Source organism: Pantoea sp. X-Soil-MYKO-1289 (assembly GCF_059730625.1).
Map to the genome: position 1 here is coordinate 959,286 of NZ_AP036004.1, position 225,759 is coordinate 1,185,044.

The following is a 225,759-nucleotide window of genomic DNA, read 5'->3' on the forward strand; positions in this document are numbered from 1 at the left end:
TTGATCAGCTGGCCGAGCGACGACTGCGCCAGCGAGGCGTCATCCTGCGCGGTCACGGTCACGCCGGGGATCGGCGTATCGACCGGGGTGTCGAACACCGACACTTTAATGCCCGCGTCGGCGACGCGCTTCACCAGACCGCTGGCGTAGGGCGCTTTGCCGTGCGACAGAATAATGCCGTCATACTTCTGGCTGATCGCCTGATTAACGAAGTCCTGGAAACGTGCGTCGTCGCCGTTGCTGAGAAAGGTGCTGACCTTAAAGCCCAGCTTGCGGCCCTCCTGAATGGCGCCGGCGACAAACTGCGTGGTGTTGTCGTCAGAGCCCAGGTTGCGGATCACCGCGATGCGCACCGGACCCTCATGATTCGCAATGGGCGCAGGCACCGGCGCAACGGTGTCGGCAAAGGCGCTGGCAGAAAGCAGGCTGAGAGTCAGCAGAGAAAGCGATATTTTTTTCATTGTCTTTTTTCCAGGTTAATCAGCGCTAGCGGCGCTGAACGTAGGTCATCGCCAGTGCCAGAGCCAGCACCAGTCCTTTAATAATATCCATGGCGTAATAGGGAACGGAGAGCATCACCAGCCCATTTTGCAGCACGCCGAGCAGCACCGCGCCCACCAGCGTGCCGAGCGCGTTAGGCTTGCCGGCGCCCGCCAGCGACAGCCCGATCCAGGCGGCCGCCACGGCGTCCATCAGGTAGCCGCCGCCGGCGTTGACCTGCGACGAGCCGATGCGCGACGCCAGCAGAATGCCGCCCAGGCCCGCCAGCAGCGAGGCGATCACATAGGCCAGCACGCGGTAGCGCGTGGTGCGAATGCCGGAGAGGCGCGCCGCTTCCGGGTTGCCGCCCAGCGCATACATGCGGCGGCCGTGGGTGGTGAGCGACAGCGCCAGCTGCGCCGCCGCCGTCACCACCAGCATAATAATAACGATCACCGGCACCTGGCCGAGCAGGCCGAAGCCCGCCGGAATCGCGCCTTCCGCCATATCGCCGCTCGGCATCACCATGTTTTCCGTGATCGAACCGCCGTAGCTGTAGGTCATCGCTACGCCCTGGATAATAAACAGCGTGGCGAGCGTCGCCAGCATATCGGGAATGCGCAAAATCACGATCAGAAAGGCGTTGAACAGCCCGATCAGCGTACAGAGCGCCAGGGTCAGCGCAATCGCCTCGACGCTGTTCATGCCGTACCAGACGAACAGCGAGATCACCAGCGCGTTGGCCAGCGAGGCGGTAGAGCCGACCGACAGATCGAAGCCGCCGACGGTCAGCGACACCGAGACGCCCACGGCGATCACCGTCACGATGGCGATGGATCGCAGGATATTGATGATGTTGTTGGGTTCCAGAAAACTGTCGGAGGCGATGCCGAAGCCGGCAATCAGCAGGGCGACCGTGATCAGCATGCCCCACTTATAGAAGAAGTCGAACAGTCGATGGCGCAGCGGCGTCGCCGCGGTCAGGGTAATCTCTTTGCTGCTCACGCAGGGGTTCCTCCAGTGGAATAAAGCAGAAGCGTCTCTTCGGTGGCCGCGCGTCCGTCCAGCTCGGCCACGATGCGCCCGTCCCAGAGCACGCAAATTCGGTCGCACAGCCCAACCAGCTCGGAAAATTCGCCGGAAGCGTAAATCACGCCTTTGCCTTCCTGGGCCAGACCGCTAATTAAGCGGAACAGTTCGGTTTTCGCCTTGATATCGACGCCTTTGGTCGGCTCATCGAAAATCAGCACGTCGGCGTGGCTGCGCAGCCACTTGCCGATGGCGATCTTCTGCTGGTTGCCGCCGGAGAGGCGGCGCAGCGGCTGCCCCGGGCCGGTGGTGCGCACGTTCAGACGCTGGATCACCGCTTCCGCCCAGCGCCACGCCTGGCGATGGCCGAACAGGCTCCAGCGCGAAAAGCTGCTGTCGGCGCTGACGCTGAGGTTCATCGCCACCGGCTCGTCGATAAAAATGCCCTCTTTGCGCCGCTCTTCCGGCACCAGCGCCATGCGCCGGCTCACCGAATCGTGCGGCGAGCGCGGCCGCCACGGCCTGCCGTGCAGTTCGCCGCGCGTAACCCGGCTTTTGCTGGCGCCGAACAGCGCTTTGCACAGCTCGGTTTTGCCCGCGCCCGCCAGCCCGGCAATGCCGAGGATCTCGCCCTGGTGCAGCCGCAGCGAAATATCCTGCAGCAGCCGATCGTCGTGCAGCCCCTCTACCGCCAGCAGCAGCGGCTGCGCGCGGGCGGGACGGCGCGGCGGATAGATGTCGGTCAGCTGATGGCCGAGCATCTTCTCGACGATCTGCTCGCCGCTGAGCGCCGCCATCGGGCCGCTCTCGATCAGGCGGCCGTCGCGCAGCACCGTCAGGCGGTCGCAGATCGCCTTCAGTTCATGAATGCGGTGCGAGATAAACACCACGCCGATGCCGCTGTTTTGCAGGCGGCGCACCACGGCGAACAGCCGCTCGCTTTCGTGCTGGTCGAGCGGGGCGGTCGGTTCGTCGAGGATCAGAAAGCGGCAGTGGTGCGACAGCGCGCGCGCCAGCAAAATCTGCTGCTTCTCCGCCAGCGTGCAGCGCTCCACCAGCTGGTTTACGTCGATGTTCGCCTCGAGCTGCGCCAGCAGGGCGCGCGCCTGGCGGCGAATGGCGCGCCAGCGAAAGCCGTGCCCCGGTTCGGCCAGCCGATCCAGCAGGATGTTCTCCGCCACGCTGAGCTGAGGCACCAGCGCCACGTCCACCTCCTGCTGCACCAGGTGAATGCCGAGCTGTTTCGCGTCGCGCGGGCTGCGTATCGACACCGGCGCGCCGTCCAGCCGGATTTCGCCGCTGTAGTGGCTGTGCGCGCCGGACAGCACCGCCATCAGCGTCGATTTGCCCGCGCCGTTAGCGCCGGTCAGCGCATGCACCGAGTGGCCTTCCGCGACGAAATCCACCTGCGTCAGCGCGGCGAATCCGCCGAATGCGAGTGAGATATTGCGCATCTCAAGGCGGTTTAAGGCACCCATTAGCTGAAGCTCTCCTGTTACTGGCTGGCCGCAATTTTTTCCTGAAGTTTCAGGCGCGGCAACAGCCGAAAGCGCATAAGCTAGCACGAAATCTTATTAGCCATCCAGACGCCTGGATAGTTTGGCGGCTAAAGCTGGCGCGCCCGATAACGCTGGTGTTTTACAACAGGGAAGGAAAGAGAAGTGGTGTTTTATGCTGGCGCGGCGCGCGGGCATAAAAAAACCAGGCCGAAGCCTGGTTGCATGCAGCTGATAAACTCACTACGCGGATGACATGGACCGAAGAGCAAAGCGTCCCGCGCAAGGGACTGCGCGGGCCGAGCTGCCAGGGATGGCGTTTTGCGACTTTGCGATCGGGCCATGCCATCCGCGTTAGCGCAGAGCAACATTCCTGAACCAGGCCGCAGCCTGGTTGATCAAAACATGACGCGCTTACTTTTCTGGAATCACATTCAGCAGAGTAGTGAGCAGTTTCCAGTAAAGGCCGACGCTCTCGATATGCACCTGCTCGTCCGGCGAGTGCGGACCGGTGATGGTCGGGCCGATAGAAACCATATCCATGTTCGGGTAAGGCTTCTTGAACAGGCCGCACTCGAGACCGGCGTGGATCACCTGAATGTTCGGCGTTTTGTCGAACAGCGCGATATAGGTCTGACGGGTCAGCGCCATAATCGGCGAGTTGGCGTCCGGCTGCCAGCCCGGATAGCCGCCTTTCGGTTTAGTCTGCGCGCCAGCCAGCTGGCCGAGGGAGGTCAGCATCTGCACCACGTAGTCGCGGCCGGTATCGATCAGCGAACGGATCAGGCAGTTAATCTCCGCCTTATCGTGCTCCATGGTGACCACGCCGACGTTAAGAGAGGTTTCCACCACGCCTTTCGCCACGTCGGAGTTGCGGATCACGCCGTTCGGCGTGCTGTTCAGCAGGTTCAGGAAGCGGTCGCGGCTCTCTGCGCTCAGCGCCTCGCCCTGATGCGCCAGCGGCTCGGTCACGACATTGATGTTCTTCTCTTTCACGCCGTGCTCGTTTTGCAGCGCCAGCAGGAAGTGCGCCGCCGCCGATTTCAGCGCGTCGACCTTATGGCTCTCGACCGCCAGCGTAGCGAAGGCTTCGCGCGGGATAGCGTTGCGCAGCGTGCCGCCGGTAAAATCAATCAGACGCAGGTCGAGTTCGGCGGCGTGCGCGGCGAGGAAGCGCGCCAGCAGCTTGTTGGCGTTGCCGAGACCCATATGGATATCCGCGCCGGAATGGCCGCCGCGCAGCCCTTTCAGGGTCAGCTTCAGCGTTTCGAAGTCAGCTGGCACCGCTTCGCGCGTCAGCGGCAGGGTAGTGATAAAGTCGATGCCGCCCGCGCAGCCCATGTAGATCTCGCCTTCCTCTTCCGAGTCGGTGTTGATCAGGATCTCCGCCTGCAGCCAGTTCGGCTGCAGACCGAAGGCGCCGTCCATGCCGGTCTCTTCGGTCATGGTGAGCAGCACTTCCAGCGGGCCGTGGGTCAGGCTGCTGTCGGCCAGCACCGCCAGCGCGGACGCCATGCCGATGCCATTATCGGCGCCCAGCGTGGTGCCGCGCGCCTTCACCCATTCGCCGTCAATATAGGGCTGAATCGGATCTTTAGTGAAGTCATGAGCGGTGTCGTTGTTTTTCTGCGGCACCATATCGAGGTGCGCCTGCAGCGCTACCGGCGTGCGGTTTTCCATCCCGGCGGTTGCCGGTTTGCGGATCAGGATATTGCCGACCGCGTCGCGCTCGACCCAAAAACCTTGCTCTTTCGCCCAGCCGACAATATAGGTGGCCAGCGCTTCCTCATGAAAAGAGGGGTGCGGAATAGAGCAAATTTTGGCGAAGATATCCCACAGCGGTTGGGGAGAAAGCTGAGACAATTCAGACACGACAGGTCTCCTGTGTCAGTGCGCCGGCCAGGCCGGTGTGCGCGAGTTTCCAGTGAATGGTCGCCGTCAGCGAATCTGACGTGATGGGGCTGAGAATATCACTGTTATCGCCGGGTGCGTACTCAGGCGCGCTAAAAAGCCGCAACCAGTGGTTCGGATGCTGGTTTTTAGCGCTGAGGATCCTTATAATCTCGCGCAACCTTTTTCCCGTTGCACATTTTTAAGCCGATTAAACTGGCTGGGATCGCTATTCATGAGTGAAAAATACGTCGTTACCTGGGACATGCTGCAGATTCATGCCCGCAAACTGGCTCAGCGCCTGCTGCCTGTCGAACAGTGGAAGGGCATTATCGCGGTCAGCCGCGGCGGCCTGGTGCCGGCTTCTCTGCTGGCGCGCGAGCTTGGCATTCGCTATGTCGACACCGTCTGCATCTCCAGCTACGACCACGATCATCAGCGCGAGATGACCGTGCTTAAGCGCGCGGAAGGCGACGGCGAAGGCTTTATCGTCATCGACGACCTGGTCGACACCGGCGGCACCGCGCAGGCGATCCGCGAGATGTATCCCAAAGCGCACTTCGTCACTATCTTCGCTAAGCCGGCAGGCCGCCCGCTGGTGGATGACTACGTGGTAGATATCCCGCAGAACACCTGGATTGAGCAGCCGTGGGACATGGGCGTGGTCTATATCCCGCCCATTGTGAAAGGCGCCTGATCTTTCGTGTGAACAACGCCCGGCTTGCCGGGCGTTGTGCTTTCTGCCGCAGACGGCGGGTAGCATGGCCTGTAGAGCAAAGCGTCCTGCGCCAGGGATGGCGCAGGCCGAGCGGGCAAGGATGCCATCTTTAGCGTCTTTGCGGACAGGCCATGCTACCCGCCGCGCACTGCGCTCTTTTGCACCTCGCGCCGCTCCTGACCCTGCAGTACACTTAGCCTCTGCCAGAGCCGTCAGGAGACCCAAGCATGTCGAGCAAAAATCTCAGCGAAGAGCTATTCAAGCCGCACTACAACTACCCTGAAACCTCCTCGCTGGTGCACCGCCAGCATCACGCCCAGGTAGACGTCGAAGCGACGCTGGACGGCAGCAGCCAGCACGGCTGGTATCGCATGCTCAACAAACTGATGTGGACGTGGCGCGGCGTGCCGCCGCAGGAGATCATCGAAGTGCTGGCGCGTATCGCCAACAGCGACCAGCGCCATACCGACGATGCGCTGCTCGACACCGTGATCGGTTTTCGCAGCGGCAACTGGGCATTTGAGTGGTCAAAGCAGGCGGGCCTCTGGCAGGAGCGCGCGCAGGAAGAGCGCGACGACAGCCTGGCTGGCGAATACTGGCTGCGCGCCTCGCACCTCTTTAGCATGGCCGCCTATCCCTATATCAAAGGCGACGAGCTGGCGGACCAGGCGCAGACGCTGGCGAATCGCGCCTATGAAGAGGCGACGCGTCGGCTGCCCGGCGAACTCAAGGCGCTGAGCTTCAATATCGAAGGCGGCAGCCCGATCACCGGCTTTCTGCATATGCCGCCCAACGCCTCGGCGCCGTATCCCACCGTGCTGCTGTGCGGCGGCCTCGACTCGCTGCAAAGCGATCACTATCGCCTGTTCCATGACTATCTGGCGCCGCGCGGCATCGCCATGCTGACGCTGGATATGCCGTCGGTGGGCTTCTCCGTGAAGTGGCGGCTCAATCAGGACACCAGCTTTCTGCATCAGCAGGTGCTGCGCGATCTGGCCAGCGTGCCCTGGATCGATCACCAGCGCGTGGCGGCGTTCGGCTATCGCTTCGGCGCCAACGTGGCGGTGCGGCTCGCCTATCTGGAAGCGCCGCGCCTGCGCGCCGTGGCGACGCTCGGCCCGATGGTGCACAGCCTGCTGACCAGCGCGCAGCAGCAGGACGCCATCCCGGATATGTATATGGATATGCTCGCCAGCCGCCTCGGCATGGCGTTTACCAGCGACAGCGCGCTGCGCACCGAGCTGAATCGCTACTCGCTCAAAGTGCAGGGGCTGCTGGGCCGTCGCACCTCGACGCCGATGCTGGCGGGCTACTGGCCGGACGATCCCTTCGGCCCGGAAGAGGATGCGCGGCTGATCGCCAGCTCCTCCGCCGATGGCAAACTGCTGCCGATCGCCGCCAGGCCGGCGCTGGCGAATTTCGAGCGCGCGCTGAATGAGGTTTGCGACTGGCTGGCAAAGCGGTTACAACAGTAGCTGGCAAATTCTCAGCGGTTTGCTTTAATACTAACGGTCAAACTTATGGAGAATTAGCATGACGTTACCGAGTGGTCATCCCCGTAGTCGCCTGCTTAAGCGCTTCACCGAGCTGGGACCGTATATCCGCGAAGGGAAATGTGAAGAAACGCGGTTCTTTTTCGACTGCCTGGCCGCCTGCGTCAATGTCAAACCCGCGCCGGAAAGCCGCGAGTTCTGGGGCTGGTGGATGGAGCTGGACGCGCAGCAAGACCATTTTACCTACGTTTATCATATTGGCCTGTTCGATAAAGATGGCGACTGGTCCGTGGCGAACATCAAGGGCAAAGAGAACGCTCAGAAGGTAGAAGAGACGCTGCGTAACTTCCATACCCGTCTGAAAGCGATGCTGCAGGAGCTAAATCTGGGGCTGACGCCCGCGAGCGGCTTTAAAGAGCCGGTCGATCTCAGCGCGTAATCCTGAACCCTGAACGGCAGGCATAGTTCGATTCGCTTCGGCTATGCCTGTTCTGCATTATTGCTGCACCAGCGCTGCGTTTATATTTTCCTCCGCCTTAGTGATATTTCCCGACGCGCCTTTTACTCCCGCTTTTATTTAATTCCCCCTCCCAGACGCAAACTATTTCCACAGCTTATTTGATTATGGATATTAACTAAACCCGCTTTATAAAAGCTGACTAATCAACGTTGCTCGTTGAAATAACCGGTCCAGCTAAATCAGAAATCGGCACGGTATTATTCCTATTCTCATTTTATTGAGGCGGATCGCACTGACGATTTGTAGACGTTTTCCTGACGAAATGGTGTGATACCCGCCAGCGCGACCGCCATTGTCGCGGCTTTTCTCCGTTTGTTATCGGCAAAAAAAGAATGCCAACCCGGACACCTAAAAGTCCGGGTGGTCCTGTGCTGTCTCTCTGGAGGAAAACCCTTTGTTTAAATTAAATCCGCTGTTATTAAGCCTGGCCGCTGCGCCCGGGCTGCTTTTTCCGATTACCGGTAGTCAGGCCGCTACGTTAAAACCTTTTTCCCCGTTATTAAATGACAACAAAGCTGGCGTATTTTGCGTCTGTAATGGATCGACGCAAACGCTGAGCGGCATTCAACGCTTTCAGCCGGGCCTGGATGGCGGCCGCCCCATTACCGTCGGCGAATTGCTATCGAGCGGCAGAATTATTTCCGATGACAATGTTATCGGCGCGGATCGCCTGACGTTCGGCGCGCAGGATTATCTGATTAGCGTGCCCGACGTCAACGGCAGCGGCAATAATCAGCTGCCGGTGTTTAATTCGGCGAATATCAGCGCGCTCGCCTCGGTGACGCCCGCCAGCGAATTGCCCAACTACTACAACGTCAACGGAGAGCAATATATCGATGCCCGCGTGGCGCAGGTGAGCAACGGCACCATTAACGTCGATATCGGCGTCGACGGCGCGGCCACCACCGCCGCCACCAACGGCTGGAGCATGGCGGCCAAGCAGAGCCAGCTGTTTACCGCCAATGGCAGCGGGGCGATGAACTGGCAGTCGGCCAACCGCATCGCCTTTACCGGATCCTATACCGAATACACTTCCAATCTGGCCTGGTGGGTGGATAACGTCGCCCAGTACAGCGGCCCCTTCAGCGTCACCACGCTGGACGGCAACAGCCGCGAATTCAACGTCGCCAGCCTGAACGATCTGCGCCAGTACAACGACTGGCTGATTGAGCAGCTGCGGAGCGGCAACCTCAGCGCCGGCAGCTACAACGGCGAATTCAATAAGGCGCTGTCGCTCTACAGCGCGCCCATCGCCTATGTGATCGACGCCGATGAGTATTACGATGAGGTGACGCTGCCGGTGGGCGAGCGCGTGGTGCTGAGCGCCGACGGCCCTGGCGCCAGCGTCTCGGTGCAGAAGGGCGCCACGCTGGAGGTGATCGACTCCGACGGCGGCGCGGTGCGCGCCACCAACGGCGCGAAGGCCACTATCGACGGCAAGCTGGCCGCCAGCGGATCGGCGGCCCATGAAAACACCGCGCTGCGGCTGGCGGGCGCCAGCGGCGTCAATAACGGCGTCATCAACGGCGGCTTCTTCAACAACGCAGACGGCAGCGGCGTGGATGCGGCGACGCTCGGCTACAGCGGCACCACGGTGCTGGCGACCGGCGGCAGCCGCTTCGTCAACAACGGCGTGCTGAATTACGCCACCACGCAAGCGGGCAGCGCGCTGCGGCTAAGCGACGCCCAGGGGATCAACAACGGCGCGATTAACCTCGGCGTGGCGGAGTCGAGCGGCAGCCAAAGTAGCGCGGGCGTCATGCTCGACTCTAGCGGCGCCAGCTTTACTAACACCGCGGGCGGCGTGATCTACGTCGGCCGCGCGCCGCAGAACGCGAAAAGCGACGCCGTGGAGGATGTGGCGATTAACCAGAGCGGCGGCGTCAGCGCCATTGCGCAGCAGTTTAACTCCACCGCAATCAACGACGGGCGCATCGTGCTCGGCAGCAAGGTGCAGAACGCCGCCGCCATGCGCGTCGAGAACGGCCCGGAAGCGATCGCGCTCAACAACGGCACCCTCGATCTCAACGGCCGCGCGCAGTTTCGCCCGGCGGAAATCGTCGGCCTGCTGGCGATTGATTCCGGCAGCGGCGGGCTGGTGGGCAACAACGGCACCATCAACCTAAACGGCGACGGCGGCACCGGCATTAAAGTCATCGCCCGCGACGGCCAGCGCGCCAGCGCCTTTTCCAGCGGGGCGATCAACGTTACCGGCCGCGCCGATACCCTTAACGGCAGCTTCAACACCGCGGTGTGGCTTAACGGACAGGGAAGCGGCAAGGCGTCCGCCAACCTGAGCGGGCCTATCGTGCTGCAGGGCAACGGCGCGGTCGGCATTCGCGCCGAGGGCAACGCCACGGTCGATCTCACCGCCGACGCGGTGCCGCAGCTCGGCGGCAGCGGAGAGTATCAGATGGGCTTTCTCGCCATCGGACCGAATGCGCACATCAATCTGCCGCAGGCGGGCAATTATGCCACCGGCTCTGACGACTGGTACGCCACGATTTTTCGCTATCAGGACGGCGCGGACTTTGACGGCGCGGGCCTGACTATCGCACCGGGCGCGGCTTTTTCCACCGGCATCGAAGCGGTGGGCGAAGGCTCGGTGGTCAACACCCACGGCGCGATCTTCAACATCGGCAACACCTCCACCGGGCTGCGCATCGAGGGCGGCGCGCAGGGCACCATTGACGCGGCGACGCAGCTCAACCTCAACGTCGGCGGCGCGACGGCGGCGGTGGTGGACGGCAACTACTACAACCTGACGCGCTATATCACCAACAGCTTCGACCAGCCTTTCGCCTCAACGCTGGTGAACCACGCGAATATCAATGGCCAGGGCAACCAGCAGATCGGTTTGATCGCCCAGTACAGCGGCGCGCTGACCAACACCGGCGACATCAGCCTGCGCGGCGAACAGAGCTACGGCATCCAGGCGCTGGTTGGCGGCCAGGCGACCAGCAGCGGCAATATCAGCGTCAGCGACGGCGCGGTGGCGCTCTTTGCATCGGGCTACGCCTTTGCCGATCCACAAAGCAGCACTATCACCAGCAGCGGCACGCTGAACGTGACGGCAGGCAGCGCGGATCGCTTTTTCCCTACCACCGGCCTCTATGCCATCGGCGACGCGGCGCGCATCGAGCAAAGCGGCGTTATCAACCTCTATGGTGAAAACGCGCTGGCGGGCGAAGCGCTCTACGGCGGCGCGCTGGTGCTCGGCCAGCAGAGCAGAGTGGTGTTTCACGATCCCAACCAGACCGCTTATCGGGTGGTGGAAGGGGGCGGCACCATCTATGCGTACGGCAGCAATCAGGATGTCTCTACCGACGGCTCAACGCTCTATCAGCTGGGCGACGGCGCGATCCTGTCGCTGCAGCGGTTAGGGGAGATCACCCTGAGCGGCGCCAACACCACCGGGGTGAAAATGTCCGGTAGCGCCACGCTCTATGACAATGAAACCTACTTCCTTAACGGCAAGGGCGCGGTGGCGCTGCGCGCTTCCAACGGCGCCTACGGCGATCTGGGCGACGTGTGGCTGAACGGCGACGAGACCATCGGCGCCATCAGCGAAAACGGCGACGGCGTGGTGTTCAGCAACGGTAACATTATCGGCAGCGGTAAAAACGTCACCGCGCTGCAGGCGTCCAGCGGCGCGACGGTAATGAACAACGGCACCATTATCCTTGACGGCGAGAACAGCACTGGCGCGCGACTGCTGGACGGCGGCCGCCTGATCAACAATGTCTGGATCCATGTAGCGTCTGGCATCGGGATTGACGCCAGCGAAGGGGCAAGCCTCTATCAGCCCTATAACGGCACGGTGCAGGTAGATGGTGGCATTGCCGGCGCGCGCGTGGGGGAAAACGCCACCCTCAACATTGAGGGCGACCAGCTGTTCCGCAGCGGCATCTGGGTAAAAGGCGGAGCGGACGCGGTATTGCTGGATCGCGGCGCTACGGGGCTGCAGGCGAGCGAAATTATCCTCAGCGCCGAGGGCGGCGGCAGCGCGATTAATAACCGCGCGGAGACCGCTAATATCGCGTTAGATAACGCCTATCTCATCCCGATTGACGGCGCGGGCATCCGCTCCGCCACGTCGTTCGACTACGGCGGCAAGGCGACGATTGACGTGCAGGGCAGCGGCGTTGGCTATCTGTTCCAGCACGAGGATGGCTCCGCCACCGCTAACGATTTGGTGGTGCCGCCAGGCTACGCGATTATCGTCAACGGCAGCGGCGATGGCATTCGCGCCAATACCTCTGGCCGCGTCTTCTCTGACGGTTTTATCGCCATCGCCAGTGAAAGTGGTGGTTCGGCGATTGTCACCCGCAGCGCCAGCGAGGTGATAAACCGCGGCACCATCGTCTCCTACAGCCGCGTCGCGCCGGTTATCGATCTGCGCGGCGGCCAGACGCTGTTTATCAACCAGGGCGATATCAGCGCGGAATATCCGGAAACGCCGATCGTGGCGGGCGGCGCGACCAATGACCAGCTCGCCTTTATCGGCGGCAGCGTGGTCGGCGAGGTCAATACCGGCAACGGCAGCGATACGCTGGCCGTCACCGGCGGCACCCTCAACGGCAGCCTGACCATGGGCAGCGGCGAGAACAACCAGGCGCTGATCGAGAACGTCAGCCTGGCGAATACCCGCCATATCACCACCGCGGGCGGCGTCGGCAGCACGCTCAGCTTCCGCAACATCGACGCCAGCGGCGGCTCCTTCAGCGACGACGACCTCAGCAAAGGGGTCAACCTCGGCGCGGGCTGGAGCACGCTTAACTTCACTCAAACCCAGTGGACGCTGACCGATAACCTGAAGCTGGCGCACAGCACCATCAATATCGACCGCGACTCCACGCTGTTTGCCGGCAACGGCGTCAACCCGCTGCTGGCGGGCGCCGCCGACGACTCGCTGGTGGTGAACAACGCCGGTACGCTCGATCTGAGCAACGGCGGCGCGGGCAACAATTTGCTGACCATCGACGGCACGCTGGCGTCGCTCGGCGGCACGCTGCGGCTGGCGACGCGGCTGAGCGGCGCAGGCGGCCAGAGCGACGCGCTGCGGGTCAATGGCGACGTCACCGGCACCACGCTGATTGACGATCGCATTCTGGCAGGCAGCGCCGCGACGCAGAGCGACGCCAGCGGCGACGGGGCGATCGACGGCCGCGAAGGCGTCTCGCTGGCGCAGGTTTCCGGCAACGCCAGCGCCGACAGCTTCGCGCTGCAGGGCGGCTACCTCGCCGCCGGGCCCTGGCAGTACGGGCTGTACGCGTTTGCGCCCGACGGCAGCGGCGCGGGCTGGGATTACCGGCTCGCTAACCGCTATGTGTGTGAGGACGGCTCGCTGTGCCAGCCGCAGGCGGGGCGTGCCGCATCGCGCGCGGCGCGTCCGGCGCTGGCGCCGCAGGTGCCTTCTTATCTCTCTGCGCCGGTCGGTCTGGCCTACTACACTCAGGCGATTACCGACGATCTGCATAAGCGTCTCGGCGAACTGCGCGACGGCCAGCGCAGCGGCACGGGCGGCGAGCTGTTCCTGCGCTATCTCGGCTCGAATCTGACCTACCAGAGCAACCGCGACTTTAGCGACTACGGCTTTAACGCCGATATCGACTACAGCGCGGTGCAGCTCGGCGGCAATTTGCTGCAGCTTGATGGCGCAAGCGATAGCCTGCGCGGCGGCGTCGCCTATACGCGCGGCAATACGCGCATTCGTCCGCACGCCGCGGACGGCTACAGCTCCACCACCTTCGACAGCGACAGCGTCTCGTTCTACGGCACCTGGCAGCGTGACAGCGGCTTCTATCTGGACGGCTCGCTGAGCTGGAGCTGGCACCGCGGCGACACCGATATCGCGCGGCAAAAAGAGGTGGCGAAGCTGAAGGCCGACGGCTGGAGCGCCTCGCTGGAGTCGGGATATCCCTTTGTTTTCGCCAACGGTCTGCGTCTTGAGCCGCAGGCGCAGCTGACCTGGATGCGTCTGAAGTTCGATGACGCCACCGATAAGGATGGCACCAGCGTGTCGTTCGACGACGACGACCAGACCATCGGCCGTCTCGGCGCGCGGCTGGATCGCACCTGGCAGGATGACGCGCAGCGCGAATATACCCCTTATCTGCGCGCCAACTACTCTCGCGGCTGGGGCGGCGGCTCGAAGGTCAACGTCGGCGCGGCGGGCAGCGACATTAGCCAGGATTTCAACAGCGGCAGGTTCGGGCAGATGTGGGATGTCGGCGTCGGCGGCACCACCCGCTTCCGCAACGATGTGTCGCTCTACGCCGAGGCGGACTACCGCAAGGAGATTGACGGCAACGGCGCGAAGGGCTGGCGCTATAACGCCGGGGTACGCTGGACGTTCTGAGTGGGAAGAAAGGTGTAATGTGCCAGTTACGCATGAGGTAATAACGCAGTCTGGAGCCGCTCAGGGACGGGCGGTCCTCGCGCCGCTGACGCGGTACCTTCACGCCATTCGTCTGCCTGACGGACCGGTGGGGATGGAACATCCCTGTTCCAGCCCCACCTTTCGCCCGCATCCATGCGGGCTCTCCTGGCAGCCTCACTCCGTTCAGCGCTGCGAAATGCCCGCTCCTGAGCGGCCCCAGCCTGCTGGCCAGCTTCCGTGTGCGCTGCTGGAAAGGGCAGCCTGTCTAAGGCCAGCGCGCCTCCTCTGCTTCCTTTTCGGAGGGGCAAAGCGGAGCTGCATAAAGAAAGGGCCGCTGATGAGGCGGCCCTTGTTTATCAGACACATTGAGGGGAAAACACTGATGCCGTCGCGCGTCGCGTCGCGGCGGCGTCAGATTTTTTAGAACTGGTAAGTCATGCCCAGCGCAACTACGTCGTCGTTGTTCAGGCTCAGACGGTTGTCGTCGTCCAGCTGGTTGATTTTGTAATCCACGAACGCCGACATGTTTTTGTTGAAGTAGTAGGTGGCGCCCACGTCGATATATTTCACCAGATCCGCATCGCCGATACCGTTTTCGATATCTTTGCCTTTGGTCTGCACGTAGCCCAGCGACGGACGCAGGCCGAAATCAAACTGATACTGCGCCACCAGCTCGATGTTCTGCGCTTTATTCGCCGCGCCCGCTGCCGCCAGGCCCGTTGCGCGGTTGGTGCCGCTGAACGGCGTCATGTTGCGCGTTTCGGTATAGATAGCCGCCAGGTAGACGCTATTGGCATCATATTTCACGCCTGCGCCCCAGGAGTCCGCACGGTCGCCCTGACCGTAAACGCGCGCCTGCTGCTGGTTGGTGCGGTCGGAAGAGGTGATCGCCGACATCACGCTAATGCCGGTATCGGCGATGGTGTAGCCCAGCGACGCGCCGTAGCCGTCGCCGTTCTGGCGGTTGATATCGGTACGCGAGTTGGCGCCGTTGGCGTCGTTGCGGCCCTGGTACTGCAGCGCGAAGCGCAGGCCGTCAACCAGACCGAAGAAGTTGTTGTTGCGATAGGTGGCTACGCCGGTGGCGCGCTGCGTCATAAAATTATCGGAACGCGCGGTGCCGTCGCCGCCGAATTCCGGGAACACGTCGGTCCAGGCTTCAACATCATAGAGCACGCCGTAGTTGCGGCCGTAATCGACAGAGCCGTACTGACCAAACTTCAGACCGGCAAAGCCCAGACGGGTTTTGTTGCCGTTGTTGGCGTCGGAGCCTTCGGAGTTGTTGACGTTGTACTGATATTCCCACTGGCCGTAACCGGTCATCAGGTCGTTGATCTGGGTCTGGCCTTTGAAGCCGATGCGTACATAGGACTTATCCCCGTCCTGGCTGTCCGCGTCGCTCAGATAGTGCATCGCTTTTACTTTGCCGTAGAAGTCCAGCTTATTGCCGTCTTTGTTATACACTTCCGCCGCGTGAGCAGCGGAAGTCAGCGCCAGAGCAGAGACGACGAGTGCCAGTGTACTTTTCTTCATTTGCTATCAATCCCGATGAGTAAAATGTGTTATGCCCCTGAAAAGGGCTTATAAAACAGGGGACGTTTTACCGTCTGGAGATGAACGTTTTATGACATTTTTTCTGATTTCTTGTGATATGCGAACTTTTGGTCTACTCGCTTGTCTCGGGTTTTTCGTGCTTTTCCCCGGCGGAGAGTTGGCTTCGCTTCCTACTCCTGATAAAAAGTTCCTTCGCAGAAATTTTTTTCTTTTTTTACTTAAACGGCAGGAAATATGAGCGGCAGTCAGACCCTGGTGGTCAAATTGGGGACCAGCGTCCTTACCGGCGGTTCACGTCGGTTGAATCGGGCGCATATGGTGGAACTGGTTCGTCAGTGCGCGCAGCAGCACGCGGCCGGCCATCGCATCGTGATCGTCACCTCCGGCGCGATGGCCGCCGGGCGCGAGCACCTGGGTTACCCGGAACTGCCCCCTACCATCGCCTCAAAGCAGCTGCTGGCTGCGGTGGGGCAGAGCCGTTTAATTCAGCTGTGGGAGCAGCTGTTCTCTATCTACGGCATCCATATCGGCCAGATGCTGCTGACCCGCGCGGATATGGAGGATCGCGAGCGCTTCCTTAACGCCCGCGACACCCTGCGCGCGCTGCTGGACAACCATATCGTGCCGGTGATCAACGAAAACGACGCGGTGGCCACGGCGGAGATCAAAGTCGGCGACAACGATAACCTCTCGGCGCTGGCGGCGATGCTGGGCGGCGCCGACAAGCTGCTGCTGCTCACCGATCAGCAGGGGCTCTATACCGCCGATCCGCGCAGCAACCCGCAGGCGGAGCTGATCGCCGACGTGCATGAAATCGACGACGCGCTGCGCGCGCTGGCGGGCGACAGCGTCTCCGGCCTGGGCACCGGCGGTATGTCCACCAAGCTGCAGGCGGCGGACGTCGCCTGTCGCGCCGGCATCGACACCATTATCGCCGCGGGCAGCCGTCCCGGCGTTATCGCCGATGTCATCGCCGGCAATGCGGTCGGCACGCGCTTTCACGCCATGCAGTCGCCGCTGGAGAACCGCAAGCGCTGGATCTTCGGCGCGCCGCCGGCTGGCGAGATCACCGTGGACGATGGCGCGCTGGCGGCGATGCTGGAACGCGGCAGCTCGCTGCTGCCGAAAGGCATCCGCGAGGTGCGCGGCAACTTTTCGCGCGGCGAGGTGATCCGCATTCGCAGCCTGCAGGGCCGCGATATCGCGCACGGCGTCTCCCGCTACAACAGCGATGCGCTGCGCATCATCGCCGGCCATCACAGCCAGCAGATCGGGGAGATCCTCGGCTACGAATACGGCCCGGTGGCCGTGCATCGCGACGACATGATCGTCAGTTAAGGAGCGGTCAAATGCTTGAAGAAATGGGAAAAGCGGCGCGCGCCGCCGCATATAAGCTGGCCGATCTGTCGACCGCTGAGAAAAACCAGGTGCTGCTGGCGATCGCCGATCGTCTCGACGCGGAACGCGAGGCGATTCTGGCGGCCAACGAGCAGGATCTTGCCGACGCGCGCGCCAGCGGCATGAGCGCCGCGCTGCTCGATCGCCTGATGCTCAACCCGCAGCGCCTGAGCGCCATCGCCGACGACGTGCGCAAGGTGTGCCAGCTCGCCGATCCGGTCGGCCAGCTGATCGACGGCGGCCTGCTCGACAGCGGACTGCGCATCGAGCGTCGCCGCGTTCCGCTCGGCGTGGTCGGAGTGATCTACGAAGCGCGCCCCAACGTCACGGTGGATGTCGCCAGCCTGTGCCTGAAAACCGGCAACGCGTCGATTCTGCGCGGCGGAAAAGAGACGTTCCGCACCAACGCCGCCACGGTGCGCGTGATCCAGAACGCGCTGCAGGCGTTTGGGCTGCCGGCGGCGGCGGTGCAGGCGATTGAAAATCCGGATCGCGAACTGGTGAATCAGCTGCTGAAGCTCGATCGCTACGTCGATATGCTGATCCCGCGCGGCGGCGCCGGCCTGCACAAGCTGTGCCGCGAAAACTCCACCATTCCGGTGATCACCGGCGGCATCGGCGTCTGCCATATCTATCTCGATGAAACCATGGAGGTCGCGCCGGCGCTGGAGGTGATCGTCAACGCGAAAAAACAGCGGCCCAGCGCCTGCAACTCGCTGGAAACCCTGCTGATCCACCGCGCCGCCGCCGACCGTTTCCTGCCGGCGTTTACGGCGCGTATGGCGCAGGAGGGGATCCCGCTGCACGCCGATGAAAATCTGCTGGCGCGGCTGCAGGATAGCCCGGCCAGCGTGACGCCCGTCAGGCAGGGCGACTACGACGATGAGTGGCTGTCGCTCGATCTTAACGTGAAGCTGGTGGATGGCATGGACGAGGCTATCGACCATATCCGCACGCACGGCACCCAGCATTCCGACGCCATCCTGACGCGCAGCACGCAGAACGCTAGCCGCTTTGTGAAACAGGTCGACTCCTCGGCGGTGTATGTCAACGCCAGCACGCGTTTCACCGACGGCGGCCAGTTTGGTCTCGGCGCGGAAGTGGCGGTGAGCACGCAAAAGCTGCATGCGCGCGGCCCGATGGGGCTGGAGGCGCTAACGACCTACAAATGGGTGGCGTGGGGCGACGATACGCTGCGCCCCTGATTGCGACTTTATTTAACAAAAAGGGTGTCCAGAGCGGGCGCCCTTTTTTTTAATCCCTGTTTTTCGATCCAGTTAATTTTGGAGTTTTCAGGTGCGACTTTCGACGCCTCCGGACGCCACTTTTTTTTCGACAAAGTGGCTGTCTGTTTTTTGCCCGTTTTTCTACGGAACATTCCTGAAAGCCGCGCCGCAACGGGGCGCGGCGCGATCGAGACTGGTTGCCCAGAGCATGAGGAGGATAATGATAATTAGCGTTGCTTTACAAAAGCAATTGGGTAGCAAACGGACGGTAATATAAAATGAACTGGTAGCAATAATGAAAATAACATCCAGTATCTCCTCTATGGCAGATTATTAACTAATGGTTAAAAAAGAGAGTACGAGACAAGCTTTTACTGCCAGGCTGATTGCCGCGTGCGAAAGTGCGGGAATTGTCGGACATGGACGTAATAAACAGGTTGCCAAAGCGTTACAGCAGCTGGGGTGCAAAATATCGACGCCGGGCGTGTGGAAGTGGTTTAACGCGCAGTCCGTGCCTGATGATAATAATTTGCTGGCGCTAAGCCGCCTGCTGGGCGTACGGGTTGAATGGCTGCAGTATGGGATGGAAAAGCCCGCCGAATCGCTGTCGATCGACAGCCTGAAGGCGCAGCGCAACGTCTTCCGTATCGAAAGCCTCGATATTGGGCAGAAGTCAGCTTCGGGGCTGCACGCGCGCGATGAGTTTGTTGAGACCATTCATGCCATTGAATATGGCGTGGATGAGGCGCGCGTGCTGTTCAACGGTCGGCCGGCGGAAAATATTCGTTTGATAGCGATCAACAGCGATTCGATGGTGGAAACCTTCGCGCCGCGCGATCAGCTGTTTGTGGACATTAGCGTGAAGTTTTTCGACGGGGACGGCATCTATATTTTTACCCTCGACAACCAGCTCTACCTCAAGCGCTTGCAGCTTCAGCATAAGAAAATTGCTGTTATTTCAGATAATAAGCGTTATGAAACCTGGTATCTCAATCGGGAGGATGTCGATAGCATGCAGGTGATGGCCAAGGTGATCCTGAGCCAGGCGCGGCACTATCAGCTGCTGGGTTAACCGCTGGCTAAATTCTGTTCAGCGGCAACCTGCTGAAAAAAAATAATTCAGCAGAATTCAAAAATTTAACCAATGGTAAATAAAAAATTAACTGTTGGTGTTTGATAAAGCATAAGAACAGGTTAATAATTTGAGCGTGGACCAACGAAGCCCTTCTCTCACGGAGTGAGCCGCTCTTAAACAATCGAGGCGCTGCACAAGCGCGAATCAAACCATCCAAAGTCAGTGAACTTTGGGATGGGGTGGATGCGCACATGCAGCGTCGTCAGATGCCGCCTTTTTCTCCCAACTCGCGCTTAGCCTGGCTGTTATTACAGCCGGGGCATTGCGTCGTGAGCGGAAAACGCGACATCCGGGACGGTTCGGCTTGCCGAAAACCCATGCCTGCCACCCCATCGCCAAAGACTCATTCACAGGAGGAGTTATGGCGATAATACACTATGGCAAAAGCGTCTTTGTAGGTAATGCCCGCACCCGCAGGCATCGGCGGCGCCAGCCGCTCAGTCGACTCAAGCTCAGCATCGATCAGGCGCTGGGCTGCGAACCCGAAAATCCCCCGTTACGTCGCGCCGAGCGCATCGCTCAGCGTCCGGTGACCTCGCGTGTTGAGCGGGCGATTGCTCCGACGCCTGTTAACCGTTCTGAAACCGCCAGTTTCGATAACTGCTGTTTGCCGCATGTGCATCTCTACGCCGTGCGCTAAATCTGCTCTCTATCCGCCTGTACCGCTGTATCTCACCTTTTCTCCCGTTTTATCTGGACGGGAATTCTCAACGCACTGTTTAGATCCGCTGCTGGTTTCACCTGTGGTTTTGCTGGGGTTATCCCTGGCACTGATCAGTGCGATTTAACTGTCGCTGTCGCATTGGGAACGTCTTCCCATGCCCGGAAAAGAGGAATGGTCATGAGCCAGATTATTGAGATTCTCAATTTTGAAGAGGGTTACGTCGAAGCGCCTTATCTCGACACGCAGGGGTTTCCCACCGTGGCGGGGGGGATACGCATCGGCCCGAAAGGCGCGTCGCTCAATAACTATGTGTTTCGCGTGCCACGCCAGGTCGGCGACGTCTGGAAGAAGTGCATTATCGAAGGCAAAGCCCAGCAGATGCAGGGCCTGCCACTGCTGCAGCAGGCGCTGGCGAAGTGCAACGACGCGCGCAGCGATGTGCTCTACAGCATGGCCTATCAGCTCGGCGTCGATGGACTCTCCTTGTTTAAAAACATGCTGACCGCGGTGGCGGCCGAGGATTACGACAGCGCCGCCAACGCCATGCTCAACAGCCTGTGGGCGCGTCAGACGCCGGGACGCGCCCGTCGTCATGCCGAAGTGATGCGCAGCGGCACCTACGACGTCTACAGGGGGCTGCTATGAGATGGCTCTTTTTTATCATCGCCGTGCTGATGGTGGTGATCGTGCTGCTGATCATGCAGCGCTTTACCACGCTGGAGTTTGTGGCGCATGCGCGCCTGCTGTTTAAAACCTGGTCGGTCTGGCTGGCGTCGCTCGGGTCGATGCTCAGCGCCTGGGTGCAATCTTTTCCCGCCGCCTCAGTGGACGCCTGGAACACCCTGCCGGAAGACGTGAAATCGATTCTGCCCCACAACTACCTCGGCCTGATTGGCGCCTTTATGGTGGCGATGGGCGTCATCGCGCAGTTTGTGCGGCAGAAGAATCTGGTGCAGCAGAAGCAGCAGCTGGAGGCGAAAAAACCATGAGCCTGTTTACCGCACTGCTTAGCGGCGGCTGGCACTGGCTCGCCGTCATCGGCGCGCTGATCGCCGCGCTGGGCGCCAGCTACTTCGGCGGCAAAAAGATCGGCAAGGTACAGCAGCAGGCCGAAGCCGATACCAAAAGCGCGCAGAAAGAGGCGGCGCAAACCGCCGCCGTCGCGCAACAGCAGCAACAGCATCGCGAGGAGGCGACCCGTGTTAGCACCGAGAACAGCAATCTTGATGACGCTGCTGCTCGCGACAAGCTGCAGCAGTCGAAATACAACAAACCCTGAGCCCACGGCCATTACCGATTCGGCCTGCGTGCTTTTTTCCCCGATTTACACCCACGGCGACGACGCGCAGCGCATGGACGTTCGCACCGTTCGCGCCATCAATACCCACAACGACATGTGGGATCGGCTTTGCGGCCATCCGGCCAAACCCTGATTAACGACGTGCTTTAGTACCTTAAATCCTGAGGAGGATACCATGATTGAAGTAAACTCATTTGCCGAACTGCGTACCACCAAACCCGCAGCAGCAGGCCAGGTCGCCAGCCTGAATCGTTACTACGATAAGGATTCCACCTTCCGCGGCGGCGGCGATTTTGTCGGCTATCTCGGCACCACCACGCTCAAAGATGACGGCGGCACCATTGCGGTAGGCGACGGCTTCTACTGGAAGCGCACCATCAACGATCCCGCAGAGCTGAACGTGCTGCACTTCGGGGCGAAAGGTGACGGCTACGCCGACGATACCGAAGCTTTCATGCGCATGTACAACTGGACCAAAACCTGGAACGCCAACTGCGTCGCGCTGCCCGTGCGCTTTCCCGGCGGGAAATTCCTGATCAAGCCGATCGATCTCAGCGCCACTGACGCGACCTTCTTTGGTCTGCTCGGCGACGACTCGCCGCTGGGCTCGCTGCCGCGCACCACCATTATCTCAGATAAGAGCGATACGCCGGTGTTTAAGGTAAAAGCGCGCCGCACGGTGATCGCCGGCATGGCGTGGAACGGTCAGGCGAGCGCCGACACCGTCGCCAATACCGGCACCATCACCGCCGATATGGTGAGCAACAAACAGCCGTTCTTCGAGAACACCTGTATCGAGGGGGAAACGGTGAATATTCACTGCTTCCGCGCGCAGAATACCGGCGGCACGGTATTCAAGCTGCTGGATACGCTCGACAGTAAGTTCGACCAGATCTATACCCTCTACACCTATTCGCGCGTGTTCGATGTAGGCTGGTCAAACTCACCGCGCGGCGTCTGGGACCATTCGACGGCGATCGAGCTGAGCAACGCCAACTTCCAGACCGGCTACGGCGACGCCACGCTCTACATGCCGCGCGTCACCCAGGGGATTCTGCGCAACGTCTGGATTGAGCATACGCGCAATCCGGGCGATCTCTCCGACGGCGGCTGGACCATCGACACGCTGAACATCGAGGATTGCGGCAGCCCGTTCAATCTGAACAATGCGCGCGTGGTGATGCGTCAGATCGGCCTGCAGTCGGGGGCGAGGATCTCTCAGGACGCCGCCAGCGGCCGCTGGCTCTCGACCTTCGAGTATGGCTATCGCCGTGATGAAAACCACGGCACCTTTATGACCGGCTCGCTGCGGGTAGGGTACTTCAGCGGTTATAAGGTGACCAACAATACCACTACCGATAACTGGTATCGCCTCGGTCAGTTCTTCTTCCCCAACGCCAACCAGCAGTGGGTCATCGAGATGATCGGCAAAGGCGACGCCACTTCGCCATCCACCACCGCCGCTTCGCCGGTGAATATGGTGGGAACCGGTAAAACCTGGATTAACCTGCAGCGGCTGGAAACCGTCTGGGCCGACGCCCACCATATGGGGCAGCCGGCCGTGCTGGATATCCGCTACAGCCGCGTCGGCACCACCTACGCGGTAGTCTGGGTAAAGCTGGCCGCGAACAGTGGGGACACCCTGTTCAACCTGAAATGTACCGGCCCGACGCGCTTCGATACCGGTTCATGCTCGCTGTTCCAGTCTGATATGTCGATGGTCACGGATACCACCAAAATGGGGACGCTGAAGCCGGCGGCGCGCTTTGGCCTGCACAATGGAGTGGCGGGCATCGGCGCCAACGAGAAAGGCGTAGTCACGCTCGCGACGACCGCGGGTACGCCGACAAATAAAACCACGCCTTCGGGCTTTGTGCTGATCAATATCAATGGTACCGACCGCAAGGTTCCTTATTACGATTGATGAAAGGCACTTTTGGCGAGGCTGCGGCCTCGCCTTTTTTTTTTTGTTTTTGGTCTGGTCAGCGCGCAGGGAAGGGGGCTGCCGTGCTGGTTTCACTATCAGATGATGAGAAAAGCAGCATCCGCGCGCTGCGGCTCTTGACGGAAGTGACGCTTTTTTCTAACTTAATGCCCCGTAGTTCTCACCTCTATGCCGGTGTAGCTCAGTTGGTAGAGCAGCGCATTCGTAATGCGAAGGTCGCAGGTTCGACTCCTGTTTCCGGCACCAGTCCTTTCAAGCCAGTCGCTCCGATCCCTCTCTTTTTCTTCATCTTGTGGGACCGATTTGGGGCAGCCGCAGGCCCGTCAAATTTCCTTCAGGAACTCACGCTTACCTGCTTGTCCTCGTCGTTAGCTTTTCTGTCATCCTTTATGCGAACGCTTAACATTACGTGCCTGTTAAAAGAATTAAATTCATTTAATATCAATTGCTTGATTTCATTTAGGCCTGGCTGGAAGATTTATTGTTTGCTATTAAGTAGTGCGCTATATATATTCGCCTCATCCCGAATGCGCCGCCGTGAAGGCGATACATTTAAATAGTGTGCGATTTAATAGCGAAAACTTGAAGGAGTCACCCGATGACCATTAAACATACCGTTTTAGCGCTGGCGCTGGCCGCCGCGTCCGCCAACAGCTTCGCCGATGCGCCCCAGCCGGAGCGCCACGTACAGACTTTTTTGAACGCGCTGAACAGCAGCGGCGGGAAACCTATTGAGCAGCTCTCGCCGCAGGCGGCGCGCGAGGTGCTGATCGGCGCGCAAAAGGGAGCGACGCTGCCGGAGGCCGAGGTAACGGAAAAAACCATTGAGGTGAACGGCCAGCCTTTAAAACTAGATATCGTTAAGCCCAAAGGGGCGCAGGGCACGCTGCCGGTGTTTATGTTCTTTCACGGCGGCGGCTGGGTATTAGGGGATTTTCAGACCCATGAACGCCTGGTGCGCGACCTGGTGGTCGAGTCGGGCGCCGCCGCGGTCTTCGTTAACTACACGCTGTCGCCGGAAGCGCACTATCCCGTCGCCATCAATCAGGCCTACGCCGCGACCCGCTGGGTGGCGGAGCACGGCGCCGAAATTGGCGTAGACGGCAAGCGTCTGGCGCTGGCGGGTAACAGCGTCGGCGGCAACATGGTGGCGGCGGTAGCGCTGCAGGCGAAGCAGCAGCATGCCCCGGCGATTCGCTATGAGGTGATGCTGTGGCCAGTGACCGACGCGCGCTTCGATACCGGCTCCTATCAGCAGTTCCAGAAGGGCTATTTCCTGACGCGCAACATGATGAAATGGTTCTGGGATAACTACACCACCAAAGCAGCCGACCGTAACAATATTCTGGCGTCGCCGCTGCGTGCAACCCGCGAACAGCTGCAGGGATTGCCGCCAACCTTAATTCAGACCGCCGAGCTTGACGTGCTGCGCGACGAAGGCGAGGCCTTTGGGCGCAAGCTGGATGCGGCAGGCGTCGACGTCACGGTAACGCGCTACAACGGCCTGATCCACGACTACGGCCTGCTGAACGGGCTGAGCGACGTGCCGGCGGTGCGTACTGCGCTGCGCCAGGCGGCCGATGGGCTGAAAACGCACCTGAACTGATGCTGCGCCAGGCGAAACGCCTGGCTTTTTTTCCTTTAAGGCAGTACAAAAAAAGCAAGGCATCCGCCAGCGGCCAGGTTAGATTAGCAAAATCATACAGTTAATTTTCTCACTACTGCAGGATACGGACATGTTTGCAAAACACTATGATGTTGATGAAAACCATATCGATTTCCAGGGCATCGTCGACGGCCTCTATTATCCGTTTTATATGGAATGGACGCGCCATGCCTACATGCGCGAAGCGCTGGGCATCGACATCGAAGAGGAGTTCAAACAGGGACGCCTCTATATGGTGCTGGAATATTCGCTGCGCTTCCGTAAAAGCCTGCAAAAGGGCGACCGCCTGGAGGTAACCTGCGCGCTGGAAAAAAACAGCAAGCGCAACCGGGTAAACTTCGTGCAGCAGATCAGAGTCGATGGCGTCACCTGTGCCGAAGCGACCTTTGTCTGCACCTGTCTCAGCAACGGCAGGCCCAGCATGCCGGATGCGGTAATGAACGCACTGAATGCGCTTTAACTTATTGCGTGAAGGGCGGAAGCCCGCCCTTCGCCGCGCCAGCGCCTTGTTTTCCTCTGCCCTGACGCCTCGCTCAATTCTTAGGCCGGCCGGCAAAATTTACGCGACCTGCGTCACATTAAGCGCCTTAATTTTTCCCCGCATTTTCCCCGTTTTTTTCACATCAGCGTTGTTTAACCTGGCGCTATGCTTTAAATGCATATTCTTATTATCCTTAAGAGAGCATAATTGACCGCTGATAAAAGGCGACGCTTTCGAGAAATAAAAATTATTAAGCCCGATTAACAGGATTACACGCTTAATTTTTCGATGCCATGAAAGCACTGCAATTTTTATTTTTCCCTACCAGGATAATTCCTAATGAATAAGAGATTGCTGGCATCGACGAAGCGTAATTTTCATTCGAGGGTTTTCCGGCTTTTAATGGTTCCTGTGCGGAGAGGCGACAGATCTCACAGATAAGCGTAATGCCCGCTTATCCATTAATCCTGATGGATAATCAGAGCATCTGTGCGGAAATTCCGGTTTCGCGTTCGCCCCATTGACGCAATAAAAGCGCCACGTAATATCTCCTCATTCAATCCTGATTTTTTCTGTAGTCGCACAACACTTATCCGGGATAAAAACAAAAACGCTGACGTGAACCCGGCACTAAAACTTTATTTCGGTTATTGCCGTGCTTTTTAGCGCGGAGGTAAAAACTTTTCCAGAGGATCTATGGTGACGCTTAACAACCCGCTAATTAGCGTAATTGTGCCGGTCTATAATGCCGAAAACTCGATTATTCGCTGCGTTGAAAGCGTGCTGGCGCAGCGGGCGCCGCGCGTCGAGCTGATTCTGGTGGACGACGGTTCAACCGACAGTTCGCCGCTGATACTGGAGAGCTGGAGCGACCATCCGCAGGTACGTATTATCACCCAGCGCAACGGCGGCGTTTCGTCGGCGCGCAACGCCGGCATTGCCGCTTCGCGCGGCGCCTATTTGCGCTTCGTCGATGCGGATGATTCTCTGCCCGCCGACGCGTTGAGCCTTTGCCTGGCGCTGATGAATGACGAGGTCGGCCTGATTGTCGGCGAGTCGCAGCATTTCACGCCGCAGGGGCAGCCGATTGCGCGCGCCTTTCCGTCCCAGGCGCGGCGCGTGCTCAGCGCCAGCGACGCGGTCAACGATCTGCTCTATTTTCATCCGCGCCACGGCATCTGCGACAAACTGTTTAACGGCGAGCTGATCCGCGCGCACCAGCTGCGCTTTAACGAACAGATCGCCAATTTCGAGGATCTGCTGTTTGTGATGCAGTATCTCAGCCTGCTCAGCACGCAGCGGGTTATCTGCATCAACAGCGTGATTTATCACTACGTCGAATCAGAGAACTCGGCGACGCGCTCGTCGGTGCGCGAAAAGCATTTCTCCTTCGCCCGTTCCTTTAGCGAAATGCAGCGGCTGCTGTCGCGCAGCAACGATAAGTTTTTCTATTTCCTGCTGCTGAAAGTCTCATCCGCCTATTTATATAAGGCCATCGCCTCCGGCGAATTTAACCCCGCCTTTATCAACGACCATATCCGGCGCTATCGCAAGGCGTTTAAAGCCTATCTCTCTTCCGGCGTCATCGTTAACGGCTGGAGTCTCTACTTCACGCTCTTTTTCTGCTCGCCGCGTCTGGTTTCGCAGCTGCGCAAGCTGGCGCAAAGCGTGGGGCGCGAAGGATAACCATGAAAGATAAACTGAAGAACTCGATGTGGATGATCGCCGAAAAGATCATCGCGGTCTTCGGCCTGATTTTCGTCACCTCTTATGTGGCGAAATATGTCGGGCCGACCACCTTCGGCATTATTTCCATTTCGCTGCTGGTGTTTCAGTTTTTGCAGACCGTGGCCTATATGGGCAGCGATGTCATCCTGCTGAAACGGCTGTCGCAGAATAAAGCGTCCGGTATCAGGCTGATGATCTCCGCCTCGGTGCTGATCGTCACGCTCTACCTGGCGCTGGCGTCGGTCGGGATGGCGATCATGCATGAGGAGATGAGTTCGCAGGCGCAGATCTTTATTGTCGCCGCGGCCATCGCCTGTCTCTTTTCCGCCATCGATCTGGTGAACGTATTTAACGAGGCGATGCTGAATGCGAAGCTGAACGTTATCGCCAACGTCATCGGCTTAACCATAAGTTTGACGATACGCTTCGTTATCTCCAGCTGGGGACTCGATCCCGCCTGGCTGGCGCTGCCGATCGTGCTGGCGACCTTTATTCCCTTTGTGATTAAGCTGGCGCTGTTCCGCCGCTACGAAGGCGCGCTGCGCAGGCCCAACCGTAAACAGCTGAAAGCCTATTCGCGCTATATGCTGGCCTCCGGCGGCACGCTGATCTTCTCGGTGATCGCCGTGGCGCTCTATACGCGCCTTAACCAGTTCAGCGTCAGCTATTTTCTCGGCGTAAAAGAGGCGGGCGTATTTTCCGTGGCCTTAACCCTTTCCGGCGCCTGGGTCTTTTTGCCCAATGCGCTGCTGGCGTCGTTTTATCCGGCCTTTTTCTCGGAGCGCAATCCTAAACGCGCCATCGTCAAAATTCAGCAGCTGCATCTGCTGGTGGTCGGCGTGTCGGCGCTGGTCATTGCCGCCGTGGCGCTGCTGGCGCCGCCCTTTATTCACTACTTTTACGGCCCGGCCTACCAGGATGCGGTCGCGCCTACGGTCTGGCTCTGCCTGGGCGCGATGTTCGGCCTGCTGAGCAGCGTTATGGATCGCTTTATTATCAAGTACAACGGCTACGCCTATCTGGTGAAAAAAACCTTTTTCGTGCTGCTGATTTGTCTGGTTTCTTCCGCCGTGCTGGTGCCGCTCTATGGGCTAACCGGCGCTGCCTTTAGCGTGATTTTGACCGAGCTGCTCTCTTTTACGCTGCTGAATTACTTTTTTGCCGCTCAACCGATGTTCACTATTCATCGCTCTTTTTTCAGTCCCAAAAAAATATGGTTTTTATTAAACGACGCCAAGACCCTCAGATAGTTAAGAGGAATGAAAAATGATTCCAGCACCAAAGTTCAGCATTATTATTCCCGCGTGGAATGCGCAAAAAACACTGAGAAGAACCTTGATCAGTGTGCTGCAGCAAACCTGCGATGATTATGAAGTGATCGTGGTTAATGACGGCAGCACCGACGGCACCGCCGCGCTGCTGGAGGAGTTTAGCTATCAGCCGACGATCCGCGTTATCAACCAGCCTAACGGCGGCGTCAGCGCCGCGCGCAATCGCGCGCTGAAGCAGGCGCAAGGGGATTTTATTATTTTCCTCGACGCTGACGACTGGGTAGAAGAGTCTTTCCTCGCCAGCTTTCAGCAGTCGCTGGATAACAGCCACGGCCGGCCGGTGGATTTAATCGTCGGCAACCTGGTGGACGATCGCATCGGCAGCATTCACAAATATGGCTATTTTGCGGCGCAGGAGATGCCTTATCTGCTGGGCGAGCTGGAGATGAGCGACAATATCGGCTATCTGCACAACAAGTGCTACAGCCGGCGGGTGATTGAGGTGAACAATCTCTATTTCCTCGAGGGGATCTCCATGAGCGAAGATCTGCTGTTCAACCTCAAATATTTCTACAACATCAGCAACTGTCTGGTGATCGACAGCGCCGCCTATCACTACGAAAACGTGATGGATTCGTTGTCAAAAAAGCGCGTGCAGTACAACGAGCTCAAGGAGCGCAAGCAGTTTCTGACCGGGCTTTACGACACCATTATGAGTAAATACACGCATCGCGATCTCGACTACTTCCTCAAAGGGGTGTCGAAACGGGTGCTGGCGCTGGATATGCAGATTGTGACGTCGATGTACCACGACTCCTTTACGCACAATGAAATCTCGCGCGAAATTAACGAGATCAAGCGCGGCAAATATTCGAAAGGGATTTTTATTCTGCTGAACCGCAATGAAAAGCTGAAATATATTATTATGAATTTCAACAGCTTTGCGGCTTACTACTGTCTTTACGCCCTCTATAAGGCGCGTGCATTTTAATGGATGTGTTTCATCCGCTACACACGACCAGGTTTAACGTTTCTGTGGTTTACCCGCGCTAATCACATCGGGCGGCCCTTTCGGGTCGCCCGATGCTGAACGGCTTACTGCGCCGGACGCAGCGCGCCGGTTTTAAACACGCTCATCGCCTGCGCCATGCGCTCTGCCTGATCCTGCAGCGCCTGCGACGCGGCAGAAGCTTCCTGCACCAGCGCGGCGTTCTGCTGCGTTACCGCTTCCATCTGGGTAATCGCCATATTGATCTCGCTGATGCCGGTGCTCTGCTCGCTGCTGGCAATAGTGATTTCACTCATAATGCCGGCCACGCTTTTCACGCTGTTGACCACCTCGCCGATGGTTGAGCCGGCATGGGAAACCAGCTTGCTGCCTTCCTCTACTTTGGCCACCGAATCTTCAATCAGCAGTTTGATCTCTTTCGCCGCTGACGCCGAGCGCTGCGCCAGATTGCGCACTTCGCTCGCCACCACGGCGAATCCGCGTCCCTGTTCGCCCGCGCGCGCCGCTTCGACGGCGGCGTTGAGCGACAGGATGTTGGTCTGGAAGGCGATAGAGTCGATGACGCTGATAATATCGACGATCTTCTTCGACGAGAGCGCAATCGCCTCCATCTTCTCAATCACCTGTTCCATCACCACGCCGCCTTCGCGCGCCACCGCCGAGGTGCTCGCCACCAGCTGATTGGCTTCGCGCGCGTTGTCGGCGTTGTGCTTCACGGTAGAGGTCATCTGCTCCATCGCCGAAGCGGTCTCCTCCAGCGAGCTGGCCTGCTGCTCGGTGCGGGTAGAGAGATCCAGGTTGCCGCTGGAGATCTGATTTGAGGCGACGGCGATGGTGTCGGAGCCGGTGCGCACTTCGGTCACAATGCTCAGCAGGTTGTCGTTCATCTGCTGCAGCGCGCGCATCAGCACGCCGGTTTCATCGCGGCTGTCGATGGTGATTTTCGAGCTTAGATCGCCGGCGGCGACGCGTTCGGCGACGCCGACCGCTTCGGTCAACGGACGCACAATGGAGCGCGTCAGATAAACGCCCAGCAGGATGGAGGCGAGGATCGCCAGCGCGGCGCAGATCAGCGTAATCATAATCGCCGTGCTGGCGGCGCTGACAATGCTCTGACCTTCGCCGCGCAGCTGTGAATCCTGCGAGTTGGCGAATTTCTCCGCGCCCTCAAGGAAGGCGTTCTGGCTCGGCGTCATGGTTTTCAGCGCGTAGACGCTCGCACTTTCAAAATCCCCGGCTTTGATCAGCGCAATCAGCGCGTTTTTCGCGGTTTCAAACTGCTGGCCCGCCTCAATCAGCCCCTGAATTTTCTTTTTGCCGACGGCGGTAACCTGAATGGCGGCAATGCGGTTCATCGCGGTATTGGTGCGCTGGGTCGCTTCATCCAGCTGGCCGTAACGCTTGAGGTTTCGGTCGGGATGCGCGGTGTCGATCACCAGGCCGCGCAGGTATTTAATCTGATCGTTTACGCCGTCGCGCACGTCGAAGGCGAGGCGCACTTTGACATAGCGGTCGTCGACGATAGCGGAAATGCCGTTGTTAATACTCTGAATTTTGCTAACGGTGGTGACGCCGATGATCACCATCAGCACCACCACAATACCGAAGGCGACGCCGAGCCGGGCGCCGACCTTCATATTTTTTAAATTCCACATCTCTGTTCTCCCGCGATGACATCGAATGTTGCTGCTGCAATAGTTAAGTTTTTTAACGCCTGGGCGTGACCAGCCTGTGCCGGCCCCCAGGCCGCCTGACAGCGGTTAAAAATGAGAGCTGGCGCACAGGTTATCGGATGTTTTTGTTTTGACTTTAATTTTTTCCAGGCGGTTTCTGCCCGACTGAACGGCGTTAAGGGGACGTTGAACAGCAACCATAAGCCGCGAAGGCGGTACTACGGCGGCGATGGGCGATCAGATTAACCAGGCTAAGCAGTTGAATTAAGGCGGTCAGCGGGCAGCGGGCAGGGCGAGAGAAAAAGCGGCAGGAGAGGCGATGCGAGGAGGGCAGAAAGGCAACACGCGACGTTGCGTCGCGTGTTGAGTGGGCATCAGGGCGCTTTTTCCAGCACGCTGTGGATCACGGCGGAGAGTTCGTTGATTTCGAATTTGGCGACGTAGCCGTCGGCGCCGACTTTACGCACGTGATCTTCGTTGGCGCTGCCGGAGAGCGAAGAGTGGATCACCACCGGAATGCGCTTCAGCGTCTCTTCACGCTTGATATTGCGCGTCAGGGTAAAGCCGTCCATCTCCGGCATTTCGAGGTCAGTCAGCACCAGCGCGATCTTGTCGTGGATCGATTCGCCCGCCGCCTGCGCCGCATCGTTCATCTCTTTAATCTTCAGCCAGGCTTCAAGCCCGGTATTGTGCATCAGCGCAGGAATGCCCATGCTCTTCAGGCCCTGCTCCAGCAGCTGGCGCGCCACTTTCGAGTCTTCCGCGACGATGGCGACCGCGCCCGGCTTGATCTTAAAGCTGCGCGCGGTTTCCGGCGTCGGCTCGACGCCGCGCACCGAAGGAATAACGTCATAGAGGATCTGCTCGACGTCGAGCACCATCGCCAGGCTGGTGCTGCCCTTATCATCGTCGAGACAGGCAATGCTGGTGATATTGCGGCCGCCAATGCCTTTCTCGGCGGTATGCACCTGACTCCAGTCGAGGCGCACAATATTATCCACCGACTCCACGGCGAAGGCCTGGGTATTGCGCGCATATTCGGTGACCAGCAGCAGGTTCAGGCCGGTTTCCGGCGTACAGCCCGCTACCGCCGGCAGATCGATCACCGGGATAAACTGGCCGCGAATGTTGGTCATGCCCAGCAGCGGCGAGCGCATGCCGGCTGCGCGGGTGATGGGCTGCATCGGCACGATTTCCCGCAGCTTGAAGACGTTAATGCCGAACAGCTCTGACTTACCTTTGGCCTGATCGGTGCCCAGGCGGAACAGCAGCAGTTCAAAGCGGTTTGATAACGCCAGATTCGCTCTTTCATCTATCTCTTTTTGAAAATTATCCATCGTTGCTCTGTACTGCCGCCACCTGGACGGCGAAAGTGAATGATAAAAGAATTATCGGCACCAGCAGCGAAAAGGTGAGAGGGGGTTGAGAAAATTCATTGGCCGGGCAGTTAGCTATTCTTGTGCCAGGCTTAGTGAGTAACAACGGAAAAATTTCACTAAAGGAGCGCACCATGAAAAAAGTCATGACGTTTACGCTGTTGGCCGTATTGAGTCTGCCAGCGCTGGCTGAGAAGGGCGGTTTTGAAGCGGGCGCGACGCCGCCGCCGCAGAAAAAACAGGATGCAGGTTATAAAGGTTCAGAGGATACCGGCCAGACCCATATCAACCAGATCCGCGATTTTCGTCAGGACGGTTACGTTACGCTTGAAGGCTATATTCTGAAGAAGTTGCAGGGCGATAACTATCAGTTCCGCGACAGCACCGGCACCATCACCATTATCGCGCCGGAAAAAACCTTCGACGGCAAAACCTATAAAGCGGATGAGCAGGTGCGCGTCAGCGGCCGCGTACACGGCAAAGGCGACAAAACGGTGCTGCACGTCACGCAGATCGACGAGCCCTGAGCACCAGAACGGCGTTTCGACGCCGTGATGTCGGGCGCGGGCGGGTTAACGCTCCGCGCCTTTCCAGCAAAAGGCTTAGTCCTGCAGCAGAATCGCCCGCACGCTCTTACCCTTCATTTTTCCCTGCTTCAGCCTGACCAGCGCCGCTTTGGCTTCGCTCGCCGCCACGGCGACATAGGCGTGAGTAGGCGTAATATCGATTTTACCGATCTGATCGGCGCGGAAACCCGCGTCGCCGGTCAGCGCGCCGAGAATATCTCCCGGACGGATCTTTGCTTTGCGCCCGCCGTCGATGCAGAGCGTCATCATGGCGGCCGGCAGCGGCTGACGCGCGCCTTTTTTCAGCGCGCTCGCCGCCACCCAGTGCAGCGGCTGCTGCAGAAAATCTTCCAGCGCGTGGGCGCGCGCCATTTCGTCCGCCGCGACGAGGCTTACCGCGCTGCCCTGTTCGCCGGCGCGCCCGGTGCGGCCGATGCGGTGCACATGCACCTCGGGATCCCACGCCAGCTGATAGTTCACCACCATCGCCAGCGCTTTAATATCCAGGCCGCGCGCCGCCACGTCGGTCGCCACTAATACGCGTCCGCTGCCGTTGGCGAAGCGGATCAGCACGCGTTCGCGATCGCGCTGCTCCAGATCGCCATGCAGCGCCAGCGCGCTGATGTTCTGCTGGTTGAGCGCGGCGGCGATATCGTCGCACTCGCGTTTGGTGTTGCAGAACACCACGCACGAGGCTGGCTGACGCTGCGCCAGCAGCGCCTGCAGCAGCGGCAGCTTTTCGCTCGGGCTCGCTTCGATAAACTCCTGTTCGATCGCGGGCAGCTCGCTGACCTCTTCGGTGGCGACATGCAGCGCGTCGCGCTGAAAGCGCGTGCTGAGCGAGGCGATGCTCTCCGGCCAGGTGGCGGAGAAGAGCAGCGTCTGGCGGCTGGCGGGCGTAAGCGCCGCCACCGCTTCCATATCGTCGCGGAAACCCATCTCCAGCATGCGATCCGCCTCGTCGAGCACCAGCGTATCGAGTTGATCGAGCTTCAGCGTCTCGCGCTTCAGGTGATCGAGAATGCGGCCCGGCGTGCCGACCACGATATGCGGCGCGTGCGCCAGCGAGTCGCGCTGCGCGCTGATGGGCTGACCGCCGCACAGGGTGAGGATCTTGATATTGCGGGTAGCGCGCGCCAGCTGACGCAGCACGTTGCTGACCTGATCCGCCAGCTCGCGGGTCGGGCAGAGCACCAGCGCCTGAGTGACGTAGCGGCTGCTGTCGATATGCTGCAGCAGGCCGATGCCGAACGCCGCCGTTTTGCCGCTGCCGGTTTTGGCCTGCGCCCGCACGTCGCGTCGCGCCAGGATCGCGGGCAGCGTGGCGGCCTGAACAGGGGTCATCTCGGTGTAGCCCATGTCGGCCAGATTGGCGATCTGGCTGGCGGGAAGATCGGTAAGGGTAGTAAATGCGGTCACGGGCGGCCTCGGCGGCAAAAGGTGGTCGAAAAATAGCGCGGCAAGTCTGGCAGAATGTGCGTCGCGCGGCAACCTGCGAAAAGGGTTACCTGCATGATAGCTTCGCCCGACCGGCGTTTAGGAATAACCCGAAGATCGCTGAGAATGGATGTTATCTTCTAATGCTTTTAGCGGGCGGCAGTCTGTTTGTGCATATCGTGTGGCTTTTCAAGGCCAGTGAAAACTTTATAACTGCACGAATAAGCAAATTAATTTCTTTTTGTATCAGATGATTCCCTTTTTTTTACTCCAGCAAAAGAATTAATCATTAAATAAAGTCACCTGTGCAGCCGATAAAATAATCACCGCAATTGCTTTATATTTAGCGCGCCATACTTTTATTACAACGACAGTTTGAGGGTTCTCCATTGAGTAATATTGCCCAGGGATCACATGAAGAAGTGCTGAAAATCGTTGGTCGCGCAGTGCTTACGCTGCATGTCCACGGTGAAAGCTTATCTGCTGACAAGGTTGTCTCAATGATCGGCTGCTATGCCGAAAGCGCGGAACAGAACCAGCAGCAGCTGTTTGCGCTGGCGATGGAAATGATGACGGCCCAGAAATGGGCGAAGAGCGCCTGACGTCATCGTTTCAGTTGAACCAAGCCTCCAGCCGGAGGCTTTTTTTATGCCTCTCTCTTTTTCTCACATCGCTTTTTTGGTCCTACCAATTACAGCCTGCTTTTTAGCACCAGTCACAAAAGTGGAAAAATCGCGCGCTAACGGTTGTCTCTGGTTAACAAAAGATTAACCATTTGCCTTCATATCGACGCGCAGCGCGCCTTTGGTCCGACCAAAAAGCGCGCCGCTTTAGGATAACGCCATGAGTGAATCGACATCGACGGCCGCAGAGCATCTTGTGGTGCGGCTGCGGCGCTATATCGAGCAGCAAAAGCTCGAGCCGGGCATGAGGCTGCCCGCCGAACGCCAGCTCGCCGCGGAGCTGGGCGTATCGCGTTCGTCGCTGCGCGAAGCGCTGCAACAGTTGATCAGCAGCGGCCTGCTGATCAGCCGTCGCGGCGGCGGCACCTGGCTGCGTCAGCAGCTGGCGCCCTGGGCGGAACAGCGCATCGTCACGCCGGTGCGCGCGCTGCTGCAGGACGATCCCGACTACCGCTACGATATTCTCGAAGCGCGCCATGCCATCGAGGCGAGCACCGCCTGGTACGCGGCGCAGCGCGCCACCGAGGCGGATAAAGAGCGGCTGCGGCTCGCTTTCGACGCCACGCTGAAGCTGAAAGAGAGCGACGATCCCGACCTCGCCGCGCAGGCCGACGTGCGCTTTCACCTCGCTATCGCCGAAGCGTCGCACAATGTGGTGCTGCTGCAGACCATGCGCGGCTTCTTTGCGCTGCTGCAATCCTCGGTGCTGCAAAGCCGACAGCGCATGTACAGCCAGCCGCCCATTTTCGCCCGCCTCACCGAACAGCATCAGCGCCTGCTCGACGCCATCCTCGCCGGCGAGGCCGAGGCGGCGCGTCGGGCGGCGATGGATCACCTCGGCTTTGTCCACGCCACCCTGAAAAGCCTGCATGAAGATGAAGCGCGTCAGGCGCGCATCACGCGTCTGCCAGGCAATGACACTTTTTAACCGCAAGGAAACCGACCTGTGATTATCTCCGCCGCTTCCGATTATCGCGCCGCCGCGCAGCGTATTCTGCCGCCGTTTCTTTTCCACTACATCGACGGAGGCGCCTATAACGAGCGCACCCTGCAGCGCAACGTCGAGGATTTGGCCGACGTGGCGCTGCGCCAGCGCGTGCTGAAGAATATGTCCGATCTCAGCCTTGAAACGCGTCTGTTCAACGAAACCCTGGCGATGCCGGTAGCGCTGGCGCCGGTCGGGCTGTGCGGCATGTACGCGCGTCGCGGCGAGGTGCAGGCGGCGCGCGCCGCGGCGCTGAAAGGCATCCCTTTTACCCTGTCGACGGTCTCGGTCTGTCCGATCGAAGAGGTGGCGCCCGCCATCAACCGCCCGATGTGGTTCCAGCTCTACGTGCTGCGCGACCGCGGCTTTATGCGCAACGCGCTGGAGCGCGCCAAAGCCGCCGGCTGCTCGACGCTGGTGTTTACCGTGGATATGCCGACGCCCGGCGCGCGCTATCGCGACGCGCACTCCGGCATGAGCGGGCAGCACGCCGCGCTGCGCCGCTACTGGCAGGCGGCGACGCACCCGCAGTGGGCGTGGGACGTCGGCCTGCACGGCCGTCCGCACGATCTCGGCAATATCTCGACCTATCTCGGCAAGCCGACCGGGCTGGAGGATTATATCGGCTGGCTGGCGAACAACTTCGACCCCTCTATTTCCTGGCGCGATCTGGAGTGGATCCGCGAATTCTGGGACGGTCCGATGGTGATCAAAGGCATTCTCGATCCTGAAGACGCGCGCGATGCGGTGCGTTTCGGCGCGGACGGCATCGTGGTGTCGAACCACGGCGGCCGCCAGCTGGACGGCGTGCTCTCCTCGGCGCGCGCGCTGCCCGCTATCGCCGATGCGGTGAAAGGCGATATCACCCTTCTTGCCGACAGCGGCATTCGCAACGGGCTGGACGTGGTGCGCATGATTGCGCTTGGCGCCGACAGCGTGCTGCTGGGGCGCGCCTGGCTTTATGCGCTGGCGACGCACGGCCAGCGCGGCGTGGAAAATCTGCTTTCGCTGGTGGAAAAAGAGATGCGCGTGGCGATGACGCTGACCGGCGCGAAATCAGTCGCCGAGATCACGCGCGACGCGCTGGTGGATGCCGGCGCGGCGCTCACTAATGCAGCCGTCGCGCCGCGTCCGCGTGCCGTTAGCTGAGGCTTGTCTATACTTACTCACTCTTCATCAACAGGAGGAATGAAATGACTATTCACAAGAAAGGATCGGCGCACTGGGAAGGCGATATCAAAGGCAAAGGCACCATCAGCACCGAAAGCGGCGTGCTGAGCCAGACCCCTTACGGTTTCAACACCCGCTTCGAAGGCGAGAAGGGCACCAATCCGGAAGAGCTGATCGGCGCGGCGCACGCCGCCTGTTTCTCCATGGCGCTGTCGCTGATGCTGGGCAATGCCGGCCATAAGCCGCAGAGCATCGACACCACCGCTGACGTCTCGCTGGATAAAAAAGGCGAAGGCTTCGCTATCACCAAAGTGGCGCTGAACAGCACCATCAGCCTGCCGGGCATCGACAGCGCGGCGTTTGACGAAATCATTCAGAAGGCGAAAGCGGGCTGTCCGGTTTCGCAGGTGCTGAACGCCGAGATCACCCTCGATTATACCCTGAATAATTGATCCAGCAGGTCGCCCGCAATCGGCGACCGCGCTATGCTGGCTGACACGGGTTCTGATGAACCGCAATGGATGCGCCCTGGGGCGCATCTTTTCTTTCTGCGGAAGGAGGAGAAGGGTGGCGAAATATCTGCCGGCAAAAAAACACTGGAAAATGGTGCTGGTGCTGCTCTGTATTTGCGGCGCGTTGATGCTGATCCGCTGGGCGGCGATGATATGGGCCTGAAGGCGTGGATTTGCCGCCACAAGCTGGGCGTCTTAGTAATGATCGTGCTGGCGCTGGAGCTGATTCACTTTCTGTTGACCTCATCCTGGCTGCCCTGGGTCTCCCGCTGAGCCGCGTCACACATATTCACGCTCTTCCTGATCGCGACGTTTAGCGCGCACGTCGCTGCGGGCGATGCGATACGCTTTGCCGGGATCGCCGGCCACGAACTCGAAGGTCGGCGAATAGTAAAACGGCAGCCAGCCGCCGTAGCCGCTTTCCCACTCCCAGCGCACCGGGCAGGGCCAGATAATGCCGTCATACAAAATGTAATAAACCCAGCGTCCAGTCGGACGACGGGGGCGTGGTATTTTCATGGGGATCACAACGGTAATAGGTTAAAACAGCTTATATTTTGAACGCTGTTGCCGCAGGCTGCAACGTTTAAACCGCTTCTTTTTTCTTCACATCCTTCAGCGGCCGTAATTAACGATGCACTTCGCCGCACAGCAGGACCACGCCAGGCCGCACTTTATGGATGCGATCCGCCATGGTTTCACAGGCCGCTTTGGTCGGGTAAATGCGCTCCGACACCGGCAGGGCATCGCAGGCATCATGGCCGCAGGCGCTCACTAACAACACAAATCCAATCAACATGGCTCGACTCCTTTACACGGTCTCGTTGGTACGGACTGTGATGCTTAGATTCCTTTTTTACGATCCAGTATAGACAAACGTGACGCCGCGGCATTATCAGCCTGAGCGGTATTGGATCTCAGGAGAAAAACCAGGCGGGCAGCAGGGCGATAAGATTGTTGAGGGTATGCAGGAAAATCGGCAAGGCCAGGCTGTTGCTGCGCAGGCGCGCATAGCAGAGCAGCAGGGAAAAGAGCGTCAGCGCCACCAGGGTTTCCCAGTGCACATACTGGGTGTGCATCGCCGCGAACAGCAGCGACGTCAGCAGCATACAGGCGAAACGGCTGCGCGGCGCCCACAGCAGAAATCCCTGCAGCAAAAATCCGCGAAACAGCACCTCTTCGAACACCGGCGCCAGCAGCACGGCGGTCAGCAGCAGGATCAGCATCGAATTGCGGCCCTGCTGCGCCTGCTCGACCAGCCAGCCTTCAGGCTGCAAGAACTGCGTCTGGGCCGCCATCAGCGCAAACAGCGCCAGGATAAACAGCAGCGTCTGACGAATGCGCAGCTCGCCCAGCGGCAGATCGCTGCGGCGCTGGCAATAAAAGCGGTAAAGCGGATAGATCACGGCGAATTCAAACAGGCAGAGCACCGGCACCAGAAGACCGTCGTTACGCAGCACGCCGTAGTTGGGAAACAGCGTAATCAGCATCGTCACGAGGTAATAGACCACAAAGCTGCCGACGTAAAACAGCGTCAACGTCACTCTGTCGGGATTGGTGTTCATAGGCAACCCAGCCACTGAAGGAAAGCGCATAGTAGCAACGCGCCCGATCCCTGTCGAGGGAGGCGCGCGTACAAACTTAACGCAGTAAATTGCCGCCTCAGGCTAAAACCGCGCCGCCGCGCGCCGATAACCGCTTAAACCTGTTTGGGCCTGCGACGTCAGCCGTCGACGCGCCGTTGCCCGAGCCTCTTTTATCGCTTTGCTGTGAGCGCTCCTGATGACTTTTGACCCACCGGAATCGCCGTCGCGCCGCTCTGCGCCGGCGGCTGAAGATCGCACTCTGCGCAGCACGCGCCGCAGCCTGCGCATCTTTTCGCTGCTGCTCTCTGGCGTGCTGCTGCTCGTCGTGCTGATGGTGCTGGTTATCGCCCAGCGGCAGAACCGCGACGCGACGGATCACGATCGCCAGCGGCTGCGCCAGGCATGGGACGCCCGTCAGGAGACGATGCTGACCGACGTGCGCGACTACGCCTTCTGGAGCGAGGCGTGGCGCAACCTGCACCTGACGCTCAATAAGCGCTGGGCATGGGACGAGGAGAATATCGGGCCGGATCTCTACAACGAGTATCACTACGAAGGGGTGTTCGTGGTGGATAATGCCGGCCGCACGCGCTACGCGGTGATTAACGGAAAACTCGCCGATCTGCCGCTGGAGGCCTGGCTCGGCGCGCAGAGCGCCGGGCTGCTGCGCGACGCGCGCGGGCTGCAAAACGCGGCGCTGGCGCGCAACGCCGTGATTGAGCGACAGCCCGCCATCGTCGTGGCGGCGCCCATCTCAAGGGGCAAAGCGGCGGGTCTTTCTGAGCGGTCGGGCGCTCCCTCGGTGCTGGTCTTCGTCAATCTGTTCACGCCGGCCAAATTAGAGGCGCTGGGCAAAATGCTCGACGTCTGGGCGCCGCGCGGCACTGCGGACAACGACGCGCGGCAGCGCCCGACCATGACGCTGGCGGCGATAGACGGCGGGAGCGTGGCGCTGAGCTGGCAGCCGAAAATGCCGGGCACGCGCCTGCTGATGCTGCTGCTGCCGATACTGGCGGCGGTGGCGCTGCTTACCGGCTGGATTACGCGCCGCGTCAGCCGCCACGCGCTGCATCACGCGCTGCTATCCGATCGCCGCTTCGCCATGCTGACCCTGAGCCAGCAGGAGCTGGCCAACAGCGAAGCGCGCTTCCGCGACCTGGCTGAAGCCGCCTCAGACTGGATCTGGGAAACCGATGAGCACGGACGACTGATCTATCTCTCTTCCCGCTTCCATCGCCTGACAGGCCACCAGATTGCCGACTGGACGGGCGAGCATATCGATCGTCTGCTGACGCACTCCAGCCACTCGCTGGTGGCCTGGCTGATGCGTCAGGAGGATAGCGCCTCCTCCGCGCCGCTGCGCTGCCAGTTTATGAGCGCGCAGGGCGAACGCCGCATCGGCCATCTGGTGGCGAAAACCATCTGGCACGAGGGGCGTCGCGCCGGCTTTCGCGGCACGGTATCGGATATCACCCAGGGAATGGAGGCGGAGGCGCGCATTCAGTTTCTGTCGCGCCACGACGCGCTGACCGGACTCGCTAACCGCATTCAGCTGCAGGAGTTCCTGACGCGCCATCTGGAGCTGCCGCAGCTGGCGTCGCCGCTGGCGATCCTCAGCCTCGATCTCGACCAGTTCAGGCCGCTGAACGATAACTGGGGGCACGCGGCGGGCGATCAGGTGCTGCATCAGCTGGCGCAGCGGCTGCAGCGCGGCGTCGACGCGCACGAGCTGGCGGCGCGGCTGGGCGGCGACGAGTTCGTGCTGGTGCTGCAGGAGGGCGACGCCGAGGTGGTGGCGCAACGCTGCGCCCGTCTGCTGCAGGAGGTGCAGCAACCGATCTACACCGGGCAGCACGCGCACTATCTCACCGCCAGCATCGGCATCGCCTGCGCGCCGCAGGACGCCAGCCACCCCGAGGCGCTGCTGCGCATGTCGGATATCGCCCTGAACGAAGCGCGCGCCGCGGGGCGCAACCGCTGGGTCTGGTACGCCAATAATATGGCCAGCCAGCGCGAGCATAAGCGCGAGATGGCGAAACGCATCGAACAGGCTTTGCTCAACGACGAGTTCTGCCTGCATTACCAGCCGCGCTATCAGCTGCAAAGCGGCAGGCTGGCGGGAGCGGAGGCGCTGATCCGCTGGCAGCCCGAAGAGGGGCCGTCGATTACGCCCGATCGCTTTATTCCGCTGGCGGAGGAGAACGGCCTGATCGTCGCCATCAGCGACTGGGTGCTGGCGCGCGCCTGCCGCGACGCCAGCGCATGGGGCGCGGATCGCTATGTGTCGGTCAATATCTCGCCGGTAGAGTTTCGCACCAACGATTTGGTGCAGCGCGTCGCGCGCGCGCTGGCGAGCAGCGGGCTGCCCGCGACGCGGCTGGAGCTGGAGATCACGGAAAACGTGACGTTCGAGCATCCGCAGCAGGCGCTGGAAGTGATGCAGGGGCTGCGCGCGCTTGGCGTCAGGCTGACGGTAGACGATTTCGGCACCGGCTATGCGGCGCTGGGCTATCTGAAGACCTTTCCGTTTAACGGCCTGAAGATCGATCGCTCCTGGATGAAAGATTTTCCAGAGTCGCAGCAGGCGGAGTCGGTGGTGGCGGGCATTATCGCGCTGGCGCACGCTTTTGCGCTGACGATTACGGCGGAAGGGATTGAGACAGAAGCGCAGCTTGACCAGCTAAAACGGCTCTCCTGCGAAGAGGGGCAGGGCTACTTTTTGGGACGCCCCGTGCCGCTGGCGGCCTTTACTGCGCTTCTGGAAAACAGATCTCAATCAGTTCGGGCTTAACGCACTTTGACCGCCACGGCGGTCATCAGAACGGCAAAGCCCACGAAGATTGCCAGTTCCATACGATCCTCCTAAGAAAGTTCCTAATAATTTTAGCGCTCCAGCGTGAGGGTTTTGGTCAGTAAGTGCGATTTATCTGAAAAAATCGTCATAAAACGGCGCAAACAGGCCGTTCGCAACAAACTTTCCAGCCTTTAAGGGTTAAGCCTGCCGCGCGCCTTTGCTACTCTCAGGGGCGAGTTCACCACGTTCATGAGGAGAAAACGTGAAATATTATGGAAAAGCGCTGCTGGCGCTGGGCATGTTCGCCTTAACCGCCTGTCAGTCAGCGAATAAACCTGATAACACCGCAGCCGCCGCGGATGCGGCAAGCGACACCTGCGGCGCTTCGCAGTATCAGAGCTACGTCGGCAAGCCGATTAGCGCCGCCAGCAGCCTGCGTCTGGAGACGCCGATGCGGGCTATTCGCTGGAATAGCGCGGTCACGATGGACTTTAATCTGCACCGCCTGAACTTCCTGGCGGACAAAAATGACGTTATCAGTCAGGTCTACTGCGGCTAAGGCGTCATAAAAAAAGCGTCGCATTGTCATGCGCTGGTCATCAATGGAGCCGAGGATAGATCGCGGATAACAGAGATTTTCTCGTCACTCTCAATATGCAATGCTCGTCTTGTTTATTCCCGCTTCGGCGGGAATTTTTTTCGCTTATTCCGACGAGCCGGTTTCCATTAACTGCGCCAGCAGTTGACGATAATTTTCCAGACGGCGCGCGTCGCCCTCGACCTCCAGCCGCTCAATAACCCGCGCGATCACCGCTTTATTGGTGGCGGGCTCGCCAGCCTCCATTAACTCGCGCAGGATCACCGCCAGCAGATCGGACTCCTGCGGGGCGTTCCACGCCGGGCTGTTGAAATAGTCCACAATCGCACGGCTGGCACTGTTTTGAACTCTCATCTTCACCTCCGCTAAGGCGACGGCGCGTCTGTCACGACCTGCGCAGCGCAGCGTGATAGTCAGCGTGATAGGTAACTGTGGACCTCGCCGCGACGGGAAGTGGCGGAGGCGTTAGCGCAGCCGGGAAAGCCGCGCCTGCGCCAGAGAAACTGGCGTTTTTTTAAACATACAACCGACATCAGAACTTGTCAGTAACAGACTGACATATTTTTTTATCTCTGCTGACACGCGGTCAGCGAGACCATCGACATTCACTGCAAAAAAGCGCCAACAGCCTATATACGGCAGTGAAAAGGGGCTAATGCAGCGAAAAACGGTTTTTTTCATTTCGTGCCATCATTTGTCGCTCAGCAGCAAAGCGCCGTTGATAGACTGTCGCCTCCCTCTGCCAGCGCCCGTTTGCTCATGCCACGCACAATTGAATCCTGGAAAATTAATCTTATCTCCGTCTGGTTCGGCTGTTTTTTCACCGGCCTGGCCATCAGTCAGATCATCCCTTTTTTGCCGCTCTATATCGAACAGCTCGGTATTCAAGGCGGCGACGCCCTTAGCCTCTGGTCGGGACTCACCTTCAGCATCACCTTTGTGGTCTCGGCCGCCGTCGCGCCGCTGTGGGGCAGTCTCGCCGATCGCAAAGGACGCAAGCTGATGCTGCTGCGCGCGGCGTTCGGCATGGGCGTGGTGATCCTGCTGCAGGCTTTCGTTACCCAGGCCTGGCAATTGCTGCTGCTGCGCGCGCTGATGGGGCTGACTTCGGGTTATATTCCCAACGCCATGGCGCTGGTGGCGTCGCAGGTGCCGCGCGACCGCAGCGGCTGGGCGCTGAGCTGCGTCTCGACCGGCCAGATCGGCGGGGTGATCCTCGGGCCGATGCTTGGCGGGCTGCTGGCGGACTGGGTCGGCCTGCGCATGGTGTTTATCGTAACCGCCGCGCTGCTGCTGGTGAGTTTTCTGGTGACGCTGTTCCTGATTAAAGAGACCGGCTATACGCCGGTAAGTAAAAAAGAGAAGCTGAGCGGGCGTGAGGTGTTCGCTTCGCTCGACAATCCCAGGCTGATGCTCTGCCTGTTTGTCACCACTATGGTGATCCAGATGTGCAACGGCTCGGTTAACCCGATTCTGACGCTGTTCGTGCGTGAACTGGCGCCGACCGCGGATAACATCGCCTTTCTCAGCGGGGTGATCGCCGCGCTGCCGGGCATTTCGGCGCTGATTGCCGCGCCGCGCCTGGGCAGGCTGGGCGACCGTATCGGCACCCAGCGGATCCTGCTGGCGACCATGGTGGTGTCGCTGCTGCTGCTTATCGCCATGTCGTTCGTCACCAGCGCCACCCAGCTCGGCGTGCTGCGCTTCCTGCTCGGCTTTGCCGACGGCGCGATGATGCCGGCGGTGCAGACGCTGCTGGTGCGCCATTCGCGCGACAACATCACCGGCCGTATCTTCGGCTACAACCAGTCCTTTATGTATCTCGGCAACGTTGCCGGCCCGCTGCTCGGCGCGACGGTGTCGGCGCTGACCGGCTACCGCTGGGTCTTCTTCGCCACCGCGCTGGTGGTGCTGGTTAACGTGCTGCTGCTGAAGCGCTTCTATCGCCGTCCGCGGACGGTGCTGGAGCCAAAGGGGAAAAGCGCAGCGCATAGCGCCAGCGACGCTGAGTCAACAGAAACTCGGCGCTGACGCTCGGGCTCCAGGAGTCGTCGCCGCCCACGCCCATATGCGCGGCGTCGAGATGCAGCCAGCATCCCGGCTCCGCGCGCAGCAGATGGCGGTGCGACGCGTCGCGCAGCTGCTCAAGGCTGTAACGGCTCAGCGAGAAGCTGAAGTCGCCGCTGACGCGCCACTCCTCCGCCTCCAGCCGTCGCGTGCCGCCGCGCAGGCCGTTTTCGCTCGGAAAAACGTAAGGGGTATGCAGCGCGTCGAGCGGCAGCTGCCAGCGCGAGAACTGCGCCGCCAGCCGGCGGTCCGGATAGTTTTCATGGGGCCCCAGCCCCAGCCAGGCGACCTGCCGCGGCGCGGCGGCGAGCTGGCAGCGCAGGCCGATGCGCGCCGGCGCGGGCGCGTCGGCGGCCTGTTCCACCTCCACCTCCAGATGCATTTCGCCCTGCGCGTCGAACCGGTAGCGTTTATGGCTGAGAAAGGCGAGTCGACCCTGGGCGTACCAGCCGTGCAGCACGCTGATCTGCACCGCGTCCGACAGCGTCGAAGCCTCTGTCCGCTCTACGCGGCTGGTCATGGCGTCGTAGCCGGCCGCTTTCCAGCGCTCTGACCAGGCGTTGGGATCGACGCGCTCCGCTTCGCTGGTGCCGATATCGTTATCGAGCGGCGCGCGGATAAAGCAGTCCTGCAGCGGCGACAGCAGTCTCGCCTGCTCGTCGACGACCCACTGCGTCAGCTCGCCGCTGCTGCGGCTAAACTGCCAGCGCTGATGGCGGTGCGTGACGACGATAGCCGCCTCCTCCATGCTGAGCGTCGGCGGCTCGCCCGCACTCGGCTGCGGCGGAAGCGCCAGCGCGGCGGGCAGCGGCCACTGATGCCATGCGACGCGCCAGTCGGCGTCAGACCAGGCGGTGGCGGCGCGCTGGTGTACGGCGACGTTTAGCCAGCACTCGCCGATAAGATGCGCTATCGGCGCAACGCAGATGCGCTGCGTTCCCTGGGGGGCGATATCCAGCGCGGTTTCGCCCTGCGCCACCACCTCGCCCTGCTGCTCAACGCGCCAGCGCAGCACCTCGTTATCGCTGCGGCGAAACAGGTAGTCGCTGCTGACGGTAAAGCTAAAGGGATCGTCGGCGTCCGGGGCAAAGTGGAAGAACTGCTGCGCGCGCTGCGCTTCAAACAGCGCCGGATGCGGCGTGCGGTCGGCGAACACCAGGCCGTTCATGCAGAACTGGCGGTCGTTAGGCTTGTCGCCAAAGTCGCCGCCGTAGGCCTGCCAGGGCTGGGCGTTTTCATCGTAGCGCGTCAGGCTCTGATCGACCCAGTCCCAGACGAAGCCGCCCTGCAGGCGCGGAAACTGACGAAACGCCTGCCAGTATTTTGCAAAGCCGCCGAGGCTGTTGCCCATGGCGTGCGCATACTCGCACAGGATCAGCGGCCGGCTTTCGCCCGGCAGGCCGATCCACTTTTTCAGCGACCATTTCGGCACGGCGGGGAAGGGCTGATCTTCATCGACGCGCGCGTACATCGGGCAGAGAATATCGGTCGCCGCGCTGTTGGCGCCGCCGCCTTCATACTGCACGGGGCGCGTCGCATCGGCACTTTTCACCCAGCGATAGAGCGCATCGTGCGTGCTGCCGTGCCCCGATTCGTTGCCCAGCGACCAGATAATAATGCTGCAGTGGTTGCGGTCGCGCTGCACCATGCGCGTGACGCGTTCGCTAAAGGCGGCGAACCAGCGCGGGTCGTCCGCCAGGCGGCTCATCGGCTGCATGCCGTGGGTTTCGATATTGGCTTCGTCGACCACGTAGAGGCCGTAGCGGTCGCACAGCCGATACCAGAGCGGATGGTTAGGGTAGTGCGAACAGCGCACCGCGTTGAAGTTATGCTGTTTCATTAGTTCGATGTCGCGCCGCATCGTCGCTTCATCCACCACCTGGCCGCTCTCCGGGTGATGTTCGTGGCGGTTGACGCCGCGTATCAGCAGCGGCTGGCCGTTCAGGCAGAGCAGGCCGTTTTCGATGGCGACGCGGCGAAAGCCGACATCGTACGCCTCGACTTCAATGATTTCGCCCTGCGCGTCGAGCAGCGCCAGCGTGGCGCGGTAGAGCGTCGGCGTTTCGGCGCTCCACAACGCGGGCGCCTCAACGCGCAGGCGCAGCTCGGCGCGATCGCCATAGTGGCCGCGCTCATCGATAATCGCGCTGCCGAGCGGCTGCTCGATGACGCCCGTCTGCTTGCCCTCTCGCCACAGCGTCAGCCGCAAACGCAGCGCCGCATCCTGAGCGGTGACGCCTACCCGCGCCACCAGATCCGCGCTGCGGTATTCCGGGCTCAGCAGCGTCTCCAGCTGGACATCCGCCAGGTGCGGCGTCGGCTTATGCAGCAGCGAGACGTCGCGGAAAATGCCGCTCATGCGCCACATATCCTGATCCTCCAGCCAGGTGCCGTCGCTCCAGCGCAGCACCATCACCGCCAGGCGATTCGCGCCGCGCACCAGCGCCGCGCTAAGGTCAAACTCGGCGGGCAGCCGGCTATCCTGGGAGTAGCCGATGAACCGGCCGTTGCACCAGAGGTAAAAGGCGGAGCTGACGCCGTCGAAGATCACGCGCGTCTGCCCGGTTTCAGGCCTGCCGTCGTCAAGAGTGAATGTGAGCGAGTAACAACCTGTAGGGTTCTCTTCCGGCACGCACGGCGGGGTCGCCGCTATGGGATACTGGACGTTGGTGTAAATGGGCGCGTCATAACCGTGCAGCTGCCAGTTGGCGGGTACTGGCAGCGTGGCTGCGTCGGGCAGATCCTGCCGCAGCCAGCTCTCCGGCACCGCTTCAGGGCGGTTGAAGTAGCTAAAATTCCACGCGCCGTTCAGGCTGCGCTGCGCGGCAGAGGGCTGCTCGTCGCGCGCCGCCGCTTCGCTGCGCCAGCTGGCGAAAGGCGGATGGGCGTCAAGGCGATGCAGGCTGGTGACGACCGGGTTCTCCCAGTCGCGGCGGGCAAGAAGTTGACTGAGCGAAATCGGCGGCGTCGACATAGAGGTTTCCTTTAATTGTATTGCGCTCACAATGCAATGTTTCCCGCGGGCTGTAAAGAGCGGCCGCTGAGGAAAAGGGAGAATTTTTCAACGAGGTCTGCGGCGAAAACGAGCCAGATGCTGGTTCTGCGTCACTTTCGTGCCAGTAAATTGTTAAGCCTGGTATACAAGGGTTAATACCGCCCTGAGTCAGAGAATTCTCGCTTGTCGCCCCGGTTTGTCGCTCATACACTCAGCGCGATTTCATCCATCCTGAGGTTGCTATGGTACGTATTGTTAAACTTGCCGCGGTTGTGGCGCTGGTGACCGCGCTGAGCGGCTGTATTTTTCCGCCTCCGGGCGGCGGCTGGGGAGGGCCTGGTGGTGGTGGCGGCTGGGGCGGGCACGGTCACGGTTTTACTGGCCCGCGTTAATCCTGCATAATTTCCGCTTTATTTTGGGCTGAAACGATTTACGTCTCGCTTAATTAACAGTAAAACGTTTCGCCCGCTTCTTAAAATGCGTTTAGCCTCTGTTTTAATAAAAATGGTTATAAAGAGCCGGGTAAAATGGGCTTAAAACGCTGTTTTTTTATTTTGTCGAGTGATAACGTCCTCTTTTATTTACCTGTGGGTCAAGGGCATGAAAAACCTTATCGCTGAATTACTGGTAAAACTGGCGGCAAAAGAAGAAGAGTCTAAAGAGCTTGTGGCTCAGGTTGAGGCGCTGGAAATTATCGTGACGGCGATGCTGCGCAAGCTGGATCCGGAACAACAGCACGCTATCGCCGCCGGTATCGATAACGCGATGCACAATGCCAACGTCGACGGCAGTAATAATGAAGACGCACTTCTGTTACGTAACTACCTCGACAAATTACTTAACCATCCGCGCGTCTGATTACCGATCGTCGGGCAGTGCGATCGGCGCTGCAAATTTGCGCAAATATTCACCGCTTTGTTTCTCTCGTGCCAGAATTAACAGGTTATTCATCAAGGGAGTCTTACCATGAAATTGCATTTAGCGGCAGTTGTGATGGCAGGTTTGCTGGTTAGCGGCGTCAGCGTGGCGCAGGCCGCCGAGAAAACGGCGCAGCAGCAAAAAATGACGCAGTGCAATCAGCACGCCAGCACGCAAAATCTCAAGGGCGACGCGCGTAAAGCTTTTATGAGCGAGTGCCTGAAGAAAGAGAGCAAAATCTCCGGCATGACGCCGCAGCAGGTAAAAATGAAAAGCTGCAACACCGCAGCGGGCGATAAAAAGCTTAGCGGCGACGCGCGTAAGACCTTTATGAGTTCCTGTCTGAAAAAAGTCTGATGCTTTATTCATGACGGCCGCGCGGCGGCCGTCATAGCTTTTCGCCTTTCCCGCTCCGCTGTTTTTAACCATTTACACTTGCTAAAACTTTAATTAGACGCCTTAACAAAGGGTTAGCCGCTTTTTTATTTTCAGACTCTGCCTTCCGCTTTCCTTTGCCACACTTACTTTTTGTAGGGGAATAGCGGCGCCCGCACAGGGCGCATTGTTGAATAACGACAAAGAAGGAGCCGCATGATGAATTATCAGCCCGTCCTCGCCTTAAAGGATCTGCCCGACCGCCAGCCCACCAAAACCAAAATAGCCGATACCGATATTCTGCTGGTGCGCGATGGAGAGAAGGTGCGCGCCTATCAGGCCACCTGTCCGCATGCGGGCGCGCCGCTGGAGCAGGGCGCTATCTGCGGCGATAAGCTGGTTTGTCCGTGGCATAAAGCGGTGTTCGCGCTGGAAGATGGCCATATGTGCGAGCCGCTGGCGCTGGCCGATCTCAAACAGTTTCCGCTGCGCGTCGAGAACGGCATTGTGCAGGTCAATCCCAAAGCAATGTCATCTGCGACGCCCATCGGCAGCGGCGGCGACGCGCCGGTTTATGCGGTGCTCGGCGGCGGCGCGGCAGGCAGCGCCGCCATCTGGACGCTGCGTCGCGAAGGCTTTAAGGGAAAGGTGGTGCTGGTGGAGCGCGAGCCGGAGGCGCCCTACGACCGCACGGCGCTGACCAAATTCGTCCCCTCCGGCAAGATGGATATCAAGGATGTGCCGCGCATTCTGAAAGAGGACATTTTACAGCACGTCGATCGTCTCCAGGGCGAGGTGACGCGTCTCGACACGCGCGAGCAGCGTATCCACTTCGCCGACGGCGACTCGCTGTTTTATGACAAGTTGCTGATCGCTTCCGGCGGCGCGCCGCAGCGTCCCGATTTAGCGGGCAGCGATCTGGCGGGTGTACACCTGCTGCGCTCGCTGGCGCAGGCGGATGCGCTGCTAAAGGAGGTCGACCAGAGCCAGCAGCTGGTGATTATCGGCAACAGCTTTATCGGCATGGAGATGGCGTCGGCGCTGCGCAATCGCGACGTCGAGGTCACGGTGGTGGCGCGGCATCCGCTTCCTTTCGCGCGCCAGTTCGGCGAAGAGATCGGCCGCTATTTCCGCGATCTGCACGGCAGCAACGGCGTGCACTTTGTTGATGGGGATCCGGCCGAGCTGGAGGGTGAGCATCACGTTACCGCGCTGCGTCTGCAGGATGGCCGCCGCATCAAGGCGGACGTGGTGCTGCTGGCGACCGGCATTCAGCCCGCGACCGGATTTATTCACGATCTGTCGCTGCGCGAGGATGGCAGCCTGCTCGCCGACAGCCAGCTGCGCGTGACGCAAAACGTCTGGGTAGCGGGAGATATCGCCAGCTATCTGACGCCGCAGGGGCCGCTGCGCGTCGAGCACTATCGCGTCGCCCATCAGCAGGGACGCATCGCCGCCTTCAATATGCTGGACAAGCGCATGATGTACGATCGCGTGCCCTTTTTCTGGACCACGCACTTCGGCACGCGCTACGAGTATCTCGGCCATGCCGAAGAGTGGGACGAGTATCGCCTGATCGGCTCGCTGGAGGAGAAAAAGTTTATCGCGCTTTACGGCCAGCAGGGCAAGCTGGCGGCGGCGTTCTCCTGCGGCATGTATACGCTCACGGCGGCGCTGGCGCTGGAGATGCAGCAGCCGATGACCATGGCGCAGGCGCTGGCGACGGTGACGAGCCGTCAGGGATAGCGAAAGCGGGCGGAGCGGGCGCTCCGCCTGGTGGGTTACTTTTTGCTCAGCGCTTCAGACTTCGCCATACACTGCTGCATCGCCTCCATCACGGCGGCGCGAAAGCCTTTCTCTTCCAGCACTTTCACCGCTTCGATGGTGGTGCCGCCGGGCGAGCAGACCATATCTTTCAGTTCGGCGGGATGTTTGCCGGTCTCCAGCACCATCTGCGCCGAGCCTTTTACCGCCTGGGCGGCGAACTGATAGGCCTGGGCGCGCGGCATGCCGCCGAGCACGGCGGCGTCCGCCATCGCTTCGATGAACATAAAGACATAGGCGGGCGCGGAGCCGCTAACGCCGACCACCGAGTGGATCAGATATTCGCTGACGACCGCCGCTTTGCCGAAGCTCTCGAATATCCTGACCACTTCGTCGATTTCCGGCTGCTCGACCAGCACGTTCGGCGTTATCGAGGTCATCCCTTCGTTGACCAGCGCCGGCGTATTCGGCATCACGCGCACGATTTTGCGGTCGTGGCCAAGCACCGTCGCCAGCGAATCGAGCGTGACGCCCGCGGCGATAGAGACTACCAGCGCCTCTTTTTTCAGCAGGCTGGCCAGATCTTTCAGCACTTTCAGGATGACGTTGGGTTTGACCGCGCCGAACAGAATATCGACTTCGCGCGCCAGCCCCTCGGCGCTCTCGGCGGCCTGAATGCCGTACTCGCGCGCCAGCGCCTCGTTGGCCTCCGCCTTGCGGTCAAATACCCAGATGTTCGAGGGCGCGACCTGGCCGCTTTTCACCAGTCCGCCGATAATGGCTTTGGCCATATTGCCGCCGCCGATAAACCCAATCTTCTTCTCCAGCATCGCCGTTCCTTAAGAAAGTTCGAAAATCTTAACGCGTTAGCTTACTTCAGCCAGGATTAATAACAAGTCAGCAAGAGGAACACTGCATGGGCGACAATGAAAATCAAAGCCGGCACTACCCGGTGAAAGAGAATATGCCGTGGCAACGTATCGAGTGGCGTATTCAGCACGCGGGGTTTGCGCTGCTGCTGCTGATTGTCGTCGCTGGCGCGGCAGGGCTGTTTTCAAAAGGCTGGCTGAGCAACCAACAGGTCACCAGCGCGGATAAGCGGCTGAGCGTCGATTACGAACGCTTCGGGCGACGGGAAAGCAACATGGATATGACGCTGCGTCTGAGGCAGCTGCGCGGCGACGCTTATCAGATCAGGCTGCGCGGGCCGCAGCTCGACGATATTCAGCTACAGACCCTTCAGCCGCAGCCGGACGACGCCTGGAGCACCGGCGACAGCCTGGTGCTGCGCTGGCACCGACGCCCCGATCAGCAGGAGGCGACTATCTGGATCGGCACCCAGCCGCAGGATTTCGGCCGCTATCACCTTACCGTCACGCTCGACGACGCCTCCAGCGTGCGCTTTAGTCAGTTTGTCTACCCTTAGGAGAGCCATATGGAAACGGTTTTGCGCGCAGCCAGCATGTATCTGCTGTTGATGGTGGTGTTTAAAATCGCGGGACGGCGCACCCTGATGGAGATGACCTCTTTTGACCTGATTTTGCTGCTGATTATCAGCGAGGCGACCCAGCAGGCGCTGCTCGGCGATGACTTTTCCGTCACGGGCGCCGGATTGACCATCGTCACGCTGATTGTGATTGATATTCTGTTCGGCATGATGAAAACGCGCTTTCCCCGAATGGAGCGGTTGATTGACGGCTCCTCACTGATTCTGGTGGAAGAGGGCAAACTGCTGCGCCAGCGGGCGAAGCGCGCCGGGGTAGACGAAGAGGATATTCTGCAGAGCGCGCGCAGCTCGCAGGGGCTGGAGCGGCTGGACCAAATAAAGTTTGCCATTCTGGAGAAGACCGGCAAGATCTCCATCATTCCCAAAGAGTAAGGAAAGAACATGGTTATCTGGGTTGATGCCGACGCCTGCCCCAACGTCATTAAAGAGGTGCTCTACCGCGCGGCGGATCGCACCAAAACGCAGGTGACCTTCGTCGCCAACCAGTCGCTGCGCGTGCCGCCGTCGCCCTGGCTGAAAACGCTGCGCGTGCCAGCCGGATTTGACGTGGCGGATAACGAGATCGTGAAGCGTGTGGAACCCGGGGATCTGGTGATTACCGCCGATATTCCGCTGGCGGCGGAGGTGCTGGAGAAAGGGGGCGCAGCGCTTAACCCGCGCGGCGAGCGCTATTCGCCCGCCACCATTCGCGAAAAGCTAACGATGCGCGACTTTATGGACACCATGCGCGCCAGCGGCGTGCAAACGGGCGGCCCAGCGGCGATGAGTCCGCGAGACCGCCAGCAGTTCGCTAACGCGCTCGACAGCTGGCTGACGCAGCGCCAGCGCTGAAATCAGACAAAGCTGTCGTCATCGTCGTTAAAGCCGTCGAAGCTGTCGTTGCCGAGATCGTTGAAGTCGTTATTGTCCGCGTAGTTGTTATCCCAGCCGTTGTTCTGGTCGAGGAAACCGCTGCCGCCGCTGTTGAAGGTGTCGAGATTATCCTCGACCTGCGGCAACGGCGCGTCGGGTTCGTTGATAATGTTAACGATCTCTTCCGGCTGCGAGTGGTGGAACAGGCTGGTCAGCATATCCGCCATCACCACGCCGCCAGCGACGCCCACTGCGGTTTGCAGCGCGCCGCCGAGAAAGCCGGTGCCGCGCGCTGGCGCGGCAGGCGCATTGTTATACTGCTGCGGCTGCTGCGGCGCGTTGTTCCACGGCTGCTGCTGAGGCTGCTGCTGCGCAGGCGCCTGCTGGCGCGAGCCGCCGCCGAACAGGCTTGACAGAAAACCGCCGCTGCTCTGCTGCTGAGGCGGCTGTTGCTGTTGCGCCAGGCGGTTCTCCAGCTCGGTGATGCGATCGTTGAGCTTCTTCATCGCCGCTTCCTGGATCAGGATCGCCTGCGCCATATAGTAAGGCGCGCCGGGCTGCTGTTGCAGATGCTCTTTAATCAGCTGTTCCGCCGCCGCGTCACGCGGTCCGGTCTGGCTCTCGGCCTGTTTCAGACGGCTGAACAGCCCCTCAATTAACTGATGTTCCTGACTGTACATAATGGCTCTCCTGTTGCGATGGAATAAGTATATGGGGGCGCGGCGCGGCAAAGTAAAATTCAGCAGGTAAGCAAATGTTGCCGCCGCTTGATCTGACGCGATCTGCACGAAATGCGCATGGTTAACGCATTAATATTTAATGAAATTGATGTGAATGTCCGAAAAGGATGCGCAATTCTTGCTTCACGGGTGGAGGCTATAGCGGTTTCCAGTTATGATGCGTCGCATTATTAAGCGATACGCCGCGATATACGGCCTGTAACGGCGGAGGAACTGCCCGATGTCTCTACCCATTTATCTGATCGGCGCGCGCGGCTGCGGGAAAACCACCGTGGGCGAGGCGCTCGCGCGCGCGCTCGGCTACGCCTTCCGCGATACCGATCACCATCTGCAGCTCAGCACCCAGCGCAGCGTCGCGCAGATTGTGGCCGATGAAGGCTGGGAAGGCTTTCGCGCGCGGGAAACGGAGTCGCTGAAAGCGGTTACCGCGCCAGCCACGGTGATCGCGACCGGCGGCGGCATGGTGCTGGCGGAGCACAATCGTCGCTTTATGCGCGAGCAGGGGCGCGTGATTTGGCTCAGCGCGCCGTCACACATTCTGGCGCAGCGGCTGGAGAGCCAGCCGGAAGCGGCGCAGCGCCCGACGCTGACCGGCCGTCCCATCGCCGAAGAGATGGGCGATATTCTGCGCGAGCGCGCGCATCTCTATCGCGACGCCGCCCACCATGAAGTCAACGCCATGCAGACGCCGGAGCGCGTTATCGAGGCGATCCTTCAGTCGCTGTCGCTGGCGCGCGCCAGCTAGTTTCCGCGCTTTTTCTTCAGATTCTTCCCGCTTTCCCGTCTGGGTTGCATAGCCTGGCTATACTGATCCTCAGACGGGAATCGTCTCGTCGTGTGGAATACGATTAGCCAGGAGGGATTGAATATGCCGACCAGACCGCCTTATCCACGCGAAGCTCGCGTCGTCACCGTTGAGAAGGGACCGCCGGGCAGCACCGTAACCTCATGGGAGTTACGCGCCGATCATCCATCGCCCAATACCTTAATTAGCGAACATACCTCTGAAGCGGAAGCGCAGGACGCCAAAGTTCGCTATGAAGATGTGGAAAAAGAGTAGGGTAATCTCTCTGGCAGGGACGCCAGCCTGAATGCTTTTTTTCGCTGCTCTCTATTTGCTGTTATTAGCTGCCTGCACGCAGCGAAACTCATATCCATTCTGCTATTTCTCTTAACTTCCCTATAAAATCATTTCTCTTTGCCGCCTGCCCGGTTATTTCACTACGCACTCTTTCCCCTGACAAAAATTGACGCTTGACCCTTATTCCCCCGCGCTTTAGTTTTAATCATCGACACAGGAACTCGGTTCCATATAGTGAAACTCGCAATATGACTACACTCGAAAACGCCGCCGCGGTGCTTAAGCTGTTTCAGCAAAAAGGCGTGACGCAGGGAAATCCCGGGCTGACGTTTACCGATGTCGTCGAGGCGCTGCGCCTGCCGAAAAGCACCGTATCGCGCCTGCTGGCTACCATGGAAAGTCAGGGTATGCTCGAGCGCGACGCGGAGAGCCGCTGTTTTCATATTGGCCGCGTGCTGCTGTCGGTCGCCGGACACTATCTCTCCGCGCCGCTGGTCGACAGCGCCGCGCCGGCGATGGCGCGGCTGGCGGATAAAACCGGCAGCATCGGCTATATCTCGCGCCTCGACGGGCGCGATCTGGTGGTAATGCGCATGTTTCACGGGCGCCACTTCACCCAGCTGGTGACGCCGCCGGGAAGCCGCATGATCGCTGCCGCCACCTCGACCGGGCGCGTGCTGCTGGCGCAGCTCAGCGAAGAAGAGGTGCGCGAGCGCTACCGCGACGCCTGGCAGCCGCTGCCGCCCAATTCGCCGCAAACGCTGGATGCGCTCTGCGCGCAGCTGGCGGCGATCCGCAGCCAGCGCTGGTCGCTGGCGCGCAATGAAACGCTGCCCGGCATCAGTTCGCTCGCCGTCGCGCTGCATAATAAATATCACGGCGATACGGTAGCGCTTTGCCTCTCGTTTTTATCGCAGGAGAGTTCGCCGGGCTATCCACCCGCGCTGCTTGATGAATTACGCATAACGGCCAGCGACCTGGCCGAGAAATATGGCGCAACGCCACTCTGAATTTATTTGTTACCGGCGCAATACTTTCGCCACACCGGGAAAACGCCAGGCCTTCGGGCCTGTTTATTCAATCTCACGGACGAAATAAAAAAACGACGTAAGCGAGCCTGACTCAGGCTCGCGAAGCGTCATTTCATTTCTACCGGCATTCCTGACGGGGACAATATGGAGAAGGTTAATCCAGTTAAACAGGCTGGCGTGGCGATAGTATTAATCGCCCTGTCGGTGGCGGGCGCCATTATCGGCGTGCAGCTTATTACCACTATCGGCGTGACGCCGAACACCTCAATTATCGGCGCGCTATTCGCCATGCTGCTGGCGCGTATTGCTTTACAGGCGTTTCGCCGCTATCGTTCGATTGAGATTCAAAATCTCGCGCAAACCGCAATTTCCTCCGCCACCTTCGGCGCCGCCAACAGCTTATTAATGCCGATCGCCGTGCCCTGGGCGCTGGGCGAGCCGCAGCTGGTGCTGCCGATGTTCTGCGGCGTCAGCGCGGCGATGCTGCTGGACGCTTATCTGCTCTATCGCCTGTTCGATACCCGCGTCTTTCCCGCCAGCAACGCCTGGCCGCCGGGCGTGGCTGCCGCTGAGGCGATCAAAGCGGGCGACAAGGGCGGACGTCAGGCCTGGCTGCTGGCGGCGGGCATCGTCGGCGGCATTCTCGGCTCAATGCTGAAGATCCCGATGTCCGCTTTCGGTACCGCCTTTATCGGCAATATCTGGGCGCTGGGCATGCTCGGGCTGGGCTTTCTGGTGCGCGCCTATGCGCAACCGGTTGCCGGTATCGACATCAACGCGCTCTATCTGCCGCACGGCGTTATGGTCGGCGCGGGGCTGGTGGCGCTGATTCAGGTGGTGATGGTGATCCGCAGCCATCGCCACGACGAGCAGAAAGTAAGCCGCGGCGGCAATGAGGTCAGGCGCGCGCTCGGTCTCGGCGGCGCGGGCTACCTGATTATTTCGGCGCTGCTGGCGCTGGCGGGCGGTCTGTGGAGCGAAATGAGCCTGCCGATGCTGCTGCTGTTTGTGATTTACGCCGCGTTCGCCGCCTTCGTGCATGAGCTGATCGTCGGCATCGCCGCGATGCACTCCGGCTGGTTCCCGGCTTTCGCAGTGGCGCTGATTACCCTGATCGTCGGCATCCTGCTCGGCTTTCCGCCGCTGGCGCTCTGCCTGCTGTGCGGCTTTACCGCAGCGACCGGACCTGCCTTCGCCGACATGGGCTACGATCTCAAAGCGGGCTTTATCCTGCGCGGCAACGGCGCGGATCTGCAGCAGGAGCTGTGGGGCCGCCGCATCCAGCTGATCGCGGCGATGATCGCCTTCCTGGTCTCTATTCCCGTCGTCTGGTACGCGCATAACCTGTTTTTTGCGGAAAACCTGCTGCCGCCGGTGGCGCGCGTCTACGCCAAAACTATCCAGGCGGGCGCGGAGCCCGGCATCGCCGGCAGCCTGCTGATGTGGGCGATTCCTGGCGCCATTATCCAGCTGATCGGCGGGCCAAAGCGCCAGCTCGGCGTGCTGCTCGCCACCGGCCTGCTCATCAACAACGCGATGGCCGGCTGGGCGGTGGTGGTGGGCATCGCGCTGCGCATCGTGATCCTTCGCGTATGGGGCGAACGCGGCCGCTCGCCGATGGAGGTGATGGCGGCGGGCTTTATCGCCGGCGACGCGCTCTATAGCTTCTTTCACTCGCTGTTTGCCAGCGGCAAAAAATAATTAAGGGATGTCATGAGCTTGCACCAGACGTTACAGGTATTTGAATTATTCGACAGCGCATTGATCGACGGCCAGCAGGTGGTGGATCTTTTTGCCGCCTTCCCCGGCGTGAACGCCAGCTTTAAACGCGTCAGCGGGCCGAAAGGGCGCACCGATTTCGTTCGCATCGACATTCCGGGCGCGCAGGGCAAAGCTGGCGGCGGCAGCGCGCCGACGCTCGGCATTATCGGCCGCCTGGGCGGCATCGGCGCGCGCCCGACGCGCATCGGCATGGTCTCCGACGCCGATGGCGCCGTCGCGGCGGTGAGCAGCGCGCTGAAGCTGGCCGTGATGCAGACCAAAGGCGACGTGCTGGCGGGCGACGTCATCGTCACTACCCATATCTGCCCCGATGCGCCCACGCGTCCGCACGAGCCGGTCGATTTTATGGATTCGCCTATCGACGACGTCACCATGAACGACAATGAGGTGGTGCAGGAGGTTGACGCCATCCTGTCGATCGATACCACCAAGGGCAACCGCATTATCAACCACAAAGGATTTGCGCTGTCGCCTACGGTAAAAGAGGGCTATATCCTGCGCGTATCGGACGATCTGTTGCGCATCATGGAGATGACCACCGGCCGTCCGGCAGTGACCTTTCCCATTACCACTCAGGATATTACGCCTTACGGCAACGGCATCTATCACCTCAACAGCATTCTGCAGCCCTCAACCGCCACCGATGTGCCGGTGGTCGGCGTGGCGATCACCGCCGAGTCGGTGGTGCCGGGCTGCGGCACCGGCGCCAGCCACGAAGTGGATATCGCGGCGGCGGCGAAGTTTGCGGTGGAGGTGGCGAAAGAGTTCGGCCGCGAGACCTGCCATTTCTACGACGCGGACGAATATGCCCGCCTGCTGGCGCTCTATGGCAGCCTGAGCCATCTGCGTAAACGAGACTAATATGACAAAATCCCTGGTTACGCTGACCATCGGTCAGTCGCCGCGCAGCGATATCATGCCGCTGCTGACAGAGTTTTTACCCAGCGAGCAGACCGACCATGTCGGCCTGCTGGATGGGATGAGCGAAGCGGAGATCGCCGCGCGCTACGCGCCGGACGCCCAGGACGGCGTGCTGGTGTCGCGGCTGCAGAACGGCGCGCAGGTGCGTCTGGCCACGGCGAAGGTAGAACAGGGATTGCAGGCGAAAATCGCCGCGCTGGAAGCCGAAGGCTATGACACCATTCTGCTGCTCTGCACCGGCGAGTTCGGCGCGCTGACCGCGAAAAGCGCGCTGCTGCTGGAGCCAGACCGCATTATTCCGCCGCTGGTTGCCGCCATTGTGCAGGAGCATCAGGTCGGCATCGTGGTGCCGGTCGAGGAGCAGATCCGGCAGCAGGCGAATAAGTGGCGCAATCTAGAGCGCCGCCCCTGTTTCGCCGTCGCCAGCCCCTATATTCCCGATAATGAGAAGCTTACCGACGCCGCTCTCTCTCTTCAGGAACAGGGCGCGGACGTGGTGGTGCTGGACTGTGTCGGCTATAACCAGACCCATCGCGACTTTTTGCAGAAGCTGCTCGGCATTCCGGTGCTGCTCTCCAACGTGCTGGTCGCCAAACTGGCCGCTGAACTTATCGTCTGATAACCGACGCGATCACAAAGCGGGAGGCGGCGCTGCAATTCGCGTGACAGATCAGCGAGTTCCGCTCTACACTGCCAGACACCTTAATGTGCTGTGAGGAAGTAATATGCTCAATGTAAGCGAGTATTTTGACGGAAAAGTGAAATCGATCGGTTTCGACAGTGCCAGCACTGGTCGCGCCAGCGTAGGCGTGATGGCGGAAGGCGAATACACCTTCGGCACGGCGCAGCCGGAAGAGATGACGGTAGTGAGCGGATCGCTGAAGGTGCTGCTGCCGGGCGAAACCGAGTGGCAATGGTTTGAAGCGGGTTCGGTGTTCAACGTGCCGGGCCATAGCGAGTTTCATCTGCAGGTGGGCGAGCCGAGTTCCTACCTCTGCCGCTACCTGAAAGAGTAAACATCATCGCAAAGCGGCCCGCGACGTTCTTAGCGCGGGCCGCTTTACTCTATCCCGGCCGTCTGCAGGGCGGTTTTTAGCGGGTGATGGCGACCTGCTCAAGCCGCGTATCCTGCCACGGCGCGTTGCCCAGCTTCGACGCCAGCGGCACCAGCACGCGGAGATCCTCCAGCCACGCGTCGCGCGTCTCAATCCTCTTCTGACTATCACCCTCACTACGACAGGCTACTTGCAGATAGCGGCCGCTGAAAGCGGGGTTGATGCGCTGCGCCTCGCCGCCTGCCAGCACGCTGCACTGCTGCCGCGTGCGGCGCACCTCCGATGACGACGCGCGCTCCACCAAATCCGTGTCGACGGTAAACGTCTGTCCGGCCACCAGCGGAAAACGCAGCGTGGTTTTTAGCGCTTCCAGTCGACTGGGCTGCGAGGCAATCGACATCGCAAACTTCAGCTGGATCAGATTGCCCAGCGTCAGGCGCTGCACCTTCCAGATACCGTAATTTTCCAGCTTGCGCAGGTAGCCTTGCTCGTCGACGTCGATACGCACCGCGACCTTGCCCGAGGGGCTGTTTTCCACCCAGCTCAGCTGGCGAAAACGCGGCAGCGCCCAGGGCGCGATCAGCTGATGAACCTGCTGTTCCAGCCCCTTGTCCAGCGGCAGCGCCGCTAGCACCGAGGCCGGGTTATCGCTCAGAGCGGGCAGAATCGCGCGCGCGTCGCGGCTGACCGCCTTGTGCGTCGCAGAGACAAAGCGGCCCAGCGCGCGGAAGCGTTGCAGATCGGCGGTGGCGCAAAGGCGGGTAAAGGTCTGTTTCATGAGCGGCGTCAGCGGGAAATCGTCTTTGCGACGGGCGATATCCACGCCGTCCAGCGAATCGGTCACGTAGCCTTTGTCATCCACATCCATCATCGACACGGGGGTAAGCGCCTGCGTCTGACAGTTAAAGCGATAGTTTTCTACCTTGAACGCGTAAGGGGCGTCGTAGGGCGGATCGAAATCGCGGGTCGCATAGTCGTAGCCGAGGCGCACCTGCAATTCGTCGCCGCTGCGCTTCAGGCTGGCGACGTCAACGAGCGCGGTGGCGCCGAAGCGGTTGGTCGGTTCGATTTTTTCCCAGACCACCGCTTTCTCCGGCAGGCGACAGATGCGCTTCAGCGTTTCAGGATCCTGATTGGGGCCAGGCTGCGGCGGTGTATAGCGGCCAAATTCGCTGCCGTAGAAGCGCGCGGTGGTCATGCCTTTGGCGTCGAGCAGATTACGATAGAGCGCCTCGGCAGAGAGCGTTTTACAGTCGTAGGCCTGCCAGATCTGCATCGCGCCGCCCGATTTACCGGCCAGCGCCACCATCACGTTAAGGCGGTCGTTGATGCGCAACGCATTCAGGCGGGTAAAAGAGGCGTCGCCAATGCTGGCGGAGGAGAAGAGCATCAACCCGGCGAGCAGCGCCGCGCGGGTAGAGGAACGAAACATAGCGGGAATCCTTTGCCGAAAGAAGTGATTATCGGCAAAGGCGCGTCATTCTTGAACCCTCAGCGTTTTGCTTCGCCGCCCAGCGCTTCCACCAGATTGCTGGTGAGCGCGGCGAGTTCGCTGGTCATCAGGATAAAGTCGGCGTCGAAACGCTGAGCGAAATCTTCGCGGTCGATATCGTCGTTCTGCTCGCGCAGCGTGTCGCTGAACTTCAGGCGCTTCACCGAGCCGTCGTCCGCCAGCACGAACTGAATGCGCTCCTGCCAGTCGAGCGCCAGTTTGGTCACCAGCTTGCCCGCTTCGATATGGTTGGCGATCTCGTCGCACACCAGATCCTGTTTTTTACAGCGGATCACGCCGCCATCTTCGAGGATCGCCTTCAGCTCTGCTTCGTCCATCAGGGCGAAACCGGCGGGCAGATCGCCGGAGCGCACCCATTCGGTCAGCGTCAGCTCAATCGGGCTTTCCAGCGTCAGCGGCACAACCGGCAGCGAGCCGAGGCTCTTGCGCAGCAGCGCCAGCGTATCTTCCGCCTTTTTCGCGCTGGCGCAGTCGACCATGATCAGGTTGTTGACGGTGTCGATCCAGATAAAGGTCTGGCTGAGACGGCTGAAGGCGCGCGGCAGCAGGCTGTGCAGCACTTCATCTTTCAGCGAATCTTTTTCGGTCTTTTTCAGCTTGCGGCTCTGCTCCGCTTCCAGCTTGCTGATCTTCGCTTCCAGCGCCTGCTTCACCACCGGCGACGGCAGGATCTTCTCCTCTTTACGGGCGCAAATCACGATCTGGCCGTTGTTCACGTGGGTCAGCGCGTCGCTGCGGTTGCCCATTGGCGACACCCAGCCGGTTTTGCTCATATCCTGGCTGCCGCAGGGAGAGAAGGTGTAAGCCTCAAGCTGTTTTTCCATGTCGTCTGCAGAGAGCGGAATGTCCCGATTCAGACGATAAACCATCATATTTTTAAACCACAACATCATAATTCCTTACCGGGTCGCGCGATCTGGCGCACAAGTCGAGAGGTCTGCGCGCATGATAGCGAAACATCGAAACGGTTTCATTGCCTTTCCCCGACGCCGCTCCTAATGTATCTCCTACCCAGACGAATAATGAGGAATAATACGTGCGTATAGGTATTGATTTGGGCGGCACCAAGGTCGAAGTGATCGCCCTGTCTGACGAGGGAGATGAGCTGTTTCGCCACCGCGTGGATACGCCGCGCGACGACTATGCCGCCACGGTGCAGGCGATCGCGGATCTGGTGCGTCTCGCCGAAGCGGAAACCGGCCAGACCGGCAGCGTCGGCGTCGGTATTCCCGGTACGATTTCGCCTTACGCGCACCGGGTGAAAAACGCCAACTCCACCTGGCTTAACGGCCAGCCGCTGGATCGCGATCTGGCGCTGGCGCTGCAGCGCGAGGTGCGCATCGCCAACGACGCCAACTGCCTGGCGGTCTCTGAGGCGGTCGACGGCGCGGGCGCCGGTCAGCCGCTGGTGTTCGCGGTGATCATCGGCACCGGATCGGGCGCCGGCGTGGCGATTAACGGCGAAGCGCGCATCGGCGGCAACGGCAACGCGGGCGAGTGGGGCCACAATCCGCTGCCGTGGATGGACGAAGAGGAGCTGCGCTACCGTGAGGAGGTGCCGTGCTACTGCGGCCAGAAAGGCTGCATCGAGACCTTTGTCTCCGGCACCGGCTTCGCCATCGACTACCGGCGGCTGAGCGGCCAGGCGCTGAAGGGCGCGGAGATCGTCAGGCTGATCGCGCAGCAGGATCCCGTCGCCGAGCAGGCGATGCGGCGCTACGAAACCCGGCTGGCGAAGTCGCTGGCGCAGGTGGTGAACCTGCTCGATCCCGATGTGATCGTGCTCGGCGGCGGCATGAGCAATAACGATCGGCTCTACCAGACGGTGCCGGCGCTGATGAAGCAGTGGGTGTTCGGCGGGGAGTGCGAAACGCCGGTGCTAAAAGCAAAACACGGCGATTCGAGCGGGGTGCGCGGCGCGGCCTGGCTCTGGCCGCTGAAAAAGTAGGGACTACTGCGTCGCGCCGAAGGGGAACTGCCAGTCCTCCGGCACGCCGACCGGCGGCAGCGGCAGATTGCGCGCGCTGCTGACCTGCTGCCAGGCGCGCAGGCAGAGCGCCTCGTCGCCTTCGGTGCGCAGCACGCTGTAGCCGCCGTCGGCGCGGCGGTGCGCCGACACCAGGCAGGTCTGGCCCGGATAGCGCGGCGCGACGCTGCTGTTGAAGCTGCCGATCAGCTGGTGCTGAACGTCGCGCAGATAGTTGCACTGCGCCGCCGAATAAGCGCGGTCGCAGCGGAGATTGCTTTGCGGTTTGCTGCTGCATCCCGCCAGCAGCGCGCTGGCGAGCAGCAGCGCCATGCCTGTTTTCATTACGCCTCCTGAGCGCGGGGCAGTTCCAGTTTGCTGTAGCCCAGCCCGTTAATCTTGCGCACCCGAATCTGTACCGGAATGCGCTCTTTCATCGCCTCGACGTGGCTGATTACGCCGATGGTTTTGCCGCTGGCGTTAAGCGCGTCCAGCGCGTCCAGCGCGGTGTCGAGCGTTTCGGCGTCCAGCGTACCGAAGCCCTCGTCGAGAAACAAAGACTCTATGCGGGTTTTCACGCTGACTAAATCTGAAAGTGCCAGCGCCAGCGCGAGGCTGACCAGAAAACTTTCGCCGCCCGAAAGGGTGCGGGTGTCGCGCGCGGCGTCCGCCTGCCAGGTATCGATCACGTCCAGCTCCAGCGCGTCGCTGGCGCGGCGCTGCAGCAGATAGCGGCCGTGCAGCCGATCGAGCTGGCGGTTGGCGAGCGCCACCAGGTGATCCAGCGTCAGCCCCTGCGCGAAGCGGCGGAATTTATCGCCGCTGGCGGAGCCGATAAGATCGTTTAGCTGGCTCCACTGCGTCAGCGCCGCTTCATCCTCTTCGATCTGGGTCATCAGGCTTTGCTGCTGTTCGCGCAGGCGCGCGTCGCTCTGAAGCTGCTGCTGCGCCTCGCCCTGCTGGCGCGCATTGTCGCGCAGCGCCAGACGCAGCGCCTCAAGCTGCGCGTCCAGCGCGGCGGCGTTTTCCGCTGTGCCTTCGGGCTGGCTTTGCTGATGCGTCGCCCGACGCTGAGCCAGCTGCTGTTGCTGAGCCTGCAGCGCCTGGCGCTGCTGCTCAAGCTGCTGTAACCGACTGCGCAGCGCGCGCGCCTCCTCTTCCTCCAGCAGCGCGGCGCGCAGGCTGGCTTCATCGTCAAAACCGGCGGCGGCCAGCGCGGCGCTGAATAATTGCTGCGCCTCGCGCAGCCCCTGGCTGACGTTTTCCTGCTGCGCGTCCAGCTCTGCGGCGCGCCCGGCCAGCTGGCTGAGATGGCTCTGGGTTTTCTGCAGCGCCTCCAGCGCGGCGGCGAGGGCGGTTTCCTGCTGCTGGATCTGCGCCTGCATCTGCCGCCGCGCCGCGGCGACGTCGCTATCGCCGAACAGCGCCTGGCGCGTCGCGCGCTGCTGCGCCAGCGTTGCGTCGCTTTGCGCGCGCAGCTGTTGCAGAGCGTCGAGCCGCTGCCGTTCGCTCTCAACGCGCTGTTGCAGGCTGCTGCACTGCGCCTCGGCGCGCGCCAGCTGCGGCTGAAGCTGAGCCAGCTGTTGCTCGCTCTCGTTCCACTGTTGCCAGCGCTGCTGCTGCTGTTGCAGCCAGCCGTCGCGCGCCGCCGCGTCGGGCAGGGCGAGGCCGGCGTCCGCCAGCGCCTGATGCAGCGCGTCGCGCCGCTGCCGCCAGTCGCGCTCATCCTGTTCCAGACGCTGCGCCAGCGTCGTCGCGCCCTCTTGCAGGTTAGTGAGCGTTTGCTGGGCCAGCTGAAGCTGCTGCTGATGCTGTTGCAGCGCCTGCTGATGCCGCAGATGCTCATCTTTCGCCTGCTGGCGCTGGCGCGCGGCGATCTCCTGCTGACGCATCAGCTGCTGCAGCGCCTGTTCTTCGCTGTTTTGCTGCTGCTGCCAGGCGGCCAGCGCGGCGCTGTCGCCCGCATCGAATGTGAGCGCCAGCTCACGCTGTAACACTCGCCACTGCTGGGTTAAATCATCCAGCCGTTGGGTTTCTGCCGCCAGTTCCTCCTGCAGCCGCTGTTGTTCGGCCTTCGCCTGCTTAACGGCCTCGCCTTTTTTGATGCCCTGTTCACGCAGCGCCTCAACCAGCTGCTCCTGTTCGGCCAGCCGTCGCTGATTCTCGCTCAGCTCCAGCGCGGCGTAGCGCTCGACCGCCGGATGCTGGCAAGAGCCGCACAGCGGGCAGGGCTGCTCGGGTTCCAGGCGCGCGCGCCAGGCCGCCAGATCGGCGATATGCTGCTCCAGCTCGCAAATCTTTTTGATATCGGCCAGCGACGCCTTTTCGCGCGCGAAGGCGGCGCGCAGCGTTTGCAGGGTGTCGTCATCCTGCTGCAGCGTCTTTTCCAGCGCGGCAAGGCGCTGCTGACGCGCGGCGAGATGCTGCTGCAGCGGCGTCCACTGCGAGGCGAGCACCGCCAGCTGCTGGCGCAGCGGGCGGCTCGCCTCGCTTTGCGCCAGGCTGGCCTGCAGCGCCTGCGGCGGATGGCGCTGCTCCAGATCGGCCAGCGCCTGTTGCGTCCTCTCCAGGGCGCTCGCTGCCTGCTGTTCGGCCTGGCTCAGCGGCGTCGCCTGCTGCTCCAGCCGGGCAAGCTCCGCCTGCCGCTGCGCCAGCCGCTGCTGCAGAAGACGCTGCTGCTCGCGCAGCGCCGCCAGCGCGCTTTCGCGCTGCGTCAGCTGAGCGAAACGCTCCTGCCACAGCGCCAGCGAAGGCCCCCACTGCGGCAGCGCGCCCTGATCCGCGCGCCACTGCTGCTGTTTCACCAGCGCGGCCTGCAGGCTGTCGCGCTGCGCCGTTTCCTGCTGCAGCGCGCGTTCGCTTTGCGTTAGCGCCTGCTGCTGCTGGTCGCTTTCCTGTTGTTGCTGCTGCGCCTGCGCCAGCAGGGCGGCGATCTGCTGGTCGAGCGGAATAACCTGCTCCGTCAGCAGCGTCTCCTGCGCCTGCTGCTCGCGCAGCGCGGCGTCGCGCGCCGACTGGGCCGCCTCACGACGCTGCCGGTCGCTCTGCGCCTGCTGCTCGGCGGCCTGGCGCTGCTGTGCGAGCTGCTGCTGCGTCTGCTGCAGGCGCTGCTGCTCATGCAGCAGGCTGTCGCGCTGCGCTAATTTATCGCGCAGCTTCTCCGCCGGCTCGCTGCGCGCCAGCCGCTGGCGATCCGCTTCCGCGTCGCGCCACGCCTGTTCCGCCGCCTCCAGCGCGGCCTGCGCGGCCTGAATGTCGCTGTCGAGCTGCTGCGCCTGGGTCAGCCACTGATGCTGCCTGCGCAGGCTATCGTTCTGCTGAGTAAGCGCCTGCTCCGCTTCGGTCAGCGCACTCAGCTGCTGCTGCAGCGCGGCGCGCGCTTCGGCGTCGAGCAGCGTCAGGGTGCCGGCGCGGCTGCGCAGGTTATCCAGCGCCAGCCGCGCCGCCTTGTGGCGCTCGTAGATGGCGACGGAGATCTGGCCGTAGATTTCGGTGCCGGTTAGCTCCTCCAGCAGTTCGGCGCGCTCGCCGGGTTTCGCGTTAAGGAACGCGGCAAACTGCCCCTGCGACAGCATCATCGAGCGGGTAAAGCGCTCGAAGTCGAGGCCCGACAACGACTCGATCAGTTTTAATTTGTCGTTGACCTTGTCGGCGAAGATTTTGTCGTCGATGCAGCGCGCCAGCTCGACGCGCGGCGCCTGCAGCTTGCCGTCGGCCGCGCCGCGCGCGCGGTTCTGGCTCCAGAAGGCGCGCCAGGCTTCGCCTTTGATCTCGAACTCCACTTCGGCGAGGCATTCGGCGGTGTCGCGCGTCATCAGACCGTTTTGCGTCTGCGACAGCACGCCGAGGCGCGGCGTCTGGTGATAGAGCGCCAGACAGATGGCGTCGAGCAGAGTGGTTTTGCCTGCGCCGGTCGCGCCGGTGATGGCGAACAGGCCGTTGCTGGCGAAGGGTTCGGCGCGAAAGTCGATAAACCATTCGCCCTTCAGCGCGTTGAGGTTTTTAAAGCGCAGCGTGAGGATTTTCATTCGCTCTCCTCCAGCGAGGCGAGGGTGGAGCGGAACAGGGCGCTGAGGCGCGCATGCTCGGATTCTTCGATATCCTCCGCCAGCGCGATGCGGCGGGCGAAGACCTCTTCCACTTTTAGCTCGCTCAGGGTTTCGTTTTTTAGCTGCGCCAGGCTGTGCTGGCGCTGTTCGCGGCTGCGGCGCAGCAGCAGGACCTCGACCGGCAGATCGGCGGTCAGCGCCTCGACGCGGCGCTGCAGATCGCTGAGAAATTCCTGGGTGGTGACTTCGATATCGAGCCAGACCGGCCTGTCGCCCTGATGGTCGGCAAAGGGCGCCAGCTGCGCCTCGATCTCCGCCAGCGAGCCTTTCAGCATTTTCATCGGCTGGAACGGCGGAACGGGCAGCGGCGTCACGCTCTGCAAACCGGCGCTATCCAGCTCCAGTAAAAATACGCTTTTCTCGCTGCCAAGCTCGTCGAAGCTGAGCGGGATCGGCGAGCCGCTGTAGCGAATATGATCGCTGTTGGCGACGCGCTGGGCGCGATGGATATGGCCGAGCGCCACGTAGTCGACGTCGGGAAAAGCCGACGCGGGAAAGGCGTCGAGCGTGCCGATATAGATATCGCGCACCGAATCGCTTTTGCTGACGCCGACGGTGGTGAGATGGCCGGTGGCGATCACCGGCAGCGCCAGCGGATGCGCGCGCGCCGCGTCGACGCTGCGCTGATAGTGCGCGGCGATCGCCTCCAGCAGGCTGAGCTGCTTCTCGCGCCCCGACTGGCCTGCGCGGCTGCGCATAATATCGCGCGGCCGCAGATAGGGAATGGCGCAGAGCAGCGCGCCCGGTTCGCCGGCGCGGTCGCGCAGCAGCAGCAGATTGTGATCCGCCTGCGGCGTGGTGATCACCTGGGTATTCAGGCAGGCGAGCAGGGCGCGCGACTCGTTGAGCGTGGCGACCGAATCGTGATTGCCCGCCAGCACCACCAGCTGACAGCCGGTCGGCTGCAGCGCCACCACGAAACGGTTAAAGAGTTCGCGCGCGTAGCTTGGCGGCGTGCCGCTGTCGAAGAGGTCGCCCGCGACGATCAGCGCATCGACCTGATACTCTTCGATGCGCGCCAGCAGCCAGTCGAGAAAGGCCTGGTGCTCGGCCGCCCGGCTCTTGTTATAGAAAAACTGACCGAGGTGCCAGTCCGCGGTGTGAATGATGCGCATAAAACTCCCTGCGGTAACGGTTTGCCGGAGGATTATACCGGCTATGGCGCAAAAGCGAAAAAAGCGGCGTCGGTTGTTATAAAGCAGTGTTAACGCGCTGATTAAGCGGCTATGTTTTTCATAAAAGTGTCATAAATCTGACGCATAATGGCGCCGCATATAACGGTGACAGCAGTCACATCAGCAGGAGTTGCAATGGCTAAGCGCATTTTGGTTGTGGAAGATGAAGCCCCTATCCGTGAGATGTTGTGCTTTGTTCTGGAGCAGAACGACTACCAGCCCATTGAGGCCGAGGATTATGACAGCGCGATAGGCAAGCTGATTGAGCCCTGGCCTGATTTAATTCTGCTGGACTGGATGTTGCCGGGCGGCAGCGGCATTCAGTTTATCAAGCACCTGAAGCGCGAAGCGCTGACGCGCGATATCCCGGTGATGATGCTGACGGCGCGCGGCGAAGAGGAAGATCGCGTGCGCGGTCTGGAAGTGGGCGCGGATGACTACATCACCAAGCCTTTCTCGCCGAAAGAGCTGATGGCGCGCATCAAGGCGGTGATGCGCCGCATTTCGCCGATGGCGGTGGAGGAGGTGATCGAGATGCAGGGCCTGAGCCTGGACCCGTCGTCGCACCGCGTGATGTCCGAGTCGACGCCGCTGGAGATGGGCCCGACCGAATATAAGCTGCTGCACTTCTTTATGACTCATCCCGAACGCGTCTACAGCCGCGAGCAGCTGCTGAACCACGTCTGGGGCACCAATGTTTATGTGGAAGATCGCACCGTCGATGTGCATATCCGCCGCTTACGTAAGGCGCTGGAAGTTTCCGGCCACGATCGCATGGTTCAAACCGTTCGCGGAACGGGGTATCGTTTCTCCGCCCGCTACTAAACGGAGTCTTTACCGTGCTGGAACGACTCTCCTGGAAGAGACTGCTCTCCGAGCTGGCGCTGGCCTGCCTGCCGGCGCTGATAATCGGTTTGATTTTCGGCTATCTTCCCTGGCTGCTGCTGGTCAGCGTGCTGGGGATGCTGCTGTGGCACTTCTATAATCTGATGCGGCTGTCGCACTGGCTGTGGGTGGATCGCACCATGACGCCGCCCACCGGACAGGCGAGCTGGGAGCCGCTGTTTTACGGCCTCTATCAGATGCAGCTGCGCAACCGTCGGCGGCGGCGCGAGCTGGGCAACCTGATTAAGCGCTTTCGCAGCGGCGCCGAGACGCTGCCCGACGCGGTGGTGCTCACCACGGAAGAGGGCGCCATTTTCTGGTGCAACGGTCTGGCGCAGCAGCACCTCGGTCTGCGCTGGCCGGAAGATAACGGCCAGAACATCCTCAACCTGCTGCGCTATCCGGAATTCTCCCGCTATATTCGCCAGCGCGATTTCAATAAGCCGCTCACCTTAATTCTCAATAATCAGCACCATATGGAGTTCCGCATCATGCCCTACAGCGAAGGGCAGTGGCTGATGGTGGCGCGCGACGTGACGCAGATGCACCAGCTGGAAGGGGCGCGGCGCAATTTCTTCGCCAACGTCAGCCATGAGCTGCGCACGCCGCTGACGGTGCTGCAGGGCTATCTGGAGATGATGAACGACTCGGTGATGAACGAGCGCTCGCGCGGCAAAGCGCTGCAGACCATGCAGGAGCAGACGCGCCGCATGGACAGCCTGGTGCGCCAGCTGCTGACGCTGTCGCGCATCGAGGCGGCGCCGGCTATCGACATGAAAGAGACGGTGGACGTGCCGATGATGCTGCATCTGCTGCAGCGCGAAGCGGAGACGCTGAGCAATGGGCGCCACGAGATCCACTTCCATACCGATCCGCATCTCAAGGTGCTCGGCGACGACGATCAGCTGCGCAGCGCTATCTCGAACCTGGTTTACAACGCGGTCAACCATACGCCGGACGGCACGCGCATCGACATCAGCTGGCTGCGCAGCCGCCAGGGCGCGCAGTTCAAAGTCTGCGACAACGGGCCGGGCATTCCGGCCGAGCACCTGCCGCGTCTGACGGAGCGCTTCTACCGCGTGGATAAGGCGCGCTCGCGCGCCACCGGCGGCAGCGGGCTGGGGCTGGCGATCGTCAAGCACGCCCTTAGCCACCATAATGCGCGGCTGGAGATCGCCAGCATTCCCGATAAAGAGACCTGTTTTACCTTTACGCTGCCGTCAAGGTTGATCGTCAGCGCGGGATTGCAGGAGAATGCCGTCCATTAACCGTTAATGGAACCTCTCATGCGCGCCTTGCTGCTGTTGCTTACTCTCTTCTCGCCCGCGCTGACGCTGGCGGCGGCGCCTCAGCCCGAAATGCTCACCGGCAACCTCAGCAGCGTCGGCTCAGACACGCTGGGAACGCTGATGATGCTGTGGAGCGAAGATTTCAGCGCGCGGGCGCCGGGCGTTAATCTACAGGTGCAGGCTTCCGGCTCGTCCACCGCGCCGACCGCGTTGGCGGCGGGCGCCGCGCAGCTCGGCCCGATGAGCCGCCCCATGCAGGCGGAAGAGCGGCAAACCTTTCAGGCGCGCTATGGCTACGCCCCGCTCGCGGTGCCGGTAGCGCTCGACGCGCTGGTGGTGGTGGTCAATCAGCGCAATCCGCTGACGCAGATCGATATGCGCCAGCTTGACGCCATCTTTTCCGTGACGCGCCTGTGCGGCGCGCCGCAGGTGCCGACGCGCTGGGGCGATATGGGCATGCGCCAGCCCGACTGGGCGCGGCGGCCGATTCAGCGCTACGGACGCAACTCCGCCTCGGGCACCTGGGGCTTTTTCAAGCAGCAGGCGCTGTGCAACGGCGATTTTCGCGCCGACGTGGCGGAGTTTCCCGGCTCGGCCGCCGTGGTGCAGGCGGTCGCCGCCAATCCGCGCAGCATCGGCTACGCCAGCTTCGGTTTTCATCTGAGCGGCGTGAAGACGCTCGCCGTCACTGACGCGCAGGGCGCGGCGGTGGCGCCGGACGCCGACTCTATCCGCAGCGGCCGCTATCCTTGGGCGCGCCCGCTCTATATCTATGTCAATAAGCCGCCGGGCAAGCCGCTGCCGCCGCTGGTAAACGCCTTTCTTCATCAGGTGCTTTCACCGCAGGGACAGCGCCGCGTCAGCGAAGCGGGCTATCTTCCGCTGTCGGCGGCGCAGCGCGATCAGGCGCTGGCTGCGATAGAGGCGAAGTAATCACTAACGTGAATTTTTTTCATCTCCGCTGAAATTTCTTCTGTTGCAGAGAAGGCGCGCGCGTGCCAATCTGTTTACAGACGTTTAGCCATCCAGATGGCTACATATAACTTAGCGAAATTATTCCCTGGCGTGATTAACGTTCAGGGTGCCAGGAGTGAAGATGACCGCACAGACCGCCCCGTTCCGCGCCGATACCGTCGGCAGTTTCCTGCGTCCCACCGCCATCAAAAACGCGCGCGAGCAGTATGCCGCCGGCCAGATCGACAAAGCCGCGCTGACCCGCATCGAAGACGAAGCGATCCGCGACGTGGTGAGCAAGCAGATCGCCAACGGCCTGCAGGTGGTGACCGACGGCGAATTCCGCCGCGCCTGGTGGCACTTCGACTTTTTCGGCGGCCTGGAGGGCGTCGAGCTGTTCGAAGCAGAGCAGGGCATTCAGTTCAACGGCGTGCAGACCAAAGCGCACGGCGTGCGCGTGGTGGGCAAGCTGGGCTTCCGCGATCATCCGATGCTGGAGCATTTTCGCTTCCTGCAGAGCGTCGCAGGCGACGCGGTGCCGAAGATGACCATCCCCAGCCCGAGCGTGCTGCACTTCCGCGGCGGCCGCAAAGTGATCGACGAGAGCGTCTATCCCGACCTGGCGGACTACTTCGACGACCTGGCCGACACCTATAAAACGGCGATCAAAGCCTTTTACGATGCGGGCTGCCGCTATCTGCAGCTGGACGATACCGTCTGGGCCTATCTCTGCTCGGAAGATCAGAAGCGCCAAATCCGCGAGCGCGGCGACGATCCCGAGCAGCTGGCGCACACCTACGCCCGCGTGCTGAACAGAGCGCTGGAGGGCAAGCCCGCCGATCTTACCGTCGGCCTGCACGTCTGCCGCGGCAACTTCCGCTCGACCTGGATTTCTGAGGGCGGCTATGAGCCGGTGGCGGAGATTCTGTTCGGCGGCGTGAACATCGACGCTTTCTTCCTGGAATATGATAACGAGCGCGCCGGCGGCTTCGAGCCTCTGCGCTTTATCAAGCCAGGCCACCAGAAAGTGGTGCTGGGTCTGGTGACCACCAAAAACGGCGAGCTGGAAGATCCGGCGCAGGTGAAGGCGCGTCTGCAGGAGGCGGCGAAGTTCGTCAGCCTTGACCAGATCTGCCTCAGCCCGCAGTGCGGCTTCGCCTCGACAGAAGAGGGCAACAGCCTGAGCGAAGAGCAGCAGTGGGCGAAGATTCGCCTGGTGGTCGATATCGCCGGTCAGGTGTGGTGATGCTGTAAACTTGTGCAAACAGGCGCGTAAAACGCGCCTTTTGTGCATCATGCCGCGTACTTACGCTGAAATTTCTTACTCGCTGCGGAAAAAATAAGCACATCATCTGATGCCTTGCGGAGATATATCCGAGATATTCACTGCTTTTATTCTGTTTTCCGTCATAACCTTCTGGTTTTCCGATCCTGTATTGCCTTTCTCCGCTATAAACGTTCTACTTACGGCCGTTGTCGTAGTATCCCACTTGTGAACAGAACAAAAGCAGCCTAATTCACCTGCGCGACACGATTAAGGCAAGCACAATGCGCTGGCATCGTGCGCTAAGTCGTTGTCAATGCGCGGTCTGGGGACAACATAAACCCAACTTCCACCGCAACACTCGTAACAGGCAATACAGTTGTATGACACATCGTTTAACCTCGAAGGATATCCTCGCGCTGGGCTTTATGACCTTTGCCCTGTTTGTTGGCGCGGGTAACATTATTTTCCCGCCGATGGTCGGTATTCAGTCTGGCGAGCATGTCTGGACGGCCGCCATTGGCTTCTTGATCACCGCCGTCGGCCTGCCGGTGATGACCGTTATCGCGCTGGCGCGCGTTGGCGGCGGCGTCGACGCGCTCAGCACCCCTATCGGCAAGGGCGCCGGACTGCTGCTGGCCACCGTCTGCTATCTGGCGGTCGGCCCGCTGTTCGCCACGCCGCGCACCGCGACCGTATCGTTCGAGATGGGCATCGCGCCGCTGACCGGCGACGGCGCGCTGCCGCTGTTCGTCTACAGCTTTATCTATTTCGCGCTGGTGATTGGCGTTTCGCTCTATCCCGGCAAGCTGCTGGACACCGTGGGCCACTTCCTCGCGCCGCTGAAAATCGTCGCGCTGACGGTGCTCGGCATCGCCGCGCTGATCTGGCCGGCGGGCACCATCGCGCCAGCGACGGAAGACTATCAGCGCGCCGCCTTCTCCAGCGGCTTCGTCAATGGCTATCTCACTATGGATACGCTTGGCGCGCTGGTGTTCGGTATCGTTATCGTCAACGCGGCGCGCTCGCGCGGCGTTGAGAGCGCCAGCCTGCTGACGCGCTATACCGTGATGGCGGGTCTGATCGCCGGCGTCGGCCTGACGCTGGTCTACCTTAGCCTGTTTAAGCTCGGCAACGGCAGCGGCGCGCTGGTGGCGCAGAGCGCGAACGGCGCGGCGATCCTGCATGCCTACGTGCAGCAGACCTTCGGCGGCATGGGCAGTTTCTTCCTGGCGGCGCTGATTTTCGTCGCCTGCATGGTGACGGCGGTCGGTCTGACCTGCGCCTGTGCGGAATTTTTTGCGCAATACCTGCCGTTGTCGTATAAAGCACTGGTCTTTATTCTGGGTCTGTTCTCAATGGTGGTGTCGAACCTCGGCCTGAGCCATCTGATTCAGATTTCGATTCCGGTGCTGACGGCGATCTATCCGCCGTGCATCGTGCTGATCGTGCTGAGCTTCACCCTGAACTGGTGGAACAAGAGCAGCCGTCTGATTGCGCCGACCATGCTGGTCAGCCTGATTTTCGGCATTATCGACGGGGTGAAAACCACCAGCTTTAAAGATATGCTGCCGGCGTTCAGCCAGCAGCTGCCGCTGGCGGACCAGGGACTCGCCTGGCTGCCGCCCGCGCTGGTGATGCTGCTGATCGCGGCGATTGTGGATCGCGTCAAAGGACGCGAGCAGGTTACGGCGCACTCGTAACCGCCGCCGCTGTTCTCTCTGACCACGGGCTTGCCCGTGGTTTTTCTTTTACAGGTACAGGTTGTTATGCAAGAAACCAATAAGCTCAAACGCGGACTGAGCACGCGCCATATCCGTTTTATGGCGCTGGGATCGGCGATTGGCACCGGACTGTTTTACGGGTCGGCGGATGCCATCAAGATGGCGGGGCCGAGCGTGCTGCTCGCCTATATTATCGGCGGCGCGGTGGCCTATATCATTATGCGCGCGCTTGGCGAGATGTCGGTGAATAACCCGCAGGCCAGCTCCTTTTCGCGCTATGCGCAGGACTATCTCGGGCCGCTGGCGGGCTATATCACCGGCTGGACCTACTGCTTTGAGATCCTGATCGTCGCCATTGCCGACGTGACCGCCTTCGGCATCTATATGGGCGTCTGGTTTCCTGATGTGCCGCACTGGATTTGGGTGCTGAGCGTGGTGTTGATCATCGGCGCCGTCAACCTGATGAGCGTGAAGGTGTTCGGCGAAGTCGAATTCTGGTTCTCTTTCTTCAAGGTCGCCACCATTGTGGTGATGATCGTCGCCGGTTTCGCGATGATTTTCTGGGGCATCGGCAACGGCGGCCAGCCGACCGGCATTCATAACCTGTGGAGCAACGGCGGCTTCTTCGCCCACGGCATCGTCGGCATGCTGCTGTCGCTGCAGATGGTGATGTTCGCCTACGGCGGCATCGAGATTATCGGCATTACCGCTGGCGAAGCCAAAGATCCGGCGCAGTCGATTCCGCGCGCCATTAACTCGGTGCCGATGCGCATTCTGGTGTTTTACGTCGGCACGCTGTTCGTGATTATGTCGATCTATCCGTGGAATCAGGTTGGCACCAACGGCTCGCCTTTCGTGCTGACCTTCCAGCATCTCGGCATCGCCGCCGCCGCCTCTATCCTGAATTTCGTGGTGCTGACGGCGTCGCTGTCGGCGATCAACAGCGATGTGTTCGGCGTCGGACGTATGCTGCACGGTATGGCGCAGCAGGGCCACGCGCCGAAGATGTTTATGAAGGTGTCCGCGCGCGGTATTCCCTGGGTGACGGTGGTGGTGATGATGGCGGCGATGCTGATCGCGGTCTATCTCAACTATCTGATGCCGGAGAAAGTCTTCCTGGTTATCGCCTCGCTGGCCACCTTCGCCACCGTCTGGGTGTGGATTATGATCCTGCTGTCGCAGATCGCTTTCCGCCGCAAGATCGGCAAAGAGGCGGCGAGCAAGCTGCAGTTCGCGGTGCCGGGCGGCATCTGGACCTCGCTGTTCGGCGTGCTGTTCCTGGGCTTTATTATCGCGCTGATCGGCTACTTCCCGGATACGCGGATTTCGCTCTATGTGGGACTGGTGTGGATTGTGCTGCTGCTGGCGGGCTATAAGCTGGTGCGTAAGTCATAAATCGTTATAAGACGAAAACGGCCCGCGCAAGAGATTGCGCGGGCCGTTTTGCTCTTCGGGCTATACCTGCCGCATCTATATGATGAGCCGTCTGTTTCGGCGCTACCAGCGGCTGCCCAGCGCGATCTCCACGCCCTGCGGACTCAGATGGCTATCGTCGTAATAGAGCGGCAGGCCCTGCCAGGTCACCAGGCAGCCGCTGCGGTTGCATAAATTTTCCTGTAGCGACACCACGCGCACGTCGCGCTGTTCGTAGCCGCGCAGCAGCCGCGTCACGTCCGCTTCCGGCAGGGAGTAGAGCCGGGTGCGGGCGTTCTGCGTCGGCAGGGGTTTCCAGTCGCTCAGCCACTGGCTCAGCTCGCGGCGCAGCGGCATATTGCGGTTGTTGCTGTAGCGCAGGGGATCCAGCGACAGCAACGGCGCATCCTCAATCAATACCACCTTTTTACCCGCCTGGCGCAGCTGGGCGATAACCCCGTCCATGCCCTGTTTCAGCGCGCTGAGGTTGTCTCTGTCGGGATGATGAAGGTCGCGGTAGCCTGCGCCGGGCAGCGTTTCGATGCCGGCCGCCCAGGAAGCGGCGATCACCACCTCGTCGATGCGCGGGCTGAGCAGCGCTTTCATGACTGCGGCGTTGAACGTCGCGCACTGGCTGGCGTGCGCCGGCTGCTGGTAGAGCGCGCGCGTGACGCCCGCCGCCAGCAGCGGGCAGGTGTCTTTCGTGAGCTGAAAGAGCGGTTTGTCCTGCGCCTCGGCGTAGCGCGCCACGGCGAGACGCATCGCCGCCGCATGGCTGTCGCCGACCAGCGCGATGCCGGGACGCGACCGCTCAGGCTGGCAGCGCGCGCTGGCTGAGGGCAGCCCTGCGCCGTTCCCGACCAGGCAGGGATCGGCCTGGGCGTCGATTTTGTAGGCTTCGCTGCTGATCACCTTATCGTTGACGCGCCATGGCAGGCCGCCGCTGCTCCACAGGCCGACCATCGCGACGGCGGCGGCGCCTGAGATCAGGCAATAGACGGGGATGACCGCGCGCGGGGCGCTGGCCGGGCGGCGGAACGGCTGCTCGACGTAGCGCCACGACAGCCAGGCGACGCCGAGCGCCATGGCGCTGATGCTCAGCCCCTGATTGACGCTAACCGGGCCGTCGCTGCAGATGCGCGCCAGCGCCAGCAGCGGCCAGTGCCACAGGTACCAGGAGTAAGAGACTTTGCCGATAAAGCGCATTGGCGCGTTTTCCAGCGCCAGGCGGCTGAGTGTGCTGCGCGCCGCGATCAGCAGGCAGGCCGCCAGCACCGGCAGTAGCGCCTGGCTGCCGGGAAACCCCTCGCCGTTGCTGAGCCGGCGCGCGCAGAAGGCGATCAGCGCCAGTCCGGCCAGCGTGAAGAGGTTGGCCCACAGGCCGCCGATCGGCCGCGGTCTCCACAGCGCCAGCAGCACGCCCGCGCCCAGCTCCCAGCCGCGCGTCGGCAGCAGGTAGAAGGCCTGCGAGCTATTTTGCGGCGTCAGCCAGATACAGCTCGCCAGCGACAGCAGGCTTAGCAGCGCCACTACCGCGAATAATAAGGCGCGCTTTCTGGCGGCCAGCAGCATGATAAATGGCAGCACAAGATAGAACTGCTCTTCAATGCCGAGCGACCAGGTGATCAGCAGCGGATTTAAATCCGCCGGCGCGCTGAAATAATCCGCGCCTTTAAGCAGAATAATATTGGGCACCGAAAGAAAGACGCCAAAGCTGTATTTCGCCAGCTGGCTATACTCCAGCGGCGAGAGCAGGAAATAGCCGATAAACAGCAGGCCGAATAGCATGGTCAGCAGCGCAGGCGCGATGCGGCGAATACGGCGCAAGGCGAAGCGATAGAGCGAGAACTGGCCAGCAGCGTAGTCGCGATAGAGTGCGCCGCCGATAAGAAAGCCTGAAATAACAAAGAAGAGGTCAACGCCGACGTAGCCGCCGGGCAGGGTGCTGACGCCCGCGTGAAACAGCACAACCAGCAGGATCGCCACTGCGCGCAGGCCGTCGATATCCGCGCGATAATCCCGTGATGAGAGCGTTTTCATTATCGGATCCCCCGAGTATCGACAAAGGTATTTAACACCGCTGATGTCGTTGGCGCCGCCCATAAAGAAATCGGCGAATCCAGTCGCCGAATTAATCAAAAGACAAAATAAAAAATAATGATAAAGGGATGATTGACGCCTTTATTTTATGTCAAAAAAGGGCAGGGAAATCATATCGACGCGAATATAGAAAAGTTCGCAGTGGCGCTGAAAAAACAGTGCAGCGGCGATTAAGGATAAAAGGGCGATAGATTAGGCAGGCTAAAGGCAGAATAAGAAGAAAAGGCGCAGACGCGGAGAGCATCACCCGACGGGCCAGCACGCTGCGCGTTGGCCCGCTACCGGGCCGAGCGCGCAGGGGGACGACTGGGTTTGCGATCGCGCCATCCTCTCCGCGACATAGACTATGGCGCCGCCTGTATAAAGGCGCGTCTGGCTCAGGTTTCTTTAATGGCGTCAGGGCCGAGCAGCGCGTTGATTTGCGCGTAGATCGCCGGGTTGGCCAGCAGCACCGGATTACCGTTTTTCAGGCCGTCGTTGGCAAGATAGTCGTTGGCGACGCCGCCCGCTTCGCGCATCAGCACGATGCCCGGCAGGCTGTCCCAGGGGTTCATATGCGCTTCGTAATAGCCGATCAGACGGCCCGCCGCCGCCCAGGCGGTGGTGAGCGCGCCGGAGCCGATGCGAACGAACATGCCGCCCTCGGCAAGCAGGCCCTGAATGAACGCGGCGGTCTGTTGCGCCGGCGCGCGGCTGGAGTTGCTTAATCCCAGCACGCCCTCGCTGAGATGCTGCGCGCCGTGCGCCTGCAGGCGCGTGTCGTTGACCCAGGCGCCGCGGCCCGCGCAGGCGTGAAACAGCTCCTGATGGTTCGGGTCGCACACCACGCCGATCAGCGCTTCGCCGTCGCACAACACGGCAAGGGAGACGCACCAGTTATGCAGGCCGTTAAGGAAGCAGGCGGTGCCGTCGATAGGGTCCACCACCCATGCCCAGCGCGCGCCCTCGACCTCGCCGCCGCTCTCTTCACCCAGCACCGCATCGTCCGGGAAGCGTTCGGCGATCAGGGTTTTAATCAGCTCTTCGACGTTGCGGTCCGCCTCGCTGACCACATCCTGTAAATCCCGCTTGTGTTCCACCACCAGCTGCTGGCGCTGCTGATACCAGGCATAGGCGCGGCTGCCCGCCGCGCGGGCGATTTCACAGGCATAGTGGTAACGCGCGTCTGTTTCGGTTTGCGAAGCGGATGACATCCTTTCCCTCTTATGATTTGTCACGCGGCTGAATCGATCATTCGCCGGAAATAGCGTGCAGGATGCACGCTATTGTTAAGCAGGGTTTCATTAAGCCGCAAATGCAGAGGGCTGGCAAGTCGGGAAAAGGTTAGAGCGTTTTGCTGCGCGCCAGCGCCATCAGGCGCGGGTAGAAGCGGAAAAAGAGCGTTTCCAGCTGGTCGTAGTGGTCGGTGAAATCCTGATAGGAGTCGCGCAGCGCGGCGAGACGCGGCCGACGCTGGGCCATGCCGCTAAGCACGCGCGCCATGCGCGCCGGATCGGCGTAGTGCTCGAACCAGCGTTCGCGCCACATCACGGCGTTGAGCGCCTGAAAGCTCTCCGGCGTGCCCGCCATCTGCGGCACCACGCGCTGTTCGGCAAAGCGCGAGAAGGCCGCCAGCGTGATCTCAGGATGGAGGGTTGTCCAGTGGCGGGCGAGAAAGTGATCCCACACCACGTCAAGGGTAATGGGCGCAACGCGGCGCGTTTCTGGTCGAAACAGCGGGCGCGCCTCCTGCACTTCCGGCAGGGCGTCGGTCATCGCATCGAGCCGGCGGTGCATCAGAATGCCGTCGGCAACCGGCGTCGGCCACTGTTCGTGCGGGTTTCCGCGCACGAAATCCGCCAGCAGGTTGCCGAGCAGCGAGCTATCGGCGAGATGAGCGAGGTGAAGATGGGCAAGAAAGTTCATGCCGCATTATAGCCAGAAGTGCGAACGTGCAGCCAGTTGTTCAGAATTGGCCGCTTTTCCGCTAAACTGTGCCGCCTGTTTTTATGCCTGAGTAAGAAGTTAGCCATGCGTGTCGCCGATTTTACTTTTGAGTTGCCTGAATCTCTTATCGCCCACTATCCGCAGGCGCAGCGCAGCGGTTGTCGCCTGCTGTCGCTGGACGGTCCGAGCGGGCAGCTGACGCACGGGGTCTTTACCGACGTGCTGGAGAAGCTGAATCCCGGCGATCTGCTGGTGTTCAACAATACGCGGGTGATCCCGGCGCGCGTTTACGGCCGGAAGGCGAGCGGCGGCAAAATCGAAATGCTGGTGGAGCGCATGCTGGACGAGAAGCGCGTGCTGGCGCACGTGCGCGCCTCTAAAGCGCCGAAGCCTGGCGCGGAGCTGCTGCTGGGCGACGACGAGAGCGTGAAGGCGACGATGGTGGCGCGTCACGACGCCCTGTTCGAGATTGCGTTCGAAGATGACCGCGCGGTGCTGGATATTCTCAACAGCGTCGGCCATATGCCGCTGCCGCCCTATATCGATCGTCCCGACGAAGAGGCGGATCGCGAGCTTTATCAGACCGTCTACAGCGCGCGTCCCGGCGCGGTAGCGGCGCCGACCGCCGGACTGCACTTCGACGAGCCGCTGCTGGCGGCGCTGCGCGAAAAGGGCGTCGAGATGGCGTTCGTGACGCTGCACGTCGGCGCGGGCACCTTTCAGCCGGTGCGCGTCGACAGCATCGAAGAGCATGTCATGCACTCTGAATATGCCGAAGTGCCGCAGGAGGTGGTCGACGCGGTGCTGGCGTGCAAAGCGCGCGGCAATAAAGTGGTCGCCGTCGGCACCACCTCGGTGCGCTCGCTGGAGAGCGCGGCGCAGGCCAGCCAGCAAGCGCTGATTGCGCCCTTCTTCGACGACACCCAGATCTTTATCTATCCCGGCTACCAGTATCAGGTGATCGACGCGCTGATCACCAATTTCCACCTGCCGGAATCGACCCTGATTATGCTGGTGTCGGCCTTTGCCGGCTATCAGCACACCATGGCGGCCTATCACGCCGCTGTGGCAGAACAATATCGCTTCTTCAGCTATGGCGACGCGATGTTCATTACGAAAAATCCGCAGGCGCCGCACGAGAAAATCGGCGCCTGATGACGTCCGGTTTACGGCGGCGCCGTAAACTGCTTGTTTAACCATCGCATCAGACTGTTTCTCTGATGGAGGCTTTGTGAAGTTTGAACTCGACACTACCGACGGGCGCGCGCGCCGTGGCCGTCTGATTTTCGATCGCGGCGTGGTGGAAACCCCGGCGTTTATGCCGGTGGGCACCTACGGCACGGTTAAGGGCATGACGCCGGAAGAGGTGCAGGAAACCGGCGCGCAGATTATCCTCGGCAATACCTTCCATCTCTGGCTGCGTCCTGGCCAGGAGATCATGAAGCTGCATGGCGATCTGCATGACTTTATGCAGTGGAAAGGGCCGATTCTGACCGATTCCGGCGGTTTCCAGGTGTTCAGCCTCGGCGATATCCGCAAGATCACCGAAGCGGGCGTTCACTTCCGCAACCCGATCAACGGCGATCCGATCTTTCTCGATCCGGAAAAATCGATGGAGATTCAGTTCGATCTGGGATCGGACATCGTGATGATCTTCGACGAATGCACGCCATACCCGGCGGACTGGGACTACGCGAAGCGCTCGATGGAGATGTCGCTGCGCTGGGCGCGACGCAGTCGCGATCGCTTCGACAGCCTGGGCAACAAGAACGCGCTGTTCGGCATTATCCAGGGCTCTGTTTACGAAGATTTACGTGATGTCTCGGTCAAAGGTCTGGTAGAGATTGGCTTTGATGGGTACGCTGTGGGCGGCCTGGCGGTGGGTGAGCCGAAAGAGGACATGCATCGCATCCTGGAGCACGTTTGTCCGCAGATCCCGCAGGATAAACCTCGTTACCTGATGGGCGTCGGCAAGCCGGAAGATCTGGTGGAAGGCGTACGTCGCGGCATTGATATGTTCGACTGCGTGATGCCGACGCGCAACGCGCGCAACGGCCATCTGTTCGTCACCGACGGCGTGGTGAAAATCCGTAACGCGAAGCATAAAGACGACACCTCGCCGCTGGATGCGGAGTGTGATTGCTACACCTGTCGCAATTACAGCCGCGCCTACTTGCATCATCTTGATCGCTGTAACGAAATACTCGGCGCGCGCCTGAATACCATTCATAACCTGCGCTACTACCAGCGCCTGATGGCGGGTTTACGCCAGGCTATTGAAGAGGGTAAATTGGAGCGCTTTGTTAGCGAGTTCTACCAACGGACGGGCAAAGCGGTTCCGCCGTTAAACGTCTGATAATTCTATCAATGAGGGAAATTAAATGAGCTTTTTCATTTCTGACGCCGTGGCTGCCGCAGGTGCACCGTCGCAGGGAAGTCCGTATTCTCTGGTGATCATGCTGGTGGTGTTTGGCCTGATTTTTTACTTCATGATCCTGCGTCCGCAGCAGAAGCGTGCGAAAGAGCACAAAAAGCTGATGGATTCCATCGCGAAAGGCGACGAAGTGCTGACCAGCGGCGGCCTGGTAGGCCGCGTAACGAAAGTTTCTGACACGGGCTATGTTTCTATCGCCCTGAACGAGACGAACGAAGTGGTTATCAAACGTGATTTCGTGGCTGCCGTCCTGCCGAAAGGTACGATGAAGGCGCTCTAATATTTACTTCCCTAAGGGAACTGCCGTGTTAAATCGTTATCCTTTGTGGAAGTACGTGATGCTGGTCGTCGTCATTCTTGTCGGCCTGCTCTATGCGCTTCCCAACCTGTATGGTGAGGATCCGGCCGTTCAGATCACTGGCGCGCGCGGCGTCGCCGCCAGTGAACAAACGTTGGATCAGATTCAGAACCTGTTAAAACAAGAGAATATCCAGAGCAAATCCCTCGCGCTGGAAAACGGCGCCATCCTGGCGCGTTTCCCCAATACGGATGTGCAGCTGCGCGCCCGTGAAGCGATTGTGAATAAGCTTGGCGAGAACTACGTCGTCGCGCTCAACCTTGCGCCGGCTACCCCGCGCTGGCTGAGCATGCTGGCGGCTGAGCCGATGAAGCTCGGTCTGGATCTGCGCGGCGGCGTGCACTTCCTGATGGAAGTGGATATGGACACCGCGCTGGGCAAGCTGCAGGAGCAGAATGCCGACAGCCTGCGCAGCGACCTGCGCGAAAAGAATATCCCCTATACCAACGTCAATAAAATCGCCAACTACGGCGTGGAAATCCGTTTCCGCGACGGCGACAGCCGCGATGCCGCGATTAACTGGCTGAGCGCGCGCCATCGCGACATGGTCATCTCCTCCAGCGGCAGCGACGCGCTGCGCGCGGTCATGAGCGACGCGCGTCTCAGCGAAGCGCGCGAATACGCCGTTCAGCAGAACATCACTATTCTGCGTAACCGCGTTAACCAGCTCGGCGTCGCCGAACCGCTGGTGCAGCGTCAGGGCACCGATCGCATCGTCGTTGAACTGCCGGGCATTCAGGATACCGCGCGCGCCAAAGAGATCCTCGGCGCCACCGCGACCCTGGAGTTCCGTCTGGTGAACACCACCGCCGATCCGACCGCCGCCGCCAACGGCCGCGTGCCGGGCGACTCGGAAGTGAAGCAGACGCGCGAAGGTCAGCCGGTTGTGCTCTACAAGCGCGTGATCCTGACCGGTGACCATATCACCGACTCAACGTCCAGCATGGACGAGTACAACCAGCCGCAGGTCAATATCTCCCTGGACGGCGCGGGCGGCAATATCATGTCTAACTTCACCAAGGACAACATCGGCAAGCCGATGGCGACCCTGTTTGTGGAGTACAAAGACAGCGGTAAGAAAGACGCCAACGGTCGCGCGGTGCTGGTGAAACAGGAAGAGGTGATCAACGTCGCCAATATCCAGTCTCGCCTCGGCAACAGCTTCCGCATCACCGGCATCAACAACCCGAACGAAGCGCGTCAGCTCTCGCTGCTGCTGCGTGCGGGCGCGCTGATTGCGCCGATTCAGATCGTGGAAGAGCGCACTATCGGCCCGACCATGGGCGCGCAGAATATCACGCAGGGGCTTGAAGCCTGTCTGTGGGGTCTGATCGCTTCGATTCTGTTTATGGTGGTGTTCTATAAGAAGTTCGGCCTGATCGCCACCAGCGCGCTGCTGTGCAACCTGGTGCTGATTGTCGGCGTCATGTCGCTGCTGCCGGGCGCCACGCTCACCATGCCGGGTATCGCCGGTATCGTGCTGACGCTGGCGGTGGCGGTGGATGCGAACGTACTGATTAACGAGCGTATTAAGGAAGAGCTGAGAAACGGCCGTTCCGTGCAGCAGGCGATCCATGAAGGCTACAAAGGCGCCTTCTCCAGTATCGTCGATGCTAACGTGACCACGCTGATCAAAGTCATCATCCTGTATGCCGTTGGTACGGGTTCAATTAAAGGCTTTGCGATTACCACCGCAATTGGTATCGCCACCTCGATGTTTACCGCGATCGTTGGAACGCGCGCCATCGTGAACCTGGTGTACGGCGGCAAGCGCATCAACAAGCTGTCTATCTGAGGAGTGCGTTGTGGCACAGGAATACAATATTGAACAGCTGAACCACGGGCGTAAAGTCGTCGACTTTATGCGCTGGGACACGCTGGCGTTTATTATCTCCGGCCTGCTGATCGTGGCGTCTATCGCCATGGTCTCAGTGCGCGGTTTCAACTGGGGTCTCGATTTTACCGGCGGTACGGTGATTGAGATCGCGCTGGAGAAGCCCGCAGAGCTGGATACGCTGCGTGACGGGCTGGAAAAAGCGGGTTATGCCGATCCTATCGTGCAGAACTTCGGCAGCAGCCGTGACGTGATGGTGCGCATGGCGCCCATGGACGGACCGGCCGGCCAGGAGCTGGGCAACAAGATCATCACCATCATCAATCAGACCACCCAGCAGAACGCGACGGTGAAGCGCATTGAGTTCGTCGGCCCGAGCGTGGGCAACGACCTGGCGCAGGCGGGCGCGATGGCGCTGCTGGCGGCGCTGATTGCGATTCTGATCTATATCGGCTTTCGCTTTGAGTGGCGTCTGGCGCTCGGCACCGTGCTGGCGCTGGCGCACGACGTGATCATCACCTGCGGCATTCTATCGCTGGCGCACATCGAGATCGATCTGACCATCGTCGCCTCGCTGATGTCGGTGATCGGCTACTCGCTCAACGATAAAATCGTGGTATCCGACCGTATTCGTGAGAACTTCCGCAAGATCCGCCGCGGCTCTTCTTACGATATCACCAACGTGTCGCTGACCCAGACCTTGAGCCGTACCTTGATCACCTCGCTCACCACGCTGGCGATGATCCTGATCCTGTTCATCTTCGGCGGCGCGCTGCTGAAAGGCTTCTCGCTGACGATGCTGATCGGCGTCACCATCGGTACTATTTCGTCAATTTATGTCTCTTCCGCGCTGGCGCTGAAGCTGGGCATGAAGCGCGAACATATGCTGGTGCAGAAGGTGGAGAAAGAGGGCGCGGATCAGCCTTCAATCCTGCCGTAACGCGCAAGCGTAATAAAAAACGGGCTGCCATCTGGCAGCCCGTTTTGTTTGGGCGCTTGTTTTACTGCGCGACGGGCGCGGCAGGCGCGTCGCCCGCTACGTCATGCACGCGCACGAAACCGAGCTGGTCCGGCGTCAGGCCGCTCAGGCGCAGCGGCACGATAACCGAGGCGCGCGGCAGCAGCGCGGCGGGCACCTCGATCTCCTGGCTCAGGCTGGTGGCGTCAAGCGGCTTGCCCGTCGCCGGATCGCGTTCGCCCCATACCACGCGCGCGCGCAGCGCCGGAACGGGCTGACTGTCGGTGGCGCTGATGGTCAGGTTAGCGCGTGAGCCGTTGGCTTCCGCCGCGACGCGCGTCAGCGAGAGGCGCAGCTTGCCGAGCTGGGTTTGCAGCTCGACCGGCGTATTGGCCTGCGGCACCAGCCAGGCGCCCTGCGTCGAGTTGCTGTTAAGCTGCCCCTGAATTTCGATGGCGCTCGCCTGAGAGGTCAGGTGGCGCATCTGCTGATTCAGCTGGCTCACTTCCTGATGCAGCTGCTTCACTTTGGGGCTGACGGGCGTCGAGCTACAGCCGCTTAGCAGCGCCACCGCACACGCCAGCGGCGCCCAAACCATCCTGATCATAAACTCTTCCTTGTCCGTTATTTAGGAATACGTAATACCTGGCCCGGATAGATTTTGTCAGGATGGGTCAGCATCGGCTTGTTGGCTTCAAAAATCTTGTTGTATTCGTTAGGGTTGCCGTAAACCGCTTTTGAAATTGCGCTCAGCGTGTCGCCTTTTTTCACGGTGTAGAATTCCGCTTCCGGCGCGCTGTCGGCTGTTTTGACCTGGTCGTCGACTTTGGTGATGCCCGCAACGTTGCCGGCCGCCACCAAAATTTTCTCTTTCAGCTCCTGAGAAATGCCATCTCCGCTCACCGTTACGGTGTCGCCGTTGACCGCTACGTTTACTTTGTCGCTGTCGGGTAAGCCCAGCTTGTCGATGTGCTCTTTCAGCTTTTTACTGGCATCATCATGGCCGGATACCGCGTCCCACAGTTTTTCGCCTGCCTCTTTCACAAAGTTAAACAAACCCATATATATCCTCCAGATTGTCATGGTGTAGGCCGTCTTGCTGACGACATCAGTAAGCATAGACACTTTCTTGCGACGTCTCCTGCCGAATGGCAAAAGAGGAAAGGCACGCTTATACATTTTGTTGACATGCCATTCGCGCTACACTGTGTGGCCCATATATTTAGCGTCAGGAAAGGTCATGCACTGCCCATTTTGCTCTGCTGTGGACACTAAAGTCATTGATTCTCGTCTGGTTAGTGAAGGATCGTCCGTGCGGCGACGCCGGCAGTGTCTGGTGTGCCATGAGCGCTTCACCACCTTTGAAGTGGCGGAGCTGGTGATGCCGCGGGTGGTGAAAAGCAATGACGTGCGCGAACCCTTTAATGAAGACAAGCTCAGCAGCGGCATGATGAAGGCGCTGGAGAAGCGCCCGGTCAGCGCCGATGCGGTGGAAAGCGCGGTAAACCATATCAAAACCCAGCTGCGCGCCACCGGCGAGCGAGAGATCCCCAGCAAGCTGATCGGCAATCTGGTGATGGACGAGCTGAAAAAGCTCGACAAGGTCGCCTATATTCGTTTTGCCTCGGTCTATCGCAGTTTTGAAGATATTCGCGATTTCGGCGCGGAGATTGCCAGGTTACAGGATTGATTATGGATGAACGCTATATGGCGCGCGCGCTGGAGCTGGCGCGGCGCGGACGCTTTACCACGACGCCCAATCCCAACGTGGGCTGCGTTATCGTACGTGACGGCGAGATCGTCGGCGAAGGCTGGCATCAGCGCGCCGGCGAGCCGCACGCCGAGGTGCACGCGCTGCGCATGGCGGGCGACAGGGCGCGCGGCGCCACCGCCTACGTCACGCTCGAGCCGTGCAGCCACCACGGCCGCACGCCGCCGTGCTGCGACGCGCTGATCGCCGCCGGCGTCAGCCGCGTGGTCGCGGCGATGCAGGATCCCAATCCGCAGGTCGCGGGACGCGGACTTTACCGCCTGCAGCAGGCGGGCATTGAGGTCAGTCACGGGCTGATGATGGCGGAAGCGGAGGCGCTCAATCGCGGCTTTCTGAAGCGCATGCGCACCGGATTTCCGTTTGTTCAGCTCAAGCTCGGCGCCTCGCTGGATGGCCGCACCGCCATGGCGAGCGGCGAAAGCCAGTGGATTACCTCGGCCGCCGCGCGTCGCGACGTGCAGCGCCTGCGGGCGCAAAGCTCCGCGATCCTCAGCAGCAGCGCCACCGTGCTGGCGGACGATCCGTCGCTGACGGTGCGCTGGGCAGAGCTCGATAGCGAGTCGCAGTCGCTGCTGAATCAAGCAGAGCTGCGGCAGCCGCTGCGCGTGATTGTCGACAGCCGCAATCGGGTAACGCCGCAGCACAAACTGATTGCCCAGCCGGGCGAAACCTGGCTGATGCGCGCCGCGCCGGACCAGCAGCTCTGGCCAGAGAGCGTGACGCAGATCGCCGTGCCAGCGCGCGGCGAGCGGCTCGACCTGGTGGCGCTGATGATGCTGCTGGGCAAACAGCAGGTGAACAGCCTGTGGGTCGAAGCGGGCGCGTCGCTGGCCGGCGCGCTGCTGCAGACGGGCGCGGTGGACGAGCTGATCGTCTATATGGCGCCGAAACTGCTCGGCGACGCCGCGCGCGGCCTGTGCCAGCTGCCCGGCTTAGCGCAACTGGTCGATGCGCCGGCCTTTTCATTTAGCGACGTGCGCCAGGTCGGCCCCGATCTGCGCCTGACGCTGACGCCGCGCTGACCGCGGCGGAAAAGCGAGAGCACGCCGCCAAAGAGTGTGATAGAATCCGCCCCCCTGCGGGGCCATAACAAAACCCTGAAAGGATAAGTATGAAAGTTATCGAAGCTGCTGTTGCCACGCCTGAGGCCAATGTCGCCATCGTTATCGCGCGTTTTAACAACTTCATCAACGACAGCCTGCTGCACGGCGCGATCGATGCCCTGAAGCGCATCGGTCAGGTGAAAGATGAAAACATCACCGTCGTCTGGGTTCCAGGCGCATACGAACTGCCGCTGGCAGCCCGCGCGCTGGCGAACAGCGGTAAGCACGACGCCATCGTGGCGCTGGGCACCGTGATTCGCGGCGGCACCGCCCACTTTGAATATGTCGCCGGCGAAGCCAGCTCCGGCATCGCTAACGTCGCGATGACCAGCGAAATCCCGGTGACTTTCGGCGTGTTGACCACGGAAAATATCGAGCAGGCGATTGAGCGTGCCGGTACCAAAGCGGGTAACAAAGGCGCCGAAGCGGCCCTGACCGCACTCGAAATGATTAATGTATTGAAAGCCATCAAAGCCTGATTTTTGTAAGGGGAATTTTGTGAAACCTGCTGCTCGTCGCCGCGCCCGCGAGTGCGCTGTCCAGGCGCTCTACTCCTGGCAGTTGTCTAAAAACGACATTGCCGATGTGGAATACCAGTTTCTGGCGGAACAGGACGTCAAAGACGTCGACATTACCTATTTCCGCGAACTGCTGTCCGGTGTGGCGACCAACAGCGCGTATCTGGATGGGCTGATGAAACCTTACCTGTCGCGCCAGCTTGAAGAGCTGGGCCAGGTTGAAAAAGCAATCCTGCGTATTTCGCTGTATGAACTGAGCAAGCGCGCTGATGTGCCCTATAAAGTGGCGATCAACGAAGGTATCGAGCTGGCGAAAGTATTTGGCGCCGAAGATAGCCATAAGTTCGTCAACGGCGTGCTGGATAAAGCCGCTCCACAAATCAGACCCAATCGCAAATAAAGAAAAGGCCAGCTTGCTGGCCTTTTTTCATCAGTAAGCGGAACGCAACCATGTCCTGTGGCGAATTCGAACTCATCGCACGCTATTTTAATCGCAGAACCCGCAGCCGCCGCGACGTCGAGACCGGCATCGGCGACGACTGCGCGCTGATGAGCGTGCCGGAGAAACAGACGCTGGCAATCAGCACCGATACGCTGGTGGCGGGCGTCCACTTTTTACGCGATATCCATCCTGCCGATCTCGGCTATAAAGCGCTGGCGGTCAACCTCAGCGATCTTGCGGCCATGGGCGCCGATCCGGCATGGCTGACGCTGGCGCTGACGCTGCCGGAGGTCGACGAAGAGTGGCTGAAAGCCTTTAGCGAAAGCCTGTTCGAGCTGCTGGAGTATTACGATATGCAGCTGGTGGGCGGCGATACCACGCGCGGTCCGCTGAGCATGACGCTCGGCATCCACGGCCTGGTGCCGCAGGGCCGCGCGCTGAAGCGCTCGGGCGCGAAGCCGGGCGACTGGATCTACGTGACCGGCACGCTGGGCGACAGCGCTGCGGGCCTGTCGCTGCTGCAGCATCGTCACCGCATTAACGATCCGGCGGTGCATGAGGCGCTGATTAAGCGCCACCTGCGGCCGATGCCGCGCATCCTGCAGGGCCAGGCGCTGCGTCCGCTCGCCTCGGCGGCGATCGATCTCTCCGACGGCCTGATTTCCGATCTCGGCCATATTCTCAAGGCCAGCGGCTGCGGCGCGCGGTTGAATCTGGAGGCGCTGCCGCTGTCGCCTGCGCTGCGCGACCATTTCGAGCCTGAGCTGGTGCTGCGCTGGGCGCTGAGCGGCGGCGAGGATTACGAGCTCTGCTTTACCGTACCGGAGATGAACCGCGGCGCGCTCGACGTGGCGCTGGGTCACCTTGGCGTGCCCTTTACCTGCATCGGACAGCTGATGCCGGAAGCGGAAGGGCTGACGCTGCTGGAGCAGGGTAAACCGGTTACCTTCAGCCATAAGGGATTTGATCATTTTGACGCGAAATAAGGATGTGGCGAAGGGCCGCCTGCGCATGAGCAATCCCTGGCATCTGCTCGCCACTGGTTTCGGTAGCGGGTTGAGTCCCTATGTGCCGGGCACGATGGGGTCGCTGGCGGCGCTCCCGTTCTGGTGGCTGATGGCGCGGCTGCCGCAGGATCTCTATTCGCTGATCGTGCTGTTGGGCATTAGCATCGGCGTCTATATCTGCCACCGCACCGCCAAAGATATGGGCGTGCACGATCACGGCAGCATCGTCTGGGATGAGTTTATCGGCATGTGGATTACGCTGATGGCGATTCCGGCGAATAGCTGGCAGTGGGTGCTGGCCGGTTTTGTGGTGTTCCGCATTTTCGATATGTGGAAGCCCTGGCCGATCCGCTGGTTCGATCGCAACGTGCATGGCGGCATGGGGATTATGGTGGATGATATTATCGCCGGCGTGATCTCAGCGGCGCTGCTCTATGCGGCAGGGGTGTGGCTGGCGGCCTGACAGGCTGCCATAGTGTGCCCACGCGGGTGGCATGGGCCGATCGCAAAGTCGCTCAAGGCGTCCATGCTCGCTCGGCCCGCGCCGTCCCTGGCGCGGGACGCTTTGCTCTTCTGCCCATGCCACCCGCTTGTAGTGACATTGTGCGGCCTGAAAGAGAACGTTATTCGAAGCCTACTACTGGATGGGGCTGATAAACCGTTTCCAGCTCGGCAATCTCCTCAGCACTCAATTCCACCTCAACCGCTTTCACCAGGTCCGCCAGCTGCTCGGCGCGCGAGGCACCGATAATCGGCGCGGTCACGGCCGGCTTATGCAGCAGCCAGGCGAGCGCCACCTGCGCGCGGCTCACGCCTTTCTGCGCCGCAATCGCCTCGACGCGCTGGGCGATGGCCGCATCGTTCTCTTCCGTAGCATGATAAAGGATTTTGCCATACTCGTCCGAGGCTGTACGCGCCGTGGCTTCGCCCCAGGGACGCGTCAGCCTGCCGCGCGCCAGCGGGCTCCACGGCAGCACGGCGATATTTTCCGCCTGACAGAGCGGGTGCATCTCGCGCTCCTCTTCACGCTGAATCAGGTTGTACTGATCCTGCATGCTGACAAACGGCGCCCAGCCGTGCTGCCGCTGGGTATAAACCGCTTTGGCGAACTGCCATGCATGCATAGAAGAGGCGCCGATATAGCGCGCTTTACCCGCCTTCACCACGTCGCTCAGCGCTTCCAGCGTCTCTTCCAGCGGCGTCTCATAATCCCAGCGGTGAATTTGCAGCAGGTCGACATACTCCATATCCAGACGGCGCAGGCTGTCGTCGATCGACTGCATAATATTTTTGCGCGACAGGCCCTGCGACAGATTGCTGAGCGGGAAGTAAACCTTGGTGGCGACCACAATTTCTTCGCGACGCGCGAAGGCCTTCAGCGCGCGGCCGACGATCTCTTCGCTGCTGCCGTCGGAATAGCTGTTCGCGGTATCGAAGAAGTTAATGCCTGCCTCCAGCGCCTGCTGGATCAGCGGACGGCTGCTCGCTTCCGGCAGCGTCCAGGCGTGGCGACCGCGGTCCGGCTCGCCAAACGTCATGCAGCCGAGGCAGAGACGCGAAACCTGAAGGTCGGTGTTGCCTAACTGGGTGGTTTTCATGAAAGCTCCTGCTATGCATTAAACCATCAAGCATAGCAGGAGAGGAGGGCAGGGGATTACTGCGCGAGCCAGTCGCGAATTTGCTGCTGAATGCCTTGCGCGTCCAGCTGGTAATCGTGACGCACTTCATCCTGAGTGCCCTGCGGAATAAACTCATCCGGCAGGCCGAGGTTAAGCACCGAGACGCGCAGGCGCTTCGCCATCACCGTCTCGTTGACGCCGCTGCCCGCGCCGCCTTTAATCGCGCCTTCTTCCAGCGTCACCAGCGATTCGTGACGCTGCGCCAGCTCGGCGATCAGCGCCTCATCCAGCGGCTTAACGAAGCGCATATCCACCAGCGTGGCGTTAAGCGCTTCCGCCGCTTCCGCCGCCGCAGGCAGCAGCGTGCCGAAGTTCAGGATCGCCAGCTTCTCGCCCTGACGCTTCACGACGCCCTTGCCCAGCGGCAGGCTTTGCAGCGGCGTCAGCTCAACGCCGACCGCATTGCCGCGCGGATAGCGCACCGCGCTCGGCCCATCCTGATAGTGATAGCCGGTATAGAGCATCTGACGACATTCGTTCTCGTCGCTTGGCGTCATAATCACCATTTCCGGCACGCAGCGCAGAAACGCGAGATCGAACGCGCCCTGATGGGTCTGCCCATCGGCGCCGACGATGCCGCCGCGATCGATGGCGAACAGCACCGGCAGCTTCTGGATCGCCACGTCGTGGATCACCTGATCGTAGGCGCGCTGCAGAAAGGTCGAATAGATCGCGACGATCGGCTTATAGCCGCCGATCGCCATGCCCGCGGCGAACGTCACCGCATGCTGCTCGGCGATCGCCACGTCGAAATACTGCGCCGGATAGCGGCGCGAAAACTCCACCATGCCGGAGCCTTCACGCATCGCAGGGGTGATCGCCATCAGCTTAGGATCGTCCTGCGCCATTTCGCACAGCCAGCTGCCGAAAATTTTGGAGTAGCTCGGCAGACCTTCGGCGCTCTTAGGCAGCGCGCCGCTGGCGGGATCGAACTTCGGCACCGCGTGCCAGGCGATCGGATCCTGTTCCGCCGGCGCATAGCCTTTGCCCTTTTTGGTCATGATATGCAGGAACTGCGGCCCTTTCAGGCTGCGCATATTCTTCAGCGTCGTCACCAGCGTCAGCACGTCGTGACCGTCCACCGGGCCGATATAGTTAAAGCCCAGCTCTTCAAACAGCGTACCCGGCACCACCATGCCTTTCAGGTGTTCTTCGGTGCGCTTCACCAGCTCTTTAATCGGCGGCAGTCCGCCCAGCACGCGCTTGCCCCCTTCGCGCAGGCGCGAATAGGTTTTGCCGGACAGGATCTGCGCCAGACGGTTATTCAGCGCGCCGACGTTCTCTGAAATCGACATCTCGTTGTCGTTGAGGATCACCAGCATATCGGGCTTGATATCGCCCGCGTGGTTCATCGCCTCAAACGCCATGCCGGCGGTAATGGCGCCGTCGCCGATAATGCAGGCGGTGCGGCGGCCCAGGCCTTCGCGCTCCGCCGCCGCCGCCATGCCGAGTCCGGCGCTGATGGACGTAGAGGAGTGGCCGACGCTCAGCACGTCATATTCGCTCTCGCCGCGCCATGGAAAGGGGTGCAGGCCGTTTTTCTGGCGAATCGTGCCGATGCGGTCGCGGCGTCCGGTCAGAATTTTATGCGGGTAGGCCTGATGTCCGACGTCCCACACCAGATGATCGAACGGCGTGTTGTAGACGTAATGCAGCGCGACGGTCAGCTCGACGACGCCCAGACCCGAGGCGAAATGGCCGCTGGAGCGGCTAACGCTGTCCAGCAGGTATTGACGAAGCTCGTCGCACAGCGCCGGCAGCGACTCTTTCGGGAGAGAACGCAGCTCCTCAACGGTGCTTGCCTGCGCCAGTGTCGGGTATTTTGCAATATCAAAACTCATCAGAGACTCATTATAGAAGTTATTTGTCGCGTTCAATTATGAAGCTTGCCAGCGCCTGCAATGCTGTGGTGTCTAACGATTGCGCCGCAAGAATATCCAGCGCGCTCAGCGCTTGCTGGTGAAGCTCCCTGGCTTTCGCTCGGGCATTCTCTAGCCCCAGCAGCGACGGGTATGTGCTTTTATCCAGATCCTGATCGGCGCCCTGTTTTTTGCCGGTGATGGCGCTGTCGCCTACCACATCAAGAATATCGTCTTGTACCTGAAACGCGAGGCCGATGGCGTCGGCGTAGATATCCAGCGCCGGCAGCGCGTCGCGTCCGCGCTCGCCCGCCGCTAACGCGCCAAGGCGCACGGCGGCGCGGATCAGCGCGCCGGTTTTATGGCGATGGATCTGCTCCAGCTGTTCCAGCCCGACCCGCTGGCCTTCCGCCGCCAAATCGAGCGCCTGGCCGCCGCACATGCCCGCGACGCCGCTGGCGCGCGCCAGTTCGGCAATCATCGCGATGCGGCTGGCGTCGCTGACGCCCGGCATCGGCTCGTCCGCCAGGATAGAGAACGCCAGCGTTTGCAGCGCATCGCCGGCGAGAATCGCGGTATCTTCGCCATACTTGATATGACAGGTCGGCTGGCCGCGGCGTAACGCATCGTCATCCATCGCGGGCAGGTCGTCATGGATCAGGGAGTAGGCGTGAATGCATTCCACGGCGGCGGCGGGCGCGTCAAGGCTCGTCGGATCCGCGTTGAACATTTCGCCGGTGGCGTAGACCAGAAAGGGGCGCAGGCGTTTACCGCCTAATAATGCCCCATAACGCATGGCGTTAACCAGAGGAGAACTCTGAAAGGGAAGCGGCGCTAATAAGCGAGTCAGCGCGGCATTGGCCCGTTCCGGATAAAGGCTCAGCAGGTGAATAAAATCCATTACTCTTTTTCCGGCGTGAAGGGGCTGAGATCGGCGTCTTTATCGTCGCTGAGCAGGATGCGTACGCGCTGCTCGGCCTGTTGTAATGTTTGCTGACCGTTGCGCGCCAGCTGTACGCCGCGCTCAAACTCATTCAGCGCCTCTTCCAGCGGCAGCTCGCCGCTCTCGAGCCGGCTGACGATCTGCTCCAGCTGCTGCAAGGAGGTTTCAAAACTAGCGGGCTGTTCGGCTTTTTTCGGCATATTCAGTGTCGACTCACGTGTAAGACTTTCTCTCGTAATCGGTCATGGTAGCGGAGAGCGTTTGATTAGCAAAATAATCAATGTGACTGCGGTTGCAGAAGCAGTCATCTGACAAAGGTGATATACTCTCGCGCCTCGGATGCGGCTGCGCCCTTTAGCCCGCAATTTTTGTGATTTTACCAGCTAAGTGCCGCTCGCTCGCACTTATTTGCCCAACGAATTCGTGTCGCCATGAAGTTTATCATCAAGTTATTTCCCGAAATCACCATCAAAAGTCAGTCGGTGCGGTTGCGCTTTATTAAAATTCTCACCAGCAATATTCGCAACGTGCTGAAGACCGTCGGCGACGATATCGCCGTGGTGCGCCACTGGGATCACATCGAAGTCCGGTCGAAAGACGAAGGGCTGCGCGGCGTGATTGTGGATGAGCTCACTCGCATTCCCGGCATTCATCACGTGCTGTCGGTCGAAGACCGCAGCTACACCGACGTGCACAATATTTTCGAGCAGACGCTGGCGCAGTATGGCGAGAGCCTGCAGAACAAAAGCTTCTGCGTGCGCGTTAAGCGCCGCGGTAAACATGAGTTTAGCTCGCAGGACGTAGAGCGCTACGTCGGCGGCGGTTTGAATCAACATATCGCCAGCGCGAAGGTGCAGCTGAACAAGCCCGACGTCACCGTGCATCTTGAAATCGACGAGGATCGGCTGATGCTGATCACCGGCCGCTATGAAGGGCTGGGCGGTTTCCCGATCGGCACCCAGGAAGATGTGCTGTCGCTGATCTCCGGCGGCTTCGACTCCGGCGTCTCCAGCTATATGTTGCTGCGCCGCGGCTGTCGCGTGCACTACTGCTTCTTTAATCTCGGCGGCGCTGCGCACGAAATCGGCGTTCGCCAGGTGGCGCACTATATCTGGAACCGCTTCGGCCGCTCGCACCGCGTGCGCTTTGTGGCGATCAACTTTGAGCCGGTGGTCGGCGAGATTCTGGAAAAAGTGGATGACGGCCAGATGGGCGTAGTGCTGAAGCGCATGATGGTGCGCGCCGCGTCGATGGTCGCGGAGCGCTACGGCGTGCAGGCGCTGGTGACTGGCGAAGCGCTGGGCCAGGTTTCCAGCCAGACGCTGACCAACCTGCGGCTGATCGACAACGCCTCCGACACCCTGATCCTGCGTCCGCTGATCTCGCACGATAAAGAGCACATCATCAAAGTGGCGCGCGAGATCGGCACCGAAGATTTCGCCAGCACCATGCCGGAATATTGCGGCGTCATCTCGAAAAGCCCGACGGTGAAAGCGGTCAAGGCGAAGATTGAAGCGGAAGAGCAGAACTTCGACTTCGCTATTCTGCAGCGCGTGGTGGAAGAGGCGAACAACGTCGATATCCGCGATATCGCCGAGCAGGCTGAAGAAGAAGTGGTGGAAGTAGAAACCGTGGACTCGTTCGGCAGCGACGATGTGGTGCTGGATATCCGCGCTATCGACGAGCAGGAAGATAAGCCGCTGGCGCTGCAGGGCACCGAAGTGAAATCGCTGCCGTTTTATAAGCTCAGCAGCCAGTTCGGCGATCTCGATCAGAGCAAGACCTGGCTGCTCTACTGCGATCGCGGCGTGATGAGCAAGCTGCAGGCGCTCTATCTGCGCGAGCAGGGCTTCAAAAACGTGAAGGTCTATCGTCCGTAACAAAACAGGCTGCGCAGAGTGCGCAGCCTTTTTTTACTCGCTGTAATCGTAGATGCCCGCCGCCAGCACCAGCTGGGACGCTACCTCCGCCGCTTTCTCTTTACCCGCCAGCAGATCGACCAGCTTAAGCGCGAAATCCATCGCCGTGCCCGGCCCCTGGCTGGTCAGCAGATTGACGCGCGGATCCCATACCACGCGTCTTTCCATCCACTTCTCCGCCGGAATCGTCTCTTTTAAGCCGGGAAAGCCGGTCATATTGCCTACCGGAAAGAGGTCGTGCGGCACCAGCACCGTGCCGGCCGCCGCGCAGATCGCCGCGACGATACGGCCGGAGAGATGGAACTGGCGCACCGTTTCCACCAGCAGCGGACTGTCGCGGAAGGTTTCCGCGCCTTTCAGACCGCCCGGCAGCACGATCGCCGCGTAGTCATCATCGGCCACCTCCACCAGCGGCGCATCCGCCAGCAGGCGCACGCCGCGCGAGCAGACGATTTCGCGCGAGCCGTCGCTCTCCACGCTGGCGGTAACGACTTTCAGGCCGCCGCGCACCAGCAAATCGATAGTGGTGACCGCTTCGGTCTCTTCACTGCCATGTGCCAGGCAAACGAGAACTGGCGTGTTCGCGGTCATAATGGGACTCCTTGCGTTTTACGAGTTCATAAAGGCGGGTGTTTTCCGGCACCGCGATGCCCTGCGCGCGCGCGCGTCGCAGCAGAAAGCCGGAGATGTAATCGATTTCAGTCAGACGCTGCGCCCGCACGTCCTGCAGCATTGAGGAGGTATTGGCCGCGGTGGTCTCAATCACGTTGTAGACAATATCCCGCAGGCTGTCGGCGGTGATGTGCTGGCCCTCGCGCTCCATCACCCAGCTCAGCTCCTGGCAGAGCTGGTCGATCTGTTCCGGCCAGGCGCGCAGCGCGCCGTTCTGGCAGTCGTGCTCCACGGTCAGCGGATTGATAACGCAGTTGACCGCCAGCTTGCGCCAGCAGGCGGCGGCGATATTGTCGTGCCAGGCGACGTCCGGCAGCGCCGCGTGCAGGATATCGGCGAGGTCGCTATAGGCCGCGCTTTTCCGGTTTGCCGGGCCGATATGCGTAATACCGCTGGCGACATGCTTGATCACCGTGCCGTCGCGCATCGCCGCATGCGTGGTGATGCCGCGCAGCAGCGGCTGGCTCAGGCCTTTCAGCTCTTCCAGCGTGCCCATGCCGTTGTGCAGCAGTAGCACCGGACAATCATCCGACAGCACGCTCTGCAGGTTGCGCACCGCGGGCGAAACCTGCGGCGCCTTGAGCGTCACCAGCAGCAGCTGGCTGTCGGCCAGAAACAGCGGGTCGTTGGCGATAAAGGTGTTGTTGCTCACCTGGCCCTGGTAATCAATCACGTTGACGGAACAGTAGGGCTGCGGCACGCGCAGCCATCCCTGCACTTCGTGGCCCTGGCGCGCCAGGGCGGCGAGCCAGACCTGGCCAATAGCGCCACAACCCAACACGGTAATCTTCATACTGCCTCCCGTATCCGGGTTTGTCGTTTGTTCTGGTATACACAGCGATAATAAGTATAGCGTTGTGCGCAGCCTGATTTTGTTTAGTGCGGCAAGACGCGTATTATGCATGTCACTTTAGCGTCAGGAGAAGAAGAGATGCCATCTTTCGATATCGTTTCAGAAATCGACATGCAGGAAGTCCGCAACGCGGTCGAAAACGCCAACCGTGAATTAACGACCCGCTTCGATTTTCGCAACGTGAGCGCCAGTTTCGAGCTCAACGAAAAGAATGAAACCATCAAAGTGACCAGCGAGTCCGATTTTCAGGTGAAACAGCTGGTGGATATGCTGCGCGAGAAGATGCTCAAGCGCGGCATCGAGGGCGCCGCGCTTGATATCCCTGAGGAGATCGAGCACAGCGGCAAGAGCTGGAGCGTCGATGCCAAAATGAAAAAGGGCATTGAGAGCGAAGTAGCGAAAAAGATCGTGAAGCTGATTAAAGACAGCAAAATCAAGGTGCAGACGCAGATCCAGGGCGAATCGCTGCGCGTTACCGGCAAGTCGCGCGACGATCTGCAGAGCGCGATGGCGCTGGTGCGCGGCGGCAATCTTGGCCAGCCGTTCCAGTTTAAGAACTTCCGCGATTAATCCTCTTAAGGCGTGCGGCAGCTGAGCTGCTGCACGCTTTGCTTACCGCCTTTTTCGTCCCCTTTGTTTCCTCTTCCCTCTGCGTTAAATCAATATGCTTACCGGCAAAGGTGTGCAACTCTCTTGATGAAACCCTCAACAGGAGAAAGAAGTCATGAAAATGATGAAAGCTGCCGTGGTTAAGGCGTTTGGTGCACCGCTGGTTATTGAGCAGGTGCCAATACCAGAAGTTGGCGCGGGGCAGGTACTGGTCAAAATCGCGGCGACCGGCGTCTGTCATACCGATCTCCATGCGGCGCAGGGCGACTGGCCTGTCAAACCTGTGCCGCCTTTTATTCCCGGTCATGAAGGGGTCGGCGAGGTAGTGGCGGTAGGGCCTAATGTCACCCACCTTAAGCTGGGCGATCGCGTTGGCGTGCCCTGGCTCTACTCGGCGTGCGGGCACTGCGAGCACTGCCTTGATAGCTGGGAGACGCTCTGTCATGAACAGAAAAATGCGGGCTATTCGGTTAACGGCAGCTTTGCGGAGTATTGCCTGGCCGACGCCAACTATGTCGGCATTTTGCCTGATAACCTCGATTATGCCGAGGTTGCGCCTATCCTCTGCGCCGGGGTAACGGTCTACAAGGGCTTGAAAATGACGGAGGCCCGGCCCGGAAACTGGGTGGTCATTTCCGGTATCGGGGGTCTGGGCCATCTGGCTGTGCAGTATGCCGTGGCGATGGGGCTAAACGTGGCGGCGGTAGATGTTGACGATGAAAAGCTGGCTTTCGCGCAGCGTCTCGGCGCCAGCGTGGTGGTGAACGCACGTAAAGACGATCCGGCACAGGTGTTTCACCAACAGTTCGGCGGCGCACATGCGGCGCTGGTCACCGCCGTGTCGCCTGCGGCGTTTGAACAGGCCATCGGCACGCTGCGGCGCGGCGGAACCATGGTGCTTAACGGGCTGCCGCCGGGCAAGTTCGATCTCTCTATCTTTGATATGGTGCTGGACGGTATCACGGTGCGTGGCTCTATCGTTGGTACCCGAAAAGATTTGCAGGAGGCGCTCGATTTTGCCGGACGGCATAAAGTGAAAGCCACCATCGCTGTCGAGCCGCTGAGTCATATCAACTCTATCTTTGAGCGTATGCACGCTGGAAAAATTGAGGGGCGGATCGTGGTGGATATGTCACTTTAACCCTGGCGTGAAAAGCAAAGAACCGGCGCAAAGCCGGTTCTTTTGTCTCAGGTGTAATCATCCCGCGATTAGCTGCTTGCCAGCAGCGCCTCAAGCTCGGGGCGGCTGGTGACCTTGCTGTCGATCTTGATATAGGCGCTTTTCTCTTCCGGCACGATCAACACCGCCGAGACGCCCGGCTGGGCTTTCAGGCGCTGCTCCAGATTCGGCACGGCCAGCGCGTTATCGCTCAGCACGATACGCAGGCTGCTGACGTAGGGCGGCTCCTGCATGGTCATGGCGACGAACAGCCAGACCGCCGCCACGATGGCGCCTACCAGAAACACCGTCTGCGCGTCGAAATGGCCGAACACCCAGCCGCCGAGGCTGCCGCCAATCGCCACGCCGATAAACTGGCTGGTGGAGTAGAGCCCCATCGCCGTGCCTTTATAGCCAGCCGGCGACTCTTTGCTCACCAGCGACGGCAGAATCGCCTCCATCAGGTTAAAGGCGAAGAAAAAGAGCTGCACGCCGATCACCAGCGTCCAGAAATGGCCCGCCGCGCCCCACAGCACAATCTCCGCGATAACGATCAGGCCGACGCAGGCGACGAACACGCGCTTCATACGGCGCTTTACCTCGGCGTAGATAATAAAGGGCACCACGCCGACAAAGGCGATCAGCATCGTCACCAGATAGATTTTCCAGTGCTCGGCGGCGGGCAGGCCCGCCTGCTCGAACTGGCCGGGCAGGGCGACGAAGCTGGACATCAGCAAAATATGCAGACAGAGAATGCCGACGTTGAGTTTGATCAGGCGCGAATTGCCGAGCACCTTGCGGAAGCTGCCTTTCACCATGCCCGATTCGCGGTTCAGCACATGGCCGGGCGCGCTCGGCACCACCAGCAGGGTAATCACGATGCCCAGCGAGGCGAGAATGGCGATCATCCAGAACAGCGCGTGCAGGCCGAGCGCGTGGGTGACGATGGGTCCGACCACCATCGCGATAGCGAAGGTGACGCCGAAGCTGATGCCGATAAAGGCCATCGCCTTGGTGCGGTTCTGTTCGCGGGTTAAATCAGAGAGCAGCGCCATCACGGCGGCGGCGATCGCGCCGGAGCCCTGCAGCGCGCGGCCGAGAATGATGCCCCAGATAGAGGTGGTAGTCGCGGCGATAATACTGCCGAGAACGAACAGCAGCAGGCCGCCGACGATCAGCGGCTTACGGCCGATGCGGTCGGACATCAGGCCGAAAGGAATTTGAAAGATCGCCTGCGCCAGACCGTAGATGCCGATCGCCAGGCCGATAAGCGTTTCACTTGCACCCTGAAGGGCCATGCCGTAAGTGGTTAATACCGGCAGGACCATAAACATGCCCAGCATACGCAGGGAAAATACCGTGCCCAAACCCCATGTGGCGCGAAGCTCCACCGGCGTCATTTTATTATCGTTCATTCCAACCTCTGTAAGTTTGCCGTATCTATTTTAGGGAGCAGGGCAGGGCGGGTAAAATAATAGTGTTTAAGAAGTGGTAACAAAAAGAAAGGGCGCGAAATCGCGCCCTTAGCATGCATGGCAGTGCGGTATTACCACACGTAGGTGAGCAGGTCTTTTGACGCCGGCGCCATAAAGTCCACCGACATCATCACGCTCAGCGCGGTGATCGCCACGATAGAGAAGACGAACAGCTTACGCGCCCAGACGCGATCGTTCGAGGTCTTGTAACCTGATAACGCCATTCCCAGCCACCATACGCTTACGGCCGCCGCGACCACCAGATACTTATAGCCCGCGTAGCCGCCCAGCGACAGCATCAGCGTGGCGATCATAAACGCCAGAATGTAGAGCGTAATATGATTCTTCGCCACGGAGATGCCTTTCACCACCGGCAGAACCGGGATGTTCGCCGCCTGGTAATCTTTAAAGCGGAAGATGGCAATCGCATAGGAGTGCGGCATCTGCCACAGGCTAAAGATCGCCAGCAGGATCAGCGCGCCGGCATCAAACTGGTTGGTGACGGCGCAGTAGCCGATCACCGGCGGCGCGGCGCCAGACAGGCTGCCAATCAGCGTCCCGTAAACCGAGTGACGCTTCATGTAGAGACTGTAAACGCCGACGTAAACCACGAAGCCCATGACCGCCAGCCACATGGCCAGCGGATTGGCACCAAAGTAGAGCAACGCAAAGCCAGCAATACCTAGCGCGGTAGCATAAATCAGGCTTACTTTCGCGGAGATGAGGCCTTTAACCAGCACTCGATTCCGGGTTCTCTCCATCTTCACGTCGATATCGCGGTCGATCACGTTGTTAAAAACACAACCTGAGGCGACAACCAGCGACACGCCGATCAGCGAGGCGAGAAACAGGGCGTAATCAATGCTGCCTTTCGAAGCCAGCAGAAATCCGCCGATCACAGAAATTAAATTCCCGAAAATAATTCCTGGTTTTGTTACTTGCAGGTATTGCTTAATCATTACGCGACTCTTTAGTGAACCATCATGTTGTAGTTGAGGTTCCACATAATCCACAGCGAGCCAACTACGACGATCAGAATGATGATCGCCGAGAAGACGATGGCTACCATGTTCCAGCCGCCTTCGGACTTGGTGTCCAGATGCAGGAAGTAGATCAGGTGAACAACGACCTGGATAACTGCGCAGGCAACCACGACGCCCAGGGTCATACCTTGAGATGACCCACCGCTCATCACCATCCAGAACGGAATACCGGTCAGGATGACGGAGAGGATGAAGCCGATCATGTAGGACTTCACGCTGCTGTGCGGAACGACATTTCCGTTAGCTGAATGACTCATTACATGACTCCCATCAGATAGACAATGGTAAATACGCAGATCCAGACCACATCCAGGAAGTGCCAGAACAGGCTCAGGCACAGAATACGGGTATGGTTAGTCGACGTCAGCCCACGTTTGGCGATCTGGAACATCAGCACCAGCATCCAGATCAGGCCGCAGGTAACGTGCAGACCGTGGGTGCCTACCAGGGTAAAGAAGCCTGACAGGAAGCCGCTGCGATTCGGGCCGAAGCCTTCTTCGATCAGATGATGGAACTCATAGATCTCCATGCAGATAAAGCCAAGACCAAACAGGAAAGTCAGCGCCAGCCAGCTAAGGACCGAGCTCTTCTTGTCGTGGTTCATGGCGATAACCGCCATGCCGTAGGTGATGGAGCTCAGCAGCAGCAGCGCTGTTTCGCCCAGAACGAACGGCAGTTCGAAGATGTCTTTGCCTGCCGGGCCACCGGCAGTGCTGTTGACCATAACTGCATAGGTCGCAAACAGGGTTGCGAAGATAATGCAGTCACTCATCAGGTAGATCCAGAAGCCAAAGACTTTATTGGCTCCCGCATCGTGATGCCCATGCTCCGCATGGGCGTCGTGGTGGTGTTTTGTCAGAGTTTCAGTTGACATTATTTCAGACCCGCTTTGCTGATGTCGTCAAAGTGCTGCTTCTCGATCTTCTCGATCTCGACAACCGGAACGTAGTAGTCCACGTCTTCGTCGAAGCTCTTCACAATCCAGGTCACGATCATGCCCAGGAAGGAGAGGCCAGCCAGCCACCAGATATGCCAGATTGCGGCAAAACCGAATACCGTCGCGAAGGCAGCGATGACGATAGCCGCGCCGCTGTTCTTCGGCATATGAATCTCTTCATATTTCGCCGGCTGCTTGTACGCTTCGCCTTTCTCTTTCATTTCCCAGAACGCGTCGCGCTCGTGGATATGCGGGATAGTGGCAAAGTTGTAGAACGGCGGCGGTGAAGAGGTTGCCCACTCCAGCGTACGACCGCCCCACGGGTCACCGGTCAGATCGCGGTTCTGATGACGGTCACGCACAGAGACGTAGAACATGGTCAGCTGGCAAATGATACCGCAAGCGATCAGGCCTGCACCGACGGCCGCAATAACCAGCAGAGAGTGGAACTGCGGATCGATATCCTGGCTCAGACGACGCGTCATACCCATGAAGCCCAGAACGTAGAGCGGCATAAAGGCAACGAAGAAGCCGATGATCCAGAACCAGAAGGCGCGTTTGCCCCAGGTTTCGTTCAGGGTAAAGCCGAAGGCTTTCGGGAACCAGTAGGTCACGCCAGCCATACAGCCGAATACCACGCCGCCGATGATGACGTTATGGAAGTGCGCAATCAGGAACAGGCTGTTGTGCAGCACGAAGTCCGCACCCGGCACCGCCAGCAGAACGCCGGTCATACCACCAACAGAGAAGGTGACCAGGAAGCCTACGGTCCACAGCATGGCAGAGTGCATCACGATGCGGCCCTGGTACATGGTGAACAGCCAGTTGAAGATTTTCACGCCGGTCGGAATCGCGATGATCATCGTCATGATGCCGAAGAAGGCGTTAACGTTCGCGCCCGCACCCATGGTGAAGAAGTGGTGCAGCCAGACGATGAACGACAGCACGGTAATGGCGATGGTCGCCCACACCAGCGAGGTGTAGCCAAACAGACGTTTTTTCGAGAAGGTCGCAGTGACTTCAGAGAAGACGCCGAACACCGGCAGAACCAGGATATAGACTTCCGGATGACCCCAAACCCAGATCAGGTTGACGTACATCATCATGTTACCGCCCATATCATTGGTAAAGAAATGGAAGCCAAGGTAACGATCAAGCGTCAACAGCGCCAGGGTCACGGTCAGAACCGGGAACGCGGCGATAATCAGGACGTTGGTGCAAAGAGAAGCCCAGGTAAACACCGGCATTTTGAACAGGTCCATGCCCGGCGCACGCATCTTCAGAATGGTCACGAAGAAGTTGATGCCGGTCAGCGTGGTCCCGATACCGGAAAGCTGGAGACTCCAGATCCAGTAATCGACCCCGACGCCAGGACTGTACTCCGCGCCCGACAGCGGCGGATAGGCCAGCCAGCCGGTCTGTGCGAACTCGCCCACGCCCAGCGACAGGTTAACCAGGATCACACCGACCGCGGTAAACCAGAAGCTCAGGTTGTTCAGGAACGGGAATGCCACGTCGCGCGCGCCGATTTGCAGCGGCACCGCGATGTTCATCAGACCCACGACAAAAGGCATCGCCACGAAGAAGATCATAATCACGCCGTGCGCGGTAAAGATCTGGTCGTAGTGGTGCGGCGGGAGTATGCCGGCTTCCCCGGCGGAAGCCATTACCTGCTGGGTACGCATCATGATGGCATCGGCGAAGCCGCGCAGCAGCATGACGAACGCCATGATGATGTACATGATACCCAGTTTTTTATGGTCGACGGAGGTGAGCCATTCAGACCACAGGTACTGCCATTTACCAAAGTAGGTTAGGGCAGCGATGATTGCCAGACCACCAATGATGATCCCGGCAACCGTAACCATGATAATCGGCTCATGGTACGGCACTGCATCCAGTGTTAATTTTCCGAACATCGTATTATTCCTCGGCTCCCGCGGAAGCGGTGTGACTCATGTCCATGCCTTCGTGCTGAGACATGTCCATCTTCCCGTGGCTGGTCATGAACTTAGCGATGACTTGCTTGAACAGTTCAGGATTCGCTGAAGAGAAATATTCCACCGGATGATTTTCGCTTGGCACAGCGACTTTCTCGAAATCTTCCATAGTGGTCAGCGTGTTAGGCGCCGCTTTAACTTTGGCGACCCACTGCTGGAACTCCGCATCGTCCTTGGTTGCAATGGCTTTGAACTTCATACCAGAGAAACCTCGACCACTGAAGTTCGAGGAAATACCGTCGAACGTTCCTGGCTCATTGGCGATCAGGTGCAGTTTGGTCTGCATGCCCGCCATGGCGTAGATCTGGCTGCCGAGCGTCGGAATAAAGAAGGAGTTCATAACGGAGTTGGAGGTAATTTTGAAGCTCACCGGCGTGTTAGCCGGGAAAGCGATCTGGTTAACGGTGGCAATACCCTGTTCCGGGTAGATAAACAACCATTTCCAGTCCAGCGCCACGACTTCGATCTCAACCGGTTTCACGTCAGAGGCCAGCGGTTTGCTCGGCTCCAGCGCGTGGGTTGATTTCCAGGTCAGCACGCCGAGGAAGAGAATGATCAGGATCGGAATGGTCCAGACCACGGCTTCGACTTTGTTAGAGTGCGACCAGTTGGGGCTGTACTTCGCTTCAGTGTTGGATGCACGATATTTCCATGCAAACACCACCGCCATCAAGATTGCCGGAATAACGACGATCATCATTAAGCCGAAGGCTGTCAGAATCAACGAACGTTGCTCAAGTGCAATCTGTCCCTTGGGATTTAACAACGCATTATCGCAGCCACTCATTAACAAAGTGCCTGCGATTAATGACAAAATCCCCAAACTTTTATTGTATTTCCTGAGTCTCATTTAACGACCTCAATGACAAAGGGCTTATTGTCGTTTAAGTGTGCGCGCATTTTACGGGAAGGTTTATGCAGTGTAAACCAGCATAAGGATGTGTCAGCAGCGTGTTGACACCTTTTGCTAAGGGTGTCACAGATGTTGCCTGGGGTGATAAATTATTAACTGCGACAAGCAGTTGGCACTAATATAACAAAAACCGATGAAAGTATCCTTAAAGAAATCAGGGAAAGAATAAACCTTACTTTTGATGCTCAATTATTTAACAAATCTGCATCATTTGAGTGATGAAATTTATACAAAATAATTGCGCACCGGTTTTTAATATATTCGCTGAATGCAGAATCAGGATCTTAATATTTCCAGGAAAATAACACTGGATGACAAAGTTTAACTTTTGCCGCCCGTGAGGACGGCTTTACTCCATTTCGCTATGAAATAATACCGAAGGTTAATTACTGCGCCTGCGCCGCCGCGCTTTTCCGCTGCGCGATGTAGTCAAGCGTCACGCCGCCGCATACCGCCAGCGCCATCAGCGCCATACCAGCTTCGAACAGCGCGCCCGGCACGCTCTCCAGCCGCCACAGCCCCAGCGCCTGACTCGCCAGCGTCATGAGCCAGAGGGCGATAACAGCAGATCCAACGCAGAACAGGCGCGTCGTCCAGCGGTAGCCGGCGGTAAAACGCGTGCGCATTAAGAAGCGCTCGCTGTTTTGCGCTTCGTTCAGAGTGTCGCGACAGAGCAGCAGCAGCAGCAAACCAGGCAGCGCCGCCAGCACGGTGAAAGCGTAGAAGGTAGGCCAGCCCCAAAGCTCCACCAGCCAGCCGGCCGCCGGGCCGACATAGACGCGGCCAACCGCCGAAAGCGCCGAGAGCAGAGCGAACTGCGTGGCGGAGAATGACTTGTTGCACAGGGTCATCAGCAGCGCGACGAACGCCGCCGTGCCCATGCCGCCGCACAGATTCTCCACGAAGACGGCGCTGGCCATGCTCCATAAATGCGGCGGCGTCACCGCCAGCAGCCAGTAGGCGAAATTCGAGACCGCCTGCAGCACGCCGAAAATCATCAGGGCGCGGAACAGGCTCAGGCGCTGCATCAGCACGCCGCCGTAGAGGGCACCGATAATGGTTGCCAGCAGGCCGAGCGTTTTGTTCACCAGCCCGACGTCGCCGGCGTTAAAGCCGACGCCGCGGATCAGGAAAGTAGTGGTCAGCGAGGCGGCGAAGGCGTCGCCCAGCTTATAGAGCACAATAAGGGTGATCAGCAGCCAGGCGTTGTTGCGCTGAAAAAAGTCCTTCAGCGGCAGCGACACCGCTTCGCGCAGCGAATGCGGCGTGGTGGCGCGCGTGTCGGGCTCTTTCGCCATCAGGGTGGCGATAAGCGCGGGCACCATCAGCAGCGCCATCAGCCAGTAGGTCGCCTGCCAGCCGAGATAGCGATCTGCCAGCCAGAGCGCCAGCCCGCCGGAGACCAGCATCGCCAGTCGGTAGCCGAGCACGGTGATGGCGGCGCCGCTGCCGCGCTCTTCCGGCGGCAGCACGTCGGTTTTCCACGCGTCGAAGACGATATCCTGCGAAGCGGAGCAGAAGGCGACCAGCACCGCCAGCGCGGCGAGCAGCGTCAGGTCGCGTCCGGGCTGCATAAAGCCCATGGCGATAATCCCGGCGATCAGCGCCAGCTGCGTCAGCAGCAGCCAGCCGCGGCGGCGCCCGAGAAACGGCGGCGTAAAGCGGTCCATCACCGGCGACCAGAGAAATTTAAAGACGTACGCCTGGCCGACCAGCGAAAAAAAGCCGATGGTTTTGAGATCGACATTTTCCACCGTCATCCACGCCTGCAGCGTGCCGGCGGTCAGCGCCAGCGGCAGGCCTGAAGCAAAGCCCAGCAGCAGTAAAACGGCGGCGTTTCGTTGAGTAAAGATGCGAAGATAGTGATTCATGCTGACCCTGAAGCGATGCCCGGCGGTGCGCCGGGCATAGAATGCGGCGGATTAGTGCGCGTTTTGCTTGATGAAGTTGTTGATGCTGGTGTCCTGCGCCATATCGGCGATGACGTCGCCCAGCGTCGAGTTCACTGCTTTGGTGATCTTGTCGTTGGTCGCGCTAAAGGCGCCTTCTACGCTATAGGTCTGGCGATAGTTCTTCACCTGCTTGTTGCCGTTCTTCGCGGTGGCGATAATCGAAATATCCGCTTTGGTGGTGATGCTGTAGCGTACGTTGCCCTGGGTCACGTCCGCATAGAGGTTATTCACCACGATCTGCAGATCGACAGCGCCTTCCGGCCCGATCATATAGCCGCGCGCGGTCATCTGTTTCTCCAGCACTTCCTGCAGCAGGAAGCGCAGATCGCGAGACGGCGTCAGGGTAACAAGCTGGCCGTCGCGATTGACTTTCGCCAGCGCCTGGTCGCTGCGCTGATCGGCGCCGTTAATGCTGACGGTCACGCCCATCAGGCTCGGATCCTGCTGCGGCAGCTCGATTTTCGGCTGAATGGTCAACGTATTGCTGTTAGTGGCGCAGCCGGCCAAAATGAAGGCGGCCAGCAGGGGAAATAACAGTTTTTTCAACATGCTTATTCTCGTTAATGTTGTGGGTTGGTTTGCAAAAACTGCGGCCATCATAGCATTGCGCGGCAGTGAAAAAAGCCCTTGCGGAGGGGAAATTCGCGGCAACCGCCTTTTTTATACCCTAAGAAAAATCCAGGCATTGACCGGCACTCGCGCTGCGCTATCATGCCGTTCGGCTTAAAGGGCGGCGGAAATATTTTCATACATTTATACGGATGCGTCTGAAAACCTACTAATATTTAACCAGATGGGGCACAGCGCTCGCCATTGAGGAAAGAGACAATGATTCGCGAACAGATCGAAGAGAAGCTGCGCCTGGCTTTTGAGCCGGCTCATCTGGAAGTGCATGACGAAAGCTATCGTCACAATGTTCCGGCGGGTTCCGAAAGCCACTTCAAGGTGGTTATCGTCAGCGACGTTTTCGCTGGTCAGCGCTTTCTGGCGCGCCATCGGGCGATTTACGGCGAGCTTGCCGCCGAGCTGGCAGGCAGCGTTCACGCGCTGGCGCTGCATACCTATACCCTGAAAGAGTGGGAGGGATTGCAGGATACCGTGCTCGCCTCGCCAAACTGCCGCGGCGCCGGCACCCTCGCCTGATATCTTCTGCTTTTAAAAAACGGCCTGCGGGCCGTTTTTTTCATTATTTAGCGATAAACGCGATCTCTGGCGCAAAAAAGCAGCAAAGCCGCTAAAAAGTGGTGAGTTTACAGCCTCGACTCACCAGGGCGATGCCGCTATAATGCTGCGTCTATTTTTCCGGAATGTCTTCGGGACGCTTCTGGTGACAGGGATCAGGTTCTCTTAATGGAAGCCGTCCCGGTTGTTGGATACGGCGCATTGCATAATGTGTGGTGTCTGAAGTTGACCGAGCACGCGATTTTTTGAGGTAACAAGATGACAGTTTCAGTAGAAACCACGCAGGGTCTGGGCCGTCGCATTACGATTACTGTCCCCGCTGACAGCATCGAAAGCGCAGTGAAGAAAGAACTGGTGGAAGTGGCGAAAAAAGTCCGTATCGATGGTTTCCGTAAAGGCAAAGTGCCGGCCAATATCATCGCACAGCGCTACGGCGCTTCCGTTCGCCAGGACGTGCTGGGCGAGCTGATGACGCGCAACTTCGTTGACGCCATCATCAAAGAAAAAATCAATCCGGCTGGCGCGCCGAACTACGTGCCGGGCGAATATAAAGAAGGCGAAGATTTCACCTACGCGGTCGAGTTCGAAGTCTATCCGGAAGTTGAACTGCAGGGTCTGGACAGCATCGAAGTTGAAAAACCGCTGGTGGAAGTGACCGACGCTGACGTCGACGCCATGCTGGACACCCTGCGCAAGCAGCAGGCTAACTGGAAAGAGAGCGATGCGGCGGCGACTGCTGAAGATCGCGCGACCATCGACTTCAGCGGTTCAGTCGACGGCGAAGAGTTCGAAGGCGGCAAAGCCTCTGACTTCGTGCTGGCGATGGGCCAGGGCCGTATGATCCCGGGCTTCGAAGAGGGCATCGTGGGTCATAAAGCGGGTGAAACCTTCACTATCGACGTGAAATTCCCGGAAGACTACCACGCGGAAAACCTGAAAGGGAAAGACGCGAAGTTCGACATCGTGCTGAAGAAAGTTGAAACGCGCGAACTGCCGGAACTGACCGAAGAGTTCATCAAGCGTTTCGGCGTGGAAGATGGTTCTATCGAAGGTCTGCGCGCTGAAGTGCGTAAAAACATGGATCGCGAGCTGAAAGGCGCCATCCGCAACCGCGTGAAAACGCAGGCGATCGACGGCCTGGTGAAAGCCAACGACATCGACGTGCCAGCTGCGCTGATCGACAGCGAAATCGACGTACTGCGTCGTCAGGCTGCGCAGCGCTTCGGCGGCAATGAGAAGCAAGCGCTGGAACTGCCGCGCGAGCTGTTCGAAGAGCAGGCGAAACGCCGCGTTGTTGTCGGTCTGCTGCTGGGCGAAGTGATTCGCACCCATGAGCTGAAGGCTGACGAAGCGCGCGTTAACGCCCTGATCGAAGAGATGGCGTCCGCTTACGAAGATCCGCAGGAAGTGATCGAGTTCTACAGCAAAAACAACGAGCTGATGAACAACATGCGCAACGTCGCGCTCGAAGAGCAGGCGGTTGAAGCCGTTCTGGAAAAAGCGAAAGTGACTGAGAAAGCGACCAGCTTCCAGGAACTGATGAATCAGACCACCGCTGCCTGATCGCTGATTTAACCAGAAATGCTAAGCCCGCGGCTGCAAAGTTGCGGGCTTTTTTGTTTTTGCGCTGTCATCTCCTCTGTTATATCGCTATTTGCTTAATAAACCGGCAAATTATTCACGTTGCGCTTTTTCCCGGTTAGCGAATAGAGAAAAGGTTGTTATGCTTGAAACAGCAGTGCAGTATCCCCAGATTGAGGGAGTATGCAGAAGAGAGTTAGACTGGCTGATTAACCGTCCTTGAAGGTGTCGGAAACGAAGCTGAGCGGTGCAGAGCAGGCTCGCTTCAGAAAAAATCGGTACAGAATGCCAATGAACTATATCCAGGAGACGGTAATGTCATACAGTGGCGATCGTGAATTTACTGCGCCGCGCAATGCGCTGGTGCCCATGGTGGTGGAACAGACTTCGCGCGGCGAGCGTTCCTACGACATCTATTCCCGCCTGCTGAAAGAGCGCGTCATCTTTCTGACCGGTCAGGTTGAAGATCACATGGCCAATCTGATCGTGGCGCAGATGCTGTTTCTGGAAGCGGAAAACCCTGAGAAAGATATCTATCTTTATATTAACTCTCCCGGCGGCGTGATCACCGCGGGCATGTCGATTTACGACACCATGAAGTTTATCAAGCCCGACGTCAGCACCATCTGTATGGGACAGGCCTGCTCAATGGGCGCCTTCCTGCTGACCGCCGGCACCAAAGGCAAGCGTTTCTGCCTGCCGAACTCGCGCGTGATGATCCACCAGCCGCTGGGCGGCTATCAGGGTCAGGCGACCGACATTGAGATTCATGCGAAAGAGATCCTGAAAGTGAAACAGCGCATGAATGAGCTGATGGCGCAGCATACCGGCAAATCGCTGGAAGAAATTGAGCGCGATACCGAGCGCGACCGTTTCCTCTCGGCGAGTGAAGCGGTAGAGTATGGTTTAGTCGACTCCGTCCTGACGCATCGCGAATAAGACTCATCTGCCCGGCTCCTTACGCTATAGTTACTGGGAAACGGGTTTGAGTTGAATGAACATTGGCCGTGTCCGCACGGCCTGCGCCGTACGCCAGTATGGCCTGAGAACAAGAAGAGGTTAACTGATGACAGATAAGCGCAAAGACGGTTCAGGGAAGTTGCTGTACTGCTCTTTTTGCGGCAAAAGCCAGCATGAAGTGCGTAAGCTGATTGCCGGGCCGTCAGTGTATATCTGCGACGAATGTGTCGATCTGTGCAATGACATCATTCGCGAAGAGATTAAAGAAGTTGCCCCGCATCGCGAACGTAGCGCGCTGCCTACGCCGCACGAAATCCGCCATCACCTCGATGATTATGTTATCGGCCAGGAAAAGGCGAAAAAAGTGCTGGCGGTTGCGGTGTACAACCACTACAAACGCCTGCGCAATGGCGATACCAGCAACGGCATCGAGCTGGGCAAAAGCAACATTCTGCTGATTGGCCCGACCGGTAGCGGTAAAACCCTGCTGGCGGAGACGCTGGCGCGCCTGCTGGATGTGCCGTTCACCATGGCTGACGCCACCACGCTGACCGAAGCGGGCTACGTGGGCGAAGATGTGGAAAACATCATTCAGAAGCTGCTGCAGAAGTGCGACTATGACGTGCAGAAAGCGCAGCGCGGCATCGTCTACATCGATGAGATTGATAAAATCTCGCGTAAGTCGGACAACCCGTCGATCACGCGCGACGTCTCCGGCGAAGGCGTGCAGCAGGCGCTGCTGAAGCTGATCGAAGGCACCGTGGCGGCCGTTCCGCCGCAGGGCGGCCGCAAGCATCCGCAGCAGGAGTTTTTGCAGGTCGATACCTCTAAGATTCTGTTTATCTGCGGCGGCGCGTTCGCGGGCCTGGATAAAGTGATCTCCCAGCGCGTGGAAACCGGCTCCGGTATCGGTTTTGGCGCAACGGTGAAAGGCAAGTCGGAAAAAGCGAGCGAAGGCGAGCTGCTCTCTCAGGTTGAACCTGAAGATCTGATCAAATTCGGTCTGATCCCGGAATTCATCGGCCGTCTGCCGGTGGTCGCGACGCTCAACGAGCTGAGCGAAGAGGCGCTGATTCAGATCCTGCGCGAGCCGAAGAACGCCCTGACCAAACAGTACCAGGCGTTGTTCAACCTGGAAGGGGTCGAGCTGGAGTTCCGCGACGAAGCCCTGACCGCCATCGCCAAAAAAGCGATGTCGCGCAAAACCGGCGCACGCGGCCTGCGTTCTATCGTTGAAGGCGCGCTGCTGGAAACCATGTACGATCTGCCTTCTATGGAAGACGTAGAAAAAGTGGTGATCGACGAGTCGGTTATCGAAGGCCAGTCAGAGCCGATGCTCATCTACGGCAAGCATGAAGCCCAGGCGTCTGGCGAATAATTCGCCAGTGCAAGGGCGTTGATATTATTAAAAAAGGGGAAAATTCTTTCCCCTTTTGTTTTTCTCGCTCTCATGACGTTGAATGTCGAACGATCATCCCCATATACTCATAATCCTGTGGGTTTAACTGCACATTCCCTGCATTATGCGGTGCCCATCACCTGGCGGACACTAACTAAGAGAGAGCTCTATGAATCCTGAGCGTTCTGAACGCATTGAAATCCCCGTGTTGCCTCTGCGCGACGTGGTGGTTTATCCGCACATGGTAATTCCGTTGTTTGTTGGTCGGGAAAAATCGATTCGTTGCCTCGAAGCGGCGATGGATCATGACAAGAAGATCATGCTGGTTGCCCAGAAAGAGGCTTCAACGGATGAACCTGGCATTAACGATCTCTTCTCTGTAGGGACCGTAGCCTCAGTGCTGCAGATGCTGAAACTGCCTGACGGCACCGTCAAAGTTTTAGTTGAAGGGTTGCAGCGCGCGCATATCACTACCCTGGCGGATAATGGCGACCATTTTACCGCGCAGGCGGAATACCTGATCTCGCCGGAAATCGAAGAGCGCGAACAGGAAGTGCTGGTACGGACGGCGATCAATCAGTTTGAAGGCTATATCAAGCTGAACAAAAAGATCCCGCCGGAGGTGCTGACCTCGCTGAACAATATCGACGATGCGGCGCGCCTTGCCGACACCGTTGCGGCCCATATGCCGCTGAAATTAGCCGATAAACAGTCGGTGCTGGAGATGTCGGACGTGAACGAGCGTCTGGAATATCTCATGGCGATGATGGAGTCGGAAATCGATCTGCTGCAGGTTGAGAAGCGCATTCGCAACCGCGTGAAAAAGCAGATGGAGAAAAGCCAGCGCGAGTACTATCTGAATGAGCAGATGAAAGCCATTCAGAAAGAGCTGGGCGAAATGGACGACGTGCCGGATGAGTACGAAGCCCTGAAGCGCAAAATCGACGCGGCGAAAATGCCGACCGAAGCGCGTGAAAAAGCGGAAGCCGAGCTGCAGAAATTAAAAATGATGTCGCCAATGTCCGCCGAAGCGACGGTGGTGCGCGGCTATATCGACTGGATGGTTCAGGTGCCGTGGAACGCGCGCAGCAAGGTGAAAAAAGACCTGCGCAAGGCCCAGGAGACGCTGGATACCGACCACTATGGCCTGGAGCGCGTCAAAGACCGCATTCTGGAATATCTCGCCGTGCAGAGCCGCGTCAGCAAAATTAAAGGCCCGATCCTCTGCCTGGTTGGACCGCCGGGCGTGGGTAAAACCTCGCTGGGTCAGTCGATCGCCAAGGCGACCGGCCGTAAGTATGTGCGTATGGCGCTGGGCGGCGTGCGTGACGAAGCGGAAATTCGCGGTCACCGCCGGACTTACATCGGCTCTATGCCGGGCAAACTGATCCAGAAAATGGCGAAGGTCGGGGTGAAAAACCCGCTGTTCCTGCTGGACGAGATCGACAAAATGTCGTCCGACATGCGCGGCGATCCCGCTTCCGCGCTGCTGGAAGTGCTCGATCCCGAGCAGAACATCGCCTTTAACGATCACTACCTCGAAGTGGATTACGATCTCTCCGACGTGATGTTCGTCGCCACGTCCAACTCCATGAACATTCCGGCGCCGCTGCTGGATCGTATGGAAGTGATTCGCCTCTCTGGTTACACCGAGGATGAGAAGCTTAATATCGCCAGGCAGCATCTGTTGCCGAAGCAGATTGAGCGTAACGCCCTGAAAGAGAGCGAAATCACAGTGGAAGACAGCGCCATCGTCGGCATCATCCGCTACTACACGCGCGAAGCGGGCGTGCGTAGCCTGGAGCGCGAACTGTCGAAGCTGTGCCGTAAAGCGGTGAAAACGCTGCTGCTGAATAAAGAGCAGAAGCACATCACCATCAATGGCGAGAACCTCAAGGATTACCTGGGCGTACAGCGCTTCGACTATGGCCGCGCCGAAAGCGAAAACCGCGTCGGCCAGGTGACCGGCCTCGCGTGGACCGAAGTAGGCGGCGATCTGCTGACCATCGAAACCGCCTGCGTGCCGGGCAAAGGCAAGCTGACCTACACCGGCTCGCTCGGTGAGGTGATGCAGGAGTCGATCCAGGCGGCGCTGACCGTGGTGCGCGCGCGCGCCGAAAAGCTGGGCATCAACGGCGATTTTTACGAGAAGCGCGACATCCACGTTCACGTGCCGGAAGGCGCGACGCCGAAGGATGGCCCGAGCGCAGGTATCGCGATGTGTACCGCGCTGGTTTCCTGTCTGACCGGCAACCCGGTGCGTTCCGACGTGGCGATGACCGGCGAGATCACCCTGCGCGGCCAGGTGCTGCCGATCGGCGGCCTGAAAGAGAAGCTGCTGGCGGCCCATCGCGGCGGCATTAAAGTGGTGCTGATCCCGGACGATAATAAACGCGACCTGGAAGAGATTCCGGCCAACGTTATCGCCGATCTGGAGATCCATCCGGTGAAACGCATCGAAGAAGTGTTAGGCCTTGCGCTGGAAAATGCCCCTTACGGCATGCAGGTTGCTACCGCAAAATAGTGATTAGCGACATAAAGCATTAAAAAGCGAAGCTGGCAGGCGAATGAGCGCTTGCCAGCTTTTTTTAGTGCCGTTAATTTAGGGGGCTGCGGAATCAACGATTAAGATGAATTCCGTTGTTTCGCCTCAACAGGCTTGATATAACGTGCTGCGCATTCGTATCCGGCAGGACGCGCGGATGTGAAGTGAAATAATAAAAGAGGGGATGAAGAGAGTGAATAAGTCACAGTTGATCGACAAAATTGCTGCAGACGCTGACATTTCTAAAGCAGCAGCGGGACGTGTTTTAGACGCATTCACCAGTTCTGTTTCCGACGCGCTGAAAGGCGGCGACGAAGTGGCTCTGGTGGGCTTTGGCACTTTCTCCGTACGCGAACGTGCCGCACGTACCGGCCGCAACCCGCAGACCGGCAAAGAGATCACCATTGCCGCTGGCAAAGTGCCGGGCTTCCGCGCCGGTAAAGCGCTGAAAGACGCTGTCAACGCATGACATCGCACCTGTCCGCAGAAGCATTTTCTTCCGTGGACTAGAGGACGGTTCATGCGTTCTCATGTAACATACGGGCACATCAAATTTGATGTGCCTTTTTTATTCGGATCCGGGGATAAATCGCGCTAAGACTTGTCTCAACAGGAGTGAAGCTGCCAGGCTAAATGGCAGTTGCGTAACGGCCTTTATCCGACAGGCGTTGCGCCCGAGGTTTATATCCACACTACAGCGGAGCGTTGTCATACCATGATGGACAATTTACGCGCGGCGTCGAATCATGTCGTGCTCAAGGTTATTTTGGGGTTGATTATTCTCTCCTTCGTGCTGACCGGGGTTGGCAACTACCTTATCGGCGGCGGTAGCGATTACGCCGCTAAAGTCAACGGACAGGAAATCAGCCGCGCGCAGCTCGATCAGGCGTTCAACAGCGAGCGCAGCCGCCAGCAGCAGATGCTGGGCGATCAGTTCTCGCAGCTTGCCGGCAACGACGGCTTTATGCAGCAGATGCGTCAGCAGGCGCTGTCGCAGCTGGTGGATCAGGCGCTGCTCGATCAGTACATCAACGACCTCCACATTACTATCAGTGACGATCAGATCAAGCAGGCGATCTTCGCTCAGCAGGCGTTCCAGACTAACGGTAAGTTCGACAACGCGAAATATAACGCTCTGCTGAGCAGCATGGGCTTTACCGCCGATCGCTACGCGGAAGCGCTGCGCAAGCAGCTGGCGACCCAGCAGCTGATCAACGCCGTCGCCAATACCGACTTTATGCTGAAAGGCGAAACCAGCAAGCTGGTGGATCTGGTGTCGCAGAAGCGCGACATCCGTCAGGCGACGATCGACGTCAACGCGCTGGCGGCGAAACAAACCGCCTCGGCCGACGAGATCGCGCAATACTATCAGCAGCATAAAAACAACTTTATGGCGCCGGAGCAGTTCCGCGTCAGCTACATCAAAATGGATGCCGCCAGCATGCAGGCCAGCGTCAGCGACGCCGACATTCAGAGCTGGTACGACCAACATAAAGCGGACTACACCCAGCCGCAGCGTAACCGCTACAGCGTTATCCAGACCAAAACCGAGGCGGATGCCAGCGCCGTGCTGGCGCAGCTGAAGGGCGGGGCGGACTTCGCCGCGCTGGCGAAAAGCAAGTCGATCGATCCTATCTCCGCGCGCAAGGGCGGCGATATGGGCTGGCTTGAGCCGGCGACCACGCCAGACGAGCTGAAAAACGCCGGACTGACGCAGAAAGGCCAGCTTTCGGGCGTGATTAAATCGTCGGTCGGCTTCCTGGTGGTGCGTCTGGACGATATCCAGCCGGAGCAGATCAAACCGCTGGCCGAAGTGCGCGACGCGGTGGCCGACAAAGCGAAGCAGGAGAAAGCGGTCGACGCCTTCTACCAGCAGCAGCAGAAAGTGAGCGAAGCGGCGAGCAACGACAATGAGTCGCTGGCCGGCGCCGCGCAGGCTTCCGGCCTGAAAGTAGTTGAGACCGGCTGGTTCAGCCGCGACAGCGTGCCGCAGGAGCTGAACTTTGACGCGGTGAAAAACGCCATCTTCAACGGCGGCCTGACCGGACAAAACGGCGCGCCAGGCAACAACTCCGACGTGATTACCGTGGATGGCGACCGCGCGTTCGTGCTGCGCATCAGCGAGCACAAACCTGAAGCGATTAAACCGCTGGATGAGGTAAAAGCGCAGATTGCCGACACGCTGAAGCACGATAAAGCGCAACAGCAGGCGAAGGCGCAGGCGGACAAACTGCTGGCCGATCTTAAAGCGGGCAAACAGGATGCGCTGAACACGGCCGGTCTGACGCTGAGCGCCAGCAAAACCGTCGACCGTAACAGCCAGGATCCGGTCGCGCAGACCGCCTTCAATCTGCCGCAGCCCGTTGACGGTAAAACGTCCTGGGGCGTGAGCGAAGATATGCAGGGCAATGTGGTGCTGGTGGCGCTGGATAAGGTCAGCAGCGGTACGCTGCCGCAGGAGCAGGTAGACGAAATGATTAAGGGCGTGACGCAGAACAACGCGCAGCTGGCGTTCGAAGCGCTGCTCGCGAACCTGCGTAAAGAAGCCAAAATCAAATACGGCGCCGCAGCGCAAATGCAGTAACGCTCGCAAAAGAGTGTTTTGCAGTGAAAACCGAAAAGGCCGCTTGCGCGGCCTTTTCCATTTCTGGATGTTGCCTTTTGAGGCCTGCGCTCTTCTCTGTCACGCTCTCCTTGCTGTTAAACATAAGGAGAAACAGAGCATGTCTAAATCACTATTGTCAGTTCTTTGCTTTACCCTCGCGCTTGGCGGCGCGCTCGGCTATTCCAGCCTGTCGGCGGCGGAAACCGCTGGTGAGAGGCCGACGACCCAGGCCGCGCAGGCGGCAGGCGAAAAAATCAGCATTAACGAGGCGACCGCCGAGCAGCTGTCGGCGGCGATGAACGGCGTCGGGCTGAAAAAGGCGCAGGCGATTGTCAGCTATCGCGAGCAGTACGGGCCTTTTACCGCCGTGGAACAGCTAAAGGAGGTGCCGGGCATTGGCAATTCGCTGATCGAACGTAACGCCGAGCGGCTGAAACTGTGAGCTAAGACGCAACCCTGACGCTTTTGCCGCGCGGCAAAAAGGCTTTTGCTACGCTAAAGAGGTCATACCAGTTAGGTCCTCTTTAACGACAGGAGATGTCAGGCATGCAGACCACGATTAAAGTTCGCGGCTATCACCTCGACGTGTATCAGCACGTCAACAATGCGCGCTATCTGGAATTTCTCGAAGAGGCGCGCTGGCAGTGGCTCGAAGAGGCGGATGCGTTCAACTGGCTGCAGCAGCAGCAGCTGGCGTTCGTGGTGGTGAATATCAATATCAACTACCGTCGCCCGGCTGTGCTGGGCGACGTTCTGGCGATTCACAGCGAAATGACGCAGCTGAACGGAAAAAGCGGCGTGATTACTCAGCGCGTAACGCTGGCGGGAAGCGAAACCCTGGTGGCGGATGCGGCGCTGACCTTTGTCTGCATCGATCTGCGCACGCAGAAAGCGGTCGCGCTGGAGAGCGAGCTGCGCGCGCGGCTGGAGGCCTTCTCCGCCTGAATCAACAGCGCGGCGCGTCTGAGCGGCGCCGCGCCGATATCAGACCAGGCCGCTTTTGCTTTTCATCGCCGCCATCACGGCGTCGCGATCGGCGAGATAGTCGTTCAGGCCGCGCGCGCGCAGATGACAGGCGGCGCATTCGCCGCAGCCGTCGCCCTTGACGCCGTTATAGCAGGTCAGCGTCTCTTCGCGTACCAGCGTCAGGCTTTGCCAGTAGTCGGCCAGCGCCCAGGTCTCTGCTTTATTGAGCCACATCAGCGGAGTTTCAAAACGCACTTCGCGCGCCATGCCGAGGCTGACCGCGTGGTTCAGCGCCTTGACGAACTCGTCGCGGCAGTCGGGATAGCCGGAAAAATCGGTTTCGCAGACGCCGGTGATGACCGCCTCCGCCTCGACCTGATAGGCGTAAACCGAGGCGAGGGTCAGGAACAGAATATTGCGTCCCGGCACAAAGGTGCTCGGCAGGCCGCTGGCGGCGGGATCGTAAGAGGGGACCGGAATGTTGTCGCGGGTCAGGCTGCTTACCGCCAGCTCGTTCAGCAGGGTGACGTCGAGCACCTTATGGGCGCGCGCCCCCAGCTTCAGCGCCAGCGCGCGGGCGACGTCGATCTCTTCGCGATGGCGCTGGCCGTAGTCGAAGGTGACGCAGTGCACCTCGTCATACTGCTGCAACGCCTGGATCAGGCAGGTGGTGGAGTCTTGTCCACCGCTAAAGACTACAACGGCTCGTTTCATCATATTGTCCTGGTCGAAAATTTTGCGCCTATGGTAATCACTCTCCCGCCCGCTGAACAGCGCGAAGCGCGGCTTTACGCCGTCAGCGGCGGCGGAACCCAGGCGCGGCTGAAGTCGAACCAGCCGAGGGTATTCAGCTGGATGCCCTCTACGCCTGGGGGCGCGAAGATTTGATAGCGATAGTTGAACAGCGGCAGCAGCAGGCCGTCGCGCATCAGGCTGTGGTAGAGCTGGCGCAGCGCGGCGCGGCGCGCATTGCCGTCGGCCAGCCGCTGTATCGCCGACAGCTGTTCGCGCAGACGATGGCTGGTTTCCGCAGGCCACAGCTGGTCGATCTCCAGCCAGCTTGCCAGCGTAAACAGCGGCGCGTCGCCGATCAGCCGGTCGCCCATCACCAGATCGGCCTGCGCCAGATCCTCGCTGCTCTGCCAGCTTTTCACGTCGTGAAAGATCAGGGTGAGCTCACAGCCCTCCGCGCGCAATAGATCACACAGCGCCTGCGCCATCTCATGCAGTTCGACCGGCAGCTGGTAGTGCAGCGTCAGGCGCGGCGGCAGATGCGGCGCCTCATCCTCCACCGGCGGCACCGGCCAGCCCGGCAGCAGCTCTTTGCTCGGCGTAATCAGCCCCTCTTCCAGCGGCAGCTGCGCAACGATGCCGCTTTGCTGCAGCAGGCGGAGCAGACGACGCGCCTGCGCCGGGCTAAAGCCGGCGCGCGGGCGACAGGCGAGATAGCAAAAGCCGAGGCTGATGCTGCGGCTGACCGGACGCAGCGACGCCAGATCCGCCGCATCGCCAATGGCGATCTGCACCGGATGGCGGCAGCTGGTGCCGAGCGCGCGATCGAACAGCGTCGGCGTAATCCAGTACTCAACAGCCTGCATCAGCGGCAGCGGCAGGTGACAGCGCGTATGGCTCTCAATACGCACCAGCTCGGGCGTAAAATGCGCCAGCTTCCAGGGGCCGCTGCCGAGGCGCGGCTGCTGCGGATGGGGCAGCAAACAGAGCTGATGCGCCAGTCGCCACGGCAGCCAGTAGTCGCTGCGGCTCAGCCGAAAGCGCAGCGCCAGCGGATGCGGCGCGTCTACGCTTGTGACGTCCGCCAGCAGGCGCCGCGCGCGCGCGTCCTGCAAAATGCGCTGAAACTGCTCAACCAGCTGCGCGGCCCGAAGCGGCTCGTCGTTATGCCAGAACAGCTGCGGACGCAGCCAGAACAGCCAGACGCGCCCCTCGTCGGCGTGCTGCCAGTGATGCGCCAGATCGCCGACCGGCTCATCCGCTTCGAAGCGCGTCAGGCCGGAAAAGAGCTGACGCGTCAGGTGCTGTTCGGCGCGCCCGACAATCTGCAGCGGCGCGACGGAATCGAGCGGACGATAGTAGGGGATGCGCAGCACCGGCGCGTCGTTTTGCCACTGGCCGCCCATCAGCGGACGCAGCAGATCCACCAGCCGCTCCGGCGCCATATCCAGCACCTGCAGCGCTTCGGCGGCGTTGCCCGCCTGCAGCTGCGTCTGCAGCAGCTGTTGCCGCAGCTGTTCGGGCGATCGAAGAAAGGTCAACGTGCCCAGCTTGCCGCGCCCCGATTCGCCCTGCCAGCGCAGCCAGCCCGCATGCTGCCACTGCGACAGCAGGGTGCGCAGGTGGCGATCGCTGCAAAAGCAGCGGCTGGCCATCTCGGCCACGCAGGTCTGTTGGGGGGCGCCCTGGCTCTGCTGCCACAGGCGCTGGAACTGATTAAGGCGATTTAGCTGGCGCATAGAAAACCCGGAACAGTTTTCGAAAAGTATTCACTATTAGTTCCGGGATTGCCAGGCGATAGTAAATGCGAACTTATCAACGGGAGAGATCAATGGCGCGACTTGCCGCATTCGATATGGACGGCACGCTGCTGCTGCCCAGCCATCAGCTGGGCCAGCAGACGTTAGCCAGCCTGCTGGCGCTGCATCAGCGCGACGTGCATCTGGCCTTCGCGACCGGCCGTCACCTGCTGGAGATGCAGATCCTGCGGCAGCGCATCACGCTGCCCGCCTGGCTGATCACCGGCAACGGCACGCGCGTGCACGATCTCGACGGCAACCTGCTGTTCGCCAGCGATCTCTCCCCTTCGGTGGCGGAAGAGGTGCTGCACAGCCGCTGGGAGAGCACCGCCACGGTGCACGTTTTCAACGACGACGGCTGGTTTACCGACGTGCCTGCGCCGCAGATGCTGCACGCGCATGCGCTGAGCGGCTTTCACTATCAGCTGCGCGATCTGAAAAGCATTCCCGCGCACCAGGTCACCAAAATCTGCTTTGTCGAGAGTCACAACGTGCTTTGCCAGCTGAAAACCCAGCTGGAGGCGGCGCTCGGCGACCGCGCCCATATCTGTTTCTCGGCGCTGGACTGTCTGGAGGTGTTGCCGCTCAACTGCAACAAAGGCAGCGCGCTCGCCATGCTGTGTCAGCATCTTTCGCTGCCGCTGGCGGAGTGCATGGCCTTCGGCGACGCCATGAACGACCGCGAAATGCTGGGACTGGTGGGGAAAGGGTTTGTGATGGGCAACGCCATGAGCCAGCTCAAGTCGGCGCTGCCCCATTTGCCGGTTATCGGCCATTGCGAGACACAGGCGGTGTCTCACTATTTAAATCACTGGATGGCGACGCCGCACCTCGCGTATTCCCCCGAATGCTGAGGATTACAGTGAAGCGGACAGGGAGTCCGCGATTTTATTCCAGTTCGCGCTGCCAGCGGCTGATATCGCCAAACTGCCGCGCGACCCAGCCTTCATCGTAATAACTGTCGGGATAGCGCTCGCCGCTGTCGCACATCAGCGTCACCAGCGCGCCCCGTTCCCCTTTCGCCCGCATCCGCTTCGCCACCTGCATCATGCCCCAGAAATTGGTGCCGGTTGAGGCGCCTGGCTTACGGCCGATAATATGCGCCAGCTTCAGCATCGCCGCCAGCGTGGCGCCGTCCGGCACCTTCATCATTTCGTCAATCACGTCGGGCATAAAAGAGGGCTCGACGCGCGGCCGACCAATACCTTCGATCTGGCTGCCGCGCGGGCTGCGCAGCGACGCGTCGCGGCTGTGCCAGTAATCGTAAAACACCGAGTGCTCGGGATCGACCACCAGCAGCCGCGTGGCGAAGCCCTGATAGCGAATATAGCGGCCCAGCGTCGCCGAGGTGCCGCCGGTACCTGCGCCCATAATAAGCGTATGCGGCACGGGACAAGGCTCAAGCGCCATCTGACGGAAAATACTCTCGGCGATGTTATTATTGCCGCGCCAGTCGGTGGCGCGCTCGGCGTAGGTGAACTGGTCCATAAAATGGCCGTTCAGCTCGCGCGCCAGCTGCATCGAGGTGCTGTAAAGCTCGCACGGGTCGGTAACGAAGTGGCACTGGCCGCCATAGAACTGGATCTGCTCGATTTTGCGCTTTGCGGTGCTCGCCGGCATAACGGCGATAAAGGGCAGGCCGAGCAGCTGAGCGAAATAGGCTTCCGAGACCGCGGTGCTGCCGGAAGAGGCCTCGATCACCGGCCTGTTCTCATTGATCCAGCCGTTCGCCAGCCCGTAAAGAAACAGCGATCGCGCCAGCCGGTGCTTCAGGCTGCCGCTGGGATGGGTACTCTCATCTTTCAGATAGAGATCGATGCCGGGATAGTCCGCCAGGCGAAAGCGAATCAGGTGGGTTTCGGCGGAGCGTTGAAAGTCCGCGTTGATCTCATTAATGGCGTGGCGAGTCCAGTTGCTCATGAGGCGATTCCGGCTGAAAAGATGCGCTGATTGTAAGGCACGGGCAGGAAAAAGAGTTGGCTTTATTCCCGCTATAATGGCGCACCTGGAGAAAAATATTCTCCCGAGGAGAGAAATGTTAGATAAAACTGACCGTCATTTACTCGATCTGCTGCAGCGGGACTGCACGCTGTCGCTGCAGGCGCTGGCGGACGCCGTCAACCTCACCACCACGCCATGCTGGAAGCGACTGAAAAAGCTGGAGGATGACGGTATTATCCGTGCGCGCGTCGCGCTGCTGGATGCAGAGAAGCTCGGCCTGGCGCTAACCGCTTTTATGTTCGTCAAAACGCAGCAGCACAGCCGCGAATGGTATCAGCGCTTCGTCACGGCGGTGCAGGAGATGCCAGAGGTGCTGGCGTTCTACCGCACGGCGGGCGAGTTCGACTACCTGCTGCGCATTCAGGTCGCGGATATGAAACGCTACGACGACTTTTATAAGCGTCTGGTTAACAGCGTGCCGGGTCTGATCGACGTCACCTCCAGCTTCGCCATGGAGGAGATTAAATACACCACGGCGTTACCCGTTGCCCCCTGAGGCAAAAGAAAGAGAAGAGCGTAGTGCGACTATTCAGCCAGTTAAGTTGGTATTTTATCCGCGAGTGGCGACGCTATCTGGGCGCGATCACTCTCCTGATCGTGATCGCTATCCTGCAGCTGCTGCCGCCGCATCTGGTGGGCGTGATCGTCGATGGCGTCACGCATCACACCATGAGCGGGCGCGCCATTATGATGTGGATCGGCGTGATGCTGGTGACCGCCGTGGCGACCTATCTGCTGCGCTACGTCTGGCGCGTGCTGCTGTTCGGCGCCTCCTATCAGCTGGCCGTCGAACTGCGCGAAAATTTCTATCGCCAGCTCAGCCGCCAGCATCCCGCTTTTTATCTGCGTCATCGCACCGGCGATCTTATCGCGCGCGCCACTAACGACGTGGATCGCGTGGTGTTCGCCGCCGGCGAAGGGGTGCTGACGCTGGTGGATTCGCTGGTGATGGGCTGCGTGGTGCTGCTGGTGATGAGCCTGCAGATCAGCTGGCAGCTGACGCTGCTGTCGCTGGTGCCGATGCCGATCATGGCGCTGTTTATCCACCGCTACGGCAACCAGCTGCACGATCGCTTCAAGCTGGCGCAGGCGGCTTTCTCCAGCCTCAATGACCAGACGCAGGAGAGCCTGACCAGCATCCGCATGATTAAGGCGTTCGGCCTGGAGTCGCACCAGTCGGATCAATTCTCCGCTATTGCGCGCGATACCGGCGCGAAAAACCTGCGCGTGGCGCGCGTCGACGCCCGTTTCGACCCGACCATCTATATCGCTATCGGCTTCTCGAACCTGCTGGCGATTGGCGGCGGCAGCTGGATGGTGTGGCACGGCCAGCTGACGCTCGGTCAGCTCACCAGCTTTGTGATGTATCTCGGCCTGATGATCTGGCCGATGCTGGCGCTGGCGTGGATGTTCAATATCGTCGAACGCGGCAGCGCCGCCTGGAGCCGCATCGGCGCGCTGCTGGCGGAAGCGCCCGCCGTCGAGGATGGCGATCGGGAACCACCGGCGGAAGCGGGCGTGCTGGAGGCTTCGATCCGCGCGTTTCGCTATCCGGCCAGCGCCGCGCCGGTGCTGCGCAACCTCAACTTTGCGCTGAAACCGGGGCAGATGCTGGGCCTGTGCGGCCCGACCGGCAGCGGAAAAAGCACGCTGCTCAGCCTGCTGCAGCGCCATTTTGATATCGACGAAGGGGATATCCGCTATCACGACATTCCCCTGACGCAGCTGCGCATCGACAGCTGGCGCAGCCGGCTGGCGGTCGTCAGCCAGACGCCGTTCCTCTTCTCCGACAGCGTGGCGAGCAATATCGCGCTGGGCAAGCCTGACGCCACCCAGGCGGAGATTGAGCGCGCGGCGACGCTGGCCTGCGTGCATGAGGATATCCTGCGGCTGCCGCAGGGTTACGCCACCGAAGTGGGCGAGCGTGGCGTGATGCTGTCCGGCGGCCAGAAGCAGCGGCTCTCTATAGCGCGCGCGCTGCTGCTCGACGCGGAGATCCTGATCCTCGACGATGCCCTGTCGGCGGTCGACGGCCGCACCGAGCACGATATTCTGCACAACCTGCGCCTCTGGGGCCGGGGCCGCACCCTGATTATCAGCGCGCATCGCCTGTCGGCGCTGGCGGAGGCGAACGAAATTCTGGTGCTGCAGCAGGGCGAGATCGCCCAGCGCGGCGATCATGACGCGCTGGCGGCGCAGCCGGGCTGGTATCGCGATATGTATCGCTATCAGCAGCTCGAGGCGGCGCTGGACGAAGACGAATCGGCAAAAGGAGCGCTCGATGGCGACCTCTAAACGCTTATGGCCGACGCTGAAGCGGCTGCTCGCCTACGGCAGGCCGTGGCGCAAATCGCTGAGCCTGGCGGTCGGTCTGCTCTGGATCGCCGCCGCGGCCGAGGTGACCGGACCGGTGCTGGTCAGCTACTTTATCGATAACCTGGTGGCGAAACATCAGATGCCCTGGGGCATCGTCGCCGGGCTGGTGACGGGCTTTATTCTCCTGCAGCTGCTGGCGGCGGGGCTGCACTATTTTCAGGCGCTGCTGTTTAACCGCGCGGCGATCGGCGTCGTGCAGCAGCTGCGCAGCGACGTGATGGACGCGGCGCTGCGTCAGCCGCTCAGCGCCTTCGACACCCAGCCGGTCGGACAGATTATCTCGCGCGTCACCAATGATACCGAGGTGATCAGGGATCTCTACGTAACGGTGGTGGCCACGGTGCTGCGCAGCGCGGCGCTGATCGGCGCGATGATGGTGGCGATGTTTAGCCTCGACTGGCGCATGGCGCTGGTGGCGATGGCGATCTTCCCGCTGGTGCTGACGGTAATGCTGATTTATCAGCGCTACAGCACGCCCATCGCGCGCCGCGTGCGCAGCTATCTGGCGGATATCAACAACGGCTTTAACGAAGTGATCAACGGCATGAGCGTGATCCAGCAGTTTCGCCAGCAGGCGCGCTTCGGCGAGCGCATGAGCCAGGCCAGCCGCTCGCACTACCAGGCGCGCATGCAGACGCTGCGGCTCGATGGTTTTCTGCTGCGTCCGCTGCTCAGCCTGTTTTCGGCAATGATCCTCTGCGGGCTGCTGATGCTGTTCAGCTTCTCCTCGCCGGGCATTTTTGAAGTCGGCGTGCTCTATGCCTTTATCACCTATCTTGGTCGCCTTAACGAACCGCTGATCGAACTCACGACGCAGCAGTCGATGCTGCAGCAGGCGGTGGTGTCGGGCGAACGCATATTTGAGCTGATGGATGCCGCGCAGCAGCGCTACGGCAGCGACGATCGCCCTTTGGCATCGGGACGCATCTCGCTGCGTCAGCTGAGTTTCGCCTATCGCGCCGATCGCGAGGTGCTGAGCGATATTAACCTTGAGGTGCCGGCGCGCAGTTTCGTGGCGCTGGTCGGCCATACCGGCAGCGGTAAAAGCACCCTCGCCAATTTGCTGATGGGCTACTACCCGGCGACGCGCGGCGAAATCTGGCTGGACGATCGTCCCATTGGTGAACTCAGCCATCAGACGCTGCGTCGCGGCATCGCCATGGTGCAGCAGGATCCGGTGGTGCTGGCGGACAGCCTGCTGGCTAACGTGCGCCTCGGCCGGGATATCAGCGAAGAGGCGGTCTGGCAGGCGCTGGAGCAGGTCCGGCTCGACTCGCTGGCGCGCGCATTGCCAGACGGCATTCATACGCGGCTGGGCGAGCAGGGCAATAACCTGTCGGTCGGGCAGAAGCAGCTGCTGGCGCTGGCGCGCGTGCTGGTGGATATGCCGCAAATTCTTATCCTCGACGAGGCGACCGCCAATATCGATTCCGGCACCGAGCAGGCGATTCAGCAAACGCTGAGCAGGCTGCGCCAGCACACTACGCTGGTGGTGATCGCCCATCGTCTGTCGACCATTACTGAAGCCGACACGATTCTGGTGCTGCATCGCGGTCAGGTGGTAGAGCAGGGCGATCACGCCGCGCTGCTGGCGCGACAGGGACGCTACTGGCAGATGTATCAACTGCAGCAGGCGGGCGATGAACTCGCGTCGGGCAAGGCGGTCGCCACCATCGCGTAAATTGCACCTTTTTTGCGCGCATTTATCAGAATGTTCCCACTCTTTGCACTTCTTTGAGGCCGTAAGCACCAAAGAAGTGCAGTTTATTTAGCCTCTGGTTTCGCTTTTCTTTTCCCGCTCTCTTCTTTTGCCAATTCAAGCCGGGCCGGGCTGCATTTTAGCCGCGTCGCCTGCGCGTTTTCATTCCTGGCACAACCTTTGCTTCTGTCTCTGCGTGTCTGAGGCGACTCACTTGTCTATTACCCGGAGGGGATGCAATGAAGCTGGTTACCGTGGTCATCAAACCGTTCAAACTGGAGGATGTGCGCGAAGCTCTCTCCTCTATCGGCATTCAGGGGCTGACCGTCTCTGAGGTTAAAGGGTTCGGTCGCCAGAAAGGCCATGCAGAGCTCTATCGCGGCGCCGAGTACAGCGTGAACTTTCTGCCCAAGGTCAAGATCGACGTTGCGATCGCCGACGACCAGCTCGACGAAGTGGTGGATGTGATCAGCAAAGCGGCCTACACCGGCAAGATCGGTGACGGCAAAATTTTTGTCGCCGAGCTGCAGCGCGTTATCCGTATTCGTACCGGTGAAACCGACGAAGCAGCGCTCTAATTTCGGCTACGTTATCTGATGGGATGGAAAAAAATGAATAAAGCACTCACCTTGTTGGGCCTCATCAGCCTGTCGCTGTTACCGTCGCTGGCGATGGCTGCGCCTGCCGTAGCGGATAAGGCCGACAACGCATTTATGATGATTTGCACCGCGCTGGTGCTGTTTATGACGATTCCAGGGATTGCGCTGTTTTACGGCGGTCTGATCCGCGGCAAAAACGTGCTCTCTATGCTGACGCAGGTGGCGGTGACCTTTGCCCTGGTCTGCGTGCTGTGGATTGTGTACGGCTATTCGCTGGCCTTTAGCGAAGGCAACGCCTTCTTCGGCAGCTTCCAGTGGGCGATGCTGAAAAACATCGAGCTGAAAGCGGTCATGGGCAGCTTCTATCAGTATATCCACGTGGCGTTCCAGGCGTCGTTCGCCTGTATCACCGTGGGTCTGATCGTCGGCGCCATCGCCGAGCGTATTCGCTTCTCCGCCGTGCTGATTTTTGTCGGCGTGTGGGTGACGCTGGCCTATCTGCCGATTGCGCACATGGTCTGGGCGGGCGGCTTCCTTGCGCAGGATGGCGCGCTGGACTTCGCTGGCGGCACCGTGGTGCATATCAACGCCGCTATCGCGGGTCTGGTGGGCGCCTATCTGGTGGGCAAACGCGCCGGCTTCGGCAAAGAGGCGTTCAAACCGCATAACCTGCCAATGGTCTTCACCGGCACGGCGATCCTCTATGTGGGCTGGTTCGGCTTCAATGCCGGCTCCGCCTCCGCCGCTAACGAAATTGCCGCGCTGGCCTTCCTGAACACCGTGGTGGCGACCGCAGGCGCGGTGCTGTCATGGACCTTCGGCGAGTGGGCGGTACGCGGCAAACCGTCGCTGCTGGGCGCCTGCTCGGGCTTTATCGCCGGCCTGGTGGCTATTACTCCAGCCTGCGGCTATGTAGGCGTCGGCGGTGCGCTGATTATCGGCCTGGTGGGCGGTCTGGCCGGCCTGTGGGGCGTGACCTCGCTGAAGAGAATGCTGCGCGTGGATGACCCGTGCGACGTCTTCGGCGTGCACGGCGTGTGCGGCATCGTCGGCTGTATCCTGACCGGCGTGTTCGCCTCTTCTTCGCTGGGCGGCGTCGGCTATGCGGAAGGCGTCACCATGGGCCATCAGGTATGGGTGCAGCTGCTCAGCGTTGGCGTAACGATCGTCTGGTCTGCGGTGGTCGCCTTCATCGGCTTTAAGCTGGCGGATATGATTGTCGGCCTGCGCGTGCCGGAAGAGCAGGAGCGCGAAGGTCTGGACGTCAACAGCCACGGCGAGAACGCTTACAACCAGTAAGTCGTCAGGCAAGAGAAGCAGTGCGCTAAAACAACAAAAAACCAAAAGGGGCGACGATTCGCCCCTTATTTTTTTGCCTTTGCGCGGCCTGAACGCTTATTCGCTGCGCTGACGCATCACCCCTTCCTGCACGGTCGAAGCGACCAGCACGCCCTGCTGGTTATAGAACTCGCCGCGCACAAAACCGCGCGCTCCGGAGGCTGAGGTGCTCACCACGCTGTAGAGCAGCCAGTCGCTGAAGTTGAACGGGCGGTGAAACCACATCGAATGGTCGATGGTGGCGACTTGCATATCCGGCTCAAGAAATCCTTTGCCGTGCGGCTGCAGCGCCACCGGCAGAAAGTTGAGATCGGAGGCGTAGCCCAGCAGGTACTGGTGAATGCGCAGATCGGCAGGCAGCTCGCCGTTGGCGCGGATCCAGACCTGACGTAGCGGCTCGTCGACGCGGCCTTTCAGCGGATTGTGGATCTGAACCGGGCGTATCTCCAGCGGCCGCTCGGCGATAAACTTCTCCCGCACCTTTTCCGGCAGCAGATGCGCCATTTTTTGCGCCAGATCCTGCTCCGACGCCAGCGTCTCCGGGCCGGGCACGTCAGGCATCGCGTTCTGATGCTCGAAGCCGCTCTCGGGCGCCTGGAAAGAGGCGGTCATATAGAAAATAGGCTGTCCGTTCTGCACCGCGCTGACGCGGCGCGCGCTAAAGCTTTTGCCGTCGCGCAGGGTTTCCACATCGTAAATAATGCCTTTTTTGCTGTCGCCCGGCCGTAAAAAGTAGCTGTGGAAAGAGTGGATAATACGCTCTTCCGGCACGGTCTGTTTCGCCGCGTAGAGCGCCTGGCCGACCACCTGACCGCCAAACACCTGACGCAGTCCTAAATCTTCGCTCTGGCCGCGAAAGAGACCCTCTTCCAGCTTTTCCAGATTTAATAAATTCAGCAGATTTTGCAGCGCCTGGCTCATAGTGCAATCCTCACAAAGTTAACTCGCTCAGTGTGAAAGATCCGACCAGTTGCCGTCAATCAAAGAGTGCAGCGGACGCCACGCGGGGGCGGAGAGGAAATATCTGGATTTTATGCCAGGATTAACCACATAAGGCGAATGAAACCCCAGGCGATGAATTCGCAGCCGATAATCATAGTGATCAGATGGAGACGACATCAATGAAACTCTGGCAAGTGGTAAGTGGTATTACCTTGATTGCAGCCGCCGCAGGCTGCGCCGATCACAGCAAGCCGGTGCCGGTACCGACGCTGGGCGCCAGCGCGGCAGGGCAGCAGGCGGCGATTGCGCAGCCTAACGTGAGCGGGTCGGTCTATATTCGTCAGCGGATCGCATTGCCGCCAGACGCGGTGCTGACGGTCACGCTCTCCGACGCTACAGTGGCGAACGCGCCATCGAAAGTGCTGTCGCAGCGCGCCGTACACACGCAGGGCAAGCAGGCGCCGTTCCAGTTCGTACTGCCGTTTAATCCGGCAGATATCCAGCCGAATGCGCGTATTCTGCTGAGCGCGGCTATTACCATCGACGGCAAGCTGGCCTTTATCACCGATTCGGTGAAGCCGGTCATCAACCAGGGCGGCACCAAAGCGGAACTGCTGCTGGTGCCGGTACCGCAAACCGCGCTGCCTACGCAGCCCGGCGCGGTCAGCACTGTGCCCTCGACCTCGCCGACTCAGGTCACGCCATCTTCCGCCGTGCCTGCACCCACCAGCCTGTAATCATCTGCGAGCGGGGCGGTTTCGCCCCGCTGTCAGGGCTGCCAGCGATAAACGTCCAGCGCGACGCGCCCGTCGTCGCTTATCTCAATGCCTTCCGCCGCCAGCGCGTCACGCTGTCTTAACAGATCGTCGCCCTGTAGCGAAATAGCGCCGTGACGGTTAATGACGCGGTGCCATGGCAGCCGACTGCCGGCAGGCAAACGACGCAGCACGCCACCCACCTGACGCGCCGCACGCGGCGAACCCGCCAGCCGGGCGATATCGCCATAGGTGGCGACTTTGCCTGGCGGAATAGCGGCCACGATGTGCCATATGCGCTGCTGAAAACTCTCTTGCGGATCCATAACGACCTTGCGCAGAAGCAAAAACGCTACTGTAGCACAGTGACGCGGCTCTCTGGCGCGCGCCATTGTTCAAGAAAACAACGGTCATCCGGACGGCGCTTGCAATTGCCGGGGGCTTCCCTGATAATGCCCCCGCCTTCGAAAGAGGGCTTGTCAATGGAGGCTCTGTTGGTCCTCCCGCAATGCTAACTTGTGAACTCGGTCAGGTCCGGAAGGAAGCAGCCGCAGCAGGCGACGCGTGTGCCGGGATGTGGCTGGCAGGGCCTCCACCACTTTCTCCCCCTGAAAAATTCCCAGACGTCTCTCATAACCGCCACTCCATGGCCAGTTAAAGATTTATTCAGAATAAAACGGGTGTGTTGTCGCTAAGAGGAAGGCAAAACAGTGTGTTAACGCACGAACTTCCATACCGAGCCAGGGACTTTATCGTAAAGCTTATTCATCGTCAGTTCTGCCAGACGGTGGTCGGCGGCAGAGTAAAATACCGCCAGTTCATCATCGGATAATTCGTACTTATTCTTTTCAATTACGCGCTCAAGCGTATCGATCGAGCGGCAGCGTCTCAGCCGCATCAAATAATCAGTTTTAGTCAGATTTTTATCGTTCATAAATAAACCGGTCTCATGTTTACCTAAATGGAGTGACTGGGTTGCTGAAGGTAAGCGCACTCTTCGCTAAAAAGATTAAATAAGCGTCGGGCGGAGCGCTGCCACCGATTCAGATCCTGGGCGTTGATACCGTAATTAGTGAATAGCATAAAGGTATCGTCAAGATAGTCGTCGATTTGCGTTATCAGATCTTCATCTTCAGCATGCTTTATTTTGTAATTCATCGTGAAAGAAGCAATGTGCTCAATCAAATCATTAAGCTGTAAATTGTTCTCAGAAGTTGGGTCGTTAACCCAGCCGTGATGGCTGTCGGTCAGCGTCGCCATGCTTTCGTCAAACAGGCTCTCACACAGGAATTTAAGCTGGGCAATATCATGCCGTTTCGGTGAGTACTCGTCCATCTTTTTCCCCTCCATAGCTTGCACGGTTACCGCAATGCGGCGAGTTAAGGTTAAGCGGCCAGGAAGTGATTACGAATAGCGGTCAGAGCTTGGGATACATTAAATATAAAACACAATCATTAGATTTGCTCACCTCAATTACCAAATATTACAATTCGTCAGCGGGTGAGGATTGCTGGCTCTCAATCAGCTCAAACTCAAGTCTGCCGGGAAGAACCTGAAACAGAACCTGTTCTTCGCGGGTAAAAACTTCATTTAAATCCAGACAAGGACTAAATATATGCCCGTCAAATTGATAAAGCATTTTAAAACGATTGCTGGCTAACTTTTCTACAGCCTTTATTTTAAAACTCTCTGGAACTAACTGCGCGTGCGGTGAATACCATTGCAAATCACCTGCCAGAGGTTGCGCTATTTTGGGAATATTCCGTTGGATAAACGCCGTTAATTCTGGGACATCCGGGTTCTCCGGGTTGATATTGCTTTCGAGCCGCAGTGTCATTTCATTTTCCGCTTCAGTAGATTGTTAAACCGATCATTAGGCTTGTGCAACTACTTTGCAACGTCTCTGTTAACGTCAAAACCTATTGTTATTATTCGTAAAGCTTTTTTCCTCACTGAATCAGTTAAATGGCATCGCCTTTTAAGAAAGCATGCAGGGTGGCTGATACCTTTTGAAACATATTGCCTGCACGCCTTGCGCTAAAACCAGGGTAGATTATTGTTATGTTATAACATAATGAGAGCATTATGAATCAGAGTGGGATGCTGCTTTCACTGGGCGGAAGAGTCGCTATCGCCTTGTTCATCATCGTTTTGCTGGCGCTGGCGATAACGTGGGGAGTCGCATCATGATGCGCTTCACCCAGCTGCAGGCGGGCTATCAGAACAGGGCGGTAACGCCGGTCATTAATGCCGAGTTAACGCGCGGCAGCATGACGGCGCTGATCGGCGCCAACGGCAGCGGCAAGTCGACGCTGCTGAAAACTATCGCCGGACTCATAAAGCCGGTTGCCGGAAAGTGCGAGCTGCAACTTCCCCGAAAGGCCATCGGCTGGATGCCGCAGCGCAGCGAGCTGGAGACGCGCTTTCCGTTAACCGTTTTTGAACTGGTGTCGATCGGCTGCTGGCCGCGCTGTGGCTGGTTCGGTGGCATCAGCCGCAGCATGTGCCGGGAGATCGAGCAAGCGCTGGATGCGGTGCAGATGCGCGACTTCGCTGGCGCGCAGCCCGCCACGCTATCGGGCGGCCAGCTACAGCGCGTGCTGTTCGCCCGGCTGCTGCTGCAGCGCAGCCCGCTGTGGCTGCTGGATGAGCCGTTTAACGGCATCGACAGCAAAACCGTGACGCTACTGATGTCGATCCTGCAGCAGCAGCGGCAGGCGGGCGCCACGCTGCTGGTGGTGCTGCACGACCGCCCGCTGGTCGAGCGCTATTTCAGCGAGGTGCTGTCGCTGGACGAGGCGGCGGGACAACCGGCCAGCGACGCGTCGGTCGTATTGCGGAGCCTGGCCTTATGACGCTGATCCAGCCTTTTCTCGAATTCGGCTTTATGCGGCGCGCGCTGATCGCCTGCGTGGCGCTGGCGGTGAGCGCCACGCCGCTCGGCGTCTTCTTGTCGCTGCGCCGCATGAGCCTGATCGGCGACGCGCTGTCGCATGCGGTTTTGCCGGGCGCGGCCATCGGCTATCTGATATCGGGCCTGTCGCTGGTGGCGATGGGCGTCGGCGGGCTTATCGCCGGGCTGGCGGTGGCATTGCTCTCCGGCGCGGTAAGCCGCTACACGCCGCTGAAAGAGGACGCCAGCTTCGCCGGTTTCTACCTGGGCTCGCTGGCGCTCGGCGTCACGCTGGTATCGCTGCGCGGATCGAGCGTCGATCTGCTGCATGTGCTGTTCGGCTCGCTGCTGGCGGTAGATAAGCCGGCGCTGCTGCTGGTTGGCGCCATTGCCGCCTTTACCCTGCTGATGCTGGCGGCGATCTACCGGGCGCTGGTGATCGACGCTTTCGATCCCGATTTTCTACGCGCGCAGGGCAAATGGAGCGCGCCGCTGGTGCACGGTCTGTTTCTGCTGCTGGTGGTGCTGAATCTGGTGGCGGGCTTTCAGGTGCTCGGCACCCTGATGTCGGTCGGGCTGATGATGCTGCCCGCCGCCAGCGCCCGGTTCTGGAGCCGGCATCTGGCGTGGATGCTTGCCGCTGCAATGGGGCTGGCGATCGCCGCCGCCGTTATCGGACTGATGCTCTCCTGGCGCTTCTCGCTGCCGGCGGGCCCGGCGGTGGTGCTGAGCGCCGCGCTGCTCTTTTTTCTTTCTATTCTGGCAGGACCATGCGGCGGCCTTCTGCGCCGCCATTAAACAGGGGTATTTATGAAGAAGTTACCGTTATGCCTGGCGATCGGCGCGCTGCTGACCAGCCCGCTATCCATGGCAAAAACCGTGAATGTCGTCGCCAGTTTTACCGTGCTGGCGGATATCGTGAAGCAGGTGGGCGGCGAGCACGTCAACGTAAAATCGCTGGTGGGACCGAATGGCGATCCCCATACCTTCGAGCCGACGCCGCAGGATAGCCAGGCGCTGGCCAGCGCGGATCTGGTTTTCGTCAGCGGCCTGGGGCTGGAGGGATGGATGGATCGTCTGGTGAGCGCTTCAGGCTATAAAGGCGACGCCGTGGTAGCCTCGCGGGGGGTAGCGACGCGCAGTATGGAAGAGGAGGGGAAAACCGTGACCGATCCCCACGCCTGGAATAGCATGCGCAACGGCGTCATCTACGCCGCCAACGTGATGAACGCCCTGATCAAGGCGGATCCGCAAGACGCTGATGCCATTCGCCGCAGCGGCGAAAAGTATATTCAGCAGCTGCAGACGCTGGACGGCTGGGCGAAAACCGCCTTTGCGGCGATACCGGCGGCGAAGCGCAAGGTGCTGACCAGCCATGACGCGTTCGGCTATTTCGGGCAGCGCTACGGCGTGACCTTTCTGGCGCCGGTCGGTTTCTCTACCGAGGCGGAAGCGAGCGCCAGCGAGGTCGGCGGGCTGATCCAGCAGCTCAAGGCTGAGCATATCCATAGCTACTTTATTGAAAATCAGACCGACCCACGCCTGGTGAAGCAGATCGCCAGCGCAACCGGCGCGCAGCCGGGCGGCGAGCTCTATCCAGAGGCGCTGTCGCAGCCTTCCGGTCCTGCGCCCACCTATGTCGCGGCGTTCCGTCACAATGTCGAAGCGATGATCCACAGCATGCAATAAAAAAAGGCCGGGGAGTTCCCCGGCCAGCTATCACGACACGCACTAACGTTTCTTCTTTCTTCCCTGCACCGCTTTAAAGCGCGGATTCGATTTGCAAATCACAAAAACGCGGCCGTGACGGCGCACGATCTTGCAGTCCTTATGGCGTTTTTTTGCCGACGCCAGCGAGCTTAAGACCTGCATTGTTATTCGCCCTGTTTTTTAAGAAAGCGGCCAAAGCGCTGATTAAAGCGCGCGGCACTGCCCTCTTTGGTGAAATCTTTTTGCTTGCCGGTGTAGTAGACGTGGGAAGCGGAAGAGACATCCAGCGTTACGTAGGGCAGGGTTTCACCTTCGAACTCGACGGTGCGCTCGGTTTTGATGGTGGAGCCGATTTTGAAATATTTATCGACGGTGGTGTCGTGGAACACGACCGGACGGTAAGCAGGATGAATGTCTGGTTTCATAACGCCTCTCAAATGTTATGTTATAAAGTAACATTATTGTGCGCTTCCTCTTTTTGAAATGCAACCCTGATCCATTCGCCGCTGCCGGCGCCATAAAAAAAGGCCGCTTGCGCGGCCTTTTGTCATTCAGCAAAGATTAATGCTGATGGCTCTGTTCGGTTGGATGACCTTTTTCCAGCTCCGCTTTGTTCTTGCCGAAGCGGCGGCGCACCACCACGAAGAACACCGGAACGAAGAAGATCGCCAGCGCGGTCGCCGTAACCATCCCGCCCATTACGCCAGTACCGACGGCGTTCTGCGCGCCGGAACCTGCGCCGGTGCTGATCGCCAGCGGCAACACGCCGAGAATAAAGGCGAGCGAGGTCATCAGAATCGGACGCAGACGCATACGACAGGCTTCCAGCGTCGCCTCTACCAGACCTTTGCCCTCTTTCTCCATCAAATCCTTGGCGAATTCGACGATCAGAATGGCGTTCTTCGCCGACAGCCCGACGGTGGTCAACAGGCCCACCACGAAGTAGACGTCGTTGCTCAGTCCGCGCAGCGTGGTAAAGATCAGCGCGCCGATAACCCCGAGCGGCACCACCAGCATCACCGAGAACGGAATCGACCAGCTCTCATACAGCGCCGCCAGACAGAGGAAGACCACAATCAGCGAGATCGCATAGAGCGCAGGCGCCTGGTTGCCGGAGAGGCGTTCCTGGTAGGACATGCCTGTCCAGTCATAGCCGATGCCCGCAGGCAGTTTCGACGCCAGCTCTTCCATCAGGTTCATGGCGTCGCCGGAGCTTTTGCCTGGCGCAGCCTGGCCCAGAATCTCCATTGACGGCAGACCGTTATAGCGCTCCAGACGCGGCGAACCGTACTGCCACTTCGCCGACGAGAAGGCGGAGAAGGGCACCATGTTGCCGCTGCTGTTGCGCACGTACCATTTGCTGATGTCGTCAGGCAGCATACGATCTTTAGCTTCGCCCATTACGTAGACCTTCTTCACGCGGCCGCGATCGATAAAGTCATTGACGTAAGAGCCGCCCCAGGCGGAACCGAGCGTGGTGTTGATATCGGAAAGCGATACCCCCAGCGCCTGCGCCTTTTCCTGATCGATAGTCAGCTTGTACTGCGGCGTATCTTCCAGGCCGTTAGGACGAACGCCCACCAGCGTATCGGAGTGCTGCGCCACCATACCCAGCAGCTGGTTGCGCGCTTCGGTCAGTTTTTCATGGCCGAGGTTGTTCTGGTCGATCAGCTCAAAGTCGAAGCCGGTGGCGTTACCCAGTTCGATAATCGCCGGCAGGTTGAACGGGAACACCATCGCATCTTTGATCTGGCCCAGCGCGGCCATGGCGCGACCAGCGATAGCCGGCACCTTCAGATCGCTGCTGCTGCGCTCATCCCAGGGTTTCAGACTGACGAAGGCGATACCGGTGTTCTGACCGCGGCCCGAGAAGCCGAAGCCGTTAACGGTAAACACCGACTTCACGCTGTCCTTCTCTTTATTCAGGAAGTAGTCGGTAATCTGATCCATGACCTTCTGCGTACGCTCCTGCGTCGCGCCCGCAGGCAGCTGCGCCTGAGCGAGCAGCAGGCCCTGATCCTCTTCCGGCAGGAACGAGGAGGGGAGGCGCAGGAACAGATAGGCCATGCCCACCACGATCACCAGATAGATCAACAGATAGCGACCGGTGCTGCGCACGATATGGCCGACGCTGTCGACGTAGTGGTTGGTGCTCTTGTCGAACAGGCGGTTAAACCAGCCGAAGAAACCGGTGGTTTTGCCATGATCGCCTTTCTTGATCGGCTTCAGCATGGTGGCGCAGAGCGCCGGCGTCAGGATCAAGGCTACCAGCACCGACAGCGCCATCGCAGAAACGATGGTAATAGAGAACTGACGGTAGATAACGCCGGTTGAGCCGCCGAAGAAGGCCATCGGGATAAAGACCGCCGCGAGCACCAGCGCGATACCGACCAGCGCGCCCTGAATCTGCTCCATTGAGACCTTCGTCGCCTCTTTCGGCGGCAGGCCATCTTCGGCCATCACGCGCTCAACGTTCTCCACGACTACGATGGCGTCATCCACCAACAGGCCGATGGCGAGCACCATACCGAACATTGTCAGCGTATTTATCGAGTAGCCGAAGGCGCTGATGATAGCGAAGGTGCCGAGCAGCACCACCGGCACCGCGATAGTCGGGATCAGCGTCGCGCGGAAGTTCTGCAGGAAGAGATACATCACCAGGAACACCAGCACGATCGCTTCAAACAGGGTTTTCACCACTTCGAAGATCGAGATCTTAACGAACGGCGTGGTGTCATAGGGATAAACCACTTTCAGGCCGGCCGGGAAGGTCGACTGCAGTTTGCCCAGCTCCGCCTTCACCGCATTGGCGGTATCCAGCGCGTTTGCGCCGGTCGCCAGCTTGATACCGATACCGGAAGCCGGTTTGCCGTTATAGCGCGCGATAACCTCGTAGTTCTCGCCGCCCAGCTCGATTTTCGCTACGTCGCGCAGGCGAACCTGCGAGCCATCGGTATTCACCTTCAGCAGGATCTTGCCGAATTCGTCGGTCGAGGTGAGACGCGTCTGGGCGATAATCGAGGCGTTGAGCTGCTGGTTCGGCGCGGCAGGCGCGCCGCCGAGCTGACCCGCCGCGACCTGGGCGTTCTGGGTATTGATGGCGCTAATGACGTCAACCGGCGTCAGCTGATAGTTATTCAGTTTGGCCGGGTCCATCCAGATACGCATCGCATACTGCGCACCGAAGATCTGGGTATCGCCCACGCCTGACGTACGGCTGATAGGGTCCTTGATATTCGATGCGACGAAGTCTGAGATATCGTTCTGGGTCATTGAGCCGTCATCGCTGACGAAACCCGCCACCATCAGGAAGCTGCTGGAGGATTTCTGCACCTGAATACCCTGCTGCTGCACTTCCTGCGGCAGCAGCGGCATCGCCAGCTGCAGTTTGTTCTGCACCTGGACCTGCGCGATATCGGGATCGGTGCCGGATTCAAAGCTCAGGGTCAGCTGCAGGTTACCGGAAGAATCACTGTTTGATGAGAAGTACATCAGCCCATCAATACCGTTCATATTCTGTTCGATAACCTGCGTCACGGAGTCCTGCAGCGTTTTCGCATCGGCGCCCGGATAGGCGGCACGAATCTGCACGGCCGGCGGAGCAACGTTTGGATATTGCTCGATCGGCAGCTTAAGAATCGATAGCGCACCCGCCAGCATCACGATGATGGCGATTACCCACGCAAAGATGGGGCGATCGATAAAGAACTTAGCCATGTATCAACGGCTCCTGTTAAGACGAAGTTTTTTCAGACTGGGTCTGAGATTGCGCATTCGCGTCAGATTTCTGCTCGGCAGAGACTTCCTGCGGCGTCACCTGAGCGCCTGGCTTCGCGCGCTGCGTGCCGACGCTGATCACGCGTTCACCCTCTTTCAGACCCGAGGTGACCAGCCATTTGTCGCCGATCGCCTGCGCGGCGTTGACGCTACGCACTTCAACCTTGTTGTCCGCGCCCACCACCATGACGGTCGCCTGACCGGTAGGCGTGCGGGCGACGGCCTGCTGCGGAACCAGCAGCGCATTCGGGTTGGTGCCTTCCTCCAGACGCGCGCGGACGAACATGCCCGGCAGCAGTTTGTGATCTGGATTCGGCACGATAGCGCGCAGGGTGATAGAGCCGGTGGTCTCGTCAACCGTGACGTCGGAGAACTCCAGCGTGCCTTTCTGTGGCGATTCGCTGCCGTCCTGCATCAGCAGGGTAACGGTGGCTTTGCCGTCGACCTGTTTCAGCTTGCCAGATTCCAGCTCCGCGCGCAGGCGCATAAATTCGTCGCTGGACTGGGTGACGTCGACATACATCGGATCGAGCTGCTGCACAGTGGCCAGCGCGGTGGTCTGCGCACTCTGCACCAGCGCCCCTTCGGTCACGGACGATTTGCCGATACGACCGCTGATAGGCGAGGTCACTTTGGTGTAGGCCAGATTAATACGGGCGGTTTCGACGTTCGCTTTCGCGACCTGCACCGCGGCGGCGTTCTGCGCGGCGGTAGCGACGGCGTTATCGTAATCCTGCTGGCTGATATATTTAGTGCCGAGCAGCGGCTTGTAGCGGTTAACCGTCAGCTGCGCGATGCGGGCGTTGGCTTCCGCCTGCGCCAGATCGCCTTTCGCGCTGTCGTAGCTTGCCTGGTAGGTGGCAGGATCGATCTGATAAAGCGATTCGCCCGCTTTAATATCGCTGCCTTCCACAAAATTACGCTTCAGAATGATACCGGAAACCTGAGGGCGCACTTCAGCCACGCGATAGGCGGAGGTACGGCCCGGCAGCTCCGTGGTGATCTTCAGGGGTTCGCTTTTAAGGGTGACAACGCCCACTTCCGGCGGGTGCTGCTGGGCGGCTTGCTGGGATTTATTATCATCACATCCTGTTAACACAAAGCTGCCTGAAAGCATCAGGACGGCCGCCAGAGGCGCTAATCCTCTGTTTTTATTCATAAATAAACCTCTAGTGTCCGATATCAATTGATCAATGGATCACAAACCGATAAACCCATTGCTGCGCTAAAACCCGGGTCGTGCTATGGTACATACATTCACAAATGTATGTAAACTTGCCAGTTTGTAATAAAAGTCCCCTATGGCACGAAAAACCAAAGCCCAGGCCCTTGAAACGCGTCATCAAATTCTTGATGTGGCGCTTGCGTTATTCTCACGCCAGGGCGTTTCCGCGACCTCGCTGGCAGATATTGCCGCAGCGGCTGGCGTCACGCGGGGCGCAATTTACTGGCACTTTAAAAATAAAGCCGATGTGTTACACGAAATCTGGCTGCGCACCGACGCTGGGCTTGATGATGTGGAACTTGAGTATCAGACAAAATACCCTGGCGATCCACTTTCTGTATTGCGCGCAATGCTGATCTATATCTTTGAAGCGACAGCAAAGGATCCGCAGCGCCGCGCGCTAATGGAGATCATCTTCCATAAGTGCGAGTTCGTCGGCGAAATGGCCGCGCTGCAAATCATGCAGCAAAGCCTGCTGTCAGAGTGCTATGACAAAATAGAAGATGTTTTGAAAGAGTGCATTGAGGCAGGGCAATTACCCGTCACGCTCAATACTCGCCAGGCGGCGCTGCTGATGCGGGGCTACGTCAACGGCATGATGGAGAGCTGGCTGTTTACGCCGGAGAGCTTCGACCTGGCCGCGAGCGCGCCGCAAATCGTCGAAGCCTTTATCGATATGCTGCGCCTGAGCCCGACGTTAGCCGCGTCCCATCAGGCCTGACGTTCCGCCTCGCGCTTTTTCTCAAAATCGCGCTGCACGATCGCCAGCGCCGCCAGCACGGTGTCGGCTGGCAAGCGGTTCTCTTCCAGCAGCTGAATCAAATCCACCGCCAGTTTTATCTCGTCAGGCGCGTTTTCCAGTGACATTCTCGTTCCTTATATACGCAGTTTCGCCGCGACCAGCAGCATAAGTAGCGCGCCGGCCAGCGCACAGCCGAGCGCGGCGGGGTGGAGCGTCGCCAGCGAACCCAGATCGAAATAGCTGGCGATATAGCCGCCGACCAGCGCGCCGATGACCGCCAGCACCAGCGTGGCGACAAGGCCGCCAGGCCGTCCGGGGAAAAAGCGCCGTTTTAGCCAGCCCGCGACCGCTCCCGTGATAATCCAGGCGATGATTCCCATTTCAGGCTCCTGAACAGATGGCGCTAAGTATAGGCGTCAGAGCGCGTCGCCGCGCAGCGAAAGCGCCCAGTTCACCGCATGGATCGCCTGACGACAGCGCGCCATGCGGCCCTCCAGCACCTCAAGATCCTGCTTCAGCTGCTGCTGCGCCGCCAGGCTCTCCGCCAGCGCCAGCCGCTGTTCGCGCTGGTCGATCATCGCCTGCAGCCGCCGCTCATACTCGCGGTATTCCGCCAGTTTCTGCTGGCGCGGCGTCGCCGCGGGCCGTTCGCGGCGCGGGCGCAGCTGCTGCGTGTTCGCTTCGCGCTGCAGGGCGGCAATCTGATTCACCAGCCTCTCCGCCAGCCAGACGCGCTCTTGCGCATTCGACGAGGCGCAGAGCAGCTGCAGATTGCGCTCGATCTCCTGCAGATAGTCGGCCAGCCGCGTGCCGCTGGCGCTAAACAGCTGACGGTCGAAGCGCGGCGTGCGGCAATGGCCGTCGGGATGGCGCGCGATCTGCGCCTTAAGCGCCGTCAGGCAGGCGGTCAGGCGTTGTTGTGTGGTGGCGTCCGCCATTATCTTTTCCTTATTTGTGCTAACGTAGCGCGCATGCAAAGGATTCAGGCAAGGCTATGCAACGTATTTTACTGCTGACTCTCGGCTGGCTGGCTATCATACTCGGCGCGCTGGGCATTGTATTACCATTATTACCGACCACGCCATTCGTGCTGCTGGCGGCCTGGTGCTTCGCCCGCTCGTCGCCGCGCTTTCACCACTGGCTGCTGTGGCGTTCGCCGTTTGGCCGCTATCTGCGCCACTGGCAGCGCCATCGCGCGATGCCGCCGGGCGCCAAAGGGCGCGCCATGGCCCTGACGCTGGCGACCTTTTGCGTCTCAATCTGGCTGGTGAAAATTCTGTGGGTGCGCCTTTTTCTTGGCGTAATGCTCTGCTTTTTGCTGCTGATGATGTGGCGTATTCCTGTGGTGGCCGAATCGCCCGACGATCGCGCGCCACCGCGATAAGGTTGCATTTAGCCGGCCATTTGCTTAGATTTGGGCATCTTCGTGCGTGGCTTCCCTTTTTCTACTCTCTGCGTCTGATTCATTTTGGAATCTGACGCTATGGAAGCTGCGCGATATAAAGTTTTTACCAGGCGTAACATTATGACCGCAACTGCGCAGCAGCTTGAATTCATTAAAGAGAGCATTAAAAGCATTCCGGATTACCCGAAACCCGGGATCCTCTTCCGCGACGTCACCAGCCTGCTGGAAGATCCGCAGGCCTACGCCGCGACCATCGCGCTGCTCGTCGAGCGCTACCGCGATCAAGGCATTACCAAAGTGGTCGGCACCGAAGCGCGCGGCTTCCTGTTCGGCGCGCCGGTCGCGCTGGGATTAGGCGTCGGCTTCGTGCCGGTGCGCAAGCCAGGCAAACTGCCGCGCGAGACCTTCAGCGAATCCTACGAGCTGGAATATGGCACCGATGCGCTCGAGCTGCACAAGGACGCCATTAAGCCCGGCGACGTGGTGCTGGTGGTGGACGATCTGCTGGCGACCGGCGGCACCATCGAAGCCACGGTCAAGCTGATCCGCCGCGCAGGCGGCGAAGTCAAAGACGCCGCGTTCGTGATTAACCTCTTCGATCTGACCGGCGAATCCCGCCTGAAAGCGCTGGGCGTCAACTGCTACAGCCTGGTCAACTTCCCGGGTCACTAAGTGACGATGGCCTCGCCGCGCGCGAGGCCAGCAAGTGATAGGCAATGCCCGCCGTCGCTGTTAAACTACTGCAACGATATACAGGGGTTGCAGCGCGTCTGCGCTCATCTTTCCAACCACATCCAGTGATCGAATCCACATGAGCTATCAGGTACTTGCGCGAAAATGGCGTCCTCAGGCATTTGCTGACGTTGTCGGTCAGGAACATGTCCTGACCGCGCTGGCGAATGGACTGTCACTGGGACGTCTCCATCATGCTTATCTCTTCTCCGGCACGCGCGGCGTGGGCAAAACCACCATCGCGCGCCTGCTGGCGAAAGGACTTAACTGCGAAACCGGCATCACCGCCACGCCGTGCGGCCAGTGCGACAACTGCCGCGAGATCGAACAGGGTCGCTTCGTCGATCTGATCGAGATCGACGCCGCCTCGCGCACCAAGGTGGAAGACACGCGCGATCTGCTGGACAACGTGCAGTATGCGCCCGCGCGCGGCCGCTTTAAGGTCTATCTGATCGACGAAGTGCATATGCTGTCGCGCCACAGCTTCAACGCGCTGCTGAAAACGCTCGAAGAGCCGCCGTCGCACGTTAAATTCCTGCTTGCTACCACCGATCCGCAAAAGCTGCCGGTGACCATCCTCTCCCGCTGCCTGCAGTTTCATCTCAAAGCGCTGGACGTCGAACTGATCCGCAAACAGCTCGACCATGTGCTGCAGCAGGAGCAGATCGAAAACGAACCGCGCGCGCTGCAGCTGCTGGCGCGCGCCGCTGACGGCAGCATGCGCGACGCGCTCAGCCTGGCCGATCAGGCGATCGCGATGGGGCAGGGCGTCGTCAGCAGCCTCATCGTCAGCCAGATGCTCGGCACGCTGGACGACGAGCAGCCGCTGGGCCTGATTGAGGCGCTGGCGGACGGCAGCGGCGAACAGGTAATGACGCTGCTCAACCAGGCCGCGTCGCGCGGCGTGGAGTGGGAAGCGCTGCTGGTGGAGATGCTGCGTCTGCTGCACCGCATCGCCATGGTGCAGCTGCTGCCCGGCTCGATCAACGATGAAGAAGAGAGCCACGCGCCGCGCCTGCGCGAGCTGGCGCGCGTGGTGCCGCCCGCCGACGTTCAGCTCTACTATCAGACGCTGCTAATGGGGCGCAAAGATCTGCCGCTGGCGCCCGACCGCCGCATGGGGGTCGAAATGACCCTGCTGCGCGCGCTGGCGTTCCATCCGCAAACGGCGATTGCCGAACCGGCAGCGCGCCCAACCATGACGCCGCAGGCGGAGCCGTCCGCCGCAGCCGCGCAGCCGCACGCCGTCGCGCCGCAGCAGCATGTCGCCGCCGCGCAGCCGCAGATGGCGCCGCCGCAGGAACGGAGCGCGCCGCCGGCCGCCGCACCGCCAGCCGCCGCGCCTGACGGCTCGTTTTCCGATACCACCAGCCAGCTCCTTCAGGCGCGCACCCAGCTGCTGCGCCAGGGGGCCAGCAAACCAAAAAAGAGTGAGCCGGCAGCGTCCCTGACGCGGCCGGCTACCTCCGCGCTGGAGCGCCTGGCCTCGGTCACCGAACGCGCGCAGGCGACGCGTCCGCGCGAGACGGCGCCGGCGAAAAAAGAGGCGTACCGCTGGAAAGCGCTGTCGCCGGTCGAGGCGGCGCCCGAACCGGTGGCGACGCCAAAAGCCTTGCGTTCGGCGCTTGAGCATGAGAAAACCCCTGAGCTGGCGGCGCGCCTGATGGAAGAAGCGCAGCAGCGCGATCCCTGGGCGGCGGAAATCGCCGCGCTGCCGCTGCCGAAGCTGGTGCAGCAGCTGGCGCTGAACGCCTGGAAAGAGCGTACCGAGCAGGGCGTCTGCCTGCATTTGCGCTCTACGCAGCGTCACCTGAACTCCGCGTCGGCGCAGCAGGTGCTGGCGGCCGCGCTGAGCGACGCCGCCGGTCAGCCCGTTGAATTGACTATTATTGAAGATGATAATCCTGCGGTATTGACGCCACTCGAGTGGCGACAGGCCATTTATGAAGAGAAGCTGGCGCAGGCGCGCCAGTCTATCATTAGTGATACCCACATCCAGACGCTGCGCCGATTCTTCGACGCCGATCTGGATGAAGAGAGTATCCGACCCGTTTGACCACGCTGCCGCTGTCTTATGGATAGCGATGCGGCCTTAGCTGAGAGAGAAAACTATGTTTGGTAAAGGCGGACTGGGCAACCTGATGAAGCAGGCCCAGCAGATGCAAGACAAAATGGCCAAAGTTCAGGAAGAGATCGCCGCGCTGGAAGTGACCGGCGAGTCGGGCGCGGGCCTGGTGAAAGTCACCATTAACGGCGCGCACAACTGCCGCCGCGTGGAGATCGATCCCAGCCTGCTGGAAGATGACAAAGATATGCTGGAAGATCTGGTCGCCGCCGCATTTAACGATGCCGCTCGCCGCATCGACGAAACGCAGAAAGAGAAAATGGCCTCTGTTTCCTCGGGCATGCAGCTGCCGCCCGGCTTCAAGATGCCGTTCTGATGCAAACCAGTCCACTGCTTGAATCTCTGATGGAGGCGCTGCGCTGCCTGCCCGGCGTTGGGCCGAAATCGGCGCAGCGCATGGCGTTTCAGCTGCTGCAGCGCGATCGCAGCGGTGGCATGCGGCTGGCGCAGGCGTTAACGCGCGCCATGTCCGAAATCGGCCACTGCGCCGACTGTCGCACCTTCACCGAGCAGGAAATTTGCACCATCTGCGCCAATCCTCGGCGTCAGCAGAATGGGCTCATTTGCGTGGTGGAGAGCCCGGCGGATATTCACGCCATCGAGCAGACCGGCCAGTTCGCCGGGCGCTACTTTGTGCTGATGGGCCATCTTTCCCCGCTGGACGGCATCGGCCCGCAGGATATCGGGCTGGATCGCCTTGAGCAGCGGCTGGAGAACGAGCCCCTGAAAGAGGTGATCCTCGCCACCAACCCCACGGTTGAGGGCGAAGCGACCGCCAACTATATCGCCGAGCTTTGCGGCCAGTACGGCGTCGAGGCGAGCCGCATCGCTCACGGCGTGCCGGTTGGCGGCGAGCTGGAGATGGTGGACGGCACCACGCTTTCCCACTCGCTGGCGGGACGCCACAAGATTACTTTCTGAACGCTTGCCGACGTCGTTAACGACGTCGGCTTGAATTTTTCCGCACCATCCCCACATCAACCTCAACGTTCGTTCAACCTGATTCTGTTGAGGTAACAATGACCATGAAAGGACAAGAGACGCGTGGCTTTCAGTCAGAGGTAAAACAGCTTCTGCACCTGATGATCCATTCCCTCTATTCAAACAAAGAGATTTTCCTGCGCGAGCTGATTTCCAACGCCTCGGACGCCGCCGACAAGCTGCGATTCCGCGCGCTGTCGGACGCCAGCCTCTATGAAGGCGACGGCGAGCTGCGCGTGCGTCTCTCTGTGGATAAGGACAAACGCACCCTGACGCTGTCGGACAACGGTATCGGCATGCGTCGCGACGAGGTGATTGAGAACCTGGGCACCATCGCCAAATCTGGCACCAAATCCTTCCTTGAATCGCTGGGCTCGGACCAGGCGAAAGACAGCCAGCTGATCGGCCAGTTCGGCGTCGGCTTCTACTCGGCGTTCATCGTGGCGGACAAAGTGTCGGTGCGCACCCGTGCGGCCGGCGCGGCCGCCGACGAGGGCGTGTTCTGGGAATCGGCGGGCGAAGGCGAGTATACCATCGCCGATATCACCAAAGCCGATCGCGGCACCGAGATTACGCTGCATCTGCGCGAAGGCGAAGATGAGTTCCTCGACGCCTGGCGCGTGCGCAGCATTATCGGCAAATATTCCGATCACATCGCGCTGCCGGTAGAGATTGAAAGCAAAGACGAAGAGAACGACACCACCACCTGGGAGAAGATCAACAAAGCCCAGGCGCTGTGGACGCGCAATAAGTCTGACATCAGCGACGAAGAGTACAACGAGTTCTATAAGCATATCGCGCACGATTTTAGCGATCCCGCCATCTGGAGCCATAACCGCGTCGAGGGCAAGCAGGAGTACACCAGCCTGCTCTATATCCCGTCGCGCGCGCCGTTCGATATGTGGAACCGCGATCACAAGCACGGCCTGAAGCTCTATGTGCAGCGCGTCTTTATTATGGATGACGCCGAGCAGTTTATGCCGAACTACCTGCGCTTCGTGCGCGGCCTGATCGACTCCAGCGATCTGCCGCTGAACGTGTCGCGCGAGATCCTGCAGGACAGCCGCGTGACCCAGACCCTGCGCGGCGCGCTGACGAAGCGCACGCTGCAGATGCTGGAGAAGCTGGCCAAAGACGACGCCGGGAAGTACCAGACATTCTGGAAAGAGTTCGGTCTGGTGCTGAAAGAGGGCCCGGCGGAAGACAGCGCCAATCAGGAAGCGATCGCGAAGCTGCTGCGCTTCGCCTCGACGCACAACGACAGCGCCGAGCAGAATGTGTCGCTGGAGGAGTACGTCAGCCGTATGGTGGAAGGTCAGGATAAGATCTACTACATCACCGCCGACAGCTACGCCGCCGCGAAGAGCAGCCCGCATCTGGAGCTGTTCCGCAAGAAAGGCATCGAGGTGCTGCTGCTCTCCGACCGCATCGACGAATGGATGATGAGCTACCTTACCGAGTTCGACGGCAAGGCGTTCCAGTCGGTCAGCAAGGCGGATGAGTCGCTGAGCAAGCTGGCGGATGAAGAGAGCGAAGAGCAGAAAGAGGCGGAGAAGGCGCTGGAGCCGTTTGTGGATCGCGTGAAAACGCTGCTGGGCGACCGCGTGAAAGAGGTGCGTCTGACGCATCGTCTGACCGATACGCCTGCTATCGTCACCACCGACGCCAACGAGATGAGCACCCAGATGGCGAAACTGTTCGCCGCGGCGGGCCAGGCGGTGCCGGAAGTGAAGTATATCTTCGAGATCAATCCGGACCACCAGCTGGTGAAACGCGTGGCGGATACCCAGGATGACGCGCGCTTCGGCGAGTGGGTCGAGCTGCTGCTGGATCAGGCGCTGCTGGCCGAACGCGGCACGCTGGACGATCCTAACCAGTTTATCCGTCGTATGAATCAGCTGCTGACGGCTTAAGTAACGCTCAATGTCTGATTATTCCAGACGGCGCGTTTGCTAAAGCGCAGATCTCAACTACAGACATGAAGGCCGGTGCATATGCATCGGCTTTTTTTACAACAGTGTGGTCGCGGGTGCCATGGCCCGATCGCAAAGACGCAAAAAGCGGCATCCATGCCAGCTCGGCCCGCGACATCCCTGTCGCGGGACGCTTTGCTCCTCGGGCCATGCCACCCACTCCTTGAGTTGAGTGCCCGCTTGTTAGTATTTGTCAGGTACCGGCCTTTAGACTTACTGCTGCGCCGCCTCGCGCAGCCAGTCGCGAAACAGCGTAATCTCCCCGTCGTTGCGCCGCGACTCCTTGGTCATCATCCAGGTCGCGCGATCGGCGCGCACAAAGCCGAGCGGGGCGATCAGCGTGCCCTCTTCAAGCTCTTTGCGCACCAGCAGCCGCGGCGCCACAATCACGCCCAGTCCGTTTTTCGCCGCCTGAATGCCGAGCGTCAGATTGTCAAAATGCTTGCCCGACCAGAAATTGCCGCGCACCTCGGCGTTTTTCGACCACTCCGCCCAGGCGTGCAGGCGCGTATCGACGTGCAGCAGGGGAAGCGCAGCGAGATCCTGCGCGCAGCGGAAGCGCGAGGCGAACAGCGGCGCGCAGAGCGGCCCAAGATAGTCGTCGCCGATCAGCGTCGCGTCGATATCCCCTTCGGGCGGCTGCTCATAGCTGAGGATCAGCACGTCAATATGCTCGCTGCGCAGCTGGCTTAGCTCCATCAGCCCCTGAAAGTGGATCTCGATATCGGGATAGCGCTGATAAAAGGTGCTGATGCGCGGGATCAGCCACTGCGACAAAAAGCTCGGCGCGCAGGAGAGGCTGAGATGATGGCGCATGCCGGTGCGAATACTGGCGCAGGTGGTGGAGAGTTCGCTAAAGGCTTTTTGACAGCTGAGCAGCAGGCGCTCGCCGTGCGAGGTTAACTTCACGCGCCCGTTGGTGCGCACGAAAAGCGGCTTGCCCATCCAGTTCTCCAGCTGACGAATCTGATGGCTTACGGCGCTGTGCGTGACGTGCAGGTGCTCGGCCGCCACGCTAAAGCTGCTATGCAGCGCCGCCTGGTGAAAATGGTGCAGCGCCCTTAGCGGAGGTAGCCGGGTCATACTCATCCCCTGTGTAAAAACCTAACAGGGATTGTCAGTTTATATCATTTTAAAGTCCAGCCGCATTCCGCTAACCTGGCCCGCTGATTATAGCGGGTTGACTGCCAGGCAAAGCTATGCCTGGTCTGCTGTTGCCGCCATCAACTGACCGATAAAAGAGAACCACGACGCGATGGCATTTCATCCCTGGGCCGATCGTCCTTCCGAGGCGCGAGACCGGTTACGCACTCTGTTGTCACGGCATTACCGGCTGGAGCAGTATGATCTGTTCTTCGCCCCTTCGCTGCATGTGGCGCGCATCCTGCTTTCCCAGCTGTTCCTGCGTCAGGAGCAGGCGCGCAATCAGACGCGCTACGCTAACCACTATCCCGTGACGGAGCTGAACGTCTTGCCTGCCGTGCCGCTGATGGCGGGGAATATCAATTTCGTCGCCCACGTAGCGATGCCGCAGGGCCGCGTGCGGCCGCTGCAGGCGGCCATGCAGCAGGGCGTGGTCGACGCCAGCGAAAGCTTCGCCAGCGTGCTGCATGAAGAGGTGCTCGCGCACGCTGGCCTCTTCGTGGCGCGTCTCGACCGCCATGCCGATCTGCCGGGCGGTCTGGTGCTGGTGGCGCTGCGCACCGCCGACTTCAGCACCCTGGTGCGCAGCGAGCTGCGCCTGTTCGAGCAGGGTCTGCCGCTGGCCGCGCCGGTGCTGGCCGCGCTGGGCCGTCTGCGCGAGCAGGGCTGGCGTCCTTACAACCAGGCGAGCGTCGAAGCGATCGGCCTTAACGCGCCGCAGTCGCTCATCTCCAGCCATACGCCGGGCATGCCGTTCGCCAGCTTTTCGCTGCCGCCGCGGCTGCTGGCCGCGCTGAGTCCCGCCAGCGATCTGGAGCTGTGGCCGCAGCAGGGCTATCTGCTGGTGCGCGCCAGCCAGCGCGGCGGCGCGCGCAAACAGACCAACCTGACGCCGCACATCCTCAGGCGCGTTCAGGCGCTGTTCAATCCCGGCGGCGAATCTGAAAAAAGCGAGTAGCCGCGCCAGCCCGCCGCCGTTTATGGAGAAACCGGCTGCCGTCGCCCGCAAGGAAGCCGCGCCTTTCTTGTGGTGAGCGGGTCATAATGGTATGGTCTTCGCCTTCTAGATTGATCAATGCGATTCGCAAGGGGATTTACGCAATGCGTATTATTCTGCTCGGTGCTCCGGGCGCAGGTAAGGGCACTCAGGCTCAGTTCATCATGGAGAAATACGGCATTCCGCAAATCTCCACGGGCGATATGTTGCGTGCGGCGGTTAAAGCCGGCACCGAGCTCGGCAACCAGGCGAAAGCCATCATGGACGCCGGTAAACTGGTCACTGACGAGCTGGTTATCGCGCTGGTAAAAGAGCGTATCGCGCAGGAAGACTGCAAAAACGGTTTTCTGCTGGACGGTTTCCCACGCACCATCCCGCAGGCGGACGCGATGAAAGAAGCGGGCATCAAAATTGACTGCGTGCTGGAGTTTGCGGTGCCGGACGAGCTGATCGTCGATCGCATCGTCGGCCGCCGCGTGCATGCGCCGTCGGGCCGCGTTTATCACGTCAAATACAATCCGCCGAAGGTGGAAGGTCAGGACGACGTCACCGGCGAAGAGCTGACCACGCGTAAAGACGATCAGGAAGAGACCGTGCGCAAGCGCCTGGTGGAATACCATCAGCTGACCGCGCCGCTGATCGCCTACTACAGCAAAGAAGCGGAAGCGGGCAACACCGCTTACCACAAAATCGACGGCACCCAGCCGGTCGCTGAGGTCAGCAAGCAGCTGGCGCGCATTCTCGGCTAACGCCGTTGGGGCTGGCAGCGCCAGCCCCTTTTGCAGTAATTGCTTTTCCCTCTCCCGCTTTCCGCTACAATTCCTCCTGTTTTCACGCATCTCCGCTATCAAGGAATAACAATGAGGCAAGACAAGCCCGGCGTGTTACTGGTTAATCTCGGTACGCCAGACGCCCCCACAACCGCCGCTGTAAAGCGCTATCTGAAACAGTTTCTCAGCGATCCCCGCGTCGTCGATACGCCGCGCTGGCTCTGGTGGCCGATCCTCAATGGCGTTATTCTGCCGTTTCGCTCGCCGCGCGTGTCGAAGCTCTACGCCTCTGTCTGGATGGAGGGGGGCTCGCCGCTGATGGTCTATAGCAAGCAGCAGCGCGAGGCGCTGGCGGCGCGCGTTGATATGCCGGTCGAGCTGGGCATGAGCTACGGCAACCCCAGCCTGCAGAGCGCGGTGGACAGCCTGATGGCGCAGGGCGTCACGCGCCTGATCGTGCTGCCGCTTTACCCGCAATTCTCCTGCTCCACGGTGGCGGCGGTCTGGGATGGTCTCTATAGCGCCTTTAAAACCGCGCGCACCCTGCCGGATATCAACTTTATTCGCGACTACGCCGAACATCCGGCCTATATCGCCGCGCTGAAAGCGTCAGTCGAGCGCTCTTTCGCGGCTCACGGCCAGCCGGATCTGCTGGTGCTCTCCTATCACGGCATCCCGCAGCGCTTCGCCAGAGAGGGCGACGATTACCCGCTGCGCTGCGCCGATACCACGGCGCTGCTGCAGCAGGCGCTGGGCCTGCGTGACGATCAAATTATGATGACCTTCCAGTCGCGCTTTGGCCGCGAACCCTGGCTGCAGCCCTACACTGACGAAACCATGCAGGGTCTGGCGAAGAAGGGCATTAAGCATGTGCAGGTGATGAGCCCGGGCTTCGCCTCTGACTGCCTGGAAACGCTGGAGGAGATCAACGAGCAGAACCGCGAGTTCTTCCTGCACGGCGGCGGCGAAAAGTTCGAATATATCCCGGCGCTTAACGCCGACGCAGCCCACATTGAGATGATGGTGCAGCTGGTCAACGCGCGTCGTTAAAGCCGTGGCGGAGAATGTGCTATCATCCTCCGCCTGTTTTTCTGACGGCGCCCATCATGAAATTTCCCGGCAAACGCAAATCCAAACACTATTTTCCCGTTAGCGCTCGCGATCCCTTGCTGCACGCCGCCTCGCAGGAGGTGGAAGAGGGCAGCTGGGTCGTGGGAATCGATCAGACGCTGGTGGATATCGAAGCCAAAGTTGATGACGCCTTTCTGGTTCGCTACGGCCTGAGCGCCGGCCACTCCCTGGTCATCGCCGACGACGTCGCCGAAGCGCTCTACCACGAGCTGCTGCGCGACAACCTGATTAGCCACCAGTTCGCCGGCGGCACCATCGGCAATACGCTGCACAACTACTCGGTGCTGGCCGATGACCGATCGGTGCTGCTCGGTGTGATGTGCAGCAATATTCAGATCGGCGGTTACGCCTATCGCTACCTCTGCAACACCTCCAGCCGGGTCGATCTCAACTATTTACAGGGCGTCGACGGCGCCATTGGCCGCTGTTTTACCCTGATCGACGAGCAGGGCGAACGGACCTTCGCCATCAGTCCGGGGCAGATGAATCAGCTGCGCGCCGAAAGCATTCCCGAAGCGGTCATCGCCGGCGCGTCGGCGCTGGTGCTCACCTCTTACCTGGTGCGCTGCGGCGAGGGCGAGCCGATGCCGCAGGCCACGCTGCAGGCGATCGAATACGCGAAACGCCACAACGTGCCGGTGGTGCTGACGCTGGGCACGAAATATGTTATCGGCGACAACCCGCAGTTCTGGCGCGACTTCCTGCGCGACCACGTCACCATTGTGGCGATGAACGAAGAGGAAGCGCTGGCGCTGACCGGGGAATCGGATCCGCTGCGCGCGGCCGATATGGCGCTGGAGTGGGTGGACCTGGTGCTCTGCACCGCCGGCCCGACCGGCCTCTATATGGCGGGCTACACCGAGGAGGCGTTCAAGCGCAAAACCAATCATCCGCTGCTGCCTGGCGCAATCGCGGAGTTCAACCAGTATGAGTTCAGCCGCGCCATGCGTCAGCAGGAGTGCGAGCAGCCGCTGCGCATCTTCTCCCATATCGCGCCCTATATGGGCGGGCCGGAGAAGATCATGAACACCAACGGCGCGGGCGACGGCGCGCTGGCGGCGCTGCTGCACGACATTACGGCGAACAACTACCATCGGCAGAAAGTGCCGAATTCCAGCAAGCACGCGCGGGAATACCTGACCTATTCGTCGCTGGCGCAGGTGTGCAAATACGCCAACCGCGTCAGCTATCAGGTGCTTAACCAGCATTCGCCGCGCCTGACGCGCGGCCTGCCGGAGCGTGAAGATAGCCTGGAAGAGTCCTACTGGGATCGTTAAGCCTGCGGGAAGCGAGCAGGCGCCTGCCGGAGCCTGCTTTCTTGCCGCGCGGGCGCCGTGGTAAAACGGCGCCCGCGCTTAAATCGGGCACTCGCGCACGATAGGGCGCTCGGCGATCTCCGCCTCCAGCATATGCAGCATGCTGCTGGCGATCTCGCGCTCGCCCATCACGACGCGCGTGGCGCCGCGCGCCATAATGTATTCCACCTCGTCGTCGTAGTGCGCGCGCGCGATAATCTCGATATCGTTAAACTTCTCGCGCGCGGTGGTGACGATCTCGCCCGACTCGAAGCCGTTGGGAATGGTCAGCAGCAGCCAGCGCGCGCAGTCGAGCCGCGCCAGCTCCATGGTCTCGGCGCGCACCGCATTGCCCAGCACCGCCCGAATGCCCTGTTCGCGCAGCGCCTCGACGCGCGCGCGCGAGTTCTCCACGACGACGAAAGGCACGTCCGCCTCTAGCAGCTTCTGGCCCAGCAGGCTGCCGACCCGGCCATAGCCGACGATAACCGCGTGGTGACAGATATCCACCGGAATCTGCGTCTCCTCCTCAACCGTCTCTTCCTGCGTCTGCGCCTGGCGGCTTTCACTCCTCGCCAGGAAACGCTCCAGCAGGCTGAACAGAATAGGGTTGAGCATAATCGAGAGGATTGCCGCCGCCAGCACCAGGTTGCGCCCCTCGCTGCTGAGCAGGTTGAGGGAGATGCCGAGGCCGGCCAGAATAAAGGCGAATTCGCCAATCTGCGCCAGGCTGACGGAGATGGTCAGCGCGGTGCGGCGCGAATGGCCCAGCAGCGTCACCAGCAGCCAGGCGGCGGCAGATTTGCCCAGCACCACAATCACCAGCGCGCCCAGCACCGCCAGCGGCTGCTCCACCAGGATCATCGGATCGAACAGCATGCCTACCGAGACGAAAAAGAGCACCGCGAAGGCGTCGCGCAGCGGCAGCGTATCGTGGGCGGCGCGATGGCTCAGCTCTGACTCGTTCAGCACCATTCCGGCGAAGAAGGCGCCGAGGGCAAAAGAGACGTCGAAAAATTCCACTGCGCCGAAGGCGATGCCGAGCGCCAGCGCCAGCACCGCCAGGGTGAACAGCTCGCGCGAGCCGGTAGCGGCGCTTTTCGCCAGGATCCAGGGCACCACGCGGCGTCCCACCACCATCATCAGCACCATAAAGGCGGCGACCTTGCCGATGGTCAGCAGCAGATCCCACGCCAGCAGCTGCGGGCTGGCGTTGCCCTGTTCCAGCATGCCGGCGATAGCGGGCAGCAGCACCAGCGTCAGCACCATCACCAGATCCTCGACGATCAGCCAGCCGATAGCGATCTGGCCGCGCTGGCTGTCAATCAGCTGACGCTCTTCCAGCGCGCGCAGCAGCACCACGGTGCTGGCGGTGGAGAGACAGAGACCAAACACCAGGCCGGTCATCAGCGACCAGCCCAGCCAGGCGGAGAGGCCCATCCCCAGCAGCGTAGCGACGGCGATCTGCGCCACCGCGCCGGGAATGGCGATACTCTTTACCGCCATTAAATCCTTCAGCGAAAAGTGCAGTCCGACGCCGAACATCAGCAGAATAACGCCCAGCTCCGCCAGCTCCGGCGCAAGATTGGTATCGGCGACAAAGCCCGGCGTAAAGGGTCCGGCCAGCACGCCCGCCAGCAAATAGCCGACCAGCGGCGAGATGCGCAGCCGCTGTGCGAGCATGCCAAGGAGAAACGCCAGGACCAGCCCCCCGACAATGGTGGTGATCAGCGGTGTGGTGTGATGCATGCCTGTCTCCTTGTGTGCAAATGTATCTGCCTGTAACAATTAAGTTTAAGGCAATGCGGTAGTTTTCGCTGTGCTATTTGCGGGATAATAAGAAAAAAGTTTGAAAATAAGAGGAAAGCGGATTCGAACGGCTGTTTTTCTCTGTTTTCGTCAATCTGCGCCGTCGCGAAGCAAGATTGCGCGGCGCGTAATAACAATATCCTTCTGAAAAATGGCGCTCTGATGACCACTATCACGCTGGAATGCATGCCGAAGAGCGTCAGCTAACCTCAGGCACAGTTTTGCGCCAGCTTTAACGCGTCGGTTCTTTTTAGAGAATCCGTGTTAAAACTGATTCAGTGCCAGCGATAGCGGTGTTTCATCTTGAGTTAAACAGTGGAATATGCGACACAGTGGGTCAGCATGCTGACACCACCCGGAACGGGACTGCATAAAATAAGGAGACAGGCTTTGCTGTTATCACGATGGGCCGCCACCGGCCTTGCGCTGCTGGCGCTGACCCCGCTGCTTTCTCAGGCCGCCGAGCCGGATCGCACTTACCGCTTTAGCATTCTCCACACCAACGACCAGCACGGTCATTTCTGGTACAGCGCGCAGGGCGAATATGGCCTGGCGGCGCAAAAGACCTTAATGGATACGCTGCGCTACGACGTGCAGGCCAAAGGCGGCGGCGCGCTGATCCTCTCGGCGGGCGACGTCAACACCGGCGTGCCGGAGTCGGACGCGCTGGAGGCGGAGCCTGATATTCGCGGCATGAACCTGATCGGCTATGACGCCATGGCGCTCGGCAATCACGAGTTCGATCATCCGATCGAGGTGCTGCGCAAGCAGGAAAACTGGGCGCGTTTTCCCTTTCTCGCCGCCAATCTCTATCAGAAAAGCACCGGTCAGCGGCTCTTCAAGCCCTGGGCGATTTTCAATCGTATGGGGTTGAAGATCGCCGTGCTGGGCCTGGCGACGCCCGATACCGCTAAGCTGGCGAATCCGGCGCATTTGCGTGATATCGAGTTCCGCGACCCGGTCAGCGAAACGGAAAAAGCGGTGGCGGAGCTGCGAGCAGGCGAGAAGCCGGACGTTATCGTGGTGCTGAGCCATCTCGGCTATGACGACAACGGCGAGCACGGCAGCAACGCGCCTGGCGACGTGACGCTGGCGCGCAGCCTGCCGCCCGGCACCGTCGCGATGATCGTCGGCGGCCATTCGCACGATACGCTTTGCATGGCGAAAGAGAACGAACGGGTAAAAGCTTATCAGCCAGGCGCGGCCTGCCAGCCGGACAAGCAGAACGGCGTCTGGATTATGCAGGCGGGGCAGTGGGGCGAATATGTGGGGCGCGGCGATTTTACCTGGCGCAACGGCGAGGTGGCGCTGGAGTCCTACGCGCTGGTGCCGGTCAACCTGAAGCATCAGATCAAAAACGCCGACGGCAGCGAGACCTGGCTGACGTATCAGCAGGAGATCCCGAAGAATACCGCCATGATGAAGCTGCTGATGCCTTATCAAAAACGGGCCGAAGCGCGTCTCAACGTCGCCGTCGGCAGTGCGACGGGACCCTTTGACGGCGAGCGCGAGCAGGTGCGTTTTACCCAGACTAATCTCGGGCAGCTGATTCTGCGCGCGCAGATGGCGAAAACCCAGGCGGACTTCGCGGTGATGAGCGGCGGCGGCATTCGCGCCTCGCTGCCGGCGGGCAAGCTGAGCTGGCGCGATCTGCTGCAGGTGCAGCCGTTCGGCAATCAGGTGGTGTCGGTGACGCTGACCGGCGCCGAGGTAAAAAAATATCTCGACGTGGTGGCGAACATCAAGCCTGACACGGGCGGCTTCGCGCAGTTCGCGCATGTCAGCCTGGTGGCGGACGGCAGCACGGTAAGCGACGTGCGGATAAACGGCCAGCCGCTGCAGGAGAAGAAAACCTACCGTATGGCGACCAACAGCTTTAACGCCGCAGGCGGCGACGGCTATCCGCGCCTCGATACCCATCCGGGCTATCAGAATCCGGGAAATATCGACGCCGAGGTGCTGCGCGACTATGTCAAAGCCCATTCGCCGCTAAAAGCCACCGACTATGCGCCGACGGATGCGATCCACCGGCTCACGGAAGCGGAGAAAAAGGCGCGTGAAAAGTCGCGCAAGCGCAGCTATCCGCAGATGATTCTGGCGTGGCTCTGGCCATGGGGACGGGAAACGGCGCATAACGCGCCGTAAACCCTGGCGAAATCCCTGCCGCGGGACGCCTGGCGTCCCGGCCATACTTCCCGCTGGTTGATATTCTGGCCGTCTGAGAGGTCAGGCCTCGCAGGCGTTACGTCCAAACCAGCGCGGACGCAGCCTGTCCCACACCCAGTTGTACGCCATGGTGTAGGGCAGGAAAAACAGGAAAAAGGCCACCTCCAGCAGAAACGCCTGCCACAGCGTAATGCCGAGCATCCAGGCGGCGATCGGCAAACCGATCAAAATAAAGCCGCCTTCAAAAAGCAGCGCATGCAGGACGCGGATCAGCACGCCGCGATGCACCCGGCCTGGCGGACAGATACGGTCGAAAATGGCGTTGTAAATCATATTCCACAGCATCGCGACGGTTGAGAGCATCAGCGCCAGCGCGCCCATCTCAAACAGCGGCTTATCCATCGCCCAGGCAGCCAGCGGCGAAACGGTGAGGATCGCCAGAGTTTCAAACCCCAGCGCATGTAAAAAACGTTCTTTCAGCGAACGGGTACGCATCATCAACCTCCAACAGTAAGGCGCGCATTCTGGCATCTCAGGGTGATAAGATAAAATGATGACCTATCGATAAAAGCGATGGATGAAATGCGTTACTCACCGGAATCCTTAGAGGCTTTTGTGCAGACCGTCAGCAGCGGCTCTTTTTCCGCCGCGGCGCGCGCGCTGGGTAAAAGCCAGTCAACTATCAGCACGGCGGTCGCCGGGCTGGAGGACGATCTCGGCTTTAAGCTGTTCGATCGCAGCGGACGTCAGCCGATCCTGACCGATCAGGGCAGGGGCGCGCTGGCGCAGGTGCAGCAGATCCTGGCCGCCAGCGAGCGGCTCGACGCGCTGGCTATCCGTCTGGCGCAGGGAGTGGAACCGCGCCTCAGCTTCGCCGTATCGGACTTCTGGCAGACTCAACACCATGAGCAGCTATTGAAACAGTTCGACGCGCATTTTCCGGAGATCGAACTGGAGTGCATGATCGCCGAAGATGAAGACGTGCTGGATCTGCTGCAGGCGGGACGGGTACATCTGGGCGTGGTGCGCGCCCAGCCTGCGCTGCCGCCCGATATCGCCGTCGCACGGCTGCAGGTCAAGGCGGAAATGGCCATCTATATTCATCGCGATCATCCGCTGGCGCAGCACGTCGGCCTGACGGAAAGCGCGCTGGAGCAGGTGCGGCAGCTGCGGCTCAATACCTGGGTCGAGCCGCACGCGATCGCGCCGCCGGGACGCGTCTGGTCGGCGCCGACCTATTTGCTGCTGCTGGAAATGGCGGAGCAGGGATTTGGCTGGAGCGTGCTGCCGCGCTGGCTGGTCACGCAGTTTGGTCATGGGCTACTGCAGGAGCTTGCGCTGCCGGGCTGGCCGCAGCAAATCGCGGTAGAGGCGATCTGGTCGCGCCGCAATCCGCCGGGGCCGGCGGGACGCTGGATGATCGACCAGCTTTGCGCCCAGCCGCGAAGCTAGTCGCGTCGCGCGATATCCGCCAGCGGCGCGTCGAGCAGGCGCGCCAGATCCTGCGCCGCCAGCTCCAGATCCAGGCCGCGCTTGCCGCCGGAAACGAAAATAGTGGCGAAGTCGGCGGCGGAGCGGTCGATCACCGTCGGCAGCCGCTTTTTCTGACCCAGCGGGCTGATGCCGCCGACCAGATAGCCGGTTACGCGCTGCGCCAGCTGCGGATCGGCCATATCCGCTTTTTTCGCGCCTAACGCTTTCGCCACCTTTTTTAAATCGAGCTGGCTGGCGACCGGCGTGACCGCTACCGCCAGATGTTTCGCGTCGCCGTTCAGCGCCACCAGCAGCGTTTTATAGACCTGCCGCGCGTCCAGATTAAGTTTGCGCACCGCCTCGTCGCCAAAACTGCTTTCCTGGCTGTCATGCTCATAGGGATGAAGGGTAAAGGCGACCTTTTGTTTTTCCAGCAGTTTTACGGCAGGCGTCATAAACTTCTCCTTATAGGAAGAATCTTATTCCTAAATTAAATAAATTAATGGTGGCGAAAGTTTGTGCTTTGCGTGAGAATGGTTCTGCGCCAGCCGAAAGGCTGAGCGATAACCAAAATCATAAACAAATTCCTCTTTGACGGGCCGATAGCAATACCGGCCTGCTTTTTTTTCTAGCGCCGTAAAAGCTCAGGCAGATTCTCGTCGCCATAGAGATGCAGCGCGCCCACCGCCACCACGTAATGCCCGGCCGGCAAGGCTCGCAGCCGATCGCGCCACTGCGCGTTGCGCTGCGCGATCAGCGTATCGTTGAGCGCCGTGCTGAAGGTCGAGGGCAAAGCGATGCGCGGCTCGCGCGGCGGCGTATCCAGCCACCAGCTCACCATCATCTGCAGCAGCCGCGCGTTGGTATGCCAGTGCGTCAGGGTATCTTTCAGCAGCGCCATGCCGTCATCCGGCAGGGACTTCAGCAGCGCGATTTGCATCTCCGGGCCTTCCAGCTCAATGACCGGCTTATTCAACGTTTTCGCCGCCTGCAGCAGCTGGAAGTCGATGCCGTAGTCGGGACGCAGACCCAGCCGCTGCGCCTGCTGCGCCTGCAGCATCAGCGCGATTTGCCAGGCGGGCAGGGCGTCGAACATCGTCAGCGACAGATGCAGTTCGTCGCACAGCGCCGCCAGCCGCGCCTGCTCGTCCGGCGCCAGGCGCGTCTCCAGCGCATCGCGCGGATCGATATCGTCGAACGGCGAGCCGCCCTGGGTAATATCCGCCTCGACAATCAAGGCATCCGCCTTCTCCAGCTGCCGCAGCAGACGCGCAGGCAGCGGCTGCATATCGCGCGTGCCCATATGAATGCTGCCGACCAGATGCAGCAGGCGATCGTCCAGCCGAATATCCTGGGCAGGCCAGCGATAGCTGGCGGGAAAAAGTCGACCTGCCAGTTCCTGCACACTGCGCCATATGCTGCCTGTCATGCCCCGTCCTTACTGAGTCAAAACGCCATGCTAGCGATTCCCGCCGCTGAAAAACAGGGCATCAGCGGCTATTGTCGCGTCGTCGGGCGAAAGCGCAGCAGCCGGTTGGCGTTGCCGACCACGGTAATCGACGACAGCGCCATCGCCGCGCCCGCCACTACCGGACTGAGCAGCGCGCCGGTCAGCGGATAGAGCACGCCCGCCGCCAGCGGAATGCCCAGGCTGTTATAGATAAAGGCACCGAGCAAATTCTGGCGAATATTACGCAGCGTCGCGCTGGAGAGCGCCAGCGCATCGGCGACGCTGTTAAGATCGGCGCGCATCAGGGTGATGGGCGCGGTCTCCACCGCCACGTCGCTGCCGCCGCCCATGGCGATGCCGACATCCGCCTGCGCCAGCGCCGGGGCGTCGTTGATGCCGTCGCCGACCATGGCGACGCGGCGTCCCTGCTGCTGCAGCGCGGCGATAGTCTGCGCCTTCGCTTCCGGCAGCACGCCGGCGATCACCTCATCGATGCCCGCCTCCTGCGCAATGGCGCGCGCTGTCTCTTCGCGATCGCCGGTCAGCATCATCAGGCGGTAACCCGCCTGGCGCAGCCGCGCCAGCGCCGCTTTACTCTCGGGACGCAGCTGGTCGCGCAGCGCAATCAGGCCGACAAGCTCGCCGTCCTGCGCCAGCAGCACCGGCGTCGCGCCCTGACGCGACAGCCGCTCGATATCCGGCTGCGCCTGTTGCAGGGCGACGGCGTTATCCTGCATCAGCGCCGCATTGCCCAGCAGCAGCGGCTTGCCGTCGAGTATGCCGCTGACGCCTTTGCCGCGTATTGTACGAAATTGCGCAAGCTCGCCCGTGGCCGCCGCGCCCGCCGCCGCGCTAATCGCCTGCGCCAGCGGATGGCTGGCGTTTTGCTCCAGCGCGGCGGCGGTCTGCACCACCGCCTCGCGCGACCAGCCGTGCCACGTCAGCACCTCGTCGAGCTGCGGCGTGCCCGCCGTCAGCGTGCCGGTTTTATCAAAGACCAGCGTATCGACGCGGCTGGCGCGCTGCAGCGCGTCGGCGTCGCGCACCAGCACGCCCAGTTCGGCGGCGCGCCCGACCCCCGCGATAATCGACATCGGCGTCGCCAGACCCAGCGCGCAGGGACAGGCGATAATCAGCACCGTGGTGGCGATGACCAGCGTGTAGGCAATCTGCGGCTGCGGGCCGACCAGATACCAGATGGCGGCGCTAATCAGGGCGATGGCGACCACTACCGGCACGAAGACCGCCGAGATGCGGTCGGCAAGGCGACCCACGTCCGGTTTGCTGCTCTGCGCCTGACGCACCAGATGAATAATGCGCGACAGCGCGGTGTGCTGGCCGGTGGCGCGCGCCACGAAGCGCACCGCGCCATCCTGCACCAGGGTTCCGGCATAGACCTTGTCGCCGGCGCGTTTACCCTGCGGCACCGCTTCGCCGGTCAGCATCGCCTCGTCCAGCCAGGCTTCGCCCTCGGTAATGTCGCCGTCCACCGGCACGCGATCGCCCGTGGTCAGGCGCAGCGTCATGCCCGGCTGCACCGCGCTGAGCGGCACCAGCGTTTCGCCCTGCTCGCTGACGAGGCGCGCCTGCGCGGGCGTCAAATCGAGCAGCCGCTCAAGCGCTTTAGAGGAGCGCTGGCGCGCGCGCTGCTCCAGCGCGTGGCCAAGATTAATCAGGCCGATAATCATCACGCTGGCTTCGAAATAGAGATGCCGCGCCTGGGCGGGGAAAAAGTCGGGCCAGAGGGCGACGCTGATTGAGTAGATCCAGGCGGCGGCGGTGCCGAGCGCCACCAGCGTATCCATAGTAGCGCTGCCGTTGCGCAGGCTGCGCCATGCGCTGCGGTAAAAGTGGCCGCCAGCAACCGCCATAATCAGCAGCGTGACGGCGCCGATAGCGAGCCAGAGCGTACGGTTGGCCTCGCTGAGCATCATATTGTCGCCGAGCATGCCCCAGATCATCAGGGGCGCGCCAAACGCCAGCGCCAGCGCCGCCTGCCAGCTAAAGCGGCGCATCGCTTTGCGCGCGCTGCTCTGCTGCCTGTCGCGCCGCTCCTGTTCATCCTGCACCGGCTGAGCGTGGTAGCCCGCCGCGTCGACCGCCTCGACCAGCTGTTGCGCAGAGGCGTCGCCCATCACCAGCGCGCTGCGTTCGCCAAGGTTGACGCGCGCCTGAGTCACGCCAGGCACGTTTTCCAGCGCCTTCTCAACCCGGCTGACGCAGCTGGCGCAGCTCATGCCTTCGATAAGCAGGAACTGCGCGCTTTCATGCTGCTGTGCCGGTTGGGTTTCCGCCACCGTTGTCAGCGCCTCCGGCGGCGGCTCTGAAGCTGTCAACGGCTCAGGCTTTGGGTGGCTGTCGCCGCTGAGCGTGGCGTGATAGCCGGCTGCTTCCACCGTTGCGATCAGCGCGGCGGCGTCGGCGCTGCCGACGACCTGCGCTTCCTGCTGCGTGACGCTGGCCTGTTCGACATCGTCGCGCTGTTCAAGCGCTTCTTTAACGCGTTTGACGCAGTGGCCGCAGGAAAGGCCTTCCAGCGCCAGCGAGATAGTGTGAGACATAGCGTTCTCCTGTTGTGTCGCCGTTAACAATGCGAGCTTTTTATCACTCGTGATACAGGCTAAACCTTCCATCAAGGGGAAGGTCAAACTATTTTTACAGAGACCGGCCGCGAACGATTTTTAAGGAGGAGCAGGGTGAACATCAGCGACGTAGCGAAAAAAACCGGCTTGACCAGCAAGGCGATCCGTTTCTACGAGGAGAAGGGCGTGGTGACGCCGCCGTTGCGCAGCGACAACGGCTATCGTCGCTACAGCGCGCATCATCTCGATGAGCTTAATCTGCTGCGCCAGGCGCGTCAGGTAGGCTTTACGCTCGACGAGTGCCGCGAGCTGGTGACGCTGTTCAACGATCCGGCGCGCCACAGCGCCGACGTCAAAGCGCGCACTCTGCAGAAAGCGGCGGAGATCGCCGTCCATATCGAAGAGCTACAGGCGATGCGCATGCGGCTGCTGGCGCTGGCTGACGCCTGTCCAGGCGACGAAGGCGCAGAGTGCCCGATTATCAATAACCTGGCGGGATGCTGCGGCCATAGCCAGCCCGATTAACGCGGCCTGATGTGCAGCGTAATGCCTTCGATGCCCGTCACGACGACCTGCGCGCCCGCGGGCAGATCCCGATCGGCCTGCACGCGCCAGCTGCTGTCGCCCAGCCGCACGTGGCCGATGCCGTTGACCAGCGGCGCATCCAGCGTCAGGAGCGTGCCGATCAGCTGGTTGCCGCGCTGGTTAAGGGCGTTGGGCTGCTGATGGCGTTCGCGGTGGCGCATCCAGCGATACCAGAGATAAACGCAGACCAGCGTCAGCAGAGCGAACAGCGAACCCTGCGCCGTCCAGCTGAAGGGCGCAAGCCACTCCACGATGCCCACCAGCACCGCCGCGATGCCGCTCCACAGCAGATAGCCGCTGGTGCCGAGCATCTCCGCCGCCAGCAGCAGCCCGCCGAGAGTCAGCCAGAACCAGTGCGGATGGGCGATGATCTCCATTAACATCAGCGTTTCGACTCTGAAGCGGCGCCTTTAAGCAGCTCGCTGATGCCCGCCACCGAGCCGAGCAGGCTGCTGGCGTCCAGCGGCATCATCACCACCTTGCTGTTGCTGGCTTCGCCAATTTTCTGCAGCGCGTCGGTATATTTCTGCGCCACGAAGTAGTTCACCGCCTGAATGTCGCCCGCCGCGATCGCTTCGGAGACCATTTTGGTGGCGCGCGCTTCCGCTTCCGCCTGACGTTCGCGCGCCTCCGCCTGCAGGAACGCCGAGGTGCGTTCCCCTTCGGCCTTCAGAATGCGCGACTGCTTGTCGCCCTCGGCGCGCAGAATCGCCGCCTGGCGCACGCCTTCCGCCGCAAGGATGTCGGCGCGCTTGGTGCGCTCCGCCTTCATCTGCGCGTTCATGGCGGCGATCAGCTCCTGCGGCGGACGCACGTCGCGGATTTCGATGCGGGTGATTTTCACGCCCCAGGGATTGGTCGCCTCGTCGACGATGTGCAGCAATCGGGTGTTGATGTTATCGCGCTGCGACAGCATCTCATCCAGCTCCATGCCGCCAAGCACGGTGCGGATGTTGGTCATGGTGAGGTTGATGATCGCCAGTTCGAGGTTGCTGACCTCATAGGCGGCGCGCGCCGGATCAACCGCCTGAATAAAACAGACGGCGTCGATGGTGACGTTGGCGTTGTCTTTGGAGATGACTTCCTGCGAGGGAATATCCAGCACCCGCTCCATCATATTGATCTTGCGGCCAATACGATCCATAAAGGGCACCACCAGACTCAGGCCGGGCTGCAGCGTGCGGGTGTAGCGGCCGAAGCGCTCCACGGTCCACTGATAGCCCTGCGGCACGATCTTGACGCCCGCCCACACCGTAACCAGCGCCAGCACGATTAGCGCGGGAATGACTGTTAACATATAACCTCCCGATTGTTAATTTACGGGCCGAGTCGCTTCGGCCCGGATGTCGCGCCGCCGGCTTAGTAGAGCAGCGAGTAGAGCTGGCGACGGTAGCGGGCCGCGAGCGCGTCGCCGGTGCCGAGCGCCGCGAGGATCTCCTGCAGCATTTTGCGCACCTGGCCGTCCGCCGCGTTCATATCGCGCTTCAGGAAGCCGAGCAGCAGCTCCAGCGCCTCTTCGTTACGGCCGACCTGATGCAGCTGTAACGAGAGCTTAGCAGCCAGCTCGGCATTGGCGGGCTCGCTCTCCAGCTGCGCCTGCAGCTGCTGGATTTCCGGCGTATCGGCCGCCTGCTTCAGCAGATCGATCTGCGCCATCAGGCTTTGATAGCGGGTATCCTGATCCTGCATCGGCACCTTCGCCAGCACCTCTTCCGCTTCGTCGCTGCGGTTCAGGCCGATCAAGACTTCCGCCAGCAAAAAGCCGATTTCGCTCGCCTGACGGCTGAGCTGCCAGGCCTCTTTCAGCAGCGGCAGCGCCTCCAGCGGTTTGCCTTCTTCCATTAGCGCCAGCGCCTGCTGCGCCTTCAGCTCCTCTTCGCGCGGCAGCACTTTTTCCAGCAGCGCGCGAACCGCCTCTTCCGGCTGCGGCCCCTGGAAGCCGTCGACCGGCTGACCGTTCTGGAACAGATAGACCGTCGGGATCGAGCGCAGGCCGAACTGCGACGCCACCATTTGCTCTTTGTCGCAGTCGAGCTTCGCCAGAATAAACTGGCCGGCGTACTCCTGCGCCAGACGTTCCAGCAGCGGCGTCAGCTGCTGGCAATGTTGGCTGCGATCCGACCAGAAATAGAACAGCACCGGGATCTGCATGGACTGTTCCAGCGTCTGATGCAGGTTGGATTCGTTAACGTCGATAATCGAAGCTTGTGGTGACATGACTAAGTCTCTTGGCAGAAAGTGTTTAAAGAATATGGGGCCGGACAGGCCCGCTTCAAGATGAATTCTCAGCGGCTGCTTAAAATGCGATCCAGCATCCAGCCCGGCAGCACTCTTTTCAGGATGCTCATCGCATGTGCGACCAGCGTCACCGGATAGCGCAGGCGCGGGCGCGGGCTCTCCAGCGCATGCCGCAGCTTCGGCAGGATCGCCTCCGGCGGCAGGGTAAAGCGCGCGGCGATGCCGGGGTTGCGCACCGGCTGATCCGGCTCGCCCTGGGTCACGTTGTCGGTAAAACGGGTGTGAATCGGCCCCGGCTCGATCAGGCTGACGCGCACGCCGCTGCGGCGCAGCTCGAGGCGCAGCGCGTCGCTCCAGGCCTCCAGCGCATATTTGCTGGCGGCGTAGGCGCCGCGGCCCGACGTGGAGATCAGCCCGAGCACGGAGCTGGTGTTGACGATGCGCGCGTCGCCGTGCGCCTCCAGCGCGGGCAGCAGCCGCATCGTCAGCTGATGAGCGCCGAAGAAGTTGGTGGAGAACTGCTGCTCCAGCTGCTGACGCGACAGCGTGCGCAGCGGGCCGTAGAGGCCAAAGCCGCCGTTGTTGAACAGCGCGAACAGACGATGCGCCGTCAGCGCCAGAATTTCATCGGCGGCGCGATCGATGCTCGCCGCGTCGTCGAGATCGAGCGCGACGGCGTCAAAACCCTGCGCGCGCATGCGCTCGACATCCTCATGCTTGCGGCAGGCGGCGATCACGCGGTAGCCGCGCGCCAGCAGATGCTGCGCCGCCACCAGGCCGATACCGCTGGAACAGCCGGTAATTACAACGGTTTTTTGCATATCTTTACCCATAAAAAGCGCGTCGCCGCAGGTTACTCATGCTTAACTAGAGGAGCCAGTTCTTTCGCCATCAGCTCGGCGATAAAGGGCTGCGCATCGGGGTTCGGGTGGATGCCGTCCTGCTGCATCCATTCAGGTTTCAGATAGACCTGCTCCATAAAAAAGGGCACCAGAGGAATGTTGTACTGCTGTGCCAGTCTGGGATAGATCCCGCTGAACGCTTCTGTATAACGCCGCCCGTAATTGGCGGGCAGACGTACCTGCATCAGCAGCGGCTCGGCGTTCGCCGCCTTTACGTTGTCGATGATTTTACGCAGATCCTGCTCGATAGCCTGCGGCGGAAAGCCGCGCAGGCCGTCGTTACCGCCCAGTTCGATTAACACCCACTGCGGCTGATGCTGTTTTAATAGCGCAGGCAGGCGCGCCAGCCCCTGCGCCGCGGTGTCGCCGCTGATGCTGGCGTTGACCACTTTAGGCTGTTGCTGCCAGCTGCCGTTCAGCAGGCTCGGCCAGGCGGCGCTGGCCGACATACGATAGCCGGCGCTCAGGCTGTCGCCTAATACTAACAGGGTGTTCGCAGCGGCCAGATGCGATGCCAGCAGAAGAACGAAAAACAGGAAAGCGTAATGCCAGCGGAAAACATTCTTGAAGTTCATCATCTTACAAAGTCCGTCGGTCAGGGGGAACACCAGTTGTCCATCCTTACCGGAGTTGACTTCATTGTCAAACGGGCCGAAACCATCGCGCTGATCGGCGAATCCGGCTCCGGCAAATCGACGCTGCTGGGCATTCTGGCGGGCCTTGACGACGGCAGCAGCGGCGAAGTCAGGCTGCTGGGACAGCCTCTGCACCAGCTCGACGAAGAGCAGCGCGCCGCGCTGCGGGCGACGCAGGTCGGCTTTGTTTTTCAGTCTTTTATGCTGGTGCCGACGCTGAACGCGCTGGAGAACGTGCAGCTGCCCGCGCTGCTGCGCGGCGAGAGCGACCGTCGGAGCCGCGAGCAGGCGCGCGAGCTATTAACCCAGCTGGGGCTGGGCGAGCGGCTGATGCATCTGCCCGCGCAGCTCTCCGGCGGCGAACAGCAGCGCGTGGCGCTGGCGCGCGCCTTTAACGGGCAGCCCGGCCTGCTGTTCGCCGATGAGCCTACCGGCAACCTGGACCGGAAAACCGGCGACCGCATCGCCGATCTGCTTTTCTCGCTCAACCGCGACTACGCCACCACGCTGATTCTGGTGACGCATGACGAACAGCTGGCGGCGCGCTGCGACCGCCGCCTGCGGCTGCGCGACGGCAAAGTGTGGGAGGAGCGATGATCTGGCGCTGGTTCTGGCGCGAGTGGCGCTCGCCCTCGCTGCTGATTGTCTGGGTGGCGCTGACGCTGTCGGTGGCCTGCGTGCTGGCGCTGGGCGCCATCGGCGACCGCATGGAGAAAGGGCTTAGCCAGCAGAGCCGCGACTTTATGGCGGGCGACCGCACGCTGCGCAGCAGCGCGGCGGTGCCGGACGCCTGGCTGGCGAAAGCGCGGGAAGAGGGGTTAAGCGTCAGCGGGCAGCTCAGCTTTGTGACCATGACCTTCGCCGGCGAGACGCCGCAGCTGGCGGCGGTCAAGGCGGTCGATAACCGCTATCCGATGTTCGGCGATCTGCAGACCGATCCGCCGGGCCTGAAACCCGCGCCCGGCACGGCGCTGGCTGCGCCGCGGCTGATGGCGCTGCTAAACCTCAAGGCAGGCGACAGGCTGGATGTCGGCGACGCCAGCCTGCGCATCGCGGGCGAGGTGATTCAGGAGCCGGACGGCGGCTTCAATCCCTTTCAGATGGCGCCGCGCCTGCTAATCAACCTCGACGACGCGCCGAAGACCGGCGCGATCCAGCCGGGCAGCCGCCTGACCTGGCGTTATAAGTTCGCCGGCGAGCCGCAGCAGCTGGCGCGCTACGATCGCTGGATCCAGCCGCAGCTGAAGGCGGATCAGCGCTGGATCAGCGTAGAGAATTCCGAAGACGCGCTGGGACGCTCGATGCAGCGCGCCCAGCAGTTTTTGCTGCTCTCCGCCTTGCTGACCCTGATGCTGGCCATCGCCGCCGTCGCGGTGGCGATGAGCCACTACTGCCGCAGCCGCTACGATCTGGTGGCGGTGCTGAAAACGCTGGGGGCGACGCGGGGCGCGCTGCGTCGGCTTATCGTCGGCCAGTGGCTGGCGGTGCTGCTGCTGGCGGCGCTGTGCGGCGGGGCGCTCGGGCTGGGCGTCGAGGCGCTGCTGATGCAGATGCTGAAGCCGGTGCTGCCCGCGACCCTGCCGCCCGCCAGCGGCTGGCCGTGGCTCTGGGCGATCGGCTCGCTGTTCGCGATCTCGCTGCTGGTGGGGCTGCGCCCCTACCGACTGCTGCTGGCGACCCAGCCGCTGCGCGTGCTGCGACGCGATGCGGTGGCCGATATCTGGCCGCTGAAGCGCTATATCCCGGCGATGGGCGTGGTGGTGATTGCGCTGCTGGCGCTGCTGGTGGGCGGCAGCAAGATGCTGTGGGCGCTGCTGGCGGGCGTGGCGGCGCTGGCGGGCCTGCTGGCGCTGCTGGGCTGGGGCGCGCTGTTGCTGCTGCGGCGGCTGGTGGTGCGCAGCCTGGCGCTGCGGCTGGCGATCAACCGTCTGCTGCGTCAGCCGGGTATGACGCTGAGCCAGCTGGCGGCGTTTTCGCTCTCTTTTATGCTGCTGGCGCTGCTGCTGGTGATGCGCGGCGATCTGCTGGAGCGCTGGCAGCAGCAGCTGCCGCCGGACAGCCCAAACTATTTCCTGCTCAATATGACCCAGGATCAGGTGCCGCAGGTGCGCGCTTTCCTCGCCTCGCATCAGGTGAAGCCGGAAACCTTCTATCCCGTGGCGCGGGCGCGTCTGACCGATCTAAACGGCAAAGAGGCCGATCCGAAGCTGGACAACGCCCTGAACCGCGAGCTGAATCTGACGTGGATGGGCGAGCGGCCCGATCACAATCCGCTGACGGCGGGCAGCTGGCCGCCGCAGCCGGGCGAAGTGTCGATGGAGGCGGAACTCGCCGACCGTCTGGGGATGAAGCTGGGCGATACGCTGACCTTTACCGGCGATACCCAGACCTTTAGCGCAAAAATTACCAGCCTGCGCAAGGTCGACTGGGAGAGCCTGCGGCCTAACTTCTTTTTTATCTTTCCGCCTGGGGCGCTGGATGCGCAGCCGCAAACCTGGCTGACCAGCTTCAGGCTGAATAACGATCCGGCGCTGCTGGCGCAGCTAAACCGCGCCTTTCCGACGCTGAGCCTGCTCGATATCGGCAGCATTATGCGGCAGATCGGCCAGGTGCTGACGCAGGTGAGTCAGGCGCTGGAAATTATGGTGGTGCTGGTGACCTTCTGCGGCGTGCTGCTGCTGCTGGCGCAGATTCAGGTCGGGATGCATCAGCGGCGCCAGGAGCTGGTGGTCTGCCGCACGCTGGGCGCCAGCAAGCGATTGCTGCGTGCGACGCTGTGGTGCGAGTTCGCGCTGCTCGGCGTGGTCTCCGGCGTGGCGGCGGCGCTGGGGGCGGAAGCGGCGCTCTGGGCGCTGCAGCGCAAAATCTTCGACTTCCCGTGGCAGCCCGACTGGACGCTGTGGCTGGCGCTGCCGCTGGGCGGCGCGCTGCTGCTCTCGCTGTGCGGCGGCTGGCTGGGGGTGCGGCTGCTGCGCGGCAAGGCGCTGTTCCGGCGCGCGGAGTCGGCATAAAAAAAGCGGGCCTGGGGCCCGCTTGTAGGCTTTAGCGCTGGCTAATCAGAACTTCGCGACGGCCCAGGCGATGCCGCTGGCGTACTCCGGCGGCAGCATCGGCACCAGCGCCGCTAGCGCCGCGGTCAGCCGCGCGCTGTCGCTGTCGGTCAGGTTGAGGTGTCCGACCTTGCGGCCCGGGCGCACCTCTTTGTCATACCAGTGCAGATGCACCAGCGGCTGCTGCAGCCAGTCGCTGTTCAGCGCGGTGCCGATCAGATTGACCATCACCGACGGCGCGAACACCACCGGCTGCGGCAGCGCCAGGCCCAGCACGGCGCGCAGATGCAGCTCGAACTGGCTGATAGAGGCGCCGTTCTGCGTCCAGTGCCCGCTGTTGTGCACGCGTGGCGCCAGTTCGTTAATCAGCAGCCCTTCCGGCGTAACGAAACACTCCATCGCCATCACGCCGACGTAGTTCAGCTCCTGCATAATGGCGCCGAGCATCGCTTCCGCCTGCGCCTGCTGCGCGGCGTTTGCCTGCGGGAAGGCGACGCTGGTGCGCAGAATGCCCTCCTGATGCAGGTTGTGGGTCAGCGGGTAGAACACGGTACGGCCATCCTGACCGCGCGCGCCCACCAGCGACACCTCGCCGGAAAAATTAATGCCCTGTTCGACGATGCACTCGCCGTAGCAGTCGTCCGGCAGCGCGTCAGTTTCATCCGCACGCAGCCGCCACTGGCCGCGGCCGTCATAGCCGCCGGTGCGGCGCTTAACGATCGCCAGCTCGCCCAGCGAGGCGAACACCTGCGGCCACTCGCTTTTGTCAGCCAGCAGCTGCCAGGGCGCGGTGGCGAGATGCAGCCGATCGAGCAGCTGCTTCTGCGTCAGGCGATCCGCCAGACGCGGAAAAATATCGCGGTTCACAAAGGCGGGATGCACAGCCAGCTCGCGCGTCAGCGCGGTCTCCGGCCAGCGCTCGATTTCGGCAGTAATCACGCTCTGCGCAATCGGCAGAGCGTCCGGCTCGGCGTCGAGGCCGACCGGGTAGACGGCGATGCCCAGCGGCTCGCCCGCCTGGCGCAGCATACGGCCCAGCTGACCGTTGCCCAGTACGCAAACCGGCTTCATGCGTCCTCCCGCGGATCCGGGTTATTCAGCACCTCGTCGGTCTGCGCCTGGCGCCAGTCGCCGAGGCGCGCGGCCAGCGCCGCGTCGTGGATCGCCAGGATCTGCGCCGCCAGCAGGCCCGCATTGGCCGCGCCCGCTTTGCCGATCGCCAGGGTGCCGACCGGAATGCCGCGCGGCATCTGCACGATAGAGTAGAGGCTGTCGACGCCGCTCAGCGCCGCGCTCTGCACCGGCACGCCCAGCACCGGCACCAGGGTTTTCGCCGCCAGCATGCCCGGCAGATGCGCCGCGCCGCCCGCGCCCGCGATAATCACCTGATAGCCGCTGTCGGCGGCCGTTTCGGCGAAGCTGAACAGCTTGTCCGGGGTGCGGTGCGCGGAGACCACTTCAACGTGGAAGGGCACGTCCAGGCTGGTGAGGATTTCCGCAGCGAACTGCATGGTGGACCAGTCACTTCTGGAGCCCATTACAATAGCAATGCGGGCCGGGGCGGCGTTGGATGACATGCGGTCAACTCCTGTGAATAAACAAACGAACCTGGCCGGTCGGGCAGGTAAAGAAGGGCACAGAGAATAGCATGAGAAAGGCGGAAGGAAAACGGTTGCGTCGCCGCCTTTCCGGCACGATGAGCGCCGTTTTAAAAGTCGAATTCGATAAGGCTGATGCCGCTGGCATCGAGCTGGATCATCGAGCCGCGCTCGTGCCATGCGCCTAACACTGCGCGCTCGGCAGGCTCTCCCTGCAACCTGAAGCGGTGGATCGCCGGACGATGGGTGTGGCCGTGGATCATCAGGCGCGTCTGCTGGCGCACCATCGCCGCCTCAACCGCATCGGCGTTGACGTCCATAATGGTGAGCGACTTATGCTGGTTCGCCTGTTTGCTGCCGTCGCGCATGCGCGCGGCGATACGCTGGCGGATAAACAGCGGCAGGGCGAGAAACAGGCGTTGCAGCCAGCGCTGATGCACTTTGGCGCGAAAGCGCTGATAGCCCGCGTCATCGGTGCAGAGCGTATCGCCGTGCAGGATCAGCACGCGATGGCCGTAGCAGGTCAGCACCTGCTCTTCCGGCAGCAGCGTCATACCGCTGGCGCGGCCGTATGCCTTGCCGAGCAGGAAATCGCGGTTGCCGTGAATAAAGTAGACCGGTACCGGCAGCGCGCGCAGCGCGTCGGCGACCTGCTGATGCAGCGGGTTGGGATCGTCATCGCCGATCCAGGCTTCAAACAGATCGCCCAGGATATAGAGCGCGTCGCAGCGCGGCGCTTCACGCGCCAGAAAATGCAGAAAACCGGCGGTGATCGCCGGTTCTTCCTGGCACAGATGCAAATCTGCGATAAACAGGGTGCGCGACATTACTCGCTGACGGTAACTTTCTGGATGACGACGTCATCTTTCGGTACGTCCTGGTGCATGCCGCTGCGGCCGGTAGAAACCGCTTTGATTTTGTCGACCACGTCCATGCCTTCCACGACTTCTGCGAATACGCAATAACCCCAGCCCTGCAGGCTTTCGTCGCGGAAGTTCAGGAAGTCGTTGTCGGCGACGTTGATAAAGAACTGCGCGGTAGCGGAATGCGGAGCGGAGGTGCGCGCCATCGCCAGGGTGCCGCGGGTGTTTTTCAGACCGTTGTTCGCTTCGTTGCGAATTTCAGCTTTGGTCTCTTTCTGCTTCATGCCCGGCTCAAAACCGCCGCCCTGGATCATAAAGCCGTTGATAACACGGTGGAAAATGGTGTTGTCGTAAAAACCTTCACGGCAGTATTCGAGGAAGTTTTGCACGGTAGCGGGGGCTTTATCGTCGAAGGTTTTAATTACGATGTCGCCGTGGTTGGTCTGGAAAGTAACCATCATTCTCGTCCTGTAAAGGTTGTCGTCAGCTGTCTGACCGCCGCAAAGCGCGCTGGCCATTTTTGTCGACGCCTCTTATATCATAAATTCCAGTGACGCGTCAGCACGCCCGCGGCGCTCCTGGCACGCTGCCGTCGCGCAAGCGCGAAAAATACGGCACAATAACTGAATAACCTGATAAAAGTGTTTACCGCACTCGTCTAAACGGAACTGTTCAATGCTAAAGATTTATAACACCCTGAGTCGACAGAAAGAGGAATTCAAACCTATCCATGCTGGCGAAATCGGCATGTACGTGTGCGGTATCACGGTGTACGACCTCTGTCATATTGGCCATGGGCGCACTTTCGTGGCGTTCGACGTGGTGGCCCGCTACCTGCGCTACAGCGGCTATCGTCTCAACTACGTGCGCAATATTACCGATATCGACGATAAGATCATTCGACGCGCCAACGAGAACGGCGAAAGCATCGAAACCCTCACCAACCGCATGATTGGCGAGATGCACAAGGATTTCGCCGCGCTCGGCATTCTGTCGCCGGATCAGGAGCCGCGCGCCACGCGCCATATCGCCGAGATTATCGAGCTGGTAGAGCGTCTGATCGAACGGGGCCACGCCTATGTCGCCGACAACGGCGACGTGATGTTCGACGTGCCGAGCGATGCCGATTACGGCGCGCTGTCGCGTCAGGATCTGGAGCAGCTGCAGGCGGGCGCGCGTGTGGAAGTGGCCGAAGTGAAGCGCAACCCGATGGATTTCGTGCTGTGGAAAATGTCGAAAGCGGATGAGCCCGCCTGGCCTTCGCCGTGGGGCAACGGCCGTCCCGGCTGGCATATCGAGTGCTCGGCGATGAACTGCAAACAGCTCGGCGCGCACTTCGACATTCACGGCGGCGGCTCAGATCTGATGTTCCCGCACCATGAAAACGAGATCGCCCAGTCGACCTGCGCCCACGACGGTCCCTACGTTAACTACTGGATGCACTCCGGCATGGTGATGGTGGATCGCGAGAAGATGTCGAAATCGCTCGGCAACTTCTTTACCGTGCGCGACGTGCTGCAGCACTACGACGCCGAAACGGTGCGCTACTTCCTGATGTCGGGCCACTACCGCAGCCAGCTTAACTACGGCGAAGAGAACCTTAATCAGGCGCGCGCGGCGCTGGAGCGCCTCTACACCGCGCTGCGCCACACCGATCGCAACGTCGCGCCGGCGGGCGGCGAAGAGTTTGACGCGCGCTTCCGCGCGGCGATGGACGACGACTTCAACACGCCGGAAGCCTACTCGGTGCTGTTCGATATGGCGCGCGAGGTCAATCGTCTGAAAGGCGAAAACAGCGACGCGGCCAGCGCGCTGGCGGCAAAGCTGCGCGAAATTGCCAACGTGCTGGGCATTCTGCAACAGGATCCCGAGCAGTTCCTGCAGAGCGGCGCGCAGGCTAACGCCGACGACGTCGCCGAGATCGAGCGCTGGGTGCAGGCCCGCGCCGACGCGCGCAGAGAGAAAAACTGGGCGCAGGCCGATATCGCGCGCGACAAGCTCAACGAGCTGGGCGTGATTGTGGAAGACGGGCCGCAGGGCTCGACCTGGCGTCGTAAGTAACAGCGAAAAGGGCGCTCAGGCGCCCTTTTTTATGCTGTAGCGGCGGCTGCAAAGGCTGGCTTTTGCGGCATCGCGGATGGACGAGGGCGCTGTTCAGAAAGTGGCAGGGCGGGACGCCTGGCCTTGACGCCAGACTCCCGCTGGTCGCCGCCGTCAGGCGGTAACGGTGATGCGCTGTCCGGCGAACGCGACGGTCTGCCCGGCAACGATTTTGCAGCGCTTGCGGGTTTCCACCGCGCCGTCAACCGTCACTTCGCCGTCGGCGATAACGATTTTCGCCTGCGCGCCGCTCTCTACCCAGCCTTCCAGCTTCAGCAGATCGCACAGGTCGACGTGTGGGTGTTTACCCAGGCTAAAAGTCGCCATTATGCTTCCTCTTTATCGTGATAAGTTTCGCACGCGTGCAGCGTGTTTTCGATCAGCGTCGCGACGGTCATTGGCCCTACGCCGCCCGGCACCGGCGTGATGTATGAGGCGCGCGCCGAGGCCGCGTCGAAATCGACGTCGCCGACCACTTTGCCGCTCTCCAGCCGGTTGATGCCGACATCGATCACTACCGCGCCCGGCTTGATCCAGTCGCCGGGAATAAAGTTTGGCTTGCCGACGGCGACCACCAGCAGATCGGCATGCTCGACGTGGTGACGCAGATCTTTGGTGAAGCGGTGAGTCACGGTGGTGGTGCAGCCCGCCAGCAGCAGCTCCATGCTCATCGGACGGCCCACGATATTGGAGGCGCCGACCACCACGGCGTTCAGGCCGTAGGTGTCAATATTGTAGCGCTCCAGCAGCGTCACGATACCGCGCGGCGTACAGGGACGCAGCGTCGGCGCGCGCTGGCAGAGACGGCCGACGTTATAGGGATGGAAGCCGTCGACGTCTTTATCGGGCGTAATGCGCTCCAGCACTTTGACGTTATCGATGCCGGCCGGCAGCGGCAGCTGCACCAGAATGCCGTCAATCTCCCGATCGTCATTGAGATCGTCAATCAGCTGCAGCAGATCGGCTTCGCTGGTGGTCGCCGGCAGATCGTAAGAGCGCGACACGAAGCCGACCTCTTCGCAGGCGCGGCGTTTGCTGCCGACATAAATTTGCGAAGCGGGGTTTTCGCCCACCAGCACGACCGCGAGGCCGGGCGCGCGTTTACCGGCCGCCAGGCGCTGCTTTACTTTTTCCGCAACCTCAAGGCGCACCTGCTGCGCAATCGTTTTACCGTCAATAATTTTTGCTGCCATCAGAGAGGAAATCCACTGTGTTGTGTTGAATCGGGGAAAGGCGCCTATTCTGTCAGAAGCGCGGCGCGCTGTCAGGTTCTGAATCGCCGCCCGTTGTCTGATTCTTCGGCATACGCATTGCGGCGGCGGCCAAAATCGTTGACTCGTCGAGGTCTCGCCGTATAATCCTCGCCATCCCCGTGCGCCCTTAGCTCAGCTGGATAGAGCACCGGCCTTCTAAGCCGTAGGTCACAGGTTCGAATCCTGTAGGGCGTGCCATTTTCTCTTCTATTACCCTCTCCTGAAGTCTATAAAAAACCTTAAAAACAAGTACTTTAGCTAGATTAGCGTCTACTGAGGTACAGCCTTATCTGCTGGAATCTACACCATTCTGGGGGCACAATTGGGGGCCTCTTCTCGTTCAATGGAATCAGGAGCCCCCAGAATGAAGCTGAATGCCCGACAGATAAGCTCTGCAAAGGCAAAAGACAAACCTTATAAGCTGTCGGATGGCGGCGGGTTATATCTGCTCATTAATCCCGGTGGTTCACGATACTGGCGTCTGAAATACCGGATCGCGGGCAAAGAGAAAAAGCTGGCGCTGGGGGTATATCCGGACGTCTCTCTTGCTGATGCCCGGGCAAAACGTGACGAAGCGAAACGCCTCCTCGCTGCCGGGCAGGATCCGGGTGAGGTAAAGCAGGCTGAAAAGGAGGCCCGGCGCCAGGCTGTCACCAGCAGTTTTGAAGAGCTGGCTCTGGAGTGGCATGCCCACAAGCGCGAGGGCTGGTCTCAGGGCTATGCGGACGATATCCTCGAATATCTTCGCAAAGATGTTTTCCCCTGGATTGGCAGGCGTGCCATTACTGAAATCAAAACGACAGACATGCTTTCCGTGCTGAGGAAGATGGAACAGCGTGGCGTTCTGGATAAGCTGAAGAAAACCCGGCAGGCATGCCGGCAGATTTTCACCTACGCAGTGATTACCGGCAGGGCAGAGCATAATCCGGTTACCGATCTCGCCAGCGCACTGAAAGCGCCAAAGCAAAAGCATTTCCCTCATCTCACCGCTGACCAGCTGGGGGACTTCCTGCGCGCGCTCAGCGGCTATACAGGCAGCAGAATAACGCAGTATGCCACGAGGCTGCTGATGCTGACCGGCACGCGCACGATTGAATTACGGGCGGCTGAATGGGCTGAGCTCGATCTGGATAAAGCCCTGTGGCAGATACCGGAAGCGCGAATGAAAATGCGTCGCCCGCATATCGTTCCATTGTCCAGGCAGGCACTGGCTTTGCTTGAAGAACTCCGGCAGCTGACGGGACGCGGTCGTTTTGTTTTTCCAGGGCGCAATGACGCCGGAAAGACAATGAGCGAAGCCAGTATCAATCAGGTGATTAAGCGTATCGGTTATGACGGAAAAGCCACCGGGCACGGCTTCCGGCACACCATGAGCACCATCCTTCATGAGCAGGGTTACAACACGGCGTGGATTGAAATGCAGCTGGCTCACGCCGATAAAAATGCTGTCCGGGGCATTTATAACCATGCCCAGTATCTGGAGGGGCGCCGGGAAATGCTTCAGTGGTATGCCGACTTTCTTGAATCACAGGAAAAGGTTACAGCCCTTACTCCGACAGCCGTGCCCCAGAGTACGGATGGCTGGCTCTGAACGAACCGGTAGACCCATTGAATAGACGATAGTAGACTTTATAAGAACAAAAAACAGCCAGCCTGTGTGGTGGCTGAATTCAGAAAACGTTTGAACATCTGCCTCCTCATCTACTCACTGTCGCTGACGAATGCTGTGCGTCATATGCAAAAGATTAACTTCGAAGAACTGGATAAAGAACACGCTGAAGCCGTGCATTTCACGGATGCCATAAAGGTTATTGCTGAAGCCAGCAAACGCAAAATGCGTGAGGGTGCACTTTTGATAGTGCGGGCTATGCGAGCCTTTAAAGGTGCTTATCCTCATGACCTGTGTGAGTTTCGCATTTATCGCTATTCGCATGACCAGGGCTTTACATCCAATAAAGACCTGGAAAATAGAAGTTTAAAATTTCTCAGCAAAATTGCGAGCGGGTGTAAGTTTTCTCAGGCATCCGCTGGGTTTGGTCCCGATATTTATCTGGTGGACGGGTTCCAGATATACGAGGGATTCTATTTCAAAAAAACAGAGCTGACCCTTTTCCTGCTCCGTAATGATCTGCCTGTTCCCGTCGAGTTCTCAGACAGTCATTGTGCTGCGCGTAAAATTTACGAAAAATATAAGAAACTGAGTCGTGAGGGGGCGAATAATGCCTCAGCCGATCACCTGTCGGCTGATGAAGCAACAACTGCTCTGGCCGCTGAGCCTGTGAAATGGGGAAATTTCGCGGGTAAGGAAACTGCGCTGATGATGATTGCGGGCCTGGCTGTGGCGCTTGAACGATCCGGTGGCCGTTATGTAATAGGGGGCAAGCTGAACAAGAGTGCGGTCGTTGAAGCCGCGAGAAAGGCGATTAATGAGTATGGCAAGGGGACAGAGATAACGAGTAAAGCGATGACAGATTTACTCAGAGCGGCACTGGAAAGTCACATTGTTAAAACAGAGCTCTGAACACTTCCAGTTTCAGGTCATCGGCCCGGAAAGACTTCCAAAACTGCTGTTGCAGACTTCCAAATCGGCTTTTACTTCCAGAATGCCGGCATAACACTTCCAGTTTGTTCATTTCCACTTCCAGTTCGTTTATTTCCACTTCCAGTTATTTCGCCTCCACTTCCACATCTCCCTTTATTTTCTTGTTGAAATAGCCCTGTAAACCACACAAGAAATCAGGAGGTCACTATGTCCGAATCACTTATCCGCCTGTCAGAAGTACAGCGCCGTACGGGGTACAGCAAAGCATGGCTGTATCGTTTAATGAGTGAAAAACGTTTCCCTTTGCCAGTTAAAATTGGCGCTCGCTCGATTGCGTTTATCGAAAGCGAGATTGATGCGTGGATTGAAGAACGCATCAACGCGTCACGCTCAGCTTCATCGTCTTTAAACGCCGGTACCCTCCAACACAACGGGAGCGCAAATGCATGCAAATTCTCTTCTGCATCAGAAAGAAAATAACTTGCGCGCACTTGCGCTGAATTAATTGCAGTATCACTCACGCTGTCGCGGCGGCTCTGATTAAAGACTGATTCGGAGTAACAGAAATGACTCAGAAAAAAATGACTGCCTTAACTGGCAGTGCCCAGACTCACCCTTCATCCAGCCATAAGGCGGCTTCAGTTGCCAGCGTAGTGGGCATTGCAGTCATTACGGCAGGCGTTCGTGGAAGTGATCAGCCTTTGGGTTCGATGCCCTGGCGTTGTAATTCCTGCCGGGCGAGCTGTTTAAGCCAGTTACCAAGGCTTACGCCTTCCCGTTCGGCAGCTTCGTTAAGCTGCTCCCTGAGCTCAGGGTTAATACGAATCTGGAAAGTTGGTGACAAACCTTCACCCTTAGGGGTTCTATCTCTCTTTGCTGTTGACATGTACGTACGTAACCTCATAGGATGCTTCTTATTACGTACGTACATTAACATGACGTACGTAATTGTAACAACGCCCCGACAGTGCTTGGAACCACTGTCAGGGCGTCTGACCAAACCGTTAGTTGAGGTAACAGTTATGGCTATGAACAAGCATACCCAAACTCGTCCCAAATATCAGTATCGCTTACTGGCCGTTTCCCGTCAGGACCGGTCTGTTCCCCCGTCCCGCCTCTGCATCGATGACGGCTCAGAGCAGGAGGCTCGCCGCCTGCTGGCTCCTTGCTTCATCCTTTCCTTCGCGGGCCAGCTTCCCGTTCAGGAGGCCCAAAATGCGTGAGCCTATGGATTTAGATCAGGCTGAATACCATGCCGAACTGGCCACCTCTCTGTATGAGGTGATTATGGATAAAGCCTGTGAGGAGTGTTCGCCCCAGCTGTTGCATCTCATCAGTCTGGCCTGCGATATCAACTTTGAGGTCTACCGTGCGCTCAGGGCTGACGGAGGAAAGCAACATGATCAGTAACGTGAAATTTAACGAACTGGCCGGCCGGGTAGAGGCGCTTACTGCCCGCGTCGGAGACCTGGAGGCCCGCCTGAATGCGCTGGTGAACTCACAGGGCAGTACCATTCCGCCCGGTATGGCGCCGGTCAGCACGCTGGCGGCTGAGTTTGGTATTTCCACCAAAAAAGCCGAGGAAACTGGCGCATAACGCGGGCGTGATGCTGGTGCGGCATAAGTCTGGAGGCTATCTGGTGCAGGACGAGAAGTTTCGTGAAGCGGCACGGCTGGTACTGCGTGCTGCCAAGCGTAAATACGGCTCGGCGTACTGGTATCACCCGCTGATTGGCAAATTCCAGATGAGCGGAGGGATACCGAAATGAGCATGACGGAAATGGAGACGGAGATCCTGTCTGACGCGCTGTTCAGCTGCATTTACCTGTGGGTGAATGGCCATCCTATTGATAAAAAAGCGGCCCGCGAGGCCGCTTCACGGCACCGGGATAAACATTCCTGCTACGGCCAGCTGGCGCAGAAAATGAAAGACTTCGTGCCTGGCAGTGGCATGAGCTATGAAGCCCTGTGTGAGGCAGGCCTTTGTCAGACAGACGCTAAAAAGCAGCGCCAGAAGCGGGTAGACTTGATCGCCGGTTTTACGGGCGAGGAAGCGGTTAAGGCGTTGCTGTGTGATACGGCACGTATCAACCGCCTTTTTAATGCCGGAGAAGAGCAGGGGAAAACATCCCGCCAGACGGGACTGTCTCTTTCCCAGATGGGACCCAGCCAGCGCGGCGAGGTGCTCTTTAATCATTATGAAGGGCAGCTGGCACTGGATGCTGACTCAGACGTGGTCCATCACTATAACGGCATCGTCTGGCAACCCCTGAGTGACCGGGAGCTGGCACGCCAGATGGCGGCTATCTTTATCGACAGCGAAACGGCGTATTCCATGCCGGCCATGAAGAATGCCGTCGATGCCATGAAGCTGAGCCTGTCGGTGATGGGAGCGCCGTCCCGCCATCTTGTCGGTTTCCGTAACGGGGTTTTTGACACCCGGCAGGGGATTTTCCGCCCGCACGATCCCGGTGACTGGCTGCTTATCGCCAGTGACGTCACCTTCACGACGGCTGTGCAGAACGAAACGCTGGCAGAGCACGCGCCTGTTTTTCAGCAGTGGCTGAACGGGTGCGCCGGGCATCACCCGCGTAAGGCTGACCGGATACTGGCCGCTCTCTATATGGTGATGGCCAACCGTTATGACTGGCAGCTTTTCCTCGAGGTCACAGGGGCAGGGGGAAGCGGGAAAAGCGTGATGGCTGAAATCTGCACCATGCTGGCAGGCAAGGGCAACACCGTTTCGGCCAGCATGGCCGCGCTGGAGAAACCCGCGTGAGCGCGCGCTCATCGTAGGGTACTCGCTCATCATCATGCCGGACATGACCCGCTATGCCGGTGACGGTGCCGGCATCAAGGCCATTACCGGCGGAGACAAGGTGGCAATTGATCCCAAGCATAAGGCGCCATACTCCACGCGCATCCCGGCCGTCATTCTGGCCGTCAACAATAACGCCATGACCTTCAGCGATCGCAGCGGGGGCATATCGCGGCGCCGGGTAATTTTTAACTTTTCACGGGTCATTCCGGAGAACGAACGTGATCCGCTGATGACGGTAAAAATTGAGGCTGAGCTGCCGGTCATCATCCGCCACCTTCTCACCCGCTTTGCAGACCAGCAGGAAGCACGTCAGTTGCTGTCTGAACAGCAGTCGTCCGGGGAAGCTCTGGCCATCAAGCGCGAGTGCGATTCGCTGGTGGATTTCTGCGGTTACCTGACGGCTTCACCGCAGTGTGACGGCATGTTTATCGGCAACGCAGAAATTGTTCCGTTCAGCCCGCGTCGCTATCTCTACCACGCCTACATGGCTTACATGCGGGCGAACGGGCTGAGCAAGCCGGTATCGCTGACGCGCTTCGGCACGGACATGCCTGGCGCCATGGCTGAGTATGGTAAAGCGTATCTTCGCAGGAAAAGTACCAAGGGCCACATGCGCTCTAACCTCACGCTCAGCCGGGATGCTGAAGCGTGGTTGCCTTTTGCTGCCGGAGAACAGGAAAAATAAATAAATTAAAAAAGTATCCACTACTCTCCACTTTTAGAGATTTTCATTTTTATACAACAGCTTAATGGGTGGACAGTTAATTATTAACTCTCCACCCATTATTTATATATTTATTGTAAAACAAAGAGTTAAGGGGTGGAGAGTCAGAGTGAACAGTCTCCACCTTCCTTCTAAAATGCAGAATGAACAGGTGGAGAGTCTGAGGAATGGGTGGAGAGTAGTGGACACTTGAATAACAACTCTCCACCAATTAAAAGTATGAAAATAAAGTAAAAAACGCAAAAAGTGGAGAGGTGGAGAGTTAAAGTACTATTCTTTTTTTTCGTGCGTTTAAAAACAAAGTTGCTGCTCTTTATGTGTCCGATAATTAAGAGGTTGAATAAATCGCCCTGATACTAACCTGCACGGAATTGAAGGATGCTGAGGAGCCGAAGCGCCGGGCGTACGACCTGCAGCCGGTAACGCTGTGAACGGATGAAGAGGGTGAGGAAATCCATTCGCTGGCCGTGCGGGATGTCGCCCGTGAGGTTGAGGAAAGCGATCCGGACTTAATTGCCGTGCCAAACCTCAGTGATAATCATCTGGCCATATGGCAGTCAGTAAGAAGCCGTAATGCGCGTGGTGAGGCCTGTACGAAGGCCATCATCATTGATGACTTGAAAGCCATGGGAATTGATACCCGCAAGCATTTTTCTCGCTGGATGAGCAAGCTGACTAAGGCTGGGCTTGTTTCTTTAGACGGCGAAAATATCATCATTTACTCTCAGCGGGATGTGGGGGAGTAAGTGGGGGCCAGGTGGGGGCAGTGGGGGCGATCCCCCTTTCGCCCCCACTTTTTCCCTGTATACACCCAAAAAGTGGGGGCCATGCTCAAACCCGCGAATTTACTGGGCTGAGAGGGAGTTCTCAAAATACAGGTGGGGGCGTGGTGGAGGCATGCAAAAGTGGGGGCATGGTGGGGGCCAGTAAGGAAAGCTGTTGTATGGAAAACCTGAATGTGGCCAGGTTAAAGCCTTTGAAGTGAAAGGGCTACTATGCTGGTTCGTTGTGTGAAACCAAGGGTATGGTATGAAAAATTTTCTGTCTAACACTGGCCGTGCGGGATGTCGTCCGCGACGTTGATGAGCATGACCCGCATTTATCCAGCATCCCGAACCTGAGTGAAAACCATGCCACTCTGTGGGCACTTATCCGCAGCCGGACTGAAAACGGTGCTGCCTGTACCCGTGCATTACTGCGTGATGACATGAAAGCCATGGGTATCGATGTCAGCAAAAACTTCAGTCGCTGGCTGGCCAAGCTTGAAAGCCACGGGATGGTAACAGTCAACGATGAAGAAATAACAATTATCAGCTGCCGGAAAAGTGAGGGATAAAGTGAGGAGCGGTGAGGAGGGGGTGCGGAAGTTAACCTCTGCTCCTCACTTTTCATGTATATATGCGGAAAAAGTGAGGGAAGGTGCGGAACCCCCTGATATGACTGGCTTCGGAGCGATTTTCCCGAAAAACAGGTGCGGAAAAAGTGAGGAGTAAAAAGTGAGGGAGAAAGTGAGGAAAAATTGAGGGAAGCGCGGAGTGTCAGCTTGCTTACACATTGCTGGCCTGACGTTAAGGCTCATTCAGGAAAGCTCAGGCAGAATGTCCGCTTTGTGCCAGAAGCGGACGTTATTGAAATTAGCTTACTGAAGTCATCACTGGCGCGCATAGCTACGTCTGATTAGTAAACGCTGAGCATCTGAAGAGCCGTTTTAATCATCTGACGCTTATTTGTTAGCATCACACTTCTACCTGAAACTTTTTCCCTTTATTACACTGAACAGTAATTGCTCATTTGTAAGGCCATAAGAGATGGATCAGCGTTCTGGCGATCAACGTCGTGTTTTTGACAGGGCATTAGCATGGCAGGACCGTAATGATATGGTCAGGCAGGCGCTACAAATAAGTATTCCCTGGTTCACGTTTGTGAACGTCAGCTTTGCTCTGATAATTTTTTTTCGCAATGTCCTCATGAGCGGTTTTGACCGTTCAATCAGCGATCGGGCAGAAATACTCCCTTTCATAAATGGCATTGCAGTTGGCATTATTGTTTTATCCTTCGTACTGGCCTCGTTTATCTACCGTCTTCCCGCCAGATTTACTTCCCTAAGCATGGGGTTGCTGCTGATCCTTAGTGTGATGTGGAGCTACTGCAGCTACCATTTTATCGTCTGGTGGCATCTGCCCTTTGCCTGGCCCCTCAGTGTGATCCTTATGCTCACCGCGCTGGCCGCGTTCTATTACCACCCACCTGCTCTTTTGCTCTTCCTGACTCCGTTATGGTTAACCGCTCTGCTGGCAAGCATGCAGCTGAATCAGGGCATCAGTGTGCGATTCCTGCTGGTCTGGCTCCTTCTCACACTCATTCTCATTTATGGCCGCTATATTCTGCAGCGCTGGTTTGATGAAGCCTGGCGACGTTATCAGGAGAACCTCATGCTTATCGCGCGGCTTAATGTTATGGCGCATCAGGATGCGCTTACCGGAACAGCAAACCGGAGATCGATGGAAAACTATCTGGATAACGCTATCCATCAGGCTTTGCCATTTGCACTGATCATGCTCGATGTGGACTATTTCAAACGCTACAACGACTATTATGGCCATCAGGCCGGGGATGATTGTCTGGCAAAAGTCGCCGGGGTTTTGAAATCATCGGTTCGCACGCCCGCAGACCTGGTTGCACGCTATGGAGGGGAAGAGTTTGTGGTGGTGCTGCCAGCTGCCTCACTCGAAGAAGCTGCTCAGGTGGCCGAACGTATCCAGGCGGCCCTGCTTGAAGCGGCGCTGCCGCATCTTGCATCCGAAGTCAGTAACAGGGTCACGGTTAGCATGGGTATCGCGATTTCGGGCAGCAGGGGGAGTGCTTCCGGCATTATTGCCCGCGCTGATGAAGCGCTTTACCTGGCAAAACAGCAGGGTCGTAACCGGTGGGTAAAGCAAAACCCGCCTTAACCTTTATCGCGGGCCTCCGGGCTCGCGGGGGGCGTAAACCAGTCCGGCCTGGTCACGATCACCGGCTGATCAGGCTGGCTGACGAAGTTAGGCGACATGATCTGCACGCCGAATTCACTGAACACATCCTGTATATGGCCATGAAGAATACTCCTTACCCCGGCCAGGGATTCTCCTGCCTGAAGCCGGACCTGAAGTTCGTACGCCACATACCAGTCCTGCAGCGCCAGCTGGCGCACCAGCGGAGCAATGCTGTGGTTAATCCCGGGAGTGCGACTGGCGGCCAGCTCCAGCATCGCTTCAACCTGCCGCCAAGGCGTGTCATAACCAATGGTGACGCTCGTCGTCATATTGACGCCGTCGCCTTTCAGCGGGGCGCTCAGGTTCACAATTCTGCCGCTGACGACCACCGCGTTGGGAACCGTAACCTCGTAGTTTCTCGCGGGTCAGAATTTTCGTTGCCAGCATGCCAACCTCGCTGACGACGCCCTCATGATCGGCAATCCTGATCACTTCGCCTTTTCGCAGCGCGCGGGAATAGGTCAGCACCAGGCCGCTCATGGCATGGTTCATCACGCCTGCCGATCCGAGCGTCAGCATCAGTCCGAAGAAAACGCTTATTCCTTTGAAGGCGAGCGAGTCAGCGCCGGGTAAAAACGGATAAGCCGCCGACAAGGCGAATAACCAGATGACGACGCTGATGAGTTTACGGGTAACGCCAACCGTATCCGAATGCAGTCCCGGCAGGTGTAGCTGCCCGGTCTCACCTCGCCTGAGCACCAGCCGGAGCAGTCGCGTGACCAGCGCCGTAATCAGAAAGATGACGACAACAATCAGCATACCCGGCAGAGCGGAAAGTATTGCCACGCCAAGTCGTTTCAGCAGCTCTACCGCGTAACCTCCCAGTTCCATGCCCCAGATCCGCGTCCAGGGAAAGAGCCGTAACACCCAGCTGATCCAGATGTAAAATGCCACGAGGAAAACCGACGTCAGGGCAGTGGCATACAGACTCACCTCAATGGGACCGAGAAAGGCGCGCAGTGTGCCCGGAATAATGCTTTTACGCTGAGCACGTCTTACGGCATACACCCGCTTCAGCCAGGCACAGGAGCGCAGAGCAAACAGAATGAATGTAAGCAGCGACAGTGCGCCCACAAAACTTTTACCCACGGATAACAGCAGATAACGAGATGAATACTGTTCAGACAATGATTTTCGAAGTGTGTCCAGACGAAGTCTGACGCGTTCTGCCGCCTGTGCCAGCGTCAGATCGTCCCCTTCATCCAGATCGCTCTGCGCCAGTAACATAAAGGGTTTGCCGTTGACAGAAAAAAGCACGGCGGACTGTCGGTAGCGCGTAACGGTGTGCAACTCTACCGGTTGAGCCAGGTCATTATCATCGAGCGAGCGTAATATGGTTACGATGCGCTGGACCCGCTCCTCTGGTGTGGTAAGGCCAAATTTTGCCTGCAGCATCACCACGGGCTGATTAAGCAGATATAACGTACGCGCTTTTTCCTGTGGCGAGGGCGCCTGACGCGGCTCCGCACCCAGCGCGTTCTGGAAAGTAAAAAATAACAGGCAAGCGCACAGGCACATCACCGCTTTAATCATTTTGCCTCCAGAAACCATACCTTGCCTGGCGGTAAATCCGTCCGGAAGGCGGCCGTCAATGCGTATTACTGAAATTGCCAGGTATAAGAAATCAGAAAACGCGTGTCGGGATCGTCCAGATAGGTGTTGTTGTCCATAATGAACGTCAGAAGGTTTACTGAGCTGTGTTCATCAAAGCGGTAGCCAGCCCCAAGCCCGCCAAAATAACCCCGGTAATTCTCTCCCACCTCATTTTTTGATCCATAAGAGCCTGCTGCAAAGCCGATCATCGTAAGGTCAGACGTCAGCGGTCGGAGGGTATAGACACCCAGATATCCACTGCTGCCGGAAGTGGTAATGGTGTCATAGCCGAACTCAGGCGAAAGCGTATCCGCAAACTGGGGAGACATGCAGGGGCCTTCTGATTTGCACCCCCTGATTTCACCGGTGTTATAGGTATATCCCGCCATCGGGAAGATCTGGAAGCCAGCCGGGCTGATGCCAAACACGCTCAGCGGAACGAAGGTACCTATTGAGTAGTTAGTCTGCGTGGCACCATTTGAGTATTCGTTTTTGCCGAAGTTGAAATTAACAATACCTGCCGGAAAAAGCCAGGAGCCCCCGACCCTCCATTCACTGGCATCGCTGTTGATACGTGCATTAAGCTTTCGTGCCTTATCAAGCGCGACGGATCCAGAAAAAGAGACATTGCTGTCATCCATGCCATACGTATCCGACCATGCCAGGCCCACTTTCGTCGTGACTTTCGTCGGATCATCGTCAAGTTTATTATCCCCTAGAGCATTATCTGATTCTGCTGACCAGGCACAACTGCACGTTAAACCAAGAACAGTAAAAATAACGCCGGAGGCTGTTGCTTTCATATTTCCTCCTGTGACCTGTGCACGGAGCCTTTAAAAGATGTGACTGAAATTTATGCTGAAAAAGTAAATATCGGGATCATGATAGGTTCCTTTCAGCAATGGAGAAGCCACGCCAGAGGAGTCCATCCTCAGATATTCAAATGCCGCACCTATATTACTGGATTGCGTAATTTGATACTGCGCGCCCACGCCATACCGCCAGACTTCTCCTGAAGGCATTGTCATGGATGCATCATTCTGGTTGCGGTAAAAGCTGCTGTCGTAAGCCACGCCCGTATTCAGGCGCCAGCGCGCATCTGGGCGAAACTGTATGCCCAGCGCCGTATGCCAGGTATCTCTCAGGCGGTTATTACGCTCCAGCTCATCGCCTGACACGTATATCTGATTACCACCGTACTGGCTCCAGTTCTGCCAGCCTAAATCTCCCATTACTGACCAGCGCGGATTAATATCATGGACCAGACTCAGCATCAGCTGATCCGGGGTATTAATTTGAGCGGAAAGCGGAAGCGTATACTCAACATTCGGCAGTTGTGGAAAACGCGCTCTGCCATCGATACTGAAGTGATATTCCGTTTTGCTGGTATAAGTCAGACCTGCGCGGGTTTTATCTGTGATATCAAACAGCAGTCCGGTGCGAAAATTGAGCGCCCAGTCATGGTCGCTGGCCTTTTCATCCTGACCGTCCACATTGCGCGTCAGCGAGAGATATCCGTAATTAATACCCAGCCCGACGCCCCATGACAGACGCGGATTAATCTTCCATGCCAGAGCCGGGCTGAGAGTCAGTCCGACCAGGGTGCTTTTCTTTATCAGCCGGTCGCCATCCCATTCACCGAAATCCAGGCCAAGCCCGTAGTTACCGTAAAGCCCTATGCCAGCGGAGAGGTCGTCAGTCAGGCGCTGGTGATAAAACAGACTGGCACCCGGAAACCAGCCTATCGTATTGCCCGGACTTTTTCCCTGGAAGCCCGCATCATTGTCCAGGCTGTAAGGCGTGTCGCCATAGAGCGCCTGTATGCCGCCGGTCAACATCCGCTCTGGTAAACGCGTCATGCCAGCCGGATTGGTCATCAGAGTCGACGCATCCTGCGCCCGCGCGGCCTGTCCGGCACCGGCGAGACCCGTGTCTTCGGTGGCGATTTCATAGAGGTACAGACCGCTGGCGTGAGCCGGCGAAGACAGCAATGCAAAAACAATCAGGGTGGCACTGACTTTCATTGACGTTCTCCAGGAGTCGGCCAGCAGTAATCAGAGCATGGACGGGCAGTGAATTTCAGACAGCGAACCGGCATACTGTTCCCGGTTACCGGCCTTCAGGGCGTCGGCCGCTTTAATAATTGCGCGATGATTTTCTGGGTCGGCCAGAAAGGTGCTGCGGATTTTCTCGTCTGAAACACCCTGATCGATGCGGCAGTGCGTTCTGAGATCGTTAATCATCACCTGCTGACGCAGCGCGAAGGCAGCTCCCTCGAGGGGACTGGCAGCGGCAGAAAAACAGACAAGCAGGATACCTGCCATTGGCAGGCGTAAGGCGTTTATAGATATCACACGTGTCATTGTTCTCTCCTGTCCAGCGCAGAGTTCACCTGTACTGAAGTTTTAATTCATAAACTGCAGGTTCAGGCCGAAAAAGATCTGCCAGCGGGGCTGCCCCGGGCCGCGATCGGCCACGCTGCCCTGCGGCTCCACAAACAAGTTGTAAACGGTTTTCCCGCTCTTTATTACCTGACCGACGCCGAGGCCAAGCGGTACGCCGTAGCTGTCGTTCTGGAAGTTATAATTCCAGATCGGCGCTGAGCGCAGATAAGTGCCGCCCCCCAGCTGATAAAACAGAAATGGCTGAAAAGCCCCTACATTCACGTCGCTGCGGCTGCCGTCGCCCGCAAAGCTGTGCTGCCACGAGGCAAGGTAGCCATACTGGAACACTGGTGAGCTGGCGTTGAACAGCACGTTGACCAGCCCGGCTGACCACTTCTCAGATCCCAGCGCGTTGCGGCTGGCGGTAGGCGCGGTAATCTGCGGGCCAAAGCCAAAGCTGACGGCCGGGTTACCGGTGTCAATAAGCCAGGCGGTGAACAGATTCAGGTCGCCTAGCCCGGTCTGATGGCCGCCGGTGGGCGAGGCAGGATACGTATTCAGAGGCAGCGAGGCGCGCAGCAGCCAGTTGCTCTCTCCAATCGAAAAAGGCCGGGCATAGCGCAGCCAGAACTGATTTGCCTCTTTATCTGACTCGCTGACGTCTCCAATATAATAATTCTGCATGTTGAAGGCGGTCATACTGGCCAGCGGGTTATTGGCCTGTGCGGTGCCCCCGGATGGGTCTTCGGCACAGGCCGCACCAGCGGAAAGAACCGCTGTAAACAGAGTGAAAAAAATCCGGCGCATATCCGCTTCCGCATTCAGGTGAAACAAGCCGGCTGGATCCCCCCTGCGTATGCAGACGCAGGGGGGAAACAGACAATCAGGGGGTAACCATGTTGAACCAGAACTCGAACTTGTCGAGACTGCCCAGCAGTTCGTCCACCTTCTGCGCGTTGCCGGTGATCTGCACCTCGCCCTTGTCCTGCGCCTGTTTCAGCGTCTCTTCCCGCAGCAGGATTTTGTTCATGGTGTCGCGGGACATGCTGATGCTGGCGTCCGCCTTCTCATCCCTGACGCCTGCGGTATGGTTCAGCACGCCGTTTTCCAGCTCAAGCTTGTACATACCGTCCTCGCCGCCAAAATCGACGTTCAGCACGGACTTCAGGTTGGCCGCCTTCTCGCCGTTGACGTGCAGCGCCAGATAGTCGAAGAACATCTCCGGCGTCATCGAGCGCACCGTATCCGGGCTGGCGGTGTTCGGCGTCGGCAGCTGCTTCACGCCGCTGCGCAGCTCCTGCGCGCCGGTCAGATAGAAGTTACGCCACGGGCCGGACTCCGCCTGATAGCCCAGCTGCTCCAGCGCGTCGGCCTCCAGCTCGCGCGCCGCCCGGTTATCGGGATCGGCAAAGACCACCTTGCTGACAACCTGCGCCACCCAGCGGAAGTTGCCTTTGTCATAGTCCGCTTTCGCCTTCTGCAGGATGGCGTCCGCCCCACCCATATACTCAACGAACTTTTTCGACCCCTCTTCCGGCGGCAGCTCGTCGAGCGTGGCCGGGTTGCCGTCAAACCAGCCCAGATAGAGCACGTAGGTCGCCTTGACGTCGTGGCTCACCGAGCCGTAGTAGCCGCGGTTTCGCCCAGGTGTTGGCCAGCGACGGCGGCAGCCTGAACATCGATGCGATTTCATCGCGCGTGTAGCCCTGGTTCGCCAGGCGCAGGGTCTGGTCGTTGATGTAGCGATACAGGTCGCGCTGGCTCTTCATCAGCGTGTTGACGTTATCGTTGCCCCAGGTGGGCCAGTGATGCTGCGCCATCAGCACTTCCGCCTTGCCGCCCCAGCGGTTGATGGCGTCGTTGATGTATTTGGACCAGGGCAGCGGCTCGCGGATTTTGGCGCCGCGCAGAGAATAGGTGTTGTGCAGCGTATGGGTGACGTCTTCCGCAGTCTGGATAGTTTTCTTCTCTTCGATATACCAGAGCATTTCCGCCGGCGCTTCCGAGCCGGGCGCCATCATAAAGTCGTAGGTCAGGCCGTCGATAGTGCGCTTTTCACCCGTGTGGGTGATGTAATCTGTCGGCGCGATAAGCGTGACCGTGCCAGCGGAGGTGGTGGTGCCCAGCCCGGCGCCGACCTGGCCTTTCGCATCAGGCTGCAGCAGGTTGCCGTACATATAGCTGGCGCGGCGGCTCATTACGTTGCCGGCCATAATGTTTTCCGCTACCGCCGCTTCCATAAAGCCCGCCGGCGCGTAGATTTTGGTTTTGCCCGACTTCACGTCTTCTTCGCGTACCACGCCGCGCACGCCGCCGTAGTGGTCAACATGACTGTGGGTGTAAATCACCGCCACCACCGGCTTCTGACCGCGATTTTTGAAGTAAAGATCCATCCCCACTTTGGCCGTCTCCGCAGAAACCAGCGGATCGACTACCGTCACGCCCTCTTTGCCCTCGATAATGGTCATGTTGGACAGGTCAAGGTTGCGGATCTGATAAATACCGTCAGTGACCTCAAACAGGCCGCTGATATTGATCAGCTGGGCCTGGCGCCACAGGCTGGGGTTAACAGTATCAGGCGCTTTTTCTCCCTCTTTGATGAAAGCATATTTTTTCGGATCCCAGACAAGGTTCCCACCTTCACCTTTGATTACCGCATCGGGCAGCGCGGCGATGAAGCCTTTGTGCGCGTCGGTAAAGTCGGTTTTGTTGTCAAAGGGCAGCTGCTGATAGAGCGCATCGTTGGCCTGCTTTGTCGCAGGTGCAGCATCTTTCTGGCTGGCGTCCGCGTAGACCTGCAGGGGAAGGGTGGTGAGAAGCCCGCACAGGGCGAGGCTCTGAACCAGGGGTTTGAGTTTCATTGACATCCTCTTGGGCATTAAAGGTTAACGTACCGTGTAAAGCAAAGAGGCCTGTCAGCGCCTTCCCGGGCACCTGACAGGATTTTATGGCGAAATGGGCGAGCTCGGTTACATTTCGATATAACTGTAGAGAAAAAAATTACATTCGCCAGTTTGACTTAAGTCATTTGCGAGGTAGCCGACATATTAAAAATAACAGGCAAATAGAAAAACTAAGCGAAACGTGTAATGAAAATAAAGGGAGGGTATTAAAAATCATTTATTTATAATAATTTAAATAAAACGGCATGCAGAAACTAAGACCAGTCATAACAAGAGTGAAGAATATATAAACATTAAAAATTAAGAATTAGGCCAGAAGCTCTGAGATAAAGAATAACGACGGCTAAGCAACTGTTGAGAGAATAAAACCTCAAGACGCATATCCCTCGCCCATAAGATTGTGACAATGAAGAGACAGGGAATGCCTGCATCTGCCCCACCGGTCTAAACGCTACCTGGCTCCTTTAGCTGCGTTTCATTGTCAGAACAACGAGCACATTGAGCCTGAACCTTTTGCGTTCAAGCCACTCTATTTTGCCGTTCGCTCCTGGCGGACCTTGCTTGTACATCTGTCCGCTCAGTGCCAGAAGCGGACTTTTCCAATATCTGCATATACCAATGCGTGGAGAACAACTCTCTCTGCATAACCATGCATAGGCTTTGGTATCATCAAGGGCATTTTCCGGGGTTCCGACAATGAAGGGTGCCGGAAACTGCCCGGACGCTGCAGAAGCGAGCTGAGAGCCTCCCAAGGGGGCAGGCAAGGGGCGTTATGTTTACTTTGGCAGAATTTGCCTGTCGCCATTACTTTGATGTCCGCTTCTCGCTCATAGCGGACATAAGGCTTAAAGGAAAGATAAGGTGGCTTTAGTTCTACAAACCAGTCAGACAGACATTGTCCGTTTCAAGCATACGCATAAAGCATCATTGTGTTGGGAATGTTGGAAAGTCAGGCTGGTGGACATCCTCAAAATGAGGACTTGTATTGCTTTCAAGTAGTTATGAGTCACAGTAACGACTCAAGCCTGAGGCATGTCCATATCTGGATCATCTTCATACTATGGGCACGATAGTGAGTCAGGCGAGAGGTCGTTAGTATCCTCGATACTGAAATCAGCGTGTTCTTAATCGAGTATTCCGTCGACAGCATCCCGGGCGGGGCCAAAGTGACGGTGAATGGAAAAATCAACGATTTAAGTTCCAGTTGAGCGTTAGCAAAATGAGAGGTAATGCCGCTGCCAGGGGTTTTGCACTTTTTGGGTAAAACCTTATTCAGACAAAGTTATCGACTTCTGAGCAGATAACCAGACTGATGATGGCTGAATGCACAAGCGCCGGGAAAGTGTTGAACTGCCACAGAGATAGATTCATTGAGAGGATGGCCTGTATCCTCAAAGTGAGGACGGATGAAATAAACAATAGCTTACGTACTCTGTGCCTGACCGAAGAGCCAGACAGTCCTCAAACGAGTGACCGAATTAAGCGCCAGGACGCGGGTGGTCACTGTGACCACTCGTAATAAAATCAGGAAGTTATTCATTAATCATCTGACAGCCAGATCTCGTAAGGCAGACAAAGTGACGGTCTCGGACAAATCAAAGACTTAGGCTGTGTTTGAATATTCGCCCTTACTGAGAAGTTATTGCAATAGCCTGAAGGTTTTGCACTGTTTGGGTAAAACCCTTTAAGGCCCGACTTTCATTTTCTGAACCGACAACCAACCTGATGGTGGTCAGTCGGTGTGGCCGGCAGGACGTGGAAAAATGAGCGGGTCCTCCCGGAGGGGTACCCCGTCCACGAGGCGGCGGCCCCGCGGAAAACGGCTGATTTTTGCATTTCCATGGCGGCGGCGGCATGTGACTTAACTGTATGAAAATAATGAATAATTCTCGTGATCACCTGTACACTTTTTTTTGAGGGGTGTCATTAGACCAGTTTGTAATAAATTGAAAATAAAGAATAAATGTCACATTCACCTGCCAGGTTGAGCTGCCTGGCCGAATACAACGGATAACGGCAATGCCTGCCACTGAAGTGCTTTTGTAATCGCAAGGCCTTCAGGCGTACTGTGATCCCGTGCAAAAGGACTCCCCGACGCCAGCAGGCTTTCTGCCGTTATGCTTTGTTACTTCAGTCTACAGACAGATCCAGATCCTCTTCAGTATGATTTTTGAGCGCCGGGAGCAATTGCTCAGCGCCAGTAATCGCATAAGGAGGCTTATTCATGGCAGACAATAACAAAAATACCCGTGAGCAGGACAAAGTACCCGGTGTGGCTAATGGGATCACTCCTAATGAGGGCCCGGGCTGGAGTGACCACCATGGTAAACGGGGTGATATCCATCACTATGGCGGTAAGGATGCTCCGTCTAATCCGGAGCATCACGGAAAGGGCAATGAGGGAGGGAGTCATGCTCATAATCATTCTGGCCCCGTTACTGTTGCTGCGGTGCCGGGTTTAGCCGTTCCTTTTACGCTGACTGAAGGTATATGGGGATTTACCCTGTTCAGCATGGCTGAAGTCTCCAGAGAGACAGCCATGGCATTGTCCCAGCTGGAGACAATGGCTGTTGATTCTGCAGCGCTGGCGGGAAGGTTTGCAGGTTTTGCCGGAATGCTACTGACGCCAGTAAATAAGCCCACCCGTGACGGCGACTTCATGGGAAAACTTGTCATGAGTCTGCCACTGAATAAAGTAACGGATAAGCCTGTCGAAGATATCTCTGCTCTGTCTCACCTCAATGTTCCGGTGAAGGTGCAGGATGTTGTTGATGGTGGTATACAGAAAATTGGTGTTGTCCGCCCCGGTAAACATCCGATCAGCGTCAAAATTGTGGATGCGCATCCCACAAAACGGCCTAGGATTTATTCTGCAAAAATTCAGGACAATGTGCCGCCAGTGCATATACATGTGAATCCTTACAAAGTGAAGCCCGGCGCAGTGCATCCTCAGGGCGTAACACCTTTACAGAAACCTCATCGGATTTCCGGTGTACAGCCTGCTCATGGTCATGCACATGACGCCATTATCCGTTTTCATCCTGGAAATTCTGAAGAAAAAGTCGATCCGGTTTATCTGGTCATTATCCGGATACTTGCAGAAATTGAACTGCAACAGCAGGAAGAAGAGAATAAACGACGTCAGGCTGAATGGGATGCCCGGCATCCGGTAGAGGCCGCTCAACGAGACCTTAAGGACGCCATATCTGAGCTTTCAAAAGCCATTTTTCGGGTGAATCAGTTGCATAAGCGTGTGGATACCTTTCCGGAGGAGCTGGAAGCTGCTCGGAAACGTGCATGGGAGAAAATACATGGCATCAAAAGGTGGACGCGCGAGCATGAAAAACGCAAAGCCCGTTATCACCAGAAACTGGAAGAGTTTGAAAAGGCGAAATCTGATCTCGTCATAGCCATTGAAAGCCGGCGTCAGAAGGAGGAAAAGAAAAAGGATGCTGAAAGCAAGCTGGAGGAAGCCAGGAAGAACCCCCGCAAAGGGACGCGTGAGCGCGGGCATAAGTACTACGAATCACCGCGTACAGATGAAATAAAAGGGCTGGGTGAACTCAAATGGGAAAAGCCAGTGACACCCAGGCAAGGGGGGAATGGAAAGCGCGCACGCTGGTCAGGCGATAAAGGGCGAAAAATTTATGAGTGGGATTATAGCCACGGTGAACTGGAAGGGTACCGAACAAGCGACGGGCAACACATTGGCGCATTTGAACACAAAACCGGGAGGCAAATTAAACCGGCTATACCGGGGCGAAGGATTAAAAAATTAGCATCAGGAGCCATCAAATGGGACTGAAATTACATACTTTATGGTTTTCAAAAGTTAATGAAGAGATTAAAGGAGAAGCCTATTCTGCTGATTTAGGTGATGACGATTCACTCATAGAAACACTGGGTCTTCCTCTGGACGATACGCTCAATGCAGGTTTTTATGATGTTACTGAAAAATGGGTGCCTTATCTCCAGCCTTTTTTTCAAGAGGACATCAGGTTAAAGGAATATGATTATTTCATTTCATTTGATTATCGGGATGAGTGGTGAACATATTTTTGAATCACAGGCAGGAGATAAAAAACCGAGAAAACCGGCAAGCAGATTAAACCTGCTGTTCCGGGACGCCGCCTCAGAAAAATCATGATTGGAGAAAAATGATGGGGTTAAAAATAGGCTTGGAATGGTATGACAAAAAAACAGAATATCTTGTTGCTGAAGCTTACACAGAAGATTTCGGTGACGATGACTCCATTATTGATACGCTGGGTCTGCCCCCGGAGAACACGATAAACAATGGGTTGTTTGATGTGAAAGCAGAATGGATCCCCTATCTGCAGCCCTTTTTCAGTGAGGAAATCCTTCTGGATAATTATGATTATTTTGTTGCGTTTCATTATAGAGATGAATGGTAAGAATATTTTTAAATCACGGGCAGGAGATAAAAAATGAGAAAACGTCAGGGCAGATTTAATGTTTTTTCAAAATGTCGCTGCACACGTGTGTCAGGAGGAGGCCATGTCTGTCGTGCATCCATTTAAAGTTGACTGGCTTAGAGTTGGGAATTCTGAACAGCCTTAACAGGTCAGGTTACGTTGTGCAGCAGATTGCCGATGAGATTGATGTTGCAAAGTCTACCCTGTTGGGATGGAAGCAGGGGACTGAGCCTCGTCACAGCTCCGGTGAAGCACTTATTAAATTATGGTGTTCAGTACTGTTGCGTGATTGCTATCAGCTTCCACTTATCACCTGTAAAAGCAGGTGCGCATCAAAAGATCAACCTTGCCTTTGCCTTTAAAAGCTCACAGGAGACAACCTTAATTGTGAAAGCTTAACGCAAAAAAATGTGGGGGCTTTTTTGGGGGCTCCTGAAAAAATCGAACAGATAAAAATTGATATTACTCATAATGTTAGTTTACTTTGTCGAATCCTGTAGGGCGTGCCATTTTCTTTTCCAGTACCGTTTCCTGAAGTCTACAAAATCCCTTAAAAACATTCATACCAGCGAAATCAGCGTCTGCTGAAGTCTCCTCGCATCTACTGGAATGGATATCTGTCCTGAGGACATTTGGGGCTATCCTCGTTCAGAGAAATACCCCTAAATTGAAACTGCATGCCCGTATAGCAGATACTTTTAGGGCCAGAGAGAAAGTCTATAGCAGTAGTTACTGCACCACGCTAAAGGTAAAAGGACTTACGCAAACTAAGGTTGGCATTAATGACATTACAGAGAAAGTTATTCTGCGCGTTCATGGAACGGAAAACCCGGTTATCCCATAGCGAATATATTTAAGGGCGTTACGCCTGTGCGTTTAGCAAAATGGTTTCAGGTTAGTCAGCAAAAAACAAACAGATAGATGTAGTTATATTTATTTCAGCCTTAGGTCTTCCTGCATCTAACTTTTAATGGACTGTGCAACTATACAGAGCAGGCGATTGATATAGATCAGCAAGCAATCCAGCTTCCGCTTCTTATAATGTTTTCTTACAAGGAACGTAAAGGAATATATGAGATGGATACGGTCGAGCAACTCGATGGAACCTACTTCTATAAAGGCATCGGCAATATTTCAGCCAGTGAGCTATTTTTCTGGATTCTTCTTGATTCCGTAAATGAACAGATGGGGGACATTGGAGATCTGGCCACTGTAGCGCTAATAATTTTTGGTCAGCCATTAGTCAAAACTCGCAGGAAGTTCCGCACAGCCACTGAAGGAACGTCGATTGCCTCAGTCTATGCTCGTCGTTACCTCAATGTTGAATTATCTTTCAGACTCCCCACTTTAACAAATGCAAGTCTTCGTTATTACAAGCCCATGTGGGTAAATAATCTCGGTAAGTTCGTCGGGCGTACGATACCGATGGTAGGGTGGATTCTTCTCGCAAATGACGTAGCAACCATTGCTTACAAAGCAACCTCTAACTACAACAGAATAGCCAGAGGAGACGATAAAATATGGTAACTGATGAAGAAGTGTTAGCCTTTTTTCGTAAGGAGCTATCACTAATGACCACTCTTACTATGCAACCCATTCCCATTGAAATGGATACGCCATTACAGGGCTATGCTGATGCTGATGAGTTAGGCGATGCCATAGAGAAATATGATGAGATGTTTGGAGTTGATGTAACAGATCTGGATATGGCGCATTACTACCCATGGAAACTGGAATGGTTTTTCCGAAAATGGTTTACCAGAGACCCCCTCAGACAGATTTCAAAACCGCTTACTGTAAGAATGTTCGCGGAATCAGCAAAAGCAGGGAAATGGTTATACGACTAATCACAAGCATGGAGCATTTATTATGGCTGTACCTGTTCACTTATTTTGACCGATGATGGTGGCGCAACTATACGGGGTTCATCCGATGTGCAAGATCGAGAAGGAAGCATGTAACGCCAGGGATTACACCACAACCTAAATCGTCCATCTGGCTTCCGCTTGTCAGGTGAGGGTATGCTGGCCCGACGGATGCCGGGCCGCTGCGACAGTTCGGGAATACGTCAGCCCTGTAACTTCCTCAGACAGCGATCCATCGCACTCACCACCCAGTCGATATCGTGCGTCTGGAAGCAGAGCGGCGGGCGAATTTTCAGCACGTTGCCGTAAGGCCCGGCGACGGAGGTCAGTACAAACTCTTCCCGTAGCGCCTCCACCAGGTCGAGCGCCAGACGCTTGTCAGGCTGCTTGCTTTCCCTGTCCTTCACCAGTTCAAAGCCGATAAACAGCCCTGCGCCACGCACTTCGCCGATGCAGGGGTAAGCCGCCTGCAGCGATTGCAGGGCCGCCAGCAGCGCCGCGCCGGTTTTCAGGCTGTGCGCCTGAAGCGCTTCCTGCTCAATCACATCCATCACCGCATGCGCCGCCGCCATGGAGACCGGGTTGCCGCCAAAGGTATTAAAGTAGGGCAGCGCATCGCTAAACGCCGCCATTACCGGCGCTTTCGCCATCAGCCCCGACACCGGAATGCCGTTCCCCATGGGTTTGCCGGTGGTGACCACATCGGGCACCACGCCGTGTCGGGCAAAGCCCCAAAAGGCCTCGCCGGTGCGGGCAAAACCTGGCTGCACTTCGTCGGCGATAAAAATTCCGCGGTTCTGGTGCACGACATCAATCGCCGGTTTTAAAAAGCCCGGCTGTCCAGGTAACACGCCGTCTGAGGAGAAGATCGAATCGGCCAGAAAACCGGCAAACTTGATGCCGTGCGCGGCCATATCGTCGATCTGCTGCTGAATTTCCCGCGCGAACCATGCGCCCTGATCCGCCGTCTGAACGCGGTAAAAGTCGGGCGGCGCCACCAGACGGGTATGCGGTGAAAGCGGCTGGCCGCTGCCCAGCGCGGGCGAGACGCCAGAAGTGAGCGCGCTGGTGCCGTGATAGGCTTCTCTGGATACGATAATCCCGGTGCCGCCGCTCCAGCACTGGGCAATGCGGATAGCCAGATCGTTCGCTTCGGAGCCGGTACACATATACATGGCGCGATCGATTTCAGTGGGCAGGGTGGCCAGGATACGATCGCTGTATGCCAGGATCGACTCGTGCAGATAACGCGTATGCGTATTCAGCTGCATCATCTGTTGATGCACCGCCTCTACGACCGCCGGATGACAGTGGCCAATACTGGCCACATTGTTGTACATATCCAGATACTGATTGCCCGCCTTATCCCACAGATACTGGCCCTGTCCGCGCACCAGATGCACCGGGTTGCGGTAAAACAGCCGATAGGACTCGCCCAGCACCCGGCTGCGCTTGTCGGTCAGCTGTCGAATGTCCGGCGCCAGCGTTTCCGCGTGTTCAGCACGAAAGCTGTTGGTATCCATTATGGTTGAACGTACCGTCATCGTGACTCCTTGGTCTTTGTGCTGCCCTGCCGCAGGCTATGCGCAGCAGGGCTTATCAATGCGTTAGTCGGTTTCTGCGGCAACAGAGGTCTGCGCGATAGCGCCGCGGCGGGAATGGGTGGTCAGGAAATAGAGATAGCCTGTCACCATAAAGCCAACAAACAGCGCGCCGATCTGCGGGTTAAACCACAGCATCGCGATCAAACAAATCACCGATCCACACAGGGCAATGCCAGGGATCAGCGGGTAACCCGGCGCGCGATAGCTGCGCGCCAGGGTTGGATCGGTGCGGCGTAGTTTAAACAGGCTCAGCATGCTCATGATGTACATGACGATGGCGCCAAACACCGACATGGTAATCATCGCGGCGGTCAGGCTCATGCCCTGAAAGCTGACGCCGTCAGAGAAAATCGCAAGGATGCCGACCGCGCCGCCCGCCAGAATCGCGCGGTGCGGCGTGTTAAAGCGCGACAGCTTCGCCAGCGACGGCGGCAAATAGCCTTCCCGCGCCAGCGCAAAGAACTGGCGAGAGTAGCCCATGATAATGCCGTGAAAACTGGCGATCAGACCGAATAAGCCAATCCATACCAGCATGTGCATCCAGCGCGAATCGTTGCCTACCAGCATTTTCATCGCCTGCGGCAGCGGATCGTTGATGCCGGAAAGGGTGCGCCAGTCGCCTGCGCCGCCCGCAAACACCATGACGCCAACCGCCAGCACCACCAGCGTTAAAATGCCGCTGATATAGGCGCGGGGAATAGTGCGACGTGGATCTTTGGCCTCTTCGGCCGCCATCGCGACGCCTTCGATGGCCAGGAAAAACCAGATGGCAAAAGGAATCGCGGCAAATATGCCGGACAGCGAGGCCAGCGAAAAGGTCTCCTGTCCCGCCCAGCCGTGAGCCACAAAGTTCGTCAGGCTGAAGCCTGGCGCCACCACGCCCATAAACACCAGCAGTTCAATCACCGCCAGCAGCGTGACCAGCAGCTCAAAGGTTGCCGCGATGCTGACGCCGATGATGTTGAGGCCCATAAAGATCAGGTAGGCGCAGACCGCGATAAGTTTGGGGTTCACTTCTGGAAACTGCACGTTGAGGTAGGCGCCTATCGCCATGGCGATGGCCGGGGGCGCGAAAACAAACTCGATTAAGGTGGCAATGCCCGCAATCAACCCACCGGTATCGCCGAAGGCGCGACGGCTGTAAGCAAAAGGCCCGCCTGCCTGCGGAATAGCGGTCGTCAGCTCGGTAAAGCTGAAGATAAAACAGGTGTACATGGCGGCGACAAACAGCGTCGTGACCAGAAAGCCCAGGGTACCCGCGGCGCCCCAGCCGTAACTCCAGCCAAAATACTCGCCCGATATAACCAGTCCCACGGCGATCCCCCAGAGTTGCAGGGTGCCCAGGGTGGGTTTCAGTTTTTCTTTCATCACTGCGTTCCCCGTCTGCGTAAAGTGAAAAAGCGATGCCTTAAAAGCTGACGGGTAGATGATGGACACAGCGCTAACAGAAAAACTTGACCGCAGAAAACAGAAACTCGTCGGTTGGGGTCAAGTCGCCCTGGGTCAGGCCGTCGTTACTCTGCTGAAGTCAATTTTTGCCTGCTCTCCTGTCAAGCGTGCAGGGAAGGTTCAGCGCCATGCTGAAGCCACACGCAGAGAGAGGGAGCCAGATATGAGCATTAAGCAATATGACACCTTGAGTAACGACGCCATTCTTCAGCTTGCCCATCAGGCATTGCAGGCCTATCCCGCCTGTCTGCACGCTGAGGTCAAACTGCTGTGCCGTTCCGAGAACGCGACCTTGTCTGTCGGCACGCCGCAGGGCCGCTATGCGTTGCGTATTCATCGGGGCGACTATCACGCGAAGCAGGATATTGAAAGCGAGCTTCACTGGCTGGACGCCCTGCAGGCCGCCGAGATCTGTGTGCCGGTTGCGGTCAGTGACGGGCAGGGCAACCGCATTCAGACGCTTCCCCTGCCTGATGGCGGCGAGCGATATGCGGTGCTGTTTCACTGGATAGAGGGCGATATGCTCACCGATGCGGTCGAGCCAGCGGCATTTCGCCAGTTAGGCCGCATCACCGCGCAGCTGCACCACCACAGCCGACGCTGGCACAAGCCGCAGGGGTTTCGCCGCATCGTCTGGGATCATCACTCCATGGTTTCTCCTGCTGGCCACTGGGGCGACTGGCGGGATGTCGCTGGCCTGGCGCGGTCGCAACACGCGGTCGTCGAAGAGACGCTGGCCCATGTGAGCCGCGAGATGGCAACATTTGGCCAGTCGCCCGATCGCTATGGTCTGATTCACGCCGACCTGCGGCTGACGAATCTGCTGGTTCACAAAGGCGAAACGCGGGTTATTGATTTTGATGACTGCGGAATGGGCTGGTACCTGCACGATCTTGCCGCTGCCATCAGCTTTGTCGAGCACCATCCCAGCGCCCCGCAGTGGGTGGAAAACTGGCTAAACGGCTATGAGCAGGTGGCGCACGTCAGCGATGAGGAGCTGGCAATGATCCCGTCTCTGCTGATACAACGCCGCATCCAGCTGACGGCCTGGGTGGCCTCCCATAGCGAAACGGAGATGGCCCGCAGCCTGGGCAGCGGTTGGGCCGACGACACGGTGCGCCTGTGCCATCGCTACCTCGAAGGCGCCCGTTTGCCGATTGGCGTTTAGCGCACTCTGACGGTGCCTGAATGGGTGATTGCAGTGCAATCTACGGTGAGGCGGCGCTAAGTCGCTGTTATCACGCGCCCGACGGCTGGTATGTTTTTTGCAGAAATAACTGATATTCAGTTTCAGGCGGAAAACATCATGACCAGCAGATTCCCAGAGGTAGCGCTCACAGCCTTGTCCGGGGCAGGAAGCCAGCACCGTGGCGTCCTCTCGGCCGCCGCGACCGGGCTGGGTGATTTCATTAACGCTCAGGGCGGCGATGTGGACCGCATTTTTGGCATCAGCGGCATCGATCCTGATACGCTCGCCTGCCCGACGCTGAGTCTGGATCTGGTGAATTACTGCCGGGTGCTGGAGGAAGCCGCCAGTCAGGCGGGCGTAGACAACTTCGGTTTGCAGTATGGCCATCAGTTCCGCCCGCAGTCTCTGGGACTGATCGGCTATATCGGCCTGTGTTCGGCCACGCTGGAGCAGGCGCTGCGCAACGTCGTGAATGCGTTTCCCTGGCATCAGCACAATACCTGTATTCGTCTGACGGAGCACGGTGATTGCTGGCAACTCGATTATCAGGTGCGTCACGGCGCGATTCTGCTGCGCCGCCAGGATGCAGAGCTAACTTTAGGCATGTTTCTTAACCTGATTCGCCACGCGGCAGGACGGCACTGGGCGCCGCGAGAAGTCCACTTTGAGCATCCGCGCCCCGAGCACTGGCATGAGCACTGTAAGGTCTTCGATGCGCCGGTCTATTTCGATCAGCCCTTCAACTCGATGATCGTGGCTAAAACGGATCTGAGCCGCAAAATGCCGGATCACGATCCCATGCTGCTGCTGGTAATGCAGGATGCGATCCGTCGGCTCAGCCCGCCGGCGGTCAATCAGGACACCGTTAATCAAACCCGTACCGACATTCACCTTCAGTTACTGAGCGGCGAACCTTCGCTGGAAATGATCGCCGAGAAACAGGGATTATCCGCCTGGTCGTTACAGCGGCGGCTGCGCGATGAGCAGACCTGTTTTTCCGCCCTGGTCGACAGCGTGCGCAAGGAAATGGCGACGCATTATCTGAAGCAACACCATCTGTCGGTGTCAGAGATGGCGCTGTTGCTGGGCTATTCTGAAGTCAGCGCCTTCTCCCGCGCGTTCCGGCGCTGGTTTGGCTGCAGCCCGCGCGACTGTCGTAAATCGCAAAGTAACGTTTTTCTTTGACTACGCCCCAGTCATTAGCCAGCCGGTAAAGCTATGCGGGGATAAAAATAACGCTTAAATCAAAGGAAGCGCGCGCAAAAATGGCCACGAATTAGCGGACATAATCAGCGTTACAGCAAATAAATTTAGCAATAAATGTTTTTCTCCCGCGAAAAGCGATCGCTCCCGCCTGAAAATCCACCGCCTTTAAAATAATCCTAAATACGCAAAGCCTGTGCTGAATAGCGCGTTATTGATTCAGGCATGCCTGGCGACCCAGGCTGCATCTTATTTAATCAAAATAAGATTTTACGTGCTGAATCATCTGATTGTTAAGAAGTGTCTGAAATATTAAAATTATAAAAATCATTGTATTGATTATTGTTTATACAAATCAGCGCTTATTATTAAAAATAATCTTAATGGCTCTCAAATATCCTTGCTTCCCATCTTGAGAACGCCTTTTTATTAATGGAGTTATTATCAGCATGGTGGCTTGCTACCCGCCTCGTCTTAAGCGTAAGCATGGACTTTATATTTTTTTATTTATTCACCCTGGACTGGCTGTCGGCAGCGCTATCGACTCCCGCAATGCGTCGCTAACGGTGAGGGAGAACGTTTATCGCGCCTTTCAGACGCAGCAGCAGCGTAGCGAAGAAAAGAGCCAGCAGGCGAGAGCGGGCGCGGGCGCTAAACTGGCGCAGATGCTCGGCCAGGATGCTTCAGCCGACCGGCTCGGCGCCGTTGGGGGCAGCATGGCCTCCGGCCTGTTTAGCTCCGCCGTGCAGCAAAGTCTCTCTTCTTTCGGCACCGCCCGCGCCAGACTCAATCTCAGCAGCGCGCATTTTGACGGCAGCGAATTCGATTTTTTATTTCCCCTCAACGAAAATCGCCGCCATCTGTTGTTTTCGCAGACAGGTATCAGGCGCATTGACAACAGAACGATGACCAATATCGGACTGGGTTATCGCTTCTGGCCCTCAGATAATACCCTGCTTGGCGCCAGCGTTTTTTATGACTATGACATTAGCCGTAAGCATAGGCGTCTGGGCACCGGTCTTGAATATGGCCGCGATTTTTTTCGCGTCTCTGCCAACGGATATTTCCGCCTGAGCGACTGGAAAAGGTCGCAGGATTTTACCGATTATCACGAGCGCGTCGCGAACGGATTTGATATCCGAACGGAGGCGTGGCTTCCCTCTTTACCTCAGCTGGGCGGCAAGCTCTCCTGGGCGCGTTATTATGGCGATCAGGTCGGCGTATTTGGCCCCGACGATCTGCAAAAGAACCCTCAGTTATTTACCGTTGGCGTCAGTTATACGCCCGTGCCGCTGGTGGGTATCTCAATGCAAAAAACGCTTAACGCGCGCGGCGGTCGAGATGAACTCTCGGTAGGACTTAACCTCTCCTGGCAGTTCGGAACGCCGCTTAAGACCCAGCTCGATCCCGACCGAGTCCGCTTTAACCGTACGCTGGCCGGATCCCGCTACGATCTGGTGGATCGAAACAACTTTATCGTTCTCGAATACAAAAAGGATCGTCTGTTTTCCATTGCCGCCAGCCAGAAGGTTTCGGGCATCGAAAGCAGCAAGCTGGCGCTCAACCTGAATATCTCATCACGCTATACCGTTACCGGAATTGGCTGGCAAGGCGATGATTTTTTCGCCGCAGGCGGCAGTGTCACGTATGAAAACGGCGGCTATCAGCTCTCTCTGCCCGAATGGCGAACCGTCGGCACCAATCGTTATCACCTGGAAGGACGCGCGGCAGATGAAAAGGGCAATCTCTCGGCACCGTTCCGCGTTGAAGTCGAGGTGCTGCCGATGAACGTCAAAATCTCGCTGGCCGGGGATCTCAAAGGGGAAGAGGGCCAGACCCTGGCGACAGGGCTCAATGTGCGCAGCGAGGAGAGCATCAGTAAAGTTGAGTGGAAGGCGCCCGCATTCCTCGCGGCTGGCGGTAAGTTTATTCAAACGCGGCCGGCAAAAGCCGATAGCCCGAGCCTCAACTATGAGGCGGTGCTGCCGCCCTATCGCGCTGACGGTGAAAACCGTTACGCAGTGGAAGTGACGGTAACCGACAGCGAGGGAAATATATCCAATACCGCTTCGGCAACTATCGTCGTAGAGCCGCGCTCCATCGTACTGGCGCTGCCGCAGCAGCTGTCGGGCGCTGAAGGCACACGCATCGCGCTGCCGCTAAAGGTAGAGTCAAAAGCGACCGTGACGCGGCTGGAGTGGGAAGCGCCGGAATTTATCGCCAGCGGAGGAAAAGTCGACATCGAAACAGATAAGCTGTGGCTGACGCTGCCGGCATGGTCGGATGGAGGAGCCAACCAGTATGCGATCACGGTTACTGCCGCTGACGATCAGAACCACCGCTCCTTGCCGGTGACGACCCGCATTTCGGTGGCCTCGGCCAGCATCAACATAGCGCTCGCCGATAGTCTGTCGGGTAAATCGGGCGATCAGGTTGTGGTGACGCCGCAGACCAGCGCCCAGGCGGGCATTGACCGAATCGAGTGGCAGGGCGACGCCTTTTTCAGCGCCGGGGGCAAAATTAGCCAGGATAGCGCAGCCAGCTATCGTTTCACGTTGCCCTTATGGAAAAAAGAGGGCAGTAACCGCTATACCCTGACCGCTATCGCCTGGGATAAACAGGGCCGTTCGTCAAAACCAGTAAGCCTGACTCTGGAGGTGCAACCCGTCAATATCGCAGTAACGGCGCCGGGCACGCTAACGGGAACCGAACAGCAGACGGTAGACGCATCGATTAGCGTAGTCTCTGAAGGCGCAACGGCGAGTGAGGTTCAGTTCAGCGCGGAAGCGTTTATCGCCGCAGGAGGAAAAATCACCGGAACCCTGCCGGACTTTCACTTCGTTATGCCTGAATGGCGGGCAACGGGGAATAACCACTACGCCATTATCATCACGGGTAAAGATGCGCTGGGGAATAGCAGCGAACCTGTGACCATGGCGGTTTCCGTCAGCCAGGCGCCGTTCGCCATCAGCGCCGATACCGCCGTAACCGGCCCCGAAAGCACTACCGTGGTGGTGACGCCGGAGGTGCAGAGCCTGTACGGCATTGCGCGCTATGAGATTGACGCTTCCGCTTTCAGGGCGGCGGGCGGCGTGATTAATGAGAAGGAGGGCACCTTTCGACTGACGCTGCCTGGCTTTGTGGTCGGCGGCGAAAATCGCTATCCCGTCAGGATTAGCGCGGTGGATAAAAAAGGCAACGTCTCCTCTCCGCTGGAGCTTAACGTTGTGGTGACCACCCACCTACTGGATGCCAGCGGGCAGTGCTCGGTCGTAGGAGGCGGCAGCGGCTATGCGCAGCAGATTGATAAAAACAGCGTGAATTATCAGGAAGCCCGGGATTACGCCACGCTGAAGAAACTGGTCGATGCCGGCACCGCTTATATCTACATTCCCGGCGACGTCGAGATTGAGCTGCCGGTCCAGCAAAACGCGCTGTTTGTCAAAAGCGGAACCACCATTTTCAGCGATCGCGGCCTGAACGGCAGCGACGGAGCGCGCCTCAGCATTCCCTATATAAGCGAGCTGACAAATGAATTCCCCATTATCGCGATGGACAGCAACACGCGTATCTCGGGCCTTCGCTATGAAGGGCCCTATAAAGGCACCGTCACCAATAATGCCACTATCGGTATTCAGACCGTGCCGGGCAGCCACAATGTCGAAGTGGACAATATGGAGATGTGGGGCTGGCCATGGGCGGCGGTAAGCGTGAAAACAGCCACCGACGTACGCGTCCATCACAGCTACATTCACGACAATATCAAATCGGGACTCGGCTATGGGGTAGTGACGCAAAATGGCAACGCGACTGCGGAAGTCGCCTGTAACGTCTTCAACAGTAACCGGCATTCGATTGCCGGAAACGGCCGATCGGGTGAGGGCTATGCGGCGCATCATAATCTGGTGCTTAACGGCGGCGAACTTGGGGCTTATCATCAGTTTGATATGCACCTGTACCAGCCAGAAGGCATTGCCGGCGCGTTTATGGAGGTGACGCAAAACTGGTTCGACTACGGACGCTTCGGCACGAATAATCGCTCTTCAATCGGCGTACGAGGACAGCCCGAGCGCGGGCCAATTACCGTTACGGATAACTGGTTCAGCCAGCCGTGGAAAAACGGGACTCAGTACGCCGTCGCGGGAGAATATGGTACCTGGGTGCCGACCGTAGACGCTATTCTGGCCACCAATCAGTTCAGCGTTAAATTCAACTATCTCGATAAAGGCAATAACCAGTGCGTCCTTGACTGGTTGAATAACAGTCAGGGCGTTAACTGTACAGGAGTAGGCTTCTGATTCAGCAGCGCCGCATATTTTATGCGGCGCTGCTGCGTTAAGCATCTCGCCCTCACCGTCTCTTTCTCTTTGATGCCTCTTTATTATCCAGCCTGGTTTAAACGCTTTTTCCCGCGAAGTTATTATTGCGATATAATTAATTATCTTGAGTGACTAAACGGAGGAATACTCATAAAGGAGTAGTTGTGGTCACCAGAAAATATCTCCATTCCCTGAAGGTGCGTCGCAAGATTAATAATGCTTCAGGTTAAATGGATCGCAAGTTTTGATTCAGATTAATTATGCAGAAATAGTGCTGTTTTGCTGAATTTGATCCAGAGTCATGTTTTTGCATCTTTTTGTTTTTTAATGGTTTTAAGGTTGTTTTTTGAGGCTGCTAATGTGCAAAATAGGGTGGGTTGTAAAATTAAATTTATTTGTGTATGCGCGTTTATAGCAGAGATTAAAGAATTGTCCTGACTATTCCTAAATTACATTGGTTAAGATAATATTTAAGAAACTTCTGCGTTTGATTTAAATATATGATTTTATTGTTATATTTTTTATTCTTAGAGTTTTTAACCAAGATATTAAAATATTTGGATAAATTATCTATGGTTAGATTTTTGTAAAAACTAGCCGCCGGGAGGTAACATTTTGTTTTCATTTAGGGTTTAAGTCTGCCATTTCCATAAAGACAGCTTATTGTGTTCTGTTTTTGTTATTTTTTGGTTTTTATTTTTTATAAAATTGTCTCATTGTCACACTTTCTTCATTGAAATAATATTTTTAACGTATCAGGTGGCTGTGAGCTTATTTCACCCACATACGGAAAAGGTGTCATAGATATGGGATAGTTACCCCCTAAGGAGTCATTATGCCTTTTGTCTCTGACAAGGTTCTCTATGGATACAATATATTCCAGAGTCTGGAATACCGAATTTCTACCAGAACGCTAATTAATATTAAAAATGGGCGCATAAAAAGATTTGGAGCAACGAAGGCCAGGCTATTCGAATATTTACTTGCCGGAATGGATACCGGCGTGGTGTACGATAATGACATTATTGTGCATGTTTTTGAAGATTACGGCCTGCGCTGCTCGAAATCATATTTGCTCTCCATGATAAAGAAAATTCAGTTCGCATTTAATAGTGTGGGATTTGAACGATACCCCTTTTTAAGGCTGAATGGAAAAGCCTACAAAGTAGAGAAAGATGTTCTGGAACGCGTATATGTTGTCAAAACCTCGCCTTAGTTAAGTGTTGTGTGTATTACAAAAGGAATAGACGTTGACGACAGTACTGGTATTTACTCGTAATTTTGCTATCCGACAAGCGATAACGTCGCTCTCTGCTAAAGACAGGCAGGTATATTTTTTCGATAATCGGCTGGAGTTTTTAGTCTGCGCGACGGTGTTTGATAAACCCTGCGTTCTTATCGACACCCTACATGAGTGCGGAGAAAATATTCGCTGGATTTACTCACGTCTTAGCGCCCGGGGAGGAATAAAGAATATTTATTTTATTGCGCCTGAGGAGATAGCCGAAAATAATTATTTGAAACTATTTTGGCTGGTGACCACCATCAAGGAACTCCATCAGGTATGCGATCAGGCTTCCAGATATCCGGTGGTAGGCAAATCTTACGGATTGAAAGAGGCGTTATGTCATCAGCTGTCTGTCATGTTATCAAAAGATCATATGAGGTTTCTCAAGGCGATTTATGACCCGATAAATAGTCACTATGTTTGCGAAAATAAGAGTGATATTAACAAAATGCTTTACTTAAGAAAGCGACTTTCTCTTGGCACCAGCCTGGAGATGAAGCAGTTAATAGCGCTTTTAACGTCGAGTCGACTTTAAAAATAAGGTTTCACCAGTTTCTTTTTCAGGCGCTCGCGCTGCCTGTTTTGTTACGCCAGGGTTTTTTATTTCAGTTTTTAAATATATTCAAAGTGAATTTTGTTGCCTGACTTTTCTTTTTTCTGCGTCGAGATGTTATCGCTGCAGATATATTCAATACGGAGGATATAGACCTATGCAAAAAAAGTTAACTTTTGCCATTCGCAACGTGCTGGCGGCGGCAGTCGTAACGGGCAGCGCATTCGCAGCGCATGCGGCCGACGGCACCATTAATTTCACCGGAGAGATTCTGGATTCGGCCTGCACTGTTGATACCAGTACCTCCACCCAGACCGTTAACCTGGGCAAGATCCCTAAAAGCTCTTTCACTGGGGTCGGCCAGGTCGCCGCCGCAACGCGTTTTAGCATTGTGCTGAATAACTGTCCCGCAGCGGTAACCTCTGCCTCCGTAAAGTTTGATGGTACGGCAGACGCGAACGATGCTGACATTCTGGCGTTAAGCAGCGGTCAGACGGCGCAGGGGGTGGGTGTCGCGCTCTATGAAGAAGATGGCGTCACGCCTGTTCCGCTGGCCACCCAGTCTAAAAGCCTGACGCTGGATACCTCTTCCGCAGGGTCGCCCGCCGTCGCGGCAAACAGCAACACCATGACGTTTGTGGCCAAATATAAAGCCACTAAGGCGACGGTTGTTGCCGGTACCGCGAACGCGACGTCAGATTTCACCATCACCTATCAGTAATACCCAGGGCGTGCCTGCGCACGCCCGTCTCTCTCCTGATGGCATTTTGGAGCTAATAAATGAGCCTGTTCATTCGCGCTATTTTTTTGCTTGCGGCGTCTTTTTTTACTCTTACTGCACAGGCCAGCATTACCGTTGGCGGCACGCGTTTAATTTATAACGGCGCGGAAAAAGAAGCATCCATTTCAGTCACCAACAGTAAAAACTCCGTTCCCTATCTTATTCAGTCATGGGTTGAACTGGATGAAAAATCCTCCGAGAAAGTGCCTTTTATCGTTACTCCGCCGCTGTTTCGTCTGGATGGCGGACATGAGAACACTCTCAGGGTTATTTATACCGGTGAAAAACCGCTGCCGAATAATCGTGAATCCGTATTCTGGCTGAATGTTAAATCCATTCCTGCTATGGAGAAATCAGAGCAAAACCGGCTGCTTATCGCCGTTAAAACGCGGATAAAGCTTTTCTACCGTCCCGCAGAATTGAAAACGGATAGCGCGAACGAGGCGTGGAGAAAGTTAAGTTTTAAGCAAAACGGAAGTCAGATGGTGATAGCTAATCCCACTCCCTATTTTATCTCGCTCTACGCCTTAACGGTGGGGGGAAAGCGTATTAAACAGCCGCCTATGATTGCACCTTTTGCGTCGGTGACAATTTCTGGCAGCGGGCGAGAGGTGGCCTGGAAAGCCATAAATGATTTTGGTGGCGTCACGGAAGAAGCACGCCAGGCGTTACCCTAATCCACAAACAGTATTAGCCATGTCACCCGAGCAGGAAAGCAAAGTGAAGACTGTTTTTGATACCCGATATTTATTTTCCTCAGGCATGCGGCCTTATACGGTTGCCCGGTTTTCCGCAATCGCGTTGTTTATTTCCGCCGTCTCTCCCGCAAGAGCGGGTGAGCTCTATTTTATGGCGGATGCGCTTGAAAAAACGAGTTCAGCGGCAAAAAGCATCGACCTCAGCCGTTTTGAACGGGGAGAACAATTACCCGGAACCTATCGGGTTCAAATATGGCTTAATCATGAGTATGTCTGCACAGATAATGTCTCTTTTGTGGCCATTAATGGTCTGGGGCTGTCGCCTGAGCTTAATCGATCGATGCTGGAGAAGCTTGGCGTCCGAATCAGCGCCTTTTCGGAATTAGCTGCGCTTCCGGCGAACACCATTATTACCAACCCAGGCGATTTTATCCCTGATGCGAAGGCGAGTCTGAATTTCGATAAGCAAAGGCTGGATATCTCTATTCCTCAGTCTGCGCTGGAAACCCGCGTGCGTGGAAGGGTCGATCCCGCTCGTTGGGATCAGGGAATTCCCGCCACGTTGTTAAATTACAGCTTTAATGGCGCTCGCAACTGGACAAAGCAGGGAGAGACGCAAGATCAGTTTTACCTTAATTTGCAGAGCGGGCTCAATTTCGGCCCGTGGCGCCTGCGTAATTACAGCACCGCCACGAAAAGCAGCGGCAAGCATGCCTTTTCTTCTCTGAGTACCACCCTGAGTCGCGATATCCAGTTTTTAAAAGGACAGTTCCAGATAGGTGAAACCAGCACGCCCGGAGATATCTTCGACAGCATTCTGTTTCGCGGCATGCAAATCTACTCTGACGACACAATGCTGCCTGAAAGCATGCGCGGCTTTGCGCCGGTGATCCGCGGTATTGCGCGTACTAATGCCATGGTCACCGTAAAACAGAATGGCTATACGATTTATCAAACCTATGTTGCGCCGGGAAGTTTTGCGATCCGCGATCTCTATCCAACCTCTGCGAGTGGCGACCTTGAGGTGACCGTAACCGAGGCTGATGGAAGCGAGCAGCGTTTCGTTCAGCCCTTTTCAGCGGTGCCCGTTATGCTGCGGGAAGGGCGCATAAAATATGCCCTGAGCGGAGGCGAATATCGTACGACGAAAAAAGCGGCGCAAACGCCCACGTTTGGCATGGGGACGCTGGCCTATGGCGTATCGAATCATCTGACGCTCTACGCGGGAGGGCTGGGCGCGGATAACTACCTTTCCGGCGTCGTCGGGGCTGGCGTGAGTTTTGGCGAACTCGGCTCGCTCTCTGCGGATATAACGCTGGCGGACAGTAAGCTGGATGAGGAGAAAACCACCCGCAGCAGGGGACAATCCTACCGGCTACAGTACTCCAAAACGGTCACCACAACCGATACCACCGTTACGCTGGCCAGCTATCGTTACTCAACGCAGGGGTTTTATACCTTTCAGGAGGTGAACGAATACGCCACCCAGCGTTACAACAAACGTAGCCGCCTGCAGCTTAATCTGAACCAGTCGCTGTCAAGCTGGGGCAGTTTTTATATCAGCGCCTACCAGCAGGACTACTGGCGACGAGCAGGCTACGAGCGCAGCATCAGCACGGGCTTCAATACCAGTTTTAACGATATTAGCTACTCGCTGGGCTACACCTATAGCGAAACGCCAGGCTATGAAAAAAAAGATCAGATACTCGCTTTCAGCATGCAGGTGCCGCTCAGCAAATGGCTGCCTCAAAGCTGGGTCAGCTACAGCGTAAACGCACAAAAAAACGGCCCGGAAACGCATCAGGTTGGTCTGAGCGGAACGGCGCTTGCTGATAATAACCTGAGCTACTCACTGCAGCAGGGCTACACCTCGTCGGGCGGTGAAGCCAGAAGCTCGGTAAGCGGCACCTATAAAGGCGGCTACGGCACCCTGAGCGCCGGCTATAACCGTAGTCGGGAAAATAGCCAGGTTAACCTCGGTCTGCAGGGCGGCATTCTCGTTCATGAAAACGGCGTGACCTTCTCGCAGCCGCCGGGCGACACCGTGGCGCTGGTTCAGGCCAAAGGCGTGTCAGGCCTGAAGATCCGTAATAACCCAGGGGTCAAAACCGACTGGCGGGGATATGCGGTCGTCCCCTACGTCAGCGCTTATCAGGAAAACGCTATCGCGATTGATACCCGCTCGCTGGGGCCTGAAACCGATATTACGGAATCGGTCGTCAGCGTGGTGCCCACTCGCGGCGCCGTTGTGCGCGCCTCGTTCAAGGTGGCAACAGGCTATCGCGCGCTGGTTAAGCTGCTTTTCAATCATAAACCCGTGCCCTTTGGCGCTGTCGTTAAGATGCGCGACAGCGACATGATGAGCATCGTCGGCAACGAAGGAGAGGTTTATCTAAGCGGACTGAATAATGGCGATCGCGTTTCCGTGAGGTGGGGAGAGGCATCCTGCCAGGCGAAAATAAACTTTAAGCCTCGGCCAGGCGCTATTCAACGCGCCACGGCGACCTGCAGTTGATCATCAACGCATCGCGCAGTGAAACAGTCGCCGGGCATCTCCTTTTCTACCCTTTGCATGATTAAGGAATCAGGTATGTACAGGTTTTTTATTATTGTCGCCCTGTTAACCAGCAGCGTTCTGTCGACAAAGGCTTACGCGTTATGTAGCGCATCAGATGTTGCCGTTAATTTTGATAATAATATTCTTATTCAGCGCGATGTGCCGGTAGGGACGGTGCTCGGCTCGGTGACGATTAATCATGCCATTAATTGCGATGCAAAAAGCCAGACAACGGCGGAAAGTTCCTGGTACATTCAGCTGGCAGGTTCAAACCTGGACAATGGCGCGTCGGTGCTGGCGGGCGTCCGCGCCACCGACGTCGAAGGCATCGGCCTGAGGTGGAAAAACTACTCCAGCACCACCGGCACAACCAGTACGGTCACCAGTGGCAGCCTTAACTTAAGCACCTGGAATCGCGGGATCGCTCAGAAAGGCGCGACCTTCAATGACACCTTCGAGCTTGTCAAAACGGCGATGACGCCGAAAACAGGCCGCGTCTCCCCGATTACTATCGCTATGCAGTACAGCACGCCCGTCAGTAAAAATGTGCAGAGGCAGCCGCTGTTTAAATATATTATTTCAGCGGTCAATACCAGCACGGTCTCATGCCAGGTGCTGGATACGAATTTAAATATCGATATGGGTTTTGCGGTTGCCTCTAAATTCAATGGCGTAGGGAGCACGCTAAATCCGGTTGATTTTAATCTGTCGCTAAACTGCGATGCGCAAACCTCGGTGAATGTGACGCTGGATAACGTCACGCCGCTCGCGGACGCGGCCAATGGCGTTTTAGGGTTAAGCAGCGGATCGACGGCAAAGGGGGTCGGTATTCAGCTCCTCTATAACAATGCGGCGGTAAAATTTGGCAGCCTGATTAATTACGGCACTACGTCAGGCGACGGAGAAAGGGTCAATATTCCCTTCCGCGCCGCCTACTATCAAACATCCAGTACGATTCAGCCGGGTAAGGTGAATGCGACAGCCTCCTTCACCATGACCTACCAGTAACAGGCGTCAGCTTCCGTGCCGGCGCTGCCGAGCCTGTGAGTACAGCCGGATTGCACTGACAGGGCGGGGTCAGATATGACGATAGGGATCTTTCACCAGCGCGACAGCCAGGGAGCCTAGCAGCAGGACAGCAGACACTGCCAGCAGTGGCCACATAAAACCGTCAGTCATCTGTTTGATATAGCCGATCAATGAAGGGCCAAAGAAACCGCCCAGGTTACCAATGGACACTATCATCGCCAGCCCCCCTGCGGCTGCGCTGCCGGTCAGAAAGCCGGAAGGCAGTGCCCAGAATGAGGCCTGAAAAGAGAGGATGCCGCTGACGGTAAAGCAGAGAGCGATCATTTTCAGCACCGGCTCATCCACCAGCGCACTGGCGGCAAGGGCAACCGCGGCGATGAATAGCGCCCCGCAAATCCAGACAATGCGGTTTTTTGCCCGATTGGCTCGCTGCGCCCACAGCAGCATCGATATCGCGCCGCACAGATAGGGGATGGCAGTCAGAAAGCCGGTCTGCGTGTGGCTGACGCCGAGTTGTTTAATGATCTGAGGCATCCACAGGCCAACCCCAATAGATCCGACGATGCCGCAAAAGTTGATGAAGGCCAGCAGGTAGAGCAGCGGATTTTTCAGCGCATCCTTCAGGCTCGAGCCGTGGGAGGCGGCGATCTTTTGCTGCTCCGACTCAAGGCGCCGGGTCAGCACGCTTTTTTCAGCATCACTGAGCCAGTTGGCTTTTGCCGGCCTGTCGCTCAGAAAGAACAAACAGACGATGCCTAAAATGACCGCCGGCGCTCCCTCAATCAACAGCAGCCACTGCCAGTTACGAATATGCTCATGATGGGTGATTTGCATCAGCGCACCTGAAACCGGCGCGCCAATGATATTGGCGACAGGTATGCCTACCAGAAAGGCCGCGGTGATTTTGGCGCGCCAGGCGCCGGGGAACCAGTAGGTGAAAAAGAGATAGATGCCCGGGGTAAAACCCGCTTCAGCCACGCCAAGCAGGAAACGCGCAACGGCAAAGCTGGTGGGGCCGGTCACAAAGGCGGTGAGCATGGAGATCAGCCCCCATGAAATCATAATGCGCGCAATCCAGATGCGCGCGCCGACCTTTTGCATAATCAGGTTACTGGGAACTTCAAACAGGAAGTAGCCAATAAAGAACATCCCGGCGCCAAAACCGAACTGTTCGGCGGTGATCCCTAAATCACTGTTCATCCCCAGCGCGGCAAAGCTTACGTTGGTTCTGTCCAGGTAGCTGACGACATAGCAAATGAAAATAAATGGCAACATGCGCGTGAAGGCTTTTCTCGCCGCCGTTTCGCTGAGCGTAAAATCATGCTCGTTAAGGGAACTCTGCACGCCTGGCGAGCCCGGCGATGAGGTCACATTATTCTCTTCAGTCGAAGTAAGCAGGGCCATAACGATCTCCTGTGCGCGTGCCGCGCACATCTTTTTATTTGGCAGAAACCTGTGGCGATACGGGAACAGGCTTGCCAGGCGTAGCCATTGAGCAGGTCAGTATCGAGCCTGAAACGGATTCGGTGATGTACAACTGGCGCAAATCATCACCGCCATAGCAGAGGTTGGTGGTCGATCGCCCCAGTGGGCTGGTGAGGATCGCTATCGGCTCAGCCAGCTCATTTAAATGCCAGACGCGTCCCAGCCCTGGATTGGCAATCAGTAGCTCGCCCTCGGCATTGATCGCCAGCCCGTCAGGCCCGCTGGGGCCATAGGAGGTAAAGAACTGACCGACTTTACTGACCGATCCGTCTGCCTTTAACGGACAGCGCCAGATGGCATTGCCACGCGTCATGGCGACATAAAGGATGTGTTCATCTGGCGATAACACCAGCCCGTTTGGGCTGGGGCAGTTATCGAGCAGCAAATCCAGTTTGCCCTGCGGTGACAAGCGGTAGACGCGGCCGGTGGGATCGTGCAGCCCGGTTTGGCCCTGATCGGTGAAGTAGAGATTCCCCTGGCTATCTGGCGTGAGATCGTTAACGCCGCGAAAGCTTTCGCTGTTGCGTCGGGTCAACCAGGGCGTCACGCTGCGATCGTCCAGCGACAGCTTCATTAAACCGTGGCGGTAATCGGTGATAAGCAGCGTATTCGTCGAAATCAGTTTCATGCCGTTCGGCTCACCGTCGTACTGTACGATAAGCTCCCAGTTGCCCTGCATATCGACTTTGAAAATGCGGCCGTAGGGGATGTCGGTCAGATAAAGGCACCCCGATGGATGCCATACCGGACCTTCCAGAAACGAGTCGACCGGCTCGCCGCCCCGGTTGGCCTGTGCCCAGGCATTGTTGGGGTCTGGCTGGCGGAACAGATCAGGCAGGCGCGTAAACAGCGTGGTGGCGCGTATTTCTGGCGGGTGCTGGAATATCATGGCAGCGCACCTTCTTTTTTCAGCGGTTCAGCCAGCACTTTCGAGACGTTGCTGGCCGCTGCCGTGCCCATTTTAACGAATGACGTGTGGATGGATTTATCCCACTCTCCCTCGCAGTCATCTTCGCCAGGCTGGGGGATAGCTAGCGCCGCGTGGCTCGCCAGGCTGTCGCCGGGCCGAACGTCAAGGGTGAGGGCCGGCGCTGCCACTTTCATTGTGGCGGAAAGCGGCTTAACGCGGCCGTGCAGCGTGCCGCGACGACCCGCCACATCCGCCTGGGTTGGGGCCTGAAACTCCGCGGCCTGGCTGACCAGCTCTGGTGAAACGCGAGTCATATCGCGCCTGATATAGGTGTTGTCTGCGTCTGGCATTGGAACTCCTCGCCTTGTTTTGCTGTGTAAAACATGGTTGTACAAGATAAAACCACTATAGCGATGTTAATTTGTGCGCCGCTACTGTTAAGCTTTTATTTGTAATGTAAATAAGATGTGAATCACAATTTGCTCAGCGACTGCACGCTGACAGCAAAAAGAGGATTTTGCGTTGGGATACGAGGAAATAAGAGGTAATTAAGGGCGGATAGACAGAAAGTGGTCGAGCAAGGGGGGAGAACGAGAAAGCAGACGCCGCGGCGTGGGCCACGGCGCGGGAAATCAGGCAGATTGCCACTCGCTTTCCACATCGGCTTTCGATTTGGACAGAATAACCTTGTTATCGTCCACCTCTTTTACCCAGCTGAAAGGAATGATGTGGTGCTTGCCGCCAGCTTCAGGATCGCTTTTAGCAAGCTTGATTTTGTCTTCGCCTTCGAAATGGTCAACGATACCAACATGTTCACCGTTAACATCTACAACCTGAGCGTGATCTAAAATTTCTGATTTGCTTACCATAATGCCTCCATCCTGGTTTAGTTGGTTAAAACGCATCGTCTGATGTGCTTCAAGACCCTCTAAGCCTGGTCACTACTTACCGGTTCGGTCAAGTCAGTAACAAAATGAAATATTTGCTGCGGGCGTTAAAGCAGAGTAATCCGCTGCTTTTTAGCGCCATAAACCGTTTTGTAATCTGTTCATGCCGCACCCGCTGAAGGCATATCGAGCAGGACGGCGCAGCTATCTGCTGGATCTGATGCGCTAAAACGCTAAAAAGAAAACGGCGATCTTGTCTACACCTTACCGCCTGATTAATCGCCGTTGCCGGAGCGCACCACAGGGTGCGCTCCGGCAATGCTGAGCAACCGTTGCCGCTGGCGCAGCGGCAACGTCCGGTTGTTATTTTACGCTCTCCATAAAGCCCGGCACAAAGCGGTTGACGTCAACCTCCATAAACTGCGAGCGCTGGAAGTTTGACTTAAGGTCATAGGGCACCGTGCAGTCGTAAATCGTTTTGCAGGTGATGCCGTGCGCCCGGATCGAGGGGCTGAACGCGGGATCCTGCGACGGATCGAGCGGATGGCAGCGCACGCCGGGAATAAACACCGTATCCACGTCGGCCTGATAGCGAGTGGTCATCGCCCAGATCACATCGCTCAAATCGAAGATATCGACATCGTCATCCACCAGGAAGACATGTTTAAGCTCTGAAAAGGCGGAGAAGGCGAGTAACGCCGCCTGACGCTGGCGTCCTTCATCCTGCGGGCCGCGCTTGTTGATCTGCAGCACCGCCATATATTTGCCGGTGCCTGGCGACGGGCAGTGCACGTTTTTCACCAGGCCCGGCAGCGCGCGCTCCACCATATCGAGAATGCTTGCCTCAGTCGGAATGCCGGCGAGATTGGTGTGTTCGTCGCTCGGCCCGATGCAGGTCTGCAGAATAGGGTGCTTACGGTGCGTGACCGCCTTCACTTTAATAACCGGCACGGCCGCCTGCGCTTCGCCGGTGTAGCCCGGAAACTCCGGCATCGCTTTGCCGGTGTGGGTATGCTGATCTTCCTGAACGCGATAGTTGGGGATCAGCTCGCCTTCAATCACAATTTCCGCGTTGGCGATGGCGCGCGCCTTGACCGCGACCCCTTCAACCAGCTCTACCGCGCGTCCGCGCAGCCCGCCGGCGATGGCCAGCTCGTCGAAGCCCAGCGGCGTCGTAGGCGGCTCGAAGCAGGCGCCGATTTCGATTGCCGGATCCACGCCGATACTGATGGTGATAGGCAGCGCGTTGCCGGCCTGTTCCGCTTTGATGCGGAACTGGTCGAGATGACGACCCGGCACGAAATACATCGAGATTTCATCTTTGCCCTGCACGCAGAGGCGGTGAATAGTTACATCATGCTCTCCCGTTTCCGGATCGGCGGCGTAGCACATGCCGAGCGTGAAGTAGGGGCCTGCGTCTTCAGGGGTATTGGTCGGCGCCGGCAGCAGCGTACGGATATCGAACCCTTCGTCAGAGGCCAGGTGCACCACTTCCTGACAAACCGCCCGATCGTTGGGGATCACTACCGGCGCTATGGCGCGATGCACCGATTCGCGCAGCAGGTTAGCCAGATTCTCCTTCGGCACCCCCAGCAGACGCGCGACGCGCTGACGCGAGGCCAGCAGGCCGATCAGCACGCGAAAATCCTCATAGCCTTTCACTTTGTTGAAGACCATCGCCGGCCCGGTGCGGGTCGGGCGCATCACCGTGCCGCCAGCGCCGATATAGCGGTAAACGCCTGACAGCTCTGCGGCCGGATCCACCGGTTCGCTGGTTTCAATATATTCGCCGTCATACTGTTTCAGTATTTCGATGGCGGCGCGCAGATCGAAGCTTTTTTCCTCTGCGGAATGATGTGCACTCTCTGTCATGTTTTTCTCCTGAAGCAAAGTAAAAGTCAGCCGGGCGTTTAGCGGGCAAGGCCCTGCCAGCGGGTCGATTGCGCGGTCTCCAGCCCGAACTGATCGAGCACGCGACCGGCGATATGGTTTTCAACATCCGCGATGGTTTCGGGATGGTTGTACCAGGCGGGAACAGGGGGAATGATGCTGACGCCCATGCGCGAGAGCGCGAGCATATTTTCCAGATGAATCGTGTTCAGCGGCGTTTCCCGCGCGACCAGCACCAGTTTGCGCTGCTCTTTCAGCACGACATCCGCCGCGCGGCCAATCAACCCTTCAGCATAACCGCTGCGAATACCCGCCAGCGTTTTCATGCTGCAGGGAATGATGATCATCCCGTCAGTGACAAAGGAGCCGGAAGAGATAGTCGCGGCCTGATCGCCGGCGCTGTGGTAAACGTCCGCCAGCGCTTTAAGGTCGTTTAGCTGCAAACCCGTTTCGTGCTCAAGGGTGGTCTTACCCCAGCGAGAGACAATCAGATGCGTCTCTACATGCGGCATCGCCGCCAGCTTGCGCAGCAGGGTCACCGCGAGCGGCGCGCCCGTCGCGCCGGTAATGCCGACAATAATTCTCATGCAGCCTCCTGAGACAGGTGGAAAGAGGGCGAACCCGAAAGGGTCGGATTGCGGTACAGAAAGAAGATAACGCCGAGACTGATAAGGGTCTAATTGCTATTATGCTTTTATTAATAAGCAACCTTTATCAGGTGAGTCATGGAATACCCTAAACTGCGATCGTTCATTACCCTGGCGCGCACCCTGCATTTTGCCCGCGCGGCGGCGGAGGTCGGCCTGACGCAGCCCGCGCTGAGCCAGCATATTCAGTCGCTGGAGCAGAGCTGGGGCGTCAGGCTGTTCGAACGCAACAAACGTCAGGTCAGCCTGACGGTCGAAGGGCAGCTGTTGCTGGATGAGGCGGAGCGCACGGTGCAGAGACTCGATAACCTGCGCGCGACGGTGAAAGAGGTCGCCGCCGGCAGCCGGGGTTTGTTGCGGCTCGGCTATGTCGGCACGGCGGTGCTGGAGCCGCTGCTGGTCAGGGCGCTGCGAAGTTTCAGGAGCCAGTTCCCGGCGATCCGTCTTGAGCCGATGGAATATAACGTCAATCAGCAGATCGGCCTGCTGCAAAGCGGCGAGCTGGATGCAGGCCTCCTGCGTGGACCGCTGCCCGATTTTCGCTTTCTCGCCTGTCGGGAAATCCATCAGACGGCGCTGAGCGCGGTCATACCTGATGACCATCCGCGCGCCGGGGATAAGCAGATCAGCCTGCGCGAGCTGGCGGGCGAAACCCTGATCGTTCAACAAGATCCCGACGGCGTTGGGCTGGGCGGCACCGTGCTGCGCATGTATACGGAGGCGGGTCTGGTGCCCGCGAAAATCGTGCGGGCGCGGGACGTCAACACCGCTATCGACCTGACGGCGATGGGGATGGGAATAACCTGCATTCCCGCTTCGCAGCGTAATTTTTTACGGCAGGATGTGGCGGCGCTGGATATTACCGGCACCGATATCACCACCTCTTTGTACCTTTGCTGGAAAGAGGGAAGAAAAAATAGCGACATGATGCAATTTATTAAAAATACCCAGTCGCTGTTTATGCCGTCTGCCAGCGAGAAAAAATAACCAGCATAATCCGCGTATTATCCTGGACGCCTGGCTATTCAGGCGGATATAAAAATAGAAATGCGCGAGAAATAAAGATTACAAACTGAAGAAATATTTTGTTCCTGCCTTTTTCTCCTGAAGATGGCGTCTACACTCAGTTTTCGTGTTTCGTTTATCTCCACTCCGATCCTTGAATCATTACTCTAAGACTAATGATCGTCCCGTTGCCTTAATTGAATCACTTGAGCAGAAAGCGCAGACTCCATCCAGCATAAACGAAGAATGGTTATCTGAATCAGGAGGTTATAATGCACACTGGCCAAGCGCCGGTTCGGGAATGGAACACGCGCCGCAGTGAAAAAGCGCGTCGTCTCGCATCTTTTCCCGTAGACGGTAAAGTGATCCCTACTGAAAGAGCGGTAGAAGCGCTGGAGAAATTAATTGCCCCAGGCGACCGCGTTGTCCTTGAAGGAAATAACCAGAAGCAGGCGGATTTTTTATCCCGTACGCTGGCGGAAGTGGATCCGGCAAAAGTACACGACCTGCATATGATTATGCCCAGCGTGGGCCGTAGCGAACATCTCGATATTTTTGAAAAGGGTATCGCCCGCAAACTCGATTTCTCATTTTCCGGCCCGCAGAGTTTACGTATTTCCCAGCTTCTGCAGGATGGCCAGCTGGAAATTGGCGCCATCCACACCTACATCGAACTCTACTCCCGACTCTACGTCGATCTCAGCCCGAACGTGGCGCTGATTGCCGGTTATAAAGCGGACCGCAAAGGCAATCTCTACACCGGCCCCAGCACCGAAGATACGCCAGCGCTGGTGGAAGCCGCCGCGTTCCGCGACGGCATCGTGATCGCCCAGGTCAACGAGCTGGTGGATGACGAAAGCGACCTGCCGCGCGTCGATATTCCCGCCTCCTGGATTGATTACATCGTCGTCGCCGACAAGCCTTTCTTTATCGAACCGCTGTTCACCCGCGATCCTCGCCTGATCAAGCAGGAGCATATCCTGATGGCGATGATGGCGATCAAAGGCATCTATGCCGAGCATCAGGTGCAGTCGCTCAACCACGGCATCGGTTTCAACACCGCCGCAATCGAACTGCTGCTGCCGACCTACGGCGAGCAGCTCGGGCTGAAAGGCAAAATCTGTAAACACTGGACGCTGAACCCGCATCCGACGCTGATCCCGGCCATTGAGAGCGGCTGGGTAGAGAGCGTGCACTGCTTCGGCGGCGAGCTGGGCATGGAAGAGTATATCCGCGCCCGTCCGGACATTTTCTTCACCGGCAGCGACGGCTCGATGCGCTCTAACCGCGCCTTCTGCCAGCTGGCCGGTCAGTACGCGGTCGATATGTTTATCGGCGCGACCCTGCAGGTCGATGGACTGGCGAACTCCTCTACCGTCACGCGCGGTCGCCTTTCCGGCTTCGGCGGCGCGCCCAACATGGGCCACGATCCCCACGGTCGCCGCCATGCGACGCCCGCCTGGCTCAATATGATTACCGAGCCAGACCCGATGCAGCGCGGTAAAAAGCTGGTGGTGCAGATGGTAGAAACCTTCCAGGCGGGCGCGAAGCCGACCTTCGTCGAGCAGCTCGACGCTGTGGACGTGGCGAAATCGTCCGGTATGCCGCTGGCGCCGGTCATGATCTACGGCGATGACGTGACCCACGTGCTGACCGAAGAGGGCATCGCCTATCTCTATCGCGCCGACAGCCTTGAAGAGCGCCGCGCCATGGTGGCCGCGGTAGCGGGCATCACCGATATCGGTCTGGGCGTCGACGCCGCGCGCGTGGCCGCGCTGCGTAAAAGCGGCAAGGTCGTCTATCCGGAAGATATGGGCATTCGCCGCTCAGACGCCACGCGCTCTCTGCTCGCCGCAGGCAGCGTCGCGGATCTGGTTGAATGGTCAGGCGGCCTCTACAACCCGCCGGCAAAATTCCGGAGCTGGTAATGAAACTCCTGTCACAGACTCAAGCCGAGGCGCAGGCGAGTCAGCTGGCGGCTATCGCGCGCGACTGCCTGATCGATGAGGCGCGCCTCAGTCCGAAGCCGGGTCTGGTGGACAGCCGCGGCAACGGCGCGCATCAGGATCTGACGCTGGCGCTGATGGAGCGTTCGGCCCGCAGCCTGCACCCGACCTTTTTGCAGCTGGCGCGTCAGTGCTGGCAGCGTCCGGCCGACGTCGCCCTGCGCGAAGCGATCGGCCGTCTCGGGCGGGAAGGGGAGCGGCAGATGATGGCGGCTACCGGCGGCGTCAACACCCATCGGGGCGCAATCTGGGCGCTGGGCCTGCTGGT

Annotated in this window: 206 protein-coding genes, 2 tRNA genes, 1 other RNA gene, 6 pseudogenes and 1 other annotated feature (2 of these 216 running past the window's edge); of the genes and pseudogenes, 128 read left to right on the forward strand and 87 right to left on the reverse strand. The window is 59.0% G+C overall.

Annotated elements, in window-relative coordinates; genetic code table 11:
- The 4 genes from AC6I7Z_RS04555 to pepD form a co-directional block, all read right to left on the reverse strand.
- Window positions 1-461: the start of a sugar ABC transporter substrate-binding protein gene (locus AC6I7Z_RS04555; protein ID WP_497813302.1), read on the reverse strand. The gene continues 604 nt to the left of window position 1, outside the view; the window shows 461 of its 1,065 coding nt (coding positions 1-461); the start codon lies at window positions 459-461; the stop codon falls past the left edge of the window.
- A gap of 25 nt (window positions 462-486) precedes the next feature.
- Window positions 487-1,485 (reverse strand): ABC transporter permease, encoded by a 999-nt coding sequence (locus AC6I7Z_RS04560; RefSeq protein ID WP_497813303.1) that lies wholly within the window; start codon window positions 1,483-1,485, stop codon window positions 487-489.
- Window positions 1,482-2,987 (reverse strand): sugar ABC transporter ATP-binding protein, encoded by a 1,506-nt coding sequence (locus AC6I7Z_RS04565; protein WP_497813304.1) that lies wholly within the window; start codon window positions 2,985-2,987, stop codon window positions 1,482-1,484. Before AC6I7Z_RS04565 ends, AC6I7Z_RS04560 begins: the two co-directional genes overlap by 4 nt.
- Before the next feature lie 432 nt (window positions 2,988-3,419).
- Entirely contained in the window at window positions 3,420-4,877 is a 1,458-nt protein-coding gene (gene pepD, locus AC6I7Z_RS04570; protein ID WP_497813305.1) for a beta-Ala-His dipeptidase, read from the reverse strand.
- 253 nt (window positions 4,878-5,130) lie between these two features.
- On the opposite strand from pepD, the gene gpt reads away from it, so the two are divergent.
- The 4 genes from gpt to AC6I7Z_RS04590 all read left to right on the forward strand — a co-directional run bounded on the left by gpt (window position 5,131) and on the right by AC6I7Z_RS04590 (window position 13,987).
- Entirely contained in the window at window positions 5,131-5,592 is a 462-nt protein-coding gene (gene gpt / locus AC6I7Z_RS04575; protein WP_033752804.1) for a xanthine phosphoribosyltransferase, read from the forward strand.
- Window positions 5,593-5,840: 248 nt separating this feature from the next.
- Window positions 5,841-7,088 carry an esterase FrsA gene (gene frsA, locus AC6I7Z_RS04580; protein ID WP_497813306.1) on the forward strand — a complete coding sequence of 416 codons (1,248 nt, stop codon included), beginning with the start codon at window positions 5,841-5,843 and terminating at the stop codon, window positions 7,086-7,088.
- Window positions 7,089-7,146: 58 nt separating this feature from the next.
- Window positions 7,147-7,545, forward strand: a complete 399-nt coding sequence (crl, locus tag AC6I7Z_RS04585; protein ID WP_033752802.1) for a sigma factor-binding protein Crl — start codon at window positions 7,147-7,149, stop codon at window positions 7,543-7,545.
- 475 nt (window positions 7,546-8,020) lie between these two features.
- Window positions 8,021-13,987: an autotransporter outer membrane beta-barrel domain-containing protein gene (locus AC6I7Z_RS04590; protein ID WP_497813307.1), complete on the forward strand. Its 5,967-nt coding sequence runs from the start codon at window positions 8,021-8,023 to the stop codon at window positions 13,985-13,987.
- A 441-nt stretch (window positions 13,988-14,428) separates the two neighbouring features.
- Here the strand turns inward: AC6I7Z_RS04590 and ompC are convergent, their stop codons facing one another.
- Window positions 14,429-15,541, reverse strand: coding sequence for a porin OmpC (gene ompC, locus AC6I7Z_RS04595; RefSeq protein WP_497813308.1), 1,113 nt, complete (start codon window positions 15,539-15,541; stop codon window positions 14,429-14,431).
- A gap of 255 nt (window positions 15,542-15,796) precedes the next feature.
- Here ompC and proB point away from each other — a divergent pair, with 255 nt between their 5' ends.
- From proB to AC6I7Z_RS04670, 15 genes are all read left to right on the forward strand, one after another.
- A complete protein-coding gene (gene proB / locus AC6I7Z_RS04600; RefSeq protein WP_497813309.1) occupies window positions 15,797-16,900 on the forward strand; it encodes a glutamate 5-kinase in 1,104 nt (367 codons plus the stop codon).
- A gap of 11 nt (window positions 16,901-16,911) precedes the next feature.
- Window positions 16,912-18,165: a glutamate-5-semialdehyde dehydrogenase gene (gene proA, locus AC6I7Z_RS04605; protein ID WP_497813310.1), complete on the forward strand. Its 1,254-nt coding sequence runs from the start codon at window positions 16,912-16,914 to the stop codon at window positions 18,163-18,165.
- 361 nt (window positions 18,166-18,526) lie between these two features.
- Window positions 18,527-19,258: an XRE family transcriptional regulator gene (locus AC6I7Z_RS04610; protein ID WP_048785591.1), complete on the forward strand. Its 732-nt coding sequence runs from the start codon at window positions 18,527-18,529 to the stop codon at window positions 19,256-19,258.
- A 424-nt stretch (window positions 19,259-19,682) separates the two neighbouring features.
- Window positions 19,683-19,961: a transcriptional antitermination N peptide gene (locus AC6I7Z_RS04615; protein WP_497813311.1), complete on the forward strand. Its 279-nt coding sequence runs from the start codon at window positions 19,683-19,685 to the stop codon at window positions 19,959-19,961.
- A gap of 201 nt (window positions 19,962-20,162) precedes the next feature.
- Window positions 20,163-20,630, forward strand: coding sequence for a hypothetical protein (locus AC6I7Z_RS04620; protein WP_497813312.1), 468 nt, complete (start codon window positions 20,163-20,165; stop codon window positions 20,628-20,630).
- Window positions 20,627-20,974: a DUF7940 domain-containing protein gene (locus tag AC6I7Z_RS04625; protein WP_497813313.1), complete on the forward strand. Its 348-nt coding sequence runs from the start codon at window positions 20,627-20,629 to the stop codon at window positions 20,972-20,974. Before AC6I7Z_RS04620 ends, AC6I7Z_RS04625 begins: the two co-directional genes overlap by 4 nt.
- A complete protein-coding gene (locus AC6I7Z_RS04630; protein WP_048785587.1) occupies window positions 20,971-21,264 on the forward strand; it encodes a hypothetical protein in 294 nt (97 codons plus the stop codon). Before AC6I7Z_RS04625 ends, AC6I7Z_RS04630 begins: the two co-directional genes overlap by 4 nt.
- A gap of 28 nt (window positions 21,265-21,292) precedes the next feature.
- Window positions 21,293-21,418, forward strand: a complete 126-nt coding sequence (locus AC6I7Z_RS04635; RefSeq protein ID WP_275043380.1) for a hypothetical protein — start codon at window positions 21,293-21,295, stop codon at window positions 21,416-21,418.
- Window positions 21,419-21,460: 42 nt separating this feature from the next.
- The gene (locus AC6I7Z_RS04640; RefSeq protein WP_497813314.1) at window positions 21,461-23,209 is read left to right on the forward strand and encodes a putative phage tail protein; all 1,749 of its coding nucleotides are present in this window, start codon (window positions 21,461-21,463) and stop codon (window positions 23,207-23,209) included.
- Window positions 23,210-23,400: 191 nt separating this feature from the next.
- Window positions 23,401-23,476: transfer RNA gene (locus tag AC6I7Z_RS04645), tRNA-Thr, on the forward strand.
- Between the two features lie 352 nt (window positions 23,477-23,828).
- Window positions 23,829-24,836, forward strand: coding sequence for an alpha/beta hydrolase (locus AC6I7Z_RS04650; protein WP_497813315.1), 1,008 nt, complete (start codon window positions 23,829-23,831; stop codon window positions 24,834-24,836).
- A gap of 130 nt (window positions 24,837-24,966) precedes the next feature.
- On the forward strand, window positions 24,967-25,356 hold the full coding sequence (locus tag AC6I7Z_RS04655) for an acyl-CoA thioesterase (RefSeq protein WP_497813316.1): 390 nt from the start codon (window positions 24,967-24,969) through the stop codon (window positions 25,354-25,356).
- Between the two features lie 717 nt (window positions 25,357-26,073).
- Window positions 26,074-27,063, forward strand: coding sequence for a glycosyltransferase family 2 protein (locus tag AC6I7Z_RS04660; protein ID WP_497813317.1), 990 nt, complete (start codon window positions 26,074-26,076; stop codon window positions 27,061-27,063).
- Window positions 27,064-27,065: 2 nt separating this feature from the next.
- The gene (locus AC6I7Z_RS04665; RefSeq protein WP_497813318.1) at window positions 27,066-28,355 is read left to right on the forward strand and encodes an oligosaccharide flippase family protein; all 1,290 of its coding nucleotides are present in this window, start codon (window positions 27,066-27,068) and stop codon (window positions 28,353-28,355) included.
- A gap of 16 nt (window positions 28,356-28,371) precedes the next feature.
- Entirely contained in the window at window positions 28,372-29,367 is a 996-nt protein-coding gene (locus tag AC6I7Z_RS04670) for a glycosyltransferase family 2 protein (RefSeq protein ID WP_497813319.1), read from the forward strand.
- A gap of 104 nt (window positions 29,368-29,471) precedes the next feature.
- Here AC6I7Z_RS04670 and AC6I7Z_RS04675 read toward each other — a convergent pair whose 3' ends face one another.
- Together AC6I7Z_RS04675 and AC6I7Z_RS04680 are read right to left on the reverse strand one after the other, a co-directional pair.
- Window positions 29,472-31,040 (reverse strand): methyl-accepting chemotaxis protein, encoded by a 1,569-nt coding sequence (locus tag AC6I7Z_RS04675; RefSeq protein ID WP_497813320.1) that lies wholly within the window; start codon window positions 31,038-31,040, stop codon window positions 29,472-29,474.
- Between the two features lie 392 nt (window positions 31,041-31,432).
- Window positions 31,433-32,395 carry a chemotaxis protein gene (locus AC6I7Z_RS04680; RefSeq protein ID WP_497813321.1) on the reverse strand — a complete coding sequence of 321 codons (963 nt, stop codon included), beginning with the start codon at window positions 32,393-32,395 and terminating at the stop codon, window positions 31,433-31,435.
- A gap of 173 nt (window positions 32,396-32,568) precedes the next feature.
- On the opposite strand from AC6I7Z_RS04680, the gene AC6I7Z_RS04685 reads away from it, so the two are divergent.
- Window positions 32,569-32,961 (forward strand): YgiW/YdeI family stress tolerance OB fold protein, encoded by a 393-nt coding sequence (locus AC6I7Z_RS04685; protein WP_497813322.1) that lies wholly within the window; start codon window positions 32,569-32,571, stop codon window positions 32,959-32,961.
- Window positions 32,962-33,036: 75 nt separating this feature from the next.
- On the opposite strand, the gene dbpA is transcribed toward AC6I7Z_RS04685, so the two are convergent.
- Window positions 33,037-34,419: an ATP-dependent RNA helicase DbpA gene (gene dbpA / locus AC6I7Z_RS04690; protein WP_497813323.1), complete on the reverse strand. Its 1,383-nt coding sequence runs from the start codon at window positions 34,417-34,419 to the stop codon at window positions 33,037-33,039.
- Between the two features lie 407 nt (window positions 34,420-34,826).
- On the opposite strand from dbpA, the gene AC6I7Z_RS04695 reads away from it, so the two are divergent.
- From AC6I7Z_RS04695 to yniD, 5 genes are all read left to right on the forward strand, one after another.
- Window positions 34,827-35,039, forward strand: a complete 213-nt coding sequence (locus AC6I7Z_RS04695) for a hypothetical protein (RefSeq protein ID WP_033752782.1) — start codon at window positions 34,827-34,829, stop codon at window positions 35,037-35,039.
- A 241-nt stretch (window positions 35,040-35,280) separates the two neighbouring features.
- Entirely contained in the window at window positions 35,281-36,048 is a 768-nt protein-coding gene (gene lldR / locus AC6I7Z_RS04700) for a transcriptional regulator LldR (RefSeq protein WP_497813324.1), read from the forward strand.
- Between the two features lie 18 nt (window positions 36,049-36,066).
- Window positions 36,067-37,254: an FMN-dependent L-lactate dehydrogenase LldD gene (lldD, locus tag AC6I7Z_RS04705; protein WP_497813325.1), complete on the forward strand. Its 1,188-nt coding sequence runs from the start codon at window positions 36,067-36,069 to the stop codon at window positions 37,252-37,254.
- Window positions 37,255-37,298: 44 nt separating this feature from the next.
- A complete protein-coding gene (locus AC6I7Z_RS04710; protein ID WP_033752779.1) occupies window positions 37,299-37,727 on the forward strand; it encodes an OsmC family protein in 429 nt (142 codons plus the stop codon).
- A 115-nt stretch (window positions 37,728-37,842) separates the two neighbouring features.
- Complete coding sequence (gene yniD, locus AC6I7Z_RS04715) at window positions 37,843-37,950, forward strand: small membrane protein YniD (protein WP_497813326.1); 108 nt, start codon at window positions 37,843-37,845, stop codon at window positions 37,948-37,950.
- Window positions 37,951-38,066: 116 nt separating this feature from the next.
- Here the strand turns inward: yniD and AC6I7Z_RS04720 are convergent, their stop codons facing one another.
- From AC6I7Z_RS04720 to AC6I7Z_RS04730, 3 genes are all read right to left on the reverse strand, one after another.
- Complete coding sequence (locus AC6I7Z_RS04720; protein WP_497813327.1) at window positions 38,067-38,306, reverse strand: hypothetical protein; 240 nt, start codon at window positions 38,304-38,306, stop codon at window positions 38,067-38,069.
- A gap of 109 nt (window positions 38,307-38,415) precedes the next feature.
- On the reverse strand, window positions 38,416-38,586 hold the full coding sequence (locus AC6I7Z_RS04725; protein ID WP_094078501.1) for a hypothetical protein: 171 nt from the start codon (window positions 38,584-38,586) through the stop codon (window positions 38,416-38,418).
- Between the two features lie 118 nt (window positions 38,587-38,704).
- Window positions 38,705-39,352, reverse strand: coding sequence for a CPBP family intramembrane glutamic endopeptidase (locus AC6I7Z_RS04730; protein WP_497813328.1), 648 nt, complete (start codon window positions 39,350-39,352; stop codon window positions 38,705-38,707).
- A gap of 217 nt (window positions 39,353-39,569) precedes the next feature.
- On the opposite strand from AC6I7Z_RS04730, the gene AC6I7Z_RS04735 reads away from it, so the two are divergent.
- Window positions 39,570-42,164, forward strand: coding sequence for a bifunctional diguanylate cyclase/phosphodiesterase (locus AC6I7Z_RS04735; protein ID WP_497813329.1), 2,595 nt, complete (start codon window positions 39,570-39,572; stop codon window positions 42,162-42,164).
- A 265-nt stretch (window positions 42,165-42,429) separates the two neighbouring features.
- The gene (locus AC6I7Z_RS04740; RefSeq protein WP_497813330.1) at window positions 42,430-42,726 is read left to right on the forward strand and encodes an I78 family peptidase inhibitor; all 297 of its coding nucleotides are present in this window, start codon (window positions 42,430-42,432) and stop codon (window positions 42,724-42,726) included.
- A gap of 144 nt (window positions 42,727-42,870) precedes the next feature.
- On the opposite strand, the gene AC6I7Z_RS04745 is transcribed toward AC6I7Z_RS04740, so the two are convergent.
- Window positions 42,871-43,119, reverse strand: a complete 249-nt coding sequence (locus AC6I7Z_RS04745) for a biofilm development regulator YmgB/AriR family protein (protein ID WP_286870192.1) — start codon at window positions 43,117-43,119, stop codon at window positions 42,871-42,873.
- Window positions 43,120-43,230: 111 nt separating this feature from the next.
- Window positions 43,231-43,446, reverse strand: a complete 216-nt coding sequence (locus tag AC6I7Z_RS04750; protein WP_497813331.1) for a hypothetical protein — start codon at window positions 43,444-43,446, stop codon at window positions 43,231-43,233.
- Window positions 43,447-43,524: 78 nt separating this feature from the next.
- On the opposite strand from AC6I7Z_RS04750, the gene AC6I7Z_RS04755 reads away from it, so the two are divergent.
- A complete protein-coding gene (locus AC6I7Z_RS04755; RefSeq protein ID WP_497813332.1) occupies window positions 43,525-44,796 on the forward strand; it encodes a multidrug efflux MFS transporter in 1,272 nt (423 codons plus the stop codon).
- On the opposite strand, the gene AC6I7Z_RS04760 is transcribed toward AC6I7Z_RS04755, so the two are convergent.
- Window positions 44,681-47,806, reverse strand: coding sequence for a beta-galactosidase (locus tag AC6I7Z_RS04760; protein ID WP_497813333.1), 3,126 nt, complete (start codon window positions 47,804-47,806; stop codon window positions 44,681-44,683). The genes AC6I7Z_RS04755 and AC6I7Z_RS04760 overlap by 116 nt on opposite strands.
- A 263-nt stretch (window positions 47,807-48,069) precedes the next feature.
- On the opposite strand from AC6I7Z_RS04760, the gene AC6I7Z_RS04765 reads away from it, so the two are divergent.
- The 4 genes from AC6I7Z_RS04765 to AC6I7Z_RS04780 all read left to right on the forward strand — a co-directional run bounded on the left by AC6I7Z_RS04765 (window position 48,070) and on the right by AC6I7Z_RS04780 (window position 50,866).
- Window positions 48,070-48,219: a hypothetical protein gene (locus AC6I7Z_RS04765; RefSeq protein ID WP_497813334.1), complete on the forward strand. Its 150-nt coding sequence runs from the start codon at window positions 48,070-48,072 to the stop codon at window positions 48,217-48,219.
- Window positions 48,220-48,427: 208 nt separating this feature from the next.
- On the forward strand, window positions 48,428-48,685 hold the full coding sequence (gene iraP / locus AC6I7Z_RS04770; RefSeq protein WP_497813335.1) for an anti-adapter protein IraP: 258 nt from the start codon (window positions 48,428-48,430) through the stop codon (window positions 48,683-48,685).
- A 108-nt stretch (window positions 48,686-48,793) separates the two neighbouring features.
- Window positions 48,794-49,102: a PsiF family protein gene (locus tag AC6I7Z_RS04775; protein WP_497813336.1), complete on the forward strand. Its 309-nt coding sequence runs from the start codon at window positions 48,794-48,796 to the stop codon at window positions 49,100-49,102.
- A gap of 237 nt (window positions 49,103-49,339) precedes the next feature.
- On the forward strand, window positions 49,340-50,866 hold the full coding sequence (locus tag AC6I7Z_RS04780; protein ID WP_497815399.1) for an FAD-dependent oxidoreductase: 1,527 nt from the start codon (window positions 49,340-49,342) through the stop codon (window positions 50,864-50,866).
- 35 nt (window positions 50,867-50,901) lie between these two features.
- Here AC6I7Z_RS04780 and proC read toward each other — a convergent pair whose 3' ends face one another.
- Window positions 50,902-51,714, reverse strand: coding sequence for a pyrroline-5-carboxylate reductase (gene proC / locus AC6I7Z_RS04785; RefSeq protein ID WP_497813337.1), 813 nt, complete (start codon window positions 51,712-51,714; stop codon window positions 50,902-50,904).
- Window positions 51,715-51,800: 86 nt separating this feature from the next.
- Between proC and AC6I7Z_RS04790 the strand changes: the two genes are divergently transcribed.
- Genes AC6I7Z_RS04790 through AC6I7Z_RS04800 form a run of 3 tightly spaced genes read left to right on the forward strand, consistent with a single transcriptional unit; the run spans window position 51,801 to window position 53,222 of the window.
- Entirely contained in the window at window positions 51,801-52,310 is a 510-nt protein-coding gene (locus AC6I7Z_RS04790; RefSeq protein WP_497813338.1) for a hypothetical protein, read from the forward strand.
- Between the two features lie 9 nt (window positions 52,311-52,319).
- Complete coding sequence (locus tag AC6I7Z_RS04795) at window positions 52,320-52,763, forward strand: DUF421 domain-containing protein (RefSeq protein WP_434124064.1); 444 nt, start codon at window positions 52,320-52,322, stop codon at window positions 52,761-52,763.
- Window positions 52,764-52,772: 9 nt separating this feature from the next.
- Window positions 52,773-53,222, forward strand: coding sequence for a YaiI/YqxD family protein (locus tag AC6I7Z_RS04800; protein ID WP_033752765.1), 450 nt, complete (start codon window positions 52,773-52,775; stop codon window positions 53,220-53,222).
- A gap of 2 nt (window positions 53,223-53,224) precedes the next feature.
- On the opposite strand, the gene AC6I7Z_RS04805 is transcribed toward AC6I7Z_RS04800, so the two are convergent.
- Entirely contained in the window at window positions 53,225-53,923 is a 699-nt protein-coding gene (locus tag AC6I7Z_RS04805) for a DUF2076 domain-containing protein (RefSeq protein WP_497813339.1), read from the reverse strand.
- Window positions 53,924-54,203: 280 nt separating this feature from the next.
- On the opposite strand from AC6I7Z_RS04805, the gene aroL reads away from it, so the two are divergent.
- The 7 genes from aroL to ppnP all read left to right on the forward strand — a co-directional run bounded on the left by aroL (window position 54,204) and on the right by ppnP (window position 59,814).
- A complete protein-coding gene (gene aroL, locus AC6I7Z_RS04810) occupies window positions 54,204-54,728 on the forward strand; it encodes a shikimate kinase AroL (protein WP_497813340.1) in 525 nt (174 codons plus the stop codon).
- A gap of 123 nt (window positions 54,729-54,851) precedes the next feature.
- Window positions 54,852-55,043, forward strand: coding sequence for a YaiA family protein (locus AC6I7Z_RS04815; protein WP_033752762.1), 192 nt, complete (start codon window positions 54,852-54,854; stop codon window positions 55,041-55,043).
- A 269-nt stretch (window positions 55,044-55,312) separates the two neighbouring features.
- Complete coding sequence (locus AC6I7Z_RS04820; RefSeq protein ID WP_497813341.1) at window positions 55,313-56,074, forward strand: IclR family transcriptional regulator; 762 nt, start codon at window positions 55,313-55,315, stop codon at window positions 56,072-56,074.
- A gap of 165 nt (window positions 56,075-56,239) precedes the next feature.
- The gene (locus AC6I7Z_RS04825) at window positions 56,240-57,796 is read left to right on the forward strand and encodes an OPT/YSL family transporter (RefSeq protein ID WP_497813342.1); all 1,557 of its coding nucleotides are present in this window, start codon (window positions 56,240-56,242) and stop codon (window positions 57,794-57,796) included.
- 12 nt (window positions 57,797-57,808) lie between these two features.
- On the forward strand, window positions 57,809-58,738 hold the full coding sequence (locus AC6I7Z_RS04830) for a DUF1177 domain-containing protein (protein WP_497813343.1): 930 nt from the start codon (window positions 57,809-57,811) through the stop codon (window positions 58,736-58,738).
- 1 nt (window position 58,739) lies between these two features.
- On the forward strand, window positions 58,740-59,417 hold the full coding sequence (locus AC6I7Z_RS04835) for an AroM family protein (RefSeq protein WP_497813344.1): 678 nt from the start codon (window positions 58,740-58,742) through the stop codon (window positions 59,415-59,417).
- Window positions 59,418-59,523: 106 nt separating this feature from the next.
- Complete coding sequence (gene ppnP / locus AC6I7Z_RS04840; RefSeq protein ID WP_033752757.1) at window positions 59,524-59,814, forward strand: pyrimidine/purine nucleoside phosphorylase; 291 nt, start codon at window positions 59,524-59,526, stop codon at window positions 59,812-59,814.
- A gap of 76 nt (window positions 59,815-59,890) precedes the next feature.
- On the opposite strand, the gene AC6I7Z_RS04845 is transcribed toward ppnP, so the two are convergent.
- Together AC6I7Z_RS04845 and rdgC are read right to left on the reverse strand one after the other, a co-directional pair.
- Complete coding sequence (locus AC6I7Z_RS04845) at window positions 59,891-61,285, reverse strand: hypothetical protein (protein ID WP_497813345.1); 1,395 nt, start codon at window positions 61,283-61,285, stop codon at window positions 59,891-59,893.
- A gap of 59 nt (window positions 61,286-61,344) precedes the next feature.
- Entirely contained in the window at window positions 61,345-62,256 is a 912-nt protein-coding gene (rdgC, locus tag AC6I7Z_RS04850) for a recombination-associated protein RdgC (protein ID WP_033788768.1), read from the reverse strand.
- Between the two features lie 146 nt (window positions 62,257-62,402).
- Between rdgC and mak the strand changes: the two genes are divergently transcribed.
- Window positions 62,403-63,314, forward strand: coding sequence for a fructokinase (gene mak / locus AC6I7Z_RS04855; RefSeq protein WP_497813346.1), 912 nt, complete (start codon window positions 62,403-62,405; stop codon window positions 63,312-63,314).
- Window positions 63,315-63,317: 3 nt separating this feature from the next.
- On the opposite strand, the gene AC6I7Z_RS04860 is transcribed toward mak, so the two are convergent.
- Genes AC6I7Z_RS04860 through sbcD form a run of 3 tightly spaced genes read right to left on the reverse strand, consistent with a single transcriptional unit; the run spans window position 63,318 to window position 68,556 of the window.
- Window positions 63,318-63,677 (reverse strand): cell envelope integrity TolA family protein, encoded by a 360-nt coding sequence (locus AC6I7Z_RS04860; RefSeq protein ID WP_497813347.1) that lies wholly within the window; start codon window positions 63,675-63,677, stop codon window positions 63,318-63,320.
- The gene (locus tag AC6I7Z_RS04865; RefSeq protein ID WP_497813348.1) at window positions 63,677-67,360 is read right to left on the reverse strand and encodes an AAA family ATPase; all 3,684 of its coding nucleotides are present in this window, start codon (window positions 67,358-67,360) and stop codon (window positions 63,677-63,679) included. Before AC6I7Z_RS04865 ends, AC6I7Z_RS04860 begins: the two co-directional genes overlap by 1 nt.
- Window positions 67,357-68,556, reverse strand: a complete 1,200-nt coding sequence (gene sbcD, locus AC6I7Z_RS04870) for an exonuclease subunit SbcD (RefSeq protein ID WP_497813349.1) — start codon at window positions 68,554-68,556, stop codon at window positions 67,357-67,359. The genes AC6I7Z_RS04865 and sbcD overlap by 4 nt, the downstream gene beginning before the upstream one ends.
- Before the next feature lie 195 nt (window positions 68,557-68,751).
- On the opposite strand from sbcD, the gene phoB reads away from it, so the two are divergent.
- The 6 genes from phoB (at window position 68,752) to proY (ending at window position 76,127) form a co-directional block, all read left to right on the forward strand.
- Window positions 68,752-69,441, forward strand: coding sequence for a phosphate response regulator transcription factor PhoB (phoB, locus tag AC6I7Z_RS04875; protein WP_033752752.1), 690 nt, complete (start codon window positions 68,752-68,754; stop codon window positions 69,439-69,441).
- A 14-nt stretch (window positions 69,442-69,455) separates the two neighbouring features.
- Window positions 69,456-70,769 (forward strand): phosphate regulon sensor histidine kinase PhoR, encoded by a 1,314-nt coding sequence (phoR, locus tag AC6I7Z_RS04880; protein ID WP_497813350.1) that lies wholly within the window; start codon window positions 69,456-69,458, stop codon window positions 70,767-70,769.
- 18 nt (window positions 70,770-70,787) lie between these two features.
- On the forward strand, window positions 70,788-71,723 hold the full coding sequence (locus AC6I7Z_RS04885) for a PstS family phosphate ABC transporter substrate-binding protein (RefSeq protein ID WP_497813351.1): 936 nt from the start codon (window positions 70,788-70,790) through the stop codon (window positions 71,721-71,723).
- 163 nt (window positions 71,724-71,886) lie between these two features.
- Window positions 71,887-72,990: a cobalamin-independent methionine synthase II family protein gene (locus tag AC6I7Z_RS04890; protein ID WP_497813352.1), complete on the forward strand. Its 1,104-nt coding sequence runs from the start codon at window positions 71,887-71,889 to the stop codon at window positions 72,988-72,990.
- A 401-nt stretch (window positions 72,991-73,391) separates the two neighbouring features.
- Entirely contained in the window at window positions 73,392-74,711 is a 1,320-nt protein-coding gene (gene brnQ / locus AC6I7Z_RS04895) for a branched-chain amino acid transporter carrier protein BrnQ (RefSeq protein WP_048783404.1), read from the forward strand.
- 66 nt (window positions 74,712-74,777) lie between these two features.
- Complete coding sequence (gene proY / locus AC6I7Z_RS04900; RefSeq protein WP_497813353.1) at window positions 74,778-76,127, forward strand: proline-specific permease ProY; 1,350 nt, start codon at window positions 74,778-74,780, stop codon at window positions 76,125-76,127.
- Between the two features lie 102 nt (window positions 76,128-76,229).
- On the opposite strand, the gene AC6I7Z_RS04905 is transcribed toward proY, so the two are convergent.
- The 3 genes from AC6I7Z_RS04905 to AC6I7Z_RS04915 all read right to left on the reverse strand — a co-directional run bounded on the left by AC6I7Z_RS04905 (window position 76,230) and on the right by AC6I7Z_RS04915 (window position 80,150).
- Window positions 76,230-78,185, reverse strand: coding sequence for an acyltransferase family protein (locus AC6I7Z_RS04905; protein WP_497813354.1), 1,956 nt, complete (start codon window positions 78,183-78,185; stop codon window positions 76,230-76,232).
- Between the two features lie 437 nt (window positions 78,186-78,622).
- Window positions 78,623-79,438, reverse strand: coding sequence for an inositol monophosphatase family protein (locus AC6I7Z_RS04910; protein WP_497813355.1), 816 nt, complete (start codon window positions 79,436-79,438; stop codon window positions 78,623-78,625).
- 130 nt (window positions 79,439-79,568) lie between these two features.
- Window positions 79,569-80,150 (reverse strand): ACP phosphodiesterase, encoded by a 582-nt coding sequence (locus AC6I7Z_RS04915; RefSeq protein WP_497813356.1) that lies wholly within the window; start codon window positions 80,148-80,150, stop codon window positions 79,569-79,571.
- Between the two features lie 105 nt (window positions 80,151-80,255).
- On the opposite strand from AC6I7Z_RS04915, the gene queA reads away from it, so the two are divergent.
- The 5 genes from queA (at window position 80,256) to secF (ending at window position 85,737) form a co-directional block, all read left to right on the forward strand.
- Complete coding sequence (queA, locus tag AC6I7Z_RS04920) at window positions 80,256-81,326, forward strand: tRNA preQ1(34) S-adenosylmethionine ribosyltransferase-isomerase QueA (RefSeq protein WP_497813357.1); 1,071 nt, start codon at window positions 80,256-80,258, stop codon at window positions 81,324-81,326.
- A 76-nt stretch (window positions 81,327-81,402) separates the two neighbouring features.
- Window positions 81,403-82,527: a tRNA guanosine(34) transglycosylase Tgt gene (gene tgt / locus AC6I7Z_RS04925; RefSeq protein WP_033752742.1), complete on the forward strand. Its 1,125-nt coding sequence runs from the start codon at window positions 81,403-81,405 to the stop codon at window positions 82,525-82,527.
- Between the two features lie 25 nt (window positions 82,528-82,552).
- Window positions 82,553-82,885: a preprotein translocase subunit YajC gene (yajC, locus tag AC6I7Z_RS04930; protein ID WP_033752741.1), complete on the forward strand. Its 333-nt coding sequence runs from the start codon at window positions 82,553-82,555 to the stop codon at window positions 82,883-82,885.
- A 25-nt stretch (window positions 82,886-82,910) separates the two neighbouring features.
- Complete coding sequence (gene secD, locus AC6I7Z_RS04935) at window positions 82,911-84,758, forward strand: protein translocase subunit SecD (RefSeq protein ID WP_071997378.1); 1,848 nt, start codon at window positions 82,911-82,913, stop codon at window positions 84,756-84,758.
- A gap of 10 nt (window positions 84,759-84,768) precedes the next feature.
- Entirely contained in the window at window positions 84,769-85,737 is a 969-nt protein-coding gene (gene secF, locus AC6I7Z_RS04940) for a protein translocase subunit SecF (RefSeq protein WP_033752739.1), read from the forward strand.
- Window positions 85,738-85,798: 61 nt separating this feature from the next.
- On the opposite strand, the gene AC6I7Z_RS04945 is transcribed toward secF, so the two are convergent.
- Together AC6I7Z_RS04945 and lysM are read right to left on the reverse strand one after the other, a co-directional pair.
- Window positions 85,799-86,362 carry a SadB/YajI family lipoprotein gene (locus AC6I7Z_RS04945; protein ID WP_497813358.1) on the reverse strand — a complete coding sequence of 188 codons (564 nt, stop codon included), beginning with the start codon at window positions 86,360-86,362 and terminating at the stop codon, window positions 85,799-85,801.
- A 17-nt stretch (window positions 86,363-86,379) separates the two neighbouring features.
- Window positions 86,380-86,817, reverse strand: a complete 438-nt coding sequence (gene lysM, locus AC6I7Z_RS04950) for a peptidoglycan-binding protein LysM (RefSeq protein ID WP_316555265.1) — start codon at window positions 86,815-86,817, stop codon at window positions 86,380-86,382.
- A gap of 178 nt (window positions 86,818-86,995) precedes the next feature.
- Between lysM and nrdR the strand changes: the two genes are divergently transcribed.
- From nrdR to pgpA, 6 genes are all read left to right on the forward strand, one after another.
- Window positions 86,996-87,445: a transcriptional regulator NrdR gene (nrdR, locus tag AC6I7Z_RS04955; protein WP_033788790.1), complete on the forward strand. Its 450-nt coding sequence runs from the start codon at window positions 86,996-86,998 to the stop codon at window positions 87,443-87,445.
- A 2-nt stretch (window positions 87,446-87,447) separates the two neighbouring features.
- The gene (gene ribD / locus AC6I7Z_RS04960; RefSeq protein ID WP_497813359.1) at window positions 87,448-88,548 is read left to right on the forward strand and encodes a bifunctional diaminohydroxyphosphoribosylaminopyrimidine deaminase/5-amino-6-(5-phosphoribosylamino)uracil reductase RibD; all 1,101 of its coding nucleotides are present in this window, start codon (window positions 87,448-87,450) and stop codon (window positions 88,546-88,548) included.
- Between the two features lie 89 nt (window positions 88,549-88,637).
- Window positions 88,638-89,108 (forward strand): 6,7-dimethyl-8-ribityllumazine synthase, encoded by a 471-nt coding sequence (gene ribH, locus AC6I7Z_RS04965; RefSeq protein WP_033752735.1) that lies wholly within the window; start codon window positions 88,638-88,640, stop codon window positions 89,106-89,108.
- A gap of 19 nt (window positions 89,109-89,127) precedes the next feature.
- On the forward strand, window positions 89,128-89,547 hold the full coding sequence (gene nusB / locus AC6I7Z_RS04970) for a transcription antitermination factor NusB (RefSeq protein ID WP_033752734.1): 420 nt from the start codon (window positions 89,128-89,130) through the stop codon (window positions 89,545-89,547).
- 50 nt (window positions 89,548-89,597) lie between these two features.
- Window positions 89,598-90,575: a thiamine-phosphate kinase gene (gene thiL, locus AC6I7Z_RS04975; RefSeq protein WP_497813360.1), complete on the forward strand. Its 978-nt coding sequence runs from the start codon at window positions 89,598-89,600 to the stop codon at window positions 90,573-90,575.
- Window positions 90,562-91,059, forward strand: coding sequence for a phosphatidylglycerophosphatase A (pgpA, locus tag AC6I7Z_RS04980; RefSeq protein WP_497813361.1), 498 nt, complete (start codon window positions 90,562-90,564; stop codon window positions 91,057-91,059). The genes thiL and pgpA overlap by 14 nt, the downstream gene beginning before the upstream one ends.
- Before the next feature lie 160 nt (window positions 91,060-91,219).
- Here pgpA and AC6I7Z_RS04985 read toward each other — a convergent pair whose 3' ends face one another.
- From AC6I7Z_RS04985 to xseB, 4 genes are read right to left on the reverse strand one after another with little or no spacing between them, the layout of a single operon-like run.
- Entirely contained in the window at window positions 91,220-92,194 is a 975-nt protein-coding gene (locus AC6I7Z_RS04985) for an aldo/keto reductase (RefSeq protein ID WP_497813362.1), read from the reverse strand.
- Between the two features lie 56 nt (window positions 92,195-92,250).
- Window positions 92,251-94,116 carry a 1-deoxy-D-xylulose-5-phosphate synthase gene (dxs, locus tag AC6I7Z_RS04990; RefSeq protein ID WP_497813363.1) on the reverse strand — a complete coding sequence of 622 codons (1,866 nt, stop codon included), beginning with the start codon at window positions 94,114-94,116 and terminating at the stop codon, window positions 92,251-92,253.
- A gap of 19 nt (window positions 94,117-94,135) precedes the next feature.
- Window positions 94,136-95,035 (reverse strand): (2E,6E)-farnesyl diphosphate synthase, encoded by a 900-nt coding sequence (gene ispA / locus AC6I7Z_RS04995; RefSeq protein WP_497813364.1) that lies wholly within the window; start codon window positions 95,033-95,035, stop codon window positions 94,136-94,138.
- Window positions 95,035-95,277: an exodeoxyribonuclease VII small subunit gene (gene xseB / locus AC6I7Z_RS05000; RefSeq protein WP_033752728.1), complete on the reverse strand. Its 243-nt coding sequence runs from the start codon at window positions 95,275-95,277 to the stop codon at window positions 95,035-95,037. The genes ispA and xseB overlap by 1 nt, the downstream gene beginning before the upstream one ends.
- Before the next feature lie 231 nt (window positions 95,278-95,508).
- On the opposite strand from xseB, the gene thiI reads away from it, so the two are divergent.
- Window positions 95,509-96,957 carry a tRNA uracil 4-sulfurtransferase ThiI gene (gene thiI, locus AC6I7Z_RS05005; protein WP_497813365.1) on the forward strand — a complete coding sequence of 483 codons (1,449 nt, stop codon included), beginning with the start codon at window positions 95,509-95,511 and terminating at the stop codon, window positions 96,955-96,957.
- Window positions 96,958-96,990: 33 nt separating this feature from the next.
- Here thiI and yajL read toward each other — a convergent pair whose 3' ends face one another.
- Both yajL and panE read right to left on the reverse strand, forming a co-directional pair.
- A complete protein-coding gene (gene yajL / locus AC6I7Z_RS05010; protein ID WP_497813366.1) occupies window positions 96,991-97,587 on the reverse strand; it encodes a protein deglycase YajL in 597 nt (198 codons plus the stop codon).
- On the reverse strand, window positions 97,541-98,461 hold the full coding sequence (gene panE, locus AC6I7Z_RS05015; RefSeq protein ID WP_497813367.1) for a 2-dehydropantoate 2-reductase: 921 nt from the start codon (window positions 98,459-98,461) through the stop codon (window positions 97,541-97,543). The genes yajL and panE overlap by 47 nt, the downstream gene beginning before the upstream one ends.
- Before the next feature lie 138 nt (window positions 98,462-98,599).
- Here panE and AC6I7Z_RS05020 point away from each other — a divergent pair, with 138 nt between their 5' ends.
- Window positions 98,600-99,091, forward strand: coding sequence for a YajQ family cyclic di-GMP-binding protein (locus AC6I7Z_RS05020; protein ID WP_033752724.1), 492 nt, complete (start codon window positions 98,600-98,602; stop codon window positions 99,089-99,091).
- Window positions 99,092-99,245: 154 nt separating this feature from the next.
- Window positions 99,246-100,271: an alcohol dehydrogenase AdhP gene (adhP, locus tag AC6I7Z_RS05025; RefSeq protein WP_497813368.1), complete on the forward strand. Its 1,026-nt coding sequence runs from the start codon at window positions 99,246-99,248 to the stop codon at window positions 100,269-100,271.
- Window positions 100,272-100,339: 68 nt separating this feature from the next.
- Here adhP and AC6I7Z_RS05030 read toward each other — a convergent pair whose 3' ends face one another.
- The 8 genes from AC6I7Z_RS05030 to AC6I7Z_RS05065 form a co-directional block, all read right to left on the reverse strand.
- Entirely contained in the window at window positions 100,340-101,704 is a 1,365-nt protein-coding gene (locus tag AC6I7Z_RS05030; RefSeq protein ID WP_048783370.1) for an MFS transporter, read from the reverse strand.
- A 131-nt stretch (window positions 101,705-101,835) separates the two neighbouring features.
- Complete coding sequence (cyoE, locus tag AC6I7Z_RS05035) at window positions 101,836-102,723, reverse strand: heme o synthase (protein WP_033752721.1); 888 nt, start codon at window positions 102,721-102,723, stop codon at window positions 101,836-101,838.
- An 11-nt stretch (window positions 102,724-102,734) separates the two neighbouring features.
- The gene (locus AC6I7Z_RS05040) at window positions 102,735-103,064 is read right to left on the reverse strand and encodes a cytochrome o ubiquinol oxidase subunit IV (protein ID WP_048783368.1); all 330 of its coding nucleotides are present in this window, start codon (window positions 103,062-103,064) and stop codon (window positions 102,735-102,737) included.
- Entirely contained in the window at window positions 103,064-103,681 is a 618-nt protein-coding gene (locus tag AC6I7Z_RS05045; RefSeq protein WP_033752718.1) for a cytochrome o ubiquinol oxidase subunit III, read from the reverse strand. The genes AC6I7Z_RS05040 and AC6I7Z_RS05045 overlap by 1 nt, the downstream gene beginning before the upstream one ends.
- A complete protein-coding gene (gene cyoB, locus AC6I7Z_RS05050) occupies window positions 103,681-105,663 on the reverse strand; it encodes a cytochrome o ubiquinol oxidase subunit I (RefSeq protein WP_048783362.1) in 1,983 nt (660 codons plus the stop codon). Before cyoB ends, AC6I7Z_RS05045 begins: the two co-directional genes overlap by 1 nt.
- Before the next feature lie 4 nt (window positions 105,664-105,667).
- Window positions 105,668-106,594, reverse strand: coding sequence for a cytochrome o ubiquinol oxidase subunit II (gene cyoA, locus AC6I7Z_RS05055; RefSeq protein WP_497813369.1), 927 nt, complete (start codon window positions 106,592-106,594; stop codon window positions 105,668-105,670).
- Between the two features lie 449 nt (window positions 106,595-107,043).
- Window positions 107,044-108,528 carry a muropeptide MFS transporter AmpG gene (gene ampG / locus AC6I7Z_RS05060; protein WP_497813370.1) on the reverse strand — a complete coding sequence of 495 codons (1,485 nt, stop codon included), beginning with the start codon at window positions 108,526-108,528 and terminating at the stop codon, window positions 107,044-107,046.
- Window positions 108,529-108,579: 51 nt separating this feature from the next.
- On the reverse strand, window positions 108,580-109,158 hold the full coding sequence (locus tag AC6I7Z_RS05065; protein WP_033788805.1) for a lipoprotein: 579 nt from the start codon (window positions 109,156-109,158) through the stop codon (window positions 108,580-108,582).
- Window positions 109,159-109,437: 279 nt separating this feature from the next.
- Here AC6I7Z_RS05065 and bolA point away from each other — a divergent pair, with 279 nt between their 5' ends.
- The 9 genes from bolA (at window position 109,438) to AC6I7Z_RS05110 (ending at window position 119,826) form a co-directional block, all read left to right on the forward strand.
- The gene (gene bolA, locus AC6I7Z_RS05070) at window positions 109,438-109,752 is read left to right on the forward strand and encodes a transcriptional regulator BolA (RefSeq protein ID WP_033752711.1); all 315 of its coding nucleotides are present in this window, start codon (window positions 109,438-109,440) and stop codon (window positions 109,750-109,752) included.
- A 297-nt stretch (window positions 109,753-110,049) separates the two neighbouring features.
- Window positions 110,050-111,354 carry a trigger factor gene (gene tig / locus AC6I7Z_RS05075; protein WP_033788806.1) on the forward strand — a complete coding sequence of 435 codons (1,305 nt, stop codon included), beginning with the start codon at window positions 110,050-110,052 and terminating at the stop codon, window positions 111,352-111,354.
- Between the two features lie 333 nt (window positions 111,355-111,687).
- Entirely contained in the window at window positions 111,688-112,311 is a 624-nt protein-coding gene (gene clpP, locus AC6I7Z_RS05080) for an ATP-dependent Clp endopeptidase proteolytic subunit ClpP (protein ID WP_033788807.1), read from the forward strand.
- Between the two features lie 127 nt (window positions 112,312-112,438).
- On the forward strand, window positions 112,439-113,710 hold the full coding sequence (gene clpX / locus AC6I7Z_RS05085) for an ATP-dependent protease ATP-binding subunit ClpX (protein WP_033752707.1): 1,272 nt from the start codon (window positions 112,439-112,441) through the stop codon (window positions 113,708-113,710).
- 190 nt (window positions 113,711-113,900) lie between these two features.
- Window positions 113,901-116,255, forward strand: coding sequence for an endopeptidase La (gene lon, locus AC6I7Z_RS05090; protein WP_497813371.1), 2,355 nt, complete (start codon window positions 113,901-113,903; stop codon window positions 116,253-116,255).
- A 214-nt stretch (window positions 116,256-116,469) separates the two neighbouring features.
- On the forward strand, window positions 116,470-116,745 hold the full coding sequence (gene hupB, locus AC6I7Z_RS05095) for a nucleoid-associated protein HU-beta (RefSeq protein WP_033752705.1): 276 nt from the start codon (window positions 116,470-116,472) through the stop codon (window positions 116,743-116,745).
- Window positions 116,746-116,991: 246 nt separating this feature from the next.
- The gene (ppiD, locus tag AC6I7Z_RS05100) at window positions 116,992-118,860 is read left to right on the forward strand and encodes a peptidylprolyl isomerase (RefSeq protein WP_497813372.1); all 1,869 of its coding nucleotides are present in this window, start codon (window positions 116,992-116,994) and stop codon (window positions 118,858-118,860) included.
- 139 nt (window positions 118,861-118,999) lie between these two features.
- Complete coding sequence (locus tag AC6I7Z_RS05105) at window positions 119,000-119,323, forward strand: ComEA family DNA-binding protein (RefSeq protein WP_497813373.1); 324 nt, start codon at window positions 119,000-119,002, stop codon at window positions 119,321-119,323.
- Between the two features lie 104 nt (window positions 119,324-119,427).
- Window positions 119,428-119,826, forward strand: coding sequence for a YbgC/FadM family acyl-CoA thioesterase (locus tag AC6I7Z_RS05110; RefSeq protein ID WP_048783350.1), 399 nt, complete (start codon window positions 119,428-119,430; stop codon window positions 119,824-119,826).
- A 39-nt stretch (window positions 119,827-119,865) separates the two neighbouring features.
- Here the strand turns inward: AC6I7Z_RS05110 and queC are convergent, their stop codons facing one another.
- Together queC and AC6I7Z_RS05120 are read right to left on the reverse strand one after the other, a co-directional pair.
- On the reverse strand, window positions 119,866-120,561 hold the full coding sequence (gene queC / locus AC6I7Z_RS05115) for a 7-cyano-7-deazaguanine synthase QueC (protein WP_216492256.1): 696 nt from the start codon (window positions 120,559-120,561) through the stop codon (window positions 119,866-119,868).
- A 74-nt stretch (window positions 120,562-120,635) separates the two neighbouring features.
- Window positions 120,636-122,318: an SgrR family transcriptional regulator gene (locus AC6I7Z_RS05120; RefSeq protein ID WP_497813374.1), complete on the reverse strand. Its 1,683-nt coding sequence runs from the start codon at window positions 122,316-122,318 to the stop codon at window positions 120,636-120,638.
- Window positions 122,319-122,410: 92 nt separating this feature from the next.
- Between AC6I7Z_RS05120 and cof the strand changes: the two genes are divergently transcribed.
- On the forward strand, window positions 122,411-123,232 hold the full coding sequence (gene cof / locus AC6I7Z_RS05125; protein ID WP_497813375.1) for an HMP-PP phosphatase: 822 nt from the start codon (window positions 122,411-122,413) through the stop codon (window positions 123,230-123,232).
- Between the two features lie 34 nt (window positions 123,233-123,266).
- Here the strand turns inward: cof and AC6I7Z_RS05130 are convergent, their stop codons facing one another.
- Window positions 123,267-124,298, reverse strand: a complete 1,032-nt coding sequence (locus tag AC6I7Z_RS05130) for a PLP-dependent cysteine synthase family protein (RefSeq protein ID WP_497813376.1) — start codon at window positions 124,296-124,298, stop codon at window positions 123,267-123,269.
- Window positions 124,299-124,413: 115 nt separating this feature from the next.
- On the opposite strand from AC6I7Z_RS05130, the gene AC6I7Z_RS05135 reads away from it, so the two are divergent.
- From AC6I7Z_RS05135 to amtB, 5 genes are all read left to right on the forward strand, one after another.
- Window positions 124,414-124,875 (forward strand): Lrp/AsnC family transcriptional regulator, encoded by a 462-nt coding sequence (locus tag AC6I7Z_RS05135; RefSeq protein ID WP_033752695.1) that lies wholly within the window; start codon window positions 124,414-124,416, stop codon window positions 124,873-124,875.
- Between the two features lie 23 nt (window positions 124,876-124,898).
- The gene (locus AC6I7Z_RS05140; protein WP_497813377.1) at window positions 124,899-126,674 is read left to right on the forward strand and encodes a SmdA family multidrug ABC transporter permease/ATP-binding protein; all 1,776 of its coding nucleotides are present in this window, start codon (window positions 124,899-124,901) and stop codon (window positions 126,672-126,674) included.
- Window positions 126,661-128,436, forward strand: coding sequence for a SmdB family multidrug efflux ABC transporter permease/ATP-binding protein (locus tag AC6I7Z_RS05145; protein WP_497813378.1), 1,776 nt, complete (start codon window positions 126,661-126,663; stop codon window positions 128,434-128,436). Before AC6I7Z_RS05140 ends, AC6I7Z_RS05145 begins: the two co-directional genes overlap by 14 nt.
- A 257-nt stretch (window positions 128,437-128,693) precedes the next feature.
- Window positions 128,694-129,032, forward strand: a complete 339-nt coding sequence (glnK, locus tag AC6I7Z_RS05150) for a P-II family nitrogen regulator (protein WP_033752690.1) — start codon at window positions 128,694-128,696, stop codon at window positions 129,030-129,032.
- 33 nt (window positions 129,033-129,065) lie between these two features.
- Window positions 129,066-130,352 (forward strand): ammonium transporter AmtB, encoded by a 1,287-nt coding sequence (amtB, locus tag AC6I7Z_RS05155; RefSeq protein ID WP_497813379.1) that lies wholly within the window; start codon window positions 129,066-129,068, stop codon window positions 130,350-130,352.
- Between the two features lie 96 nt (window positions 130,353-130,448).
- Here the strand turns inward: amtB and tesB are convergent, their stop codons facing one another.
- Window positions 130,449-131,312: an acyl-CoA thioesterase II gene (gene tesB, locus AC6I7Z_RS05160; protein WP_497813380.1), complete on the reverse strand. Its 864-nt coding sequence runs from the start codon at window positions 131,310-131,312 to the stop codon at window positions 130,449-130,451.
- A 200-nt stretch (window positions 131,313-131,512) separates the two neighbouring features.
- Here tesB and AC6I7Z_RS05165 point away from each other — a divergent pair, with 200 nt between their 5' ends.
- Window positions 131,513-132,070 carry a YbaY family lipoprotein gene (locus AC6I7Z_RS05165; protein WP_033788821.1) on the forward strand — a complete coding sequence of 186 codons (558 nt, stop codon included), beginning with the start codon at window positions 131,513-131,515 and terminating at the stop codon, window positions 132,068-132,070.
- A gap of 32 nt (window positions 132,071-132,102) precedes the next feature.
- On the opposite strand, the gene AC6I7Z_RS05170 is transcribed toward AC6I7Z_RS05165, so the two are convergent.
- Complete coding sequence (locus AC6I7Z_RS05170; protein ID WP_497813381.1) at window positions 132,103-132,414, reverse strand: MGMT family protein; 312 nt, start codon at window positions 132,412-132,414, stop codon at window positions 132,103-132,105.
- A gap of 166 nt (window positions 132,415-132,580) precedes the next feature.
- Here AC6I7Z_RS05170 and ffs point away from each other — a divergent pair.
- An RNA gene (ffs, locus tag AC6I7Z_RS05175) (signal recognition particle sRNA small type) lies at window positions 132,581-132,677 on the forward strand.
- Window positions 132,678-132,803: 126 nt separating this feature from the next.
- On the opposite strand, the gene hha is transcribed toward ffs, so the two are convergent.
- From hha to AC6I7Z_RS05190, 3 genes are all read right to left on the reverse strand, one after another.
- Window positions 132,804-133,022, reverse strand: coding sequence for a hemolysin expression-modulating protein Hha (gene hha / locus AC6I7Z_RS05180; protein WP_033752683.1), 219 nt, complete (start codon window positions 133,020-133,022; stop codon window positions 132,804-132,806).
- Between the two features lie 23 nt (window positions 133,023-133,045).
- Window positions 133,046-133,423, reverse strand: a complete 378-nt coding sequence (tomB, locus tag AC6I7Z_RS05185) for an Hha toxicity modulator TomB (RefSeq protein WP_497813382.1) — start codon at window positions 133,421-133,423, stop codon at window positions 133,046-133,048.
- 148 nt (window positions 133,424-133,571) lie between these two features.
- The gene (locus tag AC6I7Z_RS05190) at window positions 133,572-133,925 is read right to left on the reverse strand and encodes a hypothetical protein (RefSeq protein ID WP_497813383.1); all 354 of its coding nucleotides are present in this window, start codon (window positions 133,923-133,925) and stop codon (window positions 133,572-133,574) included.
- 349 nt (window positions 133,926-134,274) lie between these two features.
- Here AC6I7Z_RS05190 and AC6I7Z_RS05195 point away from each other — a divergent pair, with 349 nt between their 5' ends.
- The 3 genes from AC6I7Z_RS05195 to AC6I7Z_RS05205 are packed head-to-tail and all read left to right on the forward strand — an operon-like array spanning window position 134,275 to window position 136,670.
- Complete coding sequence (locus AC6I7Z_RS05195) at window positions 134,275-134,943, forward strand: metal ABC transporter ATP-binding protein (RefSeq protein WP_497813384.1); 669 nt, start codon at window positions 134,275-134,277, stop codon at window positions 134,941-134,943.
- Window positions 134,940-135,779: a metal ABC transporter permease gene (locus AC6I7Z_RS05200; protein ID WP_497813385.1), complete on the forward strand. Its 840-nt coding sequence runs from the start codon at window positions 134,940-134,942 to the stop codon at window positions 135,777-135,779. Before AC6I7Z_RS05195 ends, AC6I7Z_RS05200 begins: the two co-directional genes overlap by 4 nt.
- Window positions 135,780-135,791: 12 nt before the next feature.
- Entirely contained in the window at window positions 135,792-136,670 is an 879-nt protein-coding gene (locus tag AC6I7Z_RS05205) for a metal ABC transporter substrate-binding protein (protein WP_497813386.1), read from the forward strand.
- A 42-nt stretch (window positions 136,671-136,712) separates the two neighbouring features.
- Here the strand turns inward: AC6I7Z_RS05205 and ykgO are convergent, their stop codons facing one another.
- From ykgO to AC6I7Z_RS05225, 4 genes are all read right to left on the reverse strand, one after another.
- Window positions 136,713-136,853, reverse strand: a complete 141-nt coding sequence (gene ykgO, locus AC6I7Z_RS05210) for a type B 50S ribosomal protein L36 (RefSeq protein WP_071997379.1) — start codon at window positions 136,851-136,853, stop codon at window positions 136,713-136,715.
- Window positions 136,854-136,855: 2 nt separating this feature from the next.
- Window positions 136,856-137,116 (reverse strand): type B 50S ribosomal protein L31, encoded by a 261-nt coding sequence (locus tag AC6I7Z_RS05215; RefSeq protein WP_497813387.1) that lies wholly within the window; start codon window positions 137,114-137,116, stop codon window positions 136,856-136,858.
- A gap of 136 nt (window positions 137,117-137,252) precedes the next feature.
- Entirely contained in the window at window positions 137,253-140,408 is a 3,156-nt protein-coding gene (locus tag AC6I7Z_RS05220) for an efflux RND transporter permease subunit (RefSeq protein ID WP_497813388.1), read from the reverse strand.
- Window positions 140,409-140,424: 16 nt separating this feature from the next.
- A complete protein-coding gene (locus AC6I7Z_RS05225; protein WP_497813389.1) occupies window positions 140,425-141,627 on the reverse strand; it encodes an efflux RND transporter periplasmic adaptor subunit in 1,203 nt (400 codons plus the stop codon).
- A 142-nt stretch (window positions 141,628-141,769) separates the two neighbouring features.
- Between AC6I7Z_RS05225 and acrR the strand changes: the two genes are divergently transcribed.
- Window positions 141,770-142,414, forward strand: coding sequence for a multidrug efflux transporter transcriptional repressor AcrR (gene acrR, locus AC6I7Z_RS05230; RefSeq protein ID WP_497813390.1), 645 nt, complete (start codon window positions 141,770-141,772; stop codon window positions 142,412-142,414).
- On the opposite strand, the gene rsmS is transcribed toward acrR, so the two are convergent.
- From rsmS to priC, 3 genes are read right to left on the reverse strand one after another with little or no spacing between them, the layout of a single operon-like run.
- Window positions 142,405-142,560 carry a pleiotropic regulatory protein RsmS gene (gene rsmS, locus AC6I7Z_RS05235; protein WP_497813391.1) on the reverse strand — a complete coding sequence of 52 codons (156 nt, stop codon included), beginning with the start codon at window positions 142,558-142,560 and terminating at the stop codon, window positions 142,405-142,407. The two genes, acrR and rsmS, sit on opposite strands and share 10 nt — an antisense overlap.
- Window positions 142,561-142,569: 9 nt before the next feature.
- Window positions 142,570-142,815, reverse strand: a complete 246-nt coding sequence (locus AC6I7Z_RS05240; RefSeq protein WP_497813392.1) for a GlsB/YeaQ/YmgE family stress response membrane protein — start codon at window positions 142,813-142,815, stop codon at window positions 142,570-142,572.
- A gap of 36 nt (window positions 142,816-142,851) precedes the next feature.
- On the reverse strand, window positions 142,852-143,373 hold the full coding sequence (gene priC / locus AC6I7Z_RS05245) for a primosomal replication protein PriC (RefSeq protein ID WP_497813393.1): 522 nt from the start codon (window positions 143,371-143,373) through the stop codon (window positions 142,852-142,854).
- 56 nt (window positions 143,374-143,429) lie between these two features.
- On the opposite strand from priC, the gene AC6I7Z_RS05250 reads away from it, so the two are divergent.
- The 6 genes from AC6I7Z_RS05250 to htpG all read left to right on the forward strand — a co-directional run bounded on the left by AC6I7Z_RS05250 (window position 143,430) and on the right by htpG (window position 149,591).
- Window positions 143,430-143,819, forward strand: a complete 390-nt coding sequence (locus tag AC6I7Z_RS05250; protein WP_497813394.1) for a DUF454 family protein — start codon at window positions 143,430-143,432, stop codon at window positions 143,817-143,819.
- Window positions 143,820-143,960: 141 nt separating this feature from the next.
- On the forward strand, window positions 143,961-144,512 hold the full coding sequence (gene apt / locus AC6I7Z_RS05255) for an adenine phosphoribosyltransferase (RefSeq protein WP_497813395.1): 552 nt from the start codon (window positions 143,961-143,963) through the stop codon (window positions 144,510-144,512).
- Window positions 144,513-144,651: 139 nt separating this feature from the next.
- Window positions 144,652-146,628 (forward strand): DNA polymerase III subunit gamma/tau, encoded by a 1,977-nt coding sequence (dnaX, locus tag AC6I7Z_RS05260; RefSeq protein ID WP_497813396.1) that lies wholly within the window; start codon window positions 144,652-144,654, stop codon window positions 146,626-146,628.
- Window positions 145,976-146,037 (forward strand) — a sequence feature (DnaX frameshifting element). Its footprint overlaps the gene before it by 62 nt.
- Window positions 146,629-146,683: 55 nt before the next feature.
- Entirely contained in the window at window positions 146,684-147,013 is a 330-nt protein-coding gene (locus tag AC6I7Z_RS05265) for a YbaB/EbfC family nucleoid-associated protein (RefSeq protein ID WP_033752664.1), read from the forward strand.
- A complete protein-coding gene (recR, locus tag AC6I7Z_RS05270; protein WP_497813397.1) occupies window positions 147,013-147,618 on the forward strand; it encodes a recombination mediator RecR in 606 nt (201 codons plus the stop codon). Before AC6I7Z_RS05265 ends, recR begins: the two co-directional genes overlap by 1 nt.
- 98 nt (window positions 147,619-147,716) lie before the next feature.
- Window positions 147,717-149,591 carry a molecular chaperone HtpG gene (gene htpG / locus AC6I7Z_RS05275; protein ID WP_497813398.1) on the forward strand — a complete coding sequence of 625 codons (1,875 nt, stop codon included), beginning with the start codon at window positions 147,717-147,719 and terminating at the stop codon, window positions 149,589-149,591.
- Between the two features lie 273 nt (window positions 149,592-149,864).
- On the opposite strand, the gene AC6I7Z_RS05280 is transcribed toward htpG, so the two are convergent.
- Window positions 149,865-150,734, reverse strand: coding sequence for a LysR substrate-binding domain-containing protein (locus tag AC6I7Z_RS05280; RefSeq protein WP_497813399.1), 870 nt, complete (start codon window positions 150,732-150,734; stop codon window positions 149,865-149,867).
- Window positions 150,735-150,906: 172 nt separating this feature from the next.
- Between AC6I7Z_RS05280 and AC6I7Z_RS05285 the strand changes: the two genes are divergently transcribed.
- The 4 genes from AC6I7Z_RS05285 (at window position 150,907) to AC6I7Z_RS05300 (ending at window position 154,969) form a co-directional block, all read left to right on the forward strand.
- Window positions 150,907-151,752 carry a DUF6024 family protein gene (locus AC6I7Z_RS05285; protein ID WP_497813400.1) on the forward strand — a complete coding sequence of 282 codons (846 nt, stop codon included), beginning with the start codon at window positions 150,907-150,909 and terminating at the stop codon, window positions 151,750-151,752.
- A 143-nt stretch (window positions 151,753-151,895) separates the two neighbouring features.
- Window positions 151,896-152,540 carry an adenylate kinase gene (gene adk, locus AC6I7Z_RS05290; protein ID WP_033788836.1) on the forward strand — a complete coding sequence of 215 codons (645 nt, stop codon included), beginning with the start codon at window positions 151,896-151,898 and terminating at the stop codon, window positions 152,538-152,540.
- Between the two features lie 111 nt (window positions 152,541-152,651).
- Complete coding sequence (gene hemH / locus AC6I7Z_RS05295) at window positions 152,652-153,611, forward strand: ferrochelatase (RefSeq protein WP_497813401.1); 960 nt, start codon at window positions 152,652-152,654, stop codon at window positions 153,609-153,611.
- Between the two features lie 56 nt (window positions 153,612-153,667).
- Window positions 153,668-154,969 (forward strand): inosine/guanosine kinase, encoded by a 1,302-nt coding sequence (locus tag AC6I7Z_RS05300; protein WP_497813402.1) that lies wholly within the window; start codon window positions 153,668-153,670, stop codon window positions 154,967-154,969.
- A gap of 78 nt (window positions 154,970-155,047) precedes the next feature.
- Here the strand turns inward: AC6I7Z_RS05300 and ybaL are convergent, their stop codons facing one another.
- Window positions 155,048-156,736, reverse strand: a complete 1,689-nt coding sequence (gene ybaL, locus AC6I7Z_RS05305) for a YbaL family putative K(+) efflux transporter (protein ID WP_497813403.1) — start codon at window positions 156,734-156,736, stop codon at window positions 155,048-155,050.
- A 450-nt stretch (window positions 156,737-157,186) separates the two neighbouring features.
- On the opposite strand from ybaL, the gene ushA reads away from it, so the two are divergent.
- A complete protein-coding gene (gene ushA / locus AC6I7Z_RS05310; RefSeq protein ID WP_497813404.1) occupies window positions 157,187-158,941 on the forward strand; it encodes a bifunctional UDP-sugar hydrolase/5'-nucleotidase UshA in 1,755 nt (584 codons plus the stop codon).
- 81 nt (window positions 158,942-159,022) lie between these two features.
- On the opposite strand, the gene AC6I7Z_RS05315 is transcribed toward ushA, so the two are convergent.
- Window positions 159,023-159,457, reverse strand: coding sequence for a multidrug/biocide efflux PACE transporter (locus AC6I7Z_RS05315; RefSeq protein ID WP_497815400.1), 435 nt, complete (start codon window positions 159,455-159,457; stop codon window positions 159,023-159,025).
- Window positions 159,458-159,544: 87 nt separating this feature from the next.
- On the opposite strand from AC6I7Z_RS05315, the gene AC6I7Z_RS05320 reads away from it, so the two are divergent.
- Complete coding sequence (locus tag AC6I7Z_RS05320; protein WP_497813405.1) at window positions 159,545-160,414, forward strand: LysR family transcriptional regulator; 870 nt, start codon at window positions 159,545-159,547, stop codon at window positions 160,412-160,414.
- On the opposite strand, the gene ybaK is transcribed toward AC6I7Z_RS05320, so the two are convergent.
- From ybaK to copA, 3 genes are all read right to left on the reverse strand, one after another.
- Window positions 160,411-160,890, reverse strand: coding sequence for a Cys-tRNA(Pro)/Cys-tRNA(Cys) deacylase YbaK (gene ybaK / locus AC6I7Z_RS05325; RefSeq protein ID WP_497813406.1), 480 nt, complete (start codon window positions 160,888-160,890; stop codon window positions 160,411-160,413). The two genes, AC6I7Z_RS05320 and ybaK, sit on opposite strands and share 4 nt — an antisense overlap.
- A 173-nt stretch (window positions 160,891-161,063) precedes the next feature.
- On the reverse strand, window positions 161,064-161,864 hold the full coding sequence (locus tag AC6I7Z_RS05330; protein WP_497813407.1) for a TraB/GumN family protein: 801 nt from the start codon (window positions 161,862-161,864) through the stop codon (window positions 161,064-161,066).
- Between the two features lie 68 nt (window positions 161,865-161,932).
- A complete protein-coding gene (copA, locus tag AC6I7Z_RS05335) occupies window positions 161,933-164,446 on the reverse strand; it encodes a copper-exporting P-type ATPase CopA (protein ID WP_497813408.1) in 2,514 nt (837 codons plus the stop codon).
- Window positions 164,447-164,581: 135 nt separating this feature from the next.
- Here copA and cueR point away from each other — a divergent pair, with 135 nt between their 5' ends.
- Window positions 164,582-164,992, forward strand: coding sequence for a Cu(I)-responsive transcriptional regulator (gene cueR, locus AC6I7Z_RS05340; protein WP_048784537.1), 411 nt, complete (start codon window positions 164,582-164,584; stop codon window positions 164,990-164,992).
- Here cueR and AC6I7Z_RS05345 read toward each other — a convergent pair.
- The 5 genes from AC6I7Z_RS05345 to tesA form a co-directional block, all read right to left on the reverse strand.
- Window positions 164,989-165,435 carry an NfeD family protein gene (locus tag AC6I7Z_RS05345; RefSeq protein WP_497813409.1) on the reverse strand — a complete coding sequence of 149 codons (447 nt, stop codon included), beginning with the start codon at window positions 165,433-165,435 and terminating at the stop codon, window positions 164,989-164,991. The two genes, cueR and AC6I7Z_RS05345, sit on opposite strands and share 4 nt — an antisense overlap.
- Complete coding sequence (locus AC6I7Z_RS05350) at window positions 165,435-166,349, reverse strand: SPFH domain-containing protein (RefSeq protein WP_033752642.1); 915 nt, start codon at window positions 166,347-166,349, stop codon at window positions 165,435-165,437. Before AC6I7Z_RS05350 ends, AC6I7Z_RS05345 begins: the two co-directional genes overlap by 1 nt.
- Before the next feature lie 62 nt (window positions 166,350-166,411).
- Complete coding sequence (locus tag AC6I7Z_RS05355) at window positions 166,412-167,269, reverse strand: tetratricopeptide repeat protein (RefSeq protein ID WP_497813410.1); 858 nt, start codon at window positions 167,267-167,269, stop codon at window positions 166,412-166,414.
- Window positions 167,270-167,337: 68 nt separating this feature from the next.
- Entirely contained in the window at window positions 167,338-168,111 is a 774-nt protein-coding gene (locus AC6I7Z_RS05360) for an SDR family oxidoreductase (protein ID WP_497813411.1), read from the reverse strand.
- 32 nt (window positions 168,112-168,143) lie between these two features.
- On the reverse strand, window positions 168,144-168,770 hold the full coding sequence (gene tesA / locus AC6I7Z_RS05365) for a multifunctional acyl-CoA thioesterase I/protease I/lysophospholipase L1 (RefSeq protein ID WP_497813412.1): 627 nt from the start codon (window positions 168,768-168,770) through the stop codon (window positions 168,144-168,146).
- On the opposite strand from tesA, the gene ybbA reads away from it, so the two are divergent.
- Together ybbA and ybbP are read left to right on the forward strand one after the other, a co-directional pair.
- Window positions 168,738-169,424, forward strand: coding sequence for a putative ABC transporter ATP-binding protein YbbA (ybbA, locus tag AC6I7Z_RS05370; RefSeq protein ID WP_497813413.1), 687 nt, complete (start codon window positions 168,738-168,740; stop codon window positions 169,422-169,424). The genes tesA and ybbA overlap by 33 nt on opposite strands.
- Window positions 169,421-171,838 carry a putative ABC transporter permease subunit YbbP gene (gene ybbP, locus AC6I7Z_RS05375; RefSeq protein WP_497813414.1) on the forward strand — a complete coding sequence of 806 codons (2,418 nt, stop codon included), beginning with the start codon at window positions 169,421-169,423 and terminating at the stop codon, window positions 171,836-171,838. The genes ybbA and ybbP overlap by 4 nt, the downstream gene beginning before the upstream one ends.
- Window positions 171,839-171,883: 45 nt before the next feature.
- On the opposite strand, the gene purK is transcribed toward ybbP, so the two are convergent.
- The 4 genes from purK to ppiB form a co-directional block, all read right to left on the reverse strand.
- Window positions 171,884-172,948: a 5-(carboxyamino)imidazole ribonucleotide synthase gene (gene purK / locus AC6I7Z_RS05380; RefSeq protein WP_497813415.1), complete on the reverse strand. Its 1,065-nt coding sequence runs from the start codon at window positions 172,946-172,948 to the stop codon at window positions 171,884-171,886.
- Window positions 172,945-173,454 (reverse strand): 5-(carboxyamino)imidazole ribonucleotide mutase, encoded by a 510-nt coding sequence (gene purE / locus AC6I7Z_RS05385; protein WP_497813416.1) that lies wholly within the window; start codon window positions 173,452-173,454, stop codon window positions 172,945-172,947. The genes purK and purE overlap by 4 nt, the downstream gene beginning before the upstream one ends.
- Before the next feature lie 131 nt (window positions 173,455-173,585).
- Window positions 173,586-174,302, reverse strand: coding sequence for a UDP-2,3-diacylglucosamine diphosphatase (lpxH, locus tag AC6I7Z_RS05390; protein ID WP_497813417.1), 717 nt, complete (start codon window positions 174,300-174,302; stop codon window positions 173,586-173,588).
- Complete coding sequence (gene ppiB, locus AC6I7Z_RS05395; protein WP_033752889.1) at window positions 174,302-174,796, reverse strand: peptidylprolyl isomerase B; 495 nt, start codon at window positions 174,794-174,796, stop codon at window positions 174,302-174,304. The genes lpxH and ppiB overlap by 1 nt, the downstream gene beginning before the upstream one ends.
- Before the next feature lie 217 nt (window positions 174,797-175,013).
- Here ppiB and cysS point away from each other — a divergent pair, with 217 nt between their 5' ends.
- Complete coding sequence (cysS, locus tag AC6I7Z_RS05400) at window positions 175,014-176,399, forward strand: cysteine--tRNA ligase (RefSeq protein WP_497813418.1); 1,386 nt, start codon at window positions 175,014-175,016, stop codon at window positions 176,397-176,399.
- A gap of 153 nt (window positions 176,400-176,552) precedes the next feature.
- On the opposite strand, the gene ybcJ is transcribed toward cysS, so the two are convergent.
- Window positions 176,553-176,765: a ribosome-associated protein YbcJ gene (ybcJ, locus tag AC6I7Z_RS05405; protein WP_048781499.1), complete on the reverse strand. Its 213-nt coding sequence runs from the start codon at window positions 176,763-176,765 to the stop codon at window positions 176,553-176,555.
- Window positions 176,765-177,631, reverse strand: coding sequence for a bifunctional methylenetetrahydrofolate dehydrogenase/methenyltetrahydrofolate cyclohydrolase FolD (folD, locus tag AC6I7Z_RS05410; RefSeq protein WP_497813419.1), 867 nt, complete (start codon window positions 177,629-177,631; stop codon window positions 176,765-176,767). The genes ybcJ and folD overlap by 1 nt, the downstream gene beginning before the upstream one ends.
- 181 nt (window positions 177,632-177,812) lie before the next feature.
- Between folD and AC6I7Z_RS05415 the strand changes: the two genes are divergently transcribed.
- The 4 genes and pseudogenes from AC6I7Z_RS05415 to AC6I7Z_RS05430 form a co-directional block, all read left to right on the forward strand.
- Window positions 177,813-177,889, forward strand: a tRNA-Arg gene (locus tag AC6I7Z_RS05415).
- A gap of 166 nt (window positions 177,890-178,055) precedes the next feature.
- Window positions 178,056-179,282 carry a tyrosine-type recombinase/integrase gene (locus AC6I7Z_RS05420; RefSeq protein WP_497813420.1) on the forward strand — a complete coding sequence of 409 codons (1,227 nt, stop codon included), beginning with the start codon at window positions 178,056-178,058 and terminating at the stop codon, window positions 179,280-179,282.
- Window positions 179,283-179,426: 144 nt separating this feature from the next.
- A complete protein-coding gene (locus tag AC6I7Z_RS05425) occupies window positions 179,427-180,212 on the forward strand; it encodes a hypothetical protein (RefSeq protein WP_497813421.1) in 786 nt (261 codons plus the stop codon).
- A gap of 228 nt (window positions 180,213-180,440) precedes the next feature.
- Window positions 180,441-180,623: pseudogene (locus AC6I7Z_RS05430) on the forward strand (helix-turn-helix transcriptional regulator); the annotation flags it as partial.
- A 304-nt stretch (window positions 180,624-180,927) separates the two neighbouring features.
- Here the strand turns inward: AC6I7Z_RS05430 and AC6I7Z_RS05435 are convergent.
- Window positions 180,928-181,119, reverse strand: a complete 192-nt coding sequence (locus AC6I7Z_RS05435) for a YlcI/YnfO family protein (RefSeq protein ID WP_497815401.1) — start codon at window positions 181,117-181,119, stop codon at window positions 180,928-180,930.
- Window positions 181,120-181,261: 142 nt separating this feature from the next.
- Here AC6I7Z_RS05435 and AC6I7Z_RS05440 point away from each other — a divergent pair, with 142 nt between their 5' ends.
- The 7 genes and pseudogenes from AC6I7Z_RS05440 to AC6I7Z_RS05470 all read left to right on the forward strand — a co-directional run bounded on the left by AC6I7Z_RS05440 (window position 181,262) and on the right by AC6I7Z_RS05470 (window position 186,729).
- On the forward strand, window positions 181,262-181,456 hold the full coding sequence (locus tag AC6I7Z_RS05440) for a host cell division inhibitor Icd-like protein (protein ID WP_497815402.1): 195 nt from the start codon (window positions 181,262-181,264) through the stop codon (window positions 181,454-181,456).
- Window positions 181,449-181,643: a hypothetical protein gene (locus AC6I7Z_RS05445; RefSeq protein ID WP_096073842.1), complete on the forward strand. Its 195-nt coding sequence runs from the start codon at window positions 181,449-181,451 to the stop codon at window positions 181,641-181,643. Before AC6I7Z_RS05440 ends, AC6I7Z_RS05445 begins: the two co-directional genes overlap by 8 nt.
- Window positions 181,633-182,002 (forward strand): annotated as a pseudogene (locus tag AC6I7Z_RS05450) (hypothetical protein). Before AC6I7Z_RS05445 ends, AC6I7Z_RS05450 begins: the two are co-directional and overlap by 11 nt.
- Window positions 181,999-183,739, forward strand: a pseudogene (locus tag AC6I7Z_RS05455) (DNA primase family protein). Before AC6I7Z_RS05450 ends, AC6I7Z_RS05455 begins: the two co-directional pseudogenes overlap by 4 nt.
- Window positions 183,740-184,245: 506 nt before the next feature.
- Window positions 184,246-184,524, forward strand: a complete 279-nt coding sequence (locus tag AC6I7Z_RS05460; RefSeq protein ID WP_497813422.1) for a hypothetical protein — start codon at window positions 184,246-184,248, stop codon at window positions 184,522-184,524.
- A gap of 311 nt (window positions 184,525-184,835) precedes the next feature.
- On the forward strand, window positions 184,836-185,114 hold the full coding sequence (locus AC6I7Z_RS05465) for a hypothetical protein (RefSeq protein ID WP_497813423.1): 279 nt from the start codon (window positions 184,836-184,838) through the stop codon (window positions 185,112-185,114).
- A 472-nt stretch (window positions 185,115-185,586) separates the two neighbouring features.
- Complete coding sequence (locus AC6I7Z_RS05470; RefSeq protein ID WP_497813424.1) at window positions 185,587-186,729, forward strand: GGDEF domain-containing protein; 1,143 nt, start codon at window positions 185,587-185,589, stop codon at window positions 186,727-186,729.
- On the opposite strand, the pseudogene AC6I7Z_RS05475 reads toward AC6I7Z_RS05470, so the two are convergent.
- The 6 genes and pseudogenes from AC6I7Z_RS05475 to AC6I7Z_RS05500 all read right to left on the reverse strand — a co-directional run bounded on the left by AC6I7Z_RS05475 (window position 186,726) and on the right by AC6I7Z_RS05500 (window position 193,648).
- Window positions 186,726-188,343 (reverse strand): annotated as a pseudogene (locus AC6I7Z_RS05475) (mechanosensitive ion channel family protein). The gene AC6I7Z_RS05470 and the pseudogene AC6I7Z_RS05475 overlap by 4 nt on opposite strands.
- A 65-nt stretch (window positions 188,344-188,408) precedes the next feature.
- Window positions 188,409-189,206 (reverse strand): hypothetical protein, encoded by a 798-nt coding sequence (locus tag AC6I7Z_RS05480; RefSeq protein ID WP_497813425.1) that lies wholly within the window; start codon window positions 189,204-189,206, stop codon window positions 188,409-188,411.
- A 30-nt stretch (window positions 189,207-189,236) separates the two neighbouring features.
- The gene (locus AC6I7Z_RS05485; protein ID WP_497813426.1) at window positions 189,237-190,427 is read right to left on the reverse strand and encodes an OmpP1/FadL family transporter; all 1,191 of its coding nucleotides are present in this window, start codon (window positions 190,425-190,427) and stop codon (window positions 189,237-189,239) included.
- 30 nt (window positions 190,428-190,457) lie between these two features.
- Window positions 190,458-190,766 (reverse strand): YicS family protein, encoded by a 309-nt coding sequence (locus AC6I7Z_RS05490; protein ID WP_497813427.1) that lies wholly within the window; start codon window positions 190,764-190,766, stop codon window positions 190,458-190,460.
- Between the two features lie 42 nt (window positions 190,767-190,808).
- Entirely contained in the window at window positions 190,809-191,471 is a 663-nt protein-coding gene (locus AC6I7Z_RS05495; protein WP_497813428.1) for a hypothetical protein, read from the reverse strand.
- 199 nt (window positions 191,472-191,670) lie between these two features.
- A pseudogene (locus AC6I7Z_RS05500) lies at window positions 191,671-193,648 on the reverse strand (alkyl/aryl-sulfatase).
- Window positions 193,649-195,914: 2,266 nt separating this feature from the next.
- Here AC6I7Z_RS05500 and AC6I7Z_RS05505 point away from each other — a divergent pair.
- From AC6I7Z_RS05505 to AC6I7Z_RS05525, 5 genes are all read left to right on the forward strand, one after another.
- Window positions 195,915-197,495: a colicin-like bacteriocin tRNase domain-containing protein gene (locus AC6I7Z_RS05505; protein WP_497813429.1), complete on the forward strand. Its 1,581-nt coding sequence runs from the start codon at window positions 195,915-195,917 to the stop codon at window positions 197,493-197,495.
- Window positions 197,486-197,740 carry a colicin E3-like toxin immunity protein gene (locus AC6I7Z_RS05510; protein WP_497813430.1) on the forward strand — a complete coding sequence of 85 codons (255 nt, stop codon included), beginning with the start codon at window positions 197,486-197,488 and terminating at the stop codon, window positions 197,738-197,740. Before AC6I7Z_RS05505 ends, AC6I7Z_RS05510 begins: the two co-directional genes overlap by 10 nt.
- A gap of 107 nt (window positions 197,741-197,847) precedes the next feature.
- Window positions 197,848-198,105: a colicin E3-like toxin immunity protein gene (locus AC6I7Z_RS05515; protein WP_497813431.1), complete on the forward strand. Its 258-nt coding sequence runs from the start codon at window positions 197,848-197,850 to the stop codon at window positions 198,103-198,105.
- 1,098 nt (window positions 198,106-199,203) lie between these two features.
- Entirely contained in the window at window positions 199,204-199,653 is a 450-nt protein-coding gene (locus AC6I7Z_RS05520) for an STM2901 family protein (protein WP_497813432.1), read from the forward strand.
- Window positions 199,647-199,973: a DUF1493 family protein gene (locus AC6I7Z_RS05525; protein WP_497813433.1), complete on the forward strand. Its 327-nt coding sequence runs from the start codon at window positions 199,647-199,649 to the stop codon at window positions 199,971-199,973. The genes AC6I7Z_RS05520 and AC6I7Z_RS05525 overlap by 7 nt, the downstream gene beginning before the upstream one ends.
- 221 nt (window positions 199,974-200,194) lie before the next feature.
- On the opposite strand, the gene AC6I7Z_RS05530 is transcribed toward AC6I7Z_RS05525, so the two are convergent.
- Entirely contained in the window at window positions 200,195-201,535 is a 1,341-nt protein-coding gene (locus AC6I7Z_RS05530; protein WP_497813434.1) for an aspartate aminotransferase family protein, read from the reverse strand.
- A 63-nt stretch (window positions 201,536-201,598) separates the two neighbouring features.
- The gene (eat, locus tag AC6I7Z_RS05535) at window positions 201,599-202,963 is read right to left on the reverse strand and encodes an ethanolamine permease (RefSeq protein ID WP_497813435.1); all 1,365 of its coding nucleotides are present in this window, start codon (window positions 202,961-202,963) and stop codon (window positions 201,599-201,601) included.
- A gap of 244 nt (window positions 202,964-203,207) precedes the next feature.
- Here eat and AC6I7Z_RS05540 point away from each other — a divergent pair, with 244 nt between their 5' ends.
- The 9 genes from AC6I7Z_RS05540 (at window position 203,208) to AC6I7Z_RS05580 (ending at window position 216,640) form a co-directional block, all read left to right on the forward strand.
- Window positions 203,208-204,212: a phosphotransferase enzyme family protein gene (locus tag AC6I7Z_RS05540; protein ID WP_497813436.1), complete on the forward strand. Its 1,005-nt coding sequence runs from the start codon at window positions 203,208-203,210 to the stop codon at window positions 204,210-204,212.
- Between the two features lie 138 nt (window positions 204,213-204,350).
- Window positions 204,351-205,418 carry an AraC-like transcriptional regulator QhpR gene (qhpR, locus tag AC6I7Z_RS05545; protein WP_497813437.1) on the forward strand — a complete coding sequence of 356 codons (1,068 nt, stop codon included), beginning with the start codon at window positions 204,351-204,353 and terminating at the stop codon, window positions 205,416-205,418.
- A 584-nt stretch (window positions 205,419-206,002) separates the two neighbouring features.
- Window positions 206,003-209,734, forward strand: coding sequence for an inverse autotransporter beta domain-containing protein (locus AC6I7Z_RS05550; RefSeq protein ID WP_497813438.1), 3,732 nt, complete (start codon window positions 206,003-206,005; stop codon window positions 209,732-209,734).
- An 856-nt stretch (window positions 209,735-210,590) separates the two neighbouring features.
- Entirely contained in the window at window positions 210,591-210,971 is a 381-nt protein-coding gene (locus AC6I7Z_RS05555) for a hypothetical protein (protein ID WP_497813439.1), read from the forward strand.
- Window positions 210,972-211,005: 34 nt separating this feature from the next.
- A complete protein-coding gene (locus tag AC6I7Z_RS05560) occupies window positions 211,006-211,578 on the forward strand; it encodes a hypothetical protein (RefSeq protein ID WP_497813440.1) in 573 nt (190 codons plus the stop codon).
- A 175-nt stretch (window positions 211,579-211,753) separates the two neighbouring features.
- Window positions 211,754-212,317 (forward strand): fimbrial protein, encoded by a 564-nt coding sequence (locus AC6I7Z_RS05565; RefSeq protein ID WP_497813441.1) that lies wholly within the window; start codon window positions 211,754-211,756, stop codon window positions 212,315-212,317.
- A gap of 59 nt (window positions 212,318-212,376) precedes the next feature.
- A complete protein-coding gene (locus tag AC6I7Z_RS05570) occupies window positions 212,377-213,054 on the forward strand; it encodes a fimbrial biogenesis chaperone (RefSeq protein WP_497813442.1) in 678 nt (225 codons plus the stop codon).
- Window positions 213,008-215,590, forward strand: coding sequence for a fimbria/pilus outer membrane usher protein (locus tag AC6I7Z_RS05575; protein ID WP_497813443.1), 2,583 nt, complete (start codon window positions 213,008-213,010; stop codon window positions 215,588-215,590). Before AC6I7Z_RS05570 ends, AC6I7Z_RS05575 begins: the two co-directional genes overlap by 47 nt.
- 75 nt (window positions 215,591-215,665) lie before the next feature.
- A complete protein-coding gene (locus AC6I7Z_RS05580) occupies window positions 215,666-216,640 on the forward strand; it encodes a fimbrial protein (protein ID WP_497813444.1) in 975 nt (324 codons plus the stop codon).
- Window positions 216,641-216,709: 69 nt separating this feature from the next.
- Here the strand turns inward: AC6I7Z_RS05580 and AC6I7Z_RS05585 are convergent, their stop codons facing one another.
- From AC6I7Z_RS05585 to AC6I7Z_RS05610, 6 genes and pseudogenes are all read right to left on the reverse strand, one after another.
- Complete coding sequence (locus AC6I7Z_RS05585; protein WP_497813445.1) at window positions 216,710-218,065, reverse strand: MFS transporter; 1,356 nt, start codon at window positions 218,063-218,065, stop codon at window positions 216,710-216,712.
- 34 nt (window positions 218,066-218,099) lie between these two features.
- Entirely contained in the window at window positions 218,100-219,035 is a 936-nt protein-coding gene (locus tag AC6I7Z_RS05590) for an SMP-30/gluconolactonase/LRE family protein (RefSeq protein WP_497813446.1), read from the reverse strand.
- 122 nt (window positions 219,036-219,157) lie between these two features.
- Window positions 219,158-219,406 (reverse strand): annotated as a pseudogene (locus AC6I7Z_RS05595) (RraA family protein); the annotation flags it as partial.
- Between the two features lie 282 nt (window positions 219,407-219,688).
- Window positions 219,689-219,925: a DUF2171 domain-containing protein gene (locus tag AC6I7Z_RS05600; RefSeq protein WP_276740926.1), complete on the reverse strand. Its 237-nt coding sequence runs from the start codon at window positions 219,923-219,925 to the stop codon at window positions 219,689-219,691.
- Between the two features lie 381 nt (window positions 219,926-220,306).
- A complete protein-coding gene (locus tag AC6I7Z_RS05605; RefSeq protein ID WP_497813447.1) occupies window positions 220,307-221,815 on the reverse strand; it encodes a UbiD family decarboxylase in 1,509 nt (502 codons plus the stop codon).
- 38 nt (window positions 221,816-221,853) lie between these two features.
- Window positions 221,854-222,420 carry a non-oxidative hydroxyarylic acid decarboxylases subunit B gene (locus AC6I7Z_RS05610; RefSeq protein WP_497813448.1) on the reverse strand — a complete coding sequence of 189 codons (567 nt, stop codon included), beginning with the start codon at window positions 222,418-222,420 and terminating at the stop codon, window positions 221,854-221,856.
- Between the two features lie 138 nt (window positions 222,421-222,558).
- Between AC6I7Z_RS05610 and AC6I7Z_RS05615 the strand changes: the two genes are divergently transcribed.
- The 3 genes from AC6I7Z_RS05615 to AC6I7Z_RS05625 all read left to right on the forward strand — a co-directional run.
- Complete coding sequence (locus AC6I7Z_RS05615; protein ID WP_497813449.1) at window positions 222,559-223,467, forward strand: LysR family transcriptional regulator; 909 nt, start codon at window positions 222,559-222,561, stop codon at window positions 223,465-223,467.
- 290 nt (window positions 223,468-223,757) lie between these two features.
- The gene (gene mdcA, locus AC6I7Z_RS05620; protein ID WP_096072747.1) at window positions 223,758-225,413 is read left to right on the forward strand and encodes a malonate decarboxylase subunit alpha; all 1,656 of its coding nucleotides are present in this window, start codon (window positions 223,758-223,760) and stop codon (window positions 225,411-225,413) included.
- A protein-coding gene (locus tag AC6I7Z_RS05625; RefSeq protein WP_497813450.1) for a triphosphoribosyl-dephospho-CoA synthase crosses the window boundary here: on the forward strand, window positions 225,413-225,759 show its 5' end (the start). 517 nt of this gene lie beyond the right edge of the window; the window shows 347 of its 864 coding nt (coding positions 1-347); it begins with the start codon at window positions 225,413-225,415; the stop codon falls past the right edge of the window. Before mdcA ends, AC6I7Z_RS05625 begins: the two co-directional genes overlap by 1 nt.

What these genes read in the sequence shown, in the direction of transcription:
- AC6I7Z_RS04565 (WP_497813304.1), bottom strand. Translation starts at nt 2,987, where the DNA reads ATGGGTGCCTTAAACCGCCTTGAGATGCGCAATATCTCACTCGCATTC.
- gpt (WP_033752804.1), top strand. Translation starts at nt 5,131, where the DNA reads ATGAGTGAAAAATACGTCGTTACCTGGGACATGCTGCAGATTCATGCC.
- frsA (WP_497813306.1), top strand. Translation starts at nt 5,841, where the DNA reads ATGTCGAGCAAAAATCTCAGCGAAGAGCTATTCAAGCCGCACTACAAC.
- crl (WP_033752802.1), top strand. Translation starts at nt 7,147, where the DNA reads ATGACGTTACCGAGTGGTCATCCCCGTAGTCGCCTGCTTAAGCGCTTC.
- ompC (WP_497813308.1), bottom strand. Translation starts at nt 15,541, where the DNA reads ATGAAGAAAAGTACACTGGCACTCGTCGTCTCTGCTCTGGCGCTGACT.
- proB (WP_497813309.1), top strand. Translation starts at nt 15,797, where the DNA reads ATGAGCGGCAGTCAGACCCTGGTGGTCAAATTGGGGACCAGCGTCCTT.
- proA (WP_497813310.1), top strand. Translation starts at nt 16,912, where the DNA reads ATGCTTGAAGAAATGGGAAAAGCGGCGCGCGCCGCCGCATATAAGCTG.
- AC6I7Z_RS04610 (WP_048785591.1), top strand. Translation starts at nt 18,527, where the DNA reads ATGGTTAAAAAAGAGAGTACGAGACAAGCTTTTACTGCCAGGCTGATT.
- AC6I7Z_RS04615 (WP_497813311.1), top strand. Translation starts at nt 19,683, where the DNA reads ATGGCGATAATACACTATGGCAAAAGCGTCTTTGTAGGTAATGCCCGC.
- AC6I7Z_RS04620 (WP_497813312.1), top strand. Translation starts at nt 20,163, where the DNA reads ATGAGCCAGATTATTGAGATTCTCAATTTTGAAGAGGGTTACGTCGAA.
- AC6I7Z_RS04625 (WP_497813313.1), top strand. Translation starts at nt 20,627, where the DNA reads ATGAGATGGCTCTTTTTTATCATCGCCGTGCTGATGGTGGTGATCGTG.
- AC6I7Z_RS04630 (WP_048785587.1), top strand. Translation starts at nt 20,971, where the DNA reads ATGAGCCTGTTTACCGCACTGCTTAGCGGCGGCTGGCACTGGCTCGCC.
- AC6I7Z_RS04640 (WP_497813314.1), top strand. Translation starts at nt 21,461, where the DNA reads ATGATTGAAGTAAACTCATTTGCCGAACTGCGTACCACCAAACCCGCA.
- AC6I7Z_RS04650 (WP_497813315.1), top strand. Translation starts at nt 23,829, where the DNA reads ATGACCATTAAACATACCGTTTTAGCGCTGGCGCTGGCCGCCGCGTCC.
- AC6I7Z_RS04655 (WP_497813316.1), top strand. Translation starts at nt 24,967, where the DNA reads ATGTTTGCAAAACACTATGATGTTGATGAAAACCATATCGATTTCCAG.
- AC6I7Z_RS04660 (WP_497813317.1), top strand. Translation starts at nt 26,074, where the DNA reads ATGGTGACGCTTAACAACCCGCTAATTAGCGTAATTGTGCCGGTCTAT.
- AC6I7Z_RS04665 (WP_497813318.1), top strand. Translation starts at nt 27,066, where the DNA reads ATGAAAGATAAACTGAAGAACTCGATGTGGATGATCGCCGAAAAGATC.
- AC6I7Z_RS04670 (WP_497813319.1), top strand. Translation starts at nt 28,372, where the DNA reads ATGATTCCAGCACCAAAGTTCAGCATTATTATTCCCGCGTGGAATGCG.
- AC6I7Z_RS04675 (WP_497813320.1), bottom strand. Translation starts at nt 31,040, where the DNA reads ATGTGGAATTTAAAAAATATGAAGGTCGGCGCCCGGCTCGGCGTCGCC.
- AC6I7Z_RS04680 (WP_497813321.1), bottom strand. Translation starts at nt 32,395, where the DNA reads ATGGATAATTTTCAAAAAGAGATAGATGAAAGAGCGAATCTGGCGTTA.
- AC6I7Z_RS04685 (WP_497813322.1), top strand. Translation starts at nt 32,569, where the DNA reads ATGAAAAAAGTCATGACGTTTACGCTGTTGGCCGTATTGAGTCTGCCA.
- lldR (WP_497813324.1), top strand. Translation starts at nt 35,281, where the DNA reads ATGAGTGAATCGACATCGACGGCCGCAGAGCATCTTGTGGTGCGGCTG.
- AC6I7Z_RS04710 (WP_033752779.1), top strand. Translation starts at nt 37,299, where the DNA reads ATGACTATTCACAAGAAAGGATCGGCGCACTGGGAAGGCGATATCAAA.
- AC6I7Z_RS04720 (WP_497813327.1), bottom strand. Translation starts at nt 38,306, where the DNA reads ATGAAAATACCACGCCCCCGTCGTCCGACTGGACGCTGGGTTTATTAC.
- AC6I7Z_RS04725 (WP_094078501.1), bottom strand. Translation starts at nt 38,586, where the DNA reads ATGTTGATTGGATTTGTGTTGTTAGTGAGCGCCTGCGGCCATGATGCC.
- AC6I7Z_RS04730 (WP_497813328.1), bottom strand. Translation starts at nt 39,352, where the DNA reads ATGAACACCAATCCCGACAGAGTGACGTTGACGCTGTTTTACGTCGGC.
- AC6I7Z_RS04735 (WP_497813329.1), top strand. Translation starts at nt 39,570, where the DNA reads ATGACTTTTGACCCACCGGAATCGCCGTCGCGCCGCTCTGCGCCGGCG.
- AC6I7Z_RS04745 (WP_286870192.1), bottom strand. Translation starts at nt 43,119, where the DNA reads ATGAGAGTTCAAAACAGTGCCAGCCGTGCGATTGTGGACTATTTCAAC.
- AC6I7Z_RS04750 (WP_497813331.1), bottom strand. Translation starts at nt 43,446, where the DNA reads ATGAAAAAAACCGTTTTTCGCTGCATTAGCCCCTTTTCACTGCCGTAT.
- AC6I7Z_RS04755 (WP_497813332.1), top strand. Translation starts at nt 43,525, where the DNA reads ATGCCACGCACAATTGAATCCTGGAAAATTAATCTTATCTCCGTCTGG.
- AC6I7Z_RS04760 (WP_497813333.1), bottom strand. Translation starts at nt 47,806, where the DNA reads ATGTCGACGCCGCCGATTTCGCTCAGTCAACTTCTTGCCCGCCGCGAC.
- AC6I7Z_RS04765 (WP_497813334.1), top strand. Translation starts at nt 48,070, where the DNA reads ATGGTACGTATTGTTAAACTTGCCGCGGTTGTGGCGCTGGTGACCGCG.
- iraP (WP_497813335.1), top strand. Translation starts at nt 48,428, where the DNA reads ATGAAAAACCTTATCGCTGAATTACTGGTAAAACTGGCGGCAAAAGAA.
- AC6I7Z_RS04775 (WP_497813336.1), top strand. Translation starts at nt 48,794, where the DNA reads ATGAAATTGCATTTAGCGGCAGTTGTGATGGCAGGTTTGCTGGTTAGC.
- AC6I7Z_RS04780 (WP_497815399.1), top strand. Translation starts at nt 49,340, where the DNA reads ATGAATTATCAGCCCGTCCTCGCCTTAAAGGATCTGCCCGACCGCCAG.
- proC (WP_497813337.1), bottom strand. Translation starts at nt 51,714, where the DNA reads ATGCTGGAGAAGAAGATTGGGTTTATCGGCGGCGGCAATATGGCCAAA.
- AC6I7Z_RS04790 (WP_497813338.1), top strand. Translation starts at nt 51,801, where the DNA reads ATGGGCGACAATGAAAATCAAAGCCGGCACTACCCGGTGAAAGAGAAT.
- AC6I7Z_RS04795 (WP_434124064.1), top strand. Translation starts at nt 52,320, where the DNA reads ATGGAAACGGTTTTGCGCGCAGCCAGCATGTATCTGCTGTTGATGGTG.
- AC6I7Z_RS04800 (WP_033752765.1), top strand. Translation starts at nt 52,773, where the DNA reads ATGGTTATCTGGGTTGATGCCGACGCCTGCCCCAACGTCATTAAAGAG.
- AC6I7Z_RS04805 (WP_497813339.1), bottom strand. Translation starts at nt 53,923, where the DNA reads ATGTACAGTCAGGAACATCAGTTAATTGAGGGGCTGTTCAGCCGTCTG.
- aroL (WP_497813340.1), top strand. Translation starts at nt 54,204, where the DNA reads ATGTCTCTACCCATTTATCTGATCGGCGCGCGCGGCTGCGGGAAAACC.
- AC6I7Z_RS04815 (WP_033752762.1), top strand. Translation starts at nt 54,852, where the DNA reads ATGCCGACCAGACCGCCTTATCCACGCGAAGCTCGCGTCGTCACCGTT.
- AC6I7Z_RS04820 (WP_497813341.1), top strand. Translation starts at nt 55,313, where the DNA reads ATGACTACACTCGAAAACGCCGCCGCGGTGCTTAAGCTGTTTCAGCAA.
- AC6I7Z_RS04825 (WP_497813342.1), top strand. Translation starts at nt 56,240, where the DNA reads ATGGAGAAGGTTAATCCAGTTAAACAGGCTGGCGTGGCGATAGTATTA.
- AC6I7Z_RS04830 (WP_497813343.1), top strand. Translation starts at nt 57,809, where the DNA reads ATGAGCTTGCACCAGACGTTACAGGTATTTGAATTATTCGACAGCGCA.
- AC6I7Z_RS04835 (WP_497813344.1), top strand. Translation starts at nt 58,740, where the DNA reads ATGACAAAATCCCTGGTTACGCTGACCATCGGTCAGTCGCCGCGCAGC.
- ppnP (WP_033752757.1), top strand. Translation starts at nt 59,524, where the DNA reads ATGCTCAATGTAAGCGAGTATTTTGACGGAAAAGTGAAATCGATCGGT.
- AC6I7Z_RS04845 (WP_497813345.1), bottom strand. Translation starts at nt 61,285, where the DNA reads ATGTTTCGTTCCTCTACCCGCGCGGCGCTGCTCGCCGGGTTGATGCTC.
- rdgC (WP_033788768.1), bottom strand. Translation starts at nt 62,256, where the DNA reads ATGTTGTGGTTTAAAAATATGATGGTTTATCGTCTGAATCGGGACATT.
- AC6I7Z_RS04860 (WP_497813347.1), bottom strand. Translation starts at nt 63,677, where the DNA reads ATGAAAACAGGCATGGCGCTGCTGCTCGCCAGCGCGCTGCTGGCGGGA.
- AC6I7Z_RS04865 (WP_497813348.1), bottom strand. Translation starts at nt 67,360, where the DNA reads ATGAAAATCCTCACGCTGCGCTTTAAAAACCTCAACGCGCTGAAGGGC.
- sbcD (WP_497813349.1), bottom strand. Translation starts at nt 68,556, where the DNA reads ATGCGCATCATTCACACCGCGGACTGGCACCTCGGTCAGTTTTTCTAT.
- phoB (WP_033752752.1), top strand. Translation starts at nt 68,752, where the DNA reads ATGGCTAAGCGCATTTTGGTTGTGGAAGATGAAGCCCCTATCCGTGAG.
- AC6I7Z_RS04885 (WP_497813351.1), top strand. Translation starts at nt 70,788, where the DNA reads ATGCGCGCCTTGCTGCTGTTGCTTACTCTCTTCTCGCCCGCGCTGACG.
- AC6I7Z_RS04890 (WP_497813352.1), top strand. Translation starts at nt 71,887, where the DNA reads ATGACCGCACAGACCGCCCCGTTCCGCGCCGATACCGTCGGCAGTTTC.
- brnQ (WP_048783404.1), top strand. Translation starts at nt 73,392, where the DNA reads ATGACACATCGTTTAACCTCGAAGGATATCCTCGCGCTGGGCTTTATG.
- proY (WP_497813353.1), top strand. Translation starts at nt 74,778, where the DNA reads ATGCAAGAAACCAATAAGCTCAAACGCGGACTGAGCACGCGCCATATC.
- AC6I7Z_RS04905 (WP_497813354.1), bottom strand. Translation starts at nt 78,185, where the DNA reads ATGAAAACGCTCTCATCACGGGATTATCGCGCGGATATCGACGGCCTG.
- AC6I7Z_RS04910 (WP_497813355.1), bottom strand. Translation starts at nt 79,438, where the DNA reads ATGTCATCCGCTTCGCAAACCGAAACAGACGCGCGTTACCACTATGCC.
- AC6I7Z_RS04915 (WP_497813356.1), bottom strand. Translation starts at nt 80,150, where the DNA reads ATGAACTTTCTTGCCCATCTTCACCTCGCTCATCTCGCCGATAGCTCG.
- queA (WP_497813357.1), top strand. Translation starts at nt 80,256, where the DNA reads ATGCGTGTCGCCGATTTTACTTTTGAGTTGCCTGAATCTCTTATCGCC.
- yajC (WP_033752741.1), top strand. Translation starts at nt 82,553, where the DNA reads ATGAGCTTTTTCATTTCTGACGCCGTGGCTGCCGCAGGTGCACCGTCG.
- AC6I7Z_RS04945 (WP_497813358.1), bottom strand. Translation starts at nt 86,362, where the DNA reads ATGATCAGGATGGTTTGGGCGCCGCTGGCGTGTGCGGTGGCGCTGCTA.
- lysM (WP_316555265.1), bottom strand. Translation starts at nt 86,817, where the DNA reads ATGGGTTTGTTTAACTTTGTGAAAGAGGCAGGCGAAAAACTGTGGGAC.
- nrdR (WP_033788790.1), top strand. Translation starts at nt 86,996, where the DNA reads ATGCACTGCCCATTTTGCTCTGCTGTGGACACTAAAGTCATTGATTCT.
- ribD (WP_497813359.1), top strand. Translation starts at nt 87,448, where the DNA reads ATGGATGAACGCTATATGGCGCGCGCGCTGGAGCTGGCGCGGCGCGGA.
- ribH (WP_033752735.1), top strand. Translation starts at nt 88,638, where the DNA reads ATGAAAGTTATCGAAGCTGCTGTTGCCACGCCTGAGGCCAATGTCGCC.
- thiL (WP_497813360.1), top strand. Translation starts at nt 89,598, where the DNA reads ATGTCCTGTGGCGAATTCGAACTCATCGCACGCTATTTTAATCGCAGA.
- AC6I7Z_RS04985 (WP_497813362.1), bottom strand. Translation starts at nt 92,194, where the DNA reads ATGAAAACCACCCAGTTAGGCAACACCGACCTTCAGGTTTCGCGTCTC.
- dxs (WP_497813363.1), bottom strand. Translation starts at nt 94,116, where the DNA reads ATGAGTTTTGATATTGCAAAATACCCGACACTGGCGCAGGCAAGCACC.
- ispA (WP_497813364.1), bottom strand. Translation starts at nt 95,035, where the DNA reads ATGGATTTTATTCACCTGCTGAGCCTTTATCCGGAACGGGCCAATGCC.
- xseB (WP_033752728.1), bottom strand. Translation starts at nt 95,277, where the DNA reads ATGCCGAAAAAAGCCGAACAGCCCGCTAGTTTTGAAACCTCCTTGCAG.
- thiI (WP_497813365.1), top strand. Translation starts at nt 95,509, where the DNA reads ATGAAGTTTATCATCAAGTTATTTCCCGAAATCACCATCAAAAGTCAG.
- yajL (WP_497813366.1), bottom strand. Translation starts at nt 97,587, where the DNA reads ATGACCGCGAACACGCCAGTTCTCGTTTGCCTGGCACATGGCAGTGAA.
- panE (WP_497813367.1), bottom strand. Translation starts at nt 98,461, where the DNA reads ATGAAGATTACCGTGTTGGGTTGTGGCGCTATTGGCCAGGTCTGGCTC.
- AC6I7Z_RS05020 (WP_033752724.1), top strand. Translation starts at nt 98,600, where the DNA reads ATGCCATCTTTCGATATCGTTTCAGAAATCGACATGCAGGAAGTCCGC.
- adhP (WP_497813368.1), top strand. Translation starts at nt 99,246, where the DNA reads ATGAAAATGATGAAAGCTGCCGTGGTTAAGGCGTTTGGTGCACCGCTG.
- AC6I7Z_RS05030 (WP_048783370.1), bottom strand. Translation starts at nt 101,704, where the DNA reads ATGAACGATAATAAAATGACGCCGGTGGAGCTTCGCGCCACATGGGGT.
- cyoE (WP_033752721.1), bottom strand. Translation starts at nt 102,723, where the DNA reads ATGATTAAGCAATACCTGCAAGTAACAAAACCAGGAATTATTTTCGGG.
- AC6I7Z_RS05040 (WP_048783368.1), bottom strand. Translation starts at nt 103,064, where the DNA reads ATGAGTCATTCAGCTAACGGAAATGTCGTTCCGCACAGCAGCGTGAAG.
- AC6I7Z_RS05045 (WP_033752718.1), bottom strand. Translation starts at nt 103,681, where the DNA reads ATGTCAACTGAAACTCTGACAAAACACCACCACGACGCCCATGCGGAG.
- cyoB (WP_048783362.1), bottom strand. Translation starts at nt 105,663, where the DNA reads ATGTTCGGAAAATTAACACTGGATGCAGTGCCGTACCATGAGCCGATT.
- cyoA (WP_497813369.1), bottom strand. Translation starts at nt 106,594, where the DNA reads ATGAGACTCAGGAAATACAATAAAAGTTTGGGGATTTTGTCATTAATC.
- ampG (WP_497813370.1), bottom strand. Translation starts at nt 108,528, where the DNA reads ATGAATCACTATCTTCGCATCTTTACTCAACGAAACGCCGCCGTTTTA.
- AC6I7Z_RS05065 (WP_033788805.1), bottom strand. Translation starts at nt 109,158, where the DNA reads ATGTTGAAAAAACTGTTATTTCCCCTGCTGGCCGCCTTCATTTTGGCC.
- bolA (WP_033752711.1), top strand. Translation starts at nt 109,438, where the DNA reads ATGATTCGCGAACAGATCGAAGAGAAGCTGCGCCTGGCTTTTGAGCCG.
- tig (WP_033788806.1), top strand. Translation starts at nt 110,050, where the DNA reads ATGACAGTTTCAGTAGAAACCACGCAGGGTCTGGGCCGTCGCATTACG.
- clpP (WP_033788807.1), top strand. Translation starts at nt 111,688, where the DNA reads ATGTCATACAGTGGCGATCGTGAATTTACTGCGCCGCGCAATGCGCTG.
- clpX (WP_033752707.1), top strand. Translation starts at nt 112,439, where the DNA reads ATGACAGATAAGCGCAAAGACGGTTCAGGGAAGTTGCTGTACTGCTCT.
- lon (WP_497813371.1), top strand. Translation starts at nt 113,901, where the DNA reads ATGAATCCTGAGCGTTCTGAACGCATTGAAATCCCCGTGTTGCCTCTG.
- ppiD (WP_497813372.1), top strand. Translation starts at nt 116,992, where the DNA reads ATGATGGACAATTTACGCGCGGCGTCGAATCATGTCGTGCTCAAGGTT.
- AC6I7Z_RS05105 (WP_497813373.1), top strand. Translation starts at nt 119,000, where the DNA reads ATGTCTAAATCACTATTGTCAGTTCTTTGCTTTACCCTCGCGCTTGGC.
- AC6I7Z_RS05110 (WP_048783350.1), top strand. Translation starts at nt 119,428, where the DNA reads ATGCAGACCACGATTAAAGTTCGCGGCTATCACCTCGACGTGTATCAG.
- queC (WP_216492256.1), bottom strand. Translation starts at nt 120,561, where the DNA reads ATGAAACGAGCCGTTGTAGTCTTTAGCGGTGGACAAGACTCCACCACC.
- AC6I7Z_RS05120 (WP_497813374.1), bottom strand. Translation starts at nt 122,318, where the DNA reads ATGCGCCAGCTAAATCGCCTTAATCAGTTCCAGCGCCTGTGGCAGCAG.
- cof (WP_497813375.1), top strand. Translation starts at nt 122,411, where the DNA reads ATGGCGCGACTTGCCGCATTCGATATGGACGGCACGCTGCTGCTGCCC.
- AC6I7Z_RS05130 (WP_497813376.1), bottom strand. Translation starts at nt 124,298, where the DNA reads ATGAGCAACTGGACTCGCCACGCCATTAATGAGATCAACGCGGACTTT.
- AC6I7Z_RS05135 (WP_033752695.1), top strand. Translation starts at nt 124,414, where the DNA reads ATGTTAGATAAAACTGACCGTCATTTACTCGATCTGCTGCAGCGGGAC.
- AC6I7Z_RS05145 (WP_497813378.1), top strand. Translation starts at nt 126,661, where the DNA reads ATGGCGACCTCTAAACGCTTATGGCCGACGCTGAAGCGGCTGCTCGCC.
- glnK (WP_033752690.1), top strand. Translation starts at nt 128,694, where the DNA reads ATGAAGCTGGTTACCGTGGTCATCAAACCGTTCAAACTGGAGGATGTG.
- amtB (WP_497813379.1), top strand. Translation starts at nt 129,066, where the DNA reads ATGAATAAAGCACTCACCTTGTTGGGCCTCATCAGCCTGTCGCTGTTA.
- tesB (WP_497813380.1), bottom strand. Translation starts at nt 131,312, where the DNA reads ATGAGCCAGGCGCTGCAAAATCTGCTGAATTTATTAAATCTGGAAAAG.
- AC6I7Z_RS05165 (WP_033788821.1), top strand. Translation starts at nt 131,513, where the DNA reads ATGAAACTCTGGCAAGTGGTAAGTGGTATTACCTTGATTGCAGCCGCC.
- AC6I7Z_RS05170 (WP_497813381.1), bottom strand. Translation starts at nt 132,414, where the DNA reads ATGGATCCGCAAGAGAGTTTTCAGCAGCGCATATGGCACATCGTGGCC.
- hha (WP_033752683.1), bottom strand. Translation starts at nt 133,022, where the DNA reads ATGAACGATAAAAATCTGACTAAAACTGATTATTTGATGCGGCTGAGA.
- tomB (WP_497813382.1), bottom strand. Translation starts at nt 133,423, where the DNA reads ATGGACGAGTACTCACCGAAACGGCATGATATTGCCCAGCTTAAATTC.
- AC6I7Z_RS05190 (WP_497813383.1), bottom strand. Translation starts at nt 133,925, where the DNA reads ATGACACTGCGGCTCGAAAGCAATATCAACCCGGAGAACCCGGATGTC.
- AC6I7Z_RS05195 (WP_497813384.1), top strand. Translation starts at nt 134,275, where the DNA reads ATGATGCGCTTCACCCAGCTGCAGGCGGGCTATCAGAACAGGGCGGTA.
- AC6I7Z_RS05200 (WP_497813385.1), top strand. Translation starts at nt 134,940, where the DNA reads ATGACGCTGATCCAGCCTTTTCTCGAATTCGGCTTTATGCGGCGCGCG.
- AC6I7Z_RS05205 (WP_497813386.1), top strand. Translation starts at nt 135,792, where the DNA reads ATGAAGAAGTTACCGTTATGCCTGGCGATCGGCGCGCTGCTGACCAGC.
- ykgO (WP_071997379.1), bottom strand. Translation starts at nt 136,853, where the DNA reads ATGCAGGTCTTAAGCTCGCTGGCGTCGGCAAAAAAACGCCATAAGGAC.
- AC6I7Z_RS05215 (WP_497813387.1), bottom strand. Translation starts at nt 137,116, where the DNA reads ATGAAACCAGACATTCATCCTGCTTACCGTCCGGTCGTGTTCCACGAC.
- AC6I7Z_RS05220 (WP_497813388.1), bottom strand. Translation starts at nt 140,408, where the DNA reads ATGGCTAAGTTCTTTATCGATCGCCCCATCTTTGCGTGGGTAATCGCC.
- AC6I7Z_RS05225 (WP_497813389.1), bottom strand. Translation starts at nt 141,627, where the DNA reads ATGAATAAAAACAGAGGATTAGCGCCTCTGGCGGCCGTCCTGATGCTT.
- acrR (WP_497813390.1), top strand. Translation starts at nt 141,770, where the DNA reads ATGGCACGAAAAACCAAAGCCCAGGCCCTTGAAACGCGTCATCAAATT.
- rsmS (WP_497813391.1), bottom strand. Translation starts at nt 142,560, where the DNA reads ATGTCACTGGAAAACGCGCCTGACGAGATAAAACTGGCGGTGGATTTG.
- AC6I7Z_RS05240 (WP_497813392.1), bottom strand. Translation starts at nt 142,815, where the DNA reads ATGGGAATCATCGCCTGGATTATCACGGGAGCGGTCGCGGGCTGGCTA.
- priC (WP_497813393.1), bottom strand. Translation starts at nt 143,373, where the DNA reads ATGGCGGACGCCACCACACAACAACGCCTGACCGCCTGCCTGACGGCG.
- AC6I7Z_RS05250 (WP_497813394.1), top strand. Translation starts at nt 143,430, where the DNA reads ATGCAACGTATTTTACTGCTGACTCTCGGCTGGCTGGCTATCATACTC.
- apt (WP_497813395.1), top strand. Translation starts at nt 143,961, where the DNA reads ATGACCGCAACTGCGCAGCAGCTTGAATTCATTAAAGAGAGCATTAAA.
- dnaX (WP_497813396.1), top strand. Translation starts at nt 144,652, where the DNA reads ATGAGCTATCAGGTACTTGCGCGAAAATGGCGTCCTCAGGCATTTGCT.
- AC6I7Z_RS05265 (WP_033752664.1), top strand. Translation starts at nt 146,684, where the DNA reads ATGTTTGGTAAAGGCGGACTGGGCAACCTGATGAAGCAGGCCCAGCAG.
- recR (WP_497813397.1), top strand. Translation starts at nt 147,013, where the DNA reads ATGCAAACCAGTCCACTGCTTGAATCTCTGATGGAGGCGCTGCGCTGC.
- htpG (WP_497813398.1), top strand. Translation starts at nt 147,717, where the DNA reads ATGACCATGAAAGGACAAGAGACGCGTGGCTTTCAGTCAGAGGTAAAA.
- AC6I7Z_RS05280 (WP_497813399.1), bottom strand. Translation starts at nt 150,734, where the DNA reads ATGACCCGGCTACCTCCGCTAAGGGCGCTGCACCATTTTCACCAGGCG.
- AC6I7Z_RS05285 (WP_497813400.1), top strand. Translation starts at nt 150,907, where the DNA reads ATGGCATTTCATCCCTGGGCCGATCGTCCTTCCGAGGCGCGAGACCGG.
- adk (WP_033788836.1), top strand. Translation starts at nt 151,896, where the DNA reads ATGCGTATTATTCTGCTCGGTGCTCCGGGCGCAGGTAAGGGCACTCAG.
- hemH (WP_497813401.1), top strand. Translation starts at nt 152,652, where the DNA reads ATGAGGCAAGACAAGCCCGGCGTGTTACTGGTTAATCTCGGTACGCCA.
- AC6I7Z_RS05300 (WP_497813402.1), top strand. Translation starts at nt 153,668, where the DNA reads ATGAAATTTCCCGGCAAACGCAAATCCAAACACTATTTTCCCGTTAGC.
- ybaL (WP_497813403.1), bottom strand. Translation starts at nt 156,736, where the DNA reads ATGCATCACACCACACCGCTGATCACCACCATTGTCGGGGGGCTGGTC.
- AC6I7Z_RS05315 (WP_497815400.1), bottom strand. Translation starts at nt 159,457, where the DNA reads ATGCGTACCCGTTCGCTGAAAGAACGTTTTTTACATGCGCTGGGGTTT.
- AC6I7Z_RS05320 (WP_497813405.1), top strand. Translation starts at nt 159,545, where the DNA reads ATGCGTTACTCACCGGAATCCTTAGAGGCTTTTGTGCAGACCGTCAGC.
- ybaK (WP_497813406.1), bottom strand. Translation starts at nt 160,890, where the DNA reads ATGACGCCTGCCGTAAAACTGCTGGAAAAACAAAAGGTCGCCTTTACC.
- AC6I7Z_RS05330 (WP_497813407.1), bottom strand. Translation starts at nt 161,864, where the DNA reads ATGACAGGCAGCATATGGCGCAGTGTGCAGGAACTGGCAGGTCGACTT.
- copA (WP_497813408.1), bottom strand. Translation starts at nt 164,446, where the DNA reads ATGTCTCACACTATCTCGCTGGCGCTGGAAGGCCTTTCCTGCGGCCAC.
- AC6I7Z_RS05345 (WP_497813409.1), bottom strand. Translation starts at nt 165,435, where the DNA reads ATGTTAATGGAGATCATCGCCCATCCGCACTGGTTCTGGCTGACTCTC.
- AC6I7Z_RS05350 (WP_033752642.1), bottom strand. Translation starts at nt 166,349, where the DNA reads ATGTTAACAGTCATTCCCGCGCTAATCGTGCTGGCGCTGGTTACGGTG.
- AC6I7Z_RS05355 (WP_497813410.1), bottom strand. Translation starts at nt 167,269, where the DNA reads ATGTCACCACAAGCTTCGATTATCGACGTTAACGAATCCAACCTGCAT.
- AC6I7Z_RS05360 (WP_497813411.1), bottom strand. Translation starts at nt 168,111, where the DNA reads ATGCAAAAAACCGTTGTAATTACCGGCTGTTCCAGCGGTATCGGCCTG.
- ybbA (WP_497813413.1), top strand. Translation starts at nt 168,738, where the DNA reads ATGCCAGCGGAAAACATTCTTGAAGTTCATCATCTTACAAAGTCCGTC.
- tesA (WP_497813412.1), bottom strand. Translation starts at nt 168,770, where the DNA reads ATGATGAACTTCAAGAATGTTTTCCGCTGGCATTACGCTTTCCTGTTT.
- ybbP (WP_497813414.1), top strand. Translation starts at nt 169,421, where the DNA reads ATGATCTGGCGCTGGTTCTGGCGCGAGTGGCGCTCGCCCTCGCTGCTG.
- purK (WP_497813415.1), bottom strand. Translation starts at nt 172,948, where the DNA reads ATGAAGCCGGTTTGCGTACTGGGCAACGGTCAGCTGGGCCGTATGCTG.
- purE (WP_497813416.1), bottom strand. Translation starts at nt 173,454, where the DNA reads ATGTCATCCAACGCCGCCCCGGCCCGCATTGCTATTGTAATGGGCTCC.
- lpxH (WP_497813417.1), bottom strand. Translation starts at nt 174,302, where the DNA reads ATGTCGCGCACCCTGTTTATCGCAGATTTGCATCTGTGCCAGGAAGAA.
- ppiB (WP_033752889.1), bottom strand. Translation starts at nt 174,796, where the DNA reads ATGGTTACTTTCCAGACCAACCACGGCGACATCGTAATTAAAACCTTC.
- cysS (WP_497813418.1), top strand. Translation starts at nt 175,014, where the DNA reads ATGCTAAAGATTTATAACACCCTGAGTCGACAGAAAGAGGAATTCAAA.
- ybcJ (WP_048781499.1), bottom strand. Translation starts at nt 176,765, where the DNA reads ATGGCGACTTTTAGCCTGGGTAAACACCCACACGTCGACCTGTGCGAT.
- folD (WP_497813419.1), bottom strand. Translation starts at nt 177,631, where the DNA reads ATGGCAGCAAAAATTATTGACGGTAAAACGATTGCGCAGCAGGTGCGC.
- AC6I7Z_RS05420 (WP_497813420.1), top strand. Translation starts at nt 178,056, where the DNA reads ATGAAGCTGAATGCCCGACAGATAAGCTCTGCAAAGGCAAAAGACAAA.
- AC6I7Z_RS05425 (WP_497813421.1), top strand. Translation starts at nt 179,427, where the DNA reads ATGCAAAAGATTAACTTCGAAGAACTGGATAAAGAACACGCTGAAGCC.
- AC6I7Z_RS05435 (WP_497815401.1), bottom strand. Translation starts at nt 181,119, where the DNA reads ATGTCAACAGCAAAGAGAGATAGAACCCCTAAGGGTGAAGGTTTGTCA.
- AC6I7Z_RS05440 (WP_497815402.1), top strand. Translation starts at nt 181,262, where the DNA reads ATGAACAAGCATACCCAAACTCGTCCCAAATATCAGTATCGCTTACTG.
- AC6I7Z_RS05445 (WP_096073842.1), top strand. Translation starts at nt 181,449, where the DNA reads ATGCGTGAGCCTATGGATTTAGATCAGGCTGAATACCATGCCGAACTG.
- AC6I7Z_RS05470 (WP_497813424.1), top strand. Translation starts at nt 185,587, where the DNA reads ATGGATCAGCGTTCTGGCGATCAACGTCGTGTTTTTGACAGGGCATTA.
- AC6I7Z_RS05480 (WP_497813425.1), bottom strand. Translation starts at nt 189,206, where the DNA reads ATGAAAGCAACAGCCTCCGGCGTTATTTTTACTGTTCTTGGTTTAACG.
- AC6I7Z_RS05485 (WP_497813426.1), bottom strand. Translation starts at nt 190,427, where the DNA reads ATGAAAGTCAGTGCCACCCTGATTGTTTTTGCATTGCTGTCTTCGCCG.
- AC6I7Z_RS05490 (WP_497813427.1), bottom strand. Translation starts at nt 190,766, where the DNA reads ATGACACGTGTGATATCTATAAACGCCTTACGCCTGCCAATGGCAGGT.
- AC6I7Z_RS05495 (WP_497813428.1), bottom strand. Translation starts at nt 191,471, where the DNA reads ATGCAGAATTATTATATTGGAGACGTCAGCGAGTCAGATAAAGAGGCA.
- AC6I7Z_RS05505 (WP_497813429.1), top strand. Translation starts at nt 195,915, where the DNA reads ATGGCAGACAATAACAAAAATACCCGTGAGCAGGACAAAGTACCCGGT.
- AC6I7Z_RS05510 (WP_497813430.1), top strand. Translation starts at nt 197,486, where the DNA reads ATGGGACTGAAATTACATACTTTATGGTTTTCAAAAGTTAATGAAGAG.
- AC6I7Z_RS05515 (WP_497813431.1), top strand. Translation starts at nt 197,848, where the DNA reads ATGATGGGGTTAAAAATAGGCTTGGAATGGTATGACAAAAAAACAGAA.
- AC6I7Z_RS05520 (WP_497813432.1), top strand. Translation starts at nt 199,204, where the DNA reads ATGGATACGGTCGAGCAACTCGATGGAACCTACTTCTATAAAGGCATC.
- AC6I7Z_RS05525 (WP_497813433.1), top strand. Translation starts at nt 199,647, where the DNA reads ATGGTAACTGATGAAGAAGTGTTAGCCTTTTTTCGTAAGGAGCTATCA.
- AC6I7Z_RS05530 (WP_497813434.1), bottom strand. Translation starts at nt 201,535, where the DNA reads ATGACGGTACGTTCAACCATAATGGATACCAACAGCTTTCGTGCTGAA.
- eat (WP_497813435.1), bottom strand. Translation starts at nt 202,963, where the DNA reads ATGAAAGAAAAACTGAAACCCACCCTGGGCACCCTGCAACTCTGGGGG.
- AC6I7Z_RS05540 (WP_497813436.1), top strand. Translation starts at nt 203,208, where the DNA reads ATGAGCATTAAGCAATATGACACCTTGAGTAACGACGCCATTCTTCAG.
- qhpR (WP_497813437.1), top strand. Translation starts at nt 204,351, where the DNA reads ATGACCAGCAGATTCCCAGAGGTAGCGCTCACAGCCTTGTCCGGGGCA.
- AC6I7Z_RS05555 (WP_497813439.1), top strand. Translation starts at nt 210,591, where the DNA reads ATGCCTTTTGTCTCTGACAAGGTTCTCTATGGATACAATATATTCCAG.
- AC6I7Z_RS05565 (WP_497813441.1), top strand. Translation starts at nt 211,754, where the DNA reads ATGCAAAAAAAGTTAACTTTTGCCATTCGCAACGTGCTGGCGGCGGCA.
- AC6I7Z_RS05570 (WP_497813442.1), top strand. Translation starts at nt 212,377, where the DNA reads ATGAGCCTGTTCATTCGCGCTATTTTTTTGCTTGCGGCGTCTTTTTTT.
- AC6I7Z_RS05575 (WP_497813443.1), top strand. Translation starts at nt 213,008, where the DNA reads ATGATTTTGGTGGCGTCACGGAAGAAGCACGCCAGGCGTTACCCTAAT.
- AC6I7Z_RS05580 (WP_497813444.1), top strand. Translation starts at nt 215,666, where the DNA reads ATGTACAGGTTTTTTATTATTGTCGCCCTGTTAACCAGCAGCGTTCTG.
- AC6I7Z_RS05585 (WP_497813445.1), bottom strand. Translation starts at nt 218,065, where the DNA reads ATGGCCCTGCTTACTTCGACTGAAGAGAATAATGTGACCTCATCGCCG.
- AC6I7Z_RS05590 (WP_497813446.1), bottom strand. Translation starts at nt 219,035, where the DNA reads ATGATATTCCAGCACCCGCCAGAAATACGCGCCACCACGCTGTTTACG.
- AC6I7Z_RS05600 (WP_276740926.1), bottom strand. Translation starts at nt 219,925, where the DNA reads ATGGTAAGCAAATCAGAAATTTTAGATCACGCTCAGGTTGTAGATGTT.
- AC6I7Z_RS05605 (WP_497813447.1), bottom strand. Translation starts at nt 221,815, where the DNA reads ATGACAGAGAGTGCACATCATTCCGCAGAGGAAAAAAGCTTCGATCTG.
- AC6I7Z_RS05610 (WP_497813448.1), bottom strand. Translation starts at nt 222,420, where the DNA reads ATGAGAATTATTGTCGGCATTACCGGCGCGACGGGCGCGCCGCTCGCG.
- AC6I7Z_RS05615 (WP_497813449.1), top strand. Translation starts at nt 222,559, where the DNA reads ATGGAATACCCTAAACTGCGATCGTTCATTACCCTGGCGCGCACCCTG.
- mdcA (WP_096072747.1), top strand. Translation starts at nt 223,758, where the DNA reads ATGCACACTGGCCAAGCGCCGGTTCGGGAATGGAACACGCGCCGCAGT.